205 protein-coding genes, 3 rRNA genes, 1 pseudogene and 1 riboswitch (2 of these 210 only partly in view) are annotated in these 228,535 nt (G+C 68.9%); of the genes and pseudogenes, 90 read left to right on the top strand and 119 right to left on the bottom strand.

The window, feature by feature from the left end:
- A protein-coding gene (locus HMPREF9058_RS02890; RefSeq protein WP_009405479.1) for an LCP family protein crosses the window boundary here: on the bottom strand, positions 1-337 show its 5' end (the start). The gene continues 800 nt to the left of window position 1, outside the view; the window shows 337 of its 1,137 coding nt (coding positions 1-337); its start codon is at positions 335-337; its stop codon lies off the left edge, out of view.
- Positions 338-516: 179 nt separating this feature from the next.
- On the bottom strand, positions 517-1,689 hold the full coding sequence (locus HMPREF9058_RS02885) for a branched-chain amino acid aminotransferase (RefSeq protein WP_009406354.1): 1,173 nt from the start codon (positions 1,687-1,689) through the stop codon (positions 517-519).
- Positions 1,690-1,775: 86 nt separating this feature from the next.
- On the opposite strand from HMPREF9058_RS02885, the gene HMPREF9058_RS02880 reads away from it, so the two are divergent.
- On the top strand, positions 1,776-2,594 hold the full coding sequence (locus tag HMPREF9058_RS02880) for a hypothetical protein (protein WP_009406173.1): 819 nt from the start codon (positions 1,776-1,778) through the stop codon (positions 2,592-2,594).
- Positions 2,595-2,628: 34 nt separating this feature from the next.
- Here HMPREF9058_RS02880 and HMPREF9058_RS02875 read toward each other — a convergent pair whose 3' ends face one another.
- Both HMPREF9058_RS02875 and HMPREF9058_RS02870 read right to left on the bottom strand, forming a co-directional pair.
- The gene (locus HMPREF9058_RS02875) at positions 2,629-3,288 is read right to left on the bottom strand and encodes a hypothetical protein (RefSeq protein ID WP_009747603.1); all 660 of its coding nucleotides are present in this window, start codon (positions 3,286-3,288) and stop codon (positions 2,629-2,631) included.
- A gap of 67 nt (positions 3,289-3,355) precedes the next feature.
- A complete protein-coding gene (locus tag HMPREF9058_RS02870; protein ID WP_009405925.1) occupies positions 3,356-4,423 on the bottom strand; it encodes a 3-isopropylmalate dehydrogenase in 1,068 nt (355 codons plus the stop codon).
- A gap of 116 nt (positions 4,424-4,539) precedes the next feature.
- Here HMPREF9058_RS02870 and HMPREF9058_RS02865 point away from each other — a divergent pair, with 116 nt between their 5' ends.
- Both HMPREF9058_RS02865 and HMPREF9058_RS02860 read left to right on the top strand, forming a co-directional pair.
- The gene (locus tag HMPREF9058_RS02865; RefSeq protein WP_009747428.1) at positions 4,540-5,160 is read left to right on the top strand and encodes a TetR/AcrR family transcriptional regulator; all 621 of its coding nucleotides are present in this window, start codon (positions 4,540-4,542) and stop codon (positions 5,158-5,160) included.
- The gene (locus tag HMPREF9058_RS02860; RefSeq protein ID WP_009406091.1) at positions 5,157-6,416 is read left to right on the top strand and encodes an MFS transporter; all 1,260 of its coding nucleotides are present in this window, start codon (positions 5,157-5,159) and stop codon (positions 6,414-6,416) included. The genes HMPREF9058_RS02865 and HMPREF9058_RS02860 overlap by 4 nt, the downstream gene beginning before the upstream one ends.
- 79 nt (positions 6,417-6,495) lie before the next feature.
- Here HMPREF9058_RS02860 and ilvC read toward each other — a convergent pair whose 3' ends face one another.
- From ilvC to HMPREF9058_RS02845, 3 genes are read right to left on the bottom strand one after another with little or no spacing between them, the layout of a single operon-like run.
- A complete protein-coding gene (ilvC, locus tag HMPREF9058_RS02855; RefSeq protein WP_009747613.1) occupies positions 6,496-7,527 on the bottom strand; it encodes a ketol-acid reductoisomerase in 1,032 nt (343 codons plus the stop codon).
- A 9-nt stretch (positions 7,528-7,536) separates the two neighbouring features.
- Positions 7,537-8,049, bottom strand: a complete 513-nt coding sequence (gene ilvN, locus HMPREF9058_RS02850) for an acetolactate synthase small subunit (protein ID WP_003784785.1) — start codon at positions 8,047-8,049, stop codon at positions 7,537-7,539.
- A 5-nt stretch (positions 8,050-8,054) separates the two neighbouring features.
- Positions 8,055-9,839 carry an acetolactate synthase large subunit gene (locus tag HMPREF9058_RS02845; RefSeq protein ID WP_009747622.1) on the bottom strand — a complete coding sequence of 595 codons (1,785 nt, stop codon included), beginning with the start codon at positions 9,837-9,839 and terminating at the stop codon, positions 8,055-8,057.
- Between the two features lie 299 nt (positions 9,840-10,138).
- On the opposite strand from HMPREF9058_RS02845, the gene HMPREF9058_RS02840 reads away from it, so the two are divergent.
- Entirely contained in the window at positions 10,139-11,911 is a 1,773-nt protein-coding gene (locus HMPREF9058_RS02840) for an aspartate:alanine exchanger family transporter (RefSeq protein WP_009747405.1), read from the top strand.
- Between the two features lie 103 nt (positions 11,912-12,014).
- On the opposite strand, the gene HMPREF9058_RS02835 is transcribed toward HMPREF9058_RS02840, so the two are convergent.
- The 4 genes from HMPREF9058_RS02835 to HMPREF9058_RS02820 all read right to left on the bottom strand — a co-directional run bounded on the left by HMPREF9058_RS02835 (position 12,015) and on the right by HMPREF9058_RS02820 (position 19,072).
- A complete protein-coding gene (locus tag HMPREF9058_RS02835) occupies positions 12,015-13,328 on the bottom strand; it encodes a threonine/serine exporter ThrE family protein (RefSeq protein WP_254654041.1) in 1,314 nt (437 codons plus the stop codon).
- 248 nt (positions 13,329-13,576) lie between these two features.
- Positions 13,577-13,694, bottom strand: a 5S ribosomal RNA gene (gene rrf, locus HMPREF9058_RS02830).
- Between the two features lie 207 nt (positions 13,695-13,901).
- A 23S ribosomal RNA gene (locus HMPREF9058_RS02825) occupies positions 13,902-17,078 on the bottom strand.
- Positions 17,079-17,528: 450 nt separating this feature from the next.
- Positions 17,529-19,072 (bottom strand): 16S ribosomal RNA (locus tag HMPREF9058_RS02820).
- Together the 16S, 23S and 5S rRNA genes form the textbook arrangement of a ribosomal RNA operon.
- A 661-nt stretch (positions 19,073-19,733) precedes the next feature.
- On the opposite strand from HMPREF9058_RS02820, the gene HMPREF9058_RS02815 reads away from it, so the two are divergent.
- Positions 19,734-20,291, top strand: coding sequence for a hypothetical protein (locus HMPREF9058_RS02815; RefSeq protein WP_009747309.1), 558 nt, complete (start codon positions 19,734-19,736; stop codon positions 20,289-20,291).
- Between the two features lie 117 nt (positions 20,292-20,408).
- On the opposite strand, the gene HMPREF9058_RS02810 is transcribed toward HMPREF9058_RS02815, so the two are convergent.
- From HMPREF9058_RS02810 to gatC, 4 genes are all read right to left on the bottom strand, one after another.
- Complete coding sequence (locus tag HMPREF9058_RS02810) at positions 20,409-21,797, bottom strand: NADP-dependent malic enzyme (protein ID WP_009747308.1); 1,389 nt, start codon at positions 21,795-21,797, stop codon at positions 20,409-20,411.
- A gap of 327 nt (positions 21,798-22,124) precedes the next feature.
- Positions 22,125-23,621 (bottom strand): Asp-tRNA(Asn)/Glu-tRNA(Gln) amidotransferase subunit GatB, encoded by a 1,497-nt coding sequence (gene gatB, locus HMPREF9058_RS02805; protein ID WP_009405656.1) that lies wholly within the window; start codon positions 23,619-23,621, stop codon positions 22,125-22,127.
- Positions 23,618-25,159 (bottom strand): Asp-tRNA(Asn)/Glu-tRNA(Gln) amidotransferase subunit GatA, encoded by a 1,542-nt coding sequence (gene gatA / locus HMPREF9058_RS02800; protein WP_009747577.1) that lies wholly within the window; start codon positions 25,157-25,159, stop codon positions 23,618-23,620. Before gatA ends, gatB begins: the two co-directional genes overlap by 4 nt.
- Positions 25,156-25,461, bottom strand: coding sequence for an Asp-tRNA(Asn)/Glu-tRNA(Gln) amidotransferase subunit GatC (gatC, locus tag HMPREF9058_RS02795; RefSeq protein WP_003789737.1), 306 nt, complete (start codon positions 25,459-25,461; stop codon positions 25,156-25,158). The genes gatA and gatC overlap by 4 nt, the downstream gene beginning before the upstream one ends.
- A 405-nt stretch (positions 25,462-25,866) precedes the next feature.
- On the opposite strand from gatC, the gene HMPREF9058_RS02790 reads away from it, so the two are divergent.
- Entirely contained in the window at positions 25,867-27,696 is a 1,830-nt protein-coding gene (locus tag HMPREF9058_RS02790; protein WP_009406416.1) for a L,D-transpeptidase family protein, read from the top strand.
- An 86-nt stretch (positions 27,697-27,782) separates the two neighbouring features.
- Here the strand turns inward: HMPREF9058_RS02790 and ligA are convergent, their stop codons facing one another.
- Positions 27,783-30,239, bottom strand: coding sequence for an NAD-dependent DNA ligase LigA (gene ligA, locus HMPREF9058_RS02785; RefSeq protein ID WP_009405793.1), 2,457 nt, complete (start codon positions 30,237-30,239; stop codon positions 27,783-27,785).
- Between the two features lie 42 nt (positions 30,240-30,281).
- On the opposite strand from ligA, the gene HMPREF9058_RS02780 reads away from it, so the two are divergent.
- Complete coding sequence (locus HMPREF9058_RS02780; RefSeq protein WP_009747289.1) at positions 30,282-34,004, top strand: FtsK/SpoIIIE domain-containing protein; 3,723 nt, start codon at positions 30,282-30,284, stop codon at positions 34,002-34,004.
- Positions 34,005-34,210: 206 nt separating this feature from the next.
- Positions 34,211-34,459 (top strand): WhiB family transcriptional regulator, encoded by a 249-nt coding sequence (locus HMPREF9058_RS02775; RefSeq protein WP_003779481.1) that lies wholly within the window; start codon positions 34,211-34,213, stop codon positions 34,457-34,459.
- Positions 34,460-34,557: 98 nt separating this feature from the next.
- Here HMPREF9058_RS02775 and HMPREF9058_RS02770 read toward each other — a convergent pair whose 3' ends face one another.
- The gene (locus HMPREF9058_RS02770; RefSeq protein ID WP_009406033.1) at positions 34,558-36,033 is read right to left on the bottom strand and encodes a sensor histidine kinase; all 1,476 of its coding nucleotides are present in this window, start codon (positions 36,031-36,033) and stop codon (positions 34,558-34,560) included.
- A 177-nt stretch (positions 36,034-36,210) separates the two neighbouring features.
- Here HMPREF9058_RS02770 and HMPREF9058_RS02765 point away from each other — a divergent pair, with 177 nt between their 5' ends.
- The 5 genes from HMPREF9058_RS02765 (at position 36,211) to HMPREF9058_RS02745 (ending at position 39,571) form a co-directional block, all read left to right on the top strand.
- Entirely contained in the window at positions 36,211-36,705 is a 495-nt protein-coding gene (locus HMPREF9058_RS02765) for a DUF2505 domain-containing protein (RefSeq protein ID WP_009747413.1), read from the top strand.
- Between the two features lie 175 nt (positions 36,706-36,880).
- On the top strand, positions 36,881-37,321 hold the full coding sequence (locus tag HMPREF9058_RS02760) for an OsmC family protein (RefSeq protein ID WP_003789729.1): 441 nt from the start codon (positions 36,881-36,883) through the stop codon (positions 37,319-37,321).
- Between the two features lie 74 nt (positions 37,322-37,395).
- The gene (locus HMPREF9058_RS02755) at positions 37,396-38,094 is read left to right on the top strand and encodes a hypothetical protein (protein ID WP_009747504.1); all 699 of its coding nucleotides are present in this window, start codon (positions 37,396-37,398) and stop codon (positions 38,092-38,094) included.
- Positions 38,091-38,984 (top strand): thymidylate synthase, encoded by an 894-nt coding sequence (locus HMPREF9058_RS02750; protein ID WP_009406260.1) that lies wholly within the window; start codon positions 38,091-38,093, stop codon positions 38,982-38,984. The genes HMPREF9058_RS02755 and HMPREF9058_RS02750 overlap by 4 nt, the downstream gene beginning before the upstream one ends.
- The gene (locus tag HMPREF9058_RS02745; protein ID WP_009747541.1) at positions 38,981-39,571 is read left to right on the top strand and encodes a dihydrofolate reductase; all 591 of its coding nucleotides are present in this window, start codon (positions 38,981-38,983) and stop codon (positions 39,569-39,571) included. The genes HMPREF9058_RS02750 and HMPREF9058_RS02745 overlap by 4 nt, the downstream gene beginning before the upstream one ends.
- A 40-nt stretch (positions 39,572-39,611) precedes the next feature.
- On the opposite strand, the gene HMPREF9058_RS02740 is transcribed toward HMPREF9058_RS02745, so the two are convergent.
- From HMPREF9058_RS02740 to HMPREF9058_RS02710, 7 genes are all read right to left on the bottom strand, one after another.
- Entirely contained in the window at positions 39,612-40,019 is a 408-nt protein-coding gene (locus HMPREF9058_RS02740) for a helix-turn-helix domain-containing protein (RefSeq protein ID WP_009406329.1), read from the bottom strand.
- A gap of 147 nt (positions 40,020-40,166) precedes the next feature.
- Positions 40,167-40,790, bottom strand: coding sequence for an NADPH-dependent F420 reductase (locus HMPREF9058_RS02735; protein ID WP_009405653.1), 624 nt, complete (start codon positions 40,788-40,790; stop codon positions 40,167-40,169).
- Positions 40,791-40,946: 156 nt separating this feature from the next.
- On the bottom strand, positions 40,947-41,957 hold the full coding sequence (locus HMPREF9058_RS02730) for an ABC transporter substrate-binding protein (RefSeq protein WP_009747230.1): 1,011 nt from the start codon (positions 41,955-41,957) through the stop codon (positions 40,947-40,949).
- Positions 41,954-42,634 carry an ABC transporter permease gene (locus tag HMPREF9058_RS02725; protein ID WP_009747223.1) on the bottom strand — a complete coding sequence of 227 codons (681 nt, stop codon included), beginning with the start codon at positions 42,632-42,634 and terminating at the stop codon, positions 41,954-41,956. Before HMPREF9058_RS02725 ends, HMPREF9058_RS02730 begins: the two co-directional genes overlap by 4 nt.
- On the bottom strand, positions 42,631-43,335 hold the full coding sequence (locus HMPREF9058_RS02720; RefSeq protein ID WP_009405832.1) for an ABC transporter permease: 705 nt from the start codon (positions 43,333-43,335) through the stop codon (positions 42,631-42,633). Before HMPREF9058_RS02720 ends, HMPREF9058_RS02725 begins: the two co-directional genes overlap by 4 nt.
- The gene (locus tag HMPREF9058_RS02715) at positions 43,332-44,201 is read right to left on the bottom strand and encodes an ABC transporter ATP-binding protein (protein WP_009747373.1); all 870 of its coding nucleotides are present in this window, start codon (positions 44,199-44,201) and stop codon (positions 43,332-43,334) included. Before HMPREF9058_RS02715 ends, HMPREF9058_RS02720 begins: the two co-directional genes overlap by 4 nt.
- A gap of 256 nt (positions 44,202-44,457) precedes the next feature.
- On the bottom strand, positions 44,458-44,904 hold the full coding sequence (locus HMPREF9058_RS02710) for a VOC family protein (protein ID WP_043537593.1): 447 nt from the start codon (positions 44,902-44,904) through the stop codon (positions 44,458-44,460).
- Positions 44,905-45,107: 203 nt separating this feature from the next.
- Here HMPREF9058_RS02710 and HMPREF9058_RS02705 point away from each other — a divergent pair, with 203 nt between their 5' ends.
- Positions 45,108-45,875 carry a DeoR/GlpR family DNA-binding transcription regulator gene (locus HMPREF9058_RS02705; protein ID WP_043537592.1) on the top strand — a complete coding sequence of 256 codons (768 nt, stop codon included), beginning with the start codon at positions 45,108-45,110 and terminating at the stop codon, positions 45,873-45,875.
- A gap of 30 nt (positions 45,876-45,905) precedes the next feature.
- On the opposite strand, the gene HMPREF9058_RS02700 is transcribed toward HMPREF9058_RS02705, so the two are convergent.
- The 5 genes from HMPREF9058_RS02700 to HMPREF9058_RS02680 form a co-directional block, all read right to left on the bottom strand.
- The gene (locus HMPREF9058_RS02700; protein ID WP_009406484.1) at positions 45,906-46,292 is read right to left on the bottom strand and encodes a DUF1304 domain-containing protein; all 387 of its coding nucleotides are present in this window, start codon (positions 46,290-46,292) and stop codon (positions 45,906-45,908) included.
- Between the two features lie 104 nt (positions 46,293-46,396).
- The gene (locus HMPREF9058_RS02695) at positions 46,397-48,223 is read right to left on the bottom strand and encodes a subtype A tannase (protein ID WP_009747481.1); all 1,827 of its coding nucleotides are present in this window, start codon (positions 48,221-48,223) and stop codon (positions 46,397-46,399) included.
- A gap of 231 nt (positions 48,224-48,454) precedes the next feature.
- Positions 48,455-49,891: a class II fumarate hydratase gene (fumC, locus tag HMPREF9058_RS02690; RefSeq protein ID WP_050797984.1), complete on the bottom strand. Its 1,437-nt coding sequence runs from the start codon at positions 49,889-49,891 to the stop codon at positions 48,455-48,457.
- A 101-nt stretch (positions 49,892-49,992) separates the two neighbouring features.
- Positions 49,993-50,877 (bottom strand): purine-nucleoside phosphorylase, encoded by an 885-nt coding sequence (locus HMPREF9058_RS02685; protein WP_009747626.1) that lies wholly within the window; start codon positions 50,875-50,877, stop codon positions 49,993-49,995.
- Positions 50,874-52,322, bottom strand: a complete 1,449-nt coding sequence (locus HMPREF9058_RS02680) for a cytosine permease (RefSeq protein WP_009406154.1) — start codon at positions 52,320-52,322, stop codon at positions 50,874-50,876. Before HMPREF9058_RS02680 ends, HMPREF9058_RS02685 begins: the two co-directional genes overlap by 4 nt.
- A 263-nt stretch (positions 52,323-52,585) precedes the next feature.
- On the opposite strand from HMPREF9058_RS02680, the gene HMPREF9058_RS02675 reads away from it, so the two are divergent.
- Positions 52,586-52,774, top strand: a complete 189-nt coding sequence (locus HMPREF9058_RS02675; protein WP_009405641.1) for a CsbD family protein — start codon at positions 52,586-52,588, stop codon at positions 52,772-52,774.
- Positions 52,775-52,848: 74 nt separating this feature from the next.
- Here HMPREF9058_RS02675 and HMPREF9058_RS02670 read toward each other — a convergent pair whose 3' ends face one another.
- The 3 genes from HMPREF9058_RS02670 to HMPREF9058_RS02660 form a co-directional block, all read right to left on the bottom strand.
- Positions 52,849-54,060: a hypothetical protein gene (locus HMPREF9058_RS02670; protein WP_009406313.1), complete on the bottom strand. Its 1,212-nt coding sequence runs from the start codon at positions 54,058-54,060 to the stop codon at positions 52,849-52,851.
- A gap of 38 nt (positions 54,061-54,098) precedes the next feature.
- Positions 54,099-54,749 (bottom strand): hypothetical protein, encoded by a 651-nt coding sequence (locus tag HMPREF9058_RS02665; protein ID WP_003789699.1) that lies wholly within the window; start codon positions 54,747-54,749, stop codon positions 54,099-54,101.
- Between the two features lie 167 nt (positions 54,750-54,916).
- Positions 54,917-55,594 (bottom strand): ferritin-like fold-containing protein, encoded by a 678-nt coding sequence (locus tag HMPREF9058_RS02660; protein ID WP_175284685.1) that lies wholly within the window; start codon positions 55,592-55,594, stop codon positions 54,917-54,919.
- A gap of 264 nt (positions 55,595-55,858) precedes the next feature.
- Between HMPREF9058_RS02660 and HMPREF9058_RS02655 the strand changes: the two genes are divergently transcribed.
- The gene (locus HMPREF9058_RS02655; protein WP_009747336.1) at positions 55,859-57,535 is read left to right on the top strand and encodes a DEAD/DEAH box helicase; all 1,677 of its coding nucleotides are present in this window, start codon (positions 55,859-55,861) and stop codon (positions 57,533-57,535) included.
- A gap of 67 nt (positions 57,536-57,602) precedes the next feature.
- On the opposite strand, the gene HMPREF9058_RS02650 is transcribed toward HMPREF9058_RS02655, so the two are convergent.
- Both HMPREF9058_RS02650 and HMPREF9058_RS02645 read right to left on the bottom strand, forming a co-directional pair.
- Positions 57,603-58,232, bottom strand: a complete 630-nt coding sequence (locus tag HMPREF9058_RS02650; RefSeq protein WP_009405594.1) for a MarC family protein — start codon at positions 58,230-58,232, stop codon at positions 57,603-57,605.
- A 56-nt stretch (positions 58,233-58,288) separates the two neighbouring features.
- Positions 58,289-59,134, bottom strand: coding sequence for a PHP domain-containing protein (locus HMPREF9058_RS02645; RefSeq protein WP_009747356.1), 846 nt, complete (start codon positions 59,132-59,134; stop codon positions 58,289-58,291).
- Positions 59,135-59,191: 57 nt separating this feature from the next.
- Between HMPREF9058_RS02645 and HMPREF9058_RS02640 the strand changes: the two genes are divergently transcribed.
- The 4 genes from HMPREF9058_RS02640 to HMPREF9058_RS02625 all read left to right on the top strand — a co-directional run bounded on the left by HMPREF9058_RS02640 (position 59,192) and on the right by HMPREF9058_RS02625 (position 63,407).
- Entirely contained in the window at positions 59,192-60,292 is a 1,101-nt protein-coding gene (locus tag HMPREF9058_RS02640) for a Gfo/Idh/MocA family protein (RefSeq protein WP_043537590.1), read from the top strand.
- Between the two features lie 67 nt (positions 60,293-60,359).
- The gene (locus HMPREF9058_RS02635) at positions 60,360-61,985 is read left to right on the top strand and encodes an aminopeptidase P family protein (RefSeq protein ID WP_009747277.1); all 1,626 of its coding nucleotides are present in this window, start codon (positions 60,360-60,362) and stop codon (positions 61,983-61,985) included.
- A 79-nt stretch (positions 61,986-62,064) separates the two neighbouring features.
- Positions 62,065-62,436: a helix-turn-helix transcriptional regulator gene (locus HMPREF9058_RS02630; protein ID WP_009405901.1), complete on the top strand. Its 372-nt coding sequence runs from the start codon at positions 62,065-62,067 to the stop codon at positions 62,434-62,436.
- Positions 62,433-63,407: a cation diffusion facilitator family transporter gene (locus HMPREF9058_RS02625; protein WP_009405458.1), complete on the top strand. Its 975-nt coding sequence runs from the start codon at positions 62,433-62,435 to the stop codon at positions 63,405-63,407. Before HMPREF9058_RS02630 ends, HMPREF9058_RS02625 begins: the two co-directional genes overlap by 4 nt.
- A gap of 6 nt (positions 63,408-63,413) precedes the next feature.
- On the opposite strand, the gene HMPREF9058_RS02620 is transcribed toward HMPREF9058_RS02625, so the two are convergent.
- Complete coding sequence (locus HMPREF9058_RS02620) at positions 63,414-64,262, bottom strand: sugar phosphate isomerase/epimerase (RefSeq protein ID WP_009406370.1); 849 nt, start codon at positions 64,260-64,262, stop codon at positions 63,414-63,416.
- Between the two features lie 29 nt (positions 64,263-64,291).
- Positions 64,292-65,098: a general stress protein gene (locus HMPREF9058_RS02615; protein ID WP_009747515.1), complete on the bottom strand. Its 807-nt coding sequence runs from the start codon at positions 65,096-65,098 to the stop codon at positions 64,292-64,294.
- A gap of 79 nt (positions 65,099-65,177) precedes the next feature.
- Between HMPREF9058_RS02615 and HMPREF9058_RS02610 the strand changes: the two genes are divergently transcribed.
- The 3 genes from HMPREF9058_RS02610 (at position 65,178) to HMPREF9058_RS02600 (ending at position 68,247) form a co-directional block, all read left to right on the top strand.
- A complete protein-coding gene (locus HMPREF9058_RS02610) occupies positions 65,178-66,470 on the top strand; it encodes a CBS domain-containing protein (RefSeq protein ID WP_009406206.1) in 1,293 nt (430 codons plus the stop codon).
- Entirely contained in the window at positions 66,463-67,035 is a 573-nt protein-coding gene (locus HMPREF9058_RS02605) for a DUF1003 domain-containing protein (RefSeq protein ID WP_009405905.1), read from the top strand. Before HMPREF9058_RS02610 ends, HMPREF9058_RS02605 begins: the two co-directional genes overlap by 8 nt.
- A 69-nt stretch (positions 67,036-67,104) precedes the next feature.
- Positions 67,105-68,247 carry an Mrp/NBP35 family ATP-binding protein gene (locus HMPREF9058_RS02600; RefSeq protein WP_009406015.1) on the top strand — a complete coding sequence of 381 codons (1,143 nt, stop codon included), beginning with the start codon at positions 67,105-67,107 and terminating at the stop codon, positions 68,245-68,247.
- A 95-nt stretch (positions 68,248-68,342) separates the two neighbouring features.
- Here the strand turns inward: HMPREF9058_RS02600 and HMPREF9058_RS02595 are convergent, their stop codons facing one another.
- Positions 68,343-69,233, bottom strand: coding sequence for a twin-arginine translocase TatA/TatE family subunit (locus HMPREF9058_RS02595; protein ID WP_009405626.1), 891 nt, complete (start codon positions 69,231-69,233; stop codon positions 68,343-68,345).
- A 159-nt stretch (positions 69,234-69,392) separates the two neighbouring features.
- On the opposite strand from HMPREF9058_RS02595, the gene HMPREF9058_RS02590 reads away from it, so the two are divergent.
- On the top strand, positions 69,393-70,028 hold the full coding sequence (locus HMPREF9058_RS02590; protein ID WP_009406302.1) for an O-methyltransferase: 636 nt from the start codon (positions 69,393-69,395) through the stop codon (positions 70,026-70,028).
- 139 nt (positions 70,029-70,167) lie between these two features.
- Here the strand turns inward: HMPREF9058_RS02590 and HMPREF9058_RS12940 are convergent, their stop codons facing one another.
- Positions 70,168-70,335: a DUF3117 domain-containing protein gene (locus HMPREF9058_RS12940; protein WP_009396029.1), complete on the bottom strand. Its 168-nt coding sequence runs from the start codon at positions 70,333-70,335 to the stop codon at positions 70,168-70,170.
- 105 nt (positions 70,336-70,440) lie between these two features.
- Positions 70,441-71,196: a TIGR00730 family Rossman fold protein gene (locus HMPREF9058_RS02585; protein ID WP_043537589.1), complete on the bottom strand. Its 756-nt coding sequence runs from the start codon at positions 71,194-71,196 to the stop codon at positions 70,441-70,443.
- Positions 71,197-71,496: 300 nt separating this feature from the next.
- Here HMPREF9058_RS02585 and HMPREF9058_RS02580 point away from each other — a divergent pair, with 300 nt between their 5' ends.
- Entirely contained in the window at positions 71,497-73,236 is a 1,740-nt protein-coding gene (locus tag HMPREF9058_RS02580; protein WP_043537588.1) for a phospho-sugar mutase, read from the top strand.
- A gap of 69 nt (positions 73,237-73,305) precedes the next feature.
- Here the strand turns inward: HMPREF9058_RS02580 and HMPREF9058_RS02575 are convergent, their stop codons facing one another.
- From HMPREF9058_RS02575 to HMPREF9058_RS02500, 16 genes are all read right to left on the bottom strand, one after another.
- Positions 73,306-74,196 (bottom strand): metal ABC transporter permease, encoded by an 891-nt coding sequence (locus HMPREF9058_RS02575; protein WP_009747370.1) that lies wholly within the window; start codon positions 74,194-74,196, stop codon positions 73,306-73,308.
- Positions 74,193-75,251: a metal ABC transporter permease gene (locus HMPREF9058_RS02570; protein ID WP_009406079.1), complete on the bottom strand. Its 1,059-nt coding sequence runs from the start codon at positions 75,249-75,251 to the stop codon at positions 74,193-74,195. Before HMPREF9058_RS02570 ends, HMPREF9058_RS02575 begins: the two co-directional genes overlap by 4 nt.
- Positions 75,248-76,045 (bottom strand): metal ABC transporter ATP-binding protein, encoded by a 798-nt coding sequence (locus tag HMPREF9058_RS02565; RefSeq protein WP_139018965.1) that lies wholly within the window; start codon positions 76,043-76,045, stop codon positions 75,248-75,250. The genes HMPREF9058_RS02570 and HMPREF9058_RS02565 overlap by 4 nt, the downstream gene beginning before the upstream one ends.
- Positions 76,046-76,083: 38 nt before the next feature.
- Positions 76,084-77,268, bottom strand: coding sequence for a metal ABC transporter substrate-binding protein (locus tag HMPREF9058_RS02560; RefSeq protein WP_009747391.1), 1,185 nt, complete (start codon positions 77,266-77,268; stop codon positions 76,084-76,086).
- Positions 77,269-77,422: 154 nt separating this feature from the next.
- Positions 77,423-78,076: a deoxyribose-phosphate aldolase gene (deoC, locus tag HMPREF9058_RS02555; protein ID WP_009406194.1), complete on the bottom strand. Its 654-nt coding sequence runs from the start codon at positions 78,074-78,076 to the stop codon at positions 77,423-77,425.
- An 86-nt stretch (positions 78,077-78,162) separates the two neighbouring features.
- Positions 78,163-78,480, bottom strand: coding sequence for a VOC family protein (locus HMPREF9058_RS02550; protein ID WP_254654038.1), 318 nt, complete (start codon positions 78,478-78,480; stop codon positions 78,163-78,165).
- Positions 78,481-78,542: 62 nt separating this feature from the next.
- Positions 78,543-79,352 (bottom strand): hypothetical protein, encoded by an 810-nt coding sequence (locus HMPREF9058_RS02545; protein ID WP_009405573.1) that lies wholly within the window; start codon positions 79,350-79,352, stop codon positions 78,543-78,545.
- On the bottom strand, positions 79,349-80,707 hold the full coding sequence (locus HMPREF9058_RS02540) for a thymidine phosphorylase (RefSeq protein ID WP_217491278.1): 1,359 nt from the start codon (positions 80,705-80,707) through the stop codon (positions 79,349-79,351). The genes HMPREF9058_RS02545 and HMPREF9058_RS02540 overlap by 4 nt, the downstream gene beginning before the upstream one ends.
- A gap of 24 nt (positions 80,708-80,731) precedes the next feature.
- Positions 80,732-81,166, bottom strand: a complete 435-nt coding sequence (locus tag HMPREF9058_RS02535; protein WP_009405778.1) for a cytidine deaminase — start codon at positions 81,164-81,166, stop codon at positions 80,732-80,734.
- Positions 81,163-82,455 (bottom strand): ABC transporter permease, encoded by a 1,293-nt coding sequence (locus HMPREF9058_RS02530; protein ID WP_009747322.1) that lies wholly within the window; start codon positions 82,453-82,455, stop codon positions 81,163-81,165. The genes HMPREF9058_RS02535 and HMPREF9058_RS02530 overlap by 4 nt, the downstream gene beginning before the upstream one ends.
- Before the next feature lie 3 nt (positions 82,456-82,458).
- Positions 82,459-83,778, bottom strand: coding sequence for an ABC transporter permease (locus tag HMPREF9058_RS02525; RefSeq protein WP_009405996.1), 1,320 nt, complete (start codon positions 83,776-83,778; stop codon positions 82,459-82,461).
- Positions 83,775-85,304, bottom strand: coding sequence for an ABC transporter ATP-binding protein (locus HMPREF9058_RS02520; RefSeq protein ID WP_009747489.1), 1,530 nt, complete (start codon positions 85,302-85,304; stop codon positions 83,775-83,777). The genes HMPREF9058_RS02525 and HMPREF9058_RS02520 overlap by 4 nt, the downstream gene beginning before the upstream one ends.
- Before the next feature lie 57 nt (positions 85,305-85,361).
- On the bottom strand, positions 85,362-86,462 hold the full coding sequence (locus tag HMPREF9058_RS02515) for a BMP family protein (protein WP_009406014.1): 1,101 nt from the start codon (positions 86,460-86,462) through the stop codon (positions 85,362-85,364).
- A 238-nt stretch (positions 86,463-86,700) separates the two neighbouring features.
- Positions 86,701-87,909, bottom strand: a complete 1,209-nt coding sequence (locus HMPREF9058_RS02510) for a mannose-1-phosphate guanylyltransferase (protein ID WP_050798008.1) — start codon at positions 87,907-87,909, stop codon at positions 86,701-86,703.
- An 80-nt stretch (positions 87,910-87,989) separates the two neighbouring features.
- Positions 87,990-89,012: a YihY/virulence factor BrkB family protein gene (locus HMPREF9058_RS02505; protein ID WP_009747495.1), complete on the bottom strand. Its 1,023-nt coding sequence runs from the start codon at positions 89,010-89,012 to the stop codon at positions 87,990-87,992.
- On the bottom strand, positions 89,009-89,671 hold the full coding sequence (locus HMPREF9058_RS02500; RefSeq protein WP_009405987.1) for a 2'-5' RNA ligase family protein: 663 nt from the start codon (positions 89,669-89,671) through the stop codon (positions 89,009-89,011). The genes HMPREF9058_RS02505 and HMPREF9058_RS02500 overlap by 4 nt, the downstream gene beginning before the upstream one ends.
- A 313-nt stretch (positions 89,672-89,984) precedes the next feature.
- On the opposite strand from HMPREF9058_RS02500, the gene HMPREF9058_RS02495 reads away from it, so the two are divergent.
- From HMPREF9058_RS02495 to HMPREF9058_RS02475, 5 genes are all read left to right on the top strand, one after another.
- On the top strand, positions 89,985-90,782 hold the full coding sequence (locus tag HMPREF9058_RS02495) for a DeoR/GlpR family DNA-binding transcription regulator (RefSeq protein WP_009747316.1): 798 nt from the start codon (positions 89,985-89,987) through the stop codon (positions 90,780-90,782).
- A gap of 73 nt (positions 90,783-90,855) precedes the next feature.
- The gene (galK, locus tag HMPREF9058_RS02490) at positions 90,856-92,133 is read left to right on the top strand and encodes a galactokinase (RefSeq protein ID WP_009747263.1); all 1,278 of its coding nucleotides are present in this window, start codon (positions 90,856-90,858) and stop codon (positions 92,131-92,133) included.
- A 181-nt stretch (positions 92,134-92,314) separates the two neighbouring features.
- Positions 92,315-93,382, top strand: a complete 1,068-nt coding sequence (locus HMPREF9058_RS02485) for a biotin/lipoyl-binding protein (RefSeq protein ID WP_003789614.1) — start codon at positions 92,315-92,317, stop codon at positions 93,380-93,382.
- Positions 93,379-94,170, top strand: coding sequence for an ABC transporter ATP-binding protein (locus HMPREF9058_RS02480; protein WP_009406267.1), 792 nt, complete (start codon positions 93,379-93,381; stop codon positions 94,168-94,170). The genes HMPREF9058_RS02485 and HMPREF9058_RS02480 overlap by 4 nt, the downstream gene beginning before the upstream one ends.
- Positions 94,167-95,591: an ABC transporter permease gene (locus HMPREF9058_RS02475; RefSeq protein WP_009405605.1), complete on the top strand. Its 1,425-nt coding sequence runs from the start codon at positions 94,167-94,169 to the stop codon at positions 95,589-95,591. The genes HMPREF9058_RS02480 and HMPREF9058_RS02475 overlap by 4 nt, the downstream gene beginning before the upstream one ends.
- Positions 95,592-95,660: 69 nt before the next feature.
- Here HMPREF9058_RS02475 and HMPREF9058_RS02470 read toward each other — a convergent pair whose 3' ends face one another.
- Positions 95,661-96,494: an exodeoxyribonuclease III gene (locus tag HMPREF9058_RS02470; RefSeq protein ID WP_009405743.1), complete on the bottom strand. Its 834-nt coding sequence runs from the start codon at positions 96,492-96,494 to the stop codon at positions 95,661-95,663.
- A gap of 46 nt (positions 96,495-96,540) precedes the next feature.
- Here HMPREF9058_RS02470 and HMPREF9058_RS02465 point away from each other — a divergent pair, with 46 nt between their 5' ends.
- Positions 96,541-96,846, top strand: coding sequence for an acylphosphatase (locus tag HMPREF9058_RS02465; RefSeq protein ID WP_043537586.1), 306 nt, complete (start codon positions 96,541-96,543; stop codon positions 96,844-96,846).
- Positions 96,847-96,858: 12 nt separating this feature from the next.
- Positions 96,859-97,083, top strand: coding sequence for a hypothetical protein (locus tag HMPREF9058_RS02460; RefSeq protein WP_009406106.1), 225 nt, complete (start codon positions 96,859-96,861; stop codon positions 97,081-97,083).
- Between the two features lie 96 nt (positions 97,084-97,179).
- Here HMPREF9058_RS02460 and HMPREF9058_RS02455 read toward each other — a convergent pair whose 3' ends face one another.
- Positions 97,180-98,373: a choice-of-anchor L domain-containing protein gene (locus HMPREF9058_RS02455; RefSeq protein ID WP_009405847.1), complete on the bottom strand. Its 1,194-nt coding sequence runs from the start codon at positions 98,371-98,373 to the stop codon at positions 97,180-97,182.
- A gap of 333 nt (positions 98,374-98,706) precedes the next feature.
- On the opposite strand from HMPREF9058_RS02455, the gene HMPREF9058_RS02450 reads away from it, so the two are divergent.
- A complete protein-coding gene (locus HMPREF9058_RS02450) occupies positions 98,707-100,617 on the top strand; it encodes a glycoside hydrolase family 68 protein (RefSeq protein ID WP_009406289.1) in 1,911 nt (636 codons plus the stop codon).
- 102 nt (positions 100,618-100,719) lie between these two features.
- On the opposite strand, the gene HMPREF9058_RS02445 is transcribed toward HMPREF9058_RS02450, so the two are convergent.
- From HMPREF9058_RS02445 to HMPREF9058_RS02430, 4 genes are all read right to left on the bottom strand, one after another.
- A complete protein-coding gene (locus tag HMPREF9058_RS02445) occupies positions 100,720-102,462 on the bottom strand; it encodes a glycoside hydrolase family 32 protein (RefSeq protein WP_043537585.1) in 1,743 nt (580 codons plus the stop codon).
- Between the two features lie 42 nt (positions 102,463-102,504).
- On the bottom strand, positions 102,505-103,401 hold the full coding sequence (locus HMPREF9058_RS02440) for a bifunctional methylenetetrahydrofolate dehydrogenase/methenyltetrahydrofolate cyclohydrolase (RefSeq protein WP_009747257.1): 897 nt from the start codon (positions 103,399-103,401) through the stop codon (positions 102,505-102,507).
- Entirely contained in the window at positions 103,398-104,708 is a 1,311-nt protein-coding gene (gene glyA / locus HMPREF9058_RS02435; RefSeq protein ID WP_009747635.1) for a serine hydroxymethyltransferase, read from the bottom strand. Before glyA ends, HMPREF9058_RS02440 begins: the two co-directional genes overlap by 4 nt.
- 65 nt (positions 104,709-104,773) lie before the next feature.
- A riboswitch (ZMP/ZTP riboswitch) is annotated at positions 104,774-104,859 on the bottom strand.
- Between the two features lie 114 nt (positions 104,860-104,973).
- A complete protein-coding gene (locus tag HMPREF9058_RS02430; RefSeq protein WP_009406006.1) occupies positions 104,974-106,179 on the bottom strand; it encodes a GTP-binding protein in 1,206 nt (401 codons plus the stop codon).
- A 55-nt stretch (positions 106,180-106,234) separates the two neighbouring features.
- On the opposite strand from HMPREF9058_RS02430, the gene rpmB reads away from it, so the two are divergent.
- The 22 genes and pseudogenes from rpmB (at position 106,235) to HMPREF9058_RS02320 (ending at position 123,574) form a co-directional block, all read left to right on the top strand.
- Complete coding sequence (gene rpmB, locus HMPREF9058_RS02425; protein WP_003789593.1) at positions 106,235-106,474, top strand: 50S ribosomal protein L28; 240 nt, start codon at positions 106,235-106,237, stop codon at positions 106,472-106,474.
- Positions 106,471-106,644 carry a 50S ribosomal protein L33 gene (rpmG, locus tag HMPREF9058_RS02420; RefSeq protein WP_003789591.1) on the top strand — a complete coding sequence of 58 codons (174 nt, stop codon included), beginning with the start codon at positions 106,471-106,473 and terminating at the stop codon, positions 106,642-106,644. The genes rpmB and rpmG overlap by 4 nt, the downstream gene beginning before the upstream one ends.
- Positions 106,644-106,949: a 30S ribosomal protein S14 gene (gene rpsN, locus HMPREF9058_RS02415; RefSeq protein ID WP_009405772.1), complete on the top strand. Its 306-nt coding sequence runs from the start codon at positions 106,644-106,646 to the stop codon at positions 106,947-106,949. The genes rpmG and rpsN overlap by 1 nt, the downstream gene beginning before the upstream one ends.
- A gap of 145 nt (positions 106,950-107,094) precedes the next feature.
- Positions 107,095-107,385: a type B 50S ribosomal protein L31 gene (locus HMPREF9058_RS02410; RefSeq protein WP_009405515.1), complete on the top strand. Its 291-nt coding sequence runs from the start codon at positions 107,095-107,097 to the stop codon at positions 107,383-107,385.
- Positions 107,386-107,387: 2 nt separating this feature from the next.
- Positions 107,388-107,510 carry a type B 50S ribosomal protein L36 gene (gene ykgO / locus HMPREF9058_RS02405; protein WP_003782012.1) on the top strand — a complete coding sequence of 41 codons (123 nt, stop codon included), beginning with the start codon at positions 107,388-107,390 and terminating at the stop codon, positions 107,508-107,510.
- Positions 107,511-107,648: 138 nt separating this feature from the next.
- Entirely contained in the window at positions 107,649-108,074 is a 426-nt protein-coding gene (locus HMPREF9058_RS02400) for a hypothetical protein (protein ID WP_009406036.1), read from the top strand.
- Positions 108,075-109,325, top strand: a complete 1,251-nt coding sequence (locus tag HMPREF9058_RS02395; RefSeq protein WP_009747537.1) for a glutathionylspermidine synthase family protein — start codon at positions 108,075-108,077, stop codon at positions 109,323-109,325.
- 12 nt (positions 109,326-109,337) lie between these two features.
- Positions 109,338-110,711: an APC family permease gene (locus HMPREF9058_RS02390; protein WP_139018920.1), complete on the top strand. Its 1,374-nt coding sequence runs from the start codon at positions 109,338-109,340 to the stop codon at positions 110,709-110,711.
- Positions 110,712-110,786: 75 nt separating this feature from the next.
- Positions 110,787-111,389, top strand: a pseudogene (locus HMPREF9058_RS02385) (formyltetrahydrofolate deformylase); the annotation flags it as partial.
- 56 nt (positions 111,390-111,445) lie between these two features.
- Positions 111,446-111,568 carry a type B 50S ribosomal protein L36 gene (gene ykgO / locus HMPREF9058_RS02380; RefSeq protein ID WP_003782012.1) on the top strand — a complete coding sequence of 41 codons (123 nt, stop codon included), beginning with the start codon at positions 111,446-111,448 and terminating at the stop codon, positions 111,566-111,568.
- A gap of 286 nt (positions 111,569-111,854) precedes the next feature.
- A complete protein-coding gene (locus HMPREF9058_RS02375) occupies positions 111,855-112,169 on the top strand; it encodes an urease subunit gamma (RefSeq protein ID WP_009406366.1) in 315 nt (104 codons plus the stop codon).
- Positions 112,166-112,477: an urease subunit beta gene (locus HMPREF9058_RS02370; protein WP_009405845.1), complete on the top strand. Its 312-nt coding sequence runs from the start codon at positions 112,166-112,168 to the stop codon at positions 112,475-112,477. The genes HMPREF9058_RS02375 and HMPREF9058_RS02370 overlap by 4 nt, the downstream gene beginning before the upstream one ends.
- Before the next feature lie 17 nt (positions 112,478-112,494).
- Complete coding sequence (gene ureC / locus HMPREF9058_RS02365) at positions 112,495-114,207, top strand: urease subunit alpha (protein ID WP_009406085.1); 1,713 nt, start codon at positions 112,495-112,497, stop codon at positions 114,205-114,207.
- A 21-nt stretch (positions 114,208-114,228) separates the two neighbouring features.
- Positions 114,229-114,720 (top strand): urease accessory protein UreE, encoded by a 492-nt coding sequence (ureE, locus tag HMPREF9058_RS02360; RefSeq protein ID WP_009747412.1) that lies wholly within the window; start codon positions 114,229-114,231, stop codon positions 114,718-114,720.
- Positions 114,701-115,489 (top strand): urease accessory protein UreF, encoded by a 789-nt coding sequence (locus HMPREF9058_RS02355; RefSeq protein ID WP_009405808.1) that lies wholly within the window; start codon positions 114,701-114,703, stop codon positions 115,487-115,489. Before ureE ends, HMPREF9058_RS02355 begins: the two co-directional genes overlap by 20 nt.
- Before the next feature lie 34 nt (positions 115,490-115,523).
- On the top strand, positions 115,524-116,201 hold the full coding sequence (ureG, locus tag HMPREF9058_RS02350) for an urease accessory protein UreG (RefSeq protein ID WP_009405881.1): 678 nt from the start codon (positions 115,524-115,526) through the stop codon (positions 116,199-116,201).
- Complete coding sequence (locus HMPREF9058_RS02345) at positions 116,198-117,013, top strand: urease accessory protein UreD (RefSeq protein ID WP_009406374.1); 816 nt, start codon at positions 116,198-116,200, stop codon at positions 117,011-117,013. Before ureG ends, HMPREF9058_RS02345 begins: the two co-directional genes overlap by 4 nt.
- 60 nt (positions 117,014-117,073) lie before the next feature.
- Entirely contained in the window at positions 117,074-118,009 is a 936-nt protein-coding gene (locus HMPREF9058_RS02340) for an urea transporter (RefSeq protein WP_009405490.1), read from the top strand.
- Positions 118,010-118,013: 4 nt separating this feature from the next.
- Positions 118,014-118,886, top strand: coding sequence for a formyltetrahydrofolate deformylase (gene purU / locus HMPREF9058_RS02335; RefSeq protein WP_009406190.1), 873 nt, complete (start codon positions 118,014-118,016; stop codon positions 118,884-118,886).
- A 1,048-nt stretch (positions 118,887-119,934) separates the two neighbouring features.
- Positions 119,935-120,702, top strand: coding sequence for a DUF6318 family protein (locus tag HMPREF9058_RS02330; RefSeq protein WP_254654078.1), 768 nt, complete (start codon positions 119,935-119,937; stop codon positions 120,700-120,702).
- Between the two features lie 314 nt (positions 120,703-121,016).
- On the top strand, positions 121,017-121,538 hold the full coding sequence (locus HMPREF9058_RS02325) for a zinc transporter (RefSeq protein WP_254654085.1): 522 nt from the start codon (positions 121,017-121,019) through the stop codon (positions 121,536-121,538).
- A gap of 1,511 nt (positions 121,539-123,049) precedes the next feature.
- Complete coding sequence (locus HMPREF9058_RS02320) at positions 123,050-123,574, top strand: DUF664 domain-containing protein (RefSeq protein ID WP_009405583.1); 525 nt, start codon at positions 123,050-123,052, stop codon at positions 123,572-123,574.
- A gap of 117 nt (positions 123,575-123,691) precedes the next feature.
- Here the strand turns inward: HMPREF9058_RS02320 and HMPREF9058_RS02315 are convergent, their stop codons facing one another.
- The 17 genes from HMPREF9058_RS02315 to HMPREF9058_RS02235 form a co-directional block, all read right to left on the bottom strand.
- The gene (locus tag HMPREF9058_RS02315) at positions 123,692-124,927 is read right to left on the bottom strand and encodes an N-acetylglucosamine-6-phosphate deacetylase (protein WP_009406169.1); all 1,236 of its coding nucleotides are present in this window, start codon (positions 124,925-124,927) and stop codon (positions 123,692-123,694) included.
- A 36-nt stretch (positions 124,928-124,963) separates the two neighbouring features.
- Positions 124,964-126,292, bottom strand: coding sequence for a crosslink repair DNA glycosylase YcaQ family protein (locus HMPREF9058_RS02310; RefSeq protein ID WP_009747589.1), 1,329 nt, complete (start codon positions 126,290-126,292; stop codon positions 124,964-124,966).
- A gap of 10 nt (positions 126,293-126,302) precedes the next feature.
- Positions 126,303-126,998 carry an endonuclease NucS gene (gene nucS / locus HMPREF9058_RS02305; protein ID WP_009405946.1) on the bottom strand — a complete coding sequence of 232 codons (696 nt, stop codon included), beginning with the start codon at positions 126,996-126,998 and terminating at the stop codon, positions 126,303-126,305.
- A 413-nt stretch (positions 126,999-127,411) separates the two neighbouring features.
- Positions 127,412-127,828 (bottom strand): DUF2550 family protein, encoded by a 417-nt coding sequence (locus tag HMPREF9058_RS02300; RefSeq protein WP_009406496.1) that lies wholly within the window; start codon positions 127,826-127,828, stop codon positions 127,412-127,414.
- 3 nt (positions 127,829-127,831) lie between these two features.
- Positions 127,832-128,098: a F0F1 ATP synthase subunit epsilon gene (locus HMPREF9058_RS02295; protein ID WP_009405570.1), complete on the bottom strand. Its 267-nt coding sequence runs from the start codon at positions 128,096-128,098 to the stop codon at positions 127,832-127,834.
- A 45-nt stretch (positions 128,099-128,143) separates the two neighbouring features.
- Positions 128,144-129,580 carry a F0F1 ATP synthase subunit beta gene (gene atpD / locus HMPREF9058_RS02290; RefSeq protein WP_009406285.1) on the bottom strand — a complete coding sequence of 479 codons (1,437 nt, stop codon included), beginning with the start codon at positions 129,578-129,580 and terminating at the stop codon, positions 128,144-128,146.
- A 92-nt stretch (positions 129,581-129,672) separates the two neighbouring features.
- Positions 129,673-130,617 (bottom strand): F0F1 ATP synthase subunit gamma, encoded by a 945-nt coding sequence (locus tag HMPREF9058_RS02285; RefSeq protein ID WP_009747558.1) that lies wholly within the window; start codon positions 130,615-130,617, stop codon positions 129,673-129,675.
- Between the two features lies 1 nt (position 130,618).
- Positions 130,619-132,250, bottom strand: a complete 1,632-nt coding sequence (gene atpA / locus HMPREF9058_RS02280; RefSeq protein ID WP_009406263.1) for a F0F1 ATP synthase subunit alpha — start codon at positions 132,248-132,250, stop codon at positions 130,619-130,621.
- A 105-nt stretch (positions 132,251-132,355) separates the two neighbouring features.
- Positions 132,356-133,171 (bottom strand): F0F1 ATP synthase subunit delta, encoded by an 816-nt coding sequence (locus HMPREF9058_RS02275; protein ID WP_009747260.1) that lies wholly within the window; start codon positions 133,169-133,171, stop codon positions 132,356-132,358.
- Positions 133,168-133,752 carry a F0F1 ATP synthase subunit B gene (locus HMPREF9058_RS02270; RefSeq protein WP_009405854.1) on the bottom strand — a complete coding sequence of 195 codons (585 nt, stop codon included), beginning with the start codon at positions 133,750-133,752 and terminating at the stop codon, positions 133,168-133,170. Before HMPREF9058_RS02270 ends, HMPREF9058_RS02275 begins: the two co-directional genes overlap by 4 nt.
- Positions 133,752-133,961, bottom strand: coding sequence for an ATP synthase F0 subunit C (atpE, locus tag HMPREF9058_RS02265; protein WP_009395854.1), 210 nt, complete (start codon positions 133,959-133,961; stop codon positions 133,752-133,754). The genes HMPREF9058_RS02270 and atpE overlap by 1 nt, the downstream gene beginning before the upstream one ends.
- Before the next feature lie 77 nt (positions 133,962-134,038).
- Positions 134,039-135,028: a F0F1 ATP synthase subunit A gene (gene atpB / locus HMPREF9058_RS02260; protein ID WP_009747361.1), complete on the bottom strand. Its 990-nt coding sequence runs from the start codon at positions 135,026-135,028 to the stop codon at positions 134,039-134,041.
- A gap of 100 nt (positions 135,029-135,128) precedes the next feature.
- Positions 135,129-135,590: a hypothetical protein gene (locus HMPREF9058_RS02255; RefSeq protein ID WP_009405627.1), complete on the bottom strand. Its 462-nt coding sequence runs from the start codon at positions 135,588-135,590 to the stop codon at positions 135,129-135,131.
- Positions 135,587-136,837: an MraY family glycosyltransferase gene (locus HMPREF9058_RS02250; RefSeq protein ID WP_009747637.1), complete on the bottom strand. Its 1,251-nt coding sequence runs from the start codon at positions 136,835-136,837 to the stop codon at positions 135,587-135,589. The genes HMPREF9058_RS02255 and HMPREF9058_RS02250 overlap by 4 nt, the downstream gene beginning before the upstream one ends.
- Positions 136,834-137,604, bottom strand: coding sequence for an L-threonylcarbamoyladenylate synthase (locus tag HMPREF9058_RS02245; RefSeq protein ID WP_043537582.1), 771 nt, complete (start codon positions 137,602-137,604; stop codon positions 136,834-136,836). Before HMPREF9058_RS02245 ends, HMPREF9058_RS02250 begins: the two co-directional genes overlap by 4 nt.
- A 142-nt stretch (positions 137,605-137,746) precedes the next feature.
- The gene (locus HMPREF9058_RS02240) at positions 137,747-138,460 is read right to left on the bottom strand and encodes a response regulator transcription factor (protein WP_009406424.1); all 714 of its coding nucleotides are present in this window, start codon (positions 138,458-138,460) and stop codon (positions 137,747-137,749) included.
- 84 nt (positions 138,461-138,544) lie between these two features.
- Positions 138,545-139,930 carry an ATP-binding protein gene (locus HMPREF9058_RS02235; RefSeq protein ID WP_254654036.1) on the bottom strand — a complete coding sequence of 462 codons (1,386 nt, stop codon included), beginning with the start codon at positions 139,928-139,930 and terminating at the stop codon, positions 138,545-138,547.
- Positions 139,931-140,039: 109 nt separating this feature from the next.
- On the opposite strand from HMPREF9058_RS02235, the gene HMPREF9058_RS02230 reads away from it, so the two are divergent.
- The 3 genes from HMPREF9058_RS02230 (at position 140,040) to HMPREF9058_RS02220 (ending at position 143,268) form a co-directional block, all read left to right on the top strand.
- Positions 140,040-142,157 carry a PspC domain-containing protein gene (locus tag HMPREF9058_RS02230; RefSeq protein ID WP_009747245.1) on the top strand — a complete coding sequence of 706 codons (2,118 nt, stop codon included), beginning with the start codon at positions 140,040-140,042 and terminating at the stop codon, positions 142,155-142,157.
- A 74-nt stretch (positions 142,158-142,231) separates the two neighbouring features.
- Positions 142,232-142,726, top strand: a complete 495-nt coding sequence (locus tag HMPREF9058_RS02225; RefSeq protein ID WP_009747381.1) for a hypothetical protein — start codon at positions 142,232-142,234, stop codon at positions 142,724-142,726.
- Between the two features lie 179 nt (positions 142,727-142,905).
- Entirely contained in the window at positions 142,906-143,268 is a 363-nt protein-coding gene (locus tag HMPREF9058_RS02220) for an SdpI family protein (RefSeq protein ID WP_009747249.1), read from the top strand.
- Between the two features lie 78 nt (positions 143,269-143,346).
- Here HMPREF9058_RS02220 and HMPREF9058_RS02215 read toward each other — a convergent pair whose 3' ends face one another.
- The 4 genes from HMPREF9058_RS02215 to HMPREF9058_RS02200 all read right to left on the bottom strand — a co-directional run bounded on the left by HMPREF9058_RS02215 (position 143,347) and on the right by HMPREF9058_RS02200 (position 149,490).
- Positions 143,347-143,940, bottom strand: a complete 594-nt coding sequence (locus HMPREF9058_RS02215; RefSeq protein ID WP_009405610.1) for a DJ-1 family glyoxalase III — start codon at positions 143,938-143,940, stop codon at positions 143,347-143,349.
- 110 nt (positions 143,941-144,050) lie between these two features.
- A complete protein-coding gene (locus HMPREF9058_RS02210; RefSeq protein WP_009406272.1) occupies positions 144,051-145,583 on the bottom strand; it encodes an alpha-amylase in 1,533 nt (510 codons plus the stop codon).
- Positions 145,584-146,398: 815 nt separating this feature from the next.
- Positions 146,399-147,514 carry a restriction endonuclease gene (locus HMPREF9058_RS02205; RefSeq protein ID WP_009747548.1) on the bottom strand — a complete coding sequence of 372 codons (1,116 nt, stop codon included), beginning with the start codon at positions 147,512-147,514 and terminating at the stop codon, positions 146,399-146,401.
- A complete protein-coding gene (locus HMPREF9058_RS02200; protein WP_009406226.1) occupies positions 147,511-149,490 on the bottom strand; it encodes an AAA family ATPase in 1,980 nt (659 codons plus the stop codon). The genes HMPREF9058_RS02205 and HMPREF9058_RS02200 overlap by 4 nt, the downstream gene beginning before the upstream one ends.
- 448 nt (positions 149,491-149,938) lie before the next feature.
- Here HMPREF9058_RS02200 and HMPREF9058_RS02195 point away from each other — a divergent pair, with 448 nt between their 5' ends.
- Complete coding sequence (locus tag HMPREF9058_RS02195) at positions 149,939-150,142, top strand: hypothetical protein (protein ID WP_009394702.1); 204 nt, start codon at positions 149,939-149,941, stop codon at positions 150,140-150,142.
- 10 nt (positions 150,143-150,152) lie between these two features.
- Positions 150,153-150,530, top strand: coding sequence for a type II toxin-antitoxin system death-on-curing family toxin (locus HMPREF9058_RS02190; protein ID WP_009406041.1), 378 nt, complete (start codon positions 150,153-150,155; stop codon positions 150,528-150,530).
- Positions 150,531-150,872: 342 nt separating this feature from the next.
- Here the strand turns inward: HMPREF9058_RS02190 and HMPREF9058_RS02185 are convergent, their stop codons facing one another.
- From HMPREF9058_RS02185 to HMPREF9058_RS02165, 6 genes are all read right to left on the bottom strand, one after another.
- A complete protein-coding gene (locus HMPREF9058_RS02185; protein ID WP_009747414.1) occupies positions 150,873-151,682 on the bottom strand; it encodes a class I SAM-dependent methyltransferase in 810 nt (269 codons plus the stop codon).
- Positions 151,683-151,780: 98 nt separating this feature from the next.
- Entirely contained in the window at positions 151,781-152,563 is a 783-nt protein-coding gene (locus HMPREF9058_RS02180) for a S9 family peptidase (RefSeq protein WP_009405911.1), read from the bottom strand.
- A gap of 88 nt (positions 152,564-152,651) precedes the next feature.
- On the bottom strand, positions 152,652-153,431 hold the full coding sequence (locus HMPREF9058_RS02175) for a carboxymuconolactone decarboxylase family protein (RefSeq protein WP_009747320.1): 780 nt from the start codon (positions 153,429-153,431) through the stop codon (positions 152,652-152,654).
- A 96-nt stretch (positions 153,432-153,527) separates the two neighbouring features.
- On the bottom strand, positions 153,528-153,845 hold the full coding sequence (locus HMPREF9058_RS02170) for a type II toxin-antitoxin system RelE/ParE family toxin (protein ID WP_009405770.1): 318 nt from the start codon (positions 153,843-153,845) through the stop codon (positions 153,528-153,530).
- A complete protein-coding gene (locus tag HMPREF9058_RS12925; protein ID WP_009406092.1) occupies positions 153,835-154,104 on the bottom strand; it encodes a type II toxin-antitoxin system prevent-host-death family antitoxin in 270 nt (89 codons plus the stop codon). Before HMPREF9058_RS12925 ends, HMPREF9058_RS02170 begins: the two co-directional genes overlap by 11 nt.
- A gap of 49 nt (positions 154,105-154,153) precedes the next feature.
- A complete protein-coding gene (locus HMPREF9058_RS02165) occupies positions 154,154-156,667 on the bottom strand; it encodes a glycoside hydrolase family 3 N-terminal domain-containing protein (protein ID WP_009747403.1) in 2,514 nt (837 codons plus the stop codon).
- Between the two features lie 176 nt (positions 156,668-156,843).
- Here HMPREF9058_RS02165 and HMPREF9058_RS02160 point away from each other — a divergent pair, with 176 nt between their 5' ends.
- Positions 156,844-157,848: an alpha/beta hydrolase gene (locus HMPREF9058_RS02160; protein ID WP_009406254.1), complete on the top strand. Its 1,005-nt coding sequence runs from the start codon at positions 156,844-156,846 to the stop codon at positions 157,846-157,848.
- A 14-nt stretch (positions 157,849-157,862) separates the two neighbouring features.
- Here HMPREF9058_RS02160 and HMPREF9058_RS13735 read toward each other — a convergent pair whose 3' ends face one another.
- The 5 genes from HMPREF9058_RS13735 to HMPREF9058_RS02135 form a co-directional block, all read right to left on the bottom strand.
- Entirely contained in the window at positions 157,863-158,828 is a 966-nt protein-coding gene (locus HMPREF9058_RS13735; RefSeq protein ID WP_254654035.1) for a hypothetical protein, read from the bottom strand.
- A 239-nt stretch (positions 158,829-159,067) separates the two neighbouring features.
- Entirely contained in the window at positions 159,068-159,343 is a 276-nt protein-coding gene (locus HMPREF9058_RS02150) for a type II toxin-antitoxin system YafQ family toxin (protein WP_043537741.1), read from the bottom strand.
- On the bottom strand, positions 159,343-159,624 hold the full coding sequence (locus HMPREF9058_RS02145) for a type II toxin-antitoxin system RelB/DinJ family antitoxin (RefSeq protein WP_009406362.1): 282 nt from the start codon (positions 159,622-159,624) through the stop codon (positions 159,343-159,345). The genes HMPREF9058_RS02150 and HMPREF9058_RS02145 overlap by 1 nt, the downstream gene beginning before the upstream one ends.
- 66 nt (positions 159,625-159,690) lie before the next feature.
- Positions 159,691-160,371 carry a response regulator transcription factor gene (locus HMPREF9058_RS02140; protein ID WP_009405843.1) on the bottom strand — a complete coding sequence of 227 codons (681 nt, stop codon included), beginning with the start codon at positions 160,369-160,371 and terminating at the stop codon, positions 159,691-159,693.
- Positions 160,368-161,504 carry a sensor histidine kinase gene (locus tag HMPREF9058_RS02135; RefSeq protein ID WP_009747465.1) on the bottom strand — a complete coding sequence of 379 codons (1,137 nt, stop codon included), beginning with the start codon at positions 161,502-161,504 and terminating at the stop codon, positions 160,368-160,370. The genes HMPREF9058_RS02140 and HMPREF9058_RS02135 overlap by 4 nt, the downstream gene beginning before the upstream one ends.
- Positions 161,505-161,697: 193 nt before the next feature.
- On the opposite strand from HMPREF9058_RS02135, the gene HMPREF9058_RS02130 reads away from it, so the two are divergent.
- The 3 genes from HMPREF9058_RS02130 to HMPREF9058_RS02120 are packed head-to-tail and all read left to right on the top strand — an operon-like array spanning position 161,698 to position 164,996.
- Complete coding sequence (locus HMPREF9058_RS02130; protein ID WP_009747276.1) at positions 161,698-162,681, top strand: ABC transporter ATP-binding protein; 984 nt, start codon at positions 161,698-161,700, stop codon at positions 162,679-162,681.
- A 1-nt stretch (position 162,682) separates the two neighbouring features.
- Complete coding sequence (locus HMPREF9058_RS02125) at positions 162,683-163,825, top strand: ABC transporter permease (protein ID WP_009406221.1); 1,143 nt, start codon at positions 162,683-162,685, stop codon at positions 163,823-163,825.
- A complete protein-coding gene (locus HMPREF9058_RS02120) occupies positions 163,812-164,996 on the top strand; it encodes an ABC transporter permease (protein ID WP_254654034.1) in 1,185 nt (394 codons plus the stop codon). Before HMPREF9058_RS02125 ends, HMPREF9058_RS02120 begins: the two co-directional genes overlap by 14 nt.
- A gap of 273 nt (positions 164,997-165,269) precedes the next feature.
- Here HMPREF9058_RS02120 and HMPREF9058_RS12920 read toward each other — a convergent pair whose 3' ends face one another.
- From HMPREF9058_RS12920 to guaA, 3 genes are all read right to left on the bottom strand, one after another.
- Positions 165,270-166,136, bottom strand: coding sequence for an SHOCT domain-containing protein (locus tag HMPREF9058_RS12920; protein WP_009406054.1), 867 nt, complete (start codon positions 166,134-166,136; stop codon positions 165,270-165,272).
- Positions 166,129-166,308 carry a DUF2510 domain-containing protein gene (locus HMPREF9058_RS13730; RefSeq protein ID WP_254654033.1) on the bottom strand — a complete coding sequence of 60 codons (180 nt, stop codon included), beginning with the start codon at positions 166,306-166,308 and terminating at the stop codon, positions 166,129-166,131. The genes HMPREF9058_RS12920 and HMPREF9058_RS13730 overlap by 8 nt, the downstream gene beginning before the upstream one ends.
- A 511-nt stretch (positions 166,309-166,819) precedes the next feature.
- Positions 166,820-168,406 carry a glutamine-hydrolyzing GMP synthase gene (gene guaA / locus HMPREF9058_RS02115; protein WP_043537580.1) on the bottom strand — a complete coding sequence of 529 codons (1,587 nt, stop codon included), beginning with the start codon at positions 168,404-168,406 and terminating at the stop codon, positions 166,820-166,822.
- Between the two features lie 453 nt (positions 168,407-168,859).
- On the opposite strand from guaA, the gene HMPREF9058_RS02110 reads away from it, so the two are divergent.
- Positions 168,860-169,129, top strand: a complete 270-nt coding sequence (locus tag HMPREF9058_RS02110; protein WP_009747408.1) for a hypothetical protein — start codon at positions 168,860-168,862, stop codon at positions 169,127-169,129.
- Between the two features lie 548 nt (positions 169,130-169,677).
- Here HMPREF9058_RS02110 and HMPREF9058_RS02105 read toward each other — a convergent pair.
- The 8 genes from HMPREF9058_RS02105 to iolC form a co-directional block, all read right to left on the bottom strand.
- Positions 169,678-170,856, bottom strand: a complete 1,179-nt coding sequence (locus HMPREF9058_RS02105) for a zinc-binding dehydrogenase (RefSeq protein WP_050797983.1) — start codon at positions 170,854-170,856, stop codon at positions 169,678-169,680.
- 157 nt (positions 170,857-171,013) lie between these two features.
- On the bottom strand, positions 171,014-172,294 hold the full coding sequence (locus HMPREF9058_RS02100) for an MFS transporter (RefSeq protein ID WP_009405671.1): 1,281 nt from the start codon (positions 172,292-172,294) through the stop codon (positions 171,014-171,016).
- 186 nt (positions 172,295-172,480) lie between these two features.
- The gene (locus tag HMPREF9058_RS02095) at positions 172,481-174,097 is read right to left on the bottom strand and encodes an MFS transporter (RefSeq protein ID WP_009406276.1); all 1,617 of its coding nucleotides are present in this window, start codon (positions 174,095-174,097) and stop codon (positions 172,481-172,483) included.
- A gap of 519 nt (positions 174,098-174,616) precedes the next feature.
- Entirely contained in the window at positions 174,617-176,110 is a 1,494-nt protein-coding gene (locus tag HMPREF9058_RS02090) for a CoA-acylating methylmalonate-semialdehyde dehydrogenase (protein WP_009747648.1), read from the bottom strand.
- Positions 176,111-176,479: 369 nt separating this feature from the next.
- Entirely contained in the window at positions 176,480-178,387 is a 1,908-nt protein-coding gene (gene iolD / locus HMPREF9058_RS02085; protein WP_009406228.1) for a 3D-(3,5/4)-trihydroxycyclohexane-1,2-dione acylhydrolase (decyclizing), read from the bottom strand.
- A gap of 54 nt (positions 178,388-178,441) precedes the next feature.
- Entirely contained in the window at positions 178,442-179,356 is a 915-nt protein-coding gene (gene iolB, locus HMPREF9058_RS02080) for a 5-deoxy-glucuronate isomerase (RefSeq protein WP_009406028.1), read from the bottom strand.
- Positions 179,357-179,481: 125 nt separating this feature from the next.
- Positions 179,482-180,396: a hypothetical protein gene (locus HMPREF9058_RS02075; protein ID WP_009747353.1), complete on the bottom strand. Its 915-nt coding sequence runs from the start codon at positions 180,394-180,396 to the stop codon at positions 179,482-179,484.
- A gap of 10 nt (positions 180,397-180,406) precedes the next feature.
- Positions 180,407-181,459, bottom strand: a complete 1,053-nt coding sequence (gene iolC, locus HMPREF9058_RS02070; protein ID WP_009406320.1) for a 5-dehydro-2-deoxygluconokinase — start codon at positions 181,457-181,459, stop codon at positions 180,407-180,409.
- 227 nt (positions 181,460-181,686) lie between these two features.
- Between iolC and HMPREF9058_RS02065 the strand changes: the two genes are divergently transcribed.
- The 3 genes from HMPREF9058_RS02065 (at position 181,687) to iolG (ending at position 184,848) form a co-directional block, all read left to right on the top strand.
- On the top strand, positions 181,687-182,439 hold the full coding sequence (locus HMPREF9058_RS02065; RefSeq protein ID WP_043537579.1) for a GntR family transcriptional regulator: 753 nt from the start codon (positions 181,687-181,689) through the stop codon (positions 182,437-182,439).
- Between the two features lie 153 nt (positions 182,440-182,592).
- A complete protein-coding gene (locus HMPREF9058_RS02060; protein ID WP_043537578.1) occupies positions 182,593-183,669 on the top strand; it encodes a transaldolase family protein in 1,077 nt (358 codons plus the stop codon).
- A gap of 189 nt (positions 183,670-183,858) precedes the next feature.
- A complete protein-coding gene (gene iolG, locus HMPREF9058_RS02055) occupies positions 183,859-184,848 on the top strand; it encodes an inositol 2-dehydrogenase (RefSeq protein ID WP_009747366.1) in 990 nt (329 codons plus the stop codon).
- Between the two features lie 115 nt (positions 184,849-184,963).
- Here iolG and HMPREF9058_RS02050 read toward each other — a convergent pair whose 3' ends face one another.
- Both HMPREF9058_RS02050 and HMPREF9058_RS02045 read right to left on the bottom strand, forming a co-directional pair.
- Positions 184,964-185,926, bottom strand: coding sequence for an aldose-1-epimerase (locus tag HMPREF9058_RS02050; protein ID WP_009406193.1), 963 nt, complete (start codon positions 185,924-185,926; stop codon positions 184,964-184,966).
- A gap of 86 nt (positions 185,927-186,012) precedes the next feature.
- Complete coding sequence (locus HMPREF9058_RS02045) at positions 186,013-187,092, bottom strand: LacI family DNA-binding transcriptional regulator (RefSeq protein ID WP_009406213.1); 1,080 nt, start codon at positions 187,090-187,092, stop codon at positions 186,013-186,015.
- A gap of 278 nt (positions 187,093-187,370) precedes the next feature.
- On the opposite strand from HMPREF9058_RS02045, the gene HMPREF9058_RS02040 reads away from it, so the two are divergent.
- The 14 genes from HMPREF9058_RS02040 to HMPREF9058_RS01975 all read left to right on the top strand — a co-directional run bounded on the left by HMPREF9058_RS02040 (position 187,371) and on the right by HMPREF9058_RS01975 (position 203,465).
- Complete coding sequence (locus HMPREF9058_RS02040) at positions 187,371-188,567, top strand: Gfo/Idh/MocA family protein (RefSeq protein WP_009747518.1); 1,197 nt, start codon at positions 187,371-187,373, stop codon at positions 188,565-188,567.
- A gap of 95 nt (positions 188,568-188,662) precedes the next feature.
- Positions 188,663-190,318, top strand: coding sequence for an MFS transporter (locus tag HMPREF9058_RS02035; RefSeq protein ID WP_009747485.1), 1,656 nt, complete (start codon positions 188,663-188,665; stop codon positions 190,316-190,318).
- A 242-nt stretch (positions 190,319-190,560) separates the two neighbouring features.
- Positions 190,561-191,487, top strand: a complete 927-nt coding sequence (iolE, locus tag HMPREF9058_RS02030) for a myo-inosose-2 dehydratase (protein WP_009747255.1) — start codon at positions 190,561-190,563, stop codon at positions 191,485-191,487.
- A gap of 252 nt (positions 191,488-191,739) precedes the next feature.
- On the top strand, positions 191,740-192,213 hold the full coding sequence (locus HMPREF9058_RS02025; protein WP_009747250.1) for a hypothetical protein: 474 nt from the start codon (positions 191,740-191,742) through the stop codon (positions 192,211-192,213).
- A gap of 133 nt (positions 192,214-192,346) precedes the next feature.
- A complete protein-coding gene (locus tag HMPREF9058_RS02020) occupies positions 192,347-193,120 on the top strand; it encodes a sulfite exporter TauE/SafE family protein (RefSeq protein ID WP_009406082.1) in 774 nt (257 codons plus the stop codon).
- Positions 193,121-193,299: 179 nt separating this feature from the next.
- Positions 193,300-193,701 carry a hypothetical protein gene (locus HMPREF9058_RS02015; protein WP_009747638.1) on the top strand — a complete coding sequence of 134 codons (402 nt, stop codon included), beginning with the start codon at positions 193,300-193,302 and terminating at the stop codon, positions 193,699-193,701.
- 21 nt (positions 193,702-193,722) lie between these two features.
- Positions 193,723-194,769: a PepSY domain-containing protein gene (locus tag HMPREF9058_RS02010; RefSeq protein WP_009406001.1), complete on the top strand. Its 1,047-nt coding sequence runs from the start codon at positions 193,723-193,725 to the stop codon at positions 194,767-194,769.
- Positions 194,770-194,942: 173 nt separating this feature from the next.
- The gene (gene pta, locus HMPREF9058_RS02005; protein WP_009405611.1) at positions 194,943-196,997 is read left to right on the top strand and encodes a phosphate acetyltransferase; all 2,055 of its coding nucleotides are present in this window, start codon (positions 194,943-194,945) and stop codon (positions 196,995-196,997) included.
- A gap of 118 nt (positions 196,998-197,115) precedes the next feature.
- On the top strand, positions 197,116-198,300 hold the full coding sequence (locus tag HMPREF9058_RS02000; RefSeq protein WP_009747244.1) for an acetate/propionate family kinase: 1,185 nt from the start codon (positions 197,116-197,118) through the stop codon (positions 198,298-198,300).
- A gap of 249 nt (positions 198,301-198,549) precedes the next feature.
- Positions 198,550-199,626, top strand: coding sequence for an ABC transporter ATP-binding protein (locus tag HMPREF9058_RS01995; RefSeq protein ID WP_254654032.1), 1,077 nt, complete (start codon positions 198,550-198,552; stop codon positions 199,624-199,626).
- Positions 199,623-200,531: an ABC transporter permease gene (locus HMPREF9058_RS01990; RefSeq protein ID WP_043537577.1), complete on the top strand. Its 909-nt coding sequence runs from the start codon at positions 199,623-199,625 to the stop codon at positions 200,529-200,531. Before HMPREF9058_RS01995 ends, HMPREF9058_RS01990 begins: the two co-directional genes overlap by 4 nt.
- Positions 200,528-201,421 carry an ABC transporter permease gene (locus tag HMPREF9058_RS01985; RefSeq protein ID WP_009747509.1) on the top strand — a complete coding sequence of 298 codons (894 nt, stop codon included), beginning with the start codon at positions 200,528-200,530 and terminating at the stop codon, positions 201,419-201,421. The genes HMPREF9058_RS01990 and HMPREF9058_RS01985 overlap by 4 nt, the downstream gene beginning before the upstream one ends.
- Positions 201,418-202,743 (top strand): sensor histidine kinase, encoded by a 1,326-nt coding sequence (locus HMPREF9058_RS01980; RefSeq protein WP_009406141.1) that lies wholly within the window; start codon positions 201,418-201,420, stop codon positions 202,741-202,743. Before HMPREF9058_RS01985 ends, HMPREF9058_RS01980 begins: the two co-directional genes overlap by 4 nt.
- Positions 202,740-203,465 carry a response regulator transcription factor gene (locus HMPREF9058_RS01975; protein ID WP_009747449.1) on the top strand — a complete coding sequence of 242 codons (726 nt, stop codon included), beginning with the start codon at positions 202,740-202,742 and terminating at the stop codon, positions 203,463-203,465. Before HMPREF9058_RS01980 ends, HMPREF9058_RS01975 begins: the two co-directional genes overlap by 4 nt.
- Before the next feature lie 17 nt (positions 203,466-203,482).
- Here HMPREF9058_RS01975 and HMPREF9058_RS01970 read toward each other — a convergent pair whose 3' ends face one another.
- Positions 203,483-203,965 (bottom strand): GtrA family protein, encoded by a 483-nt coding sequence (locus HMPREF9058_RS01970; protein WP_009405965.1) that lies wholly within the window; start codon positions 203,963-203,965, stop codon positions 203,483-203,485.
- Between the two features lie 109 nt (positions 203,966-204,074).
- On the bottom strand, positions 204,075-204,641 hold the full coding sequence (locus tag HMPREF9058_RS01965; protein WP_043537734.1) for a ribonuclease H: 567 nt from the start codon (positions 204,639-204,641) through the stop codon (positions 204,075-204,077).
- Positions 204,642-204,777: 136 nt separating this feature from the next.
- On the opposite strand from HMPREF9058_RS01965, the gene HMPREF9058_RS01960 reads away from it, so the two are divergent.
- A complete protein-coding gene (locus HMPREF9058_RS01960; RefSeq protein WP_009405787.1) occupies positions 204,778-206,496 on the top strand; it encodes a sodium:solute symporter family protein in 1,719 nt (572 codons plus the stop codon).
- 30 nt (positions 206,497-206,526) lie between these two features.
- On the top strand, positions 206,527-206,751 hold the full coding sequence (locus tag HMPREF9058_RS01955) for a hypothetical protein (protein WP_009406509.1): 225 nt from the start codon (positions 206,527-206,529) through the stop codon (positions 206,749-206,751).
- 638 nt (positions 206,752-207,389) lie between these two features.
- Here the strand turns inward: HMPREF9058_RS01955 and HMPREF9058_RS01945 are convergent.
- Both HMPREF9058_RS01945 and HMPREF9058_RS01940 read right to left on the bottom strand, forming a co-directional pair.
- Positions 207,390-207,656, bottom strand: a complete 267-nt coding sequence (locus HMPREF9058_RS01945; protein WP_009406081.1) for an HPr family phosphocarrier protein — start codon at positions 207,654-207,656, stop codon at positions 207,390-207,392.
- A 168-nt stretch (positions 207,657-207,824) separates the two neighbouring features.
- Positions 207,825-208,949: a GuaB3 family IMP dehydrogenase-related protein gene (locus HMPREF9058_RS01940; RefSeq protein ID WP_003789405.1), complete on the bottom strand. Its 1,125-nt coding sequence runs from the start codon at positions 208,947-208,949 to the stop codon at positions 207,825-207,827.
- Between the two features lie 136 nt (positions 208,950-209,085).
- Here HMPREF9058_RS01940 and HMPREF9058_RS01935 point away from each other — a divergent pair, with 136 nt between their 5' ends.
- On the top strand, positions 209,086-209,865 hold the full coding sequence (locus HMPREF9058_RS01935; protein ID WP_043537574.1) for an exonuclease domain-containing protein: 780 nt from the start codon (positions 209,086-209,088) through the stop codon (positions 209,863-209,865).
- Between the two features lie 130 nt (positions 209,866-209,995).
- Here the strand turns inward: HMPREF9058_RS01935 and guaB are convergent, their stop codons facing one another.
- On the bottom strand, positions 209,996-211,558 hold the full coding sequence (gene guaB / locus HMPREF9058_RS01930; RefSeq protein WP_175284661.1) for an IMP dehydrogenase: 1,563 nt from the start codon (positions 211,556-211,558) through the stop codon (positions 209,996-209,998).
- A 444-nt stretch (positions 211,559-212,002) separates the two neighbouring features.
- Between guaB and HMPREF9058_RS01925 the strand changes: the two genes are divergently transcribed.
- Complete coding sequence (locus HMPREF9058_RS01925; protein ID WP_009405735.1) at positions 212,003-212,305, top strand: WhiB family transcriptional regulator; 303 nt, start codon at positions 212,003-212,005, stop codon at positions 212,303-212,305.
- Positions 212,306-212,482: 177 nt separating this feature from the next.
- Here HMPREF9058_RS01925 and groES read toward each other — a convergent pair whose 3' ends face one another.
- Together groES and HMPREF9058_RS01915 are read right to left on the bottom strand one after the other, a co-directional pair.
- On the bottom strand, positions 212,483-212,779 hold the full coding sequence (gene groES / locus HMPREF9058_RS01920) for a co-chaperone GroES (RefSeq protein ID WP_003789398.1): 297 nt from the start codon (positions 212,777-212,779) through the stop codon (positions 212,483-212,485).
- A 250-nt stretch (positions 212,780-213,029) separates the two neighbouring features.
- Positions 213,030-213,833, bottom strand: coding sequence for a vancomycin high temperature exclusion protein (locus tag HMPREF9058_RS01915; RefSeq protein WP_175284660.1), 804 nt, complete (start codon positions 213,831-213,833; stop codon positions 213,030-213,032).
- A gap of 205 nt (positions 213,834-214,038) precedes the next feature.
- Here HMPREF9058_RS01915 and HMPREF9058_RS01910 point away from each other — a divergent pair, with 205 nt between their 5' ends.
- Both HMPREF9058_RS01910 and HMPREF9058_RS01905 read left to right on the top strand, forming a co-directional pair.
- Positions 214,039-215,310: a class I SAM-dependent methyltransferase gene (locus HMPREF9058_RS01910; RefSeq protein WP_043537733.1), complete on the top strand. Its 1,272-nt coding sequence runs from the start codon at positions 214,039-214,041 to the stop codon at positions 215,308-215,310.
- 76 nt (positions 215,311-215,386) lie between these two features.
- Positions 215,387-216,619, top strand: coding sequence for a glutamate--cysteine ligase (locus tag HMPREF9058_RS01905; protein WP_003789393.1), 1,233 nt, complete (start codon positions 215,387-215,389; stop codon positions 216,617-216,619).
- 729 nt (positions 216,620-217,348) lie between these two features.
- Here HMPREF9058_RS01905 and HMPREF9058_RS12915 read toward each other — a convergent pair.
- On the bottom strand, positions 217,349-221,197 hold the full coding sequence (locus tag HMPREF9058_RS12915) for an ABC transporter ATP-binding protein (protein WP_009406258.1): 3,849 nt from the start codon (positions 221,195-221,197) through the stop codon (positions 217,349-217,351).
- Between the two features lie 120 nt (positions 221,198-221,317).
- Here HMPREF9058_RS12915 and HMPREF9058_RS01885 point away from each other — a divergent pair, with 120 nt between their 5' ends.
- Complete coding sequence (locus tag HMPREF9058_RS01885; RefSeq protein ID WP_009405676.1) at positions 221,318-222,040, top strand: TetR/AcrR family transcriptional regulator; 723 nt, start codon at positions 221,318-221,320, stop codon at positions 222,038-222,040.
- Here HMPREF9058_RS01885 and tsaD read toward each other — a convergent pair.
- Entirely contained in the window at positions 222,024-223,070 is a 1,047-nt protein-coding gene (gene tsaD / locus HMPREF9058_RS01880) for a tRNA (adenosine(37)-N6)-threonylcarbamoyltransferase complex transferase subunit TsaD (protein WP_009406353.1), read from the bottom strand. The two genes, HMPREF9058_RS01885 and tsaD, sit on opposite strands and share 17 nt — an antisense overlap.
- Before the next feature lie 150 nt (positions 223,071-223,220).
- Between tsaD and HMPREF9058_RS01875 the strand changes: the two genes are divergently transcribed.
- Entirely contained in the window at positions 223,221-223,907 is a 687-nt protein-coding gene (locus HMPREF9058_RS01875; RefSeq protein ID WP_009406492.1) for an HAD-IA family hydrolase, read from the top strand.
- A 290-nt stretch (positions 223,908-224,197) separates the two neighbouring features.
- Here the strand turns inward: HMPREF9058_RS01875 and HMPREF9058_RS01870 are convergent, their stop codons facing one another.
- The 4 genes from HMPREF9058_RS01870 to HMPREF9058_RS01855 form a co-directional block, all read right to left on the bottom strand.
- Positions 224,198-224,968: a succinate dehydrogenase/fumarate reductase iron-sulfur subunit gene (locus HMPREF9058_RS01870; protein ID WP_003785183.1), complete on the bottom strand. Its 771-nt coding sequence runs from the start codon at positions 224,966-224,968 to the stop codon at positions 224,198-224,200.
- Complete coding sequence (locus HMPREF9058_RS01865) at positions 224,965-226,965, bottom strand: fumarate reductase/succinate dehydrogenase flavoprotein subunit (protein WP_009405554.1); 2,001 nt, start codon at positions 226,963-226,965, stop codon at positions 224,965-224,967. Before HMPREF9058_RS01865 ends, HMPREF9058_RS01870 begins: the two co-directional genes overlap by 4 nt.
- Before the next feature lie 12 nt (positions 226,966-226,977).
- Positions 226,978-227,730 carry a succinate dehydrogenase cytochrome b subunit gene (locus tag HMPREF9058_RS01860; RefSeq protein ID WP_175284683.1) on the bottom strand — a complete coding sequence of 251 codons (753 nt, stop codon included), beginning with the start codon at positions 227,728-227,730 and terminating at the stop codon, positions 226,978-226,980.
- A 388-nt stretch (positions 227,731-228,118) separates the two neighbouring features.
- Positions 228,119-228,535, bottom strand: the 3' portion of a protein-coding gene (locus HMPREF9058_RS01855) for a GNAT family N-acetyltransferase (RefSeq protein WP_009747566.1). The gene runs 189 nt beyond the window's last position; the window shows 417 of its 606 coding nt (coding positions 190-606); its start codon lies beyond the right edge, outside the window; it ends in the stop codon at positions 228,119-228,121.

The raw sequence follows: 228,535 nt of genomic DNA, 5'->3' as shown, positions 1-228,535 counted from the left end.
CGGTCCCCAGGACCAGGATGTTGACAGCCGGTTCCTCGCCCGCGGCCACCTTCTGCTGCGGGGCCCGTGCGGGAATGCCCGCGAAGGGATCGGCGATGAACTCGATGCCGGAGGCGATGGAGTGTCGCACCCACAGGGCCAGGCCTCCTGTGGCCAGGGTCAGAACCAGGAAGATCGCCAGGACACTGAGAAGGGCGATCCTCCATCCTCGTCCGGGACGGCGCAGGGCGCTGCCTGCACCGCGCGCCGAGGTCGTGTCGGCCCCCGACGAGGCGGCTTCAGCATCGCCCTTTTCAATCGGACTGCTTTCGGGTTCTGGTAGGAGGGACTGAGTCATGGGCCAATGGCACCACATATTTCTCGAGCGTTTTGCCCGGAATCCCCTTGTTTTAGGAATTCCGGGCAAAATGCTCATGAAATGAGATGCAACTGAGACCGCCGCAATCTCGCTGTCACCATTTCACGTCACATAAACAATATCTTTCTGGACGTTCAGAAGGAATATCGTCGGTGGTTTTATGAACGAGGAGGCACGAGCTGATACATCCACCCGTAGGGATCCTCGGCGCGGCCGGTCTGAATGGCGGTGAGCCGGTCGTGAATCTGCCGGGTGACCTCACTGCCCTCGATGCGGGCGTCGAAGCCCTCGCCCTTGAGATGCCCCAGAGGCACGACGACGGCGGCGGTTCCACAGGCGAAGACCTCACTGACCCGGCCCGACTCGATGTCTGCGAGCAGTCCCTGAAGGCTGATGGTCTCCTCCACGACATTCCGCCCGGAGTCGCGCAGTAGGCGGATGATGGCGCTGCGGGTGCAGCCCTCGAGGATCGTCCCGGTCAGGCGCGGTGTGCGCACGGTCCCGTCGGCGTCGACGACCATGAGGTTCATGCCGCCGAGCTCCTCGATGTTCTTCTGCGAGACGTCGTCGAGGAAGCAGACCTGGTCGCAGCCCTGCGCGTAGGCCTCCTGCTGAGGAAGCAGGGAGGAGGCGTAGTTGCCTCCGGTCTTGGCCGCCCCGGTCCCTCCGCGTCCGGCGCGGTGGTACTCGGTGGTCACCCAGATGGAGACGGGCTCCAGGCCGTGAGGGAAGTAGGAGCCGGCGGGAGAGGCGATGACGTAGTAGTCCACCACAGCGGCGGGGCGCACGCCCAGGAAGGCCTCGGAGGCGAAGGCGAAGGGGCGCAGGTAGAGGGACTCGCCCTCACCTGAGGGCACCCAGGCGGCGTCGGCGCGCACCAGGTCCACCAGGGAGGCCACGAAGTCCTCCTCCGCCAGCTCGGGCAGAGCCATGCGCCGGGCGGAGGCGTTGAGGCGCGCCGCGTTGTAGCGGGGGCGGAAGGTCCACACCGATCCGTCCTCGTGCCGGTAGGCCTTGATGCCCTCGAAGACCTCCTGGCCGTAGTGGAGCACAGCGGCGGCCGGGGACAGGCTGAGGCTGCCGTAGGGAATGACGCCGTAGTCGCCCCACCCCTCGCCCTGCCTCCAGCGGGCGTGAGCCATGTGGTCGGTGAAGGCGTTACCGAAGTGGAGACTCCTCAGGACCGCTGCCCGTTCATCCTCGGCGAGGGGTGAGGGGTTGGCGGTCAGGGGGAATCGACCGGCGAGCGCATCGGCCTGCGGGACGGGGACCTCGGCGGCACGGGCCAAGGAGGATGCGAAGTCGGTTGAGGTGGCGTCTGTCTCGGGCATAGGTCCACCCTACCGCCGAGGCCACAACTCGGACACGACCTTCCCATATGCTGGCAGGCGGGCGGGCTCAGAGCTAGGTTCCGGCCATGACTTCCGTTCGTCTTCCCTCGGTCAGTACTCGCCGAATGGGTGCACGAGCCCGGTTCGCCCGGGCGGCGGTGGCCGGCACAGTCCTCCTGACCGGGGTGAGCGGATGCGCACAGGTGGACCTGGATCAGCTCGCCGGGTCGGTGTCGGGGCCCGCCTCCCCTTCTACGGCGTCGCAGTCCTCGACGGCTCCGTCCCGGATGGTGATGCCCACCGCGCTGCCGACCGCCCAGGCCACGGCGGCAGCCGCGCTCACGGTCAGCTTCCCGGACCTTCCCGGCTACACCGCGTCCCCAACCGCCACGAGCGCCCCGCACGGGAGCACCACCCCTACCGGGCCCGCGACGGCGTCAACCCCGGAGGCATCCTGGTCACGCTCCTACGCCTCGACCTCCTCCGGATGCCAGGTGAGCGCCGAGGTGACCAGCGCAGCGGCGCTGCTCGTCTCCGGCGGCGATGACCGCGCCCTGTCCGAGCACTGGTCCGCCTCCTTGGCGGGGACCTACCCGGACTACCGGCAAACCGGTCGAGAGGAGCTCACGGCGACGAACCGCTCCGCACCCTATGCCGGTATCGCCACCGCCTTCAGCGCCAGCCTCCGTGGTTCCCGGGTCGCGGGGAGGGCCTTCGTGCGGGTGTGGTCGGCCGACGGCGCAGCCGTGTCAGTGACCCAGGTCTGTCAGCAGGGGGTCTTCGACGAGGCGGCATGGGACACCGTCCTTCGCGGCATCGCCGTGGACGGCCTGTCGGGTCAGTCCCGCTGGCCCACGAAGGCGGCGCCCGGGTCTGAGACGCCGACCGCCTCCACCGCCGGATGACCCCGTCTCATCACGACCCCTGAGACTGCTCCCCTCAAGAGGGCGGCCCCTGGGCCGGTTCGGCGGAGTCCTGAGGCCCTGATGGCTCGCTATCGGACGGGGCGCCGACCTGAGCGGGGGACTCGGACTCCCCCTCCCCCGGCCGGTCCGCCCCTGCGGACTCGCCGTCCCCTCCCCTGCCAGAAGCTCCTGGCGGGCTCTCCTCCCCGGGCGCAGCCACCTGGTTCTGGCCGACTGAGGAGCGCCGGGCCGAGACCGCGGACTCGGCCCCAGCCACGGCGTGACGGAGGTTCGTGAGCGCCGTCGTCATCGCCTCGACGTCCTCGCCCTGCAGCGCCTGGTCGAGCGCCGACCTCGCGACCTCAAGGCCGGTGGACTCGGCCTGACTCAGGTCGCTCGCCACAGCTCCGACCCTGGCAGCCAGCGTCGCGCCCTCCGCGGCGGCGTCGCTCCGGATCCGGGAGAGCGACAGGGCCCCCGTGATGGCGGAGCGTTGATCCGCTGCCGCCACCGCGGTCGCCTGGAAGGCCCGTCCCCGTGATCGGGTGGCGTGCGAGTCCGCCTCAGCCAGGAAGGCGGACATCTCGGAGTCGGTCAGTGGGGCGTCGGTCAGGACGTCGCAACCGCACAGGCCGGTGAGGCCGGCGAGCAGGAGGCAGGCGGCTGTCCGACGTCGGGGACCGAGTAGCGACATACTCGGAATGTAACGGCCCGCTCGCGCACTGCGATCACGCTGCGGACACGATGAGGGCCGTGGGGTCTCAAAGCGATGACGTATCGGCCCCGGCCGTCACCGCCTCGGCGATGGCGTCACCGATCTGGCTGGTGGAGCGCTGGGCGCCGCCGCGCCGAGTGGCCATGTCCGCAGTGACTCCGGCCTCGACCTTCGCCGCGACCTCGGGCAGCCCGAGGTGGTCGAGCATGAGGGCCACCGCACTGATCGTGGCGGTCGGGTCCGCCTTGCCCTGACCGGCGATGTCCGGGGCCGAGCCGTGGACGGGCTCGAACATGGAGGGGAAGGCCCTCTCGGGATTGATGTTGCCCGAGGCCGACAGTCCGATGCCGCCGGTCACGGCGCCGGCCTCGTCGGTGAGGATGTCGCCGAAGAGGTTGTCGGTGACGATGACGTCGAAGCGGCCGGGGTCGGTCACCATGTAGATGGTGGCGGCGTCCACGTGGCAGTAGTCGACGGTGACCTCGGGGTACTCGGTGCCGACGGCCTCCACGGTGCGCCGCCACAGGTCGCCGGCATGGACGAGCACATTGTGCTTGTGGACGAGGGTGAGGTGCTTGGCCGCCCTGGCCTGTGCCTTGGCGAAGGCGTAGCGGACCAGGCGCTCCACCCCGTAGGCCGTGTTGACGCTGACCTCGGTGGCGATCTCGTGCGCCGTGCCCTGGCGCACGACGCCGCCGTTACCGCAGTAGAGGCCCTCGGTGCCCTCGCGCACCACGACGAAGTCGATGTCGCCGGGATCGGCCAACGGCGTCGGCACGCCCGGGTAGTACACCGAGGGACGCAGGTTGACGTAGTGGTCCAGGGCGAAGCGCAGACGCAGGAGCAGACCGCGCTCGAGCACACCGGAGGGGACGGAGGGATCGCCGACAGCTCCCAGCAGAATGGCGTCATGGGTCTTGATGGCCTCGAGATCCTCGTCGGTGAGGGTCTGGCCGGTGCGGTGCCAGCGCTCGGCCCCCAGGTCGAAGGTGGTGGGACGGACCGTGACCCCGGTTCCCTCCAGCGCTCGCTCGAGGACCTTGAGCCCTTCAGGGACGACCTCCTTACCGATGCCGTCACCCGGGATTACTGCCAGCTTGATGGTCTGCGTCATGGGGCCACCTTAGGGCAGGATCAGGATGCGAGACAAAGAGTCCGCATGACGGATGTGCACACTCGCGTCTCGACCGCCGGTCGGTTAGTCTGTTTCCGACGCACCAAGGAGGAGCCATGCCGCGCATCCACCGCCCCACCGCGCAACGTCGCGAGGAGATTCTCGACGCCGCCCACACCCTGTTCACCACCAAGGGCTTTCAACCCACGACCATGGAGGACATCCTGAGGATCGTGGGCATCGCCAAGGGGACGCTCTACTACCACTTCCCCAGCAAGGAGCAGATCCTCAAGGCCCTGGTCCTGCGCATCGTCCACCAGGTCGAGCAGCAGGCCCGCGCGATCGCCGCCTCATCGGCCCCGGCGGCCGACAAGCTCGCAGCGATCATGAGCGCGATGAGGCTGGTGGACACCGAGTCCGAGCTCGTCGACCAGTTCCACGCGCCGGGCAACGCGGAGTTCCACCTGCTGTCCATCACAGCGATGATCGAGCACCTCACCCCAGTCCTGGCCGAGGTCATCACCCAGGGGGTGGCCGAGGGGACCTTCACCACCGAGCGCCCCCATGACGTCATCGAGCTGCTGTTGAGCGCCTCGGGCATCCTCCTGGACCAGGACATCATGAAGTCCAGCCCCGCTGAGCTCGCCCGCCGCCAGGAGACTCTCATCTGGGCCAGTGAGATCCTCCTGGGTGCCGAGCCCGGCAGCCTCGGCCTCCTGACGAAGGCGGAGCCATGAAGTACGTCGGGCTGCTGGTCCTGGGCTCCTTCATCAACTCGTTGGGAACGGGTCTGAGCGCCTTCGGCCTGGCCGTCGTCATACTGCGCACCTACGGGACGGCATCCTCAGTGGCAGCCGTCCAGATGAGCGCCTTCGCCCCCATTGTTCTTCTGGCACCCCTGGCCGGGGTCCTCGCAGACCGCTACGACCGCCGCCTGATGATGATGATCGGTGACGGCGGCTCGATTCTCGGGCTGGGCGTCATCCTGACGGCCCTGTCCTCGCCCCGGCCCTCCTTGGGCTGGATCTGCGCAGGAGCCGTCACCTCCTCCTGCCTGGCGGCCCTGACCGAGCCGGCGCTGCGGGCCAGCGTCACCGACCTGGTGACCGAGGAGGACTACGTGCGCTCCTCCGGTCTGCTCCAGCTCGCCTCTGCTGCCAAGTACCTGCTGGCGCCGGCCGCGGCGGGGTTCCTCATGCCTCTTGTCGGCCCCCGGGGTCTCGTCCTGCTGGACGCCAGCACCTGCCTGGTCACCGTGGCGTGCACCATGACAGTGCGCCAGGCTCTGGCAGCCGGTGCCTCGCAACGCGCAGCGTCCCAGCCCGGTGACGACCGCGACGTCATGGCGGGATGGAGGACCATCACCGCCTCATCCGGCCTGCGCGCCCTCGTGGTCCTCATGACACTGGCGACCCTCGCCATCGGAGTCATCCAGGTTCTTATCAAGCCGATTCTCCTGCCCACCGTGAGCACCGCCGAGATGGGGGTGGTCGAGACGGTGGCCGCCACCGGCATGCTCGTGGGCGCGGCCCTGGTCACGGCCTGGAAGAGTGCCCAGCCCACGACGCTGCTTGCCGCAGGGCTGGCCGGAACCGGCGCCGCCATGGCGCTGGTCCCCCTGGGGCCGGGCGCCTGGTGGGTGGCCGCCTGCGGCTTCCTCACCTTCGCCTGCCTGCCCTTGTCCCAGGCGGGTGCAGAGGTCCTGGTGCGCACGCAGGTCGACAACACTCGGCAGGCGCGCACCTGGGGCACGATCAGCCTGGTCACCCAGACGGGTTACCTGGTGGCCTACCTGTGCTCCGGAGTCCTGGTGGACCATGTGCTCCAGCCCCTGCTGGAGCCCGGACGGTCGCTGTCCACCAGCGTAGGAGCCGTCGTCGGCATCGGCCCGGGACGCGGCGCCGCTCTGCTCGTGGGCCTCATGGGCGCGGTCATGGCCCTGGTGGCTCTCACCGTTCGCCTCCAGCGACGCCGGCTCGCCTCACCCCAGTAGTGCCGTCGCGCGACGTGGGCGGCGCCCCGATGACGTCAGGTCATCGGGGCACCGCCCGTTGTCAATGGATCACAAGTCCTCAGCGGGCCACGGAGCCCTCGGTGTAGTCCTTGTCGACTTCGGCGCGCCAGGCGAACATGGAACGCACCTCGCGGCCGGTGGCCTCGATGGGGTGCGCCTCACCCTCGGCCCGGAGCTTCTTGAACTCCGGAGCGCCGGCGGCCTGGTCGTCCATGAAGCGCTTGGCGAAGGTGCCGTCCTGGATGTCGGACAGGACCTCTTTCATGTGCTCCTTGACCTCGGGGGTGATGACGCGCGGGCCGGAGACGTAGTCGCCGTACTCAGCGGTGTCGGAGCAGGACCAGCGCTGCTTGGAGATACCGCCCTCGTTGATGAGGTCGACGATGAGCTTCATCTCGTGGCAGACCTCGAAGTAGGCCATCTCGGGCTGGTAGCCGGCCTCGACCAGGGTCTCGAAGCCGTACTGGATGAGCTTGGAGACGCCGCCGCACAGGACCGACTGCTCACCGAAGAGGTCGGTCTCGGTCTCCTCGCGGAAGGTGGTCTTGATGGCGCCGGCGCGGGTACCGCCGATGGCCTTGGCGTAGGACAGGACGAGGTCCCAGGCGGTGCCGGTGGCGTCCTGCTCCACGCAGACGAGCACGGGCACGCCTCGGCCGGACTCGAACTCGCGGCGCACGGTGTGGCCGGGCCCCTTGGGGGCCACCATGACGACGTCAATGTCCGCCGACGGCTTGATGTAGCCGAAGTGGATGTTGAAGCCGTGGGAGAACAGGAGGGCGGAGCCGGCCTTGATGTTCGGCTCGATCTCCTCGCGGTAGAGGGTGGCCTGCACCTGGTCGGGGGCCAGGACGGTGACGACGTCGGCCCAGGCCACGGCCTCGGCGATCGGCTTGACGGGCAGGCCCGCCTCCTCAGCCTTAGCCACGGAGGCCGAGCCCTCGCGCAGGCCGACAACGACCTCCACGCCGGAGTCGCGCAGGTTCAGAGCGTGAGCGTGCCCCTGGGAACCGTAGCCGATGACGGCGACCTTCTTGGACTGGATGACGGACAGGTCGGCGTCGTCGTCGTAGAACTTCTCAGCTGCCATGATTGCTTCTCACTTCTCCTTGAGTTGATCGGTGATGGATCGTGGGCCGCGCGTGATCGCCACGGCACCGGACTGGACAATCTCTTTGACACCGTACGGCTGGAGAGCCGTCAGTAGAGCCTTGACCTTGGATTCTGAGCCGATGGTCTCAATGACCACCGACGTGGGGGCGACGTCCACGACGTGGGCCCGGAACAGGTCGACGACCTGGAGCACCGCCGTGCGATTGGCGTCATCGGCATGCACCTTGATGAGGTAGAGCTCGCGCTCGACCGAGGTGTCGGGGTCGAGCTCGACGATCTTGAGGACGTTGACCAGCTTGTTGAGCTGCTTGGTGACCTGTTCCATGGCCAGTCCCTCGGCGTCGGCGATCACCGTGATGCGCGAGATGTCCTCGTGCTCGGTGGGCCCCACGGCCAGGGAGTGGATGTTGAAGCCCCGGCGCGTGAACAGCGCCGAGACCCGGGTCAGGACGCCGGGCTTGTTCTCCACCAGGACGGACAGCGTGTGCTTCTCGCTCACGGCGCTCACTCCTCTTCCCACACCGGGCTCATGCCGCGGGCGTGCTGGATCTCGTCGTTGGACACCCCGGCCGCGACCATGGGCCACACCTGGGCGTCCGCGGAGACGATGAAGTCGACGACGACGGGGCGGTCGTTGATGGCATTGGCCTGGGCGATGACGTCGTCCAGGTCCTCCAGGCGCTCACACCGCAGCCCAACGGCCCCGTAGGCCTCGGCCATCTTGACGAAGTCGGGAATCCGCTTCGTTCCGGCCCCGGTATGCAGGTCGGTGTTGGAGTAGCGCTGCCCGTAGAACAGCGTCTGCCACTGCCGCACCATCCCCAGGGAGGAGTTGTTGATGATGGCGACCTTGATGGGGATGTTGTTGAGGGTGCAGGTGGCCAGCTCCTGGTTGGTCATCTGGAAGCATCCGTCCCCGTCGATGAGCCACACTGGCCGGTCGGGGCAGGCCTCCTTGGCACCCATGGCGGCGGGCAGGCCGTAGCCCATGGTGCCGGCGCCGGCCGAGTTGAGCCAGGTGTGCGGACGGCGGAAGGTGAGGTAGTGCGCCGCCCACATCTGGTGCTGTCCCACGCCTGTGACCCAGATGGTGTCCTCGGAGGCCGCCCGATCAAGATGGGTGATGACCTCCTGGGGCTGAAGCAGTCCGTCATCGGTGTCGGTCCAGCCCGTAGGGTAGGTGGCCTGGATGCGCTCGATCTCACGGCGCCACGGGGCGATATCCACCCGCCCCTCAGCGGCGACGTGGTCGCGGAACTCAGCGCTCAGCGCGGGAACGACATCGGCCAGGTCCCCGACGATCGGGACGTCGGCGGTGCGAATCTTGGAGATCTCGGCGGGGTCGACGTCGACGTGGATCACCGAGGCCTTGGTGGCGAAGGTGTCCGGCTTGCCGGTGACCCGGTCATCGAAGCGGGCTCCCAGACAGACGACGACGTCGGCCCGCTGCAGCGCCCCGACGGCGGCCACCGTACCGTGCATTCCGGGCATCCCCAGGTTGAGCGGGTGCTCACTGGACATGACGTCCAGGGCGGTCAGAGTGGTGACGAAGGGCGCTCCGATGAGCTCGATGAGCTCGGTGAGGTCCTCAGTGGGAACCTGCGCCCGGTTCAGGCCACCGCCCAGATAGAGGACGGGTCGCTCGGCCGCGGAGATCACCTCGGCGGCCTGAGCCAGGCGCCGCTGGTTGGGCTTACCCGGCAGGCGGTAGCCGGGCAGGTCCCGGGCCGGGGGCCACACGAACTCGGTGAGCCCCTCCTGGGCATCCTTGGAGATGTCGATGAGGACCGGACCGGGGCGTCCAGTGGAGGCGATGTGAAAGGCCTCAGCCACGCACGGGACGATGTCCTCGGCACGGGTGATGAGGAAGGAGTGCTTGACGAAGGGCATCGTGGCCCCGACGATGTCGGCCTCCTGGAAGGCGTCCGTCCCGATTCCGCGGCTTCCGACCTGCCCGGTGATGGCCAGCATGGGAACGGAGTCCATGTGGGCGTCACCGATGGGGGTGATGAGGTTGGTGGCTCCAGGGCCGGAGGTGGCGACGCACACCCCGGGGCGACCGGTGACCATGGCGTATCCCTCGGCGGCATGACCAGCACCCTGCTCGTGGCGCACCAGGACGTGACGGATCTTCGTCGAGGCGAGCAGGGGGTCGTAGAAGGGCAGGATGGCGCCACCCGGCATCCCGAAGATGTCTGTGACGCCTAGCTCCTCCAGCGCGCGCACCAGAGCCTGGGCGCCTGTCATGACCTGGTGGTCCTGACGTGCGGGAGCGTCTTCGCGTGTCATCGCTCGCTCTCCTTCTCCGTGCCTACTGACCGGCGACCTGCCGGGTAATGAACGTTAGATCAGTCTCCGCACAGAGTCATAATGAGACGGCGGCAATCTCACATCGTGGAATCACGGACCCGGTGGCAGGTCGGTGGCATGGAGGATCCCCACGCACAAGGCGCGATCCGCTCCCCCGGTGAATCACGGACCTTGGTAGGTCATCATCGCCTGCGGAGATGACACAATGCTGCTGTTACTCCTGACAAAACGTCCGCTGCATCACTTTCAGCAGCGATTCGGAAGGCGGAACTAGCGACGTGGCTACGGTCCTGGACTATCTGTTAGACAACCCGGTTGTCATCGTCCTGCTCATGGTTGGCTCCGGGATGCTGCTCTGGCGCGCCAGACGCAGGAGCATACGCGTCCCGGCAGCGGCCCTCCTGATCGGCAGTACCGCCCTGCTGATCTGGAAGGTGGCGCACGCCAATATCCTGTACCACTTGTCCAAGAACGCGGTTCTCGTCCTGTTCCTCTTGGTCGGCGGCGGGATGCTGCTCGGGCACATCAAGATCAAGGGAGTCAGCCTCGGGGCAGCAGCGGTACTGTTCTGCGGCATTGCGCTGGCGGCCTGGGGAGCCTCCGCCTCCACCCCCATTGAGGTTCACAAGGACCTGGGAGCACTGGGGCTGGCGATCTTCACCTTCGCCATCGGAATCCAGTCCGGACCGAACTTCTTCCACGTCATCCGAACCGCCGGCGGACCGCTGGCGATCCTCCTGGGCATTCTGGGCGTGGCGGCCCTGGCAGCCGTGGGCGTGGGACGTCTCCTCGGGCTCAAGGCCGCGATGATCGCGGGAGCCTTCGCCGGCGCCGTCACGAACACACCCGCCCTGGCCGCAGCCGGCAACGCCGCCGCCATGGCCGGAGACAAGGCCGGACCGGGTGACGCCACCGTCGCCTATGCCGTCACCTACCTCTACGGTGTCATCGGCATGCTGTTCTTCTGTCTGCTGTCGCTGCGCTACCGGCGCAGCGACAAGGACACTCCCTCCCCGCTCATCAACCGCACCATCCGGGTGGAGCGCGAGGACGGCCCGCTCCTGGGTAACATCGTCGAGACCATCTCGGGACAGCTGCGGTTCTCTCGTCTGCGCCGGGGTGAGAAGGGTCCGATCACCCGGCCTAAGAACGACGACCGGCTGCAAAAGAACGATCTCATCACCGTCGTCGGCACTCAGGACGCCGTCAACCAGGCGATCAAGGCGGTGGGCCACGGCTCCTCGCACTCACTCATCGAGGACCGCAAGTACCTCGACTTCCGCAGGATCACGGTCTCGGACCCGAAGCTGGCCGGCCGTACCATCGGTGAGCTGGACATCGACAGCCGTTTCGGGGCAACGATCTCGCGGGTACGCCGCGGCGACGTCGATATGGTGGGCACCCCGGATCTGGTGCTTCAGCAGGGAGACCGGGTGCGCGTCGTCGGCCCGACCGGACGCATGAAGGAGATCTCCACGTACTTCGGCGACTCCTCGCGGGGGCTGTCCTCCATCAACCCGGTGGCACTGGGCCTGGGGATGGCACTGGGCATCTTCATCGGTGAGTGGAAGTTCCTCACGCCCACTGGAGCGACCTTCTCCATCGGATCGGCTGCCGGCACGCTCTTGATCGGCCTCATCTTCGGGCGCATCGGCCGTATCGGGAAGTTCGTGACCGCCATGCCCTTCACTGCCACGGCGGTGCTCTCGGAGTTCGGGCTCCTGGTATTCCTGGCCCAGGCAGGCACCAAGGCCGGTGGGGAGATCGCGCACGCCTTCACCGGTGGTGACTGGTGGAGGATCTTCGTCACCGGTTTCGTCGTCACCACCATTGTGGGACTGGGGATTTACGCCTCCATGCGCTGGATCGTCAAGATGGGTGGGACTCGCCTGTCCGGCCTCATCGGTGGCGCACAGACCCAGCCCGCGATTCTGGCCTTCGCCAACGAGCGCACCGGCGCCGACCCGCGGGTGGCGCTGGGGTACGCGATGGTCTACCCCGTGGCGATGATCGTCAAGATCTTCATTGCGCAGGTCCTCGGCGGGCTGTGACCCGCCCCGCAGGCTCGCCGGTCTCGCATCGTTGAAGATGGCCCGTCGCTGCGTGTCAGCGGCGGGCCACCATCGTCCGTCTCAAGCGAGTGCGGGCCGAGACTCAGTCCTCCAGAGGCTGCTCCACCGCCTCAACGTGTGTGCGAGGCAGCGTGATGTGCCCGGAGGTGGCGACATCATGACGCCAGTTGTGGTCGGTGATGATGCGCGCCAGGGCCAGCCCCACACCGATGGCGGTGATGACGAAGAAGACCTCAGCCAGGTTCGTGGCCGCTTCGCCGACGTCGACGCCGAGCTTGTCCACGGAGAGCGTGTTGAGCGCGGAGATGGCCCGGTAGAAGGGAACCCCGGGGATCATGATGACGACGGCGGGAACGGAGAGAGCCACCCGGGACAGGGAGGCGCGGGAGACGAAGAGCTGGGCGAGCAGGCCGATCGTGACCGCGGCCAGGCCCACTGCGAGCTGCCACGGCACGTGGAAGACATCAATGAGAAGCAGTCTGCCGGTATTAGCCAGAGCCCCGACCACTGCAGCCAGCATGCTGGCCTTCACGCCTGCATTGAACAGCATGGCGAATCCGTAGGCTGCGATGAAGGAGCAGAAGCAGCGCAGAACGTAGAGGATAGGACCGTCGAGAGTGCTACCGCTGGCCGCAGCAACATCCCACCGGAAAATGAAGGTGACGGTCCACACGGCGACGCCGGCCGCCGCCATGACCATGAGCACGTAGGCGCTGCGGGAGAGGGCCGAGGAGAAGTCCTGTCGGAACAGGTCCAGCATGGCGGTGACCATTGGGAAACCAGGGATGAGGAAGAGGATCGCCGAGATGATGCCGCCCTGGTGGTTTCCTGCCACCGCGCCAGTAGCGTTCAGCAATGTCACGATGCCCATGTAGGTGCCGGAAGCCGCAACTCCGCAGACGAGCCAGGTGAAGAAGTGCTGATAGTGGCGCTCCAGCATTTGTCGGCGAACGAACTGTCCGAGGAATGCCGCGACGAGGACCGTCAGGCACTCCACCCAACCGCCCTTGTTAAGAAAGCAGAATCCGGCACAGGCCACGCCCGAGGCTGCCGCGTTGGTGAAGGCGTTGTAGCGGGCGTGCATCTTCTCGACCTGTTCAAGCTTGGCCTCGAGGTGCTCGACGGTCTCGTGGGCGCGCAGGTCGTGGACGATGCGGCGCAGTGCCTCCAAGCGACCGACGTTGACACCGACCCGACGCACTTCGCAGGCCTCAGTACGGAACCGGTTGCCGACGTAGGAGGAGGTGACGATCTCGGTCATCGTCACGGTCGCCTCGTGGCGGTCGAGGCCGACAGCCGAGGCAGCTCTGGCCATGGAGGACTTGATGCGGTAGGAGCCGGCACCGGCGGCGAGCATGAGCCGTCCCAGGTGCAGCACGACGTCGGACTGTTGCATGAGCCGATCGGCATCGAGACTCGGTTCGTGGCCGTTGTCCGATGGAGTGGCAGGGAGGTCGCTATGAGTCACAGAGACAATGGTGCACCGTTTCGTATCCCACTGTCAGTTCGGTCCGGGTATCGCGCGGTTTCAGATACTGGAGTGTGAGGTGTTGTGGGGTGGTGTTGAGTGTCTTGTTGGTGCGGGATCATACGTGACTGGCCCGGAGCCGCTCGTGGCGGTTCCGGGCCAGCTGTGTGGTGTGTGCTCGGTGGTGTCCTACTCTCCCGCACCCTGGCGGGTGCAGTACCATCGGCGCTGTCAGGCTTAGCTTCCGGGTTCGGGATGGATGCCGGGCGTTTCCCTGTCGCTGTGACCACCGAGACGACTACATGGGCAGTGCTGGACCGTCATCTCTGGTGCGGTTATTCGGTTATCCGTGTGGCAGCCTGCCGACCCGCACTCACGCATGCTTGCGCGTGAGTGCGTGTGGTTGGTGGTTGGGTTGGGTGTGGACCGTATAGTGGACGCTTCGCTCTACTGTGGTTGCTCACCCCCCGGGCTGCACGCGGTGTGCGTGTGTTGGGGGTGTTGTTGTTTGTGTTGGCCTATTAGTACCAGTCAGCTCACAGACCGTTGCCGGTCTTCCACTTCTGGCCTATCAACCCAGTAGTCTGCTGGGGGCCTACCAAAAAGGACAAGTCCTTCTTGTGGAGACCTTATCTTGAAGATGGTTTCCCGCTTAGATGCTTTCAGCGGTTACCCTTCCCGAACGTAGCCAACCAGCCGTGCCCCGGGCGGGACAACTGGCACACCAGAGGTTCGTCCGTCCCGGTCCTCTCGTACTAGGGACAGGCCTTCTCAAGTCTCCTGCGCGCGCAGAGGATAGGGACCGAACTGTCTCACGACGTTCTAAACCCAGCTCGCGTACCGCTTTAATGGGCGAACAGCCCAACCCTTGGGACCTGCTCCAGCCCCAGGATGCGACGAGCCGACATCGAGGTGCCAAACCATGCCGTCGATATGGACTCTTGGGCAGGATCAGCCTGTTATCCCCGGGGTACCTTTTATCCGTTGAGCGACGACCCACCCACACGGGATCGCCGGATCACTAGTTCCTACTTTCGTACCTGCTCGACCCGTCGGTCTCACAGTCAAGCTCCCTTGTGCACTTGCACTCAACACCTGGTTGCCGACCAGGCTGAGGGAACCTTTGAGCGCCTCCGTTACACTTTAGGAGGCAACCGCCCCAGTTAAACTACCCACCAGGCACTGTCCCTAACCCGGATCACGGGCCCAGGTTCAGGCGCACGCCATAACCAGAGTGGTATTTCAAGGACGACTCCACCGCCACTGGCGTAACGGCTTCACAGTCTCCCACCTATCCTGCACAAGCTATAGCGGGCGCCAATACCAAGCTGTAGTAAAGGTCCCGGGGTCTTTCCGTCCTTCTGCGCGAAACGAGCATCTTTACTCGTACTGCAATTTCGCCGAGCTCATGGTTGAGACAGCGGGGAAGTCGTTACGCCATTCGTGCAGGTCGGAACTTACCCGACAAGGAATTTCGCTACCTTAGGATGGTTATAGTTACCACCGCCGTTTACTGGGGCTTAAATTCACCACTTCACCCGAGGGTTGATGGTTCCTCTTAACCTTCCAGCACCGGGCAGGCGTCAGTCCGTATACATCGCCTTACGGCTTCGCACGGACCTGTGTTTTTAGTAAACAGTCGCTTCCCCCTGGCCTCTGCGACCCTCCCCCCTAGCCCGCAAACGGGGCTTCAGGGATCAGGCCCCCCTTCTCCCGAAGTTACGGGGGCATTTTGCCGAGTTCCTTAACCATGATTCACTCGTGCGCCTAGGCATACTCTGCCCGACCACCTGTGTCGGTTTAGGGTACGGGCGGCTGGCACCATCGCGTCGAGGCTTTTCTCGGCACCCCAGGATCACCCTGTTATCCCCCACCAGTGTGAGGTCACCATCACGCCTCACCCCCGTCATCAAAGACAGTCCCCCGGATTTACCTGGGAAACGGGCTGCGCGCTTGAACGGACCAAGCCATCAGGTCCGCCGGGCTACCACTGTGCGTCACCCCTGTTAACACGCTTGCCTACCTGCACGGAGGATCCCCAGACCCCACCACCACAACCACACCGTCAGGCGAACCTGACACATGCGGCATACATGGTGGTTGGGCGTGGGTTAGCACCCGCGCGTCAGCATGGGCGGTGCTTCGCCGGTACGGGAATATCAACCCGTCATCCATCGACTACGCCTGTCGGCCTCGCCTTAGGTCCCGACTCACCCAGGGCGGACTAGCCTGGCCCTGGAACCCTTGGTCATTCGGCGCTAGGGCTTCTCACCCTAGTATCGCTACTCATGCCTGCATTCTCACTCCCGCACCGTCCACCAGCAGTCACCCACAGGCTTCCCCCGGTGCAGGACGCTCCCCTACCACCCACAACCCCTGCCACCACCCCGACAAAACGGGATGATGAAGGGAATGATGTCATGGGTCCGCGGCTTCGGCGGTGTGCTTGAGCCCCGCTACATTGTCGGCGCACGATCACTTGACCAGTGAGCTATTACGCACTCTTTCAAGGATGGCTGCTTCTAAGCCAACCTCCTGGTTGTCTGCGCGACCGCACATCCTTTCCCACTTAGCACACGCTTAGGGGCCTTAGCCGGCGATCTGGGCTGTTTCCCTCTCGACCACGGAGCTTATCCCCCGCGGTCTCACTGCCACGCTACAACCCGACGGCATTCGGAGTTTGGTTGACGTCAGTAACCCTGTGGGGCCCATCAGCCACCCAGTAGCTCTACCTCCGCCGGGCAACACGCGACGCTGCACCTAAATGCATTTCGGGGAGAACCAGCTATCACGGAGTTTGATTGGCCTTTCACCCCTACCCACAGCTCATCCCCCCAGTTTTCAACCTAGGTGGGTTCGGTCCTCCACACGCTCTTACACGTGCTTCAACCTGGCCATGGGTAGATCACCCCGCTTCGGGTCCAGAACGCGCCACTACACATCGCCCTATTCGGACTCGCTCTCGCTACGGCTACCCCACACGGGTTAACCTCGCGACACGCCACTGACTCGCAGGCTCATTCTTCAAAAGGCACGCCACCACCCCCACACAAGACGTGCGGAGGCTCTGACGGCTTGTAAGCGCCCGGTTTCAGGTACTATTTCACTCCCCTCCCGGGGTACTTTTCACCATTCCCTCACGGTACTATCCACTATCGGTCATCAGGAGGTATTCAGGCAGCCAAGTGGTCTTGGCAGATTCACACAGGATTCCACGAGCCCCGTGCTACTCGGGCACCATCCCAGACACGCACCAACCAGTTCCGCCTACGGGGGTATCACCCACTACGCCACGCCTTCCCAGACGATTCAGCTACCGGCCAGCACACGCGCCCCCTCTCCGGCAGAAGAGAAACAGGACAGCCCCACAACCCCGCACACGCAACCCCTGCCGAGTATCACACGCACACGGTTTAACCATCATCCGCTTTCGCTCGCCACTACTCACGGAATATCTTCTCCTACGGGTACTGAGATGTTTCACTTCCCCGCGTCACCCCCCACACCCTATACAATTCAGATGCAGGTGACACGACATAACTCGTGCCGGGTCCCCCCATTCGGAAACCCTCGGATCACAGCCCGCCAGCCGGCTCCCCGAGGAATATCGCAGGCCACCACGTCCTTCATCGGCCCCTGATGCCAAGGCATCCACCGAACGCTCAAAAAACAAACAACAAAAGATACACGAACACAATCAAGAACAGAACACACACCAACAGGCGCCTGCTCTGAGCAATCAATTCGCAGAAATCATTACAGTAAGATGCTCGCGTCCACTATACAGTTCACAACCAACCCACCCACACCCACACCCCACCACCCACAAACAAGGCAGCAGAACACGGGTCAGGCAACCAGGGCGCACTGCCCCAGAACCCCGACAGCATGCCACCCCCACACACGCGAGGGCACCCACCACGCCCCACTCCCCACACAAGCAGGAAGCAGAAGCATGACAGGCGTGTCTCCTACACCAATCACCAGACAAGCCAACCACCCCGCACACCAGTGCACGACAGTCGGCCGCCCAGCCCTTCCGCAAGGGCAGACCCCCAGCCGGCCCAGACCCACACGGCCCAGACAAGATCAAACGGCCAGGAAGCCACCCCCACAATCAATCCTTAGAAAGGAGGTGATCCAGCCGCACCTTCCGGTACGGCTACCTTGTTACGACTTCGTCCCAATCACCAGCCCCACCTTCGACCGCTCCCCGTAGGGCCACGGGCTTCGGGTGTTGCCGACTTTCATGACGTGACGGGCGGTGTGTACAAGGCCCGAGAACGTATTCACCGCAGCGTTGCTGATCTGCGATTACTAGCGACTCCAACTTCACGGTGTCGAGTTGCAGACACCGATCCGAACTGAGACCGGCTTTAAGGGATTCGCTCCACCTCACGGTATCGCAGCCCTCTGTACCGGCCATTGTAGCATGCGTGAAGCCCAAGACATAAGGGGCATGATGATTTGACGTCATCCCCACCTTCCTCCGAGTTGACCCCGGCAGTCTCCCGCGAGTCCCCACCACAACGTGCTGGCAACACGGGACAAGGGTTGCGCTCGTTGCGGGACTTAACCCAACATCTCACGACACGAGCTGACGACAACCATGCACCACCTGTGAACCGGCCCCACAAGGAGGAAACCCCGTCTCCGGAGCCGACCGGCACATGTCAAGCCTTGGTAAGGTTCTTCGCGTTGCATCGAATTAATCCGCATGCTCCGCCGCTTGTGCGGGCCCCCGTCAATTCCTTTGAGTTTTAGCCTTGCGGCCGTACTCCCCAGGCGGGGCACTTAATGCGTTAGCTACGGCGCGGAAGACCCGGAAAAGGCCCCCCACACCTAGTGCCCAACGTTTACGGCGTGGACTACCAGGGTATCTAATCCTGTTCGCTCCCCACGCTTTCGCTCCTCAGCGTCAGTAACGGCCCAGAGACCCGCCTTCGCCACCGGTGTTCTTCCTGATATCTGCGCATTCCACCGCTACACCAGGAGTTCCAGTCTCCCCTACCGCACTCAAGCCGGCCCGTACCCACCGCAAGCCCCCAGTTAAGCCAGAGGATTTCACGACAGACGCGACCAGCCGCCTACGAGCTCTTTACGCCCAATAATTCCGGACAACGCTCGCGCCCTACGTATTACCGCGGCTGCTGGCACGTAGTTAGCCGGCGCTTCTTATCCAGCTACCGTCAACCCACCCACAAGGGACAGGCCTGCTTCACTGGCGAAAGAGGTTTACAACCCGAAGGCCTCCATCCCTCACGCGGCGTCGCTGCATCAGGCTTGCGCCCATTGTGCAATATTCCCCACTGCTGCCTCCCGTAGGAGTCTGGGCCGTGTCTCAGTCCCAGTGTGACCGTCCACCCTCTCAGGCCGGCTACCCGTCACCGCCTTGGTAGGCCATCACCCCACCAACAAGCTGATAGGCCGCGAGCCCATCCCCCACCGAAGCAATATCTTTCCCACACCCACCATGCAGCAGGCGCAGAATATCCCGTATTAGCCACACTTTCATGCGGTTATCCAGAAGAAGGGGGCAGGTTACTCACGTGTTACTCACCCGTTCGCCACTCATCCAGAACCAGCAAAAACCGGTCCCTTCACCGTTCGACTTGCATGTGTTAAGCACGCCGCCAGCGTTCGTCCTGAGCCAGGATCAAACTCTCCAAACAAAACCAACAAAATTCAAGCCCCAACCAACCACAAACAGCCAGCCAGAACCCAAAGTCAGTACAACAGTCCAGAAAACCAGACCAGGCCCAACCCAACCCCCACAACAAAAGAAATGAGGGCCAGGCAAACCAAAACAAAACAACCCCAACAACCACACACAACCAAAATCATGCGCAGCCCCCAGGGCCATGGCATAAAAAACATGACACACTATCGAGTTCTCAAACAACACACCCAGCCGGAACTCAATCGAGCCTTTTGACTCAACTTCGCTCTGGCGAGCAACTCCGCTACTCTAGAACATTTGTCGGTTCGACGTCAACCTCAGAAGCATTGTTCCTGGTCACACCGATCGACGTTCTGTTGTAGTGAGTTCGCCGCTGGAAGGTCTCAAGCAAGGCCCGAGCCGTCCGGCAGCGGGCTGTACTTTAGGCAGGTCCACCCCTCAGACGTCAAACCGATCGCCCATGATCCAGGACACATCGACTTTTCCTCGCCATTCCAACCGTTTCGATGAACGCATCGCCGCATATCGATAACACCCCGCCGTTCGTCAGTATCCACCGAGCAGTCCGGTATGTCTACAATCGGCCAGTCAGTTTACCGTTCAACTACTGGTGTCCGGCATCGGACCCCAGCGATCATCAAGGAGCACCTCCCGTGCCTGCTTCCACTCGTGGCGCCAAGCGCCCTCGTTCCGGATCCGACATCGTGACCAGCCCGTCGGCTCGCATCGTGCTGGCCGCCCTGCGGATCGTCGTCGGCTTCATCTTCCTGTGGACCTTCCTGGACAAGACGTTCGGCCTTGGATTCTCCACCCCTCGTCAGATGGCCTGGATCAACGGAGGTCAACCCGCCCAGGGCTTCATCAAGGGCGTGGCGGTTCACAGCCCCTTCGGGAGTGCCTTCGAGCTGCTGGCCAACCCGGTCGGCGACTGGCTGTTCATGGCCGGGATGCTCGGGGTGGGCGTCGCCCTGACTCTCGGCATTGGGCTCAAGGTGAGCGCCTTCGCGGCCTCAGCACTCATGGTTCCGTTGTATCTGGCCCTGTGGCCCATCGGAACCGGAGGTACCGAGAACACCGCGACCAACCCCCTGGTCGATCTCCACTGGGTTCTGACCCTGTCCGCCATCCTCTTCGCCCTGACTCGGGCCGGCGACACCCTGGGGCTGGGCACCTGGTGGTCTCGTCTGGTCGGCGACTCCTGGCTGCGCTGATGTCTCCGTCGTCGTGACCGACGAGCGAGCTCGGCCCAGGTCCTGAGTACCGCCAGGGGCGTGAGACACCCGAAGGTGTCTCACGCCCCTGGCTACGTCACCTGGAACCTAGGCTTCTCACTCCGTCTCGGCGAACTTGCGGACCGCCTTGGCCACGGCGTCGGCGACCCGGGTGTCGAAGGCGCCCGGGATGATGTACACCGGGCTGATCTCGTCGTCGGCGATCACCGAGGCGATACCGGTGGAAGCGGCCCGCAGCAGCTCGGTGGAGATGTCGGTGATACCTGTGTCCAGCAGGCCGCGGAAGAGCCCGGGGAAGGCCAGCACATTGTTGATCTGGTTGGGGAAGTCCGAGCGTCCGGTCGCCACCACGGCGGCGTAGTCGGCCGCACGGATCGGGTCGACCTCCGGGATCGGGTTGGCCATGGCGAAGACGATGGCGCCGTCGTTCATGACCTCCAGGTCCTCGGGCTCGAGCAGGTTGCCCGACGAGACGCCGATGAAGACGTCGGCCCCCTTGAGGCCCTCCTTGAGGGAACCGGTCACCTGACGCGGGTTGGTGTTCTCAGCCAGCCACTTGCGGTGCTCGTTCATCCCCTCGGTGTTCGCCGCAGACAGGGCCCCGGTGCGCCCGTAGCCGACGATGTCCGTGGCGCCGTGTGCCATGAGCAGCTTGGCAATGGCGCTGCCGGCCGCACCGACACCGGACAGGACGATGCGCACGTCCTCGATCTTCTTGCCCACGATCTTCAGAGCGTTGATGAGGGCCGCCAGAGTCACGATGGCGGTACCGTGCTGGTCGTCGTGGAAGACCGGGATGTCGAGCTCCTCGCGCAGGCGGGCCTCGATGTCGAAGCACTTGGGGGCGGCGATGTCCTCCAGGTTGATGCCGCCGTAGGCCGGGGCGATGGCCTTGACGATGGAGATGATCTCCTCGGGGTCTTTCGTGTCCAGGGCCACCGGCCAGGCGTCCACGTTGCCGAACTGCTTGAACAGAACGGCCTTGCCCTCCATGACGGGCATGGCGGCGGACGGGCCGATGTCCCCCAGCCCCAAGACCGCGGTCCCGTCGGTGACGACGGCGACGGTGTTCTTCTTGATGGTGAGCATCCGGGCGCGCTCGGGGTGGTCGTAGATGGCCTTGCAGACGCGGGCCACTCCGGGGGTGTAGACACGGGCCAGGTCACGACGGTTGTGAATCGGGTACTTGCTAGCGATCTCGATCTTGCCTCCGACGTGAGTCAGGAAGGTCGAGTCGCCAACGTTGCGGACGACGACGCCGTCAATCTCCTCCAACTTGGCAACCAGCTCGTTGCGGTGCTTGGAGTCCCGGGTATCCGCCGTGAGATTGACGGTGAGCTTGTCGCCGTCGGAGTCGGCCACGTCGACGCCGGTGACGATGGCACCAGTCGCAGTGGCAGTGTCGACCAGGCGGGCCACCGCCTTCTGGGAGGCGGGCACCTCGAGGTACAGGGCGACGGTGTAACTGGGACTGGGCTGAACCATGGACACTCCTCGTGGGATGGGCGGGACTTGAGGTCAGTACTCCGAGCCTATCTCTCACCGACCGCCAGCCACTCGGATGACGGTCCTATTGTGACCGGATGCTGAGATTCCGGGCAGCTTTCGCAAGCAATCTCACCCTGCTCGCAAGCCCTCCATCACCGACGCGAGCCGCCGGGGATGCTGAGGGGAACCGCCGGCAACGGACAGTCCGGCCCGTCACCACTGGCTGGATGCAGCGGTGACGGGCCGGATTGTCCCGAACCGCCCTCAGTACGGGAGGGCGATGCAAGGAGAAGAGGATTCAGCAGACCTGCGGCGAGACCCGCCTCAGCCCTGCACGCGCTCCATGACGAGCTCGCGTACGCGCTTGGCATCGGCCTGGCCGCGGGTCGCCTTCATGACGGCTCCGACGATGGCGCCGGCGGCCTGGACCTTGCCGCCGCGGATCTTGTCCGCCACGTCCGGGTTGGCGGCCAGGGCCTCGTCCACGGCGGCCAGCAGCGCGGAGTCGTCGGAGACGACCTCGAGCCCGCGAGCAGCGGCCACGGCCTCAGGATCACCTTCGCCGGCCAGGACCCCTTCGAGAACCTGGCGGGCGAGCTTGTCGGTCAGGCGCCCGGAGTCCACCAGCCCTTGCAGCTCGGCGATCTGCTCGGGCGTGACGGCCATGTCCTCCAGGGCCGTCTCCTGCTCCTTGGCCCTGCGGGAGAGCTCACCCATCCACCACTTGCGGGCGGCCTGACCGGTGATCCCCGCTGCCGCGGTGGCCTCGATGAGCTCGAGCGCCCCGGCGTTGACGACGTCGCGCATCTCGGTGTCGCTCAGACCCCACTCGGCCTTGAGGCGACGACGCTTGGCCGCGGGCATCTCGGGCAGCCCCGCACGGATCTCCTCGACCCATTCACGGCTGGGCGCCACCGGCACGAGGTCCGGCTCGGGGAAGTAGCGGTAGTCGTCGGCGTCGGACTTGACACGACCGGCGCGGGTGGTGCCATCGGCCTGGCCGTGACGGGTCTCCTGAAGCACCTCTCCCCCGGCGGCCAGGATCGCGGCCTGACGCTGGATCTCGTAGCGGACGACCTGCTCGATCCCACGGAAGGTGTTGACGTTCTTGGTCTCGGTGCGGGTGCCCAACGGCGCGTCGGGCGACTCGCGCAGAGAGACGTTGACGTCGGCGCGCACGTTGCCGCGCTCCATACGCGCCTCGGAGACGCCCAGGGCCCGGAAGATGTCGCGCAGGGTGCGCACGTAGGCGGCGGCGACCTGAGGCGCCCTGGCACCGGTGCCCTCGATGGGGCGGGTGACGATCTCCACCAGCGGCACGCCGGCGCGGTTGTAGTCCACCAGGGAGTGGCTGGCGCCCTCGATGCGGCCGTCGGCACCCCCGATGTGGGTGTTCTTGCCGGCGTCCTCCTCCATGTGGGCGCGCTCGATCGGGATGGTGAAGAAGGAGCCGTCCTCCATCTCGATCTCCAGGGCGCCGTCGTAGGCGATGGGCTCATCGGACTGGGAGGTCTGGAAGTCCTTGGCCAGGTCCGGGTAGAAGTAGTTCTTCCGGGCGAAGCGGCAGGACTGCGCGATCTCACAGCCCAGGGCCAGGCCGATACGGATGGCGTACTCCACGCCACGGGCGTTGACCACCGGCAGCGCACCGGGAAGGCCCACCGACGTGGGGGTCACCATCGTGTTGGGCTGAGCGCCGAAGACGTTGGGGGCGGCGTCGAACATCTTGGTGGCGGTCCCCAGCTCGACGTGCACCTCGAGTCCCAGGACCGGGTCGTAGCGACGAACGGCCTCGTCGAAGTCCATCAGCGTGTCACTCATCGTGTCTCCTCCAGCTCGGGCGCACGCGACAGCAGCGGCGCCCCCCATGTCTCCTCCAGCGCGGCCTCCAGGACGGCACCCACGCGGTACAGGCGGTCATCGGCCCTCTGCGGCGCCAGGATCTGGAAGCCCACCGGAAGCCCGTCATCACTCAGCCCCGAGGGCAGGCTCATGCCGGGTACCCCCGCGAGGTTGGCCGGGATCGTGGTCACGTCCAGTTTGTACATCGCCAGCGGGTCGTCCTTCTCCCCGAAGCGGTAGGCCGTCACCGGGGCGGTGGGCGAGACGAGGATGTCCGCCTTGTCCCAAGCGGCGGCGAAGTCGCGCTGCACGAGAGTGCGCACCTTCTGGGCCGAGCCGTAGTAGGCGTCGTAGTAGCCGGCCGACAGCACGTGGGTGCCCAGGATGATGCGGCGCTTGACCTCGTCACCGAAGCCCGCCCCGCGGGTGGCCGCCATGACGGTCTCGGCGGTGACCGGTCCCGACGCCGGTTCGACCCGCAGGCCGTAACGCATCCCGTCGTAGCGGGCCAGGTTGGAGGAGGCCTCGGCGGGCATGATGAGGTAGTAGGCGTCCAGCGCGTACTCCAGGTGCGGCAGGGAGACGGTCTCCACCTGCGCGCCGGCCGCCTCGAGCAGCTCCAGGGCGGCGTGGAAGGAGGCCACGACGCCGTCGTGGTAGCCCTCTCCGCCGTCGAGCTCGGAGATGACGCCGACTCGCAGTCCGGTCAGGTCCCTTCCCTCCTGGGCGGCCCGGACCACGGAGGCCATGTCGCGCGGGGCGTCCGGCAGCGAGGTCGAGTCCAGCGGGTCGTGAGAGGCGATGACATCGTGTAGCAGAGCGGTGTCCAGCACCGTACGGGCCATGGGGCCCGGCGTGTCGAGGGAGGAGGCCATGGCGATGACGCCGAAGCGCGAGACCGTGCCGTAGGTCGGCTTGACGCCGACCGTGCCGGTGACGGCCGCGGGTTGGCGGATCGAGCCCCCGGTGTCGGTGCCCACGGCGACGGGGGCCTCGTAGGCGCCCACGGCCGCGGCCGAGCCACCCGAGGATCCTCCCGGGATGCGGCCCAGGTCCCAGGGGTTGGCGGTGCGGCCGAAGGCCGAGTGCTCGGTGGAGCCGCCCATGGCGAACTCGTCGAGATTGGTCTTGCCCAGGATCGGGGTGCGGGCGGCGCGCAGGTTGCGCACGAGGGTGGCGTCATAGGGCGGCACCCATCCCTCGAGGATCCGTGAGGCGGCGGTGGTGACCTGGCCTCGGGTGACGATGAGGTCCTTGACGGCCACCGGCACACCGGTCAGCTCGCTGGTCGCCCGGCCCTCCTTGCGGGCGGCGTCAGCGGCGTCGGCCTGGCTCAGGGCGCACTCGGCATCGACGTTGAGGAAGGCCCCGACGACGCCGTCGACGGCGGCGATGCGGTCGAGGTGGGCCTGGGTGAGCTCGCGTGAGGAGACCTCCCCCGCCGCCAGGGCCGCGGCCTGCTCGGCGGCGCTGCTCCTGATGAGGACGGCCAGGGCGTTGGTGCTGTGAGCGCTCATGAGGCGGAGTCCTCCCCCAGGATCTGCGGAACGAGGAACATGGAGTCCTCGCTGGCCGGCGCGCCGGCCAGGAGCTCGTCGACGTCGAGCGTGGGGGCCGGAACGTCCTCACGCAGCACGTTGGTCAGGGGCACGGGGTGGGAGGTCGCCGGCAGGTCGGGCGTGACCACGCTCGTGACCCGGGCGAAGGAGGAGGCGACGGCGTCCAGCTCTCCGGCCAGACGCGACACCTCCTCATCGCTCAGGGCGACCCGAGCCAGCGCCGCAACCCGTGCGACCTCATCAGTGGAAATAGCAGACATGGTGTGGAGTCTAGCCGGGTCGAGCCTGGCTGCGGCCCCACCGCGTCGACATCGCAGGCGCGACCGGCACGCCCGGCCCGAATCGGCGCCCCTCTCCCGCCGGCGGTGCATGGGTACCAAGCCCTGCGGGTTCCTAGGAAACTGAACCGACACCGAATTCGTGCGATCTCACAGAGTCTCATCCCCGAGGATGATTGACATCATCTCGTTTCACAGATGTCATGGTAATCACCAGGGTGAGGACCGCCCCGCCGGCGACGGCGCTGCCGCGTTGACGCAGGTCGGACCAGGAACAGCCCTTGGGTCAGACCTCCATCCAGTACCTTGGACCACCGGAGGTCGGATGGACCACTGAATTCGGCCACCCCGCCCCACACGGGACCCGTGGCCGAGGGACGAGGATGCATGAGCAGCAACACTTCCCCCGCCGGCACGCAGAACCAGGGAGAAGCCTCACAGAGCGAGACCACTGTGCTCAGCACGCCCTACGGGCAGCCCGAAGGCGTGCGTCGTCAGTCCGTCTTCCAGGCGGCTGCGAAAGCCACGGCACCGCAGGCCCATTCCGCCAATACCGCCTCAAGCGGTACGAGCGCCGAGCAGAGCAGCACTGAGGAGATCGAGGCCATCGCCCCGGCAGCGACCTCAGAACCGGGCTCCGGCAGCGAGCCCGGCGATCAGTCGACGCTCGAGGGCGCTTCAGGAACCGAGAGCACTGTCAGCGCCGGTGATTCCGCCACGGCCGTCCCGGTGACGAATGCCTTCCGGGCGCTGACCTCCACCGCTGCGGAGCCATCCTCGACCGAGCCGCGGCGGCGTCGCCGTTGGCCCCTGGGAGTCGCGGCCGCAGCGCTCCTCCTGCTGGGTGTCGCCGGTGCCGGAGGCTACGCCTACGCCGCGCACTACGACGGCCGGGCCGTCCCGGGGACCACTGTGGCCGGCACCGACGTCTCCGGCAAGAGCCGGCAGGAGGTGGTGGCCGCCATTGAGGAGCGCGCCAAGAGCACCAAGGTCGACATCTCCGGAGACGTCACCGCCAGCGCCTCTCTGGCGGACCTGGGAACCACCGTGGACGCCCAGGCGACCGCCGACGCCGTCATGGCCCGGGGCGACACGCTCGGTGAGAAGTTCCGCGCCCTGGTCTCCCAAGGCAAGAGCGAGGTCCCGGTGGTCTCCACCACCGACAAGACCAAGGTGAGCAGCTACGCCACCTCCCTGATCCCCGAGGACCGCGCCAAGGCACGCAACGCCACCGTGGTCCTGGGCGAGGACGGCACCACCTTCACCACCACGAGCTCGGCCAACGGATCCTCCCTGGACGCCAACACCCTGGCCCAGGCCGCACAGAAGGCCGCCACGTCCCTGGACTCCTCGTCGATCTCCCTGACGATCACGGACGCCGCCCCGAAGGTCTCCGACTCCGACGCCCAGAAGGTCGCCGACAAGGCCAACGGCTGGGTCTCCCAGGACGTCACCATCACCATGGGCGAGGATTCCTACACGGCGGAGAACACGGACAAGGCCTCGTGGATCAAGATCACCAACTCGACCGAGTCCGCCCCGACCATTGCCGTGGACTCCTCAAAGGTCTCCCAGTGGGTCAAGGCCAAGGCTGAGGAGGCCAGCTCCGAGCCCGTCACCGGCGAGCGCAACGTCAATGCCAGCGGCCAGGTGGTCTCCACCCCGACAGAGGCCAAGGACGGCAAGACCGTCAACAACGCCGATGCGGTGACCACCGCGATCACGCAGTCCCTGGGCAGCAACAAGGCCTACTCCGGCTCCTTCGAGGCCACGACGGTCAAGGCGGAGTGGAAGGATCGCACCATCGCCAATGGTGCGGAGAAGCTGCCCTACCAGGCCGCTCCTGGTGAGAAGTGGGTCGACCTCAACCTGTCGAACAAGACGGTGACCGCTTACGAGGGGGCGACCGTCGTGCACGGCCCGGTCTCCATCGTCGACGGCGCCGCCGAGACCCCCACGGTCACCGGCACCTACAAGGTCTACCTGCAGTACGAGTCCCAGACCATGCGCGGTGAGAACGCCGACGGCTCCCCCTACGTCGCCGAGGACGTCCCGTGGGTGAGCTACTTCTACAGCGGCTACGCCTTCCACGGCGCGGGCTGGCGCTCCAGCTTCGGGTACTCCGGCTCCCACGGCTGCGTCAATATGCCGGTCCCCGAGGCGCAGTGGATCTACAACTGGGTCGACACGAACACGGTGGTCCACAGCCACTACTGAGCCGGTATCAGCGCCAGTAACAGCCGAGTCGCGAACGGGGCGGGGCACCTCCTGACAAGGAGGTGCCCCGCCCCGTTCGTGCGTCCTCAGGAGACCGCCTGGGGTCCGCCCTCCAGGAGCGCCACGAAGCCCTCCTCGTCAAGGATCGTCAGCCCCAGCTCGCGGGCCTTGGTCTCCTTGGAGCCCGCCTTGTCCCCCACGACGACGAAGCTCGTCTTCTTCGAGACGCTGCCCGAGGCCTTGCCGCCGCGCGAGACGATGGCCTCCTTGGCGCTGTCCCGGGTGAATCCCTCCAGGGAGCCGGTGACGACGACGGTCAGGCCCTCCAAGGTGCGCGCCGGCTCCTCCTGCTCCTCTGAGGCCTCCTCCCGGGTGCGGACCCCGGCGGCCTCCCAGCGGCTGAGGATCTCGCGATGCCAGTCGACCTCACGCCACCGCACCCAGGACTCGGCGATGGTGGGTCCGACGCCGTCGACCTCGGCCAGCTCAGCAATGTCTGCCTGGCACAGGGCCTCCAGGGACCTGAAGCGCGCCGCCAGGGCCCGGGCGGCGGTCGGGCCGACGTGGCGCACGGACAGGGCCACCAGGATGCGCCACAGCGGGCGGCTGCGGGCCTGGCGGAGCTGGGAGAGCATGGCGGTGGCGTTCTTCCCCGGAGCAGTCGCCTTCTTGACCCGCCCGTCGGCGTCGTAGGTCTGCTTGGTCCAGAAGAACCGGCTCAGGCGCCAGTCCCCGGTGGGGACGCCGCGACGGGAGACGGGGCGCCAGACGAAGACCTCGCGCAGGTCGTCCTCGGTCAGGTCGAACAGGGTGGCCTCGCCGGTGAGTACCGGTGTCTGCTCGGTGATCCCCGCCTGCCTCAGGAGCTCCTCAACGGCCTCCACCCGTTGGGAGACGTGGAGGGAGTCGAGCTCGCCGGGCGGGAGGCTAAGCCGTCCGCCTTCGGTCTCCAGGCTCCGCCCCGCCGCGAGCGCGGTCAGGGCCTCGCGGCGTCCGGCGTCGGGTCGGGTCAGGGCGCCGGCGGCCTCGTCCCCCAGCCCTTCGACGTCCAGAGCGCCCCGGGAGCCGATGTGAGCGATCCTCTCGGTGAGCTGGGCGGGGCAGGACCGGGTATTGGGGCAGCGCAGGTCGACGTCGCCGTCCTTGGCCGGCGCCAGCTCGGTGCCGCAGGAGGGGCAGTGCGTCGGCATGACGAAGTCCCGCTCGCTGCCGTCACGCAGGTCCGCGACCGGCCCCAGGATCTCAGGGATGACGTCGCCGGCCTTGCGCACGATGACCATGTCCCCGATGCGCACGCCCTTGCGGGCCACCTCGGTGGCGTTGTGGAGAGTGGCGCGGGCCACCGTCGAGCCGGCGACGAGGACCGGCTCCATCATGCCGAAGGGCGTGACGCGGCCGGTGCGTCCGACCTGGACGGCGATGTCCAGCAGGCGGGTACGGACCTCCTCGGGCGGGTACTTGTAGGCGGTGGCCCAGCGGGGCACTCGGGAGGTGTGGCCCAGGCGGCGCTGAAGGGAGTGGTCGTCGAGCTTGAAGACGATGCCGTCGATCTCGTGGATGAGGTCGTGGCGGTGGGCGGCGTAGCGCTCGATGTAGGCCTCACGCTCGGCGCGCCCCCTCACCACGGCGTTGTAGGGGGACACCGGCAGCCCCCAGCCGGCCAGCAGCTCGTACCACTCGTGCTGCCGGGTGGGGAGGCTCTCCCCTGGTGCGGGGGTGATCGCACCGACTCCGTGGGCGATCATCGCCAGAGGCCGGGAGGCGGTGACAGCGGGGTTCTTCTGGCGCAGCGAGCCGGCGGCCGCATTGCGGGGGTTGGCGAAGACCTGCAGGAGGGGGGCTCCGTCGGCCTGCCGCTGCACGTTGCGGGTGCGGCGCTCCTCGTTGAAGGCCTCGAAGTCCTGGGTGGGGAAGTAGACCTCTCCGCGCACCTCGAGCAGGGAGGGGTGGGCGTCGCCGGCCAGGACGAGGGGGACCGAGGCGATGGTGCGCACGTTACCGGTGACGTCCTCACCGGTGGTGCCGTCGCCGCGGGTCGCGGCCCGGGTGAGGATGCCGTCCTCGTAGGTCAGGGCCACGGCCAGGCCGTCGATCTTGACCTCGGCTGTCATGGCGAGTTCGTCGTCGCCGACCCCGGTCTCGGCGACCATGCGCTCGGCCCACTCCTGGACCTCGTCGAGGGAGAAGACGTCCTGAAGGGAGTACATGCGCTCGTGGTGCGGGGCGGGGGCGAAGTCGGTGACGGCGCGCCCGCCCACGGAGCGGGTCGGTGACCCGGCTCGAGCCAGGAGGGGGTGGGCCGCTTCCAGTCCCTCCAGCTCCCGATAGAGGGTGTCGTAGTCGGCGTCGGACAGGGGGCTCTCGGCATCGATCGCGTTGTAGTAGGCGTCGCGGGCGGCCTCGATGTCACGCACCAGCTCGCTCCAACGCTCCCGGGCGGCGGTGGGGATGGCGCTCAGATCCACGGGGCCACGCTGATCGGAGCGTGCCGAGGAGGGGGCCGGGGCGAGAGCGGATCCGCGGGGCGCGTCGGTGTCAGTCATGGGGTCATCTTCCCCCAACCGGGTTCACACCGGGATCCGCCCGTGTCCACAGTGACCATGAACATCCCCGAACGCCGAGGTTGTCCACACCCGGGGCTGACCGACGGCGACGCGACGGTCCCCAGCGGCGATTCTGGAGCAATGAGCACTCCCACCGCCGTCCCGGACCTCCACTGGCTCCTGCCGGCAGAGGCCTCGGCCTCGTTGCGCCGGCGCTCGGCGGGTGAGGCAGCCGCGGAGGCGGCTCTGGCCGCCTTGGCCGGTCCGTGGCACCTCGCGGTCCTGGACGGTCCTGACCGTGGCCTGGTGATGGCCGTCAGGGACGGCGCTTTTCTGGGCCGGGGCGAGGTTCTCAGTGACCCCTTGGTCTCCCGCCATCATCTGCGCCTGCGCCTTCACGGCGGCCGAGTCCTGGCGCAGGACTGCGGATCGGCCAACGGCTCCTACCGCTACTGGCACCTGGGGCTGTGGCTGCGTATGCGCCGGGAGACGAGGATGAAGGAGGGGACGCTCCTGCGGCTGGGAGACAGCCTGCTCGAGCTGCGCAGGCGCCCCTGCGACCTGGTAGTGGCGGCCCCTGCGACACAGGCCTCGTCAACGGCATGGTTGATGGTGGGCTCACTGGTCTGCGTCCTGGTCATGGGCGGCTCAGCAGTGATCGCGCTCAGGACGGGCAGCCGCGGTGCAATGGGCATGGTCATGGTGGCGCCGATGGTCACGATGACGATCATGCGTCTGGTGCCCTTCCTGCAACAACGGCGAGCCCAACGTGCCGGGCGCGCCGGGCGTGCCGGTGGGGCCCGATGGCGCGCTCGCCGGTACCACCGGGGACGCCGACCGGGGTGGAGGCGCAATGAGCCGGACCCTGCCACGATGCTGCTGGCCGTCGCCGCGCGCTCCAGCATGTCTCAGGCCGTCCGGGACTCCCGGTCCGAGGGCTCAACGCCCGCCTCCGCCGCTCAGGAGGTCCTGGCCGCGTGGAGTGCCGCTCGCCGACGACGCTGCGTCCTGACGCTCTGCGACGGCGAGAGCCTGGCCCTGGTGGGCAAGGGCGCCGGCAATGCGCTGCGATGGTGGTGTGCCCAGCTTCTGGCCCGCGACGAGGTCCGGGTGACCGTGTTGGATGCCCCGTCAGGAGCCCTGCAACATGAACGCGCGGGTCATCGGGACAGTGCGCACAGTGAGGGATGGGAGATGGCGAGTGGCCGGCTGGGGCTACGCCTCGCCTGGGGCCCGCAGGCCCACCCTCACAGCGCACAGATAGTGACTTGCGCCCACGATAAGGTCCCGCCCCAGGCTCTGAGCACACGGCCCGCTCCGGCCGGGGCGCCGTCGTGCTCACCGACCTGGTGGGAGGCGGTTCAACACCTGAGCCGCTCCCGGATCACGGAACCGCCCCGGTCGTCGTCCCGGGTCAATGGCGTCCCCGACGTGGTCCCCCTCAAGACGGTCATGCACGACCTCGACGCCCACGAGCTGCGGGAGCAGTGGCAGGAGCAGGCGCACTCGCCGACCCGGGGCGCCCCGGCGCTGTCAGCGGTGCTCGGCGTGGGAGCCCAGGGGCCGGTACGTGCCGACCTGGTGGCGGACGGCCCGCACGCCCTGCTGGCCGGGACAACGGGTTCGGGGAAGTCCGAGCTGCTCATCTCGTGGCTGGTACAGCTGGCGCTGAGCCGAGCGCCGGACCGCCTCACCCTGGTCCTGGTCGACTACAAGGGCGGTGCCGCCTTCGGCCCCCTCGCCGGCCTGCCGCACACGGCCGGGGTCCTGACGGATCTGGATCCCGCCGGCACCCAGCGCGCCCTGTCCTCCTTGGAGGCCGAGGTGCGCCGCCGCGAGCGGATCCTGGCCGCCCACGGCGCCAAGGATCTCTCCTGCCTGCCGCCACAGGTCGTCGTCCCCGATCTGGTGGTGGCGGTGGACGAGTTCGCCACCTTGGCCGGCGAGCACGCCGAGGTCCTGGAGTCACTGGTGCGTATCGCCGCCCAGGGGCGCAGCCTGGGCATCCACCTCATTCTGGCCACACAGCGCCCTCAGGGGGCCGTGTCCCCGGCGATTCGGGCCAACACCTCCTTGCGAGTGTGCCTGCGGGTGCTCGACGCCGCTGACTCCAGGGACGTCCTGGGGCACGACGGGGCCGCCCGGATCGGTCATCATCCCGGGCGGGTCCTGGTCAGTGGCGCCGGCGGCGCTCAGGAGAGTGCCCCTGACCGGCAAGGTCTCGGCGACGGAGCCAGTGGTGCTCCCAGCCCTGGCAGTCAGGTGCTTCAGGCCCCCTGGTGCGGCTCGACACGTGAGGTCCAGAGGATCGTCGACCTCATCTCACGCGCAGCCCAGGGGCACGCCTCCCCGTGGCGCCCCTGGGCGCCGGCCCTGCCCGCCTCGATCAGCGCGGCCGAGGCGCTCGAGCTGGTTCGGCTCCGGGGCCCCCGGGCACCGGGTGATCGTGAGGAGCAGGGAGCCGACGGGGCGCTCGCCCCAACGGAGCCTGCTGACCACGTAGGACTGTCCGGGTGCGACGACGACCATCTTCTCCTGGCCGTGACCGACCTTCCTCGCCAGCAGAGCCTGGGGCTGTGGCACTGGCGGGTCACACGCCCGCTGCTGGTCCTCGGGGCCTCAAGGTCAGGGCGGTCCACAGTCATCGCCTCAGCCGCGACGGCAGCACTGGGCGCGGGCCGAGGAGTGCACCTGTGCGGCTTCGCTTCCCCGACCTTAGACGCCTCCGGCCAGGCCCCGGACGAGGCCTCACCCATGCGCGAGCTCCTCACCCACCCCGGGGTGGGCACGGTGGTCGGCACGGAGGACCCGCGACGCCTGGCCCGGCTGTGGGGACTCGCCGCCAGTGGGCACCTCGGCACGGACCTGCTGTGCCTCGATAACGTCGACGCACTCATCGCGACCATCGATGAGGTGCTGGGCCCCGGCCAGGGCAACGCCCTGTTGGAGGCCGTTATCCGCACCACGTCCGCAGCGGGCACTCCCCTGCTGCTGACCGCGCCCTTGGTCGCCTCCACCGCCCGGTGGGCCGGATCCATGGGCCTCAGGCTGGTTCTCGGTGCGGCCACCAGCACACAGGCCGCTCTGGCCGGTCTTCCACGCGGGGTGGTCACCGGCGGCGCCCCGGGGCGCGGCGTCATCCTGGACGGGGCGACGACGACCGCCTGCCAGATCGTGCTCCGTGCGGACTTCCCGGTATCCGCCTCCGAGCGCGACGGCGCCCGCACGCTGCGGCTCGAGCCGCTGCCGACCCGGCTCACCTGGGAGGACGTCCCGGAGGGCACCTGGGCTGTGGGAGGAGACGCGGCGGCACCGGTCACGCTTCCGGCTCACACCAGCGTCCTGGTCGCCGGGCCTCCCGGATCGGGGCGCTCCACGGCACTGCGGGCTCTGGCCCAGGCGATGGCCTCCGACCCCCTCGTCGTTGACGACCTGGACCTGGCGGACATCGCCACCGCCACTCAGGTGGAGGCCGCGCTAGCGCGCTCCGAGGTGGTCCTGGCCTCCGCCTCGACGGAGAAGGTCGCCACGACCTTCCGCGGCGCGATCTCCACCATGCGTGAGCGTGAGGCACTCGTCGTGCTGTGGCCCGGTATGCGCCCTGCCGATCAGGCCGCCGGCATCTCCTTGCGGACGGTCACCGACCCCAGAGCGATGACGCTGCCCGGTCGTGGGGCACTCGTCTATCGCGGAACGTGCCTGCCCATTCAGATCGTGCTACCCCGGCCCGAAGACAATGATCGTCCTATTGAACACCCTGTTTAACAGGCATTCTCAATGAAGGAAAGTGGTGTTATCTCAACAGCTCAGCATCCTGTGAGGATCACGACAGGGTATCGGCACAGGTCTCATGATCGAGGTCTTGCCCACCGCCCCCCGTCGTGTGAAAGTTGTTCTCGGACGCGGCCGCCGTTCCCTGACAAGTTGGGTCGGCGCCAACCGCATGACCGATGACCTTGTAGGGGGCCCTTATGGACTGGCGCAGCCAAGCCGCATGTCTCACCGTTGACCCGGAGCTCTTCTTCCCCGTGGGGAACACAGGTCCCGCCATTGCCCAGATCGCCAAGGCAAAAGAGGTGTGCGGCCGCTGCGAGGTGGTGGACACCTGCCTGAAGTGGGCACTGGAGAACGGCCAGGACGCCGGCGTCTGGGGAGGCATGAGCGAGGACGAGCGCCGTTCTCTCAAGCGCCGGGCGGCCAGGGCCCGCCGGTCCTCCTGAAAACTGATCGAGTTCTTGACACTGCGGTGTTCGCACGGTTAATCGTGCGAACACCGTTTTGTTGATCTAGTGGTTCTCTACAGCGGGAAAAGGAAAGGTCAGGCTTCAGCCTTGGCAGCCCGCTGATGAAGGCGGGCATGAATGACGACGTCGGTGCCCCCTCCGCTCAGAGGCTCCCAATCAATGGCCCCGCGCAGCTCTCCTCGCACGAGCGTGGTGACGATCCGTGTTCCCAGTCCGGTCATGAGGGTGTCCGGCGCCAGGCCCGCACCGTTGTCCATGACGTGGACCTCGAGCCGGTCCTCGTCACGGTGGGCCGTGACCGTCACGCGGCCGTCGCGGCCATCGAGGCCGTGCTCGACGGCGTTGGTCACGAGCTCGGCCAGCACCGTGGCCAGCGCCTGCGCCGTGTCAGCGTCGACCACCCCGAAGGAGCCCTCCAGCTTGGTGCTGACCTCGCCCGTGGGCGTGGCCACGACCGCGGCCATGCGCAGGATGGAGGAGAAGACCTCGTCGAAGTCCACGTGCTCGTTGACGTTGTGGCTCAGGGCGTCGTGGACGGTGGCGATAGTGGTCACCCGGCGCTCGGCCTCGGACAGGGCCTGACGGGTCTCCTCGTTCGAGGCGCGGCGGGCCTGCATGCGCAGCAGCGCCGAGACGGTCTGCAGGTTGTTCTTGACCCGGTGGTGAACCTCCCGGATGGTGGCGTCCTTGTTGAGCAGAACCTGCTCACGCCGACGCACCTCGGTGACGTCACGCACTAGAAGCACCGCCCCGGAACGGCGCCCCTTGAGCGTCAGCGGGATGGAGCGCACAGACAGGAACACTCCCCCGACCTCGACCTCGGTGAGCCAGGCCTGCCTGCCCATGAGGACCACGGCCAGCGTCTCATCGACGGGGGTACGAGCAGGAATGATCGAGGTGACGGCCTCGGCCAGCAGGATCCCCTCCAGCTCGCCCTCAATCCCCAGGCGGTGGAAGCAGGAGCGCCCGTTGGGGCTGACGTAGACGATCCGCCCCTCCTCGTCCAGGCGCAGGACGCCGTCGGCCACGCGCGGCGTGCCGTGGCGGATCGTGGTGCCGGCCCCCTGGATGGGGAACTCGCCCGAGGCGGTCATCTGGCACAGGACCTCGGCGATCTCCTCCATCTCCCGCTCAACGATGCGCCCGCCCCGGATAACACCCACCGAGGTCTCCCGAGTCACGACGGCGATCGGCGTACCGGCGTGAACAACCGGGATGTACTCCTCCTGGACCGCGGCGGTACCGGTCCAGTAGGGCTCGGCCGCGTCCTGGATCTGGGCGGTGGACAGTGACTCCATGGCCATGGCCTCACGCGAGGCCGGCATGCGCCGCCCGACGACGTCCTCGAGGTGAACGGTGGTTCCCCCCGAGGGGCGGGTGTGGCCCGCGGCGATGAAGCGCCCCGCACGGGTACGCACCCACAGGACCAGGTCGGAGGTGGATAGGTCCGCAATCAGCTGCCAGTCGGCCACCAGCTGGTGGATCCAGTCAAGGTCGGCCTCAGCGAGGTCGACTGCGTCTCTCAGGGCGCTAGGCAGAAGATTAGGCACCTCTCAAGGTTATCGGCAGTGAGCGGAACCGGCTCGTTGAGCCGGCTAATTGCCAAGCAGGACACATGTTCGGGAACTGAGCGATCCCGCATTCAACCGCACGAGCACGCCTTGGCTTCCGTCCCCACGGGGGGTCGGAACATGCCCCGGACCAGCGAAACATGACAGGATCGCACCATGAGGAAGACCATCACCATCACCTATCCCGCCACTCCGGCACGCACCGCGCAGATGCTCGCCGACCCCGCCTACCAGAAGGCGCGGGTCTCACGGGCCGGGCTCGACAACGCCTCGGTGGACGTCGCCCAGCGAGGCCAGGGCTTCGTGTCCACCATCGCCGGAAGCATCCAGCCCTCCCAGCTGCCCTCGGTCGCCTCGAGGTTCGTGCGCTCGGCGGTGTCCTTCTCCGTGGCCGAGTCCTGGGGCGAGCCGAAGGATGACGGCTCACGCTCCGGCGGCTACGACGTGACGATCAAGAACGCCCCGGTCAAGGTCAGCGCCACCTCCACCATGTCTCCCGCCGGTGAGGCCACCACCGTCACCGTCGACGTCGACCTCAAGGTCACCGTGCCGTTGGTCGGCAAGACCATCGAGGAGAAGGCGATGGGCATGGTCGGCCGAGTCGTGGCGGACGAGGAGCGCCGGGCCGCCGCCTGGCTCGCCGAGCACTGATTCGCGTTTCATCACGCCCCGATCACTCGCGGATCACGCACGGATCACTGACTGTGCGCTGCGTCGCCCAGCGGCGTTATTCCCGTGCTGCGCCCCTGTCCGCCAGTGGCGCAGCACGGGGCTGTACGCCGATTCCACCGCCGAGTCTCGCCCGGTTTCATGGCACGATCAGGCCATGAGCACTTCTAACGCAGCCGCCTCCGCCCCTAACGCCGTGTGGGCCGAGCGCGCGGGCACCCGCCAGTACATCGGTCGCAACTCCTCGGGCGCTGAGGTCCGCATCGGGATGGGCCCGGGCGAGTTCTCCCCCGGTGAGCTGATGAAGATCGCCCTGGCCACCTGCAACACCCTGTCCGCCGATCACCGGCTGGCCAAGGCCCTGGGCGAGGACTTCGAGGCCACCGTGGGCTGCTCGACCGTCAAGAACGACGCCGAGGAACGCTACGAGTCCTTCCAGGTCGAGATCGTCACCGACCTGTCCTCGCTCGACGCCGAGCAGCGCGAGCTGCTCAGCCAGCGGGTCGCCGGCGCCGTCGACCGTCACTGCACCGTGGGCCACACCATCGAGCACGGCGCTTCCTACACCACGACGATCGTCGACCCCAACGAGGACTGAGCCCTCAGCACCCCGGCCCTTGAACCGGCCGCGCTCCCCGAGGCCCCCTGCGTCACTCAGGTAAGGAGACCACTGTGAACACCTCCCGCTCCGGGCGCTCCACAGCGCTGGAACGTGCCCTCGACAAGGCCATCGCCATCCCGGCCTCCCGCATCGAGGAGCGCGTCGCACGGATGCGCCGGGACCGCCCCGGGGCCGACGCCGCCGAGCTCGTCGAGATGGCCGGCGCCCGCTTCCGGCGGGACGCAGGGTTGTCATCGGGGGCGGTCGGGGCCTCGGCAGCCATCCCGGCCATCAGTACGGGCGCGGCCGCTGCCCTGACGGTCGGCCAGAGCGCCGCCTTCATCGCCTCGGCCGTCACCTACGTTCTGACTGTCGCGGAGATCCAGGGGGTCCACGTCGTCGACACCGAGCGCCGTCGGGCCCTGGTCCTCTCCGCCCTTCTGGGCAAGGAGGGATCCGAGGCGGTTCAGGGCCAGCTGGGTCTGTCCTCAATGTTCTGGGCGGCTCAGCTGCTCATGCAGATGCCCCTGCCATCGGTGAAGTCGATCAACGCCCACCTCATCAAGCGGGTGGCCAAGCGCTCGGCCGCCAAGGGTGGGGCGCTGGCACTGGGGCGCCTCCTGCCCTTCGGGATCGGGGCCGCCATCGGCTGGAAGGGGGGCCGGGCACTGGCCAACCAGGTCATCGAGGGAGCGCAGGCGGCGCTGGGGCCCCAGCTCGCTCTGAGCGACTACGTCGACAGCTCCCACGTCGAGGTGATCGAAGCGTGAGCGGTATCGGCAGCGGCAGCGATCCCTCACCGTCAGCCGCTCAGTACCCGGCCCTGGCGCAGATGGGGCTCGTCCCCCCACCAGGTGTCGACGTCGCCTACGAGAACCTCCTGGCCGAGGTCCTGACCAACGGGACTGCGAAGTCCGACCGCACCGGCACCGGGACGCGTTCACTCTTCGCCCGCCAGCTGCGCTACGACCTGCGCCGCGGCTTCCCGCGCATCACCACGAAGTTCGTGGCCATGAAGGCCGTCAAGGGTGAGCTGCTGTGGTTCTTGCGCGGGGAGACCAACGTGCGCTGGCTCCAGGAACGGGGCATCACCATCTGGGACGAGTGGGCCGACGACTCCGGTGAGCTGGGACCGGTCTACGGCTCGCAGTGGCGCTCCTGGCCCACCCGGGACGGGGGCACGATCGACCAGATCACCGGGCTCATCGACACGCTGCGCACCGACCCGGACTCGCGGCGCATGCTGGTGTCGGCCTGGAACGTCTCCGAGCTGGGGTCCATGGCGCTGGCCCCCTGCCACGCGTTCTTCCAGTGCTACGTGGCCGACGGCCGCCTGAGCCTGCAGATCTACCAGCGCAGCGCCGACCTGTTCCTGGGGGTGCCCTTCAACATCGCCTCTTACGCGCTGCTGGCCCACATGCTCGCCCAGCAGACGGACCTGGAGCCCGGAGAGCTCATCTGGACCGGTGGGGACTGCCACGTCTACGACAACCACGTCGAGCAGGTCCGCACCCAGCTCTCCCGGGTGCCCAGCGCCCACCCCTTCCCTACGCTGCGCCTGGAACGGGCCGAGTCCATCGACACCTACGACATGGACGACATCGACGCCTCCCAGGGCTACGAGCACCACCCCACGATCAAGGCCCCGGTCGCGGTATGAGCGGCCTGGGGATGATCTGGGCCCAGGACGTCACTGGCGTCCTGGGGGCCGACGGCAGCATGCTGTGGCGCGTGCCGGCGGACTTCGCCCATTTCAAGGCCACGACCATGGGCTGCGGGCTGGTCATGGGGCGCACCACCTGGGACTCACTGGGAGGGCCCCTGCCCGGGCGGCGCAATGTGGTTCTCACCCGTGACCGCTCCTGGCGGGCCGAGGGGGCGGTTCGCGCCGGCTCGCTGCGCGAGGGGCTCTCGCTGGCGTCACGGGGCCTGGCCGCCGAGCTGGGGCACGATCCCCGTGACGGGGATGCTGCGGGGCTGCCCCGCCTGTGGGTCATCGGTGGCGGGAGTGTCTACGAGCAGGCGCTGGCTGACGGCCTGCCCGATGTGCTCGTCGTCAGCGTCCTGGACCTGGATGCCACGCAGCGGGCCCGCGAGCGCGGCCTGCCCGACTCGGCGCTCGTGCGCGCGCCGGGGATCAGCACTCAGGAGTGGGCCATCGATCCGGTCCTCTCCGACCCGCGGGGGCAGTGGCGCCCCACATCCGGGGACGCGCGCTGGCGCGTGGAGACCTGGCGGCACCTGTAGACGCGCTCGAAACGCCCTCGGCGAGCGTTTCAGCGGATGCTCAGTGCTCGGCGTCGTAGCGCGCCCGGGCCTGGCTGACAGCGCCGAGGTGCTCAGTGGCCCAGGCCTCGACATGAGCGAGCGCCTCCGCCAGCCCTTTGCCTGAGTCGGTGAGCTCGTAGGTCACTCGCGGTGGGATCTCAGGGTACTGATGGCGCTCGATGAGTCCATCACGCTCAAGGCCCCTGAGGGTCTGGGTGAGCATCTTGGTGGAGATACCGTCGACGCGGGTCGATATCTCCTTGAATCGTTGTGGCTGGCCCGCTTCGTGAAGCGCCCCGACGACGAGCACGGTCCACAGGTCACCGAGCGACTTGAGTAGACGGCGTGAGGGGCAGCTGCGGCTATAGGGGTCGGGCGCCATCTCCCCGGCCTGCTGCGTGCCGGTCGGCTGCTCAGTATCGGCCACGTCGTCTCCTCGTGTGCTGGGTCGCTGATCCGTCGTCGGCCGCTCACGCGTGTGAGCGGCCGACGACGGGTATAGGCGACAGGTTACCTGCGAACCGGGAGCCTTACTCGAGGCTCACTCGAGGCTCACTCGAGGCTCACCCGGGGCTCACTCTGACACGACGGCGAAGCCGCCGGTCCAACCGACCTGCTCCGTGACACCCAGGGCGATGTTCAGCGCCCCGAGCGCCTCCATACGCTCCGCCCGCTTGAGCTCGCCGGCGTCGGCCCATGCCAGTCCGGCGGCCTCGACGAACGAGCGCAGGCCCGCCTTGGCCTCCGCGGAGTCGGAGGCGGCCAGGACTGTGGCCGGGCGGGCACCGATGGTGCCGCTCGCCAGGACGGCGGCGAAGACGGTGTTGAAGGCCTTGACCACATGGGCGTCCGGGAGCCTCACGGCGAGCTCGGCGGCCGCGGAGCTACCGGCCGGGACGAGAGAGTCGAGGGAGGTGAAGTCCAGGGGGTTGGTCGGGTCGACGACGACCTTGCCGGCGAAGGCCTGTGCGCCGTAGGTGGCGATGACGTCGTCGATGGCGGCGTAGGGCAGGGCGAGGACGACGATGTCACCGGTCAGGGGTGAACCGATCTGGGCGACGTCGACGCCCGACAGGCCGGTGGCCTTGGAGGCGTCGCGCACCAGGACCTGAGTACTGGCACCGGCCTTGACCGCCAGACCCGCGACCGCCGATCCGATGTTGCCGGCGCCGATGATGGAGATGGAGGGGACGGACATGAGAGCTCCTTGAGCATTAGTTGTTGAACGAACAACTAAACTCTCTCACGCGCACCCACTTTCCGAAAGAGAGTGACTGCATGTAAGAGATCACAACCGTTGTCCGCACGCTCCCCGCCATCACTGACAGGCCGGACACCGCGGCCCTCTCGCCGCTCAGAGCAGCTTCTTGGACGTGAGCCAGTCGGTGGCGATGGTCTTGGAGCTGAGCTTCTCGCCGGTGGAGCGCTGGTTGAGGGAGCGCAGCTCGTCGGGGGTCAGCAGGGCCGAGACCCGGTTGATGGCGGTGGCCGCGATGGCCGGCAGCGAGGCGGAGACCAGCGGGGTGACGTTCTGCGGGAGGATCAGCATCTGAGGGTCGGACAGGATGACGAGGTCCTTGGCCCCGATGGCGGGATCGGAGGAGTAGATGTCGGCGACATCGACAGTGCCGTCGGTGAGGGCCTTGACGGTCAGAGGCCCACCGGAGTCCTCCACCGGCGTGACGGAGGCGTCGACGCCGTAGACGGCCTTGAGGCCCTTGGGGCCGTAGGGGCGGGTGGTGAACTCCGAGTTCGCGGCGATCGTAATGGGCCGCCCCAGCGAGGCCAGGTCGCCGATGGAGGTCAGGGAGTGAGCCTGGGCGGTGGCCTTGGTGACGGTCAGGGAGTCCTGATCCGTCGCCTCGGCCGGGTTCAGGACGGTCAGCGAGTGCGGCAGGGTCCTCAGCAGGGCGTCCTGGATGGAGGCGGTATCGCCGGCGGCGCGGGAGGGGGTCGCAGTGGCGGTCACGGTGGCGGTCGTGGCAGTCGGGCCGCCTGAGGCGGAGGTCTTGCTGTAGTACTCCAGCAGGTTGCCGCCGTACTCGGGGATGACGTGGATCTTGCCGGCCTCGAGCTCGGGCAGGTAGACCTCCCGCTGGCCGATCTGGTACTGGCGGGTGACGGTCAGGCCCGTCTTCTCCATCATCTGGGCGTAGAGCTCGGCGATGATCTCGTTGGAGTAGTACTGCTGGCTGCCGATGATGATCGGGCCGCCGGAGTAGCCTCCCGAGGCTTGGTCGACGGCGAAGGGATCGGTGTCGGAGCAGGCGCTCAGGGCGAGCAGGCCGGTGGTCGCGCCGACGCCGGCCAGCAGGCCGCGTCGCGTCAGCTGCTTGCCGGGGCGCGGGTTGGACGGTGCAGTCATGCTGATTCCTTCCGGTGCTGCCGGGCACCTGGGGGCGTGACCCCCCGTTGAATGAGGGCGAAGATGGCCTCGGAGGCCAAGGCCAGGGCGATGACCAGGAGCGCGGAGGCGAGCATCATGACGTAGTCCTGGGTCTTGAGGCCCAGGAACATGAGTCGGCCGAGCCCGCCGGCGCCGGTGTAGGCGGCCAGTGTGGCGGTGGAGATGACCTGGAGGCTGGCCGAGCGCAGCCCGCCGACGAGCAGCGGCGCCCCCAGCGGGATCTCGACCCGGCCCAGCACCTGTAGCTCACTCATGCCGCTGGCCCGGGCGCCGTCGACGGCCATGGCTGAGGCCGCCCGCACCCCGCTCATGGCTCCGGCCAGGACACTGGGCAGGGCCAGGATGACGAAGGCGATCATGGGGGCGCTCAGGCCGACCCCGAGAACGAGGCCGAACAGGGTAATGAGGCCGAGGGTGGGCAGGGAGCGGGCCGTGCCGCTGAGCGGCTGCACCCAGGTTCGCCCGCGTCCGGTGTGCCCCACCCACCAGCCGGCGGGGACCCCGATGAGGGCGGCGATGAGGACACCGGCCAGGGAGTAGAGGACATGCTGGACCAGCAGCGGGCCGATCCCCATGGCCCCGCTCCAGTGAGCGGGATCGGCGATGTAGGCCAGGGCGGCCAGAACGAACCTCACGCCTTGCCCTCCTGACTGTTCGAGGCGGCTGCGCAGGCTCCGGCAGCGACTGCCCGGGCGTCGCCGGCGCGCTTCCAGGTCCAGGGCAGGCACAGCCGCCCCAGAGCGAGGACGAGCCCGTCCAGGACGAGGGCCAGGGCCGCGGTGGCCACCAGGCCGGTGACGATCTCTGCGGTGATGCCGCGCTGGAAGCCGTCGGTGAACAGCCAGCCGAGGCTGCGCACACCGAGGACCGCCCCGACAGTGGTCAGTGAGATCGTCGAGACCGTCACCACGCGCAGGCCGGTGAGGATCGCGGGGCCCGCCAGCGGCAGCTCGACGGTGAGGAAGCAGCGCAGGCGCCCCATGCCCATGGCGGTGGCGGCGTCCAGGACGCGGGCGTCAACGGCGTCGAGTGCGTCGGCGGTGGCCGGCACCAGGAGCGCCAGCCCGTAGAGGGTCAGGGCCACGATGACGTTGAGCGGGTCGCGGATGCCGGTGGCCAGGATGATGGGGAGGATGACGAACAGGGCCAGGGAGGGGACGGCGTAGAGCAGCGAGGAGCCGGTCACCAGCACGGCTCGCAACGGCCGGGCCACGCGGGCCAGCCGGGCGATGGGGATCGCCAGGACGAAGGAGGCGACGATCGCAGGAACCGCCTGGAGCAGGTGGGCCAGGAGGTGCCCGGCGATGGTGGGCAGGTTGGCCAGGACCCAGCTCATGCCTGTTCCTCCGCCTCCGTGGAGGACTCGTCGGCCAGGCGCCCGACGGCGCGGCCGGCCCGGTCCAGGACGATCCGGGACTCGGCGACGTCCGTGAGCTGAAGCTGGCGGGCGGCGTCGTCGAGGCCGAGGAAGCGGGCGACGAAGTCATCGGCCGGGTCGGCCAGTAGCTGAGGGCCGCTGCCTCGCTGGGCGACTTGGGCGCCTTCGCGCAGGAGGATGATCTCGTCGCCCAGGGCGAGGGCCTCATCGACGTCGTGGGTGACGAAGATGATGGTCTTCCCCAGTTCGGCCTGGATGCGGGCCATCTCGCGCTGGAGGTCGCGGCGCACGAGCGGGTCGACGGCGCCGAAGGGCTCGTCCATGAGGAGCACCTCGGGGTCGGCGGCCAGTGCCCGGGCCACACCGACCCGCTGGGCCTGGCCGCCGGAGAGCTGGTGGGGGTAGCGCCCGGCCAGGTCGCGGTCGAGGTCGAGCATGTCCATGAGCTCGAGGGCCCGGCACCGGGCGTCGTGGCGGTCGGCGCCCTGGAGGCGGGGTACGAGGGTGATGTTGTCGATGACGCGCCGGTGCGGCAGCAGCCCCGCGTTCTGCATGACGTAGCCGATGGAGCGACGCAGGGCCACGGCATCGCGGGTGGCGACGTCCTCGTCATCGATGAGGACCCGTCCGCTGGAGGGCTCCACCATGCGGTTGACCATGCGCAGCAGGGTCGTCTTGCCACAGCCGGACGATCCCAGCAGGACGGTGGTGGTGCCGGCCTCGATACGGGCGGTGAAGGAGTCGACGGCGGGGGAACCTGATTCGGCGCCCCTCCCGGCCGGGTACGACTTGGTAACGGCATCGAAGGTGATGGTGCTGCTCATTGCGGGTGCCAGGTGTCCTCTCATGGCCTTAGGCGGCGCGGCCCGATGGCGTATCGCAACCGTACCAGCCGTCACCTGCCGATCTGCCAGGTGACGGCCTTTCCCAAGGCGATTGGTGCAGGATTGAAAGCAAACACCCAGGTGCTCACCATCGACACGTCGAAGGTATCGACGAGCTGCTCCCTCTCAACACCGCAGCAGTGCGCACCATTCCCGCACCTCATGCCCAGGCTGCGACCCGGGCGGGCTTTCCGGATCAGAAGGACGGGCGCAGGGCGACGTCGTCGGAGTAGTCCGAGGCAACGAGCTCGACACGGTTGCCCTCGGGGTCAAGCACGGTGGCCTCGTAGTATCCGTCGCCGGTCTCGCGAGGCCCGTCGACGACCGGCACACCGGCTTCCGACATGTAGGAAGCCAGGCGATCGACGTCTTCGCGCCCCGGCAGGCCAAAGGAGACGTGAGCCCACCCCAGCCCGGCGGCCTCGCGCCCTTCGGCCAGCTCCGGACGGGTCATGATCTCCAGGCGGGTCCCCCGCTCGTCCGCGGGCGTCTCGGCGAAGTGGAGGATGTGGGTGCGCAGGCCGGTCCTGGGGTTCTCGTAGAGGCCGTTGGCGTGCCCGTCGAACCAATGGGAGTAGAAGTCGCGGGCGCTGTCGAGGTCGGCGACCCAGATGGCGACGTGGTCGAGGTACGGCATGGTCATTCCTTTCCTGACGGTGGAGAATCACTACCGACAACCAGAAATGATCGTACGATCACTCTTCAAGGCAGCGATTTTTTGGCATTGAATCAACGGATTTCCGAAACTCCGATCCGTTGACACCAACAGTAGAAGACCATACGATCATTGTCATTGCTCGTTCTCCAGCAAAACGATCACCTCGTTGCTACCGATGCGGAGGAAGCATGCGCGAGAGTCCCCACGACAGGCGCCGCACGATACTGCGCGCCCTGAGCCCCACCACGGTCCACAGTGTGCAGGCGCTGTCCCGGCTGACCGGGGTCTCGGTCATCACCATCCGCCGGGACCTGGCAGAGCTGGCCCATGAGGGCCTGGCGACCCGGGTCCACGGCGGGGCTCTGCGTGCACCGCGCCGTGGAGCCGCCCGACCGGCCTCCATGCGTCGCAGGCAGGATGTGGAGATCAAGCGCCGTCTGGCGCAGGCCACTGCCGAGCTCATCGAGGACGGGGAGGCGGTCATCATCGACTCGGGGACCACCTGCGAGATGGTGGCTGAGCAGCTGGCCGGCCGCGACATCCGGGTTCTGTGCCTGTCGCTGGGAGCCGGGGCGGCAGTGGCCTCCGTGCGTGGAGCCGCGGTGACCATCGCGGGCGGCCCGGTGGATCCGGAGTCCCTCTCCCTGTTCTCCGCTGAGGCGGTCGAGGCGGTGCGCGCGTTCCGCGCCGACGTCGCGGTCCTGTCCGCCTGCGCCGTGTCCACCCATGAGGGCCTGACCGTCATGGAGTCCGACGACGCGATGGTCAAGCGCGCCATCATGGCCTCCTCCACCCGACGCGTTCTGCCGACCGCACCGAGCAAGATCACCCAGACCAACACCTACCGGTTCGGGCGTATCGAGGACCTCGACACGCTGCTGACAACAAGCCAGATCGACCCCGAGGCACTCGAGGAGCTGCGGGGAGTCGGGGTTGATGTCGTCCTGTGCGACTAACGGCGAACGACCGGGTCGCAGCGGAGCGACTTAGCCCAGCAGTGCTGCGAGGGTGCAGACGATGGCCAACAGCGGGAGGAGCCCCTGCTTGGCCGCTGCGCCACGGTGCGGCGCCGAGGCCAGGGCCAGGACCACGGCGGCGGCCAGCATGGCCCCGGTTCCGGCCAGGATGAGGGCGGCGCCGAGCGCCACGTGTCCCAGGGCCGCCAGGGTGACTCCGGTCAGCGTCTGGAGGGCCAGGAAGAGGTTGTAGAAGCCCTGGTTGAAGGCGTAGAAGGCGTGGGGCCTGGCCTCCTCGGGCGTGCCTCCGAAGGTCTTGCGGGCCAGGGGCCCCTCCCAGGCGATGGACTCCATGTAGAAGATGAGGACATGGAGAGCGGCGGCCAGGACGGCGAGGACCATTGCGGCCGTCAGCATGAGCGCTCGATTCATGGGACGGATGGAAACCGGTCGGCTCAACCGCCCCATCGCCGTCGTTATTCCCCCGGGAGTCCCGGCGCAGTCTCCTGAATGTCCTGCGCTCAGGAGGCCTGCTTGGTCACCCAGGCGATGAAGTTCTCCTCGCCGGTGCCGGTCAACTCGGCCATCGTGTGCCCCTGCCCCCAGATGGTGGCGAAGTCGACATTGCCGGCTCCGGCCTGCTGGAGCGCCAGGGCGAGGTTCACCTCAACGGTGGAAGCCGTGTCGCCCTGGGTGATGCCGGTGCGGATGCGCCAGGCCGGGGCAATGGTGGAGCTGCCCCGCCCCTTGGAGTCCTGGGTGAGGTAGTACAGGGGGTCGTACATCGCCACGCGCGTGACAATGTCGGTGCCGACCGAGTCCTTGGCGGCCAGGTCCTTCTCATAGGCGGCGACGCCGTAGTCCTTGTTCCAGCCCGACAGGCTCGCGTACCTGGACTGCCCTTTGGAGATGACCTCGCGGCTCAGGGAGGAGAAGTGCTGCTTGTTCTCCCCCGAGCCCATGACAAGGTTCTCGGTCTGGGCGCGGCCCACGCCGTCGAAGGCCCCCACGTCCTTGGAGGCGTTCTTCTGGGAGGTGACGAAGCCCTGCAGCCCGGTGATCGTCGCGGTCTTCTTGGAGGCGTCGTAGGTGACCCACTGCGAGGAGGAGTTGAGGAAGGCGATGTACTCCTCCACCGTCTTGTAGGTGGTGGACTCGGCGCTGCCCTGACTGCCTCCTCCGGGCGTCCCGCCCTTGGGTGGCGTGCCGCCGGCGTCACTGGGCGGGGTTCCCGACGGCGCCCCGCCGCCCCCACCGGGCTCCATCCCCGCCATCTCGGTGGAGGAGGGCGTGTAGGGGAAGGTGGTGGCCGCCAGGAAGTCGTTGAGGGACTTCTGGATGACCGCCACGAGGTGGTCGTAGTAGGAGCCTGACAGGAAGGTGCCCTGGGAGGAGGACTCCAGGGTCAGAGGCTTGCCCTGGGAATCGGTGAGCTTCAGCCCGTTGAGGTAGGCGGGGAAGGCGGCAGCGAGATCCTGGGAGTAGGCCCGCGTCCAGGTGCCCTCGGCCCGGGTGTCGGAGGAGGCGAACTGCCCCATGTTCCACTCGTAGGCGGCGTTGGCGCTGTCCAGGCTGGTGATCGGGCACCAGCACATGGCTCCGGCCACGGCGTCGGACAGTGCCTTGCCGCTGGTGTCAGTGGTGGCGGCCCCCAGGACGGCCAGGTAAGGGGCGAACAACTCGCTGTCCCCGGAGGCTCCGGCGACGGCGCTCTGCGCCCCTCCCCCGCTGTGCCCGAAGACATAGACCTTCGCGGCGTCGCCGGGCACGGCGGCGGAGTTGTAGCGCCGGTAGCGCACGGCGGCCTTGAGGTCGGCGACACCCCAGGGCGCGTTGCCGGAGTAGGTCTGGGAGTTGGAGTCCTTGCCGCGCAAACCGGCGAGGACGTAGATGAAGCCGGCCTCCATGTAGGCCTTGATGGTGTCGTAGGAGTACTCGGTGGGCGGCTTCTGGGCGGAGTATCCCGGGGTGTTGACCGGGAAGACGGTGGGTGCGGTGGCAGCGGTGAAGCTGCCGACGGCGCCCGAGGCGTTGACGGTGACCGTGTAGGTGCCGTTGCCGTTGTCCTTCCCAGTGAAGTAGGCACCGGGCACGTAGATGCCCAGGGTCTCGTAGTCCGAGGCCTGGGGCGTGGCCACATAGCGCAGACCCAGCTGGTAGTAGACCTTGTGGTCCGCGTCGTAGCGCCAGGCGGCGGAGTCCAGGGCGAGCTTGGCATCGGTGGGCGCCTGCGACGAGGCCGTGGAGGAGGCCTGCGCGGTGGCCCCTCCGGTGGAGCAGGCTCCCAGGCCCAGGAGTCCCGCCGTGGCGGGCAGGGCGGCAAGGATGGTGCGTCGTGGCAGGTTCATCGTGGTTCCCTCCGGCACGCTCAGTCGCGTGCCTCGCTCGGGTGTCTGCGTACGTGGCTAGCACATCACCTTAAGGCACGGACGATCCCAGGACGTGGCTGTGCCGCTTCTGTGAGTCGGCATCCGCGTGCTGGCGAGCAAGCCAGAATGTGGGCTCGGCTCGTACGACGACGGCGTCGCCCTCACGTGAAGGGCGACGCCGTCGTCAGCTATGGGGGACAGTCCTGAGGATCAGTCCTCAGCGACACTGGGGTGAGTCATGTCCATGGGGACGACCCACTTGTCGAACTCCTCAGCGGTGACGAAGCCGAGCTCGAGGGCGGACTCGCGCAGGGACAGGCCCTTGTGGTGCGCGTTCTTGGCGATCTTGGAGGCCTTGTCGTAGCCGATGTGGCGGTTGAGGGCGGTGACCTGCATGAGGTTGGTCTCCAGGTTGGCCTTGATCCGCTCGGTGTTGGGCTCGATGCCGTAGGCGCAGTTGGTGTCGAAGGAGACGCAGGTGTCACCCAGGAGCTGGATGGACTCCAGAACGCACCAGGCCATGACCGGCTTGAAGACGTTGAGCTGGAAGTTGCCCTGGGATCCGGCGAAGCCGACGGTGGCGTCGTTGCCGAAGACCTTCGTGGCCACCATGGTCATGGCCTCGCACTGGGTGGGGTTGACCTTGCCAGGCATGATCGAGCTACCGGGCTCGTTCTCCGGGATGATGAGCTCGCCGATGCCGTTGCGGGGGCCGGAGGCGTACCAGCGCACGTCGTTGGCGATCTTCATGAGGGCGTCGCCCAGGACGCGCAGGGCGCCGGAGACCTGAACCAGGGCGTCGTGGGCACCCAGGGCGGCGAAGAGGTTGTCCGCCTGGGTGAACTCAATGCCGGTCTCCTCGGAGATCTTCTTGGCGCACAGGGCCCCGAACTTCGGGTGAGCGTTGAGGCCGGTGCCGACGGCGGTCCCGCCGATGGCGAGCTCACGGGCGCGGGAGTCGGCGTAGCGGATGCCGTCGAGGGCGAAGTCGATCTGGGCGACCCAGCCACTGATGACCTGCCCCAGGGTGATGGGGGTGGCGTCCTGCAGGTGGGTGCGGCCCACCATGACGACGTCGGCGTAGGCCTTGGCCTTGGCATCCAGGGTGTCGCGCAGCTGCTGGACGCGCGGGTACATGGCGGCCAGCTCGTTGACGACGGCGATGTGCATGGCGGTGGGGAAGGTGTCGTTGGAGGACTGGCCGCGGTTGACGTGGTCGTTGGGGTGGACCGGGGTCTTGGAGCCGCGCTCGCCGCCGGCCAGCTCAATGGCGCGGTTGGAGATGACCTCGTTGGAGTTCATGTTGGACTGGGTGCCCGAGCCGGTCTGGAAGACCACGAGCGGGAACTCGGCGTCGAGGTCACCGGCGATGACCTCGTCGCCGGCCTTGGCGATGAGCTCGGCGATGTCGGCGGGCAGCTCACCGAGCTCGGCGTTGGCCAGGGCGGCGGACTTCTTGAGGATCCCCAGGGCCTTAATCATGGGGCGGCCCCACACGAAGGTCTCGCGGCCGATGTCGAAGTTGTGCAGGCTCCGCTCGGTCTGGGCCCCCCAGTAACGGTTGGCGTCCACCTCGATGGTGCCCATGGAGTCGGATTCGGTGCGGGTCGTGACAGCCTGGTTGGGCGTCTTTGCATCAGTTGTCATAGGTGCAAGGTTAGGCGCTAGTGCTCGCCGCCGTGCGGGGACGGGCGTCCCAGACACGTCTCAGATCGCTACCGGCCGAGAGCATCGTCGATGTCGGCAGCTCAGGACATCGCCGCCAGCACCGCCTCGGTGCCGGCGGCGATCGTCGTGTGCGCACCGGCCGCGAGTCGGACAACCTCGTCGGGATCGGTGGGCGCCTGGGCGAAGGACAGGTCGGAGACGACGCTCATGCCGGCCACGCGCACCCCGAGCTGGTGCAGGGCGATGGCTTCCAGGACGGTGGACATGCCGACACAGTCGGCACCGGCGGACTCCAGCATTCGCGTCTCCGCCATGGTCTGATACTCCGGCCCGCGCACAGCGGCATAGACGCCTGACCTCTCTGTGACACCGCGCAGGACGTCAGCGAGCTCGTCGTCCCACACACTGCGAACGTCAGTGAAGACCGGGCCGTCGAAGGGTGAGGAGCCGGTGAGGTTGAGGTGGTCGGTGATCGTCATGACCTCGCCGATGTGCCAGCTGCGCAGGCAGCCGCCGGCGTTGACCAGGACGGCCTCACGTACGCCGGCTGCGGCCGCGATACGGGACAGGGCGACCACGGGTCCGGGCCCGTGCCCCTCGTAGAGGTGGGTCCGTCCGCGGGCCACGAGGACGCGCCGACCTCCCCCGACCTCCTGTCCAGTCACCTTCCGGCCACGAGCGACGACATAGGAGTCGAGGCGGTCCTCATGTCCCGGCGCGACCGGGACCATGACCCCGGGCAAGTCGGACAGGCGCATGCTCGCAGCCGGCTCACCCCAGGACGCCAAGGCGTCAGCGGCGCCGGACCCCAGGACCACCAGGAGGTCGTGGCGAGGTGCGCCGGTGCGTCGGGCGATCTGGTGGGCGCCTTCCACGGCCGGGCCCGGGCCTTCTGCGCCGGCAGAGGCGCTCAGGGCCTCCAGACGCTCAGGCTCGAGAGCGAAGCCTGTGGCCCTGTCGTTCACGAACGGGCCTCCTGGAGGGCGATCCGGCCTCGGCCGAGGGCAAGGTGCCCGAGCACACCGATGAGCAGAGCGGCCAGCACACCGAGGTTGGCTCCGGCCCAGGCCCCGTCGCGGCCCCCGAGAGGCCCGAGCAGGTAGCCCTGCCAGGACAACCAGGAGGCGGCCGAGTTGACGACCAGCCCCCAGCCAACGACGGAACCGGCAGCCACGAGGACGATGGCCTCCCAGTTGACTGAGCCGTAGACGCCGTCGGGTGTGAAGAGGGCCTCCTCGTCGTAGTCGCGCTTGCGCAGAATGACCTCGGCGACCATGACTCCGGCCCAGGCGGCGATGACGACTCCCAGGGTGGTGAGGAACCCTTGGAAGGGGCCGAGGAAGTCATCGGCACCGAAGATGACGGCGATGGTGCCCACGGTCATGATGGTGGCGTCGATGGAGGTGGCCACGTGCCGGCGCACGGGCAGGCCGGTCGCCAGGAGCGACAGGCCCGAGGAATACAGGTCCATGATGATGCCGCCGGCCAGCCCCAGGATGGCGACGATCGCGAAGGGGATGAGGAACCATGTGGGCAGGATCGTGGTCAGGGCGCCGATGGGGTCGGTGTTGATGGCCTGGCCGAGCTCGGCGTCGGAACCCACCAGGAGGATGCCGAAGAAGACGAGCACCACGCAGGGCAGTGCCGATCCCAGCGTGGTCCAGCCGATGACGCCGGCCGTCGAGGCCTTGCGGGGCAGGTAGCGGGAGTAGTCGGCAGCGGCATTGACCCAACCGAGGCCGAAGCCGGTGGCCACCATGACCAGGGCTCCGATGAAGGCCGCGGGGCCGCCCGACGGCAGGGCCAGAATCCTGTGGACACTGATCTGGGGAGCGACAAGGACGAGGTAGATGATGGTGAGGACACCGGTGGCCCAGGTGATCCAGGTCTGGACCCTCATGATCGCCTCGAAGCCGAGGATGCCGGCACTGGCGGCCAGGCCGACAGTGAGCAGGAAGCCCAGGATCTGGGCACCGACCTGGTTGTGCCAGCCCAGGGCCTGGAACACCGTGGCCGAGGCCAGGGTGGCGGAGACGCACAGGACGGTCTCCCAGCCGACCGTGAGGATCCAGGACAGGGCCGCGGACAGGCGGTTGCCGTTGTAGCCGAAGGCCGCTCGGGACAGTGCCAGGGTGGGGGCGCTGCCTCGTTTGCCCAGGACGGCCACGACGCCGCACAGGAGGAAGGAGACGATGACACCGACGCTGCCCGCAACGACCGCCTGCCAGAAGGACAGTCCAAATCCGAGGACCCAGGCGCCCCAGGACAGTCCCAGCACGGAGATGTTGGCCGCGAACCAGGGCATGAAGAGATCGCTCGGCCGTCCCTTGCGATCGGACTCGGAGATGACGTCAAGACCGGCGTTCTCGACTCGGGTGGCGGCGGGGACGTCTGCGGGTGCACTGCTCATGGGTGATCGACCTCGATGTCGGTATCAGGTGGCTCTCGAAGGAGAGGTGCCTGAAGTCTACGGGCACTGAGATGCGCCGAACGACACCGGAGAGACGAACTGAGCAACCACATCCCCAACAAAATAGGATATGTCACACGCTTGAGGCGATCTCCATAGAAACTCTCACTGGATATCGGGTCCCGTCTCAGATGTACACCTGTATAGTCGAGCCATCCTCCACGTCTCCACCTCGTGGAGACTCACTACGGAAAGGAGCTCTCATGAGCGACAACGGAACCTTCGACAGGCTCGCCGGCAAGGCCAAGGAGGCCGCGGGCAAGGTCACTGGCAACAAGGAGACCGAGACCGAGGGCAAGCTCCAGCAGGCCGAGGGCAAGATCAAGGAGGTCGCCGAGGACGCCAAGGACGCCATCAAGGGTGCGGTCAACCACCTCAAGGGCGACAAGTAAGCGTCGTCGCGACATACGTCGAGCGCCCAGCCTCCTGAAGGAGGCTGGGCGCTACTGCGTTGCCGATACCGGCGTCAGCTGCTCGCAGGGATCAGGGTCGGCGCCACGTTGACCACGCTCTGCGAGGGGTCGGCCTGCCCCCAGGAGTTGTTCCCCCAGGTCCAGGTCCCCTTGTCAACCGTGGCCCACGTGTCATAGCCGGAGGTGCCGATCTGGCTGGCCCCGTCGATCTTGTCCACCTGCACCAGCCCTGATGGGGTGTCGGAGACAGTTCCGTTGACCTGTCCGTAGCGGTTGGAGCCGAAGCACCAGACCGTGCCCTTGGCGAGCGCACAGGTGTGCTCGTAACCGGAGACGAGCGCGGTGGGAGCGGCCGGCAGCTTGCCGACCTCCACGGCCTGGTTCACCAGCGCCTCATCAGTCTTCTTGCCGAGCTGGCCGACCTCGTTGGCGCCCCAGGCGTATACCTTGCCCGAGTCGTCCACGGCCACGGCGAAGCCCTTGCCCACGCTCAGCGCAGAGACCTTGACCTTCTCCAGGCCGGGCACCGCCGTCGGCGAGACACGTGCGCCCTGAGTGTTGGCCTGGGCGTCAGCGCCCCAGCAGGAGACTCCGGTGCCGCCGGAGGAGCAGACGAAGGAACCGCTGCCGGCGCGCAGGGTCGTAGGCTTGTTGGCAGCGGGGGCCGCCGCAGCGGGGGACGACGGAGCCTCCGCGTCCTTACCGGGCCACAGCCAGTGGCCTCCCAGGGCACCCCCCACCAGCCCGAGGGCGAGCACACTGACCGCTACGACCGGGAGGACCCAACCGCGACGCGGAGCACTGCTCGGGTACTGGGAGACATCGCTCTGCGGCGCCTCCATCTCGGTCACCGCGGGCAACGGCTGAAGCCGGTAACCCTGCGGCTGAGGCTGCGTCGGTGTCGCCATCTGCGGCTGGAGCGGCGCGACCGCAGCCGGCTGCTGAGCAGGCTGAGTCGGCTGAGCCGCCCCGTAGTCCACAGTGCCGCCATGAGCACCGTCGCCTCCGAATACGCCATCAAAGGCCGCGGGCTGTGCAGGCGCCCCGTACACGGGCGCGGGCTCTTGAACGGGCATCTGCTGCTGAGCAGGCGGGTACCCGGCAGGCTGCTGAGGGGAATATCCGGCAGATGCTGCGATCTGTTCGAGCTGCGCACGCTGCTCGGGCGTCCAGGCGTGTCCGGCGGCAAGGGCCTCCTGAGCACGCTCAGGACTGCCGCCGATGAACCACAGCACCCTGTCCCCGTCGAGCATCCGGTCATCCATGGGCCAGACCTCTCCTCAACGTCAAGGACCGATGTGTGTCAGTAGGTCAGCCTACGGCGAGCCATGAGCATGGCGGCGCCTGTCGCACCGGTGCCCAGCACCATCCAAGCGGCGGTCGTTCCCGCTCCGGTCTGAGCGAGGGTGGAGCGACCTGCGGTGGCGGTGCCCTGCTGGCCAGAGGCAGCCTGCTCGCGGGGTGCGGCGGCCTGCTCACCGGGAGCCTCCGCAGCGCCCTGGGGGGCGCTCTCCTCGGCCGCCGCAGGGGCACCTCCCTCAGAGGACTGCTCGGGGGCCGGGGCCTGCTGCTCGGGAGCAGCCTGGGAACCGGCAGGATCGCCCTGCTGCTGGTCGCCCTGGTTCGGCTGGGACTGCTCAGCCGGAGCCTCCGGCTTGTTCTCCTGCTGCGCCGCGGCGTTGTTGGCACCCGGAGCCTGAGGTGCCGCCTTGCCCGCGTCCTCCGCGGGGGCGGGAGCAGGCTCGGGGGCGGGGGCAGGCTGCTTGTCGCCATCGGGCTTGGGAGCGGCCGGGGAGGGGGTGTCGGGCTGGGGAGCGTCGGCCTTCGCGCCACCGGACTGCGGCGCCACCTGCTCGGCGGCAGGAGCGGGGTCCGTCTCGGCAGCAGCCGCGCCGACCGGGACGACGGACAGGGCCACGGCCGCGGACGCGGCCATCCATACGCTTCGCTTCATGGGAACTCCTTCAGGATGTGAGAGCCACGGCTCTCACATCGGGTGATGAGGATGTGGATGCGGACACCTTACCCAACGCAGCCCGGGTCCTGTCACGCCACCGACACGGGCACTACTCCACTGTTGGGCACTTCACATCTTAGCCGCTCGGACGTGCTGAGAGACGGTCAGACCCTCAAGCCCAGCCCTCTCATGCGCGAGACCGCCCCCTGGGTCAGCACCGAGTGGAGCTGCTCCTGAGCCATCTGCCCGAGGAGCTCGGGGAACTGCCCCAGGAGCCTCTGGAAGGTTCCGATCTCCTCACCGATGACGCGCCGACCCCACAGCCCCAGCCGGGCGGCCAGCTGTGGGTCGGCCGCAATGACCTCCTCCAGCTCGGCGACGGCGTAGGTGCTGATCGGGTCCTGGCTGAGCTCGTGGACGAGCCCTCTGCGCAAGGGATCCTCCAACGACTCGCTCAGCGCCATCCCGAAGTCGATGAGCAGCCCGAAGGTGATGTAGGTCTTGAGCAGGCGCTCGGCCCAGTCCAGTGGCCGCAGCCGCTCGTCGAAGTCGCCCAGCACGTCGGTGAAGCGCTCGGCCGCCCCCAGGGCGTCGATGCCGTGGGTCGCGGCCAATTCCACGACCCGGTCGAAGGAGGCGACCTCCCAGGCGCTCATGCGCAGCAGGTCGACCCGGGCCGTCATCCGCGGAGCCCGGTCGGCATCCTTGGCGTAGCGGGTGCAGGCCGCCGTCCGGGAGATCGCGACGACGCCGACGACCGACAACTCGTGAGGCCCGACCTGCATCGGGGTGGAGGCGCTGGGCTGAGGTGACGGAGTCGGCATCTGGGACATGGCCACCATCGTATCCAGGTCTTGCCGTGCGTGAAGCACAGCCGTGACATCGACCACGCCGACGGCGCACCTCCCCATCCAGACAGGCCATCATCATGTTTTCCCGCTACGCTGACGGCGTCCACGGTTGCCCGGTCGTCAGATGGACTCAGATATGACTCGCGATCGGCTGCCAGATCCGACGGCGCCAACGCCCACGCAGCGCACCCGACTGTGCGCGCGAGCGACAGCCGCGCCGGAGCGGTTCAACCCGATCAGAAGACAAGGAACCTCGTGAGCAACGAGCAGCACGGGGCCGACGCCGTCGAGCCCGACCACAACTCCACAGACGACCAGACCACCATCGAGGGTGCCGACGCCGCTGCCGGCGCCACGACCGCCCCGTCCGGGATCATCGAGACGGCCGGCGCCCACGCCCCCGTCCTGGACGAGGCCACTCCCGACATCACCGACGAGGGCGACCAGACCGACCTGAGCCGCAAGACCTTCGCCGACTTCGGTGTCGAGCCGGAGATCTGCGAAGCCCTGGACGCCAAGGGCATCACCCACCCCTTCCCCATCCAGGCCCTCACCCTGCCAGTGGCCCTGGAGGGGCAGGACATCATCGGTCAGGCCAAGACCGGCACCGGCAAGACCCTGGGCTTCGGCATCCCCCTGCTCATGGACACCCTGGGTCCCGGGGAGGAGGGCTGGGACGAGGATCCCGCCTCCGGCAGCCCCCAGGCCCTGGTCATCCTGCCCACCCGCGAGCTGGCCAAGCAGGTCGCCGAGGAGCTGTCCACGGCTGCCGCCAAGCGGACCGTGCGCATCGTCCAGGTCTACGGAGGGCGCGCCTACGAGCCCCAGATCGAGGACCTCGAGCGGGGAGCCGAGGTCGTCGTGGGCACACCCGGCCGCCTCATCGACCTCATGGAGCGCGGTGTGCTGGACCTGGCTCACGTCACCACCGTCGTCCTGGACGAGGCCGACGAGATGCTGGACCTGGGCTTCCTTCCCGACGTGGAGAAGATCCTGGCCCGCACCCGCGCCGACCGGCACACGATGCTCTTCAGCGCCACCATGCCCGGGGCCGTGGTCGCCCTGGCGCGCCGCTACATGACCCGCCCCACCCACATCCGCGCCCAGGACCCGGGCGACGAGGGTATGACCGTCCAGACGGTCCAGCAGGTCGTCTACCGCACCCACTCGATGAACAAGGTGGAGGTCGTCTCCCGGATCCTCCAGGCCGAGGGGCGCGGGCGCACCATCATCTTCGCGCGCACCAAGCGCACGGCGGCCCGGGTGGCCGACGACCTGCGCGCCCGCGGTTTCGCCACCGGGGCACTGCACGGCGACCTCGGCCAGGGGGCCCGCGAGCAGGCCCTGCGCGCCTTCCGCAACAACAAGGTGGACGTCCTGGTGGCCACCGACGTGGCCGCCCGGGGCATCGACGTCGACGACGTCACCCACGTCATCAACTACCAGTGCCCCGAGGACGAGAAGATCTACGTCCACCGCATCGGGCGCACCGGACGCGCCGGCAACTCCGGCACGGCGGTCACCTTCGTGGACTGGGACGACGTGCCGCGCTGGCGGATCATCGCCAAGGCTCTGGGCCTGCCCATCGAGGAGCCGGTGGAGACCTACCACACCAGCGAGCACCTGTTCTCCGACCTGTCGATCCCGGAGAAGGTCACCGGCCGCCTGCCCCGTCACAAGCGCACCCTGGAGGGGCTCGACGCCGAGGAGATCGAGGACCTGGGTGAGACCGGCAAGCATGGGCGCAAGCAGTCCGGCCGGCAGGGCGGGCGCTCGGAGCGCGGCCGGGGCCGCGGCGGCAGGGGCGCCAAGGACTCCAAGCGCGGTGAGCGTTCCCGGCGCTCCGCCGACGGCGAGGCCAAGCCCCGGCGCAAGCGCACCCGTAAGCGCACGCGCGGCGGCCGCCCGGTTGACGGGACCGCCGGCGAGTAGGACTGACAAGCAGCGGCTGAGACTCACGTGGGTCTCAGCCGCTGTCCGTCTCCGGGGCGGAGCCGGGTCAGAGGCGGGTCGCCAGGAAGGCGAAGACGCCGTCGGCCATGATCTGGACGGCGATGGCCGCCAGGAGCAGTCCCATGACCCGGGTGAGGATCCGGATGCCGGAGGTGCCCAGCACCCGGTTGAGCCCCAGGGAGAAGCGCAGCGAGGCCCAGATGGCGATGTGCGTGCCGATGATCGCGGCCGTCACGGAGACCCACCCGGCCACCCCGCCTCCGGTGGTGTCCACGGCGACCATCGCCGCGACGATGGCGCCGGGCCCGGCCAGCAGGGGCGTGCCCAGGGGCACGAGGGCGGCGTTGGCAGTGACGGCCTCGGGGTCGGGGCTCTCATCGACCTTGTCGGTCAGCAGCTCCAGGGCCACCAGGAGCAGCAGCAGTCCGCCGGCCACCTGGAGAGAGGGCACCGAGATCCCCAGGAACTTCAGGATGTAGCGTCCGAAGACTGCGAAGAGCACGATGACGGCGAAGGAGACGACCGTGGCCTGGCGTGCAGAGGCGGCGCGCTCAGGGGGTGTCTGCCGCGAGGTCAGGGACAGGAAGATCGGGATGGCGCCCAACGGGTCCTGGATGACCAAGAGCGTGGTGAAGGTCGTGGCGAAGACCGTGGTGTCGAAGACGGACTGCAGCATGGGGCGTTTCTATCACCGCCGCTCGGCGGAAGTCGGGTGCCGTGGCCGGTCGGCCCTCAGGGGCGGACGAGGTCGAGGGCGCCCTCGTCAAGGATCTGTTCCAGCAGCTCGGGCGGCATGAGGTTCTCCCCCAGGCGGTTGGGCTTGCCGGTGCCGTGGTAGTCCGAGGCCCCCGACAGCCCCAGGCCCAGGCGCTGGGCCAGGAGGCGGACCTGCTCTCGCTGCTCGGGGTCCTGGTCGCGGTGGTTCATCTCCAGGGCCGCCAGGCCGGCCTCGGCCATCTGGGCGAAGGTCTCATCGGGCACGAGGCGGCGTTGGCGGGAGGCGGCGCGCGGGTGGGCCGCCACCGGGACCCCACCGGCGGCGCGCACCAGGCGGCAGGCCTCCACCGGGTCCAGCGCCCAGTGGTGCACGTAGTAGGGCGAGGAGGTGGCCAGCGGCCCGGCGAAGGCGGCGTTACGATCAGGGAAGGATCCGGCCGCCACCAGGGCATCGGCGATATGGGGCCGGCCGATCGTGTGGGAGTCGGCCGACTGGGACAGGACGTCCTCCCAGGTGACCGGGTAGTCCTGACTGAGGCGCTCGACCATCCGCTGGGCCCGGCTGTCGCGCGAGCGGCGGGCGCGGGCGAAGGCGGCCTCCAGCCCGGCGTCGTCGGCCCGGTGCAGGTAGGACAGCAGGTGGAGGGTGACCCCGTCGGCCGCGCAGGAGATCTCGGTGCCGCGCAGCAGGGCGACACCGGCAAACGGGACGGCCTGGGCCGCCTCCTGCCAGCCGGCCATCGTGTCGTGGTCGGTCAGGCCGACGACGTCGAGGCCGGCCTCGGCCGCCTTCTCCATGAGCTCGGCGGGCGAGTCGGTGCCGTCGGAGCAGGCCGAGTGGGTGTGGGGGTCGATGCGCACCGGGACAGTGTAGGTAAGTGCGGGCAGCGCGCAGGGAGGCGTGGAAGACTGGACGGCATGAGCGAGTCGAGCCGTATGAGCAGTACTGTGCCCACCACGCGGCGCACCGACGACGCCCCGGTCCGCTTCGGGGTGATCGGGGCCGGTTTCATCGCCCGCTGGTTCGCCGAGGCCGTCGCCCGCGAGCCGGGTGCACAGATCGTGGCCGTCACCTCCGCCCACCGCGAGCGCGCCGCCGCCTTCGCCGCCGAGTACGGAATTCCACATGCCTATGCCTCGCTTGAGGAGATGCTCACCGCCCACGGCCCGGGCTCGACCGACCCGATCGACGTCATCCATGTGGGTTCCCCCAACTCCCTGCATACGCAGCACGCGATCGCGGCCCTGGAGGCAGGTTTCCACGTGGTGGTGGAGAAGCCCTTCGCCCTGACGCGCTCGCAGGCCGAGGCGATGGTGGAGGCAGCACAGGCGGCCGACCGCTTCCTCATGGAGGGGTGGCTGTCCGCCTTCGAGCCCGGAGTGGCCCGGCTGCGCGAACAGCTGCCGCGGCTGGGGCGGCTGCACCGGGCGGTGCTGTCCAAGGAGCAGTTCTCCTCGCGGATGGAGGTCTACCGCTCCGGTGGCCTGCCGCCGGCCTTCAATCCGGCTCTGGGCGGCGGCTCCCTTATGGACCTGGGCATCTACCCGGTCAACCTGGCCATTCACCTCTTCGGTGAGCCGGACCGGGTGACGGCCACGGGGACGCTGCTGGAGTGCGGTGTCGACGCACGAGGCACGGCGGTCCTGTCCTATGACTGCGGTGAGCACGCCGGGCTGGAGGTCGTCTGCCTGCACTCCAAGACCTCCCCGGGGACACAGTCGAGCTTCGCCGGGGACCATGACGTGCTGAGCATTGACGACTGCCAGTGGCCCCGGCGCATTGGGCTGCACGGCCCGGCGGCGGCGACGGGCACGGATGAGGACCTGTCGGTTGAGCGCGGCGCTGAGGCGCCCGGTCACCAGCTCGCCTACGAACTGGCCGAGGTGTGCCGCCTGGTGCGGGCCGGAGCGCGCCAGTCCGATCTGCACCCATTGAGCCGCTCCGTGGCGGCGGTCGGGGTCCTGCAGGAGGCTCGCCGCCAGGTGGGGGTGCGTTTCCCGGCCGATGAGCAGGACTGAGCCGCCCCAGCGTTCCTGAGTACCCCACCGAGCGCCGGTTGGGGCCCAACAGTGGAATGATGCCCCTATGGCATCGACTTCTCCCGCAGACAACCGCCCGTCCGACGAGACCCCCGCCTCCTCGCAGGAGGCCCCCCAGTCCTTGGCGGCGCGAGGCTCCAACCGGTCCCGCCAGCCCGAGAACCAGGCCTTCCGCGACTTCATCGGCTCGGGGTGGGGCCCGCGTCCCGAGGGTCTGCCCTCCCGCAGCGAGGCGGCCCCCTGGGCGGCCGCCCGCCGTGAGGCCCTCGGCAGGCTCTTCCCCGGCGAGCGCCTGGTCCTGCCCGCGGGCGCGCTCAAGGTGCGCAACAACGACTGCGACTACCGGTTCAGGCCCCACAGCGCCTTCGCCCACCTGGCCGGAACCGGCACGGACTTCGAGCCGGATGCCGTGCTCGTCCTGGACCCCCTCACCAAGCCGAGTCAGGACGCCGGTTCCCCGGACGGCTCCGATGACACCGACGACGTCGCCCCGACGCATGAGGCGGTCCTCTACTTCCGGCCCAGGGCCTCGCGATCCAGCCAGGAGTTCTACGGCGACCCCCGCTACGGCGAGCTGTGGGTGGGGGTGCGGCCCTCCCTGGAGGAGGTCGAGGCCTCCACCGGCATGCGCTGCGCCCACATCGACTCCCTGCCCGACGCGCTGGCCAAGGATGCCGGTCCCGACGCGGTGCAGCTGCGCGTCGTGGCCGAGGCCGATGAGTCCGTCACCGCTCTGGTGACCACCACGCGGGAGAAGGTCGGGCTGCAGACCGGCCAGGGCGCCGCGGAGGTGGACGCCGGTCTGGCCGAGGCCGCCAGCGAGCTGCGCCTGGTCAAGGACCCCTGGGAGATCGACCAGCTGCGTGCCGCCGTCGCCGCCACCAAGGCCGGCTTCGACGACCTCATCCGCTCCATCCCCCGGGCCCGCGGCCACTGGCGCGGTGAGCGGGTCCTGGAGGGGGCCTTCGGGGCCAAGGCCCGTGAGGAGGGCAACGGCCTGGGCTATGACACGATCGCCGCGGCCGGCAACCACGCCAACACCCTGCACTGGATCAACAATGACGGCGCCGTCGAGCCCGGCCAGCTGGTCCTGGTGGACGCCGGTGTCGAGGTCGACTCCCTCTACACCGCTGACGTCACTCGCACGATCCCGGTCGATGGTCGCTTCACCGAGGCTCAGCGCCGGATCTATCAGGCGGTTCTCGACGCCGCCGACGCCGCCTTCGCCCGTGCGGGCACCCCGGGCTGCCGCTTCAAGGACGTCCACGCCGCCGCCATGGAGGTGATCGCCGCCCGCCTCGAGGAGTGGGGGATGCTGCCCGAGGGCGTCAGCGCAGCCGACTCCCTGGCCCCCGAAGGCCAGTACCACCGGCGCTGGATGGTGCACGGCACCAGCCACCACCTGGGCCTGGATGTCCACGACTGCGCCCAGGCGCGCCGCGAGATGTACATGGAGGCCGAGCTCAAGCCGGGCATGTGCTTCACCATTGAGCCGGGACTGTACTTCCGCGAGGACGACCTGCTGGTGCCCGCCGAGATGCGTGGCACGGGCGTGCGCATCGAGGACGACGTCGTGGTGCGCGAGGACGGCAGCGTGGAGCGCCTCACTCAGGACGTGCCCCGCACCGTGGAGGAGGTCGAGGCCTGGGTGAGCGGACTCATCGCCGACTGACTGCCGACTGACTGCCGACTGACTGACTGCTCGGTCACCTCCCTTGCCGCTCATCGCTATTCGTAGATAGCATCGCCGCATGACGATGAAACATGGGCTGCTGCCCGAGGACCGCCCCCAGGACCACGGTGCTGTGCGCGAGGCCTCCACCGTGGCCTCCCTGCTCGATGTCCTGGGGGACGCCACCCGCCTGGCGATCCTGCGCCACCTCCACGGCGGCGAGCACCGGGTGGTGGAACTGACCGAGCACCTGGGCCTGGCCCAGTCGACCGTCTCCCAGCACCTGGCGATCCTGCGCAGCGCCGGTCTCATCTCCAGCCACTCCCACGGACGGGCCAACGTCAGCCGGATCGAGAACCCCGAGGCCATCGAGCAGGTCCTGGCCGCTGCCGAGTCCTTGGCCGCCGTCATCTCCGCGGACGGAGCGAGCCGGGGCAAGGAGCCGCAGTGAGCACCCCAGCCGGCCACGAGCCCGACGCCCATTCCCACCACCACTCCCGCGGTCACTCGCACGCCCACGGCGCCGGGGCCTCGCGTGGGCGGCTCCTGGTCGCCCTGTGCCTGTCGGCCACCGTCCTGGTGGCCGAGATCGTCACCGCTCTTGTCACCGGATCGCTGGCGCTGCTGGCCGACGCCGGGCACATGCTCACCGACGTCGCCGGCCTGGCCATGGCCCTGACGGCCGCCCATCTGTCCACGCGTCCGGCCACGGACCGCTCCACCTGGGGCATGCGCCGCGCCGAGGTCATCGGGGCCGCGCTCCAGGCGGGCATGCTCGCCGTCGTCGGGCTCTTCGTGGCCTTCAAGGCGGTTCACAACCTGCTGGTGGCCCCGCAGGTCGAGGCCTCGGGGATGCTCGTCATGGGTGTCATCGGCCTGGTTGCCAACGTCATTGCGCTGCTGGTTCTCTCCGGCGGCCGGGGGCATGACGGACACGGCGAGAACCTCAACATGAGGGCCGCCCTCCTGGAGGTCCTCAACGACGCCCTGGGGTCGGTGGGCGTCATCATCGCCGCCGCCGTCGTGGCCCGTACCGGCTGGACCCGGGCCGACGCCGTGGCCTCCCTGCTCATCGCCGTCCTCATCCTGCCCCGGGCGGTGACGCTGCTGCGCTCGGCCCTGGCGGTCCTCATGGACTTCACCCCCCGGGAGCTGGACCTGGCGCAGGTGCGCTCGCACATGCTCGGCATCGACCACGTCGAGGAGGTCCACGACCTGCACGCGTGGACCGTCGCCTCGGGCATGCCGGTGCTGACCGCGCACGTCGTCGTGCGCGACGAGTGCCTGCGCGATGGTCACACCGAGGAGATCCTCGACCGGCTCCAGAACTGCGTGGCCGAGCACTTCCCGGTCAGGATCCAGCACGCGACCCTCCAGCTCGAGCCTGTCTCGCACCTCGAGCATGAGGCCGCCTACTGCTAGGCCGGGTCAGGAACGGCGGTAGCGCTTCCGAGTCGGCTCGGGAATGTGGGCCGGCTCCCCGCCCTCCAGGTGCTCACGAGCGAAGGCCAGCGCGCTGGCGAGACCCTCGAGGCGCTGGGCGGCCGTCATGGAGCGGGTGGTCACCTCGACGACGACCTGTCCTCCTCCGGCCTCGAATCCGGTGGCCACCAGGTGCTTGAGGACCCCGGCGCAGTCCTGGTTGCCCTGCCCGGGCAGCAGGTGGTCGTCCAGGGGCCCGGGCACGCCGTCGGTCAGGTGCAGGTGGCGCAGCGTGGGCCCCAGCGCACGGGCCATGGCCAGGGCGTCGGAGCCAGAGGTGGCGGCGTGGGAGATGTCCAGCGTCACCGACTTGTAACCCTGCCCCACCGGGTCCCAGGTGGGCGAGTAGGCCTGGAAGTCACGCGTGGAGTGGGCGTGGCGGGGCCGCCAGGTGAACATGTTCTCCACCGCCAGGTGGATGCCCGTGGTCGCCTCGCGCTGCGCGACTCCGGCGATGAAGGAGCGCGCGTAACGGGTCTGCCAGAAGAAGGGCGGGTGCAGCACCACCGTGGGCGCCTCGAGGTAGTGGGCCAGCTCGATGGAGCGATCCACCTTGTCCCACGGATCGACGCCGAAGACCCCGCGGGTCACCAGCAGCGTGGGGGCGTGGACCGCCAGCACCGGCTGGTCGTGCTTCTCCACCAGGGCCGCCAGCCGGGTGGCGTCCTGGGATGCCTTCTCGCTCCAGACCATGATCTCGACGCCGTCGTAGCCCAGCTCCTGGGCGATGGCGAAGGTGTCGGGAACACTGCCGGGAACCACACAGGCGGTCGACAGCCCCACCGGAATGCTCATTGTCGCGCTCCCTCGTCCCTCAGCACCGGTCAGCCCTCGTCACCGGAGCCGGTCTCATCGCCGGTCTCCTGCGACGACGCCGAAGTCCCCGGCTCCTTGCGATCCTCTGATCGCGAGGGGCGCAGGAAGGGGTCGTAGTCCTCGGCAGCGGCCGGGGCTCCGGAGGCAGAGCCGGCCGAGACGGTGGAGGTCCGCTCAGCAGTGTCGCTGCCGGGCTGCGGCAGGCGCACCCCGAAGCGGGGCTGCTCGTCGGGGCGCGACCCGAAGGCGGTCGGCCCGGGAGCCTCCTCCCGTGCCCGACGCCGCTCCTGGGAGCGCCGCAGCGTGCCTGCCCCCCGTGCGAGGTTGCCCGGAACATCGGCCAGGGCCTGGCTGGCCTCATGAACCTCCCGGGCGGCAATGATCGAGTAGCGCGAGGCCACGACCTGGCTGATGGAGGTAAAGTCACGGCGCCCCCGGGTCAGGGCATAGCTGAAGAGCTGGAAGACGATCCCCCACAGCACCCCCAGCAGGACGCAGGCCCAGAAGTTGAGCCTGGGACCGCTGCTGGCGGCCACCGACATGATGATGCCGAAGAACATCCCGATCCACAGGCCGTTCATGGCCCCCGACATCACCGCCCTCCCCCAGCTCATGCGTCCGGTGATGCGCTCGACCTGACGCAGGTCGGTGCCGATGATCGCCAGGTGCTGCACCGGGAAGCCCTGGTCCGACAGGGCGTCGACCGCCCTCTGCGCCTCGGGGTAGGTCGCGAAGGAGGCCACCTCCTCCCCCTGGGGCATGACACCACCGCTGGACGAGGTCAGGGAGGACAACGGGCTCGGATTGGCGCTCATGGGGCTATCGTCGCACGCGCGGGCACGCGGTACGGACCCGTCGGCAGGCAATCACGCCTCAGGCGCATAGGCTTGGCTTGTGGAGAACACCAGGACGCGCACGACCAGCAGGGTTTTTGTGGCCCGCCTCATCGGCACCTCCGTCTTCGACCCCTTGGGCGACGCGGTGGGCAAGGTCCATGACGTCGTCGTCCTGCTGCAGATGCGCGGAGAGCCCAGGGCCGTCGGCTTCGTCATCGATGTCTCCAGCCGGCGCCGCGTCTTCCTGCCCCTGTCGAGGATCACCGCGATCGAGCCCGGAGCCGTCATCACCACGGGCCTGATGAACATCCGCCGCTTTACCCAGCGCCACGTGGAGACCCTGGTCGTCGGCGAGCTGCTGGACCGGGTGGTCACCATGCGCGACGGCTCGGGGAACGTCACGGTGCGGGACGTGGCCATTGAGCGCGACCGCGGCATGGACTGGAAGGTGACCCGCCTGTTCGTCCAGCGGGCCTCCTCGGGTCCCCTGGGCCTGCGCCGCGGGGAAACCTTCACGGTGCGCCCCGACGAGGTCAGCGGCCTGGCCGCCAGCGCCGACCAGCAGGGCGCCACCGCGCTGCTGGCCACCCTGGAGGACCTCAAGCCCGCCGACCTGGCAGACGTCATGCGCGACCTTCCCCAGGACAGCCAGATGCGCGTGGCCGCCGAGCTGACCGACGAGCGCCTGGCCGACGTCCTGGAGGAGCTCGGCAACGAGGACGCCGTCGCCCTCCTGTCCCGCCTGGAGGCCGGTCGCGCCGCCCACGTCCTGGACGCCATGCAGCCCGACGACGCCGCCGACCTGGTCGCCGACCTCCCCCAGCTCAAGGCCACCGAGCTGCTGGGCCTCATGGAGCCCGAGGAGGCCGAGGACGTGCGCCGCCTCATGGCCTACGACGAGTACACCGCCGGTGGCCTGATGACCACCGAGCCGATCATCCTGCCCCCCGAGTCGACGGTGGCGACCTTCCTGGCCCAGTCCCGCAAGGCCGAGGTCCCTCCCGCCCTGGCCGCCGTCGGCTTCGTGTGCCGCCCGCCCCTGGAGTCCCCCACCGGCAAGTTCGTGGGCATGATCCACTTCCAGCGGGCCCTGCGCGAGCGCCCCCAGCGCATGGTCGGCTCTATCGTGGACACCGACGTCGACTCCGTGCGCCCCGAGGACTCCATCGGTACCGTCACCCGCCTGCTAGCCACCTATAACCTGACGGCCCTGCCGGTCCTTGACGACGCCGGTCGACTGCTGGGCGCCGTCAGTGTCGACGACGTCCTGGACCACCTCATGCCCGACGACTGGCGCGTGGCCGACGAGGCCGTCACCGACGAGACGATCGAGAGGGGCGCCAATGCCTGACCAGCTCGACCAGCCCTTGCCCGACAGTCGCCTGCGGTGGCTGCGCAGGACGCATCCGGCCCACGCCTCGCGCTCCGACGGCTTCGGCCGCTTCGCTGAGGCCACCGCCCGTTTCATGGGCTCACCCCAGTTCGTGCTCTACATGTCGATCTTCGTCATCGTGTGGATCGCGGCGAACCTCGTGCTGGCCAAGATGCAGAAGGCTTGGGACCCCTACCCCTTCATCCTGCTCAACCTGGCCTTCTCCACCCAGGCCTCCTACTCGGCCCCCCTCATCATGCTGGCCCAGAACCGGCAGGACGACCGCGACCGCGTCACCGCCGAGCAGGACCGCCAGCGCGCCCAGCGCAACCTGGAGGACACCGAGTTCCTCACCCGGGAGATCGCCGCCCTGCGCCTGGCCATGAACGACGTCGCCACCCGCGACTTCGTGCGCAGCGAACTTCGCGACATGCTCAGCGAGATCCTCGCCGAGGAGCGCCTCACCCGTGAGGAGATCGCCGAGTTCCAGGACAGCGGCGACGACGAGCCCGACACCGCACCTGGGCAGCGCACCGCTCAGTGAGGGGCGTGCCGCCCTCACGTGGGACTCGCCACCTGTCGTGGCGCTCGGCGGCACCCCTAGGATGGGCCCATGACGCAACCGACTCATGACGCCGTCATGGAGGCGCTGGCCAGGGTCATCGACCCCGAGCTGCACCGCCCCATCACCGACCTGGGAATGGTCTCCTCCGTTGACATCGCCGAGGACGGCGCGGTCAGTGTCGAGGTGCTCCTGACCGTGGCCGGGTGCCCCCTGAAGGACACGATCACCGCCGACACCCGGCGCGAGGTCAGCGCCGTCGAGGGGGTCACCGAGGTCCAGGTGAGCCTGGGCGTCATGAACGATGAGCAGAAGGCCGAGCTGCGGCGCCGTCTGCGCGGAGGGGCCGCCGAGCCGGTGGTTCCCTTCACCCAGCCGGGCAACCTCACCCGGGTCTACGCCGTCACCTCCGGCAAGGGCGGGGTCGGCAAGTCCTCAGTGACCGCGAACCTCGCCGCCGCCATGGCCGCCCAGGGCCTGAGCGTGGGCGTGGTCGACGCCGACATCTACGGCTTCTCCATCCCCCGCATGCTAGGAGTGGACCGGGTGCCCACCCAGCTCGACGGCATGATCGTGCCGCCGGTGGCCCACGGGGTGAAGGTCATCTCCATCGGCATGTTCGTGGAGGACAAGCAGCCGGTCGTCTGGCGCGGCCCCATGCTGCACCGCGCCGTCCAGCAGTTCCTTTCCGACGTGTTCTGGGGCGACCTGGACGTCCTACTGCTGGACCTGCCGCCCGGCACCGGCGACGTAACGATCTCCGTGGCCCAGCTTCTCCCCAACGCCGAGATCCTCGTGGTCACCACCCCGCAGACGGCCGCCGCCGAGGTCGCCGAGCGCACCGGCCTCATCGCCACCCAGACGCACCAGAAGGTGGTGGGCGTCATCGAGAACATGTCCTACATGCCCCAGCCCGACGGCTCACGCCTGGAGATCTTCGGCTCCGGCGGGGGCGAGATCGTCAGCGCCTCCCTGAGCGAGACCCTCGGCTACGAGGTGCCTCTGCTGGCCCAGCTGCCGCTGGACATCCGCCTGCGCGAGGGATCCGACACCGGACTGCCGGCCACCGTGGCCGAGGACGGCAAGCCGGCCGCCGACGCCCCCGCGGCCCTGGAGCTGTCCGCAGTGGCCCAGCGCCTGACTCACCGCTCCCGTGGTCTGGCCGGCAAGAGCCTGGGGGTCACCCCGGCCTGAAGCCGGCCCCACCGGCTCTCTCACCGAGACCGGCACTCGTCGCGTCGCCCGACGGCTCTTCCTCCCGACTCGATGGGGGGCGGAGCTCGGAAGGGTCAGAAGTCGACGGCGACGCGCGCAGCCTCAGCGCGGGTGCGGGCCGCGGCGTTGGCGGCGCGCACGATGTCACGCGGGGACAGAGGACGCACGCCGGTACGGGAGTCATCACCCGCCGCGGTGGCGTCCCCTGCATCCTCACCAGAGGCAGCGGCCTGCGGCTCAACCAGGCTTGTCGGGACCTCCACCGGCTCCGGCTGCTCAGTGTCCTCCGCGTCTTCCGCGTCCTCGGTGACGTCGGCCTCCTCGGGCTGCTCGACCTCTGTCTTCTCCAGCTCGCCCTCGTCAGACCCGTCAGCCGACTCGACCTCGGCCTCGATGTCATCCGCCTGCTGGAGCACTCCCCGCGGCGGAGCGGCAGCTGCCTGCTCAGCGCTCTGCGGGCTCTCAGCGTTCTCGACACCCTCAGTGCTCTCGGAGTTCTCGGAGCCCTCGGTGCTCCCGCTGCTCTCAGCCTTCTCGGCATCCTTCTCGGCCAGCCGCTCGTCGCGCTTGGCCTCGATCTGCTTGCTCAGCGACGTGGCCCGATCCTTCTTGACCACGTCGTTGACAGCCTGTGCGGCGTCGTCGGACATCTCCTTGGCGGCTGAGCCGACGGAGCGGAAGGGGTGGGCGAGATCCTCGCGGATGGCGTCGATGTCCTCCCCCAGGGCGTCGCGCACGATCTTGCGCGGGTCGTACTGGCGCGGATCGAGGCTGGACAGGTCCAGGTCGGCCATCTCGGGGCCGACCTCCTCAGCGATCTGGCTGCGCGCGTTGTCCAGGAACACCCGGAGCTGACGCACCATCTGCGTGAGCTTGCGGGTGTACTCGGGCAAGCGCTGCGGCCCCACCACGATCACCGCCACCAGGATGATGACGAGGAACTCAGATCCGTTGATGCCGAACACGCCGCTCAGTATAGGGAGTCCCACCGGTCCGAATCCGCCTCGGTTCGCCTACCGGCGGACTCACCCGGGCGAGCGCCCTTCCGCCTATCGGGCCGAACACCTGGAACAATGTGGCTTGAGGGGTGCGCCTGGCACCCCGCAGCAGAAGAAAGGCTCACAGTGAGTGCGGACAAGACGCTGAGCTGGTCCTACACGGAGGACTTCACCGCGGAGGACGAGGCCACCGCCCAGGCCCGCATACGCGGGCTCGAGCTCGGCATCACCCCGGTGTCCTCGGGGACCGGAGCCGCGCTGCGGATGCTGGCCGCCTCAGTGGGAGCCAAGTCCGTGGCCGAGGTCGGCACCGGCACCGGCGTCTCGGGCCTGTGGCTGCTGGGCGGCATGGGCACTGACGGGGTCCTCACCACGATCGATGTCGAGCCCGAGCTCCAGCGCGAGGCGCGTCGCGCCTTCGACGGGGCCGGCTATCCCTCCTCGCGCACCCGCATCATCCAGGGGCGGGCCTCGGACGTCATGCCCCGGATGGCGGCCCGCTCCTACGACATGGTGGTGCTCGACGTCGCCCCGGAGGAGGCGATTCTCCTGGCCTCCAACGCCCTGCGGATGCTGCGCCCCGGTGGGGTCCTAGCCGTCACCCGGGCCCTGTGGAACGACCACGTGGCCGACCCGGCCCGCCGCGACGTCACCACCGTGGCAGCCCGTGAGCTCGGCAAGGCGCTGCGGGCCTCCCGGGCGCTGCTGACCACACTGCTGCCCGTCGGAGACGGCCTGCTCGTCTCCGTGCGCCAGACCTGACCGCCAACTGGGCGGAACGAGGAAGAGGGCCGGACCCGCAGTGGGTCCGGCCCTCTCTCGCGAGGCTGGATGGCTCGGCCACCGGCTCCTCGACGCCGAGGCTCCAGTGGTACCGGCTGCCCCCGGGCGCCAGGATCGGTCAGATCTTGGCGTTGGCCAGGGCCTCTCCGAGTGCCTTGACCTCATCGGCCGTGATCTCGAGGACGAGTCGACCACCACCCTCAAGCGGAACCCGCATGATGATGGCGCGGCCTTCCTTGACGACTTCGAGGGGGCCGTCTCCGGTCCGGGGCTTCATGGCAGCCATGTGCTCACCTTTCGTCAGTGTTGCGCGGGCACATCGCCGCGCGACCTGTCATATTCTACGACATTCAAGGTGCAACGTTCGAGGACGGGCCCGCCATGACGCGATTCACGCCCCCGCCCGGCTGTTGCGCAGCCGGCGAGCCGCGCTGACCACGTAGTCCACGGCCGCCTCGGCGTCATCGACGACGTGCAGCAGGTTGGGATCGGTCGCCGAGATCATGCCGCGCCCGATCATCGTGGTGCGCAGCCAATCCAGCAGCCCGCCCCAGTAGCCGCTGTCCACCAGGACGATGGGGAAGGAGGAGATCTTCTGAGTCTGGACCAGGGTGAGCGCCTCGAAGAGCTCGTCGAGGGTCCCCATCCCGCCGGGCATGACGACGAATCCGTCGGAGTACTTGACGAACATGGTCTTGCGGGCGAAGAAGTAGCGGAAGTTGACCCCGAGGTCGACGTACTCGTTCATACCCTGCTCGTGGGGCAGCTCGATACCCAGCCCCACTGAGGTGCCACCGGCCTCGTGGCAGCCGCGGTTGGCGGCCTCCATCATGCCCGGACCGCCTCCGGTGATGACGGCGTAGCCGGCGCGCGCCAGCCCCGCCCCCACCTCCATGGCCACTCGATAGGTGGTGTCCTCGGGCTTGGTGCGGGCTGAGCCGAAGACGCTGATGGCCGGCCCCAGCTCCGCCAGGGCCCCGAAGCCCTCGACGAACTCCGCCTGGATGCGCATGACCCGCCACGGGTCGGCGTGGAGCCAGTCGGCGTCGGCGTCACTGCTCAGCAGTCGCGCGTCGGTGGTCTGGGTAGGGATCTGGGTGCCGCGCAGCACCACTGGTCCCTTGCGGTAGGACTGGCGTGTACTCATGCGGCCATGATCCCCTAATCCCGCCGAGACGGCGACGTATTCAGTGCGCAGAAGAAGAGGACACATGAGGGACAAAAGTCCCAGAAATTCATCCCCGCCACCCACACCTTTCTCACCAGCACCTCATCTCTCAGAACTCTCAAAACAAACCCGAATTATACCGCCAATTTAATTCAAGACATCTTATCTTCAAGGGCTCTCCGTCGCCCTGGTGACTGAATTCTCCTTGTGTTTGGAAACACCAGTGAGGAGCGTCATTGTGAGCGTTTCCAGAAGTTATCGCGCGGTACCGTCGCAGATATGACCCGAGGCCCTGAAGATGTGTACGACGACGTTGCCGTGGACGCGTGGATCCAGGACGATCCGGACCCCGTCACCCGCGCCGAGCTCACTGAGCTGCTGAGCGCCGCCCGTTCTCATGGCGAGCAGGCCCAGGCGGCTCGCAGGGCACTCAGCGACGCCTTCAGCGGCACCCTCGCCTTCGGCACGGCCGGCCTGCGAGGTCGTCTGGGCGGGGGCCCCAACCGGATGAACCGGGTCGTCGTCATCCGCGCCGCGGCGGGGTTGTCCGCTTACCTCAAGGACCGTCTCGGTGAGGACTTCAGCGTCGTCATCGGCTACGACGCCCGCCACAACTCCGAGCAGTTCGCCCTCGATACGGCCGCGGTCGTTACCGGCGCGGGCGGTCGGGCCATTCTCTTCGAGTCGCACTGCCCGACCCCGGTACTCGCCTTCGCGCTGCGGCGCCTGGAGGCCGACGCCGGCGTCATGGTGACGGCCTCGCACAACCCTCCGCAGGACAACGGCTACAAGGTCTACCTGGGCGGGCGGGCCGTGACCGACTCAGGTCAGGGAGCCCAGATCGTTCCCCCCTATGACAGCCAGATCGCTGCGGCGATCGACGCCGTCGGCCCGGTCAGCTCCGTACCCCGCCCGCAGTCGGGCTGGGAGACGGTCGACCCGGAGATCCGGGAGGAGTACATCGAGCGGGCCGCTCAGGCGGCTCGGATGACGGCCCCCGCCCCGGTGAAGATCGTGCTGACGGCGATGCACGGCGTGGGTGGGGCCACGTGCCGGGAGGTGCTCGCGCGAGCCGGGTTCACCGACGTCGTCGAGGTGGCTGAGCAGTTCGAGCCGGATCCAGACTTCCCGACGGTCGCCTTCCCCAACCCGGAGGAGCCCGGGGCGCTCGACCTGGCGCTGGACAAGGCCCGGCAGGTCGAGGCGGACCTGGTGATCGCCAACGATCCCGATGCGGATCGTTGCTCCGCCGCCATCCCGGACGAGGATGCTCCCGGCGGCTGGCGTCAGCTGACGGGCGATGAGGTCGGCGCGCTCCTGGGTGAGCAGGCCGCCGAGCTGGCTGCCTTCGCGGGCAACGGGGTCCTGGCCTGCTCCGTGGTCTCCTCCCGCCTGCTGCGCCGGATCGCCCAGTCCCACGGCTTGGGCTTCCGCCGCACGCTGACGGGCTTCAAGTGGATCAGCCGGGAGCCGGGCCTGGTCTTCGGCTACGAGGAGGCCCTGGGCTACTGCGTCGATCCCGCCGCGGTGCGGGACAAGGACGGCATCTCCGCCTCGGTGCGGCTGGCGGTGCTGACCTCCGTGCTCAAGCAGCAGGGCCGGACCCTGCAGGATCTGCTCAACCGGCTCGCGCGTGACCACGGTCTGCACGCCACGAGCCCGTTGAGCATGCGGGTCGAGGACCTCGAGATCATCACCAGCACCATGGAGCGTCTGCGTTCGGGCGGGGCGCCGGCCAAGCTCGCCGGTTCCCCGGTCACCACGACCGTGGATCTGCTCGACGGCGTCTCGGACGGCAACGGCGGTACCCTTCCCCCCACGAACGGCCTGGTGTGGGTGACGGCCTCGGATGACCGAGTGGTCGTGCGCCCCTCGGGAACCGAGCCCAAGCTCAAGTGCTACTGCGAAGTGATTCTGCCGACGAATGACACTCCGGTGGCGCAGGTGCGCGAGGCGGCCGCTGAACGCCTGGAGGCCATCAAGGCCGACCTGCGCGGCATTCTGGGGATCGCCGCCTGAAGCCGGGCTAAACCACCGCAGACCTCGCTTCAACGTCGCCGGGAGCGCCCACGCAGGATCGGCGCGGGCTCAGCCCCGGTGTGGCAGCGGCACCCGCGCTCGGGCTCCGCTCATCGCGGCCGAGTGGAGCAGGGCTGAGACCAGGTAGACCACTCCACAGGCCACGGCGATGACTCCGCCGGCGGACAGGCTCAGCTGCACTGCGATCAACAGCCCGGCCAGGGACGTCGCCGCACCGAGAATCGGGGCGCCGATCAGCAGGTGCCGCATGGTGCGTGTCCACGGCGCCAGCGCGGCCGCGGGCGCGGCGATGAGGGCGATGGGCAGAATCGTGCCGACGGCGGGAACGAGCATCACGATGGTCAGGGTGATCATGACCATGACGGTCCCCTCGGCCCAGGCGGGTTTCAGACCGCTGGCGCGGTATCCCAGCGGGTCGAAGCTGTAGAAGGTGAGGAACCGCCCGGCCACCGCGAGCACGAGGACCGTCAGCGCCAGGACGGCGCCGACGGCAATGACGTCGACGCGGTTGACGTTGAGCACGGAACCGGCCAGGAAGGAGTCCACCTTGATCGGCAGCGGGGCGAACCACTTGTTGAGGAAGTAGCCCAGGGCGAATCCGAAGGTGAGGACAACGCCGGCGGCAGACTGGGAGGAGATCCCGGGGACCTGGGACAGTCGTCGCATGAGCCAGATCATCGGCAGGCACATGAGGGCGGCTCCCACCAGCACCAGCGCGGACAGGAGGGTGAAGTCGGCGCGCTGGCCGAGGATCGCCCGCGCGAACCAGGCGGCTGCGACCACGCCGACGATCGCTCCGGGGAAGGTCGCGTGGGTGAGTGACTCGGTGAAGAAGATCCGGCGATGGACCAGCGCGAGCGCCCCCACGAGCCCGGCCAGGAGCCCCATGAGAAGGACCTCGATGATGGGCAGCAGGAGGATGTCGAACCCGATTCTCATACCCGGCTCCTCTTGGCCGTCGGGGTCACGCCTCTCGCCGAGTCCTCCGGTCCCCCGATGGGATCGGCACTGGCCGGCGCACCTACCGTCGTCGAGGTCGACGCAGCTGCCGCGGACTGCACCGAGCCGGCCCGCCGAGCCGGCCCGCGCAGCCTTTCGCGCGCGGTTGAGACGCCGACGGCGATCAGGAGGATCCCGGTCATCACCAGGGCCACGGTGGCCTGCGGTGAGATCGGCTTGTCGGAGGTCCTGGGCAGGGCCATGAGCAGCATGCCCAGGTATCCCCCGCCCACACCCACGGCGATGGCGACCAGGACCATGGTGCGTACCCGGGAGGCAAGAACGCGCGCCGTCGCACCGGGGATGACGAGGTAGCCGATGACCAGGAGGATCCCCACCGCCGTCGAGGCGGAAACGACCGCGGCAGCGATGGCGGTGTTGAGGATCAGGTCGAGTGCGAGCAGCCTCAGCCCGGAGGCGCGGGCGCCGGTGCGGTCGAAGGCGTAGGCGACCTGCTCCTTCCAGGTCGCCGCAATGAGCAGCAGTGCGACGGCGCACACGATGAGCGCCTGGGCGAGGCGCGCATCAGTGACCTCCAGGAGGCGGCCGAACATGAGGGCCTCGAGCTGGCCGGACATGTCGCCCTTGGCCAGGGACAGGATGAGCCCAACGGAGAAGAAGCTGGTGAGGACGACGGCGGTGCCGGCCTCGGAGGCCTCCCCCCGATGCGAACGGTGCGAGACGATGGTCAGCACCACGGCCGCGGCGACGGCGACAACGGAGGCCGCCGGGATGATTGCGTCGATCCCCCAGTAGACGGCGCCGGCGACGATCCCGGGGAAGACGGCGTGGACCATGGCCTCGGCGCTGAACTCGGCGCTGCGCAGGTTGACGATGACACCGATGACGCCTGCGACGACGCCCAGAAGCACCACCATCACCAGGGGGCGGAAGAGGAAGGGGTACGTCGCCAGATCGGTGAGCCCGGGGATGTTGAGGGCCGCCAGGCGCAGCTGCTCGAGGGCCTGGCTGAAGAGCCTCATCGCCTCACTCATGACGGCTCCTGCGTGCCCGCGCCGGAACGGAGCCCCAGCAGCCGGGTGGTGCCGTGGCCGCCGTAGGCCTCGTCGATGTAGCGGGCCACGAGCACGTCGTCGCGCGGTCCGAAGGCGATCTGCCGTCCGGCCAGGAGGGCCGCCTGCTCGCAGGTCTCCTGGGCCAGAACGAGGTCGTGGGTGGAGATGACCAGGGAGATGCCCTGGTCCTTGAGGTCAGTGATGATGGACAGCAGGGCGTCCCGGTTGGGCTGGTCCAGGCCGTTGAAGGGCTCATCGAGGAGGATGAGGCGGGGCCGGGCGGCCACGCAGCGCGCCACGAGGACGCGCTGCTGCTGGCCGCCGGACAGGGTGCCGAAGCGCCTGTCGGCGCGGTCGGCCAGACCCACGCTGTCAAGGGCCTCCAGCGCCCGACGACGGGCCTCGGCGCCGGGGCGCCGCAGGATGCCGAGCTGGGAGTACATGCCCATCTGGACCACCTCCCGCACGGTGACGGGGAAGGTGGGGTCGAGGTCGCTGAGCTGAGGAACGTATCCGACGGACCCCCGTGGCGCTCTGCCCGGTGCCGCCCCGTTGACACGCACCCGGCCCCTGCTGACGGTCACCATGCCGAGCAGTGCCCGCATGAGTGTCGTCTTGCCCGAGCCGTTGGGACCCACGAGGGCGAGGGCCTGCCCGGCCGGGACCCGACCGGTGACACCGGTGAGCACGGTGGAGGAGCCGTAGGAGAAGGAGGCGTCCTCCAGGGTGACGACCGGTTCGGCAGCAGCGGTCAGGGTGGTCGGGGAGGTCATCGCGGGAGTGCGATCACGGGGGTCTGTCATACGGTTCCTCACTTGACGTCGGAGGCCTTGGGGCTCCACTGGGCGAGGTCGGCAGGAATCTCGGTGACCGTGCCGCCCCAGGCCTTGGTGAGGTTGGAGACGTTGTGGAGGATGGAGCCGATGTAGGTCTCGCCGTCGGATCCGGGGGTCCCCAGGGAGTCGCCGTAGAGGGCCTCATCACCGATGACCGCCTTGACTCCGGCGACCTCGGCGACCTTCTGGATGGACTTGGGGTTGTTGGAGTTCTCAGCGAAGATGGCCACGGCTCCGGAGGACTTGACCTTGTCCGCGGTCTGCTGGATCTTGTCTGCGGTGGCGTCCTGCTGGGCGTTGAAGTCGGACAGGGCGGCCCCCTCGAACTTCACGTCGAACTCCTTGCTGAAGTAGCCGAATGCGTCGTGGCTGGTGAACAGGACCCGCTTTTCCTGGGGAACCGAGTTGAGCGAGCTGGCGGCCCACTCGTCGAGCTTCTTGAGCTTGGCGACGTAGGCGTCCACGTGGCTGCGGAAGACGCCGGCCTGGTCGGGGGCGGCCTTCTCCAGGGCGGCACCGATGTTGGTGACCTGGACGATCGCGTTCTTCGGTGAGGTCCACACGTGCGGGTCGAAGCGGAACTCGGGCTCGCTCTCGCCCTCCTCCGGCGGGAAGGGCCACTTGGCGACCTCGACCTTGGCGCTGCCCCGGTCGACCTTGTAGGGCTTGGCCTCCTCCTTCTTCTTCTGGGCGGCCAGGTCATCGACGTCGGCGGCCCCGGCGACCCCGGAGGTCACCACCATGGTGCCCTTGAAGCCGCTGGAGTCGACGGCGGAGTCCAGGAAGTGCTCCAGGTCGACGCCGGAGACGAAGAAGAGATCCGCCTCGGACAGGGCCTTGGACTGGGCCGTGGTCATGTCGTGCTCATGCGCTGAGGCGTTGGGGGCCAGCAGGCAGGTGAGCGTGAGGTGGGACTTGGCCTTGGCTGCGTCGGCTCCGAAGTGCTGGGTCTTGCCGTCCGCGCCGGTGCGGTCGAAGGAGAGATCACTGGAGGCGTCGCCGCTGGCGAGCTGGGTGATGTAGTCGCAGATCTGCGTCGTGGAGGCGACCGCCTTGACCGTTCCCGCGGCGTCGGCCGAGGTCGAGCTGTGACCACAGGCAGCCAGGGCAGGAGCGGACAGGGCGAGGCAGGCAAGCGCCGCAGCGCTGCGGCGACTCATACTGGGGATGGTTCTCATAGAGCCGAGTATAGTTTCGGAGACCCGAAACTTGGCAAGTTGAGGCGATCCTTCCTGCTGCATACCGAAGGGGACGACGACGGGCCCGGCTGCTATGCCGGGCCCGTCCGTGAGGTGCGGTGACGTGCTGGCGCCTTCAGTCGTTCAGCCCCTCCAGGACGGCGGCGCTGGCGGACAGGCCCAGGCGGCTGGCGCCGGCCTCGACCATGGCCAGGGCGTCGGCGGCGGTGCGGATGCCACCGGAGGCCTTGACGCCGAGGCGCTCTCCCACCGTGGCGCGCATGAGGGCGACGGCGTGGGTGGAGGCGCCGCCGGCGGGGTGGAAGCCGGTGGAGGTCTTGACGAAGTCGGCCCCGGCGGCCTCGGCGGCGCGGCAGGTGGAGACGATCTCCTCATCGGTGAGGGCGGCGGACTCGATGATGACCTTGAGGACGGCGCCCCGGCAGGCCTCGCGCACGCCGCGGATATCGGCCTCGACGGCGTCGATGTGACCTTCCTTGACGAGGCGGAGGTTGACGACCATGTCGATCTCCTCGGCGCCTTTGGCCAGGGCGTCGGCGGCCTCGGCGGCCTTGACGGAGGTGGCGTGGGCGCCGGAGGGGAAGCCGCAGACGGTGGCCACGTGCAGTGCGTCAGGCACCTCCAGCGGCAGGAGGCTCGGGGAGACGCACACGCTGTAGGTACCCAGGTCCGCGGCCTCGGCGATGAGCGCGTCGACCTGGGCGACAGTGGCCTCGGGCTTGAGGAGGGTGTGGTCGATGAGGCGGGCGATCCGGTCGCGCGTGGTCATGGGGATCCTTTCACGAGAGTTCATCCATCATGGACCGACCCGCCTCATGCGGCAAAGCACCACGCGATGCACCTTCAGTGCTGGAATCACAGATGAGACAGGACGTTCACGATGTTTCCGTCCGCATCCCGGAAGAAGAAACGACGCACTCCCCACTCCTCCACAGCGAGGTCATGCACGATCTCCCAGCCGTTCTCCCGAGCGATCCGGTAGGCATCATCCAGATCATCCACCTCGATGGAGACCGCCGGGTTGACCCGAGCAGTGGGATCCGAGGCGATCAAACTGATTTGGATGGAACGATCCCCTGGCGGGGACAGGGTGGCGATCCAGCCATGATTCATGACCACCTCCATCCCGGTGAGGCGACGATACGCTTCAATGGCAGCATCAAGATCGCGCACAGTGATGAGTGGCATGGCTCTCCGTGTCGACATGGATATCACTCCCACACAACTTGTACTCGTCATGGATTGTTTTCGGGCGCGATGACGGCGAGGACGCGGGGCCAGTTGCCGAGCTCGCGAGGGCCGGGGCGGTGCGGATCGCGCGGGACGGTCAGGTCGAGGGGGCGCACGGCGCCGCTGGAGGGCTCGTAGACATGTGCGCTCCCCTCACCGGGGTCCTCCTGCCCGATGGTCCGCCAGGGCAGGGCCAGGACGTAGTGGCGGGGCACGGCCGGGGTGCGTGCCAGGGACGCACGCAGCCTCGCCCTCGCCGTGGGCTCGCCCTCGGCGAGGGTATCGAGGACGAGCGGGCCGCCGGAGACCAGGATGACCGGGAGTCCGCCTGCCAGCACCTCGCGGATCGAGGCGACCTCACTGCCCCAAGCGGGGCCGTGGTCGCTCACCCACCTCACCGTGTAACGACGACGCCCTCCGCCCAGCGTGCAGGTGCGCACGATCTCGGTCATCTGCCGGGCCACGGACCAGGGCGTGGAACCCAGCGCCTTCGGCCAGGGCAGGACCCCCAGGCCGCGGACATTCATGGCCCGCTGGATCCGCACCTGGTGGCGGGACAGGACGGAGACCAGCTGTTTGCCCTCTCGGCCGGGTGGCGAGGCGGTCATCTCCTGGGCGAGGTCGTCCGTCACCGCTGCGCGCTCGCCGGGTTGCAGGAGCAGGCGGGCGGCCAGGAGGCAGGTGGGTCCGCAGGTGGTGGCGTCGGTCTGGGTCAGGGTGATGGCCTGGCCCGCCTGGGTGAGGCGGCCCACTCGCAGCCGGGAGTTGACGGCTCGGGCGACGATGGCGGGGTCCACCGGCCGGGACGCGGTCATCCGATGCGCTCCAGGATGACGCCGCGCTCCCGGCGGGCCACGGCGTCGGCCGCTTCCTGGGAGCGGGCCTGGGAGATGACGATGCCGCCGGCGAGCGCCTCCCGGGCGCGGGTGAAGCGCTCGGGGGTGGCGGTGTGCAGGGTGAGCAACGGTTGGCCGGCGCGCACCTCGTCGCCCGGTTTGGCGTGCATAGTGACGCCGGCGACGGCCTGGACAGGGTCCTCCTTACGGGCCCGCCCGGCCCCGAGGCGCCAGGCGGCCACCCCGACCGCGAGGGCATCCAAGGTGGTGAGGACCCCGTCGGCCGGGGCGGTGACCGTCTCGGTCTCCGGGGCGAGGGGCAGAGGTGCGTCCGGGTCCCCGCCCTGGCGGGAGATCATGTCGCGCCAGATGTCCATGGCCCGTCCGTCGGCCAAGGCGGCACGGGCCTCGTCCTCCTCCACGGGTCTGCCGGCGGCGGCGCACATCTCCAGGGCCAGGGCCACGGTGAGGTCGACGACGTCGGCCGGTCCCCCACCGGCGAGCACCTCAAGGGACTCGGCGACCTCGAGGGCGTTGCCTGCGGTGCGTCCGAGCGGGGTGGACATGTCGGTGAGCAGGGCGCGGGTGGTCACTCCGGCGTCGGTACCCAGGGCCACCATGGTGGAGGCGAGCTCGCGAGCCTGGCCGAGCTCCTTCATGAAGGCGCCCGAGCCGACCTTGACGTCCAGGACGAGGGCTCCGGTGCCCTCGGCGATCTTCTTGGACATGATCGAAGAGGCGATGAGGGGGACGCAGGAGACGGTGGCGGTGATGTCACGCAGGGCGTAGAGGCGCTTGTCGGCGGGGGCCAGGCCCGCCCCGGCGGCGCAGATGACGGCGCCGGGTCCGTCGGCGTCGAGCATCGCCAGGATCTCCTCATTGCTGAGGTCGGCCCGCCAACCGGGGATGGACTCCAGCTTGTCCAGGGTCCCGCCGGTGTGCCCGAGCCCGCGTCCGGACAGCTGGGGGACGCTCACGCCGAAGACGGCCACGAGCGGTGCCAGCGGCAGGGTGATCTTGTCCCCCACTCCCCCGGTGGAGTGCTTGTCCGCTGTGGGGCGGGTCAGGCCGGAGAAGTCCATGCGCTTCCCGGAGGCGATCATGGCGTCGGTCCAGCGGGCGATCTCGGCCCGGCTCATGCCGCGCAGGTAGATGGCCATGGCCAGGGCGCTCATCTGCTCCTCGGCGACGGCGCCGCGGGTGTAGGCCTCCACGACCCAGTCGATCTGGGCGTCGGTCAGGGCGGCGCCGTCGCGCTTGGCGGCGATGACGTCGACGGCGTCGAAGGGCTCGACGGAGGGCGTGGCGGGGACGGTCACGGGGTTCTCCTTCATCTGTGGCTGCTGGTCAGCCGGCCCTCAGCTCTGCGGGCCGACGACGCGTTCGACGTCGTCGGCGGTAAAGCGGTCGGGCAGGACCTCGTCGATGCTCATCATCCCCGAGGGCATGGCCAGCACCATACCGTCGGCGGCGTGCTCGCTCAGGAGCTGGCGGCAGCGCCCGCACGGTGCCAGGGCCCGGCCGTGGGCGTCCACGCAGGAGAAGGCGACCAGGCGCCCTCCTCCGGTGCGGGTGAGCTCGGAGACGAGGCCGCACTCGGCGCACAGGGTGACGCCGTAGCCGGCGTTCTCCACGTTGCATCCCGAGACGAGTCGGCCGTCGTCGACCAGGGCGGCGGCGCCGACCTTGAAGCGGGAGTAGGGGGCGTAGGCGTGGGTCATGGCCTCCAGGGCGAGCTCGTGCAGGGCCCGCCAGTGGGCGTCGGTCAGTTCGGTGGGCACGATGCTGCTCACGGGTAGGGCACCCCCTCGGCGGCCGGGGCACGCACCTTGCCCACGAACCCGGCCACCGCCAGGATCGTGACGATGTAGGGGATCATGGAGATGATGTCCGGTGAGACCGAGCTGCCGATGACCGGCAGGGTCTGGGCCACGGAGGTGGCGAAGCCGAAGAGCAGGGCCGCCCCCAGGGAGCCCAGGGGCCGCCAGGCGCCCAGGATCATGGCGGCCAGGGCGATGTAGCCGTTGCCGGCGGTCATGTCGTTCTCGAAGGACAGGCCCGAGCCGACGGTGAAGAAGGCCCCTCCCAGTCCCGCGAGCGCCCCGGCCAGGGCCAGGTTGGCCACGCGGGTGCGCATGACGTTGATGCCGACGGTGTCGGCGGCCTTGGGGTGCTCACCGCAGGCCCGCAGCCTCAGCCCCCACCGGGAGCGGAACAGCATGACGGACAGGGCCGCCACGGCCGCGTACATGAGGTAGACGAGGATCGTCTGGCGGAAGAGGACCGGCCCGATGATCGGGATCCGGGACAGCAGCGGCACCGCCAGGGTGGGCAGGCGCAGGGCCCGGTTGAGGCTGGGGCTGGAGGACAGGAAGGTGGAGAACAGGAAGCCGGTGAGCCCGGAGACCAGGACGTTGAGGACGACGCCGACGACGATCTGGTTGACCCGGTAGCGCAGGCCGAACAGGGCCAGGAGGAGGGCCACGAGGATTCCGGCCACGGGGGCGGCCAGGATCCCCACCCAGGGGTTGGAGCAGGCCGAGGCGACGACGGCCCCCAGGAAGGCCCCGCCCAGGAGCTGGCCCTCGATGGCGATGTTGATGGTGCCCGAGCGCTCCCCGATGATCCCGGCCAGTGAGCCGTAGACGAGGGGGACGCTCAGTCCCAGCGCGGAGGACAGGATGGTCACCAGGGGGATGACGCCGCGGCTTCCGGCCCCGGCCCAGGCCAGGAAGGCCAGGACGAATCCGACGCCGATGAGGACGGCGGCCCAGGTGGGGATCCTGCTGCGGCGCCGGGAGCGGTCGAAGGCGACGGCGGTGGACGCCGCGACGATCCCTGCGGCGGCGAGGATGACCAGGCGCGCGTTGAGCTCGGGGGCCCCGAGCCGGAAGAGGTCGGAGGAGGCGGTCAGGTCGAAGGTCGTCGAGCCGCGGGCCCCCAGAGCCATGAGCCCCTGCAGGAGGAGCACGACGACGCCAGTGATCGGGATTTTCAGATCCATGGGCGCCGCCGTCGCGGGCGCGGAGGCATCCGGTGCGGTCGCGGCGTGAGAGTCGGCAGAAGCGGTTGATGCGCTCATGGCTCAGGCCTCCTTCGCGGCGGGAGCGGCCGGGGCTGCGGCCGGCACTGAGGCGGGGGACGGGGCGGTGCCGCCGAGGGAGTCGCGGCGCTCCGGGAGCCGGAAGATGGCCCGGATCAGGGGCGGCGCGGCGATGAACAGCACGATCGTGGACTGCAGGACCAGGACGATCTTGATGTGGGTGCCCGGGGCGGCCTGCATGGCGGTGCCCCCGGCGCGCAGCGCCCCGAAGAGCAGGCCGGCCAGCACGGTCCCCACGGGACGGGAGCGGCCCAGGAGCGCTACCGTGATGGCGTCGAAGCCGATGGTGCCCACGACGGACTCGTCCATGCTCTTCTGGGTGCCCAGGACCGGCGCGGTGGCGGCCAGCCCGCACAGGGCGCCGGAGATCATCATGACCAGGCTCGTCACCCAGGGCACGCTCATGCCTGCGGTGCGGGCGGCGTCGGCGTTGAGGCCGGTGGCCCGCAGCTGGAAGCCGAGGCGGGAGCGCTCCATGAGCCACCACACGGCCACGGCGACCAGCAGGGCCAGGAGGAAGCCGGTGTGGAGGCGGAAGGAGTCGCCGGCAAGTGAGGGGTACTGGGCGGCATCCGCCACGGTCAGGGACTTGCGGTTGCCGGTCTCCCCCTCCCCGTTGAAGGCCTTGAGGCTGAGCACCTGGGACAGCAGGTGGGCGGCGATGGAGTTGAGCATGATCGTCACGATCACCTCGTTGGCGCCGGTGCGGGCCTTGAGGACGCCGGCGATGCCGCCCCACACCAGTCCTCCCAGGGCCGCCCCGACGACGGCGACGAGCAGGTGGGCCACCGGGGGCAGGTTCCAGGCGATGCCCACGTAGCAGGCGGTGATCGCCCCGAGGATCATCTGCCCCTGGCCGCCGATGTTGAACAGGCCGGCACGGAAGGCCACCGCCATGCCGAGCCCGGCGATGATGAGCGGGGTGGCGTTGGTCAGGGTGTCGGTGATGGGGCGGATCATGCGCACGCCCGTGGTGGCGCGCCAGTCGAAGAGGGCGCCGCGCAGCAGGGAGCTGTAGGCCTCGCTCAGGGTGGAGGCGGTGGCGTGGAGGAAGTCGCCGGGGCGGTTGAGCAGGTAGGTGGCGGTGTAGCGCACCTCGGAGTCGGCCGCGAGGATGAGGATCGAGCTGAGGATCAGGGCGGTCAGGACCGCGAGCAGCCCGACGACGGCCGGTGAGGAGGCGACCTGCCGCAGCAGGGCGGCCTGGCCGCTCGGGCCGTGCTCGGTCTGCTCCTCGGGGCGGTCCTCAGGCGGGGCCGTCGGGGTCGCTTCGGTGCTGGAGCCGGTGGTGGGGGTGCTCATCGTGTCTGCTCCTGAGGGTCGAGGGCCTGCTCGGCGGGGGTGCCGGCCATCATGAGGCCCAGGGCGTCGCGGGCGGTGTCGGCCGGGACGGTGCCGACGATCCGTCCGCGGTACATGACGGCGATCCGATCGGCCAGGGCGTAGATCTCGTCGAGCTCGGAGGAGATGATGAGGACGGCGGTGCCGGTGTCGCGCTCGGCGACGATGCGCTGGTGGACGAACTCGATGGAGCCCACGTCCAGGCCGCGGGTGGGCTGGGAGGCGACGAGGACCTTGAGGGGCCGGGAGAGCTCGCGGGCGAGGATGGCCTTCTGCTGGTTGCCTCCCGAGAGGGTGGAGATGGCGTCGTCGACGTCGGTGACGCGCACGTCGAACTCCTCGCGCATCCGGTGGGCGGCGTGGCGCACGCGCGTCGGGGACAGTGACGGGCCCCGCCCCAGGGAGGGGTCATCGTAGCGGTCCAGGACCATGTTCTCGGCGACGGAGAGCTCGGCGACCATGCCGTCGGTGGTGCGGTCCTCGGGCACGAAGCCCAGTCCGGCTCGCAGGCGGCGGCGCACCGTGTGGCGGGTGACGTCCTGGCCGTCGAAGGCGATGGAGCCGGTGGTGGGCGGCCGTAGCCCGAGGATGACCTCGCTCAGCTCGGTCTGACCGTTGCCCTGGACGCCGGCGATGGCGAGGATCTCGCCGGCGCGCACGTGCAGGTCGATGTCCTCAAGCAGGGTGGTGCCGTCCTCGATGAGGCTGATGCCCTCCAGGGCGAGCCCGTCGTCCCCGGGGTCGGCCGGGGGCTTGTCGACGGTCAGGGAGACGTCGTGGCCGACCATGAGGCCGGCGAGCTCGGCGGCCGAGGCGGTGGGCTCGGCGGTGCCGACGACGCGGCCGCGGCGGATGACGGTGATGGTGTCGGCGACCTCGCGGATCTCGCGCAGCTTGTGGGTGATGAAGACGATGGAGGTGCCCGAGGCCTTGAGCTCGCGCATGATGGTGATGAGCTCGTCTGTCTCCTGCGGGGTGAGCACGGCGGTGGGCTCGTCGAGGATGAGGACCTTGGCGTCTCTGGCCAGGGCCTTGATGATCTCCACGCGCTGCTGGACGCCCACGGGCAGGTCCTCGATGAGGGCGTGGGGGTCGACGTCGAAGCCGAAGCGGCGGGAGATCTCGGTGACCTTGGCGGCGGCGGCGCCGGTGTTGATGAGCCCCAGCGACCCGACCGGCTCGTAGCCCAGGGCGACGGACTCGGCCACGGTGAAGACGGGCACGAGCATGAAGTGCTGGTGGACCATGCCGATACCGGCGGCCACGGCGTCGCCCGGCCCGGAGAAGGCGACGGGCTCGTCGTCGATGAGGATCTCTCCGGCGTCGGGCTGGTGGAGGCCGTAGAGGACGTTCATGAGCGTGGACTTGCCCGCGCCGTTCTCGCCCAGGAGGGCGTGGATCTGGCCGGGTTCGACGGTTAAGTCGATGTGGTCGTTGGCCACGAGCGGCCCGAAGGCCTTCGTGATCCCGCGCAGCTCAAGCTTCACAACAGACTCGCTTCCGGGTGGCGGTGGAGGCTCGGGGCGCCGGCCCCGGCCGGGCGGTCAGGAGGGGTCGTAGGGGGTGGAGACGTCGAGGGACCCGTCGATGATCTGGGCTCGCAGCTCCTCGAGCCTGGCCTTGACCGGCGCCGGCACCCGGGAGTCGAAGTCGTGGAAGGGTGCGGCGGCCACCCCGTTGTTCTTGAGGGTTCCGATGTAGGGCTCGGAGGAGAATCTCCCCTCGGAGGCGTTCTTGACGGTGTCGAAGACCGAGTTGCCGATCTCCTTGACCACGGAGGTCATGATGATGCTGCCGTCACCGGAGGAGGTGTAGCCGTCGGAGTCGACCCAGATGACGGCGTTGGTGCCCCCGGCGTCGTTCTTCTGGCGCACGGAGGACAGCGTGCCCTGGCCGACGGGGCCGGCCACCGGCATGATGATGTCCGCGCCCTGGGAGATGAACTGCTCGGTGATGGCCTGGCCCTTGGCGGCGTCGGTGAAGTTGCCGACGAAGGAGCCGCCCTTGCCGGTGGTGGTGTCCCAGCCCTTGACCTGGACCTGGGCGCCGGTGTCCTGGTTGTAGCGGGCCACGCCCTTGGCGAAGCCGTCCATGAAGATCTGGACGGTGGGCAGGGGCTTGCCGCCGTAGGTACCCACGACCCCGGTGCGGGAGGTGCCGGCGGCGGCGTACCCGGCCAGGTAGGCGGCCTCGGCCGTCTTGAACAGCAGCGGCTTGGTGTTGGGCAGGGTGGCGGGCTTGCCGTCGGCGCCGATGAAGGAGGCGTCGATGAGGGCGAACTGGATGTCGGGGTTGGCCTTGGCCGACTCGGTCAGGTCGGCGGCGATGTTGAAGCCGACGCCGATGACGAGCTTGCAGTTCTGCTGGATGAGCGCGTAGATGTTGGTGGCGTAGTCGGCCGAGTTCTCCGACTGCACGGCGATGGTCTTGACTCCCAGCTCCTTGCCGGCCCGGTCCAGGCCCTTCTTGCCGGACTCGTTGAAGGAGTGGTCGTCGAATCCGCCCTCGTCGGAGAGCATGCAGGCGGTGAAGTTCTTGGCGCCCTCCAGGTTGCGGGCGGGCCGCTGGGCCGGTGGCGTCCCGCAGGCGGCCAGGGCCAGGGCCACGGCCGCGCCGAGCGTCATCGCGGAGCAGGCCTTCTTCATGGAAACCTCCGTGGTTCTCGCGTGCGACGGGGGACACATTCGAGTGTCAAGGATAGGCGAGAACCTCTCATTCTCACACCATCCGTTCCACCGGGATGGCCTCGTGATCGTCGTGGTTTCAATGAGGAGCCCGGCACCGGAGGGCTGTCTTCTTCCGGCGCCGGGCCCTCAAGACCTCAGCGGTTCCAGCGGCCCCAGCGACTTCGACGGCTGCTGCGCCCGCGGTGCAGTGGTTCGGCTAGAGCAGGTCCTCTCGGCCAGCCGCCTTGAGGGCGTCGACGACGCTCTTGACGTCCTGGGCGTACTCGGGGGTGGTGACCAGGAGGGCGTCGGGAGTATCGACGACGACGGTGCCCGGCACCCCCAGGAGCACCACCGTGCGTCCGGAGGTGGCGGCGATGAGGGCGCCGTCGGAGTCGAGGGCCCGGATCTCTGCGCGGGGGTTCGCGGGGGCGGCGTCGCCGGCGGCGCCAGTAGACCCGTCGGTGTCGTCGAGCACTCCGGCACCGGTGGCCGGACCCTCGGTGCGCGGCGGGACGAGGTCGGTCAGGGCGTCGAATCCGCCGACGTCGTTCCAGCCCATGGAGACCGGCACAGTGGCCACTCCTCCGGCGGCGGCCACCGGCTCGGCGATGGCGTGGTCGATGGCGATCTTCTCCAGGGCGGGCCAGCGCTCGGCCAGGACCTCCTCGCGCTCGGGGGCGTCCCAGACGGCGGCGATGGCCTCGATGCCCTGGGCCAGCTGGGGCCTGAGCTCGGCGAGGTGGTCCAGGAGGACGCCGGCGCGGACCACGAACATGCCTGCGTTCCAGCGGTAGTCGCCGGTGGCCAGGTAGGCGGCGGCGGTGTTGGCGTCGGGCTTCTCGGTGAAGCCCAGGACCCGGCGTCCGTCGGGGGCCCCGGGCACGTCGGTGGGGTCGCCGGCGTGGATGTAGCCGAAGGCGGTCGAGGGGCCGGTGGCCTCGATCCCGATGGTGACCACCCAGCCCTGCTCGGCCAGGCGGGCGGCCTGGCGGACGGCGTCGGCGAAGGCGGCCCGGTCGGCCACGGTGTGGTCGGCGGCGAAGGAGCCGACGACGGCGTCTCGCCCGTGGCGGTGGGCGATGACGGCGGCGGCCAGGCCGATGGCCGCCATGGAGTCGCGCGGGGAGGGCTCGGCCAGGAGGTTGTCGCGCGGGATGCTCGGGAGCTGGTCGGCCACGGCGGCGATGTGGGCGACGCCGGTGACGACCGTGGTGGTGGCGGTCAGTGGAGCCAGGCGCTCAACGGTGTCCTGCAGGAGGCTGCGGCCGGCCCCGGTGAGGTCGAGGAGGAACTTGGGGCGGTGGCGTCGGCTGAGCGGCCACAGCCGGGTGCCCGCACCGCCTGCGGGAATGATGGCGTGAATGGCCGGCGCCGAGCTGTCGGGCTGTACGGCGCGATCGGACTTGCCAGGGTTGCCAGAAATCTCAGTCACCGCCACAGGCTATCGTCCCGGTCGACTGTCTGTTCACCAGGTCGGACTCAAAGCAGTACTAGACCCGGCCTTCAGGGGATCGGCACCGGGGGGATGTAGTCGGGGTGCGCCGTCGGGTCCGCCTCGAGGCTGCCGGTGATGGACTGGCGGGGCCAGGCCAGGGTCTCGGGCACGGAGAGCGTCACGTAGTTGGGGCGCTCGTGGGCGTGGACCTCGTTGGGATGGTCGACGTCGCGGGGCAGCGGCGGGTTGGCCATCCAGGCCGCCACGAGCAGCACGACGCGGCTGGTCAGGTGCAGCCACAGAATGAGGACGGCTATGGCCGCGAAGGAGGCCAGCAGCGGGTTGCGCGTCACCGAGCCGACCGCCCCGGTCCCCACCTGCCGCAGCACGCCCAGGGCGAAGGCGCCCAGCATGCAGCCCTGCAGCAGGTCGCGTCGGGGCGGGCGGATGCCACAAATGGTGATGAGGAGCGCCAGGACACCGGTGTCGATGAGGAAGGAGAGCAGGAGCGTCATCACCCACGCCCCGGTTCCGGTCAGCGACTGCGGCAGGCCCAGGGAGCGACCGACACTGCCCGACAGTGTCGTCGTCACCACCGAGGCCACGGCGGTCACCAGCACTCCGGCCACGATGACCAGGAAGCCCGCGAGATTCGCCAGCTGCCCGACCACCGGCCTCATGACGGGATTGACCAGCCCGAACATGGCCCGCAAGGCGATCTTGAGAGTGCCCATGAGGCTGATGACGGAGTAGATGAAGGCCCCGGCCGCCAGCACCGATCCCAGGTTGAGCGCCGAGGGAAGGGTCAGCTGCTCGACCAAGACCAGCCCCTTGCCGTTGCCGGTGTCGATGACACCGGGCAGCAGCGAGTTGATGGAGTCCACGACGGCGGCCCGGATGGTGGGGTGCTGACCGAGCATCGCCATGAGCATGCTCACGCCGATGACGAGGACGGCGAAGACCGAGAACATGCCCGTGTAGGCGATTCCTCCGGCCATGAGCGCGCCTCGCGCCGTGCCGTAGCGGATCAGGGCCCGGCCGACCCGCGTGCGCCGCCCGGCCTCCAGCAGTTCCTTGACACGCTCGATCACACCGACACCGCCGGAGTCGTCGGGGGCACCGACACTGCGGGCACAGCAGTGTCGGCGGAGGCGTCAGGGGCCAGGGAGCCCCCGAAGGCGAAGGCGGCCACCACGTCCCAGCCCCCTTCCGAAGCCGAGCACCGGCCACCGCCGTGGCCGGCGGACCGACTGCGGTGTCGGTAGAGATGAAGCTCAGTGACGGTGAAGTCCATGGTCAGATCCTCGCCCTTCCTCGCCGCGGTGTCGAGGCCGTCCTCAGCAACCTCGTGAGCCAGGGTCACGTGCGGGTGGAAGGGGAAGCTGAGCGGACGGGCCAGGGGTCCCCGCCGGTCGCGCACCCGCACTTGAAGACGGTCGCACTCCTCGGCGCCGCTGCGCAGCCCGAGGTAGACCACGGGGCTGACGGGCCGGAAGGTGCCGACCTCGTCGAGCCGCACCTCGAAGGGGTTCGTCCCAGCAGCCACGTTGCGCAGGTGGCGCATGACCTCGTCGAGGGAGTCGAGGTCGACGGCCGTGGGCGGCAGCAGCGTGATGTGGGGCGGCACGACCTCGGCCAGAGGATCCCCGGCGGCCTCCCGCACCGCACGGACCTGGGCGGCGTAGTGGGAGGGCAGGGCGATGGCCACACCGATGACGCACTGGTGCGCGCCTGGTGCGGGGATCTGCATGACTCCTGGGCTCCTACGGGATGACTGGTTGACCGGGTTGATGAGGTGTCGGCGTCTGGACGAACGGATGCCCTGAGGGCGACCCGAACACATTACCGTGTCACACCCCCGTTATCCCAGCCGGGAGCGCGGCACGAGCGGGATAAGTGTGCCATGACCGACCGAACGGGTGGAACGGCCGCCACCGCCGCCGCCTGTGCGACTCTGTGCGGGAACGTGCGGACATGGCGTTTTCGACGTCGAGGTCTGGCAGACTGGGCCCATGCAACCCGGCCCCTCAGCCTCCGCCGTCGGATCGCCCCGTCCGGCCCCGATGCTCGCCCGTCAGCGCCAGGAGCACATCCTGGAACGGGTCGCGGCCACCGGCGGGGTCCGGGTGGCCGATATCGTCGAGGAGCTGGGCATCTCGGAGATGACCGTGCGCCGCGACATCACCGAGCTCGTCACCCAGGGGCTGGTCGAGCGCGTCCACGGCGGGGCGGTGGCCGCCGGCCCCACCACCCTCGAGCCGCGATTCACCGCCAAGTCGACCCTCAACCTGGAGGCCAAGCGCCGCATCGGTCAGGCCGCGGCTGCCATGGTCCGCCCCGGGGACTCCCTGGCGCTGTCAGCCGGGACCACCACGCTGGCGCTCGCCCAGGCCCTGACCGAGCTGGAGCACTTCCCCACCCTGACCGTCATCACGAACTCGCTTCCCGCCGCGCAGGTACTCTTCGACGCCGCCGACGCCGCCCGCGCCGAGAACCGCGACGCCCCGACGGTGGTCATCACCGGCGGCGAGCGCACGCCGTCGAACGCCCTGGTGGGACTGGTGGCCATCGACGCACTGAGCACGATGCGTGTGGAGTGGGTCTTCCTGGGCGCCCACGGCTTCACTCCCGAGGCCGGGCTCATGACCCCCAACCTGCAGGAGGCCTCCGCCAACCAGGCGCTGGTCGCCGCCGGACGCACGGTGGTGGCCACGCTGGACTCCTCCAAGTGGGGGGTCCTGGGGCTGCGTTCCTTCTGCGCCACCCGGGACATCGGGGTCCTGGTGACCGAGGCCGCGCCCGACGCCGACGGCGTCGACGCCCTGCAGCAGGCCGGTACCCGCCTGACCATCGCCACCTGACCCGGCCCCACCGCTCCCGCCCCCTTCCTCAGCCTGTCCGCTCACTCACAACAACCCACCACAGGAGAACACGATGACCAACGATGCTCCCGTCTTCGCCCCTGCGCTGAGCCCCCAGGAGGGCGCCGAGGCCGCCACCGCCCTGTTCCGGGAGGTCTTCGAGGCCGAGCCCGACGGCGTCTGGTACGCCCCCGGGCGCGTCAACATCATTGGCGAGCACACCGACTACAACGGCGGCCTGGCCCTGCCCATCGCCCTGCCACACCGGGCGCACCTGGCGCTGCGGCGCCGCGAGGACCGCGTCGTGCGCCTGGTCTCCCCCCAGACCCGGGAGAAGGTCGACGTCATGGACCTCGACACGATCGGTCCGAAGGGAACCCCCGGGGAGGTGGCGCACTGGGCCTCCTACATCGCCGGCGTCGCCTGGTCCCTGGAGCGCGACGGCTTCGAGAACCTGCCCGGCTTCGACGCCGCACTCGTCTCCTGCGTGCCCTTGGGAGGCGGACTGTCCTCCTCGGCGGCCCTGGAGTGCTCGGCCGCCGTCGCCATTGACGAGGTCGCGCACCTGGGCCTGGCCGGGACTGCGCAGGAGCCCGACGACGCCGGGCGCGCCCGCCTGGTGACCAACTGCGTGCGCACGGAGAACGAGATGGCCGGGGCCCCCACCGGCGGCATGGACCAGTCGGCCTCCATGCGCTGCCGCGAGGGTCACGCCCTGGAGCTGGACTGCCGCGACGGCTCGGTGACCCACGTGCCCTTCGACCTGGCCGCCGAGGGCCTGGCCCTCCTGGTCATCGACACCAAGGCCAAGCACTCCCTGGACGACGGCCAGTACGGGGCCAGGCGAGCGGCCTGCGAGCGGGCCGCTGAGATCCTCGGGGTGGAGCTCCTGGCGGACATCGCGATCGAGGACCTGCCCGGCGCCCTGGAGCGCCTCGCGGCCACCGACGGCGCCGACGCCGACGAGCTGGTCAAGCGCACTCGCCACGTCGTCACCGAGATCGACCGCACCCGCCGGCTCGTGGCGCTTCTGCAGGACGGGCAGCCCCTGCGCGGAGAGAAGCTCGCCGAGGCGGGCAGGCTCATGGACGCCTCGCACGAGTCACTGCGTGTGGACTACGAGTGCACCTGCCCCGAGCTGGACGTGGCCGTGGAGGCGGCCCGCGCCGCCGGCGCCCACGGGGCGCGCATGACCGGCGGCGGATTCGGCGGCTCGGCGATCGCCCTGGTGGACGCCGACGCCGTCCACGACGTGGCCCGCGCCGTGGCCGAGGCCTACCAGCGCGAGGGCTTCAACCCGCCGGCCTTCCTCGACGCGGTTCCCGCCGCCCCGGCCGGCAGGCTCGCCTGAGCCGCCCAGCGCTCCGCTGGAACCCGCACCTGACGGTGATCAGTCCTCTCCAACCTCGGTTGGAGAGGACTGTCAGCATTCCTCCTTCAGGATGAGGTCAGACAACCGCTCTTGCCGTAGTCTCTGCGCGTATTCATCAGGAGCCCGGGGCCCCTACCCGGTTCTGATCCCGCCGCCTTCCATGGAGGACGCCGTGAAGCGCTTCGTCTGGCCCGCCCTCAAAACCCTCATTGCGGTGATCGTCGCCGTCGCTCTGGTGAAGATCGCTTTCTTCCCCTCGCAGGGCGACGGGACGACCGCTGACATCTCCCCGGGCTACGCCGCCGACGTCAAGACCGTCCCCGTGACCAAAGGCAGCATCTCCAACACGGTCTCGGTCAAGGGTCACATCGTTCAGGACGCCACGGTCGAGGTCCAGGCCGACCTGGCCGGCGTGGTGGACTCCGTCGCCGTGGAGAAGGACACCCAGGTCAGTGCCGGTGACCCGCTGCTCTACATCAAGCACTCCGAGTCCCAGCCCCCGGTGACCAAGACCGATGAGAGCGGCAACGTCACCCAGACCCCGACCGAGGACAAGGTCACCTGGTCCACGATCTACGCCCCCGTCAGCGGCACCGTGACCCCCAAGGTCCTCAAGCAGCAGGAGACCGGCGTCGGCGTCGTCGTGGCCACCATCACCCCCGCGACCTACTCGGCCACTGGGACCGTCAGCGCCGCGCAGCAGTACCGGCTCACCAACGCGCCCACTGCCGCGACCCTGACCCTGGAGGGGGGCCCGGCGCCCTTCCAGTGCAACAACCTCAAGGTCGGCACCAAGGCCTCCACCTCCACGACCACCGGTGGGGACGGCTCGACGACGACTACCTCCGGTGACGGCACCAGCGTGGAGATGCGCTGCGCGGTTCCCGGCGACCAGAAGGTCTTCGCCGGTATGCCGGTGACCATCAGCGTTGACGCCGGCAGCGCCTCAGAGGCCCTGATGGTTCCGGTCACCGCTGTGGAGGGCAAGGTCGGCTCGGGCTTCGTGTGGCTGGTACCCGAGTCCGGGGACGCCTCCAAGGCGGTCAAGACCGCTGTGAAGCTGGGGATCACAGACGGTACGAACATCCAGATCACCGCCGGTCTCAAGGCCGACCAGCAGGTCCTGCAGTTCGTCCCCAACAAGGACACGCGCCGCACCGGGACACCGGACACCTGCGAGCCGGACAACTCCGCCTGCTACGACTCCGAAGGCAAGGAGATCCTGTGAGCGGGCTGCTGGAGCTGCGGGAGATCACCCGTACCTTCACCGTCCCCGACTCCGAGCCCCTGCACATCCTCACGGGAGTCAACCTGAGCGTCTCCCCCGGTGAGCACGTGGCCATCGTGGGACGCTCGGGAACGGGAAAGTCCACCCTGCTCAACATCCTGGGTCTCATCGATAAGCCGACATCGGGCCACTACACGCTCTCGGGCACCGACACCTCCCGGCTCGGGGAGAGTCGCCGCGCCCACCTGCGAGGGCAGACCTTCGGCTTCGTCTTCCAGTCCTTCAACCTCATCCCGGGACTGACCACCACCGAGAACGTGGCGGCACCCCTCCTGTACGACACCGGCAGGGCCTTCTGGACCCGCAGCGCACGGGCCGCCGAGCTGCTGGAGGCCGTGGGCCTGGGTGACAAGGTGGGCTCGCCCATCTCGCGCCTGTCGGGAGGTGAGCAGCAGCGGGTGGCCATCGCCAGGGCGCTGTCACGCCGCCCCAGCGTCATCCTGGCCGACGAGCCCACCGGCGCCCTCGACGTCGACACCGGCAACTCGGTCATGACGCTCCTGGAGCGCCAGTGCGCCGAGAACGGTGCCGCCCTCATCATCATCACGCACGACCTGGCCGTGGCCGGCCGCGCCCACACCCAGTACCGGCTCGACCACGGCGCCCTCACCCCGATCTCCGTCATGCGTCGCAAGGTCGGCAGCCTGGAAGAGTTCGGTGAGGTCGTCACCACCCCTCCGACATCCCCCTACCCGTCGGCGCCCACCAGCCACGAAGGAGCCTCATGAACGGCATTCTCACCGGATTCTTCGGCGCCATCGTCGAGGCATGGGCCCAGCTGCGCATCGGCAAGCTGAGGGTCCTGCTGTCGCTGGTGGGCGTGGCGGCGGCAGTGGCGGCCATGACCTTCGTTATCGCCCTGGGTCAGGTCTCCGTCGACGCCATCAACAAGGTCAGCGAGAAGTACACCGGCCGCCCGGGCACGGTGACGATCAACGTCAGCCCCACCGGCAAGGGCCTGGACCAGGCCCTCCAGGCCGACGACGCCCCCGAGTCGAGCACCGGCGCAGACTCAGGTGCCAGCGGCGGCAGCAGCGACGGTGCGGGCGGTACCGGCGGCGCAGGCAGTGCGGGCGCTGCAGGGGGCGCTGGTAGCGCGGGTGGAGGCTCCACGACCAGCGCTGCGACAGCGGCGAAGATCTCCACGGCGATGAACAGCTTCGTCGAGCGCTACGAGGTCAAGTCCTGGGCGACGACCTACACCTCCAACGTGCGCTTCTCCTTCCCCGACGGCGCTCGGAGCGTGCCCACCCAGACCGTGAGCCTGAGCTACGGGCTCCTGCACCACAAGACCGTCTCCCAGGGACGCTGGTTCACCGCGCAGGATGAGGACGACCTCTCCCCGAGCATGGTCGTCACCCAGGGCTTCCTCGACGCCATGGGGATCCAGCAGCTCACCGAGCCGGTCACCATCACCTCCTTCTCCCCGGTGCAGACCTCCTTCACGATCGTCGGCGTCCTGGAGGCGGAGGACCTCTCCCTCATGGGCTGCAGCGGCGACCCCGAGCGGGACGCGGGCCTGCCGTGCACCCAGCCCGTGACCGCCTTCGCCCTCAACACGCCCTACGAGCACTGGCTGCCCAAGGACGCCGCCCGCCCCGCCCCCACGCTGGAAATCTGGGCCGGTCAGGATGGCGCGAAGGAGGTCGCCAGCCTGGCCAAGAAGGACCTGGACGCGCGCTTCGGTCAGGGCTCGACCCAGGCTGAGGACAACCTCCAGGGCGGCGGCTTCAGCTCCAGCGCGAACACCTTCACCCAGGTGGTCACGGCCGCCGGCGTGTTCGTCATGCTGCTGGGGGCCCTGAGCCTGGTCAACATCTCACTGGTGACCGTGCGTCAACGCATCCACGAGATCGGGGTGCGGCGCTCCTTCGGGGCGACGAGCCGACGCATCTTCTTCTCCATCATGCTGGAGTCGGTGGTGGCCACCGTGGTCGCCGGCGTCGTCGGCATCGGGATCGCCATCGTGGGGATGCGCGTCATGCCGCTGAGCGCCTTCCTCGGCATCCCGGTGACCACGACCCCGCCCTTCCCCATGGTGGCGGCTGTCATCGGCCTGGTCGCGGCCACCGCCGTGGGCGCGCTGGCGGGCATCATCCCGGCGATCGTGGCCACCCGCATCCGGCCGATCGACGCAATCCGCTACTGAGAGCCCGCCGGGGTCGGGCCGAACAGGCACCCGACCCCGACGTGCTCTCCGAAAAGGTCAGCCGCGTCTTCAGCGGTACTCGACGACGAGCGGGGCGTGGTCGGACCAGCGCGAGGCGTAGTCGGGCGCCCGGTCCACGGTGACGCTGTGGGCCCGATCGGCCAGGGCGGGGGTGAGGACCTGGTAGTCGATCCGCCAGCCGGTGTTGTTGTCGAAGGCCTTGCCGCGTTGGGACCACCACGTGTAGGGCCCCTGCTCCTCGTCCCCCACGAGGTGACGCGAGGCGTCCACCCAGCCGGAGGCGAACCAGCCCTCCAGGTGGGCGATCTCCTCGTCCATGACGCCGGCGATCTTGTTGTGGTTGGGCTTCCAGTTCTTGATGTCACGCTCGGAGCGCACCACGTTGAGGTCCCCGGCCATGACGACCTGGGGCCCACCATCACGGGCGGCGGCCAGGAGCTCGGCCATACGGGCGTCGACGAGCTCGAGGTGGGCGTACTTCTGGTCCATCTTCTCGGTGCCCAGCTGGCCCGAGTGCAGGTAGGCGGAGATGACGGTGAGCCGCTCGAGACCGTCGAAGCCGGTGAGGCTCAGGTCGGCCTCGAGCCAGCGGCCGGAGTCGACGTCGGGCTCCTCGGTGCCGGGCGCGGCCACGCCGTAGCGCAGCTCGCCGAGGGTGGCGGGGCCGCCCTCGCGCACGGCGACGCCCACGCCCGCACGTCCCTTGATGCGGCAGGGCCAGATGGCGGCCTCGTAGCCGGGCAGGAGGTCGACGGCGATCTGCTCGTCGGCCCGGACCTCCTGGAGAAGGAGGATGTCGGGGGCGGAGGCGGCGAGCCACTCCCCCATGCCCTTGCGGGCGGCGGCCCGGATGCCGTTGACGTTGACAGTGGCGATACGCATGGCGGCAAGCCTACGCGCTCGGCCCTGAGCCTGAGACGATAGGGCCATGAGCGACGCCGGTAGGAGTGCCAGCACCGTGAGAACCGTTCACGTCCTGGTCCAGGGCACGGTCCAGGGGGTGGGCTTCCGCTACCACTGCGCCTACACCGCCCAGGAGCTGGGAGTGGTGGGGCAGGTCCGCAACCTGCCCGACGGCGACGTCGAGGTCACGGCCCAGGGCGAGCCTGAGGCCGTGGGCCGGCTGATCGCGTGGCTGCGGCACGGCCCGCGGTGGGCCTCGGTGCGCCGGCTCACCGTCACCGACCTGCGCGCCGGCTGCCTGGATGAGCGCAGGTTCGAGATCACCGGGTGAGAGGATCGGGCCATGGAACCCGACGACGCCCGGGCGCCGCGCAGCGCCCGACGAGTCGGCGTGTGGATGGCGGTTATCGTCATCGCCGCCGTCCTGCCCGTGCTGGCTCAGACCTCGCTGCTGTCCCGCGTCAGCACCCTGTTGTGGCTGGCCTCCATGCCGCTGTGCATCCTGGGCTGTGCGATGCTGGCCAAGGAGCTGGCGGCGCGTCGCACCTCCCGGCCGGAGGAGGACTGAGCGACCGACAGCGGTGAGCCGCAGACACAGACTGACGGGGCGGATGAGGAGAGCCCCATCCGCCCCGTCAGCCGTCTGCTGGCCGCAGTCTCGCTGTCAGCCGGCCTCAGAGCCGGTCAGGCGACGACGACGCAGCATGAGCGCGACACCGCCGCCGGCCAGGAGCAGCAGGGCGATGCCTCCCAGGAAGAGCGCCTGGGTTCCGGTCAGGGGCAGACCGGCCACCGTCTTCTTGGGGCTCGCGGTGGGCGAGGCGGCGCTGTAGTCGGTCACGCCCGGCTTGCCCTGACCGGGCGGGGTGGTGGAGTCCTTGCCGTTCTTCGCACCGTTGGAGCCGTTGCTGTTGCCGGGGATGTCACAGCTGCCGGCCTTGGCGTTGCAGGGGTCGGTGATCGGCTTGTCGGTGAAGCCCAGTCCCTGGGTGCGCAGGAGGACCGTGGAGTCGAGCTGGCCGTCCTGGGCGTCGGCGATGGCCACGCGCACGTGCACCTTCTGCCCCGGGGTGACGGAGGCCTGGCAGGGCAGGGCGGAGGTGTAGCCGTTGAACTCCACGGGGATCTGCCCCGGTGTGTGTCCCGAGACATTGGCCGTGTAGTAGGCGGCGTTGGAGGACTCGTTGATCGAGGCGGCGCTCACGGCCGTCTGTGTGCCGGGGACGTGGGCGCACTCGGTGCCATTGACCTGGATGCTCAGCGGGTCCTTGTATCCGCGCGACTGCCAGGAGGCGGGGGTGCCCTCGGTGGCGCCGGCGTACTCCTCGGAGCCGAGGCTGTAGTAGAGGACGATGTTTGAGCTGGTGGCGGTGACGTCGAACTCCAGGACGGCCTCGTCGTAGACGTCGGTGCCGGCCACCTTGGCCAGTCCTGCCGGGTCCTCGGTGAGGCCGAAGTCACCGGTGGTGTCCAAGGCGTCATTGGGCCCCAGGACCGCGGAGCGGGTGATGTCGGTGTCGGAGTCGGCAGTGGGATCGGGGTCGACGAGGGAGCCGGTGGACAGGGCGACACCCTCGGTGATGGCGTTGCCGTCACCGGGAAGTCCCTTGACCGTGCCGATCTGGACGTCCTTGCCGGAGACGGATGCGTTGGAGACTGTCGCCTTCGGACCGGCGACCATCTGGGCCAGGGACTGGGCGCTCACCGTGGAGGTGTTGCGCAGGGAGGTGGTGGACTGCCCCGCCGTATTCGGCGCTGTAGCGGCCACCGCCGGGCCGGCCGCACTCAGGGCGAGCGCAGCCAGCAAAGCGATTGTTGAAGCGGATAACCGTCGCAGACGGATGGGAAGAGTATTCACAGGATCTCCGTTAGACACGGGGCCGCCCGGCAGCGGACGACCACCTGAACCGACAGGCTGGGAGACCAGACAGCTCACGGAGAACGGGATCAAGACTAACCGGACGATAAGCCCTTGGCTTGTGGTCTATGTCACCAAATTACCGAGAACCTCAAGAAACCCTGAGAATGCAGGGCCTACGTCTTTGGTGGCAGTGTCCCGATATTGACAGAGCGGTCCAAAGGCCTGTCCCTCCGCCTCCAGGTTCTCCTAAGGTTGGGCCTGGGAGATCACGAACATCGGCTCACGGCGCACTGACACCCTCATCCCTCATGAGTAAGGACAGTACGGACAATGACCGTGACACACACTTCGTTCCGCGCCCGTCGCAGACGACTGGCCGTGGCGCTGACGCTCGGACTCCTGGTAGCCGGGTCCGGCACTACCGCGCTCGCCGATGAGACGCCCTCCCCCAGCGCCTCCCCCACCGCCACCGCTACTGCCGAGGCCTCACCCGAGGCGGGAGCGGCCCAGAAGAACGACCAGTCCCCTGCCGGCCAGGCGCAGGCGAGCCAGAGCCCCACCGAGCAGGGTCAGGCGGGCCAGAGCGACCAGCAGGCCGCCGGTGGGGCCGCGGCCCAGGACGCGAAGGGCTTCAAGGCCGACAACCCCGGATGGGCCAACGCCACCAAGCACACCGGTGCGGCGCACGGGGTCGAGGAGAACTACACCGCCAAGTGGACCCGCGCAGACGCCATGCAGATCCAGCGCGTCTCCAACCCCAATGCGCCGTCGGGCACCAACTCGATGCCCGAGCAGCTCACGATGCCGGAGATCTCCAACGGCTTCCCGGCCACGAGCGACGACGTATGGGTGTGGGACACCTGGACGCTGACTGACGAGGCCGCCCACCAGATCTCCTACAACGGCTGGGAGATCGCCTTCTCCCTGGTGGCCGACCGGCACGCCGGCTACACCTTCGACGACCGCCACACCCACGCGCGTCTGGGCTTCTTCTACCGCAAGGCCGGCACGCAGACCTCCTCGGCCGACGGCGCGAACAGCTCCAACGGCGGGTGGATCTACGGGGGGCACGTCTTCCCCGACGGCGCCTCCGGCTCGATCTTCGAGGACCAGAGCTTCACGGCCCAGACCGAGTGGTCCGGCTCGGCCCGCCTCATGGAGGGCAACAAGATCCGCATGTTCTACACCTCGGTGGCCTTCTACAACACCACCACCGGCGGCAGCGGCGACGGGGGCTACGGTCAGGACGGCAACAACGCGGCCTCCAAGCCCTACGACCCGCGGATCGTGCAGTCCGAGGGACGCATCTACGCTGACGAGAACGGCGTGTGGCTCACCGGGTTCCGCACCCAGCACCAGCTGCTCGTCCCGGACGGCAAGTACTACCAGACCCGCGAGCAGAACCCGGGCGTGAACTTCCGCGACCCCTTCACCTTCCGCGACCAGAACAACCCCTCGGACCCCACCGAGTACATGGTCTTCGAGGGCAACTCGGCCTTCGTCCGTGAGCAGCAGTACGTCGACGCCGCGGCCAAGGCCGGGCAGAACACCACTCTGGCCACCTGCACCGCGGAGGATCTCGGCTACGAGCAGGGCGACCCCAAGGCCGAGACGGTCGAGGCGGTCAACCAGCGCGGCGGCCGCTACCAGCTGGCCAACGTGGGCCTGGCCCGGGCCAAGAACAAGGCGATGACCCAGTGGGAGTACCTGCCTCCGCTGCTGAGCGGCAACTGCGTCAATGACCAGACCGAGCGGCCCCAGATCTACTTCCAGGACGGCAAGTACTACCTGTTCACGATCTCGCACCGGGAGACCTATGCCGACGGGCTCCAGGGCCCCGAGGGCGTCTACGGCTTCGTGGGCGACGGGCTGCGAAGCGACTACAAGCCGCTCAACCAGAACACGGGTATCGCGCTGGGCAACCCCATCAACCTCAACTTCAACCCGGGCAAGCCCTACTCGCCGGACTTCAACCAGAGCCCGTACACCTTCCAGTCCTACTCGCACTACGTCATGCCCGGCGGCCTGGTGGAGTCCTTCATCGACTCCATCGGCGGCAACAAGGACGGCAACCCGGTGCGCGGGGGCTCGCTGGCCCCGACGGTGAAGCTGAACATCTCCGGGGACACCACCTCAGTGGACCGCACCTACGGCACCAACGGCTTGGGGGGCTTCGCGGACATCCCCTCGGACCGGGCCCGCTCCAACGGCGGTGACACCCGCCCGCAGCGGCTGAAGTAGCCGCCGCGCTCAGGGCATCACTGCTCAAGCAGGAGGCGGGGCCGTCGGAACAGAAGTTCCGGCGACCCCGCCTCCTTGTCGGCGACGTTTCCTGCGGCGTCCTTACAGGGCTGCGGCCAGGGGGGTGAGGCTTCCCGACGTGATGGTGGCCGTGCCCTTGGCCCCCAGGACGATCTCCTGGCAGGAGGGGGCGGTGAAGACCAGGAGGCTGCCGACGGTGGCGCCGTCGTCGACGAAGACCTCGAGGCTGGAGCGGTCCAGGTAGAGGTGCAGACGCACTGTGGAGCCGGTGGGGCGGTACTGCGTCTGGCGGCGCAGGGCGAAGTCGGTGGTGGTCCCCTCGTCCTTGCCGTCGACCTGTGTGAGCCCACCGTCGGTGCGGTCGAGGTAGAGGGTGCCGGCCGAGATGTCGACGCCGACGCGCACCTCCTGGGTCTTGCTGTCAACCGTGCCGCGGGCCAGTCCCAGCCAGGCCTCAGAGGCGTGGGAGACGTCCAACGTCAGGTCGATCTCGACCGTGCGTCCCGTGCCCAGAGCCGTCACCGTGTCGGTGGCCTTGAGGCCGGAGAGATCGGTGGCCCGCCCGCGCAGGGCGTCGAGCTCGGGGACGGGTTTCTGCACGAGGGTGCGTTTGCCGCCGATGGTGGTCAGGGACAGCTCGCGCGGGATGCTCATCTCACCGCGCCAGTCTCCGGTGGGCAGGGAGTAGGGGTAGTTCCAGTTGCCCAGCCAGGCCATCCACACGCGGCGGCCCTCGACGTGCTCGAAGCTCTGGGCGGCGTAGAAGTCCTGGCCGACGTCGGTGAAGCGGGTGTCGTGGTCCTCGGGGAAGAAGACGGAGCCGTCGAAGTCGCCGATGAAGTACTGGGCGGTGGAGCCGGCCGTCTCCTCGTTGGCGCCGATCGAGAGGGTCATGACCCAGCGGGTGCGCCCGTCGCTGGAGTCGGTCAGGGGGAAGAGGTCGGGGCACTCCCACACGGCGGCGTGCGAGCCGATTCCCTGGCCGAAGTCGCTGGCGTGGCTCCAAGCCTTGAGGTCGGTGGAGCGAAAGAGGGAGACGTGGTCCCCGGCGGAGACGATCATGATCCAGGCCTTGGAGTCCTCGTGCCAGAAGACCTTGGGGTCGCGGAAGTCCTTGCGCCCGTCGTTGGGGATGACGGGGTTGCCGGAGAAGCGCCGCCAGCTCCTCCCTCGGTCGGTGGAGTAAGCCAGGGACTGGGCCTCACCGCCCTCGGTGGAGGTGTAGACGGCGACCAGGCCGCCGCCGGTGACCAGGCCGGAGGTGTTGGCTCCGTCGACGACGCAGCTGCCGGACATGGCCAGGCCCTGCGCGTCGTGCTCCAGGGCCGTCCCCTGGCGTTTCCAGCGCACCATGTCCGAGCTGATCGCGTGACCCCAGGTGCCGTCCTGCTGGTGGAAGAGGTGGTACTCGCCCTCGTAGAGGACCAGGCCGTTGGGGTCGGCGAGATTCCCCGTGGCGGGGCTGTAGTGGTAGGCGGGGCGGTAGGCGGCTGAGGCCGGCGAGTCGGTGGCCGTGGGCGTCGGCGAGCTCCGGCGCCCGGTGGAGCAGCGCACCAGGATGGCTCCGCCCACGATGAGGGCGCCGGCGCCGGCCGCACCGAGGATGAGGGTTCGACGCCGCAGGCCGGTCCTGTGCGGCTGCGGGTCCTGGGGGTCGGTCGCGGTCGGCGAGGGCGACACAGGCGCCGCGTCCGCAGGGGTCGGCGGGCACGCCTCCGGCTGAGTCGGCTCAGGTCCCGAGGAGCTCGGGGAGCCTGCCGACTCAGCCGGACGGGTGAGGTGGTCAGGATGGGAGGGATGGGCGCCGTGGGACTCGTCCGTCATGGCCTCAAGATTATCGGCCGGTCGGGCGAGCGGCGACGTCCCCTAGAGCGAGCGCTCCGCGGTCTCAACCACGTTGGCCAGCAGCAGGGCGCGAGTCATGGGCCCCACGCCGCCGGGGTTGGGCGAGAGCCAGGAGGCCACCTCGTCGACGCCGTCAGCGACGTCACCGGCGATGCGGCCCTTGCCGGTGGCCGGGTCGACAACGCGCGAGACGCCCACGTCCAGGACGACGGCGCCGGGGGCGACCATCTCCGAGGTGATGATGCCGGGTCTGCCGGCCGCCGAGATGACGACGTCGGCCCGGCGCACGTGCTCGGCCAGGTCCGTGGTGCCGGTGTGGCAGATGTCCACGGTGGCGTTGACGTCCTTGCGGCCCAGGAGCAGGCCGATGGAGCGGCCCACCGTGACCCCGCGGCCGACGACGCACACGTTTCGGCCGGCCAGGTCGATGCCGTGGCGCTCCATGAGCTCGATGCAGCCGCGCGGCGTGCAGGGCAGGGGCGAGTCGATGGGCCCCGAGGCCCGCAGCACCAGGCGCCCCAGGTTGGTGGGGTGCAGGCCGTCGGCGTCCTTGGCCGGGTCGACGCGCTCCAGGATCGCGTTGGTGTCCACGCCCGCCGGCAGCGGGAGCTGGACGATGTAGCCGGTGCAGGCGTCATCGGAGTTGAGGCGGTCGACGGCGGCGGCCACCTCGGCCTGGGTGGCGGTGGCCGGCAGGTCCTCGCGGATGGAGAGGATGCCGACCTCGGCGCAGTCGGCGTGCTTGCCGGCGACGTACTTGACGCTGCCGGGGTCCTCCCCCACCAGGACCGTGCCCAGGCCGGGGGTGACGCCACGCTCGCGCAGTGCCGTCACGCGTTCCTTGAGCTCGGCCTTGAGGGCGGCGGCCGTGGCCTTGCCGTCCAGGACCCGGGCCGCCCCGTTCCAGGGAGCCCTCACTGGGCCAGCCCCGGGTAGAGGGGGAAGGCGTCGGTCAGGGCGCGCACGCGACCGCGCAGGGCGGCCAGGGTCTCGTCGTCGGCGGTGCCGGCGGCGCCGTGGACGAGGGTGGCGGCGATGATGTCGGCGACCTCGGTGAACTCGGCGTCGCCGAAGCCGCGGGTGGCCAGGGCGGGGGTGCCGATGCGCAGGCCGGAGGTGACACGCGGGGGACGCGGGTCGAAGGGGACGGCGTTGCGGTTGACCGTGATGCCGGCGGTGTGCAGGAGGTCCTCGGCCTGCTGACCGTCCAGGGAGGAGTCACGCAGGTCCACCAGCACCAGGTGCACATCGGTGCCCCCGGTGACCAGGCTGACGCCGGCGGCCTTGACATCGTCAGCCCCCAGGCGCTCGGCGATGATGGCGGCGCCGCGCACGGTGCGCTCCTGGCGCTCGCGGAACTCCTCGGTGCCGGCGATCTTCATGGCCACGGCCTTGGCGGCGATGACGTGCATGAGGGGGCCGCCCTGCTGGCCGGGGAAGACGGCGGAGTTGAGCTTCTTGCCCCACTGCTCGGCGCGGCTGGACAGGAGCATGCCGGAGCGGGGGCCGCCCAGGGTCTTGTGGACGGTGGTGGACACGACGTCGGCGTGCGGGACGGGGTTGGGGTGCAGGCCGGCGGCGACGAGCCCGGCGAAGTGGGCCATGTCCACCCACAGAGTGGCACCGACCTCGTCGGCGATGGAGCGGAAGGCGGCGAAGTCGAGGTGGCGGGGGTAGGCGGACCAGCCGGCGATGATGACCGAGGGGCGCTCGCGCAGGGCGGCCTCGCGCACCTGGTCCATCTCGATGCGCATGGTGGTCTCGTCCACGCCGTAGGCGGTGGCGTTGTAGTTCTTGCCGGAGAAGTTGATCTTCATGCCGTGGGTGAGGTGGCCGCCGTGGGCCAGGGACAGGCCCAGGAGGGTGTCGCCGGGGGTGGCCAGGGCGTGGAGGACGGCGGCGTTGGCCTGGGCCCCGGAGTGGGGCTGGACGTTGGCCCACTCGGCGTCGAAGACGGCCTTGGCGCGCTCGATGGCCAGGGACTCGGCGACGTCAACGACCTCGCAGCCGCCGTAGTAGCGGCGCCCCGGGTAGCCCTCCGCGTACTTGTTGGTCAGGACCGAGCCCTGGCACTCCAGGACGGCCCGGGGAACGAAGTTCTCCGAGGCGATCATCTCCAGGGTCTCGCGCTGGCGGGCGAGCTCGCCGGTGAGGACCCCGGCGATGTCCGGGTCGAGCTCGGCCAGCGGCTGGTTCAGGGACGGGGTGACGGCTTGCGCGGTCATGTCTCTCCTCAGGTGTGGGGCGCACGCTGCGCCATGGCAGGCGGCTGTGCGCGCACTGGTGGGCGATCCGTGGCCCAGGCGGGCGACCCCGGAGTCGTGTTCGTGCCGCTCCCCGGTGGTGATCCACCCGGCGCCAGTCGCGACAGGAACACCCTACCGTGCCGGAGCGGAGCCGTGCCGTCCCCTCGCGCACAGTGCAGGCCAGCGGCTCCCCGTGCCACCTCATGCCTACTTGGGGTGGGGCTCGCACAAAGGCAGCGGGCGCTCAGCCGTCCTGGTCGTCCTGCCCGAACCAGTCGCCCAGGCCGTCGTCGGCGCCGATCCAGGCCAGGGCCTGGGCCATCTCCTCGGGGCGCAGGAGGATCCGGGAGAAGGCGCGGCGCACCTGCTCGCGCATCTCCTCGTCCCCGACACCGGTGACCACGAGATGGCAGCGGGGCTCGCCGGCCGTGTCGTCGTCGGCATCGGAGGGGGCGGCCGGGACCTCCGCCCAGGTACCGGCGTCGCCGACGCTCACGGCACCCCCGGCGACCTCCCAGGTGCAGACCCGGCCGGGACGGCTGGGCAGCCAGAAGCAGCCGCGAGCGCACAGGCCCTGGCCGGCGAGCTCGACGACGAGGGAGCGCAGACGCTCGGGGTGGAAGGGCAGGGAGGCGCTGAGGTCGAGGGTCCACACGCCGTGCTCGTCGGGGCCGCCCCAGGCGCTGGTGGTGGCGGGGTGGATGCGGCTCAAGGAGGCGGCGACGTCGTGGGTGAGGGCGGTGAGGGCCTCCAGGAGGGGTGCGTCGAGGCCTGGGAGCAGGAGGGCGTCGTGGGGGCGCAGGTGCTCGATGAGGTCGGCCCCGGCCGGGTCCTCGTCGCGTCCCAGGGCCAGGACGAGGTCGGCGTATCCGAGGTTGGTCAGGTGGACGGCGCCCGTGCAGCGGGGGTCGCCGGGGAAGGCGCTCAGCTGGCGGTGCTCGAGGAGCTCGTCCAGGGCGGTGGTGGCGTCCAGGACGTGGGCGGCTCCGGCCAGTCTCGCGCCGGTGCCGGCGAGCTCCTCGGCCAGGCCGGGCAGGAGGTGGGCGAGCTCGATGGCCGCCGGTAGGAGGATGACGGTGGTGCCGCCCGGGTCCTGGGCGGCGCGGTCCTGGGCGACGGCGGCCAGGACCTCCCGCAGGGAGCAGGTGGGGCAGGTGGAGGGCATGGGAACGTCGAGCCTGACCGGTTCGTCGTCGAAGCCCTCGGCCGAGCTGTGGCTGACAAGCCGGACCAGGTCGTCGTCGGCGTCGCTGCTCCCGGTCTCGTCGTCGGCGGCGAAGTGGAGCCCGGCGCGGATGACGACGGCGTCCTGGCCGGCCAGGGCGAGGTCGACCAGGTCCAGCAGGGCGGGGTCGACGGCGCCGATGACGGCCAGGGTGTGCCGGCCGTCGGCCGGGGAGCCGGGGATGTCAGCGAGGTTGCCGGCAAAGTCATCCGAGGGATCGGTCACGAGGTCCTCCAGCAGAGTTGACGAAACTGAGAATCATTCTTATATCATGCTCGTCATGACCACCTACTGCCAAGTCACGGGGGCCCGGCCTGTCTTCGGCCGGTCCGTCTCCCACTCCCACAAGCGCACGCCCCGGCGCTGGGATCCCAACCTGCAGCGCAAGCGCTACTGGGTGCCGTCCCTGGGGCGCACCGTGCGCCTGACGGTGTCCGCCAAGGGCATCCGCACGATCGACAAGCTGGGCATCGACGTCGTCGTGGCTCAGATGCTCGCCCGAGGGGAGAAGCTGTCATGAGCGGGGCCAAGGGGAAGGACCTGCGGCCGATCATCAAGATGGTCTCCACTGCGGGGACGGGCCACACCTACGTGACCCGTAAGAACCGCCGCAACACCCCTGACCGGCTGGTGCTGCGCAAGTTCGATCCGGTGGTGCGCCGGCACGTGGAGTACAAGGAGTCGCGCTGATGGCCAAGAAGTCCAAGATCGCCGCCGAGCTGCGGCGTCAGCAGGTGGTGGAGCGTTACGCCGAGCGTCGCGCCGAGCTCAAGCGGGCCTCGGTCAACCCTCACCTGAGCCAGGCCGAGCGCGATGAGGCCATGGCGGCACTGCACGCGCTGCCCCGCGACGCCTCCCCCACTCGTCTGCGTCGGCGTGACGCGGTGGACGGTCGCCCGCGCGGGCACCTGCGCGTCACCGGGACCTCCCGGGTGCGTTTCCGCGAGATGGCGCTGCGCGGCGAGCTGCCGGGCATCGTCAAGTCCTCCTGGTAGGCGGGTGCGGGCGGGGCGGGTCTGTGGGCCCGCACCCGCCGGGGCCTGCGGCGCAGCGCAGCCTCAGCCGCTCCCCTCTCAGCACCGCCGCCGGCATTCGTTCACCACGTCAGTTCTCATATTCACCCCCATCCAAGGAGCTCGTATGCGCCCTGGGATCCACCCCAGCTACCAGCCCATCGTCTTTCGCGACAAGTCCGCCGGATTCGCCTTCCTGACCCGTTCGACCCTGACATCGTCGGAGACCATCGAGTGGGAGGACGGCAACACCTACCCGGTCTACGACGTCGAGGTCTCCAGCGCCTCGCACCCGTTCTGGACCGGCCAGGGCCGCATCCTCGACACGGCGGGCCGCGTGGAGAAGTTCGAGCGCCGCTACGGCAAGCGCGCCCACCCCGGCGCCAAGCCCGCCACCGCCGCCAAGAAGGGAGCCTGAGCATGAAGGTTCGTGCCTCAATCCGGTCCCTGGCCAAGCAGCCGGGGTCCAAGGTGGTCCGACGCCGCGGCCACACCTACGTCATCAACAAGAAGAATCCCCGCCTCAAGGCCCGCCAGGGCTGAGCGGCCCCATGGCCCCCGTATGGGGGCCATGGGGAGCGCTGCCGTGCCAGCGCCGTTGTCGAGCGCGGCGCCCGCCCCTAGGCTAGGGCCGTATGGCGTCGGGCTCCCTGTTCCCGCGCGGCGCAGGAAGGACGAGGGATGCACACGAGGATCCAAGGCCAACGGGTCGTGGTCTCCGCCGTCACCGCCGCCGCAGCGGCGCTGTGGATCGGGGGGATCGCCGGCTGCGCCTCCGACAACGGCAACACCGACGCCGACTACGTCAAGGTCTGCAAGGATCCCGCCACGGGGGAGCGCGTCGAGGACAAGAAGTGCGACGACGACACGGGCCCGGCCTCCCACTCCCACTCCCACCCCCACTGGGTCTACATGCCGATCTCGCGCGGCTCCTCGGTGAGCGCGCCCGGGGTCGGGCAGAAGGTGCCCTCGGGGTACAGCGACTCCAAGCCGTCGTCGAGCAGCAAGGTCACCACCTCGGACCGCTCAGGGGGCTCCTACTCGCGGGGCTCGGGCACCCGCCACGGGGGCTTCGGCTCGGGCTCCAAGGGCGGATCGGGGTCCTGAGTGCAGCGCGTCCCATCCTCACCGCGCCCCGGGTGGCGCGACACCATCGCCCACCAGGGCCTCGTCTTCTCCGAGACCACCGACCCCGCCACGGGGATCAGCACGAGCTACTGGAACGAGTTCGCCTGCTACGAGCTGACCATGGACGAGGTCGACCTCCTGGAGCGCACCAGCGAGAACCTCCACATGATGGCCAAGGACGCCGCCGGCTTCCTCGCCGAGGAGTCGCTCAAGCCGGGCTCGCCCTTCAACCTGGGCATCCCGCGAGAGGCCATCGAGTACGCCACGGTCTCCCTCGACCGCGACGACCCCTCGCTCTACTCGCGCTTCGATCTCATCTACTCGGGCAACGACGGGCGGCCGCCCCGGATGCTGGAGTACAACGCGGACACCCCCACGGGGCTGGTGGAGGCCGCCCTCATCCAGTGGTACTGGCACGAGGACGTCCATCTGAAGGCGGGCGTGACCGGCATCGACCAGTGGAACGGCATCCACGAGGAGCTCATCGCCCAGTGGGGCCGCATCGACGACCACCTCGGGCGCCTCCACGGCCTGCGCCCCCACATGTACCACTTCGCCTACACCGACGCCGATGACTCCGGCGAGGACCTCATGACCACGGGCTATCTCATGGACACCGCCATCCAAGCGGGCCTGACCAGCACTCTCGTGGAGATGAAGCAGCTCGGGCTGGACAGGGAGACCGCCCGCTTCACCGATGGGAAGAACAGGCACCTGGAGGCCATCTTCAAGCTCTACCCGTGGGAGGAGATGATGTTCGAGGAGTTCGGCCCCGCGATCTGCGCGCTCAAGCCGGACTACTGGTTCCAGCCCGCCTGGACGATGTTCCTGTCCACCAAGGCGCTCAGCGCGGCGCTGTGGCACCTCTACCCGAACCACCCCAACCTCATCCCCACTTACATGTACCCCGATGAGGCCCGCGCCCGACACGACACGATGGGCATGTCCGAGTACGTCATCAAGCCCCTGCACGCCCGCGAGGGCGCGAACATCGAGCTGCACGGGGAGGGCCGGCACATCGTCCAGCCCGGCGGCTGGGGCATCGAGGGCTATGTCATCCAGGAGTTCTGCAAGCTCCCCGACTTCACCGGCTCCGACCACCTGCACAACCGCCCGGTCCTGGGCACATGGATGGTGGGCGACGAGTGCTACGGCCTGGGCATCCGCGAGTCCGACGGCCCCATCACGGACTACTACTGCCGGTTCGTGCCCAACCGGATCCGCCTCTAGGCGCCGGGAGCAGTGCTGGCACCCGGGTCGACGACGCCGCCGCGCCCTCCGCGCGAGGGCGGGGGCGCGCGTGGGACCGCGGCCGGCAGCGCGCGATCAGGCCCGGGCGATCCGGGTGGCGGCGCGGCTGGCGGCCCGCGCCTGAGCGTCCTCCAGGGATCCGCGCTCGCCCTGTCGGCCACGGCGCCGTGGTACTCGATCATGGTGACCGCGCCGCTCATCGCCGCGCTGGTCGGCTCGGGCACCGCCGTCGTCTACCTCCTGGCGGCGATCCCCGCCGCCCTCGTGGCCGCGGGCATGAGCGCCAACGACCGGCGCGACCCGCACAAGGGCAGCGTCTACACATGGGTGCGGCGCGCCCTGCCGCGCACCGGGTGGTTCGCGGGCTTCTGCCTGGCCGCCACCGGAGTCATCGCCACCTCCGGCATGGCCTACGTGGCCGCCGACCTGCTCGCCCCCGCGGCGCCGGCGGCGCTCAAGGCGGCCCTGGCGGCGGTGCTCACCGCGCTCGCCGCCCTCATCGACCTCTACGAGTTGCGGCTCATGGCGGCCCTGCAGTACCTCGCCGTCATCGCGGGGCTCGGGGCGACGATCGTCTGCGCCGGGCTCGTGGCCGGGGGCGGGGTGCGCCTGGCGCCCATGACTGGCTCGCCCCTCGACTGGTTCCACGCGGTGCTGCTGGCGGTCTTCGCCTACTGGGGCTTCGACGCGATCTTCGCGCTCACCGATGTCACGGGCGCAGGCGCGCCGCAGCGGGTCACCGCGCTGACGATGCTGGGGCTCATGGGGTTCTTCGCCGTGGGCGGGACGGCGTACAGCGCCGTCGACCCCGCTCCCGTGACGGGGCATCTGGTGGTGCGCGTCGCGGTGGTCTCCTCGGCGATCATGAGCCTGGGCTCCACCCTCGTGCCGACGGCGCGCGGGATCGAGGCGATGGCCGACGCCCGCCAGGTCCCCTCCTGGGCGGGCCGCCTGCGCTCCACCTCCTGGACGACGGCGGTGGTCACGGCCGCCTCGGTCGCCTGGACGGGCCTGCTCTTCGTCTCCGAGGGGCTCTTCACAGACACGGTGGAGGCCCTCAGCGTGCTCGTGGGCCTGTACTTCGCGGCGAGCTCGCTCATCGCCGCGATCCACGCCCGCTCCCGGCGCGAGCGCCGGATCCAGTCGGTGGCGGTGGCCCTCATGGTCGTCATCACGGCGGCGGTGGCGATCCAGATGCTCGATCCGGGCTACGGGACGACGGCGGTCTGTGGCGTCGGCGGGGTGGGGCTCATCGTCGTCGGGCTCAGCGCCCTCGGTGCGGCGGGAGCGCTGCGCTATGGGAGGCCCGACGGCGGGGCGGGCGGAGGCCGCCCCGACTCGGAGGGGCGCCGCGCGGCTGGGTAGGCTGCGCAGTACGACTGCACCCGTGACCGCGACGGCTCCCGCCACGCCGTCGGCGCCCTCCCCCGCCGCCCCGGCATCGTCCACGCAGTCACGGGGGCGCTGGCCCGGCGCGGCGGGAACATCACCGAGTCCTCGCAGTTCGGGGACGAGGAGTCGGGCCTGTTCTTCATGCGGGTCCAGGTGCTCACCACCGTGCCGCGCGTGGAGCTGGAGAAGGACCTGGCCGAACTGGCCGGCGAGTACGAGATGGAGTGGAGCCTCGATGAGGTGGGGCGCGCCATGCGCACCTTCATCATGGTCTCCAAGGAGGGGCACTGCCTGACCGACCTGCTCTTCCGGGCCCGCAGCCAGGGGCTGCCGGTCGACGTCGTCGGCGTGGTGGGCAACCACGAGACGCTGCGGGACGTCGCCGAGTTCTACGGCGTCCCCTTCCACCACATCCCGGTCACCAAGGAGACCAAGGAGGCCGCCGAGGCCGAGCTGCTGGGGCTCGTGGACGAGCTCGGCGTGGAGCTCGTCGTGCTCGCGCGCTACATGCAGATCCTCTCGGAGTCCCTGTGCGAGAAGCTGCGCGGCAACGTCATCAACATCCACCACTCCTTCCTGCCGTCCTTCAAGGGCGCCAAGCCGTACCACCAGGCGCACGCGCGCGGGGTCAAGCTCATCGGCGCCACCGCCCCTCATCCCTGCTCTCGCGCCGCCATCACTGGACACGAAGAAGGAAAGGAGCCGACATGAAGGTTCGTGCCTCGATCCGGTCCCTGGCCAAGCAGCCGGGGTCCAAGGTGGTCCGACGCCGCGGCCACACCTACGTCATCAACAAGAAGAATCCCCGCCTCAAGGCCCGTCAGGGCTGAGGGTGACCACCACCCACGCAGGGCCGGGATGCGTCTCAGCACGCATCCCGGCCCTTCTTTTCCTCAGTATCGACATCAGTCGCCGAGGATCGATGGCACGTCAACCACAATCATCCCTCTCGCGCCATGACGCGGAAAACCACGGGGGCAGGTGCACCCAGAACCTTGCCGCTCAACAACCGGAAATGTTTCTGCAACATGCCAGGCATTGCCTATAAACGTCCGTCGTGCGCGGACAAGCTCGCGCCTATGCGCCCGCTCCGGATCCATCTCTGGGAGAGCCCCAATGCACCTCACCCCTCGTGAGCAGGAGAAGCTACTCATCGTCGTCGCCGCAGACCTAGCGCGAAGACGCAAGGACAGGGGTATCCGGCTCAATCACCCCGAGGCAGTCGCCTACATCACCGCTGAGATCCTCGAGGGGGCCCGAGAGGGGCGCACGGTCACGGATCTCATGGCCTACGGGACCACGCTGCTGACCTACGACGACGTCATGGAGGGAGTCCCCGAGATGATCCGCGCGGTCCAGGTGGAGGCGACCTTCCCCGACGGAACCAAGCTCGTGTCCGTTCACGACCCGATTCGCAGGAGCCTGCCATGATCCCCGGGGAGTACCGACTCGCAGGCGGCACCATCACCATCAACGAGGGCCGCCCCACCCTCCGTCTCGACGTCCTCAACACCGGGGACCGCCCCATTCAGGTCGGTTCGCACTTCCACTTCGCCGAGGTCAACCCCGCGCTGTCCTTCGACCGGCGGGCCGCTCGTGGCTTCCGCCTCGACATTCCAGCCGGAACCGCGGTTCGCTTCGAGCCGGGCGACTCCCGACCAGTCCACCTGGTGGCGCTGGCGGGAGCGCGACGGGTCTTCGGTCTGGCAGGCGAGACGAACGGCCCGGTCGAGGGCTGAGAGCACAGGAGCACATCATGAGCAAGGAACTCAGCCACCGGGAGCATGCCGCCTTGTACGGCCCCACCACCGGGGACGCCGTCCGCCTGGCCGACACCGACCTGTTCGCCCAGATCGAGCGGGACCTGACCCACCGTGGCAACGAGGCCGTCTTCGGAGGCGGCAAGGTCATCCGCGACGGTATGGGCCACAACGGCCAGCGCACGCGGGACGAGGGCATCCCGGACACCGTCATCACCAACGCGATCATCATCGACTACACCGGCATCTACAAGGCCGACGTCGCCATCCGCGACGGCGTCATCAGCGCTATCGGCGCTGCGGGCAACCCGGACATCATGGACGACGTCGATATCGTCATCGGCGCCTCCACGGAGGTGATCGCCGGCGAGCACCGCATCCTGACGGCCGGGGGCATCGACTCCCACATTCACTTCATCTCCCCCACTCAGGTCGCCACCGCCCTGGCCTCAGGCGTGACCACCATGATCGGCGGAGGGACGGGACCGGCCGACGGCACCAACGCCACCACGATCACCCCCGGGGCCTGGCACCTGGCCCGCATGCTTCAGGCCGTCGAGGACTTCCCCATGAATATCGGCCTGCTGGGCAAGGGCCACGCCTCGGCCCGGGAGCCTCTGGCCGAGCAGCTGCGCGCCGGCGCGGTCGGCTTCAAGATCCATGAGGACTGGGGCGCCACGCACGCCGTCATCGACGAGGCCCTCAAGGTCGCCGACGAGTTCGACGTGCAGGTCGCCATCCACACCGACACGCTCAACGAGTGCGGCTTCGTCGAGGACACCCGCCGCGCGATCGGCGGGAGGGTCATCCACACCTTCCACACCGAGGGCGCCGGCGGCGGTCACGCCCCCGACATCATCACCCTGGCGCAGGACCCCAACATCCTGCCGTCCTCGACCAACCCGACGCTGCCCTTCACGCGCAACACCGCTGAGGAGCATCTCGACATGCTCATGGTGTGCCACCACCTCAACCCCGCCATCCCGGAGGACGTCGCCTTCGCCGACTCGCGCATCCGTCCGGAGACGATCGCGGCCGAGGACGTGCTGCACGACCTGGGCGTGTTCTCGATGACGTCGTCGGACTCCCAGGCCATGGGGCGCGTCGGCGAGGTCGTCATCCGCACCTGGCAGGTGGCCGACCAGATGAAGAAGGCTCGCGGCAGGCTCGCCGGAGACCCGGAGGGCGGCGACAACCTGCGCATCAAGCGCTACGTGTCGAAGTACACGATCAACCCGGCCCGCACCAACGGGATCGCCGAGGTCGTGGGCAGCGTGGAGGTGGGCAAGTGGGCCGACCTGGTGCTGTGGGACCCGGCCTTCTTCGGGGTCAAGCCGTCTCTGATCCTCAAGGGCGGCCAGATCGCCTCGGCGGTCATGGGTGACGCCAACGCCTCGATCCCCACCCCCGAGCCCACGCTCATGCGCACCATGTTCGGCGGTTACGGGGCGGCGCCGGCGTCGAACTCGATCACCTTCATGTCCCAGGCGGCCATCGATGCGGGAGTGCCCCAGAGCCTGGGGCTGTGCAAGAGGATCTGCCCGGCCCGCGGGGTCAGGCGGCTGACGAAGGCGGACATGGCCTTCAACGACGCCACTCCGGCGCTCACCGTCGATCCCGAGACCTACGAGGTCACCGTCGACGGCGAGAAGGTCACCTGCGAGCCCGCCCACGTCCTGGCCATGGCTCAGCGCTACTTCCTCTTCTGACCCCTAACCCCTGGAGCCTTCATGATTATCGAGTCCATCTCAGGCAATATCCACGACCTGCCCGGCGAGGAGCTGGAGGGCGTGCACGTGGAGAACGTGGTCCTCCCCCTGGCCGACCTCACGAAACGCATCCAACGAGTGCGCTCCGACCACGGCACCGAGCTCGGCATCCGGCTCGCGCCGGGCGCACCGGACCTGCGCGAGGGCGACATCCTGCTTCGCAACGAGCGCGGGATCGTCGTCGTGCGCCTGGAGCCCACCGACGTCCTGGTCATCGCCCCCACCACGGTGCGCGAGATGGGGGTCGTCGCCCACAACCTGGGCAACCGGCACCTGCCCGCCCAGTTCTTCGGGTCGGAGGAGCCCTTCCCTGGCCTTGAGGGGCATGACGGCGTCATGGTCATCCAGTACGACCACACCGCCGAGCACTACCTGGAGCACCTGGGTGTGCGTCATGCGCGGATGGAGCGGTCCATGCCCGTCCCCTTCCGTCATGCCGAGCACACTCACTGACACTCCCGCCCCGCAGTGGGGCGAGGTTGCCGGCTGGCAGCTGCCGCTGGCCCAGCTGTGCGACTCCGCGCTGCCCACGGGCGCCTTCTCCCACTCCTTCGGGCTGGAGACCTACATCTGCGAGGGCGTCGTGGACGGTGAGGCCTCCTTCGTGTCCTGGCTGCGCGCGCTCGTGTCCACCCAGCTGACCTTCTCCGAGGGGCTGGGGCTGCGGCTGGCCTTCGAGGCGGTGGCGGCCGATGACTGGGAGGCGATCGCGCACCTCGATGCGCTTCTCGTGGCTCATGCGGTGCCGATCCAGGTGCGCCGGGCCGGGGTGACGATGGGGCGGAGGATGCTCACCATCGCCCGCCTGGCCCTGGAAGGCACCGACGGCGGCAGGCTGCTGAGCCGATACGCGGCGCTCATCGACACCGGGGGCAGCGGGAACGCCAGGGGCACCGGAGGCACCAAGGGCAGCGGGGGCTGCCGTTCCCACCCCGCCATCGTGCTGGCGATCGCCGGCTACGCGCTCGGGGCGCCGCCGGCGGCGGTCACGGCGGCCTACCTCCAGTCCAGCGTCATCTCACTGACGCAGAACGCCGTTCGAGCCATCCCCCTGGGGCAGGACGCCGGTCAGCGCGCCATCGCCTCGGTGCGCGGCGACGTCCGCGCCGCGGTCAGGAGGATCGGGGGCCTTGACGAGATGGATCTGGGGGCCGCCGCACCCGGGATCGAGATCAGCCAGATGCGGCACGAGCGCCAGCGGGCCCGCATGTTCATGTCCTGAAAGACCTTCCTGAAGAGCTAGTGAGGAGATTCTCATGTCAGCAGCAACCAGCCAGCAGCACGCGGATGCGCCCAGGCAGCCGGCGCACCGTTCCCACCCCGGCCCGGTCCGGATCGGGGTGGGCGGCCCGGTGGGGGCTGGCAAGACCCAGCTCATCGAGCGCATCACCCGGGCCATGAGCCGGGAGGTCTCCATGGCCGCCGTCACCAATGACATCTACACGATCGAGGACGCCAAGATCCTCGCCGCCCAGGGGGTCCTGCCGGTGGACCGCATCGTCGGGCTGGAGACCGGGGGCTGCCCGCACACGGCCATCCGTGAGGACACCTCCATGAACGAGGCGGCGATCGCCGAGCTGGTGGAGCGCCACCCGGACCTGGAGGTGGTGTTCGTGGAGTCGGGAGGCGACAACCTCTCGGCAACCTTCTCCCCCGAGCTGGTCGACTTCTCCATCTACGTCATCGACGTCGCCCAGGGCGAGAAGATTCCTCGCAAGGCCGGTCAGGGGATGATTAAGTCCGACCTGTTCGTCATCAACAAGACGGACCTGGCCCCTCACGTCGGCGCCGACCTGGCGGTCATGGAGGCCGACTCCAAGGTGTTCCGGGGTGACAAGCCCTTCTGCTTCACCAACCTCAAGACCGATGAGGGCCTGGAGCAGGTCATCGAGTGGATCCACCATGACGTGCTCATGACGGACCTGGAGTCGTGAGCACCACCGGCGAGCTGCACCTGCGGATCGCCCGGGGCGGGGACCGGAGCGTCGCCGTCGAGCAGTACCACCGGGGAGCACTGAGGGTGTTCCGCCCGCTGTACCTCGATGAGACCGGGCAGGTGACCTACTACGTGGTCAATCCCGGAGGCGGGTACCTGGACGGCGACTCCTATCTCACCGAGGTCGAGGTCCTCCAGGGGGCCTCGGCGGTGCTGACGACCCAGGCGGCCACGAAGATCTACCGCACCCCCACCTGCCCGGTCCGCCAGGCCACCCGGGTGAGCCTGGGGCCCCGGGCCGTGCTGGAGCTCGTTCCCGACCAAATCATCGCCTACCGGGAGTCCTCCTACCGGCAGACCACCCTGGTTGAGATGGATCCGACGGCGACCTTCATGTCCCTGGAGGTCCTCACCCCCGGCTGGGCCCCGGACGGTTCGGCCTTCGGCTACGACTGCCTGCGGATGCGCACTGACATCCGTGTCGGTGGGCGGTGCGCCGTCGTCGACAACCTGCGCCTGGTCCCCGGTGAGGCCGGGCTGGCGGGGCTGGGAGGCCTGGAGGGGCACAGCCACCTGGCCTCCTTCACGGCGCTCGACGCCCGGGTCGATGACGCCCTCGTCAATGAGGTGGCCCAGATGCTGGAGGTCGACGGCGTGCGCGGGGCAGTGACGCGAGTGCAGGGGCCCGGCTTCATCGCCCGGGCGCTGGGCGACGACACGACCCGTCTGACCGATCTCATGCTCGACATCAGCGAGCTTCTGCGCGGCCGGTGGTTCGGCGCGCCGAGGCTCAACCTGCGCAAGTACTAGCAACAGCCCGTTCGCCTGGGCGGCGGGCACCTCCCGAGTCTCTACCGATCGGAGCCCCTCATGCCTGAGTCACCTGTTCATCAGTCCCGCCGCCCGGCTGACGGAGCCGGCACCTCGGCCGTCCCGGCGATCGTCTCGTCCGGCGTGGGCGCACTGGGGCGCGGGGTGGGGCAGATCTTCTTCCAGCCCCGGGCGCTCACCGGATTGCTCATCGTGGCGGGCATCGCCGTCTACTCACCGCTCATGGCCTGTGAGGTGGCCCTCGGGACGACGGTGTCAACGGTGGCGGCCAGGCTGCTGGATCTGCGTGTGCGTGACGGACTTCAGGGCTACAACGGGGCACTGGTGGGAGCAGCGGCCTGGGCCGCTATGGGGGTTTTCTGGCCGGCGACGCTGGTTACCGTGGTCGGTGCGGCGGCGTGCCCCGCGGTGCACCGCGCGCTGGAGCGCACCCTCGCCCCGGTCGGGCTCCCGGCGCTCACGGCTCCTTTCTGCATCGTCTCCGGCCTGCTGACCGCTCTGCTCAGGGCGATCGATGCGCCGATGGTGCCGGATCCGGCGCCGGTCAGTGGGGCGACGGCCTGGCTGGTCCCGGAGGCGGTGCTGACGGGAGAGTCCCAGGTGGTGCTCGTCGATTCCTGGGTCGGCGGGGTGCTGATCCTGGCAGGGCTGTTCATCGCCGGGTGGAGAGTCGGGGCGGCGGCGCTGCTGGGCAGCGTCGTCGGGACGGCAGCAACGCTGGCGCTCGTTCCTGCTGGCCAGGCGGCGCACGGACTGGGCGGATACTCGCCGTGCCTGACGGCGATCGCGATCGGCGTCGTCCTCCTGCCTCCCGGGAGGCGGGCCTGGGTGCTGGCGGTGGTGGGATCGGTGCTGACCGTCGTCGTGGACCGGGTTTTCACGGAGATCCCGGTGCCGACCTACACCTGGCCCTTCATCGTGACCACCTGGCTGATGCTCGCCGTCGTCAAGTGGCGCGAGCGCCGACTAGGCTGAGGCCATGGCTCATTCCACGGCGCACACCGACTCCGCCGCCCACCTGGTCCTGTCCCTGTCCTGCCCCGACCGCCCGGGGATCGTCCACGCGGTCACCGGGACGCTGGCGCGCCGCGGCGGGAACATCACCGAGTCCAAGCAGTTCGGGGACTCCTCGACCGGCCTGTTCTTCATGCGGGTCCAGGTGCTCACCACCGTGCCGCGCGTGGAGCTGGAGAAGGACCTGGCCGAGCTGGCCGGCGAGTACGAGATGCAGTGGAGCCTCGATGAGGTGGGGCGCGCGATGCGCACCCTCATCATGGTCTCCAAGGAGGGGCACTGCCTGACCGACCTGCTCTTCCGGGCCCGCAGCCAGGGACTGCCGGTCGACGTCGTCGGCGTGGTGGGCAACCACGAGACGCTGCGGGACGTCGCCGAGTTCTACGAGGTGCCCTTCCACCACATCCCGGTCACCAAGGAGACCAAGGAGGCCGCCGAGGCCGAGCTGCTGGGGCTGGTGGACTCCCTCGACGTCGAGCTGGTGGTGCTGGCCCGCTACATGCAGATCCTCTCCCCCGCCCTGTGCGAGCGGCTGCACGGGGGCGTCATCAACATTCACCACTCGTTCCTGCCGTCCTTCAAGGGGGCGCGTCCTTACGCCCAGGCGCACGAGCGCGGGGTCAAGCTCATCGGGGCGACGGCGCACTACGTGACAGCGGACCTCGATGAGGGGCCGATCATTGAGCAGGACGTGACGCGGGCCGGGCACGAGGACTCGGTGTCCGTGCTGCAGGCCAAGGGGCAGGACGTCGAGCGCCGGGTGCTGGCGCAGGCGGTGCGCTGGCACACCGAGCACCGGGTGCTGCTCAACGGGCACCGCACCGTCGTCTTCGCCTGAGCAGGGGCGGGGTGGGGTGGCCCGTCACCGTCCAGATAGAGGCCGGACGGTGACGTGGGCAACTCGGATGGCACAAAGTGCCAGAGCGGTGGCGATGCACTTCCCCGTGAGGTTGTGAACGCGGCTGGTGGAATCTGTGCTGTCTCCTCACTTCTGAGACACTCACTCGGGCGGGAACCCGGGGCAGGCTGGTGGTCCAGGAGGCGAGGGGGCCGAAGGGATGGGGCGTGACGGGAGTGGTGTCCACAGCGCTGACATTAACCCCGAATCGGGGCTGCACACCCGAGAGAAACCGCAGGATTCCAACGATCCCTGCTGGGTGCACTGACGCCGAGCCCGTTAATGTCAGCACTGTGGACACCAGGCCGCGCAGGAGCGAGAGTCCGTGGGTCTTGCGGCAGTGCCCGGCGTCTCCGTCACAGATCTTCCTGCACCGCTCCCTGCCCGCCACCTGCGCAGAGGGCCGGGAGGCTATGACTCGACGCCGGCTCCGCCTCGAGTCGGCCTGCTCCACGAGGGTCGGGATCCACTGAACAAGGGTTGTGCGCACTGCACGAGGGCCCCACCTACCCAAAGTGCACCCCACCCTCGCCCAGTAACCCCCGCCCCTCGTACAGTGCCTGCAGACGACGACGGCAGCCACCACAGTGACCTGGGCACCCCACTCCGGCAGACTGAAGCAACAGCTCGCCCAACTGGCAGACGCACCCCACCGGTGTCTTGAGATGTCATGACATCCGAAACTCTCAGAATTCATGAGACAACGCAGAGGCTGGTGGAATCGTGCGAGGTCAGGTGGCCGAGTGTGAGCACGGTTCACGCAGCCACCATGACTCTCCCTGGTACCGGTCACAGTCGACGGTTGTGGACTGACGACGCGAGAGGCGCCGCCCTCCTCGGGGAGTCCCGTTTCGGGTTTTCCACAGAGTGTCCTCGGGGTCTGGTTTGGGGACGTTGGGGCAGGTAATGTCAATGCACCGTCTGGACGGGCAGTGTCGCCCGGCCGGGCGGGGTATGGAGTTGTTTCGGTGGCGAGGAGGCTTCCGTGATGAGTACGTCCCTACGATCCGCTGCGCCCGTGGGTATGCGGCGTCCTGCATCCGGCTCTGGCCGGGTCACCGTGTTGGAGCGCCGCCCTGCCGCGCACAGCCGCCGCAGGGGTGTGGCTGGGCTGGTGGCGGTGTGCGTGCTGGCGCTGGGGGTGGCGGCCTGCTCGGTAAAGGACGCCAAGGCTGAGGCCAGCGCGAGCGCCAGCGCCAGCGCGTCGGCGGCTATTGCTCGGGCTGAGAAGGGCATCGCCGACGCCAACGCGAGTGCGACCGCCTCCCGCGAGGCCGCCCTGACTCCTGAGCTGCGCGCCAAGCGCGACGCCGCCCTGGCCGAACCCGCCCCGGCCAAGCCCCCACAGATGAACGAGGAGAGCCCCGAAGGGGCTGCTTCCAGCGTCCACTACTTCCTCGAGCTCTACCGCTACGCCTTCATGACCGGCGACATCACCGAGTTCGCCGCCATGAGCGACGACCGCTGCAAATTCTGCAAGTCCACCATCGACGACGCCAACGACATTCACAGCAAAGGAGGATGGGCCGACAAATGGGATCAAGAAATTGTCAGCATGACTTACTATGAGAAGCTGGAAGGCTACGAATACAACAGAGTCAAGGTAATCGTCAACTACGGAGCAATGGCCTCCTACTATGGCGACGGGCAAAATCCAACCACCTCTGAACCCTCCGAGGGAAAAGTACTGAATGTCGCAGTCCGATACAGCAATAAACGCTGGATGATAGGTACTGTCGAGGTGGAACACAAGTGAACACAGGATCGCAAGCTATCGTAAGCACTGTTGCGTCGATTCTGATTGTCGCCTCACCCATCACTGTAGCGGGCCACGACAACCAACCTCCACCACAAACAGAAGTAGACTCTAAAAACATCCCCAATGGAACCGAATTCTATGGAGAAGTAACCGAGCAAGTAACCGAAGGAGGATCTTCGGATTCTGGTGGGCCTCCGTCTCAGGAGCACCCGGCGGTGACGGCCTCGGACCCGTCGATGTGGGATCAGCAGCCCCACCACGAGTGCTCAGCTAAAGACAAGAGAAACGAGACGCAAGACTACGCGTGCCGCTTGTGGGGCAGAGAACGCTCCGATAAGCCTGCCGAGCCCGCCGGCGGTGGTGGTCCTCGTACGATCACGATCACCACCCGCCAGGCCGCCACGTTGATTGCTCAGGGGTCGGGGATCACCCGTCAGCCCCCGGGACCCAAGGTCATCATCTCCAAGGCCTTCATCGTCTACACCAACCCCGCCGTGCGCTACCAGACCACCACCATCCTGGGCACCTCCATCGAGGTGGAGTTCACCCCGGTCTCCTACACCTGGGGCTGGGGAGACGGCACCACCACAACCACCACCGACCCCGGCGCCCCCTACCCCCACCAGACCGTCACCCACCACTACCAGCACACCGCCACCGGCATCACCACCACCCTGACCACCACCTGGACCACGAGGTTCCGCCCCGCCGGCGAGAGCCAGTGGCGACCCATCGAGGGCACCATCACCACCACCGAGACCTCCACCCCCTACGACCTCGTCCGCGTCATCACCTACCTCACCGACGACGCAGAAGAAGCCCAAGGCCACTAACCCCCACACCCCAGCACACGGCAGCACCTCAGACCACCAGCTCGGCCGGCGAACGGTGTCACAAACGGCGACTTTTAAGAACACGCTTGGCCGATGACCGTCGCGCTCCGGAGAATATGCGCTGGTCAGAGACACACAGGCTCGGGCACGGCAACCGATCAACGCCCCAAAAGTCGCCAATCGTGACACCAGGGCCCTATAGCGCATCGTCGAGACCGCCCACTTAGCCCACCCCTAAGCCCCAGTCCCCAACACACGGTCACACCTTAAACCGCCAGTTCATCACTTCGCCCCACAACGCGTAGGTTAACCTACGAACTCGCCAGCCGGAGACAGGCGTCGCGGCCACGTGACATAGGACGTCACATGACGAATCACAGCCCTCCCCTTAGCTATCCAACAGAGAGCAAACGCGCCCAACACCCTTACTCGACGGGATCTCCCGGCGGAGCTTAGGGTGCGTTGAGTAGAAACTCAGCAGCCGACGAAACTGCACGTAACTCATCGGCAGCCCCGAGATCGGAAGATAGTAGCGCCTTCCGCGCGAGTCCTTGATCACGACACACTCTTGGAGGTTGACAACTCCCCGCCCCTCCACCTGAGGTTTCATAGACCAGTCGACGAACGCCCTGTACTGACTATATGGAGAAATAAGTAGCCCTTCGGGAGTCAGCCTCCATGCAGCACTTCCAGGAGCCGATCGAGGCACCCCATTAATGGCCAATAAGACAAAGAACACTGCGGCTGCACCGATAAGCAGTCCATCGGAGTATGGTCGGCGAGGAACGTCGACATACTGACCAACACATATTGCAAGTAAGGCACCCAGGAAAAGCCCGACAAGACAAGCCCATTCACATACTGCCGGCGTTGACGACGGAACGAATTCAACCCCCTCAGTCGACAGCCTAGCCCACTGCCGGTGAGGCCTATCAACATCTTCCAATACAGAACCCTTCACAACATTCTGCGCCAGAAATATAACGCAAAACGTCAAGAACACGACGAGAATAGACCATAGAGAGCAGTACCACAGAAATAGTGAGTAAACCACAGAGAGAACACTGCCGTAGAAAAAAAGGCTAACCTCGCGAGCCCGAGCCCGGTCTCCGCGCTCACAGTCGACAATCTGATCAAACATCACATACATAATATTGACCGCACCACCTTGGCAACACGTAGACCAGAACCTACACCTTCGATCATTGATCGAATTTCGAGCAACTCACCTGCGATCAAGATCATGCGGCACCCAAGAATAGAGCCTCCTCCACCCGCTCCAAAGGAGTCAGCAACATGACGTCGCGTTCAGTTCTCATACAGCAATGCTATCGAGATCACTGACAAAACACTGCAATTCTGAACAGGCGGTCCGTGAACCGAGTCACCTGTATCCAATGCGCCGGCGCGGTGTCGTTGCGGCTCACCTCCCACTGAAACTGGTGCAGGCGAGACAGTGCCCGGTGCACGGTTCTCTCGATGTTTTCAGACCTGCCACGTAGCCTGACATCATGACGACTCTTGAGATGCTCATTGACGTCCTGTCCCGATCCCGCGAGCGCTTCGACCGCGCCTTCGAGGGCGTCACGCTCGAGCAGGCCAACACCCGCCCCACCCCGGACCTGGCACCCCGCATCGACTCCCTGACCTGGCTGGCCTGGCACACGGCCCGCGAGCTCGACATCCAGATCGCACCCCTGACGGGCGTCGAACCCGTCTGGGTCACCGGCGGCCACCGCGAGCGCTTCGCCCTGCCCCTGCCCGACGACACCGAGGACTGGCACCACACGCCCGAGCAGGCCGCCCAGGTCGTCGTCACCGACCTCGATCTCCTCTTCTCCTACCTCGACGACGCCTACGCCCTGGCCACCACCTACCTGCGCTCCCTTACCCCGGAGGGGCTCGACGACATCGTCGACGAGTCCTGGGACCCGCCCGTCACTCGGGCTGTCCGCCTGGCCTCAGTCATTGACGACGCCGCTCAGCACTCCGGCCAGGCCGTCTACACCCGGCGCCTCCTGGGCCTGCCCGGCTAGGCGCGCAACCCACCCCGCACCACACGTTCGCCCCGACCTGGCGGTTCAGGTCGGGGCGAACGGCTCCCACATGACAAGAGTCTGCTGGTGCCCGCGTGGGCCGGTGGTGCGGGAGGATCAGGCGGCGGGCTCCACCGCCTCGCCGCGGCGCAGCACGGTGGCGGGCCGCAGCTCCGCGTCGGTGACGACGACGTCGGCCCACAGGCCCGCCTGCAGGGCGCCCACGGAGGAGTCGCCGAGGATCTGGGCGCCCTGGACGCTGGCGGCGTAGACGGCGTCGACCAGGTCGACTCCCCCCTGCCAGGTGGTGCGCACGACGTCGATGAGGTGGGCGGTCCCCCCGGCGATCGCGCCGCCCTCGGTGAGGCGGGCGACGCCGTCGGCCACGGTGACCGGCTGGGAGCCGAGCACGTAGTCGCCGTCGGCCATGCCGGCCGCCGCCATGGCGTCGGTGACCAGGACGACGTTGTCGCGCCCCAGGGTCTCGAACATGTCCAGGACGATGGCGGGGCTGAGGTGCACGCCGTCGCCGATCATCTCCAGGACGCACTCGCCGCGCTGGGCGGCCGCCAGGAACTCGGGCACGGGCCCGGGCGTGCGGTGGTGCATGGGGCGCATGCCGTTGAACAGGTGGGTGGCGGTCGAGCGCGGGGCACGGACCGGCTTGCCGGCCTCGAGGCGCTCGGCGATGCGGGCGGCGGCGTCGGCCAGGGCGGCGCGCACGGGGGCGGCCTCGGAGTCGGTGTGCCCGAAGGAGGGCAGCGCCCCGCCCTCGATGAGGGCTGCGTTGACGCCGTCGTCGCCGGTGATGCCGGGCTTCTCCGGGGCGATCGTCATGGTGACGACGTGCCCGCCGCCGAGCTCGATGAGCTCACGGGTCAGGTCGGCGTCGGGGTCGATGATGTAGGTGGGGTCCTGGGCGCCGCAGCGCTCCACCGAGACGAAGGGTCCCTCGAAGTGGATGCCGGCGAGCTCGCCGTCCTCGCACAGCCCCGCCAGGACCCGGGTGCGTGCGCGCAGGACCTCGGGGGCGGCCGTCACGCAGGAGGCCACGAGCGAGGTGGTGCCGAAGCGGCGGTGCTCGAGCACGGAGACCATGGCCTGCTCGGCGGTCTCGGCGTTGGGGAAGGACTCACCGCCGCCGCCGTGGCAGTGGACGTCCACCAGGCCCGGCAGGAGGTAGCCGCCCTCGGGTGCGGCCTGAGCCTGCTCGACGGCGTCTGCGAAGCCGGCCCGGGCGGCCTGGTCAGCGGGCCCGACCCACGCGATATGGGCTCCGGACAGGACGACCGCCCCGTCGTCGATGATGTGGTCGGGGGTGACGACGCGTCCCCGCAGTGCGCGGACCTGCATGGCTTCGTTGCTCATGAGTCGGATTCTGTCACCACTTCAGACATCAGACAACCTCCTTCGGGGCGTCTCCTCCCCCACACTGCGCGGGTGGTTTCGGCTCCGCTCTGCTCGCCCGGCCAGGCGCTGCTCCATGCGGGACACGGCCCGGTTGACGTCGCGCTCCACGCGGGCCGACGGTGCCGCCCCGCCCTTCCACAGCAGGCCCTCACCGACCGGCCGCACGGCGACGAGTCGGCCACGGTCCACCAGGATCGGGCGGAACATGCCATTGCTAGCCGGGCAGATGAGGCGCTCACCGTCCTCATCGGTGAGGCAGGAGCGGTCCTTGTAGCCCACGTGCAGCTCGTCGAAGGAGCCCAGGAAGTGGGTGGCCTGCGCGGCGCCGCGGTGGGCGGACAGCAGGTCGGGCAGGTCGGCGCGCATGTAGAGCAGGCCGGTCTTCCGGGCCGACTCGCCGGGGCCGAGCGGGCGCAGGCTTCCGCGGGCCCCGCCCTCGGCGACCGCGCGCACGAGCGGGACACGGGGCCCGGCCGGCTCACCGGCAGCATCAACCGCGGCTGGGGCCTGCTCCTCCCCCAGTTCGACGGCGTCCTCCAGGGCGCGGGCGGCCTGCGTCTTGGGCAGTGTGGTCCAGCGGGCCAGGTCCTCGGCGCTGACCGGGCCGTGGCTGGCCGCGTAGCGGTAGGCGATGTGCGCGCAGGCGGCGCGGTGACCGGTCCCGCCGTGGGCGACGTCGGCCCCTGCGGGCCCGGAGTCGGCATCGGGCAGGTCGCGTGTGTCCATGACGAGGTGCTCGTTGCCGGACCGCGGCCCCTGGACAAGGATCCCCTCGCGCTGGAGGCGCACCAGGAGGTGGCGGCGCCGGTAGGCCGAGACGTCCTCGCCACGGAAGGCCTCCATGAGGCCCGCCTCCTGCCAGGCCGCCAGCAGCACCGAGCGCCTCAGCGGGCCCTGATCGTCGATGAGGCCCAGGGCCACCTCGGCGGCGCGCTCGCACAGGGCAGTATCGACGCCGTAGTCGGCCTCGCTGTTCCGCACCCAGGCGTCGGTGCGGTGCATGAGGGCGGCCCGCAGCCAGTGGTGGTCGGCGGCGGTGGTGATGTGGACGGTGCCGCGCATGGGCCAGGAGCGCACCAGGTCGCCTCGCGCGAAGGCGGCCTCAATGTCGGCCGGGGTGGCGGCCGGGGCGCGCACGAGCAGGGCGTGCGGGACGGCGGAGACCTGCTGGCCCTGGATGGCGAGCTGGCGGGACACTGCCGCGACGACGTCGGGCGCGGCAGTGGCCGGGACGAGGCCCTGGGAGATGATGCGGGCCAGGCTCACCTCGGTCGGCAGCGGCGCGGAGGAGGTGCGGGCGGCGGGCACGGCTGACTCCTTAGAACAGGCGGGAGCTCGGGTCGTCCATGCCGCGCATGGCGTCGTAGTCGAGGGTGACGCAGCGGATACCGCGGTCCTCGGCCAGGACGCGGGCCTGGGGCTTGATGGTCTGGGCGGCGAAAACGCCCTGGACGGGGGTCAGCAGCGGGTCGCGGTCGAGGAGCTCGAGGTAGCGGGTGAGCTGCTCGACGCCGTCGATCCCGCCGACGCGCTTGATCTCCACGGCCACGGAGCGGCCCTCGGCGTCCTTGGCCATGATGTCGACCGGGCCGATGGCGGTGGGGAACTCGCGGCGCACCAGGCGGTAGCCGGCACCCAGGACCTCGATCTGCTCGGCCAGGAGCTCCTGGAGGTGGGCCTCGACGCCGTCCTTGGTGAGCCCGGGGTCCACGCCCAGCTCGTGGCTGACGTCGGAGATGGTCTCGAAAAGGCGGATGACAAGGCGGTCATCGGTCTTGGTGGCGCTGACCTCCCAGACCTCGCGCACGCCGTCGGCGGCGGCCTCCTCGTCCGGCTCGGTGACCGCGAGGCGGGCCGGGGCGCTCATCCAGTTCAGGGGCTTGTAGGAGCCGCCGTCGGAGTGGATGAGGACCGAGCCGTCGGCCTTGAGCATGAGCACGCGGGTGGCCCGGGGCAGGTGGGCGTCCAGGCGGCCGGAGTAGTCGACGGAGCAGGAGGCGATAACGAGGCGCACCCGTCCACCCTAGCGGGGCGGGCCCGGCCTCGGCGCGACACCGGGGCCGGCGGGCCTGAGCATCGTGTCACCCGGGGTGCTCCCCTCCACTGTCCATGCACGGCGCCCGCACCGGATCGGACGTCGTGTCTCAGGCGTGCCCCGGGGCCTGGGGACGCAGGGCCAGGCGATGGCGGCACCCTGCCCCGCCGTCGAGAACGTACTTCGTGATCGAGGACTGCGTTCTCCTCCAGATGACTGGGAGGCGACCCCAGTGGCCTGGAGGAAAACGCAGTCCTGGGCTGGAAGGTACGTCGCCGATCCGGCCAGGAGGCTGCATCCCCGCCCCGGCGAATCCGGCCGCCAGGCTCACCGGCCAGCCGCAGCCGCCAGGCTCAGTAGCGAGCCGCATCGCCGAGCCCCGGCGTCGGGTCTCAGAAGAGCCTGGGCTGCTCGGGGGCGGCGGACTCCACCCAGGCGATCAGCGCCGAGTGGGACTCCTCCATCATGGCCAGGTCGAAGCCCTCGGGGCTGCGGGTGGCGTCCACGCAGTGCACCTCGACGACGCGCCCCTGCTCCCGGCGGCGCCGTGCCTCGGAGAGCTCCAGGTTCAAGCGGCTCCATGAGCGCGACGGCCTGGTGGAGAAGGACACGAGGCGATACCACTCCAGGGAGTCGAGCCGGAAGGAGGCCACCCCACTCAGCCAGCGCTGCGCCCCGCGTGGACGCAGGGCGCACTCGAAGGAGCCGACCTGCCCGGCCAGGTAGCGCAGACGCAGCAGGAACCCGCCTGCCAGCAGCACGAGGACGGTGACGGCAATCGCCACGACCATCCACACGTGCTGCCCCATGACTCAGGCCTCCGTACCCTGCTTCACGTGGTCGGCGGCGATCGTGATGACGTCGTGGTCCACGGAGCAGAAGCCGCCGGACACCTCGATGCTGCACATCTCGCCGTCGATGGGACTCAGTCGCACCGGACCGGCCCCCAGGACCGCCACGAGGGGCTGACGACCCGGCAGGATCCCCATCTCCCCGTTGATCAGGGGCACGGAGACCTGCGTCGCCTCACCGGTCCAGGCCTCGCCCGCCGGCGAGACCACCTCAACATGTAAGGCCATGTCCCCCTCCTTTCCTGCGCCCGGTTCTACCCGGATCCTAACGACTCAGGCGTTGAGCTCGGCGGCGCGACGCTCGAGGTCCTCGATGCCACCGATGTTGAAGAAGGCCTGCTCCGGCAGGTGGTCGTAGTCACCCTCGCAGATGCGGCGGAAGGCCTCGATGGTCTCCGACAGCGGCACGGTGGAGCCGGCCACGCCCGTGAACTTCTCCGCCATGTAGGTGTTCTGGGACAGGAACTGCTCGATGCGGCGGGCGCGGGCCACCGTCACCTTGTCCTCCTCGCCGAGCTCGTCGACACCGAGGATCGCGATGATGTCCTGAAGCTCCTTGTTCTTCTGGAGGATGGACTTCACGCGGGTGGCGACGTCGTAGTGCTCCTGGCCCACGTAGCCGGGGGCCAGCAGGCGCGAGGTGGAGGTCAGCGGGTCCACGGCCGGGTAGATGCCTCGCGAGGCGATCTCACGGCTGAGCTCGGTGGTGGCGTCCAGGTGGGCGAAGGTCGTCGCCGGCGCCGGGTCGGTGTAGTCGTCGGCGGGCACGTAGATCGCCTGCAGGGAGGTGATGGAGTGGCCGCCGGCGGAGGTGATGCGCTCCTGGAGCTGGCCCATCTCGTCGGCCAGGTTGGGCTGGTAGCCCACGGCCGAGGGCATGCGGCCCAGCAGCGTGGAGACCTCGGAGCCGGCCTGGGTGAAGCGGAAGATGTTGTCGATGAACAGCAGCACGTCCTGGTGCTGGACGTCGCGGAAGTACTCGGCCATCGTCAGGGCGGACAGGGCCACGCGCAGACGCGTGCCCGGCGGCTCGTCCATCTGGCCGAAGACCAGGGCGGTCTTGTCGAACACGCCGGCCTCGTCCATCTCGACGATGAGGTCGTTGCCCTCACGGGTGCGCTCCCCCACGCCGGCGAACACGGAGACACCGCCGTGGTTCTGGGCCACGCGCTGGATCATCTCCTGGATGAGGACGGTCTTGCCCACGCCGGCGCCGCCGAACAGGCCGATCTTGCCGCCCTGCACGTAGGGGGTGAGCAGGTCGATGACCTTGATGCCGGTCTCGAACATCTGCTCCTTGGACTCGAGCTGGTCGAAGGCCGGGGGCTGGCGGTGGATGGGCCAGCGCTCGGTGATCTCCAGCTGCTCGCCGGGGCCGAGGTTGAGGACGTCGCCGGTGACGTTGAAGACGTGGCCCTTGGTCACGTCCCCCACGGGCACGGAGATCGGCGCTCCGGTGTCGCGCACCTGCGTGCCGCGCACGAGGCCGTCGGTGGGCTTGAGGGAGATCGTGCGCACGATGTTGTCACCCAGGTGCTGGGCGACCTCCAGGGTGATCTCGTGGGGCTCCTCGCCGGCGCTGGTGGCCTGGACGGTCACCTTGAGGGCGTTGTACATCGCCGGGATCGCATCAGGCGGGAACTCGACGTCGACGACGGCGCCGATGATGCGGGTGATGCGTCCCGTCCCGGGGGTGGTGGTGTCAGCCATGTGCGTTCTTCCGTATCTTCCAGAGCTGAGAGGGGTCCTGCTCGGTGAGGTGAGTCTGTGTGGGGTTCTCGACGACGTCGGGGCTGCCCGGCCTATTCGGACCCCAGGGCGTCGGCACCCGAGACGATCTCCGTGATCTCCTGGGTGATGTCGCCCTGGCGGGCCGCGTTGGCCAGGCGGGTGTAGGTGATGATGAGGTCCTCGGCGTTGTCCGTGGCCGTGTGCATGGCCTGCTGGCGGCTGGCCAGCTCGGAGGCGGCCGACTGCAGCAGGGCGTTGCGGATGCGCGAGCCCATGTAGCGGGTCAGCAGGGCGTCGAGCACATCGGAGGGCCCGGGCTCGAACTCGTAGAGCGGCATGGAGCTGCCGTGCTTGGCCGCCAGCTCCTTCTCCAGGGCCTCGTTGCCGGCGTCGTCGAGCTCGCCGGCCCCTTCGACGTCGACGACCTTGAGCGGCAGCATGCGACGTACCTCGGGGACCTGGGAGACCATCGAGACGTAGCGGGTGAAGACGATGTGGACCTCGGCGACGCCGCCGGCCTCGGCCGGCTGGAGGAAGTAGTCCAGCAGGGTGGTGGCCACCTCCTCGATGGCCTCGTCGCTGGGGCGGTCCGACTGCCCGGTCCAGGAGAACTCGATCGGCGTGCCCCGGAAGCTGAAGTAGCTCTGGGCGCGCCGGCCGAAGGTGAAGATCACCGGCTCCTTGCCGTCCTTGACCAGCTCCTCGATGAGGCGGCCGGTCTCGCGCAGGATGGTGGCCGAGTAGGCACCGGCCATGCCGCGGTCGGAGGTGACCACGAGGATCGCCACGCGCTTGGTGTCGGTGCGCTCCTGAGTGATGGGGTGCTCGAAGCGGGAGTAGGTTCCCAGCGCGGCCACCGCCTGGCTCAGGGCGTGATCGTAGGGCGAGGCCTCCTGCGCGTTGCGGCGCGCCTGCCCGATCCGGGACGAGGCGATGAGCTCCATCGCCCGGAACACCTTCTGGAGGGTCTGGGTCGATCGAATGCGCTGCTTGTAGACGCGCTGGTTTCCTGCCACGTCAGCCCCTCTTGACCACGAGCTGCTCGGTGGTCCTCTCGGCGGCGGGCTCCTCCTCGGGCTCGGCGACCTGGGCGCCCAGCATCTGCTCACCGGAGGCGAAGGTGCGTCGGAAGGCCTCGACGGCCTTGACCAGGGCCTCCTCGGTCTCGTCGGTGAGCTGGCCGGTGGACTCGATGGTGTCGAGGATATCGGTGTTGCGCCGCAGGTGGTCCAGGAAGGCGGCCTCGAAGGGCAGGACGTCGGAGACGTCGATGTCGTCGAGGTAGCCCTTGGTGCCCGCCCAGACGCTGGCGACCTGCTCGGCCACCGGGTAGGGCGTGTACTGGGGCTGCTTGAGCAGCTCCATGAGGCGCTCGCCGCGCGTGAGCTGGGCGCGGGTGGCGGCGTCCAGGTCGGAGGCGAACATGGCGAAGGCCTGCATAGAACGGTACTGCGCCAGCGTGATCTTGAGGGTTCCGGCGACCTTCTTCATGGCCTTGACCTGGGCTGCGCCGCCCACGCGGGACACGGAGATGCCGACGTCGACGGCGGGGCGCTGGTCGGCGTTGAACAGGTCGGACTGGAGGAAGATCTGCCCGTCGGTGATGGAGATGACGTTGGTGGGGATGTAGGCCGAGACGTCGTTGGCCTTGGTCTCGATGATCGGCAGCCCGGTCATGGAGCCCGCCCCCAGCTCGTCGGAGAGCTTGGAGCAGCGCTCCAGCAGGCGCGAGTGGAGGTAGAAGACGTCACCGGGGTAGGCCTCGCGGCCCGGCGGACGGCGCAGCAGCAGGGAGACGGCGCGGTAGGCCTCGGCCTGCTTGGACAGGTCGTCGAAGACGATGAGGACGTGCTTGCCCTGGTACATCCAGTGCTGGCCGATGGCCGAGCCCGTGTAGGGCGACAGGTACTTGAAGCCGGCAGGGTCGGAGGCCGGGGAGGCCACGATGGTGGTGTACTCCAGGGCGCCGCGCTCCTCCAGGGTGGCGCGCACGGCGGCGATGGTGGAGCCCTTCTGGCCGGTGGCCACGTAGATGCAACGCACCTGCTTGTTCGGGTCGCCGGACTCCCAGGCCTCCTTCTGGTTGAGGATCGTGTCCAGGGCGATGGCGGTCTTGCCGGTCTGGCGGTCGCCGATGATGAGCTGGCGCTGGCCGCGGCCGATCGGGATCATCGAGTCGATGGCCTTGAGTCCGGTCTGGAGGGGCTCGTGGACGGACTTGCGGGCCATGACGCCGGGGGCCTGGAGCTCCAGGGCGCGGCGTCCCTCGGCCTCGATCTCGCCCAGGCCGTCGATGGGCCGGCCCAGCGGGTCGACGACGCGGCCCAGGTAGGCGTCACCCACGGGCACGGAGAGGACCTCGCCGGTGCGGCGCACGACCTGGCCCTCGTCGATGCCGTCGAAGGAGCCCAGGACGACGACGCCGATCCGGCGCTCCTCGAGGTTCATGGCCAGGCCGGCGGTGCCGTCCTCGAAGGTGAGCAGCTCGTTGGCCATGACGCCGGGCAGGCCCTCGACGTGCGCGATGCCGTCAGCGGCGAAGACGACGTGCCCGACCTCCTCGGCCGCGACCTCGGCGGGCTTGTAGGACTCGGCGAACTCGTTCAGGGCCGAGCGGATCTCCTCGGGCCTGATGGTCAGCTCTGCCATCTCGTCTCCTTGCTGGTTGCGTTCTGGGGGCCGGCGGCGCTGGGCGTGAGCGACGACGGCGCGGGGTGGGGTGGTGAAGTTGTGGGTCGGCGTGCGATGAGCGGGCTAGCCCGCCAGCCGGGTGCGCAGCTCGGCGACGGCGCTGCGCACGGTGCGGTCCATGACGTAGTTCCGTGTCGAGATGCGGGCGCCGCCGATGACCGTGGGGTCGACCTCGCAGTTGAGGTCGATCCTGGTGCCCAGGCGGCGCTCCAGGATGGTGCGCAGGCGCTCCTCCTGGGCCGAGGTCATGGGGATGGCGGTGACGACGTCGACGATGGTGCGTTGACGCATCTCGGCGGCCAACTCGACGACGCGGCGCAGGTTGCGCAACGGCCCGCCCTCGGCGTGGTGCCGCACGCACCAGTCCACCAGGCTCATGGCGGGGGCGCTGATGTGGGGCGCGAAGACGGCCTCGGCCAAGCGGACCCGGGCCTCGGTGCCGGTGCGGCGTGAGGGGGTCAGGGCCTCGCGCAGCTCGCGGTTGTCGGCGATCTGCTCGTGGACCTCGAAGAGCTGCTGCTCGATCTCCTCCGCCGAGCCGCCCGCGTGGGCGCCGGCGAGGATCGCCTCAATGCCCAGGTCGTGGAGGGCGGAGACCAGGTCGACTGCCTTGGACCAGCGGCCACGGACCATGGCGCTGAGCAGGTCGACGACGCGCTCGTCCACGGTGCCGGTGAAGAGCCTGCGGGCCAGGGCCACCTTGTCCTCGGGCTCGCGGCCCGGGTCGGTCAGCGGAGCGGGCAGCGAGTGGACGGCGACCTGGTGAGCCAGGGCGAGGATCTGGCGACCCAGCTCCTGGCCCTCGACGCCCGCAGCCGTGAGCACCGGGCTCCAGGCCTGGCTCACGGTCTCACGGGTGGCGGCAGTTCCTGTTCTCACCGCGTCGCCTCCGCAGAGGAGGCGACGGCGTCGAGGCCCTCGACCGGCTCCATGGTCTCGAGCTCGTCGAGGAAGCGGTCGATGACCCGCTCAGACAGGGCGGTGTCGCTCAGCTGCTCACCGACGATGCGCTCGGCCAGGGTGGAGGCGAGCATGCCGACGTCGGTGCGCAGCGAGATCTGCGCGGCCTGCTTCTCAGCCAGGATCTGGCGCTGAGCACCCTCGACAATGCCTGCGGCCTCGGCCTGGGCGTCGGTGCGGGCCTTGGCGACGATCTCCTTGGCCTCGCTCTGGGCGTTGTCACGGATGCGGGCGGCCTCTCGGCGGGCATCGTCCACGAGCCGGGCGGCGCGCTTCTCGGCGTCGGCCTGGTCCTGCTTCGCCTTGTCGGCCAGGTCGAGGCCCTCCTGGATGCGCTGGGCGCGCTCGTCCAGGACGGCGTAGAGCCGGGGCAGGGCGTAGCGGCCCACCACCAGGAGGATGAGCAGGAGGACGATCGCCGCCCAGAAGATCTCATGGGCGTGGGGCAGGATGAAGGCCGTGCCTCCGCTCTGCCCGCCCTCGTTGGCCAGGGGAAGCATCACTTGACAACGAACGGGATAACGAAGCCGATGAGGGCCAGGGCCTCGACCATGCCCGCACCGATGATCATGTTGGTGAACAGGCGCCCGGCCACCTCGGGCTGGCGGGCCGTACCCTCCTGGGTCTTGCCAACCATGATGCCGATGCCGATGCCCGGGCCGAGCGTGGCCAGGCCGTAGCCGACGTATGCGAGAGCAGCGGAGGTCATATGTGGTTCCTTCTTTCTGGCGCCGGATGGCGCAGGTGGGAGCGGTGGAAAGAGGCTTGGGCGACGCGCCGCGGCGTCTAGTGGGCCTCGATGGAGAGCTTGATGTAGACGGCACTGAGGATGGTGAAGATGTAGGCCTGCAGGACCGCGACGAAAATCTCGAACAGGGTCATCACGATCATGGACGCGCCGGTCAGGAGGCTGATCGTTGAGGATGCCTGGAGGTGCAGGAGCAGGCTGGTGGTGCCGAAGAAGGTCATGCCGAGCAGCATGTGCCCGGAGACCATGTTGCACAGCAGACGCAGGGTGAGCGTCACCGGCCGCACAATGAAGTTCGAGAGGAACTCGATGGGGGTGATGAGCAGGTACATCACCTTGGGCAGGCCCGGCGGCATGAGCTGGGAGGCGAGGAAGTGCCCGACCCCCTGTTCCCTGATGCCCGCCCCGATGAAGGTGATGTAGGTCAGGGCCGCGAACACCATGGGCACGGCGACCACCGAGGAGGCGGCGATGTTGAGGCCGGGGATGACGCCGGCGAGGTTCATGGCGAGCACGCCCAGGAAGAGGGTTCCCAGCAGCGGGGCGAAGCGGCGGCCGTTCTTGTTGCCCAGAAGCGTGAAGGCCACATTGCTGCGCACGAAGTCGGCGATGATCTCCAGCAGGGCCTGGCCGCGCCCAGGGACGATCTTGATCCGGCTGGCGACCACGCCCACCGTCAGGCACAGGGCAACCCCCATAACGACGCGGACGAGAGTGAGCCGGTTGAACTCCAGGAGAGTCCCCTCACCGAAGATCGCCCCGGGGAAGAAGTCCTCAGCACCGGGCTGCTCAAGCTTGTGGCCCCCCGTGACGGTGAAGGTGGGCACCGCGGTCTTCGCAATCACCGCAACCAGGACGATCAGGAGCACCCAGTACCACAGCGGCTTGACGAACGGCTTGGCGTCAGCCGTCCGCGGCACGGCGACGTCGTCGGCTGCCGTGCCGTTCTCGGTGACGGTGTTGGTGGACAGAAGATCCTCCCAATGTCTCTCACGTTTCGAGGCCTGCCCGACAGGCCTGCTGATCACGGGCCATGCTAGCGCCTCACAGGTGTCTCACGAAGCAAACCAGACGCCCTATCGTGACCCACTCCAGTCACGACGTCTTGAGTCCGCCCCCGCCCTCCGGTCAGGGATGGTCCGCCGAGTCATCCTTCTTCGGCTCCACCGCAAGGATTCGCGCCTGCGCCAGCACGGTCGCCTCGGCGAACATGCCCACCAGGATCGCCACAATGAGTGAGACCCCAATCACTCTCGTGTCGCATCCCAGGGCTCGTCCTCCCAGGAGCCCCACCGCCAGGAGCGCGATCTTCCCCAGATACCCGGCAGCCACCCAGGCCACCACGCTCCCCGTATCGGAGTGGACCATGCGGTCCAGGAACCACCAGCTCGCGGCCAGGAGCAGCGTCGTCGTCCCCACCGCCGCCAGCAGGGTGCCCCACGGCTGGGTCACGGCGCCGCGGGCTCCGCCGATGAGGCACCACAGGACCTCACCGGCCACCATGACCACGGCGGCCACCATGAGAATCCGACGCAGCCGGTCTGAGGCCTCATGCAGTGCGCGGGCGTTCGTGGGGGTCGTCTCGCTCACTGACGTGTCCTTTCAGAGGGTCCGGGTGGTGCCGACAGGGCGATGCCCTGCGGCGCCTGCCCCTCGGCCGGGCGCGTCACCTCACCGGTTCCCGAGACGTTGCGGGAGATGATGATCCGCTGCTCCTGGCGGTCCTGGCGACGGCGCAGCGCCGAGCGCAGGCCGTGGCGCACCCCGGGCATGAGGTCAACGGTGACGACGAAGGCGAACAGCACCGCGAGGGCGAGCCCCGCCAGCACCCAGGGCAGGGGGAAGAAGGCCATGGCGGCCACGGGGAAGGAGGCGACCGCCGCCCACAGGTACATGACCAGCACCGCGCGGCGGTGGGAGTGCCCGGCCGCCAGGAGCCGGTGGTGCATGTGCATGCGGTCGGGGTGGGTGGGGCTCAGCCCCTTCCGGGTGCGGCGCACGATCGCCATGATCATGTCGGTCAGTGGCAGCAGGAGGACCGCCAATGGCAGGAGGATCGGCATGAAGGCGGGCAGGGCGCGCGAGCCGTCGAAGCTGCCGGGGTCGATCTGCCCGGTGACGATGATGGTGGAGGCGGCTGAGACCAGTCCCAGCTGCATCGCCCCGGAGTCGCCCATGAAGATGGTGGCGGGGTTGAAGTTGTGGGGCAGGAAGCCCACGCACACGCCGATGAGCGCGGCCACGATGGTGGCGGCCAGGGAGCTGTAGGAGCCCGGGCTCGTGGCGCGGGTCAGGACATAGGTGTACAGGAAGAAGGCGGTCGAGCCGATCCCGATGATGCCGGCCGCCAGCCCGTCGAGCCCGTCGACGAAGTTGACGGCGTTGATGGCGGCCACCACGACGATGACGGTGGAGATGAGGGACAGGCGCGAGGAGCCGATCGTCAGCCCGGCCACGGGGAAGGTGAGGAGCTGGACGCCCTGCCAGGCCATGACGCCGGCGGCCAGGATCTGGCCGGCGAGCTTGGTCATCCAGTCCAGCTCCCACAGGTCGTCGACGACGCCGAGCAGGCACACCAGTCCCGCCCCCAGGACCACCGCCCAGGCGCTGGAGTCGATGACGTCGGAGAGGTAGGGGATCGTGGAGGCCACGGAGATCGCCGAGAACAGGCCGAAGAACATGGCCACGCCGCCCAGGCGCGGGATGGGCGTGGAGTGGACGTCACGGGCCCGCACGGGGGTCAGCGCGTTACCCACCAGGGCGATGTGCCGGATGATCGGCACGGCCACGTAAGTGGTCGCCGCAGCAATGGCCATGACCAGGAGGTAGACCTTCACGCGCCCACCTCCGTCCTGCCGCGCCCCGCGCCTGCCGTCCCTTCGGACAGGGCGACGCCGGCCACTCGTTCCAGGTCCGCGAGCGCCAGGACCCCCTGGCGCAGGATCCGGGGGGCGCGGGCGTGCTCCCCGGCGAGGGTGATGATGGTGGAGGGAACCGGTCTCGGTGTGGCTCCGCCGTCGAGCAGCAGAATGTCCTCACGCCGGACGGCGCCGGCGGCTTCACCATCCGGCGCGAGCTCATCGACGCTCCGGACCCGTCCGGGGAAGGCGGCCCGGGCGGAGGCGGCGTCGGTGGCGGGCGGGGCGCCGGTGGGGTTGGCGGAGGTGACGGCCAGCGGGCCGCTGCGGCGCAGGAGGCTCAGGGCGAGCTCGTGGGCGGGCATGCGCACGGCGAGGGTGCCGCCGGTCTCCCCCAGGTCCCAGGTCAGGGCCGCATCGGCCTCCAGGATGAGGGTGAGCGCCCCCGGCCAGAAGGCCTCCATGAGGGCCCGGGCGGCCTCCGGCACCTGGGCGACGATCCCGGTCAGGTCGGCGGGGTCGGACACGAGGACCGGCGGGGGCATCTGGCGTCCGCGCCCCTTGGCGGCCAACAGCCGCTCGACGGCCCCGGCGTCGGCGGCGTTGCACCCGATGCCGTAGACAGTGTCCGTGGGCAGGATGACGAGCCCGCCTGCGCGCAGGTGCTCGCAGGCCGGTTGGAGGGGGTCGGGGTGGGGATGAGCGGTGCTCGCGGAGGGCTGCGGGGGGTGGCTCACGTCCCGCATCCTGCCACGGATCGGGTCGGTGGCGGGACAGTGCGGAGGTGTGGGCCCGGACGCGATGCCGGACCGTCACCTGAGCGGGTCTCCCCTCACCGGAGTACCCCCCCGGTCCGCTTCCGGGATGAGCCCGGGACGACGTCGGGCCCTACACGATGCGGCGGGCCACGGCCCAGCGGGTGAGCTCGTTGCGGTTGGACAGCTGGAGCTTGCGCAGGACCGCGGAGACGTGGGTCTCGACGGTCTTGACCGAGATGAACAGCTCGGAGGCGCACTCCTTGTAGGTGTAGCCGCGGGCGATGAGTCGCATGACCTCCCGCTCGCGCGCCGAGAGGCGGTCGAGCTCGGTGTCGGCCACGGCCACCTCGCCCGCTCCGGCACCGAAAGCGTCCAAGACGAATCCGGCCAGGCGCGGGGAGAAGGCGGCGTCTCCGGCGGCCACGCGTCGCACGGCCTGGGCCAGGTCCTCGGTGGAGATCGCCTTGGTGACGTAACCGCGGGCGCCGGCCCGGATGACGCCGACGACGTCGTCGCTGGCGTCCGAGACGCTCAGGGCCAGGAAGCGCGTCTCGGGGACGTCGTGGCAGGAGGCGACAACCTCGGCCCCTCCCCCGCCGTTGCCGCCGGGCAGGTGGACGTCGAGCAGAACGACGTCGGGCCGCAGGGCGTGGACGGCGGCGATGGCGCCCTCGACGTCGTCGGCCTCGGCGATGATGTCCAGGTCGGGGGCGTGGGCGGTCAGCTCGGAGCGCACCCCGGAGCGGACCAGGGCGTGGTCGTCGACGACCAGGACCCGCAGGGACGTGCTCGCATCGGCGGGCTGGTGGTGGTCTGTGGTGGTACCGGGGGGCGTGTCAGCCATGAGGGTCTTCCTGGTGGTGACGTGGGGTGATCGAGGAGCGAGGGGCCGAGTGCGGCCCAAGGAGACAAAGCAACGATAGACGGCTCAGTGGGCGCGCACGGGGAGAGTCAGCGCCACCTCGGTGCCGGTGGACATGCGGCGCACCCGGGCGCTGCCGCCGTGGCGCTCCATGCGGGCGATGATGGACTGGCGCACGCCGTGGCGGTCCTCGGCGATGGCGTCGAGGTCGAAGCCGGGGCCGTGATCGCGCACGAACACCTCCAGCCCCTCCTCTCCGGCCTCGACGTAGAGGGAGACCGGCGGGGCGCCGTGGCGCACCGCGTTGGACAGGGCCTCGCGGGCGGCGGCGACGATGACCTCGGTGTCGCGGTCGGGGGCCCGGTCGCCGACGCACACGGCGTCGACGGCCACGCCGTAACGGTCCTCGATCTCACCGGCCAGGTCGGTGAAGGCGTCGACCACGGAGGTGCCCGGTGCGGGGCGGTCGGTGTAGAGCCAGGCGCGCAGCTCGCGCTCCTGGGAGCGGGCCAGGCGGGCCACCGTCTCGGGCTCGTCGGCGCGCTTGCGGATGAGGGTGAGGGTCTGGAGGACGGAGTCGTGCAGGTGGGCGGCGATGTCAGCGCGCTCGGACTCACGGATCTCGGCGGCACGGGTGTCGGCCAGGGCCCGGTTGGTCCGCAGCCACAGGGGTGCCAGGACCACGCCGATGCCCACCACGAGCGCCCCTCCGGTGAGGAGCCCGGAGATGAGCTTGTAGGGGGTGCTGTCGGCGGCCACCCACACCAGGATGCCGACGACGGCCAGGCACACCCCGCCCGCCACCCGCAGGACAGCGCTCAGGTTGCGGTCGGGGCCGACCAGGTTGTCCATCTGCGACCAGGCCAGGGCCGCTCCGGCGATGACGACGATGATGACTCCCACCGCACCGATCCGGTCCAGCAGCCCGAAGCGCCAGGAGGCCAGGAACAGGGCAGCCAGGAGGAGTGCGCCGCCGTCGAGGACCGTCTGCGACAGGCCCAGGGGGGCGCCGCCGTCGGCCCGAGACTCTGCGGTACCTCTCCCACTCCTGAGGCGAGCCGCCAGGCGAGCACGGGAGACCACCGAGGCGGGCACCTCTCCTGCCGGCCCGTTCTCCCCGGGGAGGGTCGCCCACAGCAGGGCGTAGAGCAGGGCTCCCGCGCCGCCGCCGAGGGCGAGGACGACCATGAGCGCGCGGATGTATCGCACGGGGATGCCCAGGTGGAGCCCCAGTCCCGCGCAGACGCCGGCGATGCGGGCGGGGCGGCGCATACGGGCGGCCTCGACGGACAGGTCGGCCGGCGCCGGCCCCAGCTGGTGGGGCAGGCGGCGCAGAGGCGGGCGTCGCCGCAGCTGGCGCGGGGGGGCGTCCAGGAGTACGCGGGCCCGCCGGCGGTCGGCGAGGGCTGCGTACCCCGCTGCTGAGCTGTCGTCATGGCACCATCGTGGCACGTCAGGGTCGCCGACCCGAGGGTCCCCCGGGGGATTGGGGGGACAATCCGGGATCATTCAGGGGTTCCCCTGATCGTGCCGCAGGCCACGGACGCGAAGAATTGTTGACATGAACGACAAGCCCACTTCCCCGTCTGACGGTGGTTCCCCCACCGGTTCCGATTCCTCTGACTCCTCCGCATCCTTCCCCTCTTCCAACACACAGGGTGCCGACGGCGCCCAGCGCGATTCCCGGCAGGGACCGCAGTACGGACCGCAGCCGGGTCCCGCGCCCTCCTTCCAGCAGTACGGCGGCCCCCAGCCCGGGCCTCAGGGCGGATCGACTCACCGCTTCTTCGACTCCCTGCGCGGCTCGGGCCTCATGCGCACCAACGAGCGCTGGATCGCGGGCGTGGCCGGGGGCGTGGCCCACCGCTTCGACCTGGATCCCACCCTGGTGCGTTGCGTGTGGGTGGTGCTCTCGCTCTTCGCCGGTGTCGGGCTGGTCCTCTACGGCCTGGCCTGGGCCCTCCTGCCCGAGGAGTCCGATGGGCGCATCCACCTGGAGGAGGCCCTCTCCGGCCGTTTCAACGCGGGCCTGGCGGGCGCCATCGGGATGACGATCATCGGCATGTCGACATTCGGCAGCGGTTTCATCCCCAACTGGTACGTCCATGAGGCGGGCACCGCGGGTATCGCCGCCGCCCTGTGGCCCCTGTTCTGGTTGGGGCTGATCGTCCTGGCCATCGTCTTCCTCATCCGCAGTGCCCAGAACCGGAGCGCGAACCGGAAGGCCGCTCGAGGCCCTCGGGGACCCCAGCCCTGGCAGACCTACCCTGCCGGCACCGCGCAGGCACCGGGGAACCGCCCCGGCAGCCAGGCCGGCCCTGCCGGTCCGGCGGGTCAGGCCGGGGGCTTCACCCCGGCGGAGGGCTCCGCATCGGCCTGGGACTCCTCAACGCCCGGCTCCGGCGCCCCGGCCTTCAACCAGCCGGCCGGCGGCCAGAGCTGGCAGAGCCGCTCCTACCGGCAGTACCCGTCCTACCAGCAGCCGCCCGTGCCGGTCCGCCCGGCCCGCCCGCGCCGCCCCGGCCCCGGTTCCTCGCTGTCGCTGGCGGTCCTGGGCCTGGGACTCCTGACCGCGGCGGGCGTCTGGTACGCCACGGTGACCCACCACCTGGGTCTGCTCCAGGGTCAGTTCATCCTCATCGGCATCCTGGTCGCCCTCCTGGGAGCGGGCATCGTCGTCAGTGGCCTGCGTCGTCGGCACGGAGGCTGGATGACGGTGCTGGGCTGGCCGGTCCTGTTCGTCGTCGCGATCCCCGCTCTGGCCACCGCCTCGATCGTCCCCACGAGCCTGTCCCGCATGTCCTTCGAGAGCCTCAGGAACGCAACCACCGCCACCTCGAGCACGGTGACCTGGCAGGAGCTGACGGCGTCGGCCAGCGGTGGCAGCGTCACCCGCAGCAAGGACATCGGTGACCTCACCCTGGATCTGCGCGGCATGCCCGCCGAGGAGGCCGGCAAGCTCTCCACCATCACCGCCCACCTCGACGTCGGCACCCTGCGCATCAAGACCGACACCGACCAGCGGGTGGAGGTCAGGGCCGACGTCGACATGGGGGCGATCGACTCACAGGTCGCCCGGGCCTGGACCGTCGACGGTCGGCAGATGGATCAGGACGACGAGGGCCCACGCACCTATGACGCGACTGGCAAGACCATCCCCGCTTACAGCAGCTCCAGCGGCGGCCTGAACATCAAACGCACTCTGGCCTCCCCCAACAGTGACAACCAGCGGCCGCGGATCACCATCAACGCCTCAGTGGACACCGGGACGATCAACATCGAGGAGCGCAGCAACACCGTCTCCTGGTACGGCAACGTCGAGGAGCCCGTGTGGATCGTCAGCATGTGGTTCGACGAGAAGGGCGACGCCCACGGCGACGACCTGCCGGTTCCGGGCATGAACCACCAGGCCATCACAGCCAAGGACGCTGAGACCTGCATCCGCACGGCCCACGAGAGCGTGGACGAGGACGACCGCAGCGAGGACGTCGGGTGGAGCAACCTGTCCGACCTGACCTCCAAGGAGCGCGCCTCCTACGACTCCTGCGTGCAAAGGGCCCTGTCCGGGCAGGGCTCCACGCAGCCCAGTGCGAGCCCAAGCCCCTCCGGATCGGCAACCCCGACACCGTCCCCGGCTCCCACCAAGCAGTCCGCCACGGCCAGCCCGACAGCCGGCTGATCGCGCCCGCGAGCCGGACTCAGCCACCAGAACTCTTCCCCGGGCACGTCCCGGGCCCACCCAAGGAGACCCTCATGAGCAGCACCTCTTCCACGATGTCGCCCGACGACGTCGGCAGCACCAGCACCGAGGCGACCGGCGAGGACGCCACCAGGCCCTTCCCGGCCGCCGGAGACACCCAGCCCCTGACCTCACCGGTGACTCAGCCCGCGGCTGAGCCAGCAGGTGAGCCGGAGACTCAGCCGGTCACCATGCCACTGCCCGCCTCTCAGGACGCCGGCGCGGAGACGGCCTCCACGGGCTCGGCTCCTGCGTCCTCGGCGTCGAGCCCGGTGTGGAGCGCGGGGACGGTCACTGAGCAGGACCGCCCGCAGGCGCCCCAGGACATCAAGGGCTCCACTCTCCTGTGGGGGGCCTTCCTGCTCCTCGTGGGTGGACTGCTCATCGCGGCGGGTCTGGGGCTGCGCTTCGACTTCACGACGACGGCCATCGCCTGCCTGGCGGGTCTGGGGGGCCTGCTCGTCGTCGCCGCCCTCATCCCCAAGAAGCGCCGCAGCAGCAAAGCCTGATCCGCCCGATTCACCCTGCATCCGCACCATCGAGCCGCGAGGACGCACCTCAGGGCCCGCCGACTGCACCTCCACGGTGCGGCCGCGAACCCCACCGTGCGTCCTCGCGGCGTACTATTCAAAGAGAACTCACCGGAACCGAGAACCTCCACCACTGCGACGGATAATGAGGGACATCGATGGTTGAGACAGCATTCTCCGTACTCATGAGCCTGATTCTGAGCGTGACCGGCATCCTGCTCGTGGTGCTGGGACGCCGGATGGCGAAGCGCAGACTCCCACCGAGCTCGTGGGCGGGAGTGCGCTACGAGATCGCACTGCGCTCGGAGGAGAACTGGTACACGATGCAGGCCCGGTGCGCAGCGGCGACCATCGGAGTGGGTGTGGTCCTCCTCGACTCGGCTGTCCTCTTCGCCATTCAGGCGGTACTGCCCGAGAGGATCTCGATCCTGGTCCCCATGGCCATCATGCTGATTCAGACGGTTGCCGGAATCGCATTCGTTCACGTGCAGGCCCGCCGGTGCGCCGCGGAGCTGACGTAGAGCGCATAGGTCGGCTCCCCCACGCAGCGACTTTGGTGAGGGAGCCGGTCGGGGTTGGTCGGAGTCCGGGGCGAGGGCTCAGCCCTGGTAGACGATCTTGGCCTTGACGTCGTCGACGGCCTCCTCGCCCAGGTAGTGGCGCACGATCTCCAGGCCGAAGTCGATGGCAGTGCCCATGCCGCGGGAGGTGATGACGGGGCCGTCCGTCACGACGGCGGCCTGGCTGACCTGGGCGCCGTGTTCGGCGAGCACGCCCACGAAGCCGGGGTTCGACGTCGCCTGGCGGCCCTCGAGCAGGCCCAGCTCAGCCAGGATCGAGGGTGCGGCGCAGATCGCGGCCACGGGCCGGCCGGTGCGCACCCGCTCGGTGACCGCGGCCATGAGGGGCTCGACGGCCTTGAGGTTGGGGGTGCCGGGGATGCCGCCGGGCAGGACGAGCATGTCGTAGTCGTCCAGGTTCGCCTCGGCCAGGGTGAGGTCGCAGGTGACGACGATGTTGTGGGAGGAGACGACAGCCCGCTCGGGAGTCACGGAGATCATCGTCGTGGGGATACCGGCGCGGAAGAGGATGTCCACGGTCGCCAGTGCCTCGACCTCCTCCAGCCCGGGGGCGATGAAGACGGCGACGGCCTTGTCGGTCCTCTGATCGGTGGGCGCGTGGAAAGCGGGCATGTCTCCTCCAGGAAGGTCGGCTCAGGTCAGTGCGGCTGGCACCATCACCCTACGCGCCCGTGACGCCAGGCGTGAAGGACACCGCAGCTCCCCAGCCCTTCGGGCGATCCTCAGCGCTGGCGCAGGAGGTGCTGCTCGGCACTGTCCAGGATCGGCCGGGCAGCCTCCGGCGCGTAGACGCTCAGGCCGCCGTCGGACACGGGCAGCTCGACGTTGCCGTCGTCACCGATGGTGACCGGCTCGTGCCCGCCCAGGACACAGATCCACTGCTCGCCGGCGTGCCGCGCCCCGACGTGGAGGCGCTTGGTGGCGGCCCTGCGGTCGGACAGAACAACGGCGAGCCCGGAGCCGGGGTGGGCATCGTCGCCCTCTCGGGCGAAGCCGACGACGTCGGGGTCGTCGAGGGCGTCGTGCTGGGGGCCGTGGGCCAGGGCGCGTCGCATGGTCATGAGCAGCGGCAGCTCGGTGACGGCCGGAAGGTCGCCGGTCTCAGGCGTGCCGAACAGGTCGCCCCAGAAGACGCAGGGGGTTCCGGCCTCGCGTAGCAGGATGAGGGCGTAGGCCGAGGGCTTGAACCAGGGCTCGATGGTGGAGGCCAGGGACTGGCCCGGTTGGGTGTCGTGGTTCTCCACGAAGGTGACGGCGCGCGCGGGGTCGGCGGCCACGAGGGTGCCCTCGAAGAGCCGGGTCAGGTCGACGTCGCCATTGGAGGTGGAGGCGGCGTGCAGGTGGAAGTGGAGGGGGACGTCGAACAGGCTCATGAACGGCACGGCCTCCAGGTAGCCCTCCAGCTCGGCGACGTCGCGGGACCAGTACTCGCCCACGGCCGGCAGGGCGCGGCCGGTGGCGCGGCGCAGCTCGGGCAGCCAGCGGGCGAAGAAGTCGGCACCGACGTGCTTGAGGGCGTCCAGGCGCAGACCGTCGACGCCGGTGGTCTCCACGTACCAGCGCCCCCAGCGATCCATCTCGGCGCTGACGGCGGGGTCGATGACGTGGACATCGGAACCCATGAGGTAGTCGTAGTTGCCGAGCTCGTCATTGACGTTCTCGTTCCACTGCTTTCCCTCGAAGAGCCAGACGCCCTGCTGGCGGCGGGCCTCATCCCAGTCGGTGCCGTGGAAGCAGGTCCAGTCCCAGGTGAAGTCCGAGTAGGCGCCGGCGCGCCCCGGGAAGGTGTAGCGGGTCCAGGCGGTGATCTCCTCGGTCTCACCAATGGTGCACGTGCGGTCGTGGGGATCGACGGACGTGGCGCGCACGACCTCGGTGGCGTCCCCGCCCATGCGGTGGTTGAGGACGATGTCCGCCACGACGCTGATGCCGGCCGCGTGCAGGGCCTCGATGGCGGCGAGGTAGTCCTCCTTGGTGCCGTACTTGGTGGGGACGGTGCCCTTCTGGTCGAACTCGCCCAGGTCGTAGGTGTCGTAGACGCCGTAGCCGACGTCCTCCACTCCGGCCTGGCCCTTGTAGGCGGGCGGCAGCCACACCGAGCTCACCCCGCAGTCGGCCAGGAGGGCGGCGTTGTCCGCCAGGAGGCGCCAGTGGGTGGAGTCGGCGGGAAGGTCCCAGGCGAAGGCCTGGAGCAGGAGGGGGTTGACGACGTCGTCCGGGTTGGCGGGGCTGGGCTGGGCGTGGTTCTCGGTCACGGTTCCGATGCTGCCAGTCCTCCCCCTCGGCCGGGGACATTTCTGTGCGGACGGGGACCTTCGACGCCGTCGGGGACCGGATTCCTGTCCCCCGACGCGCGACATGTCCCCGGCCGGGAGAAAATGCACCCCCACGCGCAGGATGTCCCCGGCCGAAGGAAGAATGCGATGTGGACAGTGCGGATGGGCGGCCTCATAATGGTGGGGAGCCACCCGGGTGCTAGCCGGGTGACTCCCCTCGCAAGGGAACGGCCTAGCCGATCCACGTGCTGAGGGCATCCACAAGGACACCGACGGCCCGGATCAGGCGAGCGACAGCGTTGAGTACTTCGCTCACCTTCCGGGCCGTTACCTTGCCCCTGCGGACTTCTGCGCGTCGCCCTCTCGGCTTGGACACGGCCCTCACCTCCTCCCGACTCCTTCCTCCCCGGCAAGGACATGAGTGTTCCGGGAGAAGATGCCAAGGGAGGCATCACCCATCATGCCAACGAGCATCGACAGCCCTTCTCGGACTCCACAACACGGGGATTCCGCGGCGAGACAGTCGCCCTTGGGGACACCGGCGTCGTCGACGCTCGTCCCACGCGCCTCTTGGTCTCCAACACGTAGTGACGGCCGGGGGCATTCCACGCGGCCGGGAGCGTGTCCTTCCGGCCGGGGGCCTTCGACGCCGTCGGGGACCGGATTCCTGTCCCCCTACGCGCGACATGTCCCCGGCCGGGAGAAAATGCACCCCCACGCGCAGGATGTCCCCGGCCGAAGGAAGAATGCGATGTGGACAGTGCGGAACGGCGCCGCTCGCGACTCGCGAGTGGTCAGATTGGCCTGAGCAGGGCGGCGACGTCGTCGAGCTGTACGGCGATCTCGGTGAAATCCCGGTCCAGGTCGAGGGTGCGCACGTGGAAGCGGTGCCCGGTCTCGGTCCAGGTCTCGCGGATCGGCGGGTCGACGGCGGTCTGGGCGTAGAGCAGCATGCCGGCGACCTCACGCCCGGACTGCCGGGGGTCACTGGCCTCGTGCATGACGTAGCTGTAGATCTGGTTGCGGTTGGCCGGGGACAGGATCGACTTGTCGTAGCGGGAGCCGAGGATGCGCCCGTAGCACTTGGTGTCGATGATGAGGGTCCGCTCCGGCCCGGTGAGGACGATGTCGGTGTGCAGTCCCGGGAGGAAGACCGGGGCGTCCTCGATGCCGCCGCTCACCCAGGGAGCGCCGGCGTGCAGGTGGGGGTGGTGGCGGCGGAAGTAGGCCAGGACGAAGCGCTCGTACAGGGCGCTCAGCTCCTGGGGGTCGAGGAAGTCGGCGAGGCTGACTGCGCCGTCGGCGCCGCTGAGCAGCCGCTCGTCCAGGACGAGTCGGCACACGCCCATGAGCAGCCGGTAGGAGCGGTTACCGCGGTGGAAGCACAGGCTGTCCCAGTGCAGCTGGCGCAGGTCCCCGACGCTCATCACCTCGACGTCGCCCATGACGAGCAGTGTGGACTTCAGACGCTTCCGGCGGGCCGGGGCGACGTCGCCGTGCAGGATCAGGCGCAGGGCGGCGGTCTTGAGGAGCCGGTTCATGAGGGTGTTCTCGGTGCGCTCGTCGTATCCGCAGCGCACCAGGTTCCTGCGACGTGCCCTCAGACGCATCGTGGCGGCCGGGTCGATGCGTCCCCGCACCACCGTCAGGTCCTCGTTGAAGGGCTGATAGTCCCGCTCGAAACCGCGTCGGCGCTGGTTGTCCAGCCCACCGGCCAGGATCGCGGCGAGCATGTCGTGGACATGCTCGAAGTCCTCGGCCGCCAGGCGCCGGTGCTCGCCGGTCTCCAGGGCCTTGAAGGCGTAGGCGAGCATGTAGTAGACGTTCTTGAGCAGGACGGTGCTGGGACCACGCTGGTGCGGTCGGCCGGGAGCCCCGTCTCGCGCCCGGCCGGGCAGGGCGGCCGTCATCCCAGGACGCTCTCCAGCTCGTGGATGCTCTCGTCCATCGCTGAGGGATTGTCGAACCAGTACTCGCGCACCAGCGGCTCCAGCTCGTAGCGCACCACCGAGGTCACGTCCGCATCCGTGCCCGCGGGGTTCTCGGGGCCGGCCGCAGGCAGGCACAGGTAGGAGTGGCCGATCTGGAACCCGGGGCCGAGGGCCTCGTCCTCGGCGATCCGCTGGTTGAGGCGGCGTACGACGTCGACCAGCGCCTCCAGCCTCGAGCTGCCCACGGCCTCGACGTGCCTGAGGAACCCGGGGTGATCGAGGGCCGGCCGCATCTCGAAGAAGGCGAAGCGGCGCCGTAGCGCGTAGTCGATGAGGGCCAATCCCCGGTCGGCGGTGTTCATCATGCCGATGATGTGGAGCCGTTTGGGGACGGACAGCAGCTCCCCGGACACGGGCAGGCGCAGTGCCTCCCCACGGTGCTCGGCCTCGATGAGCATGAGCAGCTCGCCGAAGGCCTTGGAGATGTTGGCTCGGTTGATCTCGTCGATGATGAACACGTAGTCCCGTCCCGGGTCGGCGGCGGCACGCCGGCAGAACCTGGCGAAGACGCCCTCGGCGGCCGCGAACCCGCCCTCGGCCGTGGGGCGCAGCCCGACGACGACGTCCTCATAGGTGGTCGACTGGTGGAACTGCACCACCTCCACCCGCGAGTCATCCGTCTGGCCCATGAGGGCGTAGGCCAGGCGCTTGGCCGCGAAGGTCTTTCCCGTGCCCGGAGCGCCCTGGAGGATGAGGTTCTTCTTGCGTCGCAGCAGCCCGAGCATCTGCTCCAGGTCCTCGGGTCTGAGAAAGACCTCGTCCAGGAAGTCGGCACTGGTGTAGTGCTCGTCCGCCTCGTCGAGATCGTTGTTCCCGCACCGCTCGTCCACGGATGCGGAAGAGTGCGAGTCCTCGATTCCGATCAGTGCGTTGAGCTGATCCGGTGTGTACTTCGTGTTCTCTGTGAGGCGTTGCAGCATCAGTCTGCCGATCCGCTGCTCGAGCGGCCAGGAGCCGACATGCGTCCACTCGACGTCACGCACCGCCCGGAAGGATGACCGGTCCTCGTCATAGCGATAGTCGGAGCGAACCACTCCGCGCCCCACGATCTCATTGAAGCTGCGGCGGACATAGACGATGTCGCCTGGTTTCATGGCATGGATGTAGTCCCACACCGAGTCCGCGGCCTTACGTGGGCGGCCGCCCCAGTCCCCGTAATGGGTGTAGAGCGCGTCCAGGAGTGACTCCTTGTCGGGGAAGGAGGCAAGATCGCCAACCCGGTCCCAGTTGAGTGCCATGATCCCGGCCGTTCGAAACTCATCCCATCTCGCCGCTCCCTCGCCCGGGGTGTAAAGCCAGTGCTGGGGCTCATGCTTCTTGGCTTGATTGGAGTCCCCGACGCCCTGCGCCCGGGCGGAGGCAGTCGACGCGCCTGAGGAGTTCCGGTCCCGGAACAGCGACTCGAGCTGGGCCGGGTTGTAGCTCGTGTTCTCCGTGACTCGTTGCAGGCTCACTGCGCCCACACGCCGGTCGAGCGGCCAAGAACCGACATGCGTCCACTCGATGTCGCGCACGCAGCGGTAGGCGGGCCGGGCGTCGTCGTAACGGAACTCCGAGCGGACGACGCCGCGCCCGATGATCTCAGTCGGACCGCGCCGGGCGTAAACGACGTCGCCGGGACGCATCGTGCGGGTGAAGTCCCGGATCATTCCCGCCGCGCCTGTCGGCCTGCCTCCCCAGTCCCCGTAGCCGGCCTCCAGCGCCTCGATGACGGCTTCCTCATTCGGGTAGCTGGTGGGGTCGCCGATCCGATCCCAGTTGAGCGCCATGATCCCGGCCGTTCGAAACTCATCCCACTTCCCGGCGCCCTCGCCCGGGACGTAGAGCCAGTAGCCGCGCTCCTGCTCCTCGGCCGTCTGAGCATCCTTATCCGACGCCGTCATCGGCTCACTCATGATTCCTCCTCGTCGCCCGTGCCCGCAGCGCTGCGGGCACGTCCAGGGGGAATAGTAGTGCCGGCTCACCCCATCGCTGCCAGCCGGGTACACGCGCCTCCGGGCCTGGACATCCGATGCCGTCGGGGACATTCCACACGGCCGGGTGCGTGTCCCTCCAGACGGGGACGTTTCCGTGCGGCCGGGGGCATTCGACGCCGTCGGGGACCGGATTCCTGTCCCCCAACGCGCAGGCTGTCCCCGACCGTGAGGGAATGCACCCCCACGCGCAGGATGTCCCCCTCGAGACCGGCCGCCCAGGCCTCGTGTCGGTCCAGTGCTGTGCAGTGCCAGGCCAGTGCCAAGCCAGCACCGGGCCTGTGCCGAACAGTGCCAGGTCAGCACCAGCCAGGTCCTTACCCAACACCCCGTCTGATACCAGTCTGGTACCACCTGTTACTGTGGAGGCATGGCGATGACATTGCGCTTGAGCAAAGAGGATGAGCGGCTGCTCGCGCTCCTTGCAGAGGAGGACGGGGTCAGCCGCCAGGAGGCGACGATCCGGGCGATCCACGAGGTGGCCGCGCGCCGCGGGCATGAGCAGCGAGTCGCGGACGCCTCCGCCCGCATCCGCAACCGGTACGCCGAAGTCCTGGAACGCCTCGGCCGATAATCGGGCAGAGATGGTCGAGTACCTGACGCTCGAGGACGCACTGTCTCTCATTGAGGACCTCGCTGTGGGACCGGTCCGGGATCTCGGCCTGCTCGACTCGGCGCTGCACCGACCTGCGACCATGCTCTGGGGACACGACGCTTACGCCACGATCGATGAGAAGGCGGCGGCGCTGCTCGATTCCCTGGTCCGCAATCATCCGCTGGTGGATGGCAACAAGCGCCTAGGGTGGTTGGCCACGCTGGTCTTCCTGGACATCAACGGCCACTGGGTCGAGGCCCCCGACGACCACGCCTACCGACTGGTGATGGACGTCGCCGCTGGGAAGCTCTCACTCAAGGAGATCACTGAGGCCCTGTCTCAATGGCACGGCCGCGGCTCGGAGTAGAGCAGCACGATGGGGCAGGCGTCGGCCTCTCAGCGTGGAGACGCACGGCGACAGCCGGGAACATTCCACGCGGCCGGGGGCGTTTCCGTGCGGCCGGGGGCATTCGACGCCGTCGGGGGCCGGATTCCTGTCCCCCAACGCGCAGGCTGTCCCCGACCGGGAGGGAATGCACCCCCACGCGCAGGATGTCCCCCTCGAGACCGGCCGCACAGGCCTCGTGTCAGTACAGTGCCGACCAGTGCCAGGCCAGCACCGGTCCAGCGCCGATCAGTGCCAGACCGACACCAAGCCAGACCCTGACCCAACGCCCGGCCCAGCACCGGACCAGCGTCCATCCAGCGCTCAGGCCGGCGCCCGCAGCACCACGATGCGCTCGGAGAGTCTGCCCACCAGTGGCAGCCGCGTCAGGGGCGCGAGCAGGGGGTGGTAGCGCGCGATGGTGCGGGTGAAGGGAACGTCGTGGAGCAGCATGTAGCCGGGGGCCACCGTCCGGCGGAACTCGGCGGCACTGGAGCAGCCGTAGGTGTAGCGCGCACCCGCGTCCTCCACTGAGCGCTCCCGACCGTACTTCTGGAACAGGCGGGGCATGACCTCGATGAGGACGGTCGCACCGGGCAGGCGCTCAGCGATGATATCCAGGAGCATGCGCACCTCCTCCTGCTCGAGGTACATGCTCAGTCCCTCGATGACGACGAGCACGTCGCGGCTCACGTCCTCCAGCTGGTCGGGCCAGGAGGGGTCGAGGGCGGAGGCGGCAATGGTGCGGTGACGCTCGCCGCCCTCGAGCAGCCGACGTCGCAGCGCGATGACGTCGGGTAGGTCGAGGTCGTACCAGGTGATGCGCCCGTCGTCGAGGCGCTGGAAGCGGGTGTCGAGCCCGCAGGCGACGTTGACCACCGTGCAGCCGGGGTGGGTGTCCAGGTACCCGGCCACGAGCGGGTCGAGTGTGAGGGTGCGCAGCACGACGCCGTCGGCCATGAGCCGGTCCTGCTTGGCCATGGTGAAGTCGTAGTCGAGCCGGGAGACGAGCTCGACCGCGGCGGGGTCAGTGAAGCGCGGCCGGTCGGAGAGCGTGTGCTCCGCCCTGGCATGGAGGGTCAGCAGCATCGTCTTGCTGACACTGGTCAGGTCTGCTGTCTCGTGTGCGCTCACGCGGTCAATTCTGCGACGCCCGTGGCTCGGGAACCACCGGTGTCAGAAAAACGGACTGCGCCGCCCGTTCCCGCTGCCCGCCGCGCGGCTCAGTCCTCTCAGTCCTCCTCGAGGACCCCGTTCCAGGCCAGGAAGCCGATGGTGCGGCGCATGGCCTCCTCCCAGTTAGCGTCACCGAAGCCGTGGGCGGCGCCGGGGATGGTGACGAGCTCTGCGTCGGGGGTGGCGCTCACGGCAGCCCAGGAGACCTCGATGGGCACGGCACGGTCCTGGTCCCCGTGGACGATGAGGACGGGGCGACGGTAGGTGGCCAGCTCGGCCCCGACCTCCAGGTTCCAGCCGTCGACGGCGTAGGCGCGCCCCAGGCGGGTGCCCGCCCAGTCGAACTCCTCGGGCACGGCCGCCGGCGTACGGAAGGCGGCGCGCAGGTTCTCCCCCAGCTGCAGGGCCGGATACCACAGGGCCAGGGCGGTGATCCGCTGCGCGTGGCGGGCGGCCGCGAGCGCTGCAACCGCTCCGCCCAGGCTCAGCCCGAACAGGGCGACCCGGGAAGCGTCGACCTCCGGCCAGGCGCAGGCGGCAGTGAGAACGGCTTCGAGGTCGGCCAGCTCGGTGAGGGCCGACATCGCGGTGGTCTCGCCCTGGCTGGCGCTGCCGCCGCCCCCGCGGAAGTCAAAGCAGATGGCTACGGCCCCGGCCGCGGCGAAGCGCCGGGCCATGGGGGCGACGCGGGTGTGGGAGCCCTCCATGCCGTGGCAGCAGATGACCAGGGGCGAGGGGGTCGACGACGCCGTGCGCGGGACGTAGGCCAGTCCCCCGAGCCTCTGCCCCTGGACGGTGAGGGTGACCTGCCGTGAGAGGTAGGGCTGCGTCGTCGTCACGTGTTCTCCTTGCTGTGCAGGGCCGGCAACGAGAACCGGCCCGGCGGCCATCGTAGACGGACCGCCGGGCCGGGCGCGGACCTTCTTCTCAGCGGTAGGCCTCTGCGGAGGCGCTCTCGTCGTACCGGGCCACGAGGACGAGCCCGGACAGGGCGTAAGGGCCACCGATGTAGGGCATGACCTGGACCAGGGCGGCGGCCACCTTCTGGCGGGAGGAACCGGCCCGGATCGCCCCGGCCACGTGCGGGCGCAGCTGGGTGGTGGCGCCGATGGCGGCGATGGCCACGAGGCTGATGAGCTCGCGTTGGGCGACGTCGAGGCCGCCGCGGGTGGCGAAGTCGCCGAAGGCGGAGGAGGTCAGCAGGTGGGGCACGAACTCGTCGAAGGGCTCGGGCAGGGCGGAGAAGACCTCCGTGACCTCGTTGCCGTACAGCGGGGCCTGGATGGCGGCGCCGGCCTGCTCGCGGGCACTGGGGTCGGTGGCGTCGACGGTGCCGGCGTTCTCCAGGGGCAGGGAGATGCCGTTGGCCTCGAAGACCCCGTTGGCGATATCGATGGCGTTAAGGGTCTTGGGGAAGCCGATGTAGGGGGCGCACTGGTAGATGGTCTCGCGCAGCTGGAGCGGGCTGGCTCCGATGTTGAGGGCGGCCCCCACGTGGGCCTGCAGCTGCGGGAGGGTCTGCATGGCGGTCAGGGCGGTGATGGTGAGCAGCTCGCGCTCGACATCGGTGAGGACGCCCGTGGAGAAGGCCTCGTCGAAGATCCCGTTCTGGAGGATGTCGAACAGCTCGGGGTCCGTGGGGTGGGGCTGGGGCTCCACCCCGAACAGCCTGGTGAAGGTCTCACGTGCTTGAGGTGTCAGCGCCATGGAGGGGCTCCTTACGATGTACGGTGGCTCCTGCTGAGCATGTCACGTTCAATGCCCCAACGACAGGCCCCAGCAATCCCCCCAGAGCACGGGATCTCAGCCACGCCGGACGAGCACAGAAACCCAGTCCTGCCGAGTATCGAAGATCCGATCCACCCGAATGAAGTGCTCTTCAATGCTGTAAACAGCCAACAGACGACCAGCCACAACATAGCGACTGTCAGTTGGCGTGCCAACAACAACATCCAACCTACTCCCGGCCAACGGGTAGCTACGAGTCCCTTCGACCGCCTCAAGCAGGGCATCCACCTGCTGAAACGCTAAGTCCGGGTCGCCGGAGGTCTCAACCGTGAAATCCCAGGCCTCATCAAGATCAATGAGAGCATCAGCGGAGTAGACGATCTCAGCACTCATGGGCGGAATTCCGCCGTGCGACGAAGTGCGCACGCACGTCTGCAGCACTAACCCACCCTTGCTCCTCACCAGAAATCCGACCCGCCTCGACCTCTCGGAGGAGACGACGACCCGCCTTAATGCGGTCATAGTCCTTCATATCGAGAAGGACGTACCTCCCATGACCATTCTTGGTGAGGAAAACAGGCGAGCCCTCTGCAACATCCTTGAGAACGTCGGTGTAGCTCCTCAGATCTGATACTGGCTTGATCGTCGGCATCACACACCCCCCGCTGCTGAATCCTTCGATTAATTCTACAGCACGAGCATCAGGATGTCGAGATCGTGGCTATCCTCCAGGCCGCGCGGATGACCCGGGCGGCCTGCTTCTCGAGCTCGCCCCGCGTCAGACTCACGCCTCCGTCTTCCGGCGCGATCCGGTCACCCGGCCCGCGGCCTGCGCTCCCCCGTTCCAGGGCCGCCAGGAGGTCCTCCCGATCCGTCTCGCCTCCGGGCATGAAGAGCTCGTTGCCTGCCTTGATGGTGGCGGCCGCGGTGGCACGCGGGTGCTTCATGTCGCTGCGGGTCATGCCGTCGACGACCCAGTCGGTCATGACCAGTCCGTCGAAGCCCCACTCCCGGCGCAGGATCACCTCGAGCAGCTGGGCCGACTCGGAGGTGTGGACGCCGTTGATGAGGTTGTAGGAAGTCATGACGGCGGCGGGGCGGGCCTGGCGCACGCAGATCTCGAAGGCGCGCAGGTAGAGGTCGCGCAGGGCTCGGGGGCTGACCCGACTGTTGGAGTTGAGGCGATTGGTCTCCTGGTTGTTGCAGGCCAGGTGCTTGATGGTGACACCCCGCCCCGGGTGGGTCTGGACCCCGTGGGTGATGGCGGCGGCGATGCGTCCGGCCAGCAGCGGGTCCTCGGAGAGGTACTCGAAGTTGCGTCCGCACAGGACGCTGCGGTGCAGGTTGAAGGCGGGGGCGAGCCAGAGGTGAATGCCGAAGCGCTCCATCTCGGCCCCGACGACGTCGCCGAGTTGCTCGGCCAGCGCAGGGTTCCAGGACTGGGCGAGCGCAGTGCCGATGGGGATGGCGGTGGCGTAGTGCTCACGGATCTCGGCGGGTTCGCGGGGTTCTGGCTCGTCGGCGATGCCGAGGGCCTCACGTCCGGCGTCGTCCATGAGCTCGAGGAAGGTGGCGGGCAGGCTGGAGTCGCCCAGGGAGAAGGGGCCCTCGGCGTCGACGCCGTAGGTGGGAGCCAGGCGCAGGCCGGCGGGCCCGTCGGCCATGATGATGCTGGGCAGGCCGGGGATCCGGGAGATGGTCTGGCCCGCCGCGCCGACGACGGTGGTGGCGGCGGCCCCGACGATGGAGCCGGACTCCTCGCCGCGGCGGTAGTCCCCCAGGACGGTATACATGAGCTCGTTGTCAGAGAGCCCCCGGGCCAGGGTGTGGGCCTCGCTGAAGCCCTCCAGCGCAGACTGCTCGTCGGGCTCGGCGTGGTCCGGCAGACGCAGGTCGGTTGGGTCGACGGTGAGCACCGGCAGGCCGGCCGGAATGTCGAGGACCGCCGGCGCCTCGGGCTTCCAGTCGGTGAAGCCGGGCTCCCCCAGGTCACCGGTCAGGTGTCGCACGGTTGCGTCCTGGGCGAGCTCGACGACGGCGACGGGACTCAGCTGCCGGCTGGAGGTTCCCGCCCGCAGCAGGTAGCGCCCGGCCTCCAGGACCGTGGCACGGGCGGCCTCGTCGTAGGAGGCCAGGTCGGTCAGGTCGACGTCGACGGTGATCCGTGCCGTGGCGCCGGGGGTGATCTCGTCGGTCTTCGTGAAGCCGGCCAGCGCCTGGAGGGGCTGGTCGAGGCGTCCGGCCGGCACGCCGGCGTAGACCTGGATGGTCTCCTTGCCCGGGTATCCGCCGGTGTTGGTGACGTCGACGTCGATGCTGACGCGAGCGCCGTCGAGGCTCACCTGGCGGATCTGGACGTCGAAGGTCGTGTAGCCCAGGCCGAATCCGAAGGGGAAGAGCGGCTCCTTGCCGACCGAGTCGTAGAAGCGGTAGCCGACGTAGATGCCCTCGCGGTAGTGGGTGTCGTCCGGGTCGCCGAAGTCGCCGATCTGGTCGCCCTCGTCCCAGGCGGCCCAGGTGGTGGCAAGTTTTCCGGAGGGGTAGGCCCTTCCCAGGAGGACGTCGGCGAAGGCGTCGCCGACGGTCGCGCCGAGCTGGGAGAGCAGGAGAATGTTGGCAACGTCGTCGAGAGGGCTGAGGTCGACGACGCCGCCCACGTTGAGCACGAGGAGGAACCGCTTGAAGCGCCCGTTGAGGTCGAGAATGTCGCGGATCTCGGTGTCGGTGAGCCTGAGGTCTCCGGCCTCGGGGCTGCGGTCACTGCCTTCCCCGGAGGTTCGGGACAGGATGTAGACGGCTGCGTGCGGGTCGGTGCCGGCCTGGATATCGAGGGGGATCGTGTACTCCGGCTCGGGCATGACCGAGCCCATGCCGACCATGATGGCGGGGACGCCGCGCTCGGCGGCCTCGGCCCTGATACCGGCGATGAAGTCCTGGTGGGCCTGGAGACGGATACGGTCGTAGGCCTCCATCCAGGGCCGGGTGACGATGGTGAAGCCGGCCGTCTCCAGGCCCTCCTCGATGGTGGTGACGTGGCGGGAGTTGACGTCTCCGCTGCCGGTTCCGCCCTTGATGGTGTGTCGCGCACCGGAGCCGAACAGGGCGATCTCGCCCGGCTCAGTCAGGGGGAAGGCACCGTTGGAGCGCAGCAGCACCATGCACTCGGGGGCGAGAGCGCGGACGGCGGCGAGGTGGTCGATCTCGTAGGTTTCCATATCGCAGTCTCCTGTTGTCATGCCGACGGCTCAACCACGTGGCGGCCTCCGCACTGAGTGAACGAGCTGGACTCACCCCATCATCGCGGCGTTCTGATGCCTACGATAACGGAGCAGACACCGGATCCGGAGATGTTGTCGGCGAGCACTCGGGGCTCTGCGGAGTGGAGGAAATCATGAAGGCACCCAGGAGACTCAGCGGGAGCAGGATCGCCGTCGGCGCGGCCAGTGTGGGCCTGACGGTGGGGGCCTTCAGCCTTTACTCCCGCAAGCGATATGGCCGCTCGGCCGCGGCGAGCCTGGCGGAGTACGGCGTCCGGCCGGTCAAGGCACTGGCGGCCCGCATTCCGATGACCGAGCGGATCGCGCGTCTGGCCGACCGCCCCGAGCCTGCCCGCACCGTCACCTTCCCGGCCTGGGGTCGCTTCTTCTACGACCTGGAGCGGAGCGAGGACTCCGGCATGCCGGTCTATCACGTCCGCCAGCGGACGCCGTCGAGCGCGGTCATCGTCTACCTGCACGGCGGCGGCTACATCGCGACGGCGGTCTCGGCGCACGCCTGGCTGGTCGATCATCTGGCCCGTAGGACGGGGGCCGACGTCGTCATGCCGCTCTACCCGCTGACGCCCCACCACACCTGGCAGGAGGCGCACCGGCTGGTGCTGGAGCTCTATCGGCGAACGGTGGCGCAGAACCCGGGGAAGCGGATCGTCCTCATGGGAGACAGTGCTGGCGGGGGCCTGGCGGCGGTCATCGCCCTGTCCCTGGCCGAGGCCGGCGACACCCAGCCCGATGAGCTCGCACTCATCTCGCCCTGGGTCGACATCACCAACACCAACCCGGATATCGCCGAGTACGTCGACGCCGACCCGCTCATGGCTCCCGAGCCCCTCGCCGAGATCGGCCGTTCCTGGGCGGGCAGCACCCCGCCGACCGACTGGCACCTCTCCCCCATCTACGGTGACCTGTCGGGCTTGAAGAAGGTGACGACCTTCGTGGGGACCCGGGAGATCCTCCTGCCGGACAATGCGCTCTTCCACGCCAAGCTCCTGGAGGCCGGGGTGGACTCGACGCTGCACCTCGGCGAGAACCTCAACCACGTCCACCCGATGTTCCCCACCCCGGAGGGGCGCCGGGCGCGCCGAGACCTCGTCCGCATCGTCACCGGCGAGCTCGCCTGACCAGCCGGCACTCTTTAGCCGGCACTGCGAGGCAGAAGCACATCATGCGTCAGCTGACGGTCTGTCTCCTCCGACTGCCATACCTCGGAGAGCTTGGCACGGCTACGAGTCCAGAAAATGGTCGGGCTGTACTTCCCCTCGGGTGAGCTCTGCCACCCGTACTTCAGCTCGGAGTCATCCAGAGGATGGTAGGCGGGAGCCTGGTAGCTGCGCGCCTTCGTCACCTGCTCATCGGTGAGCGGGATGGCGACGTAAGCACCCTCGGTTGTCTGCCCGCAGCGGGCCGGATCAGTGACCCCATAGACAGCAACCTGAATGCCCTGCTCATACTCTGTCACCGATACCGACGTGACAGCGCACACCGCCTTTGTCATCCGGACAATAATCGCAGACCCCTCCCCCAGTGCCGATTCTCCACCACTGGCCGTGGTCGCTTGGGCAGGATCGAGCGTCCCCAAGGCGACCTTGGAGTCGACGACGCTTGCCGTGGCGAAGGCACTCGGATGGTCTCCGGGCAGCCACGAGTAATAGAAGGCGTCGATGCCGATGCTGACCGAGGAGTCCGATTTCTGCTCACCGGCCACACCCTCGAGAACCGGCTTGAAAAGGACAACCGGATCACCAGATCCCACGGCAGTCATCGAAGATGACGGGAAAGGATCAACCGGATACGGAGTCACGGTCGTCTCGGCATATCCATCACTATCCTCACCGTCACTCGACGAATAAATGTTTGGGTACACATGAGGAGTGGCATCATCCGTTGCGCGATCACTCGCATTCCTGTGCGACGCCGACATGACGAAGAATACGCCCCCCACCATCATCAGAAGAGCGACAATGGCAGCAAGCCGTTGAAAAGCGAAGGCACCATCGGACGGCTCATTGGCCTCAGGGTCACGGAACTGCCAGGCTGACGTCGCTTCCCACATACCGCGAGGGTCTATGGCACCCCATAGAAGCATGGGAACGAGAAACATGAAGAAGATGATTAAAGCAAGCGCTCCCACAGATTCCTACTTTCGTAGATTGCGACCACACCGACCGCTCGTATTGATACTACCACCATCAACCGCGCTCAAACAGAGTCATCGAAGGTGTCTGAAGTCGTCGGACGCGGTGTGCACCCGAGTGGCGGGCACCGCTCTCAGCTGGAGCAGATCCATCTGCGCATGATTTCACAAACACTCACTTGGCCACGATTGATTGTTCATACCATTCACACCCGAAGATCGGAATGACTGCCGGTTTCCACCAGGAGCAACACGAGCTCCGCCTCTCGAACCTCATAGATCAGCACCCAGTCGGGCCGGATGTGGCAGTCCCTCAAACCTGCTCGGTCCGCCGTGAGCGCATGGTCGCGGTAGCGAGCGGGCAACGCCTCTTGACGCTGAAGCATGTCGACGACGGCAAAGAACTCATCCAGGTCGAGACCGCGCTTCTTAGCCCGCTTGAGGTCCTTCTTGCACTTGTTCGAGATGACGATCTGGAGCATCACAGGCCCAGGTCGTTGCGCAGGTCAGCTACGGTCCGGTAACGCTTGGCCGTTCCTGCGGCGATCGCCGCATCGGCCTCCTCGTAAGCCCGTCGTGCCTCGGCAGTCATGCCATAGGGACGTGAGGTGTCGAAAGGGAAACCCTTGAAGTCATTGAACGCACGGACGAACATGCGTACAGCATTGGACGGAGTCGTTCCCATCTGGCGAGCAAGCTCAACGAACAGACGCTTGTCCTCGGCATCGATCTTGACGTTGAGATTCTCCATAGCGGTCGACATCGCTTCCTCCTCGTCTCCCATCGAGGGTAACACGATGTGTCACGCTGGGGTACGGCTGCGCCAGGATCACCCGGCCTGCGCGGAGCGGTAGTACATGACCGCGACCTGGGTGCGGTTGCGCAGGCCGAGCTTGGCCAGAATCGCGCTGATGTGGTTGCGCACCGTGCCCTCACTCATGAACAGCCGCGCCGCGGCCTCGGCGTTGTCCAGTCCCTCGGCCACGGCCTCGACGACCTCGTACTCGCGGTCGGTCAGGGCCGCGAAAGCCGTGCTCCGCAGGTTCTTGTCGGACAGTCCCGGGCCCTCCTCGGCCGGCTCCCGCCCTCCGGTACGCCCGCCGAGCCCCATGGTGGTGCTGCGCTCGAGCACCTCTCCCTCCAGGACGCACACCCCGGCCATGACGGAGCGCAGCGCCGGGGCGACCTGAGCGACGTCCTGCTTGATGAGGTAGCCACGCGCCCCCATCTTGAGGGCCCGCACGATGTACTCGTCGTCGGAGAAGGTGGTCAGGAAGACGATGCGCGCCCCGGCGTCCTCGGCCAGGATCCGCTCGGCCGCACTGAGCCCGTCCCCGCCGGGCATCTGGATGTCCATGAGGAGGATGTCGGGGGTCAGCTCCCGGTATCGCTCGGTGGCCTCGGGTCCCGAGCAGCCCAGGCCGACGACCTCGACGTCGTCCTCGACCGACAGGATCGTGGACAGGGACTGGGCGACGAGCGCGTCGTCGTCGACGATGAGGACCCTCATGATGTTCCTTCTTTCCCTTGTCCGTCCTTGGGGATCGTGGCGAAGACCGTGAACCGTGGCCGCGGGGTGATGCGCACCCGGCCGCCCAGGGCCTCGACCCGCTCCGTCATGGAGCGCAGGCCCAGGCCCGAGCCGCCGCGGCCGTATACGGCCGGCTCGCCCTCGGCGGGGACGATGCCGTCATTGTCAACCGTCACCTGCCAGAAAGCAGGATAGTCGGTGACGGCCACGCGGGCCGAGCGGGCCCCACCGTGGCGGGCGGCGTTGGTCAGGGCCTCGCGCACCACGGCGACAACGCAGCGCGCCACCGTCGCAGGCGGCTCGACCTCGGTGGAGCAGTCCACGCTCACCGAGTCGATGCCGCAGCGCGAGCCCAGCAGGTTGAGGGAGGTGGCCAGCTCCTCGCCGTCGTCGGACAGGGCGTGGACGGAGCGGCGCATGGAGTCGAGGGCCTCATCGAGGCCACCGTCCAGGGTAGTGAGGTCGGCGACGACGCCGGGCTCCTCGCGGTGGACGACCTGGAGGGCCTTGACCTGCAGTAGGAGGCGAGTGAGGAGATGGCCAACGCCGTCGTGGATCTCGCGGGCGATGCGGGTGCGTTCGGCCAGGGCGGCGGCGCGCAGCTCGTAGTCCTGGGCCTGGAGCAGCTGGGCGTTCGTGTCCTGCAGGGTGAGGACCTTCTCGCGCAGGTCGTCGCGCACCACGTGCAGGCTCCTTCGCGCCGCCTCCTCCTGGACGGTACGCAGCGCCAGGAGGGCCGCGAGAGCGCAGACCGCCAGAGCGAGGGCCAGCACGGGCATGTCCCGAACCCGCGTGACCATGACGGCCACGAAGGGGATGCAGACGGCCACGGCCGCCATTCGCGCGCGCCGGGTCCCGAGCGCACCGAGGCGGGCCAGGACGTAGACGACCAGCGGAACCCCAGCCACGGAGTCCGCCGAGAGGGCTCCCACAAGGAGATAGGCGGCCGGCACAGCAAACCCCCACCGTCGCTGGTCGGCGCTCATGCTCAGGCCGGCGACGGTCACGGCCACGATCAACCAGATCACGGCCGCCGTCTTCACCTGCCCCACGAGCAGGACCAGCAGGAGGCAACCGCACAGCAGCACGCCTTTGTCGGCCAGAACCTTCACCCCTCGATTATCGGTCGGTGGCCGGCGCTCGTGGGCCCGGCATGCCGTTAGGGAACTCGTTCCGGCATCTCATGACAGAAGTCATGGGGGCCGGCCGCAGTCATGACAACAGGCACTTCTGAGCGCCACCGCGCCCCGCGACCATGGATGCCATGAGCCGGGGACCACCGGCGGAACAAAGGAAGGAGCCGAGATGGACGGCGAGGATGAGAACCACGAGGCGGGCCTGGCGGTGGAGGTCGACTCCCTGGTCAAGCGCTATGGGGAGCTGGTCGCGGTTGATGGCCTGTCACTGATGATCCCGCGCGGCCAGGTCCTGGGGCTGCTCGGCCCCAACGGCTCGGGCAAGACGACGACGATCAGCTGCATCCTTCAGCTGCTCACCTACGACAAGGGCTCGATCCGCGTCTTCGGTGAGCCGATGACGCCCACCTCCTACGGTCTCAAGCGTCGCATCGGCGTGGTGCCTCAGGATGTCGCCGTCTTCGATGAGCTCACGGTGGCGGAGAACGTCAACGCCTTCTGCGCCCTCTACGTGCGCGATCGCGCCGAGAGGCGCCGCCTGGTGGCCGAGGCGATCGCCTTCGTCGGTCTGGAGAAGTTCGTGAAGTTCAAGCCCAAGAAGCTCTCCGGCGGCCTGCTGCGCCGCCTCAACATCGCCTGCGGCATCGCCCACGGCCCCGACCTCATCTTCCTCGATGAGCCCACGGTCGCCGTCGACCCGCAGAGCCGGGGCGCCATCCTCGATGGCATCAAGCGCCTCAACGAGCGCGGCGCCACGGTCGTCTACACGAGCCACTACATGGAGGAGGTGGAGCAGCTGTGCGACCGGATCGTCATCATGGACCGCGGCCGACAGGTGGCCTCCGGCACCTCCGACGAGCTCAAGGCCATGATCGGCACCGGTGAACGCATCCGGGTGGAGGTCATCGACCCCGCCCCGCTGGGCGAGGAGGCCCTGGAGGGCCTGCGCCGCCTGGAGCATGTGCGCACGGCCGCCTACCTGGACGGTGAGGTGCTCATCGAGTGCTCCCCCGGGGCTCACAACCTCACCGATGTCATGAGGGCGCTGGATGCCGCGGGGGCGACCTGCGGCCGGGTGACCTCCGAGCCCCCGACCCTCAACGACGTCTTCCTGGAGATCACCGGGCGGGCCCTGCGAGACGAGGCGGCCTGAGATGTTGACCGTCTTCCTGTATCAAGTACTCAGGCTCCTGCGAGACCGGGTCCTGCTCGTGTGGACGCTCGGCTTCCCCGTCGTCCTGTCCCTCATCTTCATGGCCATGTTCTCCAACCTGGACAAGGTCTACGAGGCCACCCCCATGAGCTTTGGCGTCGTCCAGGACGAGGCCTACCGGACCGCTCCGGGGCTGGACGCCGTCGTGGAGCGCATCTCCGCCGACGACGCCGATCATCACCTCATCACGAAGGTCACCCACTCCACGGTCGCGCAGGCCGAGGCCGCCGCGAAGCGGGGAGAGACCAACGGGTATCTCGCCGTCGAGGACAGCGATCCTGTGCTGCACGTGACTCAGCAGGGCAACGAGGCCGAGACGACTCGGGTGCTGCGAGTGGTCATGGACTCCTACACCCAGAGGCGGGCCGAGTACGTGGCCCTGGCCAAGGCGGGGGCCCCTCCTGAGAAGCTGGCCGCGCTGAAGACCGATCAGGCCTTCACCCGCTCGATCTCGGTGACGCCCTCCCCAGTCAAGCCGCAGACCCACTACTACTTCGCGCTGCTGGCCTTCGCCTGCGGCATGGGGACGACCGTGGCAATGGTGGCCGTGAAGGGAATCATGGCCGTCTCACCGGTGGGCGCCAGGCAGACCCTGGCGGGTCTGGCCCGCTGGAAGGTCCTGACGGCCACGCTCGCGGCCTCCTGGGTGTGCGTGTTCGTCTGCCTGCTCGTCGCTTTCGCCTTCATGGCCTTGGTCGTGGGCGTGGACTTCGGGCCCCATGTGCTGCTGTGCCTCGTGGCGATCGGGGTGTGCAGCCTCATGGCGAGCGCGGTGGGCGCCGCCCTGGGGACGCTGGCCCGCCTGGAGATCGGGATGATCTCGGGCTTCACGTCCCTGCTGTCCTTGTTGACCGGCCTGTACGGGCCCGCATCCCAGTCCCTGGCCAGCTCCATCGAGCAGCACGCACCGCTGCTGGCGCAGGCCAATCCCCTGTGGCAGACGGCCCGCTGCTTCTACGGGCTCCTGTACTACGACTCTCTGGCGCCCTTCGCCCGCAGCTGCGCAGTCCTGCTGGGCATGACGTGCCTGTTCCTGACCATCGCCCTGATCCGCGCCAGGAGGATGACCCATGAGCACCTTTAAGACATGTGTGAGAGTTGTGGCCGCTCACCGGCTGTACATCCTCATCTACCTGGTGGTGCTGAGCCTGTTCGGTCTGTTCACCGGGATGGCCAAGTCCGAGGACAGCTCCGATGAGGTCACGGTCGCCACGGCGAGTGTGGCCGTCATCGACCGCGACGGCTCCACGATCTCCCGCGGGGTCAAGGGCTATGTCGAGTCCGTCGGCGAGGCTCAGTCGCTTGAGGACTCCAGGCGGGCCCTCCAGGACGCCACCGCGCAGAACCGCATCAGCTACATCCTCATCATTCCTGCCGGCTACGGGCAGAGGCTGCAGCAGGCGGCTCGCGAGGGCACCGAGCCGCCCCGCATGGACACGGTCATCGGGTACGAGTCGGCGTCCGGCGCGCTTATGAATGTGCGCACCGACTCCTACGTGGGGCAGGTCAGCGACTACCTGTCGACCACCACGGACGACCCGGTCCGGGCCGTGGCACTTGCCAAGGAGACGATGAACCACTCCGCCCCCGCGAAACGGATCACCCCGGACGCCACGCCTCTGTCCCACAGCTTCGTCACCTACGCCAGGTTCTCCTTCTACCCGCTCATGGCCTTCGCGGTCGTCACGATCTCCACGCTGATGGCGGCGCTGGGGCGCCGGGCGGTGCGCGCACGCCTTGAGGCCACCCCGGTCAGTGGCACTTCCCGCAGCCTCGGGCTGCTGGGCGCGTGCCTCGTGGTGGGGCTCGCCGGGTGGCTGTGGGTCTTCGGGCTGGGAGTGGCGGCCTTCGGCCTGGGCAGCGTGGCGACGTCGGCTCCGCTTCTGGGGGTGGTCGCTGCGGCTGTGGGCAGCTATACGCTCGTGGCGGTCTCGATCGGATTCCTCATGGGGCAGATCGGTCTGGGCCAGCAAGCGGCCAACGCGGTCGCCAACATCGGAGGCATGGCCCTGTCCTTCCTGGGTGGGGCGTGGGTACCCATCGAGGGGTTGCCCGACTCGCTCGCCCGGGCGGCGAGGCTCACGCCCGGCTACTGGGCGGACCGAGCGATCTCCGGGGCGTACGAGGCGACCTCCATGTCCGCCGCCGTCATTGGGCCCCTGCTCGTGGACTGCGGCATCTGCGCCCTGTTCGCCGTCGCGGTCTTCTCCGTCGCCGTGGCCGTGGGGCGCGCCCGGGACCGGTCGGCCCTGTAGGGCACTGGCGCGCGGAGCACCCGCCAACACGACGTTGGGGCCGGCCACCACCTGGTGACCGGCCCCAACGTCACGTTGCACGGTGCCTCACTGAATCGGGAACGTACTTCCTGCACGAGGACTGACTTATCCTCCAGACCACTGCGGGGGAACCCCAGTGATCTGGGGGATACGTACGTCCTCGGCGGGAATCGCAGTCCTCGACGGGCACGCCCGGGCTCAGCCAAGGAGCCCGTTCTGCACGTTGGTCGACGACGGCGTACGGCAATTGCCCTAGAGCTTCCCCAACAACTGACGCTTGGCCTCGAGAAACTCATCATCGTCGAGGAAACCTTCACTGTGCAGCTGAGCCAGGTCGCGCAGACTCGCGGTCACATCCACAGTAGACACGGGAGAGGCACTCACCCTCTGAGGCGGCTCGACCTGTCCGGAGGGGAGAGCAGGAACGGTCGGCACCACAGGTCCACGCCCTAGGGCGGCCAGCACCGAGTTGCCCACTCTCTCCAAAACCTCACCAACATCCTCGTGACTTGTTTTAACTATTGGAATTCCCCCGGTCGACAGCGTCGTTCGATTAGTTAGCGTATGAATCCGACGGTCGGTAGCTATAGTCAGAACCGACTTCCCCGAAAGCGCCTTCTTTGCAATATACCCAACACCAGCAACAGCAACCCCGGGAACCGAGGCCTTGAACCCGCCCTTCACAACGGCAGAAACAGCCTTTACCGCCACACTGCCAGCAACATCATGAGTCGGATTGGATGACGGCTTAGATCCACTGCCGCGCGAAAAACTGATCGATAGCAGTTTTTCGTAGGGTCGCGACGGCAGTCGCAACCCCAGACTTTGAGGTTGCCACACCGAAGCACGTGAGCCGGTTATCGACATCACCCTGTCCTGCTGCCTCTCCACCTCCGCAACCAAGGCCTCACCAATACGGACATAACCGTTCTCATATATCTCAATAGATGAACCTCCGAACACACCACTAGTCACCAACGGACCCGCCCGGCGATCAAGCTCCTCCTGCTTGCGGCGAGCCTCCTGTTCGAGCTCTTCACGCTCTTGACGCCTCCGCTTACTTGCCGCCCTCTGCTCCTGGGCAGCATTTTTGACCGCTCGCCCCAGCGCATTAAACATTCCTGAGCTCGTTGCAGGCTGCCCGACCGAACCAGCCACCTGCCCATAACCCGCCGCACCAGGGTCCCCCCGGGACGGAGGAGACATCCTGCGCATAGACACCCCATGCGCCGCCATCCCACCATCGTTGCTGGCCCGTTCCATCGTCATACCAACCTGCTGGGGCAGACACCGCCACACCTCCATTGACGTGTTTTATGGGCGTGATCGTAGCACTGTCAACACCCCTCGGGAGAGGCGGGATTCAATAATCATCCACCCCTTCAATTAACCTCTACTTTGGGCTCTTTCGAAGCACGGAAGTCGCATACCTTATTGACCTTACAGTGATTTCGCAAAGCCTCTTCCGACCACCGAGAGGAGCACTCCACCACCCCCACAGGTCACGCAATCGCCACCCCAAATCCAAGCCTTCCCGGATCGGGGACGTACTTCCTGCACAAGGACTGACTTCTCCTCCAGACCACTGCGAGGGAACCCCAGTGATCTGGAGGATACGTACGTCCTCGACGACAATCGCAGTCCTCGGTAGTCAGGCCCCCCACTACCCCACCTGGCAGCCGACCCCGCCCCGACACAGGCAGGCACGCCGGATCGCGCTCACCACGAGCACAACGGGGCCCCGCCAGCGCATTGCACCGGCGGGGCCTAGCAGGCGGCGGGCTATCGTTCCGACTCGCCCATCACTCCCACTCGATGGTGCCCGGGGGCTTGCTCGTGCAGTCGAGCACCACCCGGTTGACCTCCGGGACGGAGTTGGTGATCCGGCTGGAGATGCGTGCCAGGACGTCGTAAGGCAGGCGGGTCCAGTCCGCGGTCATAGCGTCCTCACTGCTGACCGGCCGCAGAACAATGGGGTGGCCGTAGGTGCGCCCGTCGCCCTGCACCCCCACGGAGCGCACGTCGGCCAGCAGCACCACCGGGCACTGCCAGATCTCGTTGTCGAGCCCGGCGGCGGTGAGCTCCTCGCGGGCGATGGCGTCGGCGGCCCGCAGCACGCGCAGGTTCTCGGCCGTCACCTCGCCGATGACGCGAATACCCAGCCCCGGCCCGGGGAAGGGCTGGCGGGCGACGATCTTCTCCGGCACACCCAGCTCGCGGCCGATGGCGCGCACCTCATCCTTGAACAGCTCGCGCAACGGCTCGATGAGCTCGAAGTCGAGGTCCTCAGGCAGGCCACCCACGTTGTGGTGGCTCTTGATGTTGGCGGCGCCCTCTCCCCCGCCGGACTCGACGACGTCGGGATACAGGGTCCCCTGGACCAGGAAGCGGATCTCACCGCCCTCAGCGCCCACAGCCTCGATGACCCGGCGCTGGGCAGCCTCGAAGGAGCGGATGAACTCCCGGCCGATGATCTTGCGCTTGGCCTCCGGCTCGGTGACGCCGGCCAGGGCGCTCAGGAAGCGCTCGGTCTCGTCGACCGTGATGACGCGGATGCCCATCCCCTCGGCGTAGTCGTGCTCGACCTGCTCGCGCTCGCCGGCGCGCAGCAGGCCGTGGTCGACGAAGATGCAGGTGAGCTGGTCGCCGATGGCGCGGTGGACGAGGGCAGCGGCCACGGAGGAGTCCACTCCCCCGCTCAGGCCGCAGATGACGTGGGCGTCGCCTACCTGCTCGCGGATGCGGGCCACCTGCTCGTCAATGATGTTGTCCGGCGTCCAGGTGGCCGGCAGTCCCGCCTCCTTGTGCAGGAAGTTGACCAGGGCGGCCTGCCCGTGCTCGGAATGGAGGACCTCGGGGTGCCACTGCAGCCCGTAGAGGCGACGACCCGGGTTCTCGAAGGCGGCCACCGGCGTCTGGGAGGTGGAGGCGGTGACCGTGAAGCCCTCGGGGGCGGCTTGGACCGCGTCACCGTGACTCATCCACACCACCTGGTCGTCCGGGGTGCCGTCGAACAGGCACGAGCCCTCCTCCACGCGGGCGGGGGTGTGCCCGTACTCCCGGGTGCCGGTGCGTCCGACCGTTCCGCCCAGGGCCTGGGCCATGGCCTGGAATCCGTAGCAGATGCCCAGGACCGGCACTCCAGCATCGAAAAGGGCCGGGTCAACGGAGGGGGCGCCGTCGGCGTAGACCGAGGAGGGGCCGCCGGAGAGGATGATGGCCGATGGCTGCTTGTCCAGCATGACGGCGGCATCCATGGAGTGGGGCACGATCTCGGAGTAGACACCGGCCTCGCGCACGCGGCGGGCGATGAGCTGGGCGTACTGGGCGCCGAAGTCCACCACGAGGACAGGGCCGACGGCGCTGGAAGAAGTCTGGCTGGTCGTCACCGGAACAGAATAGCCGGGGCGGCAACCGGCCGCCTTCCGCCCTGCCGGCCGGCGACGACGCCGCCACCTCTCAGCATTGCCCACCACCACAGAATGGCTAGACCAGTGGTTGACGTCGTACTCCTGCCACACACGTCACGTCTCCGTATCAAAACCACCGAGACGCCGGCCCCCTCAATGTTCCTCTGAGACCAGGATTCCCCTCGATGACGCCACGCTCGGGCACTCCCCTCCAAGAGCGATCGCCCCATCTCCCTACGACGTCCTGTGATCCACGAACTACCGACGCAACACACGTCACGATCCTTTGTCTAGACAATCGGATGGAGCGTTCCTAGAGTTCTACGTGACGGAGAAACCTCCGTCCGGCCCACGGGCTGCACACAGTCGTGCAGGGACGCACGACTCATGGTCAGGCGGACCTGCTCGACACACACCGAGAGGAACACTCACATGACCGCCACCATCACCGAGCGCCCCACCCAGACCGTCGAGACCACCGCTGCCACCACCGCCACCCAGGCGACCACCGACACGCAGACCGACGCCAACCGCCTCACCTTCGCCGTCGCCATGATCGCCGTCATGTTCGCCGTCATGGCCATGGCCGTCGTCGGCGCCTTCACCGGCATCCCGACCCTCATGTTCGCCTCCTCCGTCCTGGCCGCGATCACCATGGGCGTAGGCATCTACACCGGCATCAACCTCCTCGAGGCCCGCTGAGCGTAGACGACTCCAACGAGCTCACTGGAGCTCCACCGGATCCGGACCACGCACCACAAGCAACGCAGGACCCGGACCCAGCCCGACAAGGGCGCAGAACAACGAGGCTGCGCGGCCAAGGAAGCCCGCGCAGCCATGGCAACCCGAGGGGCACCGCACACGCGGCGCCCCTCTTCTCATGCCCCCCTCCCCGCAACGCAGACGGAACCAGCTCTCGTGCCGACTCCGCTCACTACTGGTGCATCCCTCCCCGCAAAGCGGACACCACCCTCCCCGAGCGACGCAGGAGCGGCCAAGATGTCCAAATCGGATACAAAGGCGGAATCCGAGCCCACATCACCGATAAGAAACCGCATGATTCCGCGGTTTCATCAGCGGCCTGATCGAGCCGCCGGCTCCTTTGTATCCGATTTGGACACCAAGCATCCTCTTCCTCGGTTTCGGATCAGGCATCGCGCCTCCCGCTCAAGCCGGCAGGCCCCGAGCGGGAGGCACGAGGATGAGAGCGCGCGGTCAAGCCCCGACGAACGAGGGTTGACCGCCTGGGATCACAGCGACATGTCGACGACGGCGCGTCCCTGAATCTCCCGGTTGCGCAGCGCGGTGTAGCCGGCACCGGCCTCCTCCAGCGGCAGGCGGCGCGAGACGACATCGCGGTAGTTGATGACGCCCTTGTCGGCCAGGTCGACGACAGCCGGCAGGTCCTGGCGGGTGCGCGCCCCGTAGGAGCCGAGGATCGACTGCGAGCGGCGCACGGTGCGGTTGATCTCCACCCCGGCGGTCTGCACGCCGGCCCCCAGGCCGATCGGCACCATGCGGCCACCATCGGACAGGACATCCAGAGCGGTGGTCCAGGTGGCGGGGATGCCCAGGGCCTCGAAGGAGACGTCAACTCCCTTACCGCCGGTAAGCCGGAAGACCTCCTCGCGGGCGTCCTGGGTGACGGAGTTGACCACCGCCGTGGCCCCGTAGTCGAGCATGGGGGCCAGCTTCTCATCATCAACGTCAATGGCGATGACCTGGCTGGCGCCGAAGGCCCGGGCGATCTGGACGATGTTGGTGCCCACGCCGCCGGTGGCGACCACGGCGACGGTCTCCCCGTAGCGTAGGTCGGCGCCGCGGCGCACGGCCCCGTAGCCGGTCATGGCCGCGCAGCCCAGGATGGCCGCCGGCACCATGTCGATGGTGTCCGGCACGGGGGCCACCGCGGTGGAGGGGACGACCGCGTACTCGGCCAGGCCGCCCATGGAGTACATGGCCACCGGCTCGCCGTCGGGGGTCGCCAGGCGGGTGGTGCCGTCGTAGAGGACGCCCTTGAGGCGGTTGAGGTCGAAGAAGGGGCCGCACAGCTCGTCGCGCCCCGAGGCGCAGGCGTCGCACTGGCCGCAGGGCATGAGGAAGCCGCCGGCCACCTTCTGCCCGACCGTCAAGCCGGTGTGCTCGTTGCCGGGACCGAGCTCCACGATGGTGCCGGAGACCTCGTGGCCGAGCACCGCCGGCAGCGGGAAGGCGATGGCGCCGCCGATGACGTGGAGGTCGGAGTGGCACAATCCGCAGGCGGCCACCTTAATGAGGACCTCGCCGGCCTTGGGCCGGGGCGTGCGCAGGGTCTCGATCTGCAGGCCAACCTCGTGGTCCCGCAGGACCGCGGCCTTCATGGTTTCAGGAATGGCCTCGGGGATGGACACGGTGGTCTGTGAGGCCTGGACTGCCTCGTTGCTCGTCATGCTCAGGTGCCTCTCTGTCAGGTGTCGACGACGTCGGGCCGCCGAGTGGCTCCTTGCGGCCACGCCCCCACCATACGATATTTGTCCTGACAAATCATAGGTCCGAAGTCGGATGCTCGGGGCGCTGTCCTCAGAGATGCCCCGCGCGCCAATCCCACTAGACCTTGAGCTCGCGCGGCAGGCGCAGGAGAACGACGGCGACACTGAGCACCGACAGCGTGAAGGCCGCCCAGAACAGGGCGTGCGTCCCGAGGTAGCTCACGATGAGCAGTGAGGCCAGGAGGACACCGGTGCGCGCGAGGACTCCCCCGGTCGCCGAGGCGCGCCGCTGCGCCTCAACCAGCCAGGGCGGGATCCGCGGGTCGATCGCCCCCTGGCAGGCGGGCAGGACCAGGACGGACTGGCTGGCGACGAGGATCGTCAGAGAGATGGTGATCGTCCAAGCGCCTCCCACGCCCCCGAGGGTCATACCGGTCACCAGGAAGGTGGCCCCCAGGACGGCGACGACCGTTCCCAGCACCACCCGCAGGAAGCGCAGCCGCTCGACCCGGGTCACCAGCGCCAGAGCAAGGAGCGCAAACCCCATCCAGGTCGCGGCGCTTACAGCAATCGCAGCGGATGCGAGGCCGAGCTCAGTGGCTATCAGAGGGGCCATGACCAGGGCCGCCGCCCCCAGGGGCGCCTCCTGGGCGATGATGAGGACGGCGCCGGTGAGCACGGCGGCACGCACCTCGGGCACTCGCAGCTCAGTGGGAGACACGGCCTGCTGCTCGGCCATCATCTCCGCGTCCAGCCGGGTCCAGTCGATGGCCACGGAGGCCTCCAGGGTCCCGTGCAGGCGGCGCAGCGCCTCGAAGGCCTCGACGTCGCGCCCCTGCCGCACCAGCCAGACCGGGCTCTCGGGCAGGAGCAGGGCGCAGGCCAGGTATGCCAGCGCGCTGACGGCGACCATCGCCCAGGCGATGAGGAGCCGCGGGGGACTCCACCAGGCCGCCAGGACCACAACACCGGCCGCCGCCGGGCCAAGAGCCATGGCCTGCGGCATGAGCCGCTTGTGCCCGCGCAGAGAGAGCTCGTGGCACACCAATGGCGCCACAACGAGCACCCCACCCGCGGCAAGGCCCACCAGGCCCGCCCCGATCAGGCCGACGACGCCACCGAGCCCGGCTGCGACCCCGGCGCCCAGCACTGCCAGAGCCCCCATGAGCAGGCCCATTCTCCGTCGCCCCAGGTACCGGGCGAGGGGGCGACCGGTGAAGGTTCCCAGCACCATCGCCGCAGCGATGGCACCGAGCAGGGGCAGAGCGGCGCCGCGCGCGCCGGCGACCTCGATAGCCAGCGCCCCTTCCAGGACGCCGAGGAACAGGCCTGCCGCCCATGCGTACAGGCGGAGGCGGAGCGGAGCGGGTGGCGCGCTGCGCGGCGGATGCGGGTTCATGGACCAGTCACCGTGTACGTCATAGGCGGCAGATATGTGTTGGGCTCAACTGGGAAGGGACGTTGTCTGAACAAGGAGAGGTCGGGAGGGGAACTGCGGCAGTTTCTCAGAGCCTGACGGTTGCTTCAATCCGACCGTCTCAGCTCAGCTTCACTAGCCACTGCCGCGGTCCCTCACCCCTTGACCTCAGCTGTACTCCTTCTCGAAGCGCACCTCGAGCTCCTCCAAGGAGTGGTACTTCGTCTCGGGCACGAACTTCATGTAGAAGATGAGTGACAGGACGTTCAACAGGCAGAAGATGAGGTAGGTCCCCGCCCCTCCGAGCTTCTCCATCATGACGGGGAAGACCGCGGCGACGATCGCGTTGCCGATCCACAGGGTGCCCACGGCCAGCCCCATGGCCGTACCGCGAACCTTGGCGGGGTAGATCTCAGCGATGAGGACCCAGGTGACTGTCCCGGACTGCTTGGCGAACACGAACAGCGAAACGATGAGCAGCACCAGGTAGGGGGCGAAGGTGGGAGCTCCCGCGATATTGCCGTCGGCGTCCTGGTAGGGCTGGATGAGGAAGTAGAAGACCGCTGCCAGGAGGCCGAGGGAGACCACGATGCTGGCCTCCTGGTAGATGCCCACATGGCGGCGGGCGAACTTGGTGACCAGCCACAGGCCGATGGCGGAGCCCACGAAGGAGACGAATCCGGAGACGACATTGAGGGAGATCGCGTCGCTCATGGGCAGGCCGGCCGCGGAGAGCACCTTGGGCGTGTAGTACATGGCCGTGTTGATGCCGGTGACCTGGTCGGCCAGACCCAGGATGATGCCGATGAAGAGCAGGTGGCGGGTCCATTTGACGCCCATGATCTGCGCCAGGCCCCACTTCTCCTGGTTGGCCTCCTTGCGCTGGATCTTCAGCATCTCGTCGACCTCTTCGGCGATGGAGCCGTCCTTGGACTCGTCGCGCACCCGCTTGAGGGAGCCGATGGCCTCGGCGATGCGCAGGTTGGCGACATACCAGCGCGAGGACTCCGGCATGAGGCGGATGCCGAACCACAGGGCCACGGCGGGCAGGGTGGCCAGGACGAGCATGTAGCGCCAGGTCATGCCGTTGCCGGACTCGACCACGACGTTGCTGAAGTGCTGCACGCTCTCCCAGGCGACCTTGTCGCCGGCCTTGGCGACAACCTCACCGGACTTGTTGACGACGTCGTTGGCCAGGGTGACCTCCGGGCCGCCGTGCATGCGGGCCAGGACGGCGTTCATGGAGAAGGCGAGGAACTGGCCGAAGACGATCATCATCTGGTCCACGGCCACCAGGGTGCCGCGAATGCGCTTGGGGGCCGTCTCACCAAGGAAGACGGGGACGATCGCCGAGGCTCCACCGACGGCGAAGCCCAGCACGACCCGGAAGAAGTAGAGGACCCAAATGTTGGGCGAGATCGTGCAGCCCAGCGCCCCGAAGAAGAAGACGATGGCCAGGAGCATGATGTTGTGCCGGCGCCCGTACTTGTCGGAGAGCTTGCCACCCACCGAGGCTCCAAGCGCGGCGCCGATGCACAGCAGGCCGCCGATCCAGCCCTCCTCCCAGGAGGTGATCTGCAGGCCGTCGGCGCCGTGCGGCAGGTACATGTAGGGCAGGGCGCCGGAGATGACACCGGTGTCGTACCCGAAGAGCAGCGAGCCGAGGGTGGCGACCAGGGCGATGAGTCCGAGCGAGCGCTTCGGCCCTGAGGCGGAGGTCTGGTCGACCAGCTCCCGGATCTTCTCCGGCGTGTAGTGCGCCGCAGAGCTGGGTGTTGTGGACATGAAAGAACTCCTTGGGTCGTCCGCCATCGTTGGCGGAGGCGAAAGAGAGCGCTGCTGGGTCGACCGGATGGCCCGGTCCGCCGGTCACCGCCCCGCAGCGCAGGAGCGGCGCCGACATCCACGTCGACACACCCATAATGTCATGACAATAACCTCTGGGGAAGTGGTGACGTCAGGCATTTTCAGATCCTTGGACGACAGCCCGGAAACATGCTGTTCTGCCAACGAAAAGTCAGCGTCCCGGGAGTGAGGCGCAGGCCCCCAGGACAAATATGGCGGGCGGCTTCAGTCGCCACTCCCCCGATGACACCGCCTGCAGGCCTGCCAGCGCGCAGCAACCTCAAGACCCCGGCAGGCGTCCACGCTCCGCCGGCGCCCGGTGGCCGCCTCTGGAAGTAGGGGGTCGCCCACCGCCCGGCAAAGGCGCGGACGCACCATAGGGCTCGCGAACTCATCCTGCAGGATCCGTCCTAGAGTTCTATGGTACGTCCGCGGTGATGGGTGGCGGAGCAGCCGGACTCACTCCTCGCGCTGGAAGGACATGGTCGCGGCGTAGGTCTTCTCCGAGGGCCAGCGGGTGGTCACCGCCTTGGCGCGGGTGTAGAACCGCACGCCCTCGGGACCGTGGATGTGGGTGTCACCCAGGAGCGACTCCTTCCAGCCGCCGAAGGAGTAGTAGGCCACCGGCGTCGGGATCGGCACATTGATGCCCACCATCCCGGCCTCGACGTCGAGCTCGAAGCGACGGGCCACACCGCCGTCGTTGGTGAAGATGGCCGCGCCGTTGCCGAAGGGCGAGGAGTTGACCTGCTTGATGGCCTCCTCGTAGGTGTCGGCGTGGACGATGGCGAGCACCGGACCGAAGACCTCCTCGGTGTAGAGCGAGGACTCCAGGGAGACGTTGTCGACAATGGTCGGGCCGAGGAAGTGGCCCTTCTCGTGTCCGGGGATGACCAGCGGGCGACCGTCGAGGACGACCTCGGCTCCCTTGGCCTCGGCGTCGTCGATGAGTCCGGTGATGAACTCCTTGGACTTGGCGTCGATGACCGGGCCCATCTCGACGCCCTCGTCCATGCCGTAGCCGACCTTGATCTTCTCGGCGTGGGCCTTGACGCGGCGGGCCAGATCCGGGCCGCAGCCGCCCACGGCCACCACGACGGGCAGGGCCATGCAGCGCTCGCCGGCGGCGCCGAAGGCGGCGGCGGAGATGTGCTGGGCGGCGAAGTCCAGGTCGGAGTCGGGCATGACGATGGCGTGGTTGTTCGCCCCGCCCAGGGCCTGGACGCGCTTGCCGTGGGTGACGCCGGTGTTCTGGACGATGTGGGCCACCGGGGTGGAACCCACGAAGGAGATCGCGTCGATGCCGGGGTGCTCAAGGACCTTGGAGACCATGGTGCGGTTGCCGGAAACGACGTTGAAGACGCCGTCGGGCAGGCCGGCCTCCTTGTAGAGCTCGGCCGTCAGCAGCGCCGCCGAGGGCGTGGCCGAGGCCGGCTTGAGGACGAAGGCGTTACCGGTGGCGATGGCGATGGGGTGCATCCACATGGGCACCATGGCCGGGAAGTTGAAGGGGCAGATGCCGGCGACAACGCCGACCGGCTGGCGCAGGGTGTGGATGTCCACGCCGGTGGAGATGTCGAAGGAGTGCTCGCCCTTGAGGGCCAGGTTGATGGCGGTGGCGAAGTCGAGGGTCTCGCGCCCGCGCTGGATCTCGCCGATGGCGTCGGAGTAGTTCTTGCCGTGCTCGGCTACGATCATCTTGGCCATCTCGTCCTGGTGGTCCAGGACCAGCTGGCGCATGCGGAACATGATGGCGGTGCGCTTGGCCAGCGAGACCTTCGCCCACTCCTTCTGGGCACGGCGGGCCACCTCGACGGCGTGGTCGAGGTCGGCGTCGGAGGCCTGGAGCAGCTCGGCCTCGACCTCACCGGTTCCCGGGTTCTCGACGGCGAAGCGCCCGATCGGGTTTCCCTCGTAGTACTTTCCGTCAACCCAGTGCGCAATGGTTCTCATCGTTATCGACTCCTGATTGTCGGTTTCGCGGACCCGCCCCGCCTATGGGGTGGGTAGGGCCGGACTCAGACCAAGGTCTCAGTGGCGGACCGGCCGGGCGCCCAGCGCCTTGCATGTGCCCCCAGCCTAACGTCCCAGACGGCGAATGGCGCCGTTTTGTCAGAACATAATCGGGGCGTTGACCACATCGTGATCTTGGCATCCCCTCCGCAGCGCCACCGGCACAGCGACCGGCGACGCCCTCCCCGGACGGGGGCACGCGCACGGCGGGGGTCCACGGCACCATCAGCCGTGGACCCCCGCCGTCGCGGCCGGCGGAGAAGCGCGCCGTCATCCGCGTCCTACCTGCGATCCCTTCAGGTAGAGGCCTTACAGGTAGTGACGCTGAGGCTTGCGGTCACGCAGGTACTCCTCATAGGCGCGCTGCGTGGACTCCAGCTCGGAGACCCCCGAGACCGGGACGTCCCACCAGCTCGAGCCGGGCGGGTTGGGGCCGTAGTGGTCGGTCTCGATGTGGATCATCGTGGGACGGTCGGAGGCCTCTGCCTTGCGGTAGGCCTCCTTGAACTCCGCGATGGTGTGGACCTCGAGGACGTCCAGGCCCCAGGAGCGTGCGTTGGCGGCGATGTCAACACCGTCGATGACCTGCTCGTCGGCCAGGTGGCTGCCCTCGCCGCGCCGGCGGTACTTGGTGCCGAAGCGCTGGGAGCCGCGGGACTCCGAGAGGGCGCCGATGGAGCAGAAGCCGTAGTTCTGCAGCAGGACGTAGATGACCTTGATGTTCTCCTGGACCACCGTGGCCAGCTCCATGGGGAGCATCTGGTAGGTGCCGTCGCCCACAATGGCGACCACCTCGGCCTCGGGGCGGGCGAGCTTGACGCCCATGGCGGCGGGCACCTCGTAGCCCATGCAGGAGAAGGCGTACTCCACGTGGTACTGCAGCGGGCTGCGGGCCTGCCACAGGGCCTGGAGGTCACCGGGCATGGAGCCGGCGGCATTGATGACCACGTCCTCCTCCCCCATGAGCTCGTTGAGGGCGCCGAAGACCTCGGTCTGGGCGGGCAGGGGCCCGTGGTCCAGGTGATAGCAGCGCTCGGTGGCCTTGAGCCAGGCCTCCTTCTCCGCGGTGATCTCCTCGGAGTAGGCCGCCTCGACGCGGTAGTCCGCGAGCGCCTCTGTCAGGGCCGCCAGGGCCTCGCGGGCGTCGGCCACCACCATCTCGGCGCTCTCCTTGGCGGCGTCGAAGGGGGTGACGTTGATGTTCACGAACTTCACGTCGGGGTTCTTGAACTGGGTCTTGGAGGCCGTGGTGAAGTCGGAGTAGCGGGTGCCCACGCCGATGATGAGGTCGGCCTTGTCGGCGATGTGGTTGCCGGAGTCGCAGCCGGTGGAGCCCACGCCGCCCACGGCGCTGGGGTGGTCGAAGTTGATGGCGCCCTTGCCGGCCTGGGTGTCGCCCACCGGGATGCCGGTGGCGGTGGCTAGGGCGCGCAGCTCCTCGCTGGCTCCGGCGTAGATGGTGCCGCCGCCGGTGATGATGAGGGGGCGCTTGGCGGCCTTGATGAGGGCGACGGCGCGCTCCAGGGCGGCGGGCTCGGGCACCGGGCGGCGCACGTGCCACACGCGCTTGCGGAACAGCTCCACGGGCCAGTCGAAGACCTCGGCCTGGACGTCCTGGGGCATGGCGATGGTGACCGCGCCGGTCTCGGCGGGGTCGGTGAGCACGCGCATGGCGTTGAGCAGTGAGGGGATGAGCTGCTCGGGCCGGTTGATGCGGTCGAAGAAGCGCGAGACGGGGCGGAAGGCGTCATTGACGCTGACGTCCAGGCTGGTGGGGTCCTCCAGCTGCTGGAGTACGGGGTCGGGGACGCGGGTGGCGAACTGGTCGGAGGGGAAGAGCAGCACCGGCAGGCGGTTGGTGGTGGCCAGGGCGGCCCCGGTGACCATGTTGAGGGAGCCCGGGCCGATGGAGGCCGTGCACATGTAGGTCTGGAGGCGGTTGGTGGTCTTGGCGAAGGCGGCTGCCGCGTGCACCTGTCCCTGCTCGTTGCGGGGCATGATGTAGGGCATCTCCTGCTCGCCGTCGGCGCGGGCGATCTCGTTCTGCAGGAGGGCCTGGCCGATGCCGGCCACGTTGCCGTGGCCGAAGATGCCGAGGGCACCGGCGATGAGGCGCTGCTCGACGCCGTCGCGCTCGGAGTACTGGTTGGACAGGAAACGGATGGTGGCCTGGGCGACCGTCAGGCGGATCGTGCCGGCGTAGGCTTCGTTGCTCATCGTGGTTCTTCTCTGCTCTTCTCAGGTGGTGGGGGCGGTCGAAAGGCGGATCGGCTAGTCGTTCATGGGGGTCATGGGCAGGCGCGGGTCGACCTCCTGGCCCTCCCAGGTCTGGCGCACCCAGGTGTGGTGGGGGTCGTCGGTCATGAGCCACACGGAGTCCTCGGCGGGGCCGGCCATGACGTTGAGGTAGTAGAGGTCGTAGCCGGGGGCGGCCACGGAGGGGCCGTGGTAGCCGTAGGGCATGACGACGACGTCGCCGCCGCGCACCTCGGTGCACACGTCGATGTCGTGGCCGGGCGAGGGGTAGATGCGCTGGAGTGCGAAGCCCTCGGCGTCGTCCTCGCCGGCGCGGACCTGGTAGTAGTAGATCTCCTCCAGGACCCGCTCGACCTCGGTGTGCTCGTCGTGCTTGTGGGGCGGGTAGGAGGACCAGTTGCCTCCGGGGGTCAGGACCTCGCAGGCCAGCAGGTGGGAGGTCTCGACGTCGTTGCCCAGGGCGTAGTTGTTGACCTGGCGCGAGGAGGGGCCGGCCCCCCGCAGGCCGGTGCCGACCTCGGAGCGCGAGCAGTAGCGCAGCGGCTTGTCGGTGGTGGCCTTGGAGCCGGGCAGGGCGATGCGGGCACCGTCGGCGCTGGTGAGGGTCACTTCGGTGCGGCGGGGGACGTAGACGTAGTCGGTGATGTCGGTGAAGACCGACTCGCGCCCGGCCACCTCGAGGCACTCACCGCCGGCCTGGACGGTGCAGCCTCCCGACAGGGGCAGGACGAGGTACTCGTGCTCACCGGCGGGCACGGTCAGGGGCTTCCCAGGAGCGAGCGCCACCACGCGCAGGGAGGACCACTCCCAGCCGGCCCGCTCCGGGGTGAGGTCCAGCTCGTAGCTGTCGTGGGCGAGCTCGCCGGCGCGGATGACGTAGCGGGACTGGTCCGACGTCTCGGACTGGGCGGTGCGGTCGGTGTGGCCCATGGTGGTGCTCCTTCAGCTCCTGGGGGTACTCGTGGGGATTGTCTCGTATGGGGTGGCCCGGCCGGGGCCGATTGACGGGGGTTGCGGCGGTTGCGGCGGTTCCGGTGGCGGGACGTGTCAGGTGCTCACAGCAGGGCGACGGCGGCGTCGACGGCGGCCTCGACGTCGTCATTGCCCGGGTAGAGCAGGGAGCGGCCCACGACCAGTCCCCTGACGTTGGGAAGCTCCAGGGCCGCCGCCCAGGAGGCGCGGGTGGCCTCGGGGTCGGTGGAGACCTCGCCGCCCAGGATGAGGCTGGGCAGGGAGGTGGAGGCCATGACGCGCCGCATCGAGGCGGGATCGCTGACGCAGGGCAGCTTGAGCCAGGTGTGCGCCGAGCTGCGCCCCAGCGCCTGGGCGATGCAGATCGAGCGGATGACGGCCTCCTCTCTGAGGTCGTTGACGATCCGGCCGCCCTCCCACTGGGAGATGAAGGGCTCGATCATGGCGTTCAGGCCACGCTCGGACAGGGAGTCGATGGCCTTGGCGCTGGCCTCGAGGGTGGCGGCGCTGGCGGGGTCGGCGTAGTTGATGCGGGTGAGCATCTTGCCGCCGTCGAGGTGGGAGGCCTCGATGCCTTCAGCGTCGTAGGCGCCGAAGCGGTCGTCCATCTCGAAGGAGGCCCCCTGGAGGCCGACCCGGTTCATCGAGCCCCACACGAGCTTGCCATCCAGGGCGCCCAGGAGGGTCAGGTCCTCGATGATCTCGGCGGTTCCCAGGAACCCGTTGACGCCGGGGCGGGACAGGGCCGTCATGCAGCGCCGCAGGAGGTCCTCGCGGTCGGCCATCGCCAGGGGCCTCTCGCCGGCCCCCAGGGCCCCGCGGGCCGGGTGGTCGCAGGCGATGACCATGAGGCGCTCGGCCCCGGCGAGGTCGGCACGGGGGCGCTGGGCCAGGGCCCGGCCGATGCGGCCGGGGTCGGTGGCCCGGATCTCGGTGACGGCGTCGGTCAGCGGCCGCGGCCCCGAGGCGGAGGCGGCAGGGGTGGATGATGCGTTCATCGGGGGCTCCTCACAGGTCCGTCAGCCCCGGGGCGACCTCGTCGCGGCGGGCGCGCATGAGCTCGAGCAGCTCGGGTTCGGTGGGCATGGCGGTGGAGCACTCCAGTCGCGAGGAGACGATCGCTCCTGCGGTGGAGGCGGCGAAGATGGTCTTCTCCAGCGACCAGCCCGACAGCAGGCCGTGGCAGATGGCCCCACCGAAGGCGTCCCCGGCTCCCAGACCGTTCTTCGTCTCCACCGAGGTCACGGGCATCTCCACCCGCTCGGTGCGGGTCTTGGCCAACGTCCCCTCCAGGCCCTGCTTGACGATCGCCAGCTCGACGCCGGCCTCCAGGAGGGCGTCGGCCGCCCGCTCGGGGTCGCGCTCGCCGACGGCGACCTCGCACTCCTCCCGGTTGCCGATGGCGACGGTGACTTTGGGAAGGATCTTGGAGACCTCCCGGTGGGCCGTCTCCTTGTCCTTCCAGAACATGGGGCGGTAGTCGAGGTCGGCGATCGTGAAGCGCCGCCGGTCTCGGGTGCCCAGGGCCGCGTGGTGGGCCGAGCGCGAGGGCTCCTTGCTCAGGCCGGTCACCGAGATCCAGAAGATCGAGGCGTCGCGGATGGCCTCCAGCGGCAGGTCCTCCCAAGTCAGCTCCAGGTCGGGGGCCGAGGGCTCGCGGTAGAAGTAGAGGGGGAAGTCATCCGGCGGGAAGATCTCGCAGAAGGTAACCGGGGTGTTGTAGGCGGCCTTGGTGACGACGTGGCGGTCGTCGACCCCGAGGCGGCGCATCTCGGTGCGCACGAAGCGCCCGAAGGGGTCGTTTCCCACGCCGGTGACGACGGCGGAGCGGTGCCCGTAGCGGGCGGCGGCCACCGCCACATTGGTGGGGCTCCCGCCCAGGAACTTGCCGAAGCTCTCCACGTCCTCCAGCCCGACGCCGACCTGAAGGGGGTAGATGTCGATGCCGCAGCGCCCGATGGTGAGCACGTCGAGCCGGTCGGCGTCTCCGGCGGCTGCGGGCGAGCTCTCGGGCGCGACCGCCTCGGTCACCTGGGTCGTTGCCGTCGTTGCTGTCGTCACGGTGATCGCGTCTCCACATCCTTGGGGGCTGCAGGCCTGCGGAACGGAGGTCTGCGTCGGGCGTCACTGCGAAGCCTGCCCCACTGGACCGCTCCAGGTCAAGCATTTGTCAGAACATTTAGGACCCGTCTTCCCGCACAGCAGCCACAGGATGGCGACAGTGCGTGACATCAGCACACAGCATCCGTATGCTCGAGGCATTATCACGTCTGACACAGGCTCACCTCATGCCCGATTCAACATCCCCTTTCGCCCTCGACATCACGATCGACCGCGAGTCCAAGACGCCGCTGCACACGCAAATTTCCGAGCCGCTGGCCACACTCATCCTTGACGGCACACTGCCCGCCGGTAGCCGTCTGGAGGACGAGCTCTCGATGGCCAAGCGACTGAAGGTCTCCCGCCCCACGGCGCGCCAGGCCCTTCAGCACCTGGTGGACCGCGGCCTGGTCAAGCGCCGTCGGGGCGTGGGCACGATCGTCTCCCCCATGCACGTCCACCGCCCGATGCAGCTGACGAGCCTGCTGTCAGACCTGTCCGCGGCCGGCCACACGACCTCCACGAGCGTGCTGGACTACGTCGAGCACGAGGCCGACGCCGAGGCCGCCGAGCACCTCGAGGTCGAGGAGGGCACCGCCGTCGTGACCTGCACCCGCATCCGCTGCGCCGACGGCGAGCCGATCGCAGTGCTGTCCAACCTCATGCCGGCAGCCATCGCCCCCACCCGTGAGGAGCTGGAGGCCGGAGGCCTCTACGACCTGCTGCGCGCCCAGGACGTCATCCCCACCACGGCCAAGCAGATCATCGGGGCCCGCAATGCCACCGCCCGCGAGGCCGACCTCCTCCACGAGCGGCGCCGCGCCGCCCTCATGACCGCCACCCGCATCACCTACGACCAGTCGGGCCGCGTCATCGAGTACGGGCAGCACATCTATCGGGCCTCGCGCTACACCTTCGAGACCTCGCTGTTCTCCAGCTAGCCCTCACCCCAACACAGGAGTCACCACCACTCCCAGGAATCTTTGTCCTGACATTTTATTGACAGATGCCGTCGAGCACACTTCAATAGGGGATACCGGACCGCGGCTGCAAGGACGCCTGCGCGGATGAACCCGAAAGAGAGCACAGAACCGATGAGCATCGACTACACCCCCGGACCCCTTCTCGACGCCGCCCGCAACACGCCCACCGCCCTGTGGAACGACTCAGCCGACCCCGACGAGCTGCGCCAGTCCATCTCCTTCGGCGGCGTCGGCGCCACCTGCAACCCCACCATCGCCTACACCTGCATCAACCAGCGCAAGGACGTGTGGCTCCCCCGCATCGCCGAGCTGGCCGAGGAGATGCCCGAGGCCACCGAGTCCGAGATCGGCTGGCAGGTCGTGCGCGAGATGAGCATCGAGGCCGCCACGCTGCTCGAGCCCATCTTCGAGGAGCACAAGGGCCGCAACGGTCGCCTGTCGATGCAGACCGACCCGCGCCTGGCCCGCAGCGCCAAGGCCCTTGCCGACCAGGCCGAGGAGTTCTCCAACCTGGCCAAGAACATCATCGTCAAGATCCCCGCCACCTCCGTGGGCGTCAAGGCCATCGAGGACGCCACCTACCGGGGTGTGTCGGTCAACGTCACCGTCTCCTTCTCCGTGCCCCAGGCCGTGGCCACCGGTGAGGCCATTGAGCGCGGCCTCAAGCGCCGCGAGGCCGAGGGCAAGGACGTCTCCACCATGGGTCCGGTCGTCACCCTCATGGGCGGTCGCCTGGACGACTGGCTCAAGATCGTGGCCAAGCGGGACAAGCTCTTCATCGACCCCGGTCACCTGGAGTGGGGCGGCGTAGCCGCCCTCAAGCGCGCCTACCAGGAGTTCCAGGCCCGTGGCCTGCGCGCCCGCGTGCTGTCGGCCGCCTTCCGCAACGTGCTGCAGTGGTCCGAGCTGGTCGGCGGCGACCTGGTCGTCTCCCCGCCCTTCGCCTGGCAGAAGCTCATCAACGACTCCGACTACAAGGTCGTCGAGCGCATCAACGAGCCCGTGGCCCCCGAGATCATGGAGACGCTCCTGTCGATCCCCGAGTTCGTGCGCGCCTACGAGCCCGACGGCATGACGCCCGAGGAGTTCGACACCTTCGGCGCGACCCGCCGCACCCTGCGCGGATTCCTCCAGGCCGACGCCGACCTGGACGCCCTGGTGCGCGACGTCATCATGCCCCAGCCCTGATCGACTCCAGTCGGGATCGTCCGGGTCCCGGTGGGGCCCGGACGACCGCAGCGGCACCCGCCGCACCGGGCGGGTCCACGGCGCGTTCGGTCATGTCCACACGTTCCGCGCCCTCGAACCGCCCACCCCACCACTATCCACAGTTCAGACACCAACCCACACACCCACTCACACGCAGAAGGAGCAAGGATGCTCTCCATCGCCGTCATCGGTGCCGGCCGCATCGGCCACGTCCACGCCAAGACCATCGCCGCCCACCCCCAGGCCGAGCTCGCCCTGGTCTGCGACCCCTTCGAGGACGCGGCCGAGAAGCTCGCCGCCACCTACGGGGCCCGGTCCTGCAAGGACGCCGAGGAGGTCTTCGCCGACCCCGAGATCGACGCCGTCATCGTCGGCTCCCCCACGCCACTGCACATCCCCCACCTGCTGGCCGCCGCCAAGGCGGGCAAGGCGGTGCTGTGCGAGAAGCCGATCGCTCTGGACATGAAGGACGTCGAGGCCGCCCAGGCCGAGCTCGATGCCGTCACGGTCCCCGTCATGTTCGGCTTCAACCGCCGCTTCGACCCCAGCTTCGCCGCCGCCCGCGCCGCGGTCGAGGCCGGCAAGATCGGCGATATCGAGCAGCTGACCATCATCAGCCGCGACCCGGCCGCCCCGCCGGCGGAGTACATCAAGGTCTCCGGCGGCATCTTCCGCGACATGACCATCCACGACTTCGACACCGCCCGCTTCTTCCTGGGCGAGATCGAGGAGGTCTACGCCGCCGGACAGAACCTCGACCCGGCCCTGAAGGACACCGGTGACTTCGACGCCGCCGTCGTCACCCTCAAGGCAGCCTCGGGCGCCGTGGCCACGATCATCAACAACCGCCACTGCTCCTCCGGCTACGACCAGCGACTCGAGGCCTCGGGCCGCGAGGGCGCCCTGTTCGCCGAGAACATCCGCGCCACCACGGTGCGCCTGTCCAACGGCGAGGTCACCGACGCCCAGGAGCCCTACCTCGACTTCTTCCTGGAGCGCTACGCCGACGCCTACCGCATCGAGCTGAGTGCCTTCATCGAGGCCGTCGAGGCCGGCACCACGCCCCCCACCGGCATCGAGGACGCCATCGCCGCCCTGCGCCTGGCCGAGGCCGCCACGGAGTCGGCCCACTCCGGGCAGCCGGTGCGACTGAGCTGAGCACCGCCCCTCTGACGCGCGGGTGGGCGTCGTCGAGCATTCCGTCTCGACGACGCCCACCCGCGTTCTCAGCGCCTGCAGGGCCGTTACGGCCTCAGCAAGGCTGCGTGCGCGCTCAGTCCGCCTCGTGGAGACGGTAGGTGAAGGAGTGGGACTGCCCCACCTTGAGGGCGATGAGGTCCTCCCCGCTGTTGAAGGCGTTGGGAGGGCAGGTCATGGGCTCGATGGCCACGCCGGGCCGGGAGAGCTCGTCGGCGGTGTAGGCCTGCACCCAGGGGACGTCCGAGCTCATGACGACGGCGCGGTCCCCCTGCCCGCCGCGCAGGCTCACCTCCCAGGTGCCCTCGGGCAGGGCGGTGTAGGCATTGTCCGTCTGGGTGGCCCCGACGAACCGGCCGCCCCGCCAGTCCCAGTCGGTGCCCTCCACGCTGCGCAGGCTCGTGGGCGCCATGTGCTCATCGACGTCGAGGACCTCGGCAGCCGGAATGGTCAGGACGCAGTCGTCCAGGGGCACCGAGCGCGTCAGGTAGGGGTGGCAGGACACGCCGTAGGGAGCGGGGGCGGGCTCACCCTTGACCTCCGGCGCGCCGGGGACCGGCGGGGCGGGGCGGGCCGCACCGACGTTGGTGGCGGTCACGGTCACGCTCAGTCCGCGCTCGGCGTCGAGCTCGAAGCAGGCGCTGGCCTCCAGGCTCCAGGGGTAGCCGTAGGAGGCCAGCAGGCTCAGCTCCAGGACGACGCGGCTGCGGGGGGCGCCGTCGTCAGGGCCGGAGGGGTCGTCGTCGGCGACCTGCCAGTCCATCCAGCCGGCCAGGCCGTGGAGGGCCGAGCCACTCGCCGGCTCGTTGCAGCCCACGAGGAACTCGGTGCCCGCGTAGTCGTAGCGGGACCCTGCGATGCGGTTGGCCCACGGCAACAGGGTCTTGCCCTGCCAGCCTGCGGGCAGCGTGGCCTCGGCGTCGAAGGGCATGATGAGGTCGCGCCCCTGGCGGCGCAGGTGGACGAGCATGGCACCCGATGAGGCGATACGCGCCTCGTAGTCGCCGGCGACCAGGTCGATGAGTTCTCCGTTAATCATGGTTCCTGTCCCAGTGTTCGGGGCGTGCGCCCCTCGGTTGTGGCTTCCTCGTTCCTCGGTGAGGTTTACCGTAGCCGCGTGCCGCATCAGGCACAGGCCTCAGCCCGACGCTCGCGCGGCGGGGCCGTCGTGTCGCGGACAACGAGCTCGGGGACCACCCGGTAGAGGCGGCCCCCCAGAGGCCGGTCCTCACCGGCCACCTCCGCCGGAATCTTGCCATCCTGACCCGGGTGCATCCGGGCCAGCAGCGCCCGGACCGCCACCTCGGCGATGAGGCGGGCGTCCTGGCGCACCGTGGTCAGAGAGAAGGCCGAGGCCGCTGTGACCGGGATGCCGTCGTAGCCGGTGACGGCCAGGTCCTGCGGCACCCTCACCCCTTGACGGCGCAGCTCCATGAGAGCACCGACGGCGCAGTGGTCGTTGAAGCACAGGAGCGCCTCGGGCAGCTCACCGGCCTCGATGAGGTGGCGGACCGCCCTGGCGCCGCTGTCCTCATCACCTCCCCCGGGCACCACCCGCGCGCCTCGCCCCAGCCCCCGGCTCTCCATGGCCTGGCCGAACCTCTGGATGCGTCGCCCCGCGGCGGTCTCCTTCCCGCCGTCCACGTGGGTGATGCAGCGCCTCCCGGTGTCGATCAGGTGATCGACGAGCATCTGGATACCGACGTCGTCACGTGAGTGGACCTCATCGACGTCCTCCATCTCGATACTGGTCCCGATGAGAACCGCCGGAGGACGGTCCCCGATGCCGGCCAGGGCGTCCACGGAGAGGTCGGGGTCGACCAGGATGAGGCCCTCGCAGCGCTGGAGCAGCAGTGAGCGCAGCCCGTCGGCCACATCGCGGTGCGGGGTGGAGGTGGCCAGCACCAGCGCGTGCTCCAGGGCGGAGGCCGCCTGGAAGAGCCCGTCCACGATGAGCCCCTGGTAGGCCTGCCCGATGGCGAAGCTGGCGCCGATGAGCCCGGTGTGGCTGCGGCGCAGGAACTGGGCGCGCGGGTCGGCCTGGTAGCCGAGCTCGGCGGCGATGCTCAGGATCTCGCCACGGGTCTTCTCGGCGACGCCGTCGGAGCCGTTGAGAGCCGCCGAGACGGTGGAGATGGAACGGCCGGCGCGCTCGGCGACGGTCCTGATCGTGACCCGCCCGCCTCGTCCTCGAGGTCCTTCCACGGCAGACGTCTCCCCTTCCACGCCGTTGTGCCTCACGGACCGGCACGATCCGCGGGAACCAGGCCATCCTTGGACACCGGTTGAGCCCATCCTATCCGCAACACCGGTGAGCACGTAAGTCCTGCTCAGAGAGGTCATCAGACCTCATACTTCCCTCTTGTCAGGACAAAGGTGCTCTGATATCTTCCTGTGACGTCATTAACGACGGGTGTTTCCTGGGGCTTCCGGAGACACCTCCACACACGCAGCAGCCGACAATGTTGTCGGGAAGGACCGTTATGGCCAATAAGTCAATACTGGGCATCGGAGTCATCTCCCTGGGCTGGATGGGACGGCTTCACTCCCGCAGCTATCGCGCCATCGCCGAGCGCTTCCCCGAGCTGGGGGTGACCCCACGGCTGGTCGCCGCCGCGGACCCCGTGGAGGAGGTGCGCCAGGAGGCGGTGGACAACCTGGGCTTCGAGCGCGCCTACGCCGACTACCGCGATCTGCTGGCAGATCCTGAGGTGGAGGCCGTCTCCATCTGCGCTCCCAACTTCCTCCACCACGAGATGGCCCTGGCCGCCGTCGAGGCCGGCAAGCCCTTCTGGATCGAGAAGCCCATGGGGGTCAGTGCCGAGCAGTCCCGGCAGATCGCCCAGGCCGCCGAGAAGGCGGGGCTGATGACCGCCGTCGGCTTCAACTACCGCCACACCCCGGCCATCGAGTACCTGCGCTCCCTGGTGCGCGGCGGCGAGCTGGGCCGGATCACGAATGTGCGCGTGTGGTTCATCGCCGACTACAACTCCTCCCCCATGGGCCCCCTGACCTGGCGGGCCTCGAAGGAGAAGGCCGGGGCCGGCGTCGTGCCCGACCTCATGAGCCACGGGGCGGACCTGGCCCAGTACATCGTGGGTCGCATCGCCTCCGTCACCGCAGTCACCGACACCTTCATCACCGAGCGCCCCATCCCCACCAAGATGGGCATCGGCCACTCGGGCTTCGAGATCGGCGACGAGGTGGGCCCGGTGGAGAACGAGGACTACGTCTCCATGCTGGTGCGCTTCGAGAACGGCACCGTGGGCACCATGGAGTCCTCCCGCGTCAGCGTGGGACCTCGCGCCGAGTACGTCGTCGAGGTCTACGGCACGAAGGGCTCGGCCCGCTGGAACTTCGAGCGCCTCAACGAGCTGGAGATCTGCCCCGTGCTCGACGGCGGGGCCTCGCACGGCTACACCCGCGCCATGGCCGGCCCCCAGTGGGGCCAGTGGCAGCGCTTCCAGCCCGCCATCGGCACCTCCATGGGCTTTGACGACATGAAGGCCATCGAGGCCGCGCAGTTCATCGAGTCGATCCTCACCGGCAAGCAGGTGGCCCCCTCGGCCGCCGACGCCTGGTGCGCCGCGGAGGTCGACGAGGCCGTTGTCGCCTCGGCAGCCGACGGCCAGTGGCACGAGGTCCCTCGTGTCGAGGGACGCACCACCTTCGACGCCTGAGCCGCCCCACGCTGCACCTTTCTCTTCACTCCACCACCCACCCATCACGACAACCCCTGCGGCATCGTCGCCGCAGGACTGAGAGGAGACCCCCTATGTCTCAGGGAGTCACGACGTCCCTGCGTGGACTCACCAGGGAAGAGCTCAACAAGGCGGTGGCCGAGACGCCGCCTTCGGGCAAGCACCGCGGCGTCATCGCCATCGCCGCCGTGGCCACGCTCGGCTCACTGCTCTTCGGCTACGACACCGGCGTCATCTCCGGCGCCCTGCCGTATATGTACATGCCCTTCGACGCCAAGGGCCTCCAGCTGACCTCCTTCGAGGAGGGCGCCATCGGCGGCACCCTGCTGGTCGGCGCGGCGCTGGGCGCGCTGCTGGGCGGCCTGATGTCGGACCGCTGGGGCCGGCGCCACAACATCACCTTCCTGGCCTTCCTGTTCTTCGCCGGCGCGATCGGCACCACCATCGCCCCCAACGTCTGGGTCATGTACCCCTTCCGCGTCATCCTGGGCTTCGCCGTCGGCGCCGCCTCCGCGACGGTCCCCGTCTACCTGGCGGAGACGGCACCCAAACGCATCCGCGGCTCCATCGTGGCCATCGACCAGCTCATGATCGTCACCGGCCAGCTGCTCGCCTTCTCGATGAACGCCATCATCAACTCCCTCCAGGGCGGCCCGAGGATCACCATCGCCGAGGACCCCAGCGGGCACTTCACCCCGGGCCAGTACGTCTTCGACGAGATCGCCAAGCTCCAGTCCTCCAAGGGCGGCCCGATGAACGCCGAGCAGTACCACGCCTTCCTCGACCAGCTCAGCATCAGCGCCGGTAACGGCGAGGCCTGGCGCTACATGCTGGTCCTGTGCTCCATCCCGGCCGTGGCCCTGTGGATCGGCATCCGCCTCATGCCCGAGTCCTCGCGCTGGTACCTGGCCAAGGAGCGCCTCTACGACGCCATCGGCGCCCTCAAGCGCGTGCGCGTCCCGGAGAAGGACGGCTCCATCGAGGACGAGATCATGGAGATGGTCGAGGCCCGCCAGCACGAGAAGGACGAGGAGACCCAGCGCAAGGGCTTCAGCCATGTCATGGCCACGCCCTGGCTGCGCAAGCTGTTGCTGGTCGGCATCTTCCTGGCCGTGGTCAACCAGACCACCGGCGTCAACACCGTCATGTACTACGCCCCCAAGGTGCTGGAGTACGCCGGCATGTCCACCTCGGCATCCATCACCGCACAGGTGGCCAACGGCGTCATGTCGGTCATCGGCTCCGCCATCGGCATCTGGCTCATCCTGAAGTTCCGGCGCCGCCAGGTCCTCATCGGCGATGTCATCGGCGTGGGCATCACTCTGCTGGGCATCGCGGCGACCTTCCAGTTCTTCATCGCCCCGCACATGGCCAACCACACCACTCCGCCCACCTGGGCCGCCTACCTCATCCTGGGGCTCATGTCCGTCTTCATGCTCATCGTGCAGTCCTCCAACGGCACGATCGTGTGGACGATGATGGGTGAGATCTTCCCGGCCAACGTCCGCGGCATCATGAACGGCACGGCGATCTTCTGCATGTGGACCGCCAACGCCATCATCACCTGGACCTTCCCGCCCATGATGGAGACCCTGGGCGGCGGCATCACCTACACCATCTACGGCGTGCTCAACCTGGTCGTCGCCGTCGTCCTGTTCAAGATCATGCCGGAGACCAAGGACAAGTCCCTGGAGGAGATCGAGGTCGAGATGGAGAAGCTCTACTCCTGACCCACCCCCAGCACACGCGCTCCCGGGAGAACCCGAAAAGGGCTTGTCAGGACAAAGTCCTGTTGCTAGGTTCGAGGCACGGGCCCACCGCCCGGCACCGACGCCGGCACCCTCCTCCCGGGAGCGCACTACTGGCGGCCCCGAGCCAACGGCGCAGCAGCCGCCCGCGCGTCACCGCCACCTCACCGCACATATCCACTGACCACCGCCCGTCACCACCCGAGCGAGAACACGGAGCAACGATGTCCTTCACCCTCGACCCTGCAACCGCCATCTCCGACCCCCACGGCATCTCCTGGGGCATGCACCCGATCACCTGGCGCAATGACGACATCCCCGAGGTCGGCGCCTTCAACACCCTGGAGGACATGCTCCTGGACCTGGCCGACACCGGCTACGCGGGCACCGAGTGCGCCGGCTTCTTCCCGCCCAAGGAGGAGGTCAAGGCCGCCGCCGAGGCCCGCGGCATCAAGATCGTCGCCCAGTGGTTCTCCTCCTTCATCCTGCGCGACGGCGTCGAGACCGTCATCCCCGACTTCGAGGCCACCTGCGCCTACCTGGAGTACCTGGGCGCCACTCGCGTCGTCGTCTCCGAGCAGACCGGCTCGGTCCAGGGCATCCGCGACGTCTGCATCTTCACCAACAAGCCGGTGCTCACCGAGGAGCAGTGGCCGGTGCTGGCCGAGGGCCTCAACCGTCTGGGCGACGTCGCCCACGCCCACGGCCTGGAGCTCGTCTACCACCACCACCTGGGCACGGTCATCCAGACCAAGGAGGAGACCATCCGCCTCATGGAGCTGACCGACCCGGCCAAGGTCTCCCTCCTGTTCGACACCGGCCACGCCTACGTGGGTGACGGCGACGTCATGGGTCTGCTGGAGGCCACCATCGACCGCATCAAGCACGTCCACTTCAAGGACGTGCGTCCCGAGAAGATGGAGGAGTCCAAGGCTGCCGAGCGCTCCTTCCTCGACTCCTTCCTGGCCGGCATGTTCACCGTCCCCGGCGACGGCACGATCGACTTCACCGTCCCCTACAAGTTCCTCGTGGACCACGGCTACTCCGAGTGGATCCTGGTGGAGGCCGAGCAGGACCCGGCCATCGCCAACCCCCTGGAGTACGCCCGCAAGGCACGCGCCTACCTTGAGGGAACCCTCTTCAAGGCCTGAGACGTCGCGGGGTTCGCGCGGACTCCCCCTCCGAGCGGGCCCCACCGGCTGACGTCTCACCTCGACGCTCCCGACCAGTGATGGTTGGGAGCGTCGTCGTTCCCGGGCCGTTGAGGAGCACGCCGGGGCGAGCCGCCCGCCCCGCTGGGGCCCGACGACCATCACCCTTCGCTCACCCTTCGCTCATGCGCACCGGCGGGTTTATTCTGGAAAGGGCACTCTTGACCGCGATGACGCACAGGAGGAAGGGACATGTCCTCGATGCAGGTTTCAGGCACAGTGAGTGGGTTCTTCTCCGATGTCCGCCGCTGGGAGCGCACGGATCACCGCCTCACCTGGAGCGACGGCCTGCTGGTCGCCTACTGCGCCCTCTTCTGGGTCGTCGCGGTCCAGGGGATGATTGACCACCTCCTCCATGACTCCTCACCCGCCTCGAGCGCACTTGTCTGCGGCATCACCGGGATCACGGCCTGGGCGGCCCTGCCCCCGCTGCAGCTCATCACCCCCTGGCCGGCTGCCAGACGGGCGCTGCGAGCCGCGGTCTCGATCCTCTCGATCGGTGCAGGAGCAGCCGCTCTCGGCCTGCTTCATGGGATCGGACTGACGACCCAGCGCACTGCTCTTTGGGACCACCTGCTCAGTGCAACCCTGCCCGCAACGGCACTCATCTTCCTGGGTGTCTCCGGGATCGCCACGCTGCTGCGCACCGCTGCGGCACCTCGTTGACGCAGCCCCCGGCAGCACTCACGCAAGCCACCGTCGACGGCGAGGACCCCACCGGCCCTCGCCGTCGATGGCTATGATTAGTCCGGACAAAGTTCAGACCAGACTCCGACTCTTCTCACCGCTGAGAGGTCCCGTGCTCCCCACCTTGACCACCACCGCCTGGATCCTGCTCGTGGTCGTGGCGGCCCTGTGCGGCATCGCCAAGACCGCCCTGCCCGGGGCTGCCACCATCGCCGTGGCCCTGTGCACCGCGGCACTGCCGGCCAAGGAGTCCACCGGCGCCATCCTGCTCATGCTCATGACCGGCGACCTGCTGGCAGTATGGAGCTATCGCGGCGACGCGGACTTCCGCATACTGCGCAGGCTCGTCCCGGCGGTCCTGGCCGGCGTCGGCGCCGGCGCCCTGTTCCTGCACCTGGCCCCCAACGACTCCACTCGCCGCCTCATCGGCGCCATCCTGCTGATCCTGGTCGCCGTCACGCTGTACCAGCGCCGCTCGGCCACCAGGAACAGGTCCGACGACACACCTGAGGCCGTCCCCCCAACCCCGGCCGGCAGCCGCCCGGCCCGACTGGTCTACGGCAGCCTGGCCGGCTTCACCACAATGGTCGCCAACGCCTGCGGACCGGTGACCTCCATGTACTTCCTGGCCTGCCGCTATCCGGTCAAGGCCTTCCTGGGGACGACGGCCTGGTTCTTCTTCCTGGTCAACCTGGTCAAGCTGCCCTTCTCCGTCTCAGCCGGCCTGGTCAACCCCACGACCCTGTCGCTGGCGGCGATCGCCGCACCGGTCGTCATCGCCTCGGCCCTGGCCGGCCGACGCCTCGCCGAGCACATGGATCAGCGGGTCTTCGAGCCGATCATCGTCGTCCTGACCGTCATCTCCGCACTGCCCCTGCTGCGCTAGCCCGGTCCGGCTGCCGGGCCGCGTCCAGCACGCAGCCGAGCACCCACCTATTTCTCCGGCCCACAAAACAGGCTCCCACCAGCGGTTATTTCCCTCAAACACGCCTGTCTGACATCACATCGCCAGCCCATGGCGGAGCGTTGACGCGATTTATCCTGACCGTTACCGTATTCATCAGTATGAAGAGTGCGGCCAGTATTGATTATGTTGACGTTTCGCCCGGCGAGGTGGCCGGCGACGACGTCGACGCTGTCGCACCCCCAACCACCTCCCCCGCCACGCAGGACAAGGCGGCAGCCCCCTTCCTGATCAGCGCCGATATCCACGCCGTCATGCTGGGACTGTGGGCCTCGGGCCTCAGGTGCGTCATCGTCTACGCCCTGGCTCCCGTCATCGGCGCCGCGGGCCCCCTGGCCGTCGGCGCCGCCCTGGTCATCCAGGTCGCCGGCACCGCAATCAGCGTCAGTGGCGCCTGTTCCCTGTGGCGGCGGCGCGAGCACGGCTACTGCGTCTACGCCCTCATTGCGGCCCTGACCTGCCTGTGCGCCGTGGCCGCCCTGCTGTCCCCCGCCGGGTCCTGACCCTCCCCGATGAAGACTGCCATGGATCCCTCGGTCGCCCCCCTCCCCTCCCCGCCCTCCCGCACCCGCCGGGCGATGGTCCACGTGCGCCGCTGGCTGTCGGCGGCGGCCGGCCTCGGGATGCTCATCATCACTCTCAGCGGCATGCTCCTGCCCCACCAGGGGGAGATCCTGCGCGCATTGAACCCGACCGTCTCCACCCACGACGCCGGCTCCGGTCAGGACTCCTTGCCTCAAGCGGTCGAGACGATCAAGAACGCCCATCCCGACGAGCCCGTCCTGTCGGCAAGGTGGGACACCGACGTCGTCGAGGTGCGGACCGAGAAGGCCACCTACACTGTCGACCCCTCCACCGGGCACGAGACCAGCAACGCCACGGCGAACCCGGCCTGGATCTCCGTCCTGGACAACCTGCACCGTTGCCTGCTGTCCTGCCGGGGGCCCGGCCACGTGAGCTGGATGTCCCAGGAGATCCCCCACACCGGTTGGCGTGACGGTCACCGGGGCCTGACCGTCGGGGGGCTGGTCGTCGCCACCCTGGGAGTGGTCCTCGCGGTCCTGACCGTCAGTGGGCTGCGCACGTGGTGGCCGCTGCAGCGCCATCGACGCACTGCCCTGTCCGCCCGCCGGCGCACCCAGAGCCTCTCCCGGGACACCGACCTGCTCAAGGCGGCCGGACTGGTTCTCCTCCCCCTGCTGTTCCTGTGGGGCTACTACGCCAGCGCGTTCAGCATCCGCCCAACCCAACCGGCCGCACCGGTCTCCATGACCGCTCACCAGTCCCCGGCAGGACCGACCAGCACGGGCCAGGCCCAGGACATCGGACCTCATCGCGCCGTCGCCGCCGCGCAGGAGGCGGGCGGCGGACAGGCGGTCGCCCTGTTCCTGCCTCAACCGAGCGACCCGTCGTCGACGTACACGGTCTGGGTCGCTCACGGACAAGGGCTCGCCCCGGGACAGTCCCCCGACGACGTCGCGGTGAGCATCGCAGTGAATGTCGACCCCGGAACCGGACGGACCACACTCCCCTCCACACCCGGCCACCGGCCGACCACTCGGGCGGACTAGCACCTATGACACCTATGCCGACACCTGAGTATGTGCCCGTTCCCACATCACAAGACGGGCGGAGATCGGGCCTTTGGTCGCAGACGACCCGCAGGTGGGGGCACAATCGGAACCGTACGGCACCGGAATGAGCCGGCGCCCCTGACTCCAAGACAACGCGAGAAGGACCTAACGTGGCGCGCAGTATCTACATCGCCTCACCCAACGCCGGAACCGGGAAGTCAACGGTGGCCCTCGGGCTGGTCTCCTGCCTGACCAAGGTGGTCGCCAAGGTCGGCGTCTTCCGCCCCTTCGTGGAGAGCCGTGAGGGCGATGCCTTCCTCAGCCTCCTGCTGAACCGTGCCGGCTCCACCACGCCCCCCGAGCAGTGCGTCGGCGCGACCTGGGACGAGTTCCACGCCGACCCCGAGGAGGCCCTGGCACGCATCGTCGACGCCTACCGGGCCATGGCGCGCGAGCACGACGTCGTCATCATCGACGGCTCGGACTTCACCGACGTCGCCGGCAACCCCGAGCTGGCCCTCAACGCCCGGGTGGCCGCCAACATCGGCGTCCCGGTGCTGCTGGTGGTCTCCGGGCAGAATGACGTGGAGGACGTCGTCGCCTCCGTGGAGGTCTCCATGGCCGAGATCGCCGACAACCACGCCCGCACCGTCGCGGTCGTGGCCAACAAGTGCCTGCCCGAGACCCGCCAGGCCGTCGGCGAGGCACTGACCGCCATCGAGGGCATCACCTCCACCACGCTGCCCGAGGTGCCGCTGCTGGCGGCCCCGGTGGTGCGCGAGGTGCTCGACGCCGTCGAGGGCACCCTCATCGCCGGTGACGAGACACTCCTCGACCGCGAGGCCGAGTCCGTCCTCGTGTGCGCCATGGACGTCTCCCACGTCCTGGAGCGCCTGACCGCGGGACAGCTCGCCATCGTCCCGGCCGACCGCTCCGCCATGCTCATCTCCCTCATGGCGGCCCAGGCCTCCTCGAGCTTCCCGATCCTGTCGGGTCTCATCCTCAACGGCGGCTTCGAGGTCGCGCCCCACGCGCTGCGCCTCCTGGAGGGGCTGGACGTCAACATCCCGGTCATCACCTCCCCGCTGGACACCTTCGCCGCCGCCTCCGCGGCCGGCTCCCTGCAGGGCCTGCTCGCCCACGGCTCCGAGCGCAAGATCGACGTCGCCGTGACCACCTTCGAGCAGGAGGCCGACGTCGAGGCCCTCCTGTCGGCCCTGGAGGTCGAGCCCTCCGAGGTCGTCACCCCCATCATGTTCCAGGCCGAGCTGGTGGAGCGCTCGCGCACCAACCGCAAGACCATCGTCCTGCCCGAGCCCGACGACGACCGGGTCCTGCGGGCCGCCGACGCCATCCTGCGCCGCGGCATCGCTGACCTGGTGCTGCTGGGTGACGAGACCACGGTGCGGGCCCGCGCCACCGAGCTGGGCCTCGACATCGCCGCTGCCCGAGTCGTCGCCACCAACGACCCCGAGCTCCTGGAGAAGTACGCCGAGGAGTTCGCCCGCCTGCGCGCCAAGAAGGGCGTCACCCTGGAGCAGGCCCGCGAGAAGGTCCAGGACGTGTCCTACTTCGGCACGATGATGGTCCACATGGGAGACGCCGACGGCATGGTCTCGGGCGCCGCCCACACCACCGCCCACACGATCGTCCCCTCCTTCCAGATCATCAAGACCAAGCCGGGGACCTCCATCGTCTCCTCGGTCTTCCTCATGCTTCTGCAGGACCGGGTGCTCGTCTACGGCGACTGCGCCGTCAACCCCGAGCCCAACGCCGCCGAGCTGGCCGACATCGCCATCTCCTCGGCCGCCACCGCCCGCCAGTTCGGCGTCGAGCCGCGCGTGGCGATGCTGTCCTTCTCCACCGGGACCTCCGGCAAGGGCGCGGACGTGGACAAGGTCCGTGAGGCCACCGAGCTGGTGCGGGCCAAGGAGCCCGACCTCGCCGTCGAGGGCCCCATCCAGTACGACGCCGCCATCGACCCGACCGTGGCCGCCAAGAAGGCCCCGGACTCGCTCGTGGCCGGACGGGCCAACGTCTTCATCTTCCCGGACCTGTCCAGCGGCAACATCGGCTACAAGGCGGTCCAGCGTTCCTCGGGCGCCATCGCCATCGGCCCGGTCCTCCAGGGTCTCAACAAGCCGGTCAACGACCTCTCGCGCGGCGCCCTGGTGGAGGACATCATCAACACCGTCGCCATCACCGCCGTCCAGGCCCAGGGCTGAGCCCTTCAGCGGCGTGGGGCCGGGACCCGACCCCACGCCGCTGAGGCCCACCCGGGATCCCGCATCAGTCATCCAGTCATCCCCGCGTTCATCCCCGACCGTTCTTGAAAGGCACCCCGTGACTCAGCGCACCGTCCTCGTTATCAACTCCGGCTCCTCCTCCATCAAGTACCAGCTGGTCGACCCCGACTCGGGCGCCTCGCTCGCCTCAGGGCTGGTGGAGCGCATCGGTGAGGAGACCGGCGCCATCACCCACAAGCACGGCGAGGAGCGCACCGAGATCACCGAGCCGGTCCCCGACCACGGCTACGGCCTGTCCGAGGTGCTGCGCCTGTTCGAGGAGCAGGGCCCCTCGCTGGCCGACGCCCACATCGTGGCCGTGGGCCACCGGGTCGTCCAGGGCGGGCGCTACTTCTCCGGCCCCGCCCTCATCGACGACGACGTCGTGGCCCGGATCGAGCAGCTCGTGCCGCTGGGCCCGCTGCACAACCCCGCCCACCTCAAGGGCATCGAGGTGGGGCGCCGCCTCCTGTCCGACGTGCCGCACGTGGCCGTCTTCGACACCGCCTTCTTCCAGGACCTGCCCGAGGAGGCCGCCCGCTACGCCCTGGACCGCGAGGTCGCCGACACCTACTCCATCCGCCGCTACGGGGCTCACGGCACCAGCCACCAGTTCGTCTCCGGGGCGGTCTCCGAGCTCCTGGGGCGCGACGATCTCAAGCAGGTCGTCCTGCACCTGGGCAACGGGGCCTCGGCCTCGGCGGTCGTGGCCGGGCACGCCGTGGACACCTCCATGGGCCTGACCCCGCTGGAGGGCCTGGTCATGGGCGGGCGCACCGGCGACATCGACCCGGCCGCCGTCTTCCACCTGGCACGCGTGGCCGGCATGTCCATCGACGAGATCGACCACCTGTTCAACCGCGGCTCGGGCATGAAGGGCTTGGCCGGGGACAACGACATGCGCGAGGTGTGGAAGCGCATCGGCGCCGGTGAGCAGGAGGCCCGCGAGGCCATGGACATCTACCTGCACCGGCTCGTGAAGTACGTGGGCGCTTACACCGCCGTCATGGGTGGTCTGGACGCCCTGACCTTCACCGCCGGTATCGGCGAGAACGACGCGAACCTGCGTCGCGAGCTCGGCGAGCGCCTGGGCTTCATGGGTGTGAAGATCAACCAGGAGGTCAACGAGACCCGCTCCGACGAGCCGCGCGTCATCTCCACCCCGGACTCGAAGGTCACCGTGCTCGTGGTGCCCACCAACGAGGAGCTCGCCATCGCACGCCAGGCGCTCACCCTCATCTGAGCCGCTTCCGGAAGCGCGCACAGAAATCTGATGCCCAGCACTGCCGGGCCAGGACGATCACGCGGTGCCGCAGCCGCCCCACCAGGGGAGGCTGCGGCACCGTCGTCGTCCCCCAGGGGGGACAAACCGGCCGACGGCGGTGCGCGCGCGAGCCCCCGGGGGCTTCCATGGAGTCATGAGAAACGCACCTGTCACCAGCACACCAAGGCCCCCCGCCCTCCAACGACACCCCTGCACCAGACCGCGGCTATGAACGGGGGCGCGCCGGCCCCCGCACCGGCTCGGCAACCGGCAACGCCCTTCATTCCCGCCCCAGCCGCCCCCGGCGCCGTGCCCGCCCCAGCAGTGCCCGGCGCCGTGCCCGCCCCAGCCGCGCCCTCTCCCTCCGAGGGACTCGTCGTGGTCACTGAGGGACTGACCCGCACCTACAACGGTGTCAACGCCGTCGACGGCTTGAACCTGTCCGTGCCCGCCGGCGGCATCTACGGCTTCCTGGGCCCCAACGGCGCCGGCAAGTCCACCACGATGAAGCTCCTACTGGGACTGACCCGTCCGACGTCGGGCAGCATGAGCGTCCTGGGACGCCCGGTCAGCCAGCGCCACCCCCTGCCGCCGGGAACCATCGGCTCCCTCATCGAGGGCCCCTCCTACTACCCGAGCCTGACCGGCAAGGAGAACCTGGCCATGGTGGCCTCCTACCTGGGGCTGGCCTCCAACCGCGTCCAGCACGCCCTGGCCACCGTCAACCTCGTCGGCCAGGAGAACAAGCAGGTCAAGCACTACTCCATGGGCATGAAGCAGCGCCTGGGACTGGCCATGGCGCTGCTGTCGAACCCGGCCCTCATGCTCCTGGACGAGCCGACCAACGGGCTCGACCCCGCCGGGGTGGCCGAGATCCGCCAGCTCATCGTCACCCTGGCCCGTCAGGAGGGCGTGACGATCATCGTCTCCTCCCACATCCTGTCCGAGATCGAGCAGATGGCCGACACCGTCGGCATCATCTGCGCCGGACGCCTGCGCTATCAGGGCGCCCTGGCCGGACTGCGCGATGAGGGGGTCATCGAGCTGCTCGTCTCCTCGCCCACGGCCGTCGCCGCGCTCCTGGCCTCCCTCGGGGTGACCCACGAGGTGCGGGACGGCGCCGTGCGCACCCCCATGATGCCCGACGACGTCGTCGGCGAGCTCATCACCCGCATCGTCTCCTCCGGGACGACCGTCTACCGGGTCCAGACCGTGCGCAAGACCCTCGAGCAGGCCTTCCTGGAGCTGACCGAGCCGGTCCTGGCCGCCCAGCCTCCCCTCGCCTCTCAGGAGATGAACCGATGAGCACCCCAGTGAGTACAGCGGGCACGGCGGCCACCACGGCCGCGCAGCCAGCACTACCGACACAGCACCTGACACAGCCCCCGACGCGACCGGCGGCGCCGCGCGCACTCCCCTCCCCGCTGAGCAGGGCATGGAACACCTTGGCCCTCGAGCTGGGCAAGCTGCGCCGCAAGCGCTACTGGCTCATCGCCGCCAGCGCCACCGCCGTGTGCCTGGCATGGTGCAGCATGCTCATCACCCATCGGGCGAGCGGTCCGGTTGCCGCACGCCACGCCACGCTCGCCCTGGATGAGTTCATCCAGATCATCGCCTTCCTCATGCCCATCATCACCGCGGTCCTGGCCTCGCGCATCGTCACCGTGGACACCGAGGAGCGCATGGGGCAGCTGATGACGGCGCTGGGGCAGAGCCCCCTGACCCGCTACCGGGGCAAGCTGGTCATCGTGATCCTCACGGTCCTGTGCATGGAGACGGCCCTCTTCGCACTAGTCAGCGTGCTGGCCGGCCCGATCGGGCTGACCATCACCGACTCCTACTGGCGCACGCTGCCTCCTGCCCTGGTGGTGGTGGCATGCTCAACGCTGGCCATCTCCGCGGTCCAGCTGACGCTGTCCACCTGCTTCGACAAGCAGGGCATCGGCCTGGGGGTGGCGGCCATCGGCGGTCTCATCGCCGAGAGCCTGCCCTACGCCTACCTCGGGAAGTTCTCATGGCTGCTGCCCTGGGGCATCGTTCCGGCCGCCACCCCCATTGACACGGTCGCCTCCTACAAGTCCATGCGGGAAATCGGCGACATGACGCTCGCGTCCCAGCCGTGGACCCTGGCGGCGCTCGCCGCGCTGGTCGCGGTCGGGTGGACCGTCGCCGCCCACCTCGTTATCGTCCACCAGGAGAATCACCGATGAGCACCACCGCACCCGTCACCCGCCCCACTGCAGGCCGGCCCCTCCGACCCGCTCAGCACCCGTCAGCGCTCCCCGGTCCCTCCGGCCCGTCCACGACGCCGCAGCCGACCGGTCTGGGCCGGACTGCCCCGCCCTCTCCCCAGTCCCGCCCGTCAGTACGAGCCGCCTGGTACTGGGAGAACCGCAAGTCCCCCAACCGGTGGTACTGGGTCGCCGTCACCGCCCTGTGCGCCCTGGGCTCCCTGTCCGGCTACCTGCAGTACCGCACCTACCGGAGCGAGTTCGAGGCCCAGGGCGTCACCTGGGAGATCACGTGGTCCCAGTCCACGCTCCTGCTCTCAATGGTGTTCCTGCCGCTCGCGCTGGGTGCCTTCGCCGCACAGATCGCCAGCAGTGAGCACCAGGGAAGGAACTGGCAGCGGATGAGCGCCACCGGCCTGGAGACCACCATGGTCGCGGGCAAGCTGCTGCACGGGCTCCAGGTCGCGGTCCTCACCACCGCGGTCCTGGTCCTGACCACCGCGGTGACGGGACTCGCCTCGGGCTTCAGCCTGGTGGGCCTGGTCGCCTTCCTGCCGCGCTTCGCCGTCGTCGCGTTGGGAATGTGGGTCATCCTCACCTTCGTCACCTGGCTGGGCGCAGTCATGACGTCCTTCGCCACCACGATGTCCACGGTCCTGCTGAGCACCATTGCGGGGATGGCGATGCTTCTCGTGGCTCGACCGCTGAGCGTCCTCAACCCCGCAGCCTCACTGACCCGAACCACGTCCGCTATGAGCCCGGGCTACGTGACCTCACTGGGCGCCGCAGCATTCGAAGGAGTCATCTGCCTGGTGTGGGTAGTCCTGCTGACCCTGGCTCTGCGCCGAGCAGTCAGGCGCCAGTCATGAACCACGTTCCCACAGTGCCCGAGGCGGCACACGTCTCACGGGTCCCGCGGACCCTCCTGGACCGGGTGGCTCAGTGGTGGCGCACCAGCACCCTGACCCTGTGGGCGGTGGCCGGAGCCGCGTGCCTCTTCCAGCTGATGGTGCTGAACGTGGCCTCGTACACCTACCCGCACCTGCCCATGCGGGGCTGGGTCATCGTCTCCCTGCTGCTCGCCGGATCGCTGCTGGCCCGACGCCGCTGGCCCCTCGCCGTCGTCACCGCCACGAGCCTGGCCTCGGCCGCCGCCGACCTGTGGGGGCCGCGCGGTGGACTCAACCTGCTGTCCATGCTGGCCCTCTACGCCCTGCTCGTGGCCGCCCCCACCCGTGACCGACTCATCGGCTTCGGCATCTGCGCGCTGTGCACCCTCATCCCCACGGCGCTGGCCAAGTGGCCGCAGGTGAGCGCGTTGAGCCCTGACTTCATCGCCCTGGTGCTCGTCCTCGCGGTGGCCTCGATCTCCCGCTCCCGCCGGGAGGCCCTGGAGCACGGGGACGCCCAGCTGGCAGCACAGTCCGCCGAGCAGCGGCTGGTCGCCCAGCGCGACGCCGCCCGCCACCAGGCCCGGGTGGCCGCTGAGCTCCACGACTCCGTGGGCCACGCCCTCACCGCGATCATCGCCCTGTCCGAGGGAATGCAGGGGGCCTGCGGAAGCCCGCAGACAGACGAGGCCATCGACATGATGAACGCCCTGGCCCGCGAGGGTCTGGCAGACACCCGGCGCGCCGTCGCCTCGCTCCAGGCGGCACCAGGCCCCTCCCCCGACGACGCCGCTGAGACCACCGATCCCCTCACCGGCCGGGTCACGGAGGGCCCGCAGTCCCCCTCGGGCGCAGCCGGCTGGGACCGGCTCAACGACCTGCTGATCACGGTGAGAGCCACCGGTATCAGTGCGGCTCTCACCGAGACCGGCAGGCGCCCCCTCGACGCATCTTGCAGTCAGGCCCTCGGGGAGGTCGTCTACGTCGTCGTCCGGGAGGCCCTGACCAACGTCATGCGCCACGCCGAGGGCGCCACGCGCGTCGTCGTCTCCCTGGACCACGACCAGTCCGCCACCCGGATCACCGTGTCCGACGACGGTCGCGCCGCTCAGCCAGGCACCGCAGACGGCTTCCCGGGCTCGTCTCAGGCACCGGCGGCGGCCGGCCACGGGCTGGCGAACCTGGCCGCCGCGGTCGGTGAGCACGGCGGCACGCTGTCGGCCGGCCCCACAGCCGATGAGGGCGCATCCGGGTGGGTGCTGCGCGCCCTCGTCCCCTTCCCGGAAGGTGTATCACGGTGAGTCCATCCGCCCCCTCCGGGTCAGGCACCGCAAGCTCGTCGAGCGACCTCAGGCCGATCACGGTGATGATCGTCGACGACCAGCGAGCCACCCGCATGGGCCTGTCCCTCATCATCAACCGGGCCGACGACCTGCAGGTCACGGTCGAGGCCGTCCACGGTCAGGACGCCCTCGACCAGCTCGCCGCCCTGCTTGAGGAGCGCCGGCCGCTTCCCGACGTCGTCCTCATGGACGTGCGCATGCCGGTGCTCAACGGGATCGATGCCACGGCCCGCATCTCCCAGCTCTACCCCTCAATCCGGGTCCTGGTGCTGACCACTTACGACCAGGACGAGTTCGCCTTCGGGGCGCTGTCGGCCGGCGCCTCAGGGTTCCTGCTCAAAGACACCCGCACGGCCGACCTCCACCAGGCGCTGCGGGCGGTCAGCTCCGGGGACGCGATCCTCACTCCGCGCATCACCCGCGAGCTGCTCAACCGGCACATGCTCAGCCCCGTGGCCTCACCCCGTCAGCGCGCGGCACGCCAGCGCCTCGACGATCTCAGCCCCCGCGAGCGCGAGGTGGCGGACCTGGTGGCCCAGGGGCTGACGAACGCGGAGATCGCTCAGCGCCTCGTCCTGGCCCCGGACTCGGTCAAGAAGAACGTCACCCGGATCCTGACCAAGCTGGACCTGCGCGATCGGGTCCAGCTCGTCATCCTCATGCGCGACGCCCAGTCCTGAGCCTCCGCCCCGTCCCCTCAGGCCGCGGTGGCCAGGGCCGGGGCCGGGACCGGCTGCTGCGCCGGAACGCGGTAGACGAGGCGGGACTGGGCCAGGTAGTTGACGATGAAGAGCGTGGAGTCCACCAGCACCTTGGCCAGCCACAGGGGCGCACCGGCGCCGGTGAGGACCGCGATGCCTGCGTAGGACGTCGCCGCGACCCCGCCCTGGACCACCGCGTAGCCGCCGGCCGAGCGCCAGAAGGTCTCCGGGCCGGCCCCGAACAGGCGCCGGTTGAGCAGGAAGCCCAGGGTGCAGGAGACGATCCGGGCTCCGACGACGGCGTAGAGGACCGAGTCGGTCAGCGAGTTGAGGATGAGGACCAGCGCGTAGTCGACGCTCCAGCCGGTGAAGGACACGGCGGCGAAGAGGACGACCGTGGGGATGCGGCGGCGCAGACCGGCCAGGCGGCTCAGGATCGTCGGGCGGGAAGCGGGGAGGGCGGGGCTCGTCGTCGTCATGGCAGTAAGCCTCGCGGGAGGCCTTATGCCACGTGTTTGACGGACCTGTGCTGTTTCTGTGAGAGGCGGTCACCGGGCCCTGCGGGCTGTGGGCCCCGTTCCTCCGCCCTCAGAACAGGGCGTCGGTCTGCGGCGCAGCGGGGGTGCTCGACGACGTCGCACTCGGCGCCTGCTGCGCCTCCCGGTTCCCCGGTGCCCGACCGCCGCGGGTCCAGCCCGGCCCCGCGGGCACCGGGCGGCCCTGCTGGAAGGCGGTGGCGGCGCCGCGGGCCCGGGAGTCGGCGGCCTCGTTCATGGGATGGCCGACGTGCCCGCGCACCCACTCGAAGCGCACGGTACGACCCGCGAGCGCGGCGTCGAGGTCCTTGACGAGGTCGGCGTTGAGGACGGGCTTGCCGTCGGCCTTGCGCCAGCCGCGCTTCTTCCAGCCGTGGCGCCACTTGGTCAGGGAGTTGATGACGTACTGGGAGTCGCACTGGATGAGGAGCTCCTCGCCGGCGAGCCCGGCGGCCTCGGTGGCCCGCAGGAGCTCCAGGACGGCGGTGAGCTCGCCGCGGTTGTTGGTCGAGCTCTCCCAGCCTCCGGCGGCCCAGCAGTCGTCGTCCACGTACCAGGCCCAGCCGGCCGGTCCCGGGTTGCCCAGGGAGGAGCCGTCGGCAGCAGCAGTCAGCGTCATGGAGGGCACTCTACCCAGCCTCCCCGGTGCACCCCAGACAGGTTCAACCTCCCGTGCCGTGATCGGCGCCATGCTAACCTGCCAGACAGCAAGAACGATCTTGCCACCTGAAACATATCCCCTGAGAGGTACACCGATGTCCTCCACGCTGAACGCTTTATCAGCCTCGTCAGCGGCATCCAGCACGCTCATCGCCGCACGCTGGTACGACTACATCCCCATCGCGATCTACTTCGCCTTCGTCATCGGAGTCGGGCTCATCGCCCGGGCCAAGGCGGCCACGGCCGATGGCTTCCTCACCTCGGGCCGGTCCCTGCCGGCCTGGGTGACCGGTATCGCCTTCGTCTCGGCGAACCTCGGTGCCGTCGAGATCATGGGAATGTCCGCCAACGGCGCCCAGTACGGCATGCCGACCTTCCACTACTTCTGGATCGGCGCGGTCCCGGCCATGATCTTCCTGGGTCTGGTCATGATGCCGTTCTACTACGGCTCCAAGGTGCGCTCGGTGCCCGAGTTCATGCTCAAGCGCTACGGCACTGCCGCGCACCTGGTCAACGCGCTCAGCTTCGCCCTGGCCCAGCTGCTCATCGCCGGCATCAACCTGTACCTGCTGGGCAAGATCATGAACTGGCTGTTGGGCTGGCCCCTGTGGGTGGGGCTCATCGTGGCCGCCGTCATCGTCTTCTCCTACATCACCATGGGCGGGCTCTCCGCGGCGATCTACAACGAGGTCCTCCAGTTCTTCGTCATCGTGGCGGCCCTGCTGCCCCTGACCCTCATCGGCCTGCACCGTGTGGGAGGCTGGCACGGCCTGACCGCCAAGATCACCAAGGCCGCCATGGCCGCCGGTACTGACCCGGCTCAGCAGCTGCACTCCTGGCCCGGCAACTCGATCTCCGGCTTCGACTCCAACCTGCTGTCCGTCGTCGGCCTCGTCTTCGGTCTGGGCTTCGTGCTGTCCTTCGGCTACTGGACGACGAACTTCGTCGAGGTGCAGCGGGCCATGGCCTCGGACTCGATCTCCTCGGCCCAGTCGACCCCGATCATCGGCACCTTCGTCAAGATGTTCGTGCCCTTCCTCGTCATCGTCCCGGGAATGGTCGCCGGAGTCATGGTCACGGAGGTCCAGCAGCTCAAGTCCGGCGCCGACACGAGCTACCAGTACAACGACGCGGTCCTCTACCTCATGCGCGACCTGCTGCCCAACGGTCTGCTGGGGCTGGCGATCACGGGTCTGCTGGCCTCCTTCATGGCGGGCATGGCGGCGAACATCTCCGCCTTCAACACCGTGTGGGGCGTGGACATCTACCAGCACTACATCAAGAAGAACGCCGACGACGCCCACTACCTCATGGTCGGCAAGCTCTCGACCCTGACGGCCTCCGTGGTCGCGATCCTCACCGCGATCATCGCGTCGAACTACTCCAACCTCATGGACTACCTCCAGACGCTGTTCTCGATGTTCAATGCGCCGCTGTTCGCGACCTTCATCATCGGGATGTTCTGGAAGCGGGCCACCCCGCACGCCGGTTGGATCGGCCTCATCAGCGGAACCCTGGGCGCCCTGGTGGTCAACATCCTCATCTGGACCGAGCGCCTGGTCATGCCCGGACAGGGCGGCGCCTTCCTGGCGGCGGGCGTAGCCTTCACCGTCGACGTCGTCGCCACGGTGCTGGTCTCCCTGGTCACGAAGCCGAAGCCCGACTCCGAGCTCAAGGGCTTCGTCTACGCCCTGACCCCCAAGAGCGAACGCACCGACCCGCACCTGCACGAGCTGCCCTGGTTCCGCCGGCCGATCCCGCTGGGGATCATCGCCGGGGTCCTGGTCATCGCCCTCAACAGCATCTTCCACTAGTTCCGCCCGGAGACACGAAGGAGAACACTCATGAACAATCGTTCACTCACGGACATCCGGGCGGTCATCACCGGTGCTCTGGGACTCATCGGCCTCTACCTGGTGGTGTGCTCGGTCCTGTTCAACAGCGCCGAGGAGATGAACAAGACCGGTGGCATCAACGCCAACCTGTGGTCGGGCCTGGGCCTGTTGGCCATCGCCGCGGGCATGGGCCTGTGGTGGTGGATCAAGCCGAATCCCTCCGGGAGCGAGTAGGGCGGAGACTGGCCGGGCCGCACTGGGCCCGCACCGGTGAAGGCCTCCCACCCATCACGCACGTCCCATTCGATCGACGGCGTCGCCGCAGCCTTGCGCTACGACGGCGCCGTCGTCGTGACCTCGCACGGTCAGGCGAGTCGTCTGCCGAGCGCCGGCTACTGTGAGGGGGACGCGCCGGTGTCCATGCCGGTCGCCAGGCCCATGAGGACCAGGCCGAAGACGGCTGCCGCGACGCCGGCGGCCACACCCACGCGTTCCCGGCCGGTGCGCTCCTCCCCCAGGATGGTCAGGCCACCGATGGTGGCCAGGACGAAGATCGTGTCCGCCAGTCCACATGAGTCCGCAGGCCACGCCCCACGCGGTGGCGCTCAGAGACCAGGACAAGCCGAGCATGGCGGCGCATCCGAGCGAGACGGCTCCGGCTCCCACCATGACCGCGGTGTTCTGGCGGCGGATGTCGGTGGGGAAGGCTCCGAGAAGAAGGGAGAGTGCCCCGAACAGCAGGGAGGGCACGAGGGCGATGGCGATGCTCATGGCGGGTCCGCGGTGCTCTTCATGGTAGGTGCGTGCCGACGTCTCAACGCGGACGGGGCACGCCCCGCAGTGGAGCGCGCCCCGTCCGGCTGGGCCTGTTCTCAGGCGTCCAGGTCGGTCTCCAGGAGGGCCTTGAGGTCCTCGAGGGCCGCCTCGGCGCCGGCGGCGTCGGAGGCCAGGGTGACGACGTCGCCGAAGCCGGCGCCCAGGGTCATCACACCGAGGATGGAGGAGGCGTCAACCGCAGCGCCGCCCTCCTTGGCGATGGTGACCGGGACGCCCTTCTCGGCGACGGCCTTGACGAAGGTGGCAGCGGGACGGGCGTGCAGACCGACCTTGGAAGCGATGGTGGCGGTGACCTGGGCCATGTGAAGCTCCTTGTGACATGTGGGGGCTAGCGGCGCGGGAACCGGATCATGCCCCCGCACCGGTCTGAGCAGCGCAGCGGCTGCCGTCCCGGCCGAGACTACCCGAGATCACGGCTCTGTTGCACTGTTCCACCCCTCAAAAACACGGCTTGTCGTGGCGGTGCTTGTTCAAGAACCTGTGTAGGGCGCCAGGACGACCTCGACCCGCTGGAGCTCCTTGACGTCCGCGTAGCCGGTGGTGGCCAGGGTGCGCCGCAGGGCTCCCATGAGGTTGAGGGTGCCATCGGCGCGGTCGGAAGGGCCGTTGAGGATCTCGGCCATGGTGCCGACCGTGCCCACGTGGCTGCGGAAGCCCCGCGGCAGGCGCTCATGGCGGGCCTCGGCGCCCCAGTGGTAACCGCCGCCGGGAGCCTCCTCGGCCCGGGCCAGGGCGGCCCCGAGCATGACGGCGTCCGCGCCGCAGGCGATGGCCTTGACGACGTCGCCGGAGTTGCCCACTGAGCCGTCGGCGATGACGTGGACGTAGCGGCCCCCGGACTCGTCGAGGTAGTCGCGCCGGGCCCCGGCGACGTCGGCCACGGCGGTGGCCATGGGCATGTGCAGCCCCAGGACCTGGCGCACGGAGGAGGACGCGCCGCCGCCCTGCCCGACGAGGACCCCGGCCGCGCCGGTGCGCATGAGGTGGAGGGCGGCGGTGTAGGTGGTCACCCCGCCGACGATCACGGGCACGTCGAGCTCGTAGATGAAGCGCTTGAGGTTGAGGGGCTCGACGGATCCGGAGACGTGCTCGGCCGATACGAAGGAGCCGCGGATGACCATGAGGTCCACGCCCGCCTCGACCACGGTGCGCCAGTGGCGCTGCGTCTGGGCGGGGCTGAGTCGCCCGGCGACGACGACGCCGGAGGCACGGATCTGGGTGAGCCGCTCGGTGATGAGCTCGGGCCTGACCGGAGCGCGGTAGACCTCCTGCAGGACGCTGGTGGCCCGGGACGGATCGGCCCGGCGGATGCGCTCGAGGGCCTCGGTGGGGTCCTCGTAGCGGGTCCACAGGCCCTCCAGGTCCAGCACGCCGATCCCGCCCAGGCGCCCCACCATGATGGCGGTCTCGGGGCTCATCACGGAGTCCATGGGGGAGGCCATGACCGGCAGATCCACGTGGTAGGCGTCGATCTGCCAGCCCACGCGCACCTCGGAGGTGTCTCGAGTGCGGCGCGCCGGCACTAGGGCGATGTCGTCGAAGGAGTAGGCGCGCAGGGCACGCTTGGAGCGTCCGATCTCGACCTCTGTGCTCATGGCCCGATCCTAGTGGGGCCGGTCCGGTATCCACCGGAGCGACCGGCGGGGCGGAGGCGTGCGCGGGCGCCGGCAGCCGGGCGAGGCGCACTGGCACCGGCGCATTGATGTCGCAGCCCGGTGGCATGCTGTCCCCATGAGCACCCCGCACTCCTCCTCCATGTCCGACGCCGCCACCGCTCCCTCCACCTGGCCCCTGGGCCCCCTGCTCGGCTTCGACACCGAGACCACTGGAGTGGACCCTTCCGGCGACCGTCTGGTCACGGCGGCGCTCGTCTGGCGGGCGGCTCCTCGGGCCGACGGAGTCCGGCCGCAGTCGGTGACCACGTGGCTCGCCGATCCCGGCGTGGAGATCCCCGAGGCCGCCGCCGCGGTCCACGGCGTGACCACCGAGCGGGCCCGCGCCGAGGGTCGGCCGGTGACCGAGGTGCTGGCAGAGGTCAGTGAGCACCTGGTGGCGGCGATGGCGGCCGGCACCCCGGTCGTCGCCTTCAACGCCTCCTACGACCTGACTCTCATGGAGGCCGAGATCGCTCGCCACGGGCTGCCCACAATGCGCTCGCGCCTCGGCCGCGAGCTGGGGCCCATCGCCGACCCGCTGGTCCTGGACCGGGCCGTGGACCGCTACCGCCGGGGCAAGCGCCGCCTGGGCGACCTCTGCGAGGTCTACGGCGTGCGCGTCGATGAGGCCCTGCACACCGCGGAGGTGGACGTGGCCGCCACACTCGATGTGCTCGAGGCCCTGGCCGCGGCCCACCCGCAGCTCTCAGAGCTCAGCCCCGATGAGCTCGTGGCCTTCCAGGCCCGAGCCCACCGCACCTGGGCGGAGTCCTTCAACGAGTGGCTGGCGCGCAAGAACCCCTCGCGGACCCCGGCCCAGACCGCCTGGCCGCTGCCGGACTCCCCCACGCACTGAGCCCCTCCAAGCACCCCTGCCGCACAAACGGCAGGCACGCCCATACGCAGGGAGCCGGCCAGATCACTCCGGCCGGCTCCCTACGCGGCAAGGTTCTGCTGAGCCTGTCTGGTCAACGGGCTGCGATGTCTCAGACCCCGTCGCGCCCGGTGTAGTTGGGGGCCTCGACGGTCATCTTGACGTCGTGGGGGTGGGACTCCTTGAGACCGGCGCTCGTGATCCGCACGAACTGACCGCGCTCCTTGAGCTCGGGGATCGTGCGCGCACCCACGTAGAACATGGACTGGTGCAGCCCGCCCATGAGCTGGTAGACGACGTCGCCCAGCGCACCGGAGTAAGGGACCTGCCCCTCGATGCCCTCGGGGACGATCTTGGAGTCCGAGGAGACGTCGGCCTGGAAGTAGCGGTCCTTGGAGTAGGAGGTGCGCCCGCGCGAGCTCATAGCCCCCAGCGACCCCATGCCGCGGTAGCGCTTCCACTGCTTGCCGTTGACGAAGACGAGGTCGCCGGGCGACTCCGTGCAGCCCGCCAGCAGGGAGCCGAGCATGACCGTCTCCGCACCGGCCACGAGGGCCTTGGCGATGTCACCGGAGTACTGCAGGCCGCCGTCGGCGATGAGGGGCACCCCGGCGGGCTTGCAGGCGCGGGCCGCCTCGTAGATGGCCGTCACCTGGGGCACCCCCACGCCGGCGACGACGCGCGTGGTGCAGATGGAACCCGGCCCCACCCCGACCTTGACAGCGTCGACCCCGGCGTCGATGAGCGCCTGGGCGCCCTCCCGAGTGGCGACGTTGCCGCCGATGACCTCGATACCACCAAAGGCGGAATCAGACTTGAGACGGGAGATCATCTCCAGCGCCAGCTTGGCACCGCCGTTGGCGGTGTCGACGATGAGGACGTCCACGCCGGCCTCGGCCAGGGCCCCGGCACGCTCCCACGTGTCTCCCCAGTAGCCGACGGCAGCACCCACCACGAGGCGCCCCTCGGCGTCCTTGGTGGCGTGGGGGTACTGCTCGGTCTTGACGAAGTCCTTGACGGTAATGAGACCGGTGAGGCGCCCCTCGGCATCGACCAGGGGCAGCTTCTCGATGCGGTGCTCAGCCAGGAGCGCCTTGGCGTCCTCCCGAGAGATGCCGGTCTCGCCGGTGATGAGGCGATCACGCGGTGTCATGCACTCGCGCACGGTCAGGCTCGCCCAGCGCTCCGGGGGGACGAAGCGCAGGTCGCGGTTGGTGATGATCCCCTGAAGGTTGCCTCCCGCGTCGACGACCGGCAGGCCGGAGACCTTGTAGTGGCCGCAGAGCTCGTCGAGCTGGGCGATGGTGGCGTCCGGTCCGACGGTCACCGGGTCGGTGACCATCCCGGACTCCGAGCGCTTGACGCGTCGCACCTGCTGGGCCTGGTCCTCGATGGACAGGTTGCGGTGGAGGATGCCGATACCACCTTGGCGAGCCATGGCAATAGCCATGTCCGACTCGGTGACCGTGTCCATCGCGGCCGAGAGCAGCGGGGTGGCCAGGCTGATCCTCGAGGTCAGTCTGGAGGTCGTATCGACCTCAGAGGGGATGACGTCGGTCAGCCTGGGCAGCAGGAGAACGTCGTCGTAAGTGAGTCCGGTGGGGGCAAAGACGTCAGGGCTGGTGATCGAGTCGCTCACGGGGCCATCGTAGGACGTCCTGACCACCCTGTGCATATCCGCCGGCACCGACCTGTCCGCCCGCTGCCCCACCGGCACCCCACACGGCCGTCCCCACCGAGCCGCTCGGCACCGACGCGCCCCGAGGGCAGGGCGGAGCACTCGACCCGACGCCCGACACGGCAGCCGGCCCGACGGCGAGACCACCGCACCGAGGTGACGGGCGTCCCAGAAATAAAGCAACAATGAATGCGGAACGTTTCAGAAAAAAGATGCTCCTCAGACATACATCATTCACAAAACGTTTCTGCTATTCGAGCGCCATACTCTGGCGCACGTTTTCAGACACCTAGAACGCCAACATCCAGCAAATCTGGAGAAAGTTTCGTTGTGAGATAGAATGATTCTTCTTGATTAACGCACCGCGCGATCTTATCGTTAGATATAGCGCATCACGTTCGATGTGCCCGACCGCCATATCCAAAGGAGGGGAGGGAGGCAATGCACGACTCATCGCGTCTGCCCGGCCCGATCTCCACCCTCTGGGAGTGGCAGTACCGGGGGGCCTGCCTCGGCATGGACTCCTCGGTTTTCTTCCACCCCGAAGGAGAGAGAGGCGGTTCCCGTCGACGGCGGGACGAACGAGCAAAGGCCATTTGTCAGGACTGCCCCGTCCTGGACGAGTGCCGGGACCACGCCCTGAGCACCCGCGAGCCCTACGGCGTCTGGGGAGGCTTGAGTGAGGAGGAGCGGCGCGCATACTACGAGCGGCAGGCACGCCGCTTCACCGACGAGCCGGCCTGACGCTCCGCCCCGCTTCAGGGAATCGACAGCACGGACATTCCCATCTCGAGACAATCATCCAGACACGGCGCCTCCATGGAGCAGGCCCTGTGCGCGCATGGTGAAGGGGGAGGCACCTCGAGGGTGCCTCCCCCTTCACCATGCGTGGCGCCGGGCGGCGCACACGACCTCAACGGCTCACTTGGTGACGACCGCCAGGACGTCGCGCGCCGACAGGATGAGGTAGTCCTCACCGGCGTAGCTGACCTCGGTGCCCCCGTACTTGGAGTAGATGACGACGTCACCCTCGGCGACGTCGACGGGCACGCGGTTGCCGGAGTCATCGATGCGACCCGGGCCCACGGCCACGACCTTGCCCTCCTGGGGCTTCTCCTTGGCGGTGTCGGGGATGACCAGGCCGGATGCGGTGGTCTGCTCGGCCTCAGCGGTCTGGACGACGATACGGTCCTCGAGCGGCTTGATGGAGATCGACATTGGAGACCTCCTCCTTCTCTTCAACGTGCAGTAGAACGGCTTGTTCGCCCTCCCCAGGCGTGCCCGGCCGCCGTCGCGGGGGTCGGTCCGGCACGATGCAGGAGTGCGAGTCGCAGAAGGTGCCCGCCCTGTGTCCCAGGACCGGGAGAGCACTCCGCTGCGCCTGACGGAGAATCTACGTCGGCGTTAGCACTCAGTCAACGCGAGTGCCAAAGCGTGGCGGCGGTTTCGCCGTGGGCGTCAGCCCTCGTCAGCGCCGGTGCTCCCGGGTCCAGGCGACAGCCTCCTTGACGCTCGTCTCCTGGCGTCCCAGGGTCGGGTCTCGTCGGGAGACGACATCGGCGACGGCCTTGATCGCCGCCGCTCGCTCGCGCGCCCAGCTGACCGCCCACCCGATGCGGTCGCTGCGGGCCCGCGCGTCGCCGACGCCCTCGACGTCGACGCCGACCGCACGACAGATGGCGACCGCGCGCGGCTCGTGGAAGTCCTGGGTCACGAGCAGGGCCCGTTCAATCCCGAAGATCCTGCGTGCCCGCACGCAGGTGTCGTAGGTGTCGAAGCCCGCGTGGTCCACGGCGATCGCCTGGTCGGGAATCCCCTGGGAGAGGAGGTGCCTGCGCATGACAGTGGGCTCGTCGTAGCCGGCGCGCCGGTTGTCCCCGGAGACCAGGATCGCCTCGACGCGACCGCTGGTGTAGAGCTCGGCGGCGGTGTCAAGGCGGTGAGCCAGCCAGGGCGAGGGCTGTCCGTCGGCGTCGACGGCCGCCCCCAGGACGATCGCCACCGGTGCCCTGGCAGCCCCGCCGTCGCCGCGGCCTTTACCGACGATCTCGATGTGCCCGGCGCTGATCGTCCACGCCCAGATACTGGCCCCGGCCGCCAGGAGGGCCATGACCCCCATGACTACCACAGAGATCCGCACCAGCGACCGCAGTAGCGCCCGGAGGCGCCCCGCAGCGTCAGGCCGCCGGGCTGTGCTCACGCCGTCGCCCTCGCACCCCACGACGGCACCGGCACCCTGACTGGCACCGCCCCGGGGCTCCCCCTCAGTCATCAGTCCCCACCCGTCTTCCCATCCAGCGCCTTTTCGGCACCGCCGGTGCGCGGCGCCTCGGCACACAACCCTACTCACCGCCTGCCAGGCAGGGTCCTCAGGGCCTCCTCAGCCCCTCTCCCGACCTCCCTGCGTGGGCCCCTTCCCGCTCCACCCAGTGAACATCACGCCCACTGGCAGGTTCTGCATGGAATGATCGGGGGTGATGGCTGAGAACCACGTCGCGCTCCTGCTGACCCCCGAGGGCTGGGAGCTTCTGTCCTCCCTGCCCCCCTACGACCCCTCCGAGGCCCTGTCCCTGGGACGCTCCCTGCGCGAGAAGGGCAACTCCCCCGCCCTGGTGGCGGCCGCGCTGACGCAGCAGCGCCTGCGCGAGCGGGCCGCGGCGAAGTTCGGGCCCTTCGCCCAGCAGATGCTCTTCACCGCCGACGGCCTGGAGCAGGCCACCCGCCTGACGGTCTCGGCCCACCATGCGGCCCGTTACGCGGCCGCGGGCGTGACGAAGGTCGCGGACCTGGGTTGCGGGATCGGGGGCGACGCCGTCGCCCTGGCCGGGCTCGACCTGCCGGTACTCGCCGTGGACCGAGATGAGGCCGCAGCCGCCCTGGCCACCATCAACCTCATGCCCTTCCCCCACGCGAGCGTCGAGTGCGCCGACGCCCTGGAGATCGACCTGGTCGAGCGAGGGGTGGACGCCGTCTTCGCCGACCCCGCACGCCGCGCCGAGGGACGTCGCATCACCGATCCGGAGCAGTGGTCCCCGGCCCTGTCGCAAGTGCTCGCACTGCGCGAGACCGTGCCCGCCCTGGGCGTCAAGGTCGCCCCCGGCATCGACCACGCCGCGCTGCCATCGGACGCCCACACCCAGTGGGTGAGCGCGGACGGCGACGTCGTCGAAGCGGCCATCTGGTGCGGACCGCTGGCGCCGGAGGGCCCCGGGCGCTCCGCGCTGATCCTGCGCTCAGGAGCGCAGAACGCAACCGCCTGCACACTGGTTGATCCCAGCACCTCCGACCCCTCGCAGCCGCCGGTCCAGGTCGATCCGATCGGCTCGCCCGACGACCTGGGCAGCATCATCCACGTTCCCGACGGCGCCGCCGTGCGCGCCGGACTCATCGCCCACCTGTGCGAGACCCTGGATGCCAGGCCGGTGGGACCCCGGATCGGCTACCTCACGGGCGAGCGCCTGCCCGATGAGGCGACTGCCCCCTTCGTACGCTCCTTCCGACTCACCGAGGTCCTGCCGCTACGGCTCAAGACCCTGCGCTCCCGTGGGCGCGAGCTGGGCATCGGGCGCCTGGAGATCCTCAAGCGCGGAGTCGACGTCTCCCCCGACGCCCTGCGCGCCTCACTGAGGCTCAGCGGCCAGGAGTCGGAGACCTGGATCCTGACCCGGGTGGGAGACAAGGCGAAGGGCGCCGTCCTCGTCGTCGAACCGATCACCAGCGCCTCATCAGCTCACTCACCGACGTCATAGACCCCCATTATTCCCGCGACGACAGACCCCCGGTCAGCACCCGCGAGGGAACCGGGGAACCCGAGGAGGCCAGGACATGCAGAACACGACTGACACGACGAGCCCGAACGCCGCGTCCGCCGACGCTCAACTGCCGCCGGCCCGCCGCCCCCAGTCCCTTGACTTCGCCGGATCGGCCCGCTCCACGCTGGGGGTGGAGTGGGAGCTGGCCCTCATCGACCGCGACAGCCTCGACCTGCGCCAGTGCGCCGAGGAGATCCTCCAGAAGGTGGGCCCGGACCCGCACGTGCACGGCGAGATGATGCTCAACACCATCGAGCTGGTCTCCGGGGCGCGCAGGACCGTGGCCGAGTGCATGGAGGACATCGCCTTCGCCTTCGACCGAGTCCTTCCCGTCACCGACCCGCTGCGCGTGGACCTGGCCTCGGCCGGGACCCACCCCTTCGCAGACCCGCTGGTGCAGAAGGTGACCAACGCCGAGCGCTACGCACGCCTGGTGGACCGCACCCGGCTGTGGGGCCACCAGATGCTCATCTTCGGCACCCACGTGCACGTCGGCGTCGAGGACCGGAGCAAGGTCCTGCCGATCCTCAAGGCCCTGCTCACGCGTACCGCCCACCTGCAGTGCCTGAGCGCCTCCTCGCCCTTCTGGGCGGGGGCGGACACGGGCTACGCGGACAACCGCGCCATGATGTTCCAGCAGCTGCCCACCGCCGGCGCCCCCGAGCAGTTCAGCACCTGGGAGCAGCTGGAGAGCTACACCGGGGACCTGGTCCACACCGGCGTCATCGAGGACTTCACCGAGATCCGTTGGGACGTGCGCCCCTCGCCGCGCCTGGGAACCATCGAGGTGCGGGCCTGCGACGCCGCCACGAACCTGACCGAGCTGGCCGGCATGGCGGCGCTGACCCAGTGCCTCGTGGAGTCCTTCTCCCGCACCCTGGACCGGGGTGAGGAGCTCGATGCGCTGCCGGACTGGTACGTCGCCGAGAACAAGTGGCGCTCAGCCCGCTACGGCATGGACGCGATCCTCATCGTCAACTCCGCCGGTGAGGAGGAGCTGGTGGGAGACACGGTTGAGCGGATGCTCACCGAGCTCGCTCCCGTCGCCGAGGATCTCGGTTGCGCCGCCGAACTGGACTCCGTGCGCACCACGTTGGAGACGGGGGCCTCCTACCAGCGTCAGATCGCCGCCGTCAGGGCCTACGGCGGACAGCGGGAGGCGGCCGTCAGGCTGCTGCTGGCCGAGGCCCGCGCGGGCAGGCCCCTGCGTCCCACCGAGGTGCTCTCGCTGGCGGCCAAGTCCTGAGCCGAGCGCCGGCGACCCACCTGTGGTCGGTGGCGTCGGGGCTCCGGCTCAGGAGCACCCCGTCCGCCGCTTCGTCTCCTCACGCAGAAGGCTGGTCATGCTGGTGACGGGGATCCCCAGCAGGGCGGGAAGCGGGATCGTTGTGTCACCGTGGGAGAAACCCCTCTCCAGCCTGCGGTGCTGCGATATGAGGTCCACCGGGTACCCCGCCCACGGGCACGAGCTCACAATCCCGACGGCCACGAACCCGACCAGCGCTCCGAGCTTTGCTCGAAGGACCGCTGAGGAGCCGGCGAAGACCCGGGCGGAGGGATCGGCTTGCGCTGCAGCGGAGGAGACGGACCCGAATTCTCCTTATCCTCCCGCAGGACGAACAATGGAAAATGCAAGAGAGAACAACATGCACTGACGTCCCGACAGAACACGGAACCAAACGTCCGGGGTACATCGGAGCATTTCCCTCCCCACCCCTAGCACATGACTTTCCACGTCATCGCACCATCGCCACCACAATTCTCCGAAACATTGTGCATCAATGAAGCGCACCCCGCATCCGCGCCCATGAGCTCATTTCCCTCTCGGTCCTCCTCTAACAGCCTCATGGATCCTCTGCGGCGCTGAATCATCTGCTCACTGAGAAGTCGGCCTGGCATCCGGGCCCGTGCCCCACTTCTATTGCGAGCCGGCGCGGACCCGAGTCTCAACCGGCGTTCGGTGATTCCTGGGGGATCATCCCTGCCTCGATACGAGCGCCCATCCGCGGGCGCGGGTGCGCTGCTCCCAGAAGCTGCGGTAGGGCCCCTCGACGGCCACGAGCTCATCGTGGTGTCCCCGCTGGGCGATGCGCCCGGCGTCGTCGAGGACGATGACCTGGTCGGCGGCGGCGATCGTCTCAAGCTTGTGGGCGATGACGATGAGGGTCGAGGTGCGGCGCAGCTCCTGCATCGCGGCGACGATATTGGCCTCGTTCTCGGCGTCCAGTGCGCTGGTGGCCTCATCGAGCAGGACGATCGGGGCTCGTTTAAGCAGGGCGCGGGCGATGGAGACGCGCTGGCGCTCCCCACCGGACAGGGCCCGCCCACCCTCTCCCACGCGCGTGTCCCAGCCATGGGGCAGACGGTCGACGATCTCCGTGACGCCGGCGAGGTCCGCGGCCCAGCGCACCTGGGCGTCGTCGGCCGCGAGGTTGCCGATGCGGATATTGGCGGCCAGGGTGTCGTCGAAGAGGTAGACGTCCTGGAAGACCATGGAGAGCTGCTCCATGAGCTGGGAGGTCGGCATGTCGCGCACGTCGGTGCCGCCGACACGCACGGTTCCCGAGCCCACATCCCAGAAGCGGGCGACGAGGCGGGCAACAGTCGTCTTTCCGCTGCCGGAGGGACCCACGATCGCGCACATGCTGCGCGCGGGCACGCTCATCGACACCCCGTTCAGGACGGGAGCGTCGGGGCGGTAGCCGAAGACGACGTCGTCGAGCTCGACGGCCCCCGGCTCGGGCAGCGAGCTGGGCTCCTGCGGCTCGGCCATGAGCTCGGCGTCCATGACGGCGTCGAGGTGGTTCATCATCTGGCGCCGCTCCTCCACGCCCATGACGGCTGCTCCGATGTCGTCGAGCATGGTGGTGAAACGCAGGCACATGCCGATGACGGCGATGGCCACCAGCGGCTCCATGGCGCCGGAGGCGGCCAGCGAGGAGGTCAGGACGATCATGGCGACGACGACGATCTGGCTCAGCGCACCATTGACGAGGTTGCCGGCGGACTCCCACCACAGGGCGCGCCTGGAGGCTCGGGCCCCATCGTCGAAGGCGGCGGTCAGGCGGGTGTAGCCGGAGGCGGCCTTGCAGGATCGCAAGGCGCCCTGGCAGCGGGCGATCTCGACGATGCGGGTGGCGAGCTCGCGCTCGGCGGGCTCGGAGATGGACTTGCCGCGATCCAGCAGACGGCGCGAGAGGCGCACCAGTCCGGCGAACAGGGGTGCGGCCAGCGTCAGCAGGAGCCCCAGGCGCCAGTCCCAGGCCCAGGAGCCGACCCCGACGACCACGCATGCAGCAGCAGTGGAGGTGAGCAGGTACATGAAGTGGGCGGCGGACTCCCCCAGGGCCACCATCTCCTGGCTCACCGCCCGGGACAGGGTACCGGCGGAGTCGGCGGTGAACCAGCGCAGGGGCAGGCGCGCGATCCGGTCGCCCACTGCGTGGTGGACGTCGTGCATGAAGCCCAGCGCCCCCGACATGCCCAGGCGCCGCCCCTGGAAGTCACAGACGGCCGCACCGAGACCGAGAACGACCAGCACGACGAGCCAGCCACCGAAGGACAGCCCCCACCGGGGAGCTCCGGTTGCCAGAGCCACTGAGGCGGGCAGCAGCACCAGCAGCGCCAGTCCCACCAGGACCCCGTTGACTCCCGCCAGGGCAATGCACCCTCGGGTCTGTCTCCAGGAGGAGTCGGTCATGAGTCGGCGGAAGCGGGACAGCAGGGAGTCCGCCGGCCGGGAGGACCCACCGGGAGCCGAGGGCTCCGGACACGCGGCCCCCGTCCGCCCGCCCCGGTCATCGATGTGGGAGGCCACTGCTGCCGGGGCACCGCCGTCAGCCGCACCGTCAGCCGCACTGTCGGCCACACCGTCGTCCGGACTGTCGGCCGCGCCATCGGCGAGTGCGGGGCCAACCGTCCTGGTCACAGTCTCGTCACCGTCCACCTCCGTGGCACCTTCGAACTCGCCGGCCTGGCGCAGCAGGGCCCGGTAGTGGGGCTCATCGGCCAGGTCATCGTGGGCGCCGGCGGCGACGATGCGTCCGCCGTCCATGACGGCGATGCGGTCGGCGCCGCGCACGGCGGCCGGCCGGTGGGCGATGACCAGGACGGTGCGGTCCTTGACCAGGGCGCTCAGTGCCTGCTGGATCTCGGCCTCGGACTCGGGGTCGGCCATGGCGGTGGCCTCGTCGAGCACGATGACGGGGGTGTTCAGCAGGATGGCGCGGGCGATGGCGATGCGCTGCTCCTGCCCACCCGACAGTGCCGTGTCCTGCCCCAGGACGGTGTCGTAGCCCTGTGGCAGCGCCATGATCTCCTCGTGGATGCGGGCCACGCGGGCGGCGGCGCGCACCTGCGCCAGATCGGCCTCCGGGCGCCCGAGGGCGATGTTCTCGCGCACGGTGGTGGCAAGCAGCTGGGCGTCCTGGAGCACGAAGGAGACGGTGGAGTACAGAGTGGACTCGTCCATGTCCCGCAGATCCACCCCGCCGATGCGGACGGCTCCGGCGTCGGGGTCGGCGAAGCGGGCGATGAGGGTGGCCAGTGTCGACTTGCCCGAGCCGGAGGGGCCCAGCAACGCGGTCACGGTTCCCGGTTCCAGGGTCAGGCAGGCGTCGTCGACGGCGAGGACCTCCCCGTAGGAGAAGGAGACGTGGTCGATCTCGACTCGCTCCGCGCGGGGCTGTGCGGGCCGGTCGGCGGCGGGCAGGACGGGGGTGTCGAGGACCTCGCACAGGCGCAGGGCTGCCGCGCCGGCGAGCTGGTAGGACCAGGAGATCGAGGCGATGGTGATGAGGGCGGCGGGCAGGACTAGGGCGACGAGGGTGGTGGCCAGGACCTGGGGCAGGGTGACGGCCCCGGCGTGGATGAGCAGCGCCCCACCGCCGAGGTTGACCAGGAGCAGCACGGGGATGGAGACCCAGGTGAAGGACAGGCAGGTGACGGTCACCAAGGGCATCGCCCAGGCGCGGTAGAAGGCGGAGAACTCGTCCGCAGCGGTGAGGTAGGCCGAGTGGGCGCGTCCCACGCGTCCGAAGGCCTTGACCACACCGATCCCGGAGACGAACTCGGCCATGGCCGAGGAGATGGCGGCCAGCTTGCGGTCCATCTCCACGGTCTTCTCGTTCATGCCACGCATGGACACCGAGTAGGTGAGCACGTAGAGGACGAGTGCGGAGACGGCCAGCAGGGCCAGGCGCCAGTCGATCCAGAAGGCGCACCCCAGCAGGGCCAGCGGGGTGACGATGGCGTTGAGGCGCTCAACGGGGCCGTGGGCGATGACGGTGTGGACGAGGGTCGTGTCGTCCTGGACGGCCTTGCGCAGGCGCCCGGAGGTGGAGGCGGTGAACCAGGACAGCGGGGCGTGGGAGATGCGCGCAACGATGTCGCGGCGCAGGCGGTCGCGCAGGGACAGGTCAGCCAGGTGGGTGATGAGCAGCGCCAGGAAGTACAGCAGCAGGCGGGTGGAGTAGGCGCTCACGAGCACCATGACCACGCCTGACACCTGCTGAGGATCCGGGCTCAGGCCCGCCCGGTGGGCGCGCAGCAGGATATCGCCGAGCTGGACCAGTGCGATGTAGGGAGCCACCGACAGGACCGCGGAGAGCAGGACGAGGACCTGACCGATCCGCAGGCGGGTGCGCACGGGGGCGCCGAGGCGGGCGATGGCTGCCTGCCCCTCGCGCGAGCGCTGGGCGTTGCCCTGAGGGGTCGGCTCAGCTGCGTCGTCAGGCGCTGCTGCACTGGCTGAGGGCGGCGACGACGGCGCGGGCGATGGATACGGCGAGGCTCCCGGAGCTGACGACTGTGTCCGCGTGCTCATCAGGTATCCCAACCTTCCGTCGACCCTAATTCTGAATGGCTTTCAGAACTTAGTGAGGTCCACCTTACTCTCGCCGCTGAACCTCGGGCAACAGCTCGCACGGACCATTACGGTGCTGCCATGACACGATCTGCGCGACTGGGCCGACCGACCGGACCGAGACCAGGATTCTCGCGCGACGACGTCGTCGATGCCGCCCTCGAGATCGGCATCGCGGAGTTCACGCTCACGGCGGTGGCCAAGCACCTGGGAGTGGCGGTCTCCGGGCTGTACCGCACGATCTCCTCGCGCGAGGATCTGCTGGCCGCCTGCCTGGAGAGGATCGCCGCCGAGGTGGAGACTCCGGGCGCCGGGAGGCGCTGGCCCGATGCGGTGCGGGCCCATGCCGAGGCCATCTGGGCGATGCTGGAGCGCTACCCCGGCCTGGCCGGAGTCATCATGGGGGTGCCGTGGGCCCACCAGCTCTTCGCCGCCCCCGTGGCTCAGGCGTGCCAGGTCCTGGTCGACGGCGGCCTGGGGGTCGAGGAGGCCGGGGTGGTCCTGGACTTCGTCGGCGACACCGTCATCTCCACGCACGCGCAGATCGAGGTCATGCGCTCCCCCGCGGCCCCCTCGGGGCTGGGCGGGCCCACAGGACTGGAGGAGACCAGCCGGTTCGCGGCTGCCGCCGGGAACCCTCCCCTGCCCGAGGCGCTGACGCCCAACGAGAGCTGGCTGGAGCGCGGCGGCCTGGACCGCAAGATCGAGATCATCATCCGGGGAGTGGCCGTGGGCCTGCCCCCGAGCGCAACGGATACGGGAGGGAAGTCGGCGTCAGGGGGCGACTTCAGTGGGCGACGCTGACGTCCAGCGGCATCCCCGAGTCCGGGGCGAAGTCCATGGGGCTGGGGGCGACACCGGCCCGCACGGCCGCTGACCCCAGGGCTGCGATCTGGGCGCCGTTGTCGGTGCAGAAGCGCAGTGGTGGCAGGCGCAGGGTGATGCCGGCCTCCTCGCAGCGCTCGGCCGCCAGGGAGCGCAGGCGGGAGTTGGCCGAGTACCCTCCCCCGACGACGAGCGTGTCGCAGCCGGTGTCCAGGCAGGCCTGGACCGCCTTGGCCGTCAGGGAGTCGTTGACGGCCTCGGAGAAGGCGGCGCAGACGTCAGCACTGGGCACCTTCTGGTCGGAGTCCTCCAGGGACTCCACGTAGCGGGCCACGGCGGTCTTGAGGCCGGAGAAGGAGAAGTCGTAGCGGTGGCGCTCCTTGTCCTTGCCCGCGGCCAGCCCTCGAGGGAAGCGGATGGCGCCGCGGTCGCCCTCCTGGGAGAGCCGGTCCACGTGCGGGCCGCCGGGGTAGGGCAGGCCCAGGAGGCGGCCGACCTTGTCGAAGGCCTCACCGGCGGCGTCGTCGAGAGTGCCGCCGAGCTCGACGATGTCGGTGGCGACGTTGCGGATACTCAGGAGGTTCGAGTGGCCGCCGGAGACGATGAGTCCGACGAAACGCTCCGGCAGGGGGCCGTCGACCAGCTCATCGACCGCCAGGTGGCCGATGACGTGGTTGACGCCGTAGATCGGCCGGCTCAGGCTCGCGGCCAGGGCCTTGGCGGCCGAGATGCCGACGGTCAGGGAGCCGATGAGTCCGGGGCCGGCGCACACGGCGACGGCGTCGACCTCACTGAGGTCGACACCGGCCTTCTCCAGCGCGGCGTCGAGGGTCGGAAGGAAGGACTCCAGGTGGGCGCGTGAGGCGATCTCGGGGATGATGCCGCCGAAGCGCGCGTACTGGTCCATGGAGGTGGCGGTGACGTCGGCGAGGAGCTCGCGGCCGCGCACGAGGGCCACGCCGGTCTCGTCGCAGGTGGACTCGATGCCGAGAATGAGGGGGTCGCTCACGGGGCCAGACTATCGCCTGGAGAGACGGACGCCGAACAGGCGCCTATCGAGGCCTCGGGTATCCGCTGAGCACCGCGTCGCAGCGCAGGTTCACGCCTCCTTCGATAGGCTGACAGTGTTGCTCACGTCGATTCCGTCCCAGGAGGCGTCATGTCCGTTCAGCTGTGGTCGTCATCGGGAAGGGCCACCGAGGGGCAGACGCCCCTGAGCAGTGCCGAGGCGCTTCTGTGCGATATGGACGGCACGCTGGTGGACTCCTCGGCGGTCGTGGAGTCGATGTGGGCCTCCTTCGCCCGGGACCACGGCATGAGTGAGCGCTTCGACGAGATCATGGCTTACTCCCCCGGCCGCACCGGGCTCGACACGATCCGGCGGTTCCTGCCGGAGCTGACGAATGAAGAGCGGGACGCCGTCTACCAGTGCCTCGCCCGTGAGGAGATCACGCAGACCGCAGGGCGGATGGCGGAGATTCCCGGCGCCGCATCCTTCGTGGCGGATTTGATCGATGCCGGCGTTCCGCTGGCCCTGGTGACCTCCGCGCCGATCGAACTCATGCGAGTGCGCATGGAGGATGCCGGCGTCCCCATTCCCCCAGTGGTCGTCTCCGCCGGCGACGTCGAGCGCGGTAAACCCGATCCCGACCCCTACCTCAAAGCCGCCGAGCTCCTGGGCGTGCCGATCTCCTCCTGCCTGGTGCTGGAGGATGCTCCCTCCGGCTACACCTCCGCCCGGCGCGCCGGAGCACAGATCCTCCTCGTGGGCGACGGCGTCCCCGAGGCCGGCTCACACGTCCCACGCATCGCGGACTTCACCGGGATCACCTTCACCATCCATTAACGCCGAGCCGGGCACTTCGCGGGCGGGGACATTTCACGCGGCCGGGCGCTTGTCGTTCCGGGCGGGGCCATTCGACGCCGTCGGGGACAGCAATCCTGTCACCGTACGCGCAACATGCCCCCGTCCGGCAGAGAATGCCCCCGCACGCGCAGAAAGTCCCCACCGGCGTGCGCTGGTCAAAGGTATGCACGTAGAACACCACCGAGCCGGGCACTTTTCGCGATCCCCGACAGAATGTTTGGAGGACGACGCGAGAAGTGCCCGGCTCGGTATGGAGTGAGGCGGGTGGATCAGTGGGCGTGCTGGCCCTTCCACAGGGCGTGGCCGAGATCCCGGTTGAGGCGCGAGATGACCTCGAGCGGAACCGACTTGGGGCACACGGCCGCGCACTCGCCGATGTTCGTGCAGCCGCCGAAGCCCTCGGCGTCGTGCTGGTTGAGCATGCTCACCACGCGAGCCAGGCGCTCGGGCTGACCCTGCGGCAGCAGACCCAGGTGCGAGATCTTCGCACCGGTGAACAGCATGGCCGAGGCGTTTGGGCACGCCGCCACGCAGGCACCGCAGCCGATGCAGGCGGCGGCCTCGAAGGCGGCGTCGGCCTTCTCCTTCTGCACGGGCACCGAGTGGGCCTCCGGGGCCCCACCGGTGTTGACCGAGATGTAGCCACCGGCCTGGACGATGCGGTCCAGGGCGGAGCGGTCCACGATGAGGTCGCGCAGCACCGGGAAGCCGGTGGAGCGCCACGGTTCGATCGTGATGGTGGAGCCGTCCTTGAAGGAGGGGTCCTCCGCCAGGTGGCGCATGTGCAGCTGGCAGGTGGTCGAGCGGATGGGCCCGTGGGCCTGCCCGTTGATGACCACACCGCACTGACCGCAGATGCCCTCGCGGCAGTCGGAGTCGAAGGCCACCGGCTCCTTGCCCTCGGCGAAGAGCTGCTCGTTGAGCAGGTCGAGGACCTCGAGGAAGCTCATGTGCTCCTCGATCCCGCTCATGGCGTACTCCTCGAAGTGGCCCTTCGAGTCCTTGTTCTTCTGGCGCCAGATCTTGAGCTTGATGTTCACTTGTAACTCCGCTGCTTGAGCTCGATGTCCTTGTAGACGAGGTCCTCCTTGTGGAGGATCGGCGGCCGGTTCTCCCCGCCCCACTCCCAGGCGGCGACGTAGAGGAACTCGTCATCGTGCCGCAGGGCCTCACCCTCGGGAGTCTGGGACTCCGCCCGGAAGTGGCCACCGCAGGACTCCCGCCGGTGCAGGGCGTCGATGCACATGAGCTCGGCCAGCTCGAAGAAGTCCAGCAGTCGGCCGGCCTTCTCCAGGGCCTGGTTGAGCTCGTCGGCCTGACCCGTGATGCGGGCGTCGCGCCAGAACTCCTCCTTGAGGGCCCGGATCTGCTTGATGGCGTCGCGCAGCCCGGCATCGCGCCGTTCCATGCCGCAGTACTCCCACATGATGCGGCCCAGGGCCATGTGGAAGTCGTCCACACTGCGGGTGCCGCGAAGAGCCATGAGGCGGGCGACGCGCTCCTCGACGGAGCGCTTGGCCTCGGCGATCTCCGGGGCGTTGGGGTCGACCTTGCCCAGGCGCAGCATGTCCGCCAGGTAGTCGTTCATGGTGTCGGGCAGGACGAAGTAGCCGTCGGCCAGCCCCTGCATGAGGGCGGAGGCACCCAGGCGGTTGGCGCCGTGGTCGGAGAAGTTGGCCTCTCCGGCGATGTAGAGGCCCGGAACGTTGGACTCCAGGTCGTAGTCCACCCACAGGCCACCCATCGTGTAGTGCACGGCGGGGTAGATGCGCATGGGGACCTCGTAGGGGTCATCCCCGGTGATGCGCTGGTACATCTCGAACAGGTTGCCGTAACGGGCCGAGACGGCGTCCTTGCCCAGGCGGCTGATGGCCTCGGAGAAGTCCAGGTAGACGCCGCGACGCATCATCCGCTCGTTGCCGTTGGCGTCGCGCTCCTTGATGGCCGGTCCCACGCCGCGACCCTCGTCGCACATGTTCTTGGCCTGGCGGGAGGCGATGTCGCGCGGCACGAGGTTGCCGAAGGCCGGGTAGATGCGCTCGAGGTAGTAGTCGCGCGCCTCCTCGGGGATGTCGCGCGGGTCCTTGTCGCAGTCCTCGGCCTTCTTGGGCACCCAGATGCGTCCGTCGTTGCGCAGGGACTCACTCATGAGGGTGAGCTTGGACTGGAAGTCCCCGGACTGCGGGATGCAGGTGGGGTGGATCTGCGTGTAGCAGGGGTTGGCGAAGTAGGCGCCCTTGCGGTGCGCGCGCCACACGGCGGTGGCGTTGCAGCCCATCGCGTTGGTCGACAGGAAGAACACGTTGCCGTAGCCGCCACTGGCCAGCACGACGGCGTCGGCCAGGTGGGTCTCGATCTTCCCGGAGACCATGTCGCGGGTGACGATGCCACGGGCGCGACCGTCGACGATGATGAGCTCGACCATCTCGTGGCGACGGAACTCCTTGACCGTGCCGGCGTGCACCTGACGCTCGAGGGCCTGATAGGCACCGATGAGGAGCTGCTGGCCGGTCTGGCCGCGGGCGTAGAAGGTACGGGAGACCTGCACGCCACCGAAGGAACGGTTGTCCAGCAGACCTCCGTATTCGCGGGCGAAGGGGACACCCTGGGCCACGCACTGGTCGATGATGTTGGCGCTGACCTCCGCCAGGCGGTAGACGTTGTCCTCGCGGGCGCGGTAGTCACCGCCCTTGACCGTGTCGTAGAAGAGCCGGTAGACGGAGTCCCCGTCGTTGCGGTAGTTCTTCGCGGCGTTGATACCGCCCTGGGCGGCGATGGAGTGCGCGCGGCGGGCCGAGTCCTGGTAGAAGAAGACCTTGACGTTGTAGCCCTGCTCGCCCAGCGAGGCGGCCGCGGCGCCGCCGGCCAGGCCGGAGCCGACGACGATGATGTCCAGCTTGCGGCGGTTGGCGGGGTTGACCAGCTTGGCCTCGAACTTGCGCTGCTCCCAGCGCCGGTCGATCGGGACGGAGTGGGGGGCCTTGGTGTCGGCGATCTTCTCGCCCTCGTAGTACAGGCCGTCGATGAGTTCAGTCATAGTCGTTCACTCTCAGTGGGTCGCCGTAGCACACTCGGCGAAGTGCTCGGCGGAGGAGCCGATCGCGTCACAGAACTGCGGGTAGTAGTCGCCAGTGGCCATGGGGGCATCGACATAGCCGAAGAGGATCGCCGTCGGAACAGCCATGAAGGCGGCGAACAGCGCGAAGGCCAGCACGAAGGCGATCAGCCGGATGAAGGGGACGGTGTTCCCCCGCACCGCGCCCAGCGTCTGCAGGGCGGACCACACGCCGTGCCAGACGTGCAGGCACAGGGCGGCCAGAGCGACCGCGTAGATGAGCCACACCCACCACAGCTGGAAGCCGTAGTACATGTTGAGGTAGGCCCGTCCGTGCACGTAGTGTCCCCCCGGCGTCAGTGACAGGGTGGTGTACTGCAGGATGTGCCAGATGATGAACAGCAGGAGGATGACGCCGCCCCAGCGCATGGTGCGCATGGCGTAGCGGGAGGCGAAGTACTCGGCGCCGGGCTTCTTGACGGCGTACTTGTCGTTGCCGCGGGCCCGCTTGTTGCGCGCCCACAGGTGGAAGGCGCTGCCGGCGTGCGCCAGGAGGCAGGCGATGAGAGCCAGGCGGAGGATCCACAGGACACCGCCGTAGGGCATGATCGGCACCAGCAGTGCTCGCAGGAACACGGCGTAGTGATCGTAGGCGACCTCACCCTCGAAGTAGTGCAGGTTGCCGTAGGCGTGGAAGAGGACGAAGAACAGGAACACCAGTCCCGAGATCGCCATCATGCGCTTCATGAAGACGGTCGTGGAGAAGGCGGTCCGCCTCTTCAGGGAAGGAGCAGATGTTTTGGCCACGGCAGAAGGCTAGCCGGGCACCAGGTCCCGTAGGTGCCATCTGCGGCCCCACCAGCGACGTTGGTGTGACGATCCGCGGAATCCTGGGGATCTCACCGGGTCTCGATTCGTCATTCAACGCCGCGGAATATGCTGACGCCACTGTCTGGGGCCACCTTTTCGTCACGGGGGCGTCAGACAAATCTGTGAAGTGGCCGACACTCGCCGCTTGTCCTCCCGCGGCCCATGTTTATCTCCGGTCGCTGCAGCATCCATCTGCTTCTTCAGGCCCAGCGCAATCCGTCCAGTCGGACTCTGGAGCTTGCTCCCGGTGAGTCGCCCCACGGACTCAGACCCCGCTGGGATCACCGGCCTCGGCCCCCACCGGCCCCGGGCGCGGGCGCAGAGTCAGCCGCATGACCACGGCGTCCTCCGGCGGCGCCTGGTAGTAGCGGCGGCGCCGGCCAATGGGAACGAATCCGTGCCTGGTGTAGAGCCGCTGGGCGGCCTCGTTGGACTGGCGCACCTCCAGCAGGACATCGGGGCAGCTCATCTCTCGGGCGGTGGAGACGAGCTCGGTGAGCATGAGGGAGGCGATCCCTCGTCCGCGCGCGGCCGGGATGGTGGCGATGGTCAGCAGGTCCGCACTGGTCAGCCCACCGGCGTGGTAGAGCCCGGCGTAGCCCAGGAGCCGTGGCCCGTGCGACCCGGTTCCAACAGCGCGATCCGCGGCGTCATAGGCGTCACCGTCGCCATCGCTCTCTTC

The organism is Actinomyces sp. oral taxon 175 str. F0384 (assembly GCF_000223355.1).
Taxonomy (GTDB): domain Bacteria; phylum Actinomycetota; class Actinomycetes; order Actinomycetales; family Actinomycetaceae; genus Actinomyces; species Actinomyces oris.
Note: the sequence above shows the minus strand (reverse complement) of the source record. Positions and strands in the feature narration are given on the sequence as shown.

Coding starts and splice junctions, on each gene's coding strand:
- HMPREF9058_RS02640 (WP_043537590.1), top strand. CDS start 59,192: ATGAGCGAGTCGAGCCGTATGAGCAGTACTGTGCCCACCACGCGGCGC.
- rpmB (WP_003789593.1), top strand. CDS start 106,235: ATGACCACCTACTGCCAAGTCACGGGGGCCCGGCCTGTCTTCGGCCGG.
- HMPREF9058_RS02515 (WP_009406014.1), bottom strand. CDS start 86,462: ATGAAGAAGGCCTGCTCCGCGATGACGCTCGGCGCGGCCGTGGCCCTG.
- HMPREF9058_RS02775 (WP_003779481.1), top strand. CDS start 34,211: ATGGACTGGCGCAGCCAAGCCGCATGTCTCACCGTTGACCCGGAGCTC.
- HMPREF9058_RS02015 (WP_009747638.1), top strand. CDS start 193,300: ATGAAGAGTGCGGCCAGTATTGATTATGTTGACGTTTCGCCCGGCGAG.
- iolB (WP_009406028.1), bottom strand. CDS start 179,356: ATGGGCCACACCGACCGCACCGCCCAGTCCGAGACGTCGGACCAGTCC.
- HMPREF9058_RS02300 (WP_009406496.1), bottom strand. CDS start 127,828: ATGGGGCAGCACGTGTGGATGGTCGTGGCGATTGCCGTCACCGTCCTC.
- HMPREF9058_RS02330 (WP_254654078.1), top strand. CDS start 119,935: ATGAGTACGTCCCTACGATCCGCTGCGCCCGTGGGTATGCGGCGTCCT.
- HMPREF9058_RS02035 (WP_009747485.1), top strand. CDS start 188,663: ATGTCTCAGGGAGTCACGACGTCCCTGCGTGGACTCACCAGGGAAGAG.
- HMPREF9058_RS02370 (WP_009405845.1), top strand. CDS start 112,166: ATGATCCCCGGGGAGTACCGACTCGCAGGCGGCACCATCACCATCAAC.
- HMPREF9058_RS02230 (WP_009747245.1), top strand. CDS start 140,040: ATGAACGACAAGCCCACTTCCCCGTCTGACGGTGGTTCCCCCACCGGT.
- HMPREF9058_RS02170 (WP_009405770.1), bottom strand. CDS start 153,845: ATGAGTGCTGAGATCGTCTACTCCGCTGATGCTCTCATTGATCTTGAT.
- HMPREF9058_RS01990 (WP_043537577.1), top strand. CDS start 199,623: ATGAGCACCCCAGTGAGTACAGCGGGCACGGCGGCCACCACGGCCGCG.
- HMPREF9058_RS01965 (WP_043537734.1), bottom strand. CDS start 204,641: ATGACGCTGACTGCTGCTGCCGACGGCTCCTCCCTGGGCAACCCGGGA.
- HMPREF9058_RS12915 (WP_009406258.1), bottom strand. CDS start 221,197: ATGAGCACGCGGACACAGTCGTCAGCTCCGGGAGCCTCGCCGTATCCA.
- HMPREF9058_RS02630 (WP_009405901.1), top strand. CDS start 62,065: ATGACGATGAAACATGGGCTGCTGCCCGAGGACCGCCCCCAGGACCAC.
- HMPREF9058_RS02465 (WP_043537586.1), top strand. CDS start 96,541: ATGAGCGACGCCGGTAGGAGTGCCAGCACCGTGAGAACCGTTCACGTC.
- HMPREF9058_RS02270 (WP_009405854.1), bottom strand. CDS start 133,752: ATGCTTCCCCTGGCCAACGAGGGCGGGCAGAGCGGAGGCACGGCCTTC.
- ligA (WP_009405793.1), bottom strand. CDS start 30,239: ATGACTGACACCGACGCGCCCCGCGGATCCGCTCTCGCCCCGGCCCCC.
- HMPREF9058_RS02150 (WP_043537741.1), bottom strand. CDS start 159,343: ATGCTCCAGATCGTCATCTCGAACAAGTGCAAGAAGGACCTCAAGCGG.
- HMPREF9058_RS02845 (WP_009747622.1), bottom strand. CDS start 9,839: ATGACACGCGAAGACGCTCCCGCACGTCAGGACCACCAGGTCATGACA.
- HMPREF9058_RS01935 (WP_043537574.1), top strand. CDS start 209,086: ATGAGCACCCCGCACTCCTCCTCCATGTCCGACGCCGCCACCGCTCCC.
- HMPREF9058_RS02635 (WP_009747277.1), top strand. CDS start 60,360: ATGGCATCGACTTCTCCCGCAGACAACCGCCCGTCCGACGAGACCCCC.
- HMPREF9058_RS01910 (WP_043537733.1), top strand. CDS start 214,039: ATGGCTGAGAACCACGTCGCGCTCCTGCTGACCCCCGAGGGCTGGGAG.
- HMPREF9058_RS02865 (WP_009747428.1), top strand. CDS start 4,540: ATGCCGCGCATCCACCGCCCCACCGCGCAACGTCGCGAGGAGATTCTC.
- HMPREF9058_RS02485 (WP_003789614.1), top strand. CDS start 92,315: ATGGAGGACGCCGTGAAGCGCTTCGTCTGGCCCGCCCTCAAAACCCTC.
- HMPREF9058_RS02700 (WP_009406484.1), bottom strand. CDS start 46,292: ATGCTGACGGCCGCAATGGTCCTCGCCGTCCTGGCCGCCGCTCTCCAT.
- HMPREF9058_RS02165 (WP_009747403.1), bottom strand. CDS start 156,667: ATGGAAACCTACGAGATCGACCACCTCGCCGCCGTCCGCGCTCTCGCC.
- HMPREF9058_RS02670 (WP_009406313.1), bottom strand. CDS start 54,060: ATGGATGACCGGATGCTCGACGGGGACAGGGTGCTGTGGTTCATCGGC.
- HMPREF9058_RS02050 (WP_009406193.1), bottom strand. CDS start 185,926: ATGATTAACGGAGAACTCATCGACCTGGTCGCCGGCGACTACGAGGCG.
- HMPREF9058_RS02580 (WP_043537588.1), top strand. CDS start 71,497: ATGACCCGAGGCCCTGAAGATGTGTACGACGACGTTGCCGTGGACGCG.
- HMPREF9058_RS02585 (WP_043537589.1), bottom strand. CDS start 71,196: ATGAGTACACGCCAGTCCTACCGCAAGGGACCAGTGGTGCTGCGCGGC.
- HMPREF9058_RS02200 (WP_009406226.1), bottom strand. CDS start 149,490: ATGAGTGAGCCGATGACGGCGTCGGATAAGGATGCTCAGACGGCCGAG.
- HMPREF9058_RS12940 (WP_009396029.1), bottom strand. CDS start 70,335: ATGGCTGCCATGAAGCCCCGGACCGGAGACGGCCCCCTCGAAGTCGTC.
- iolG (WP_009747366.1), top strand. CDS start 183,859: ATGCTCTCCATCGCCGTCATCGGTGCCGGCCGCATCGGCCACGTCCAC.
- HMPREF9058_RS02600 (WP_009406015.1), top strand. CDS start 67,105: ATGACGCAACCGACTCATGACGCCGTCATGGAGGCGCTGGCCAGGGTC.
- HMPREF9058_RS02470 (WP_009405743.1), bottom strand. CDS start 96,494: ATGCGTATCGCCACTGTCAACGTCAACGGCATCCGGGCCGCCGCCCGC.
- HMPREF9058_RS02810 (WP_009747308.1), bottom strand. CDS start 21,797: ATGGTTCAGCCCAGTCCCAGTTACACCGTCGCCCTGTACCTCGAGGTG.
- ureE (WP_009747412.1), top strand. CDS start 114,229: ATGATTATCGAGTCCATCTCAGGCAATATCCACGACCTGCCCGGCGAG.
- HMPREF9058_RS02715 (WP_009747373.1), bottom strand. CDS start 44,201: ATGAGCAGCACCATCACCTTCGATGCCGTTACCAAGTCGTACCCGGCC.
- HMPREF9058_RS02240 (WP_009406424.1), bottom strand. CDS start 138,460: ATGGCTGACACGCCCCCCGGTACCACCACAGACCACCACCAGCCCGCC.
- atpD (WP_009406285.1), bottom strand. CDS start 129,580: ATGGCTGACACCACCACCCCCGGGACGGGACGCATCACCCGCATCATC.
- HMPREF9058_RS01985 (WP_009747509.1), top strand. CDS start 200,528: ATGAGCACCACCGCACCCGTCACCCGCCCCACTGCAGGCCGGCCCCTC.
- HMPREF9058_RS02540 (WP_217491278.1), bottom strand. CDS start 80,707: ATGAAGGAGAACCCCGTGACCGTCCCCGCCACGCCCTCCGTCGAGCCC.
- HMPREF9058_RS02500 (WP_009405987.1), bottom strand. CDS start 89,671: ATGCAGATCCCCGCACCAGGCGCGCACCAGTGCGTCATCGGTGTGGCC.
- HMPREF9058_RS02870 (WP_009405925.1), bottom strand. CDS start 4,423: ATGACGCAGACCATCAAGCTGGCAGTAATCCCGGGTGACGGCATCGGT.
- HMPREF9058_RS02220 (WP_009747249.1), top strand. CDS start 142,906: ATGGTTGAGACAGCATTCTCCGTACTCATGAGCCTGATTCTGAGCGTG.
- HMPREF9058_RS02525 (WP_009405996.1), bottom strand. CDS start 83,778: ATGAGCACCCCCACCACCGGCTCCAGCACCGAAGCGACCCCGACGGCC.
- HMPREF9058_RS02140 (WP_009405843.1), bottom strand. CDS start 160,371: ATGAGGGTCCTCATCGTCGACGACGACGCGCTCGTCGCCCAGTCCCTG.
- HMPREF9058_RS01905 (WP_003789393.1), top strand. CDS start 215,387: ATGCAGAACACGACTGACACGACGAGCCCGAACGCCGCGTCCGCCGAC.
- fumC (WP_050797984.1), bottom strand. CDS start 49,891: ATGACAACTGATGCAAAGACGCCCAACCAGGCTGTCACGACCCGCACC.
- rpmG (WP_003789591.1), top strand. CDS start 106,471: ATGAGCGGGGCCAAGGGGAAGGACCTGCGGCCGATCATCAAGATGGTC.
- HMPREF9058_RS02295 (WP_009405570.1), bottom strand. CDS start 128,098: ATGGCCTTACATGTTGAGGTGGTCTCGCCGGCGGGCGAGGCCTGGACC.
- gatB (WP_009405656.1), bottom strand. CDS start 23,621: ATGAGTGACACGCTGATGGACTTCGACGAGGCCGTTCGTCGCTACGAC.
- HMPREF9058_RS02790 (WP_009406416.1), top strand. CDS start 25,867: ATGAGCAGCAACACTTCCCCCGCCGGCACGCAGAACCAGGGAGAAGCC.
- HMPREF9058_RS02090 (WP_009747648.1), bottom strand. CDS start 176,110: ATGAGAACCATTGCGCACTGGGTTGACGGAAAGTACTACGAGGGAAAC.
- ilvC (WP_009747613.1), bottom strand. CDS start 7,527: ATGGCAGCTGAGAAGTTCTACGACGACGACGCCGACCTGTCCGTCATC.
- ureG (WP_009405881.1), top strand. CDS start 115,524: ATGTCAGCAGCAACCAGCCAGCAGCACGCGGATGCGCCCAGGCAGCCG.
- HMPREF9058_RS02745 (WP_009747541.1), top strand. CDS start 38,981: ATGAGCGGCCTGGGGATGATCTGGGCCCAGGACGTCACTGGCGTCCTG.
- gatA (WP_009747577.1), bottom strand. CDS start 25,159: ATGAGCGCTCACAGCACCAACGCCCTGGCCGTCCTCATCAGGAGCAGC.
- HMPREF9058_RS01945 (WP_009406081.1), bottom strand. CDS start 207,656: ATGGCCCAGGTCACCGCCACCATCGCTTCCAAGGTCGGTCTGCACGCC.
- HMPREF9058_RS01915 (WP_175284660.1), bottom strand. CDS start 213,833: ATGACTGAGGGGGAGCCCCGGGGCGGTGCCAGTCAGGGTGCCGGTGCC.
- HMPREF9058_RS02705 (WP_043537592.1), top strand. CDS start 45,108: ATGCGCGAGAGTCCCCACGACAGGCGCCGCACGATACTGCGCGCCCTG.
- HMPREF9058_RS01995 (WP_254654032.1), top strand. CDS start 198,550: ATGAACGGGGGCGCGCCGGCCCCCGCACCGGCTCGGCAACCGGCAACG.
- HMPREF9058_RS01875 (WP_009406492.1), top strand. CDS start 223,221: ATGTCCGTTCAGCTGTGGTCGTCATCGGGAAGGGCCACCGAGGGGCAG.
- atpE (WP_009395854.1), bottom strand. CDS start 133,961: ATGACCTCCGCTGCTCTCGCATACGTCGGCTACGGCCTGGCCACGCTC.
- HMPREF9058_RS02125 (WP_009406221.1), top strand. CDS start 162,683: ATGTTGACCGTCTTCCTGTATCAAGTACTCAGGCTCCTGCGAGACCGG.
- iolD (WP_009406228.1), bottom strand. CDS start 178,387: ATGAGCAACGAAGCCTACGCCGGCACGATCCGCCTGACGGTCGCCCAG.
- HMPREF9058_RS02460 (WP_009406106.1), top strand. CDS start 96,859: ATGGAACCCGACGACGCCCGGGCGCCGCGCAGCGCCCGACGAGTCGGC.
- HMPREF9058_RS02650 (WP_009405594.1), bottom strand. CDS start 58,232: ATGCTGCAGTCCGTCTTCGACACCACGGTCTTCGCCACGACCTTCACC.
- ykgO (WP_003782012.1), top strand. CDS start 111,446: ATGAAGGTTCGTGCCTCGATCCGGTCCCTGGCCAAGCAGCCGGGGTCC.
- HMPREF9058_RS02445 (WP_043537585.1), bottom strand. CDS start 102,462: ATGACGGACGAGTCCCACGGCGCCCATCCCTCCCATCCTGACCACCTC.
- guaB (WP_175284661.1), bottom strand. CDS start 211,558: ATGCACAGGGTGGTCAGGACGTCCTACGATGGCCCCGTGAGCGACTCG.
- HMPREF9058_RS02400 (WP_009406036.1), top strand. CDS start 107,649: ATGCACACGAGGATCCAAGGCCAACGGGTCGTGGTCTCCGCCGTCACC.
- ureC (WP_009406085.1), top strand. CDS start 112,495: ATGAGCAAGGAACTCAGCCACCGGGAGCATGCCGCCTTGTACGGCCCC.
- HMPREF9058_RS02605 (WP_009405905.1), top strand. CDS start 66,463: ATGCCTGACCAGCTCGACCAGCCCTTGCCCGACAGTCGCCTGCGGTGG.
- HMPREF9058_RS02205 (WP_009747548.1), bottom strand. CDS start 147,514: ATGACGGCCGCCCTGCCCGGCCGGGCGCGAGACGGGGCTCCCGGCCGA.
- atpA (WP_009406263.1), bottom strand. CDS start 132,250: ATGGCAGAGCTGACCATCAGGCCCGAGGAGATCCGCTCGGCCCTGAAC.
- HMPREF9058_RS02120 (WP_254654034.1), top strand. CDS start 163,812: ATGAGCACCTTTAAGACATGTGTGAGAGTTGTGGCCGCTCACCGGCTG.
- HMPREF9058_RS02025 (WP_009747250.1), top strand. CDS start 191,740: ATGTCCTCGATGCAGGTTTCAGGCACAGTGAGTGGGTTCTTCTCCGAT.
- rpsN (WP_009405772.1), top strand. CDS start 106,644: ATGGCCAAGAAGTCCAAGATCGCCGCCGAGCTGCGGCGTCAGCAGGTG.
- HMPREF9058_RS02675 (WP_009405641.1), top strand. CDS start 52,586: ATGAGCGACAACGGAACCTTCGACAGGCTCGCCGGCAAGGCCAAGGAG.
- HMPREF9058_RS12925 (WP_009406092.1), bottom strand. CDS start 154,104: ATGCCGACGATCAAGCCAGTATCAGATCTGAGGAGCTACACCGACGTT.
- HMPREF9058_RS02225 (WP_009747381.1), top strand. CDS start 142,232: ATGAGCAGCACCTCTTCCACGATGTCGCCCGACGACGTCGGCAGCACC.
- HMPREF9058_RS02130 (WP_009747276.1), top strand. CDS start 161,698: ATGGACGGCGAGGATGAGAACCACGAGGCGGGCCTGGCGGTGGAGGTC.
- HMPREF9058_RS02530 (WP_009747322.1), bottom strand. CDS start 82,455: ATGAGCGCATCAACCGCTTCTGCCGACTCTCACGCCGCGACCGCACCG.
- HMPREF9058_RS02720 (WP_009405832.1), bottom strand. CDS start 43,335: ATGAGCTGGGTCCTGGCCAACCTGCCCACCATCGCCGGGCACCTCCTG.
- HMPREF9058_RS02765 (WP_009747413.1), top strand. CDS start 36,211: ATGAGGAAGACCATCACCATCACCTATCCCGCCACTCCGGCACGCACC.
- HMPREF9058_RS02735 (WP_009405653.1), bottom strand. CDS start 40,790: ATGTCCGTCCCCTCCATCTCCATCATCGGCGCCGGCAACATCGGATCG.
- HMPREF9058_RS02160 (WP_009406254.1), top strand. CDS start 156,844: ATGAAGGCACCCAGGAGACTCAGCGGGAGCAGGATCGCCGTCGGCGCG.
- HMPREF9058_RS02615 (WP_009747515.1), bottom strand. CDS start 65,098: ATGAGCGCCAATCCGAGCCCGTTGTCCTCCCTGACCTCGTCCAGCGGT.
- HMPREF9058_RS02575 (WP_009747370.1), bottom strand. CDS start 74,196: ATGAGAATCGGGTTCGACATCCTCCTGCTGCCCATCATCGAGGTCCTT.
- HMPREF9058_RS02340 (WP_009405490.1), top strand. CDS start 117,074: ATGCCTGAGTCACCTGTTCATCAGTCCCGCCGCCCGGCTGACGGAGCC.
- HMPREF9058_RS02665 (WP_003789699.1), bottom strand. CDS start 54,749: ATGAAGCGAAGCGTATGGATGGCCGCGTCCGCGGCCGTGGCCCTGTCC.
- HMPREF9058_RS02560 (WP_009747391.1), bottom strand. CDS start 77,268: ATGAGTCGCCGCAGCGCTGCGGCGCTTGCCTGCCTCGCCCTGTCCGCT.
- HMPREF9058_RS02215 (WP_009405610.1), bottom strand. CDS start 143,940: ATGCCCGCTTTCCACGCGCCCACCGATCAGAGGACCGACAAGGCCGTC.
- HMPREF9058_RS02315 (WP_009406169.1), bottom strand. CDS start 124,927: ATGCAGGTCCGCGCACTGCGGGGACGCGTCGTCACCCCCGACCACATC.
- HMPREF9058_RS02410 (WP_009405515.1), top strand. CDS start 107,095: ATGCGCCCTGGGATCCACCCCAGCTACCAGCCCATCGTCTTTCGCGAC.
- HMPREF9058_RS01925 (WP_009405735.1), top strand. CDS start 212,003: ATGCACGACTCATCGCGTCTGCCCGGCCCGATCTCCACCCTCTGGGAG.
- HMPREF9058_RS13735 (WP_254654035.1), bottom strand. CDS start 158,828: ATGTTTCTCGTTCCCATGCTTCTATGGGGTGCCATAGACCCTCGCGGT.
- HMPREF9058_RS02570 (WP_009406079.1), bottom strand. CDS start 75,251: ATGAGTGAGGCGATGAGGCTCTTCAGCCAGGCCCTCGAGCAGCTGCGC.
- HMPREF9058_RS02565 (WP_139018965.1), bottom strand. CDS start 76,045: ATGACCTCCCCGACCACCCTGACCGCTGCTGCCGAACCGGTCGTCACC.
- HMPREF9058_RS02450 (WP_009406289.1), top strand. CDS start 98,707: ATGACCGTGACACACACTTCGTTCCGCGCCCGTCGCAGACGACTGGCC.
- HMPREF9058_RS02495 (WP_009747316.1), top strand. CDS start 89,985: ATGCTCGCCCGTCAGCGCCAGGAGCACATCCTGGAACGGGTCGCGGCC.
- HMPREF9058_RS01955 (WP_009406509.1), top strand. CDS start 206,527: ATGAACAATCGTTCACTCACGGACATCCGGGCGGTCATCACCGGTGCT.
- HMPREF9058_RS02860 (WP_009406091.1), top strand. CDS start 5,157: ATGAAGTACGTCGGGCTGCTGGTCCTGGGCTCCTTCATCAACTCGTTG.
- HMPREF9058_RS02105 (WP_050797983.1), bottom strand. CDS start 170,856: ATGACGAGCAACGAGGCAGTCCAGGCCTCACAGACCACCGTGTCCATC.
- HMPREF9058_RS02145 (WP_009406362.1), bottom strand. CDS start 159,624: ATGTCGACCGCTATGGAGAATCTCAACGTCAAGATCGATGCCGAGGAC.
- HMPREF9058_RS01940 (WP_003789405.1), bottom strand. CDS start 208,949: ATGAGCACAGAGGTCGAGATCGGACGCTCCAAGCGTGCCCTGCGCGCC.
- galK (WP_009747263.1), top strand. CDS start 90,856: ATGACCAACGATGCTCCCGTCTTCGCCCCTGCGCTGAGCCCCCAGGAG.
- HMPREF9058_RS02010 (WP_009406001.1), top strand. CDS start 193,723: ATGGATCCCTCGGTCGCCCCCCTCCCCTCCCCGCCCTCCCGCACCCGC.
- purU (WP_009406190.1), top strand. CDS start 118,014: ATGGCTCATTCCACGGCGCACACCGACTCCGCCGCCCACCTGGTCCTG.
- HMPREF9058_RS01860 (WP_175284683.1), bottom strand. CDS start 227,730: ATGAAGCGCATGATGGCGATCTCGGGACTGGTGTTCCTGTTCTTCGTC.
- HMPREF9058_RS02695 (WP_009747481.1), bottom strand. CDS start 48,223: ATGAACCTGCCACGACGCACCATCCTTGCCGCCCTGCCCGCCACGGCG.
- HMPREF9058_RS02095 (WP_009406276.1), bottom strand. CDS start 174,097: ATGTCCACAACACCCAGCTCTGCGGCGCACTACACGCCGGAGAAGATC.
- HMPREF9058_RS02190 (WP_009406041.1), top strand. CDS start 150,153: ATGGTCGAGTACCTGACGCTCGAGGACGCACTGTCTCTCATTGAGGAC.
- HMPREF9058_RS02760 (WP_003789729.1), top strand. CDS start 36,881: ATGAGCACTTCTAACGCAGCCGCCTCCGCCCCTAACGCCGTGTGGGCC.
- HMPREF9058_RS02620 (WP_009406370.1), bottom strand. CDS start 64,262: ATGAGCATTCCGGTGGGGCTGTCGACCGCCTGTGTGGTTCCCGGCAGT.
- HMPREF9058_RS02710 (WP_043537593.1), bottom strand. CDS start 44,904: ATGACCATGCCGTACCTCGACCACGTCGCCATCTGGGTCGCCGACCTC.
- HMPREF9058_RS02060 (WP_043537578.1), top strand. CDS start 182,593: ATGAGCATCGACTACACCCCCGGACCCCTTCTCGACGCCGCCCGCAAC.
- HMPREF9058_RS02110 (WP_009747408.1), top strand. CDS start 168,860: ATGACCGCCACCATCACCGAGCGCCCCACCCAGACCGTCGAGACCACC.
- HMPREF9058_RS02375 (WP_009406366.1), top strand. CDS start 111,855: ATGCACCTCACCCCTCGTGAGCAGGAGAAGCTACTCATCGTCGTCGCC.
- HMPREF9058_RS01865 (WP_009405554.1), bottom strand. CDS start 226,965: ATGACTGAACTCATCGACGGCCTGTACTACGAGGGCGAGAAGATCGCC.
- iolE (WP_009747255.1), top strand. CDS start 190,561: ATGTCCTTCACCCTCGACCCTGCAACCGCCATCTCCGACCCCCACGGC.
- deoC (WP_009406194.1), bottom strand. CDS start 78,076: ATGACCACGCGCGACCGGATCGCCCGCCTCATCGACCACACCCTCCTC.
- HMPREF9058_RS01980 (WP_009406141.1), top strand. CDS start 201,418: ATGAACCACGTTCCCACAGTGCCCGAGGCGGCACACGTCTCACGGGTC.
- ykgO (WP_003782012.1), top strand. CDS start 107,388: ATGAAGGTTCGTGCCTCAATCCGGTCCCTGGCCAAGCAGCCGGGGTCC.
- HMPREF9058_RS12920 (WP_009406054.1), bottom strand. CDS start 166,136: ATGTTTAATGCGCTGGGGCGAGCGGTCAAAAATGCTGCCCAGGAGCAG.
- groES (WP_003789398.1), bottom strand. CDS start 212,779: ATGTCGATCTCCATCAAGCCGCTCGAGGACCGTATCGTCGTCCAGACC.
- HMPREF9058_RS02040 (WP_009747518.1), top strand. CDS start 187,371: ATGGCCAATAAGTCAATACTGGGCATCGGAGTCATCTCCCTGGGCTGG.
- HMPREF9058_RS02730 (WP_009747230.1), bottom strand. CDS start 41,957: ATGACTGCACCGTCCAACCCGCGCCCCGGCAAGCAGCTGACGCGACGC.
- HMPREF9058_RS02660 (WP_175284685.1), bottom strand. CDS start 55,594: ATGGTGGCCATGTCCCAGATGCCGACTCCGTCACCTCAGCCCAGCGCC.
- HMPREF9058_RS02245 (WP_043537582.1), bottom strand. CDS start 137,604: ATGCGGGACGTGAGCCACCCCCCGCAGCCCTCCGCGAGCACCGCTCAT.
- HMPREF9058_RS02195 (WP_009394702.1), top strand. CDS start 149,939: ATGGCGATGACATTGCGCTTGAGCAAAGAGGATGAGCGGCTGCTCGCG.
- HMPREF9058_RS02355 (WP_009405808.1), top strand. CDS start 114,701: ATGCCGAGCACACTCACTGACACTCCCGCCCCGCAGTGGGGCGAGGTT.
- HMPREF9058_RS02100 (WP_009405671.1), bottom strand. CDS start 172,294: ATGAACCCGCATCCGCCGCGCAGCGCGCCACCCGCTCCGCTCCGCCTC.
- HMPREF9058_RS02065 (WP_043537579.1), top strand. CDS start 181,687: ATGCCCGATTCAACATCCCCTTTCGCCCTCGACATCACGATCGACCGC.
- HMPREF9058_RS02545 (WP_009405573.1), bottom strand. CDS start 79,352: ATGACCGCGTCCCGGCCGGTGGACCCCGCCATCGTCGCCCGAGCCGTC.
- HMPREF9058_RS02680 (WP_009406154.1), bottom strand. CDS start 52,322: ATGAGCAGTGCACCCGCAGACGTCCCCGCCGCCACCCGAGTCGAGAAC.
- HMPREF9058_RS02835 (WP_254654041.1), bottom strand. CDS start 13,328: ATGCAACAGTCCGACGTCGTGCTGCACCTGGGACGGCTCATGCTCGCC.
- HMPREF9058_RS02885 (WP_009406354.1), bottom strand. CDS start 1,689: ATGCCCGAGACAGACGCCACCTCAACCGACTTCGCATCCTCCTTGGCC.
- HMPREF9058_RS02475 (WP_009405605.1), top strand. CDS start 94,167: ATGAACGGCATTCTCACCGGATTCTTCGGCGCCATCGTCGAGGCATGG.
- HMPREF9058_RS01960 (WP_009405787.1), top strand. CDS start 204,778: ATGTCCTCCACGCTGAACGCTTTATCAGCCTCGTCAGCGGCATCCAGC.
- HMPREF9058_RS02175 (WP_009747320.1), bottom strand. CDS start 153,431: ATGGCGCTGACACCTCAAGCACGTGAGACCTTCACCAGGCTGTTCGGG.
- HMPREF9058_RS02880 (WP_009406173.1), top strand. CDS start 1,776: ATGACTTCCGTTCGTCTTCCCTCGGTCAGTACTCGCCGAATGGGTGCA.
- gatC (WP_003789737.1), bottom strand. CDS start 25,461: ATGTCTGCTATTTCCACTGATGAGGTCGCACGGGTTGCGGCGCTGGCT.
- HMPREF9058_RS02075 (WP_009747353.1), bottom strand. CDS start 180,396: ATGAACGCATCATCCACCCCTGCCGCCTCCGCCTCGGGGCCGCGGCCG.
- HMPREF9058_RS02320 (WP_009405583.1), top strand. CDS start 123,050: ATGACGACTCTTGAGATGCTCATTGACGTCCTGTCCCGATCCCGCGAG.
- HMPREF9058_RS02875 (WP_009747603.1), bottom strand. CDS start 3,288: ATGTCGCTACTCGGTCCCCGACGTCGGACAGCCGCCTGCCTCCTGCTC.
- glyA (WP_009747635.1), bottom strand. CDS start 104,708: ATGACCGCGCAAGCCGTCACCCCGTCCCTGAACCAGCCGCTGGCCGAG.
- HMPREF9058_RS01885 (WP_009405676.1), top strand. CDS start 221,318: ATGACACGATCTGCGCGACTGGGCCGACCGACCGGACCGAGACCAGGA.
- HMPREF9058_RS01970 (WP_009405965.1), bottom strand. CDS start 203,965: ATGACGACGACGAGCCCCGCCCTCCCCGCTTCCCGCCCGACGATCCTG.